The organism is Oxalobacteraceae bacterium OTU3CAMAD1 (genome assembly GCA_024123915.1).
Lineage (GTDB): Bacteria > Pseudomonadota > Gammaproteobacteria > Burkholderiales > Burkholderiaceae_D > Rugamonas.
Window position 1 is genome coordinate 806314 of the sequence record CP099650.1, and the last position, 230686, is coordinate 1036999.

The 230686-nt window shown below is 63.2% G+C and carries 181 protein-coding genes, 1 tRNA gene, 1 pseudogene and 1 riboswitch (1 of these 184 cut by a window edge); of the genes and pseudogenes, 138 read left to right on the top strand and 45 right to left on the bottom strand.

Going from position 1 to position 230686, the window contains the following annotated elements:
* From NHH88_03490 to NHH88_03500, 3 genes are all read right to left on the bottom strand, one after another.
* Positions 1–196 carry the 5' portion of a DUF885 domain-containing protein gene (locus NHH88_03490; protein USX14869.1) on the bottom strand. Its footprint begins 1610 nt before the window's first position, so the window shows 196 of its 1806 coding nt (coding positions 1–196); its start codon is at positions 194–196; its stop codon lies off the left edge, out of view.
* 232 nt (positions 197–428) lie between these two features.
* Complete coding sequence (locus NHH88_03495) at positions 429–1613, bottom strand: HPP family protein (GenBank protein ID USX14870.1); 1185 nt, start codon at positions 1611–1613, stop codon at positions 429–431.
* A gap of 68 nt (positions 1614–1681) precedes the next feature.
* The gene (locus NHH88_03500; GenBank protein ID USX14871.1) at positions 1682–2170 is read right to left on the bottom strand and encodes an Lrp/AsnC family transcriptional regulator; all 489 of its coding nucleotides are present in this window, start codon (positions 2168–2170) and stop codon (positions 1682–1684) included.
* A gap of 212 nt (positions 2171–2382) precedes the next feature.
* Here NHH88_03500 and NHH88_03505 point away from each other — a divergent pair, with 212 nt between their 5' ends.
* The 3 genes from NHH88_03505 (at position 2383) to NHH88_03515 (ending at position 15565) form a co-directional block, all read left to right on the top strand.
* A complete protein-coding gene (locus NHH88_03505; protein ID USX14872.1) occupies positions 2383–4479 on the top strand; it encodes an aminotransferase class V-fold PLP-dependent enzyme in 2097 nt (698 codons plus the stop codon).
* 380 nt (positions 4480–4859) lie between these two features.
* Positions 4860–13679, top strand: coding sequence for a cyclic beta 1-2 glucan synthetase (locus NHH88_03510; GenBank protein USX17521.1), 8820 nt, complete (start codon positions 4860–4862; stop codon positions 13677–13679).
* 122 nt (positions 13680–13801) lie between these two features.
* Positions 13802–15565, top strand: a complete 1764-nt coding sequence (locus NHH88_03515) for a CehA/McbA family metallohydrolase (protein ID USX14873.1) — start codon at positions 13802–13804, stop codon at positions 15563–15565.
* 100 nt (positions 15566–15665) lie between these two features.
* Here the strand turns inward: NHH88_03515 and NHH88_03520 are convergent, their stop codons facing one another.
* On the bottom strand, positions 15666–16241 hold the full coding sequence (locus tag NHH88_03520; protein ID USX14874.1) for a TMEM165/GDT1 family protein: 576 nt from the start codon (positions 16239–16241) through the stop codon (positions 15666–15668).
* A gap of 12 nt (positions 16242–16253) precedes the next feature.
* Positions 16254–16438, bottom strand: a riboswitch (yybP-ykoY riboswitch).
* A 132-nt stretch (positions 16439–16570) separates the two neighbouring features.
* On the opposite strand from NHH88_03520, the gene NHH88_03525 reads away from it, so the two are divergent.
* From NHH88_03525 to NHH88_03535, 3 genes are all read left to right on the top strand, one after another.
* Positions 16571–18418: a M1 family metallopeptidase gene (locus NHH88_03525; GenBank protein ID USX14875.1), complete on the top strand. Its 1848-nt coding sequence runs from the start codon at positions 16571–16573 to the stop codon at positions 18416–18418.
* Positions 18415–20040, top strand: coding sequence for a serine hydrolase (locus tag NHH88_03530; GenBank protein ID USX14876.1), 1626 nt, complete (start codon positions 18415–18417; stop codon positions 20038–20040). Before NHH88_03525 ends, NHH88_03530 begins: the two co-directional genes overlap by 4 nt.
* A 123-nt stretch (positions 20041–20163) precedes the next feature.
* Positions 20164–20523 carry an aspartate 1-decarboxylase gene (locus NHH88_03535; protein USX14877.1) on the top strand — a complete coding sequence of 120 codons (360 nt, stop codon included), beginning with the start codon at positions 20164–20166 and terminating at the stop codon, positions 20521–20523.
* Between the two features lie 67 nt (positions 20524–20590).
* Here the strand turns inward: NHH88_03535 and NHH88_03540 are convergent, their stop codons facing one another.
* Both NHH88_03540 and aqpZ read right to left on the bottom strand, forming a co-directional pair.
* Entirely contained in the window at positions 20591–21220 is a 630-nt protein-coding gene (locus NHH88_03540) for a Crp/Fnr family transcriptional regulator (GenBank protein USX14878.1), read from the bottom strand.
* Positions 21221–21403: 183 nt separating this feature from the next.
* On the bottom strand, positions 21404–22126 hold the full coding sequence (aqpZ, locus tag NHH88_03545; GenBank protein USX14879.1) for an aquaporin Z: 723 nt from the start codon (positions 22124–22126) through the stop codon (positions 21404–21406).
* Between the two features lie 812 nt (positions 22127–22938).
* Between aqpZ and NHH88_03550 the strand changes: the two are divergent.
* The 11 genes and pseudogenes from NHH88_03550 (at position 22939) to NHH88_03600 (ending at position 33328) form a co-directional block, all read left to right on the top strand.
* Positions 22939–23601: pseudogene (locus NHH88_03550) on the top strand (methyl-accepting chemotaxis protein).
* 28 nt (positions 23602–23629) lie between these two features.
* Positions 23630–23998, top strand: coding sequence for a response regulator (locus tag NHH88_03555; protein USX14880.1), 369 nt, complete (start codon positions 23630–23632; stop codon positions 23996–23998).
* A complete protein-coding gene (locus NHH88_03560) occupies positions 23995–24312 on the top strand; it encodes an STAS domain-containing protein (protein USX14881.1) in 318 nt (105 codons plus the stop codon). The genes NHH88_03555 and NHH88_03560 overlap by 4 nt, the downstream gene beginning before the upstream one ends.
* A gap of 18 nt (positions 24313–24330) precedes the next feature.
* Positions 24331–26535 (top strand): chemotaxis protein CheA, encoded by a 2205-nt coding sequence (locus NHH88_03565; GenBank protein USX14882.1) that lies wholly within the window; start codon positions 24331–24333, stop codon positions 26533–26535.
* A 21-nt stretch (positions 26536–26556) separates the two neighbouring features.
* Positions 26557–27144 carry a chemotaxis protein CheW gene (locus NHH88_03570; GenBank protein ID USX14883.1) on the top strand — a complete coding sequence of 196 codons (588 nt, stop codon included), beginning with the start codon at positions 26557–26559 and terminating at the stop codon, positions 27142–27144.
* A gap of 28 nt (positions 27145–27172) precedes the next feature.
* Complete coding sequence (locus NHH88_03575) at positions 27173–27979, top strand: protein-glutamate O-methyltransferase CheR (protein ID USX14884.1); 807 nt, start codon at positions 27173–27175, stop codon at positions 27977–27979.
* 7 nt (positions 27980–27986) lie between these two features.
* Positions 27987–28493 carry a chemotaxis protein CheD gene (locus NHH88_03580; protein ID USX14885.1) on the top strand — a complete coding sequence of 169 codons (507 nt, stop codon included), beginning with the start codon at positions 27987–27989 and terminating at the stop codon, positions 28491–28493.
* The gene (locus NHH88_03585) at positions 28490–29563 is read left to right on the top strand and encodes a chemotaxis response regulator protein-glutamate methylesterase (GenBank protein USX14886.1); all 1074 of its coding nucleotides are present in this window, start codon (positions 28490–28492) and stop codon (positions 29561–29563) included. The genes NHH88_03580 and NHH88_03585 overlap by 4 nt, the downstream gene beginning before the upstream one ends.
* A gap of 37 nt (positions 29564–29600) precedes the next feature.
* Positions 29601–31289 carry a methyl-accepting chemotaxis protein gene (locus NHH88_03590; protein ID USX14887.1) on the top strand — a complete coding sequence of 563 codons (1689 nt, stop codon included), beginning with the start codon at positions 29601–29603 and terminating at the stop codon, positions 31287–31289.
* A 12-nt stretch (positions 31290–31301) separates the two neighbouring features.
* Positions 31302–31799 (top strand): chemotaxis protein CheW, encoded by a 498-nt coding sequence (locus tag NHH88_03595; GenBank protein ID USX14888.1) that lies wholly within the window; start codon positions 31302–31304, stop codon positions 31797–31799.
* Positions 31800–31843: 44 nt separating this feature from the next.
* Entirely contained in the window at positions 31844–33328 is a 1485-nt protein-coding gene (locus tag NHH88_03600; protein USX14889.1) for a methyl-accepting chemotaxis protein, read from the top strand.
* Positions 33329–33342: 14 nt separating this feature from the next.
* Here NHH88_03600 and NHH88_03605 read toward each other — a convergent pair whose 3' ends face one another.
* Complete coding sequence (locus NHH88_03605; protein ID USX14890.1) at positions 33343–34164, bottom strand: methyltransferase; 822 nt, start codon at positions 34162–34164, stop codon at positions 33343–33345.
* A 452-nt stretch (positions 34165–34616) separates the two neighbouring features.
* On the opposite strand from NHH88_03605, the gene NHH88_03610 reads away from it, so the two are divergent.
* From NHH88_03610 to NHH88_03655, 10 genes are all read left to right on the top strand, one after another.
* A complete protein-coding gene (locus NHH88_03610) occupies positions 34617–36254 on the top strand; it encodes a TldD/PmbA family protein (protein ID USX14891.1) in 1638 nt (545 codons plus the stop codon).
* A gap of 18 nt (positions 36255–36272) precedes the next feature.
* A complete protein-coding gene (locus NHH88_03615; GenBank protein USX14892.1) occupies positions 36273–37610 on the top strand; it encodes a TldD/PmbA family protein in 1338 nt (445 codons plus the stop codon).
* A gap of 186 nt (positions 37611–37796) precedes the next feature.
* Positions 37797–39434, top strand: coding sequence for a TldD/PmbA family protein (locus tag NHH88_03620; protein USX14893.1), 1638 nt, complete (start codon positions 37797–37799; stop codon positions 39432–39434).
* 3 nt (positions 39435–39437) lie between these two features.
* The gene (locus tag NHH88_03625; protein ID USX14894.1) at positions 39438–40775 is read left to right on the top strand and encodes a TldD/PmbA family protein; all 1338 of its coding nucleotides are present in this window, start codon (positions 39438–39440) and stop codon (positions 40773–40775) included.
* 16 nt (positions 40776–40791) lie between these two features.
* Positions 40792–41412, top strand: a complete 621-nt coding sequence (locus tag NHH88_03630; protein ID USX14895.1) for a DUF4159 domain-containing protein — start codon at positions 40792–40794, stop codon at positions 41410–41412.
* Positions 41413–41414: 2 nt separating this feature from the next.
* Positions 41415–42410: a MoxR family ATPase gene (locus NHH88_03635; protein ID USX14896.1), complete on the top strand. Its 996-nt coding sequence runs from the start codon at positions 41415–41417 to the stop codon at positions 42408–42410.
* Complete coding sequence (locus NHH88_03640; GenBank protein ID USX14897.1) at positions 42410–43321, top strand: DUF58 domain-containing protein; 912 nt, start codon at positions 42410–42412, stop codon at positions 43319–43321. Before NHH88_03635 ends, NHH88_03640 begins: the two co-directional genes overlap by 1 nt.
* Before the next feature lie 27 nt (positions 43322–43348).
* On the top strand, positions 43349–44410 hold the full coding sequence (locus tag NHH88_03645; protein ID USX14898.1) for a hypothetical protein: 1062 nt from the start codon (positions 43349–43351) through the stop codon (positions 44408–44410).
* Positions 44394–46490 (top strand): DUF4175 domain-containing protein, encoded by a 2097-nt coding sequence (locus tag NHH88_03650; GenBank protein ID USX14899.1) that lies wholly within the window; start codon positions 44394–44396, stop codon positions 46488–46490. The genes NHH88_03645 and NHH88_03650 overlap by 17 nt, the downstream gene beginning before the upstream one ends.
* Positions 46487–48193, top strand: coding sequence for a hypothetical protein (locus NHH88_03655; protein ID USX14900.1), 1707 nt, complete (start codon positions 46487–46489; stop codon positions 48191–48193). Before NHH88_03650 ends, NHH88_03655 begins: the two co-directional genes overlap by 4 nt.
* Positions 48194–48243: 50 nt before the next feature.
* Here NHH88_03655 and NHH88_03660 read toward each other — a convergent pair whose 3' ends face one another.
* Positions 48244–50976 carry a TonB-dependent receptor gene (locus NHH88_03660; GenBank protein USX14901.1) on the bottom strand — a complete coding sequence of 911 codons (2733 nt, stop codon included), beginning with the start codon at positions 50974–50976 and terminating at the stop codon, positions 48244–48246.
* A gap of 193 nt (positions 50977–51169) precedes the next feature.
* Positions 51170–51853, bottom strand: a complete 684-nt coding sequence (locus NHH88_03665) for a pyridoxamine 5'-phosphate oxidase family protein (protein ID USX14902.1) — start codon at positions 51851–51853, stop codon at positions 51170–51172.
* 101 nt (positions 51854–51954) lie between these two features.
* Between NHH88_03665 and NHH88_03670 the strand changes: the two genes are divergently transcribed.
* On the top strand, positions 51955–53463 hold the full coding sequence (locus NHH88_03670) for a PLP-dependent aminotransferase family protein (GenBank protein USX14903.1): 1509 nt from the start codon (positions 51955–51957) through the stop codon (positions 53461–53463).
* A 95-nt stretch (positions 53464–53558) separates the two neighbouring features.
* Here NHH88_03670 and NHH88_03675 read toward each other — a convergent pair whose 3' ends face one another.
* The 8 genes from NHH88_03675 to NHH88_03710 form a co-directional block, all read right to left on the bottom strand.
* On the bottom strand, positions 53559–56006 hold the full coding sequence (locus tag NHH88_03675; GenBank protein ID USX14904.1) for a TonB-dependent receptor: 2448 nt from the start codon (positions 56004–56006) through the stop codon (positions 53559–53561).
* Between the two features lie 287 nt (positions 56007–56293).
* Positions 56294–57070: a methyltransferase domain-containing protein gene (locus NHH88_03680; protein ID USX14905.1), complete on the bottom strand. Its 777-nt coding sequence runs from the start codon at positions 57068–57070 to the stop codon at positions 56294–56296.
* A gap of 9 nt (positions 57071–57079) precedes the next feature.
* Entirely contained in the window at positions 57080–58435 is a 1356-nt protein-coding gene (locus NHH88_03685; GenBank protein USX14906.1) for a PAS domain-containing sensor histidine kinase, read from the bottom strand.
* Positions 58436–58461: 26 nt separating this feature from the next.
* Positions 58462–59808 (bottom strand): sigma-54 dependent transcriptional regulator, encoded by a 1347-nt coding sequence (locus NHH88_03690; protein ID USX14907.1) that lies wholly within the window; start codon positions 59806–59808, stop codon positions 58462–58464.
* A 120-nt stretch (positions 59809–59928) separates the two neighbouring features.
* Positions 59929–61164, bottom strand: a complete 1236-nt coding sequence (locus tag NHH88_03695) for an FtsX-like permease family protein (protein USX14908.1) — start codon at positions 61162–61164, stop codon at positions 59929–59931.
* Positions 61165–61176: 12 nt separating this feature from the next.
* Positions 61177–62493, bottom strand: coding sequence for an ABC transporter permease (locus NHH88_03700; GenBank protein ID USX14909.1), 1317 nt, complete (start codon positions 62491–62493; stop codon positions 61177–61179).
* A 10-nt stretch (positions 62494–62503) separates the two neighbouring features.
* Entirely contained in the window at positions 62504–63232 is a 729-nt protein-coding gene (locus NHH88_03705) for an ABC transporter ATP-binding protein (protein ID USX14910.1), read from the bottom strand.
* 31 nt (positions 63233–63263) lie between these two features.
* Complete coding sequence (locus NHH88_03710) at positions 63264–64532, bottom strand: efflux RND transporter periplasmic adaptor subunit (GenBank protein ID USX14911.1); 1269 nt, start codon at positions 64530–64532, stop codon at positions 63264–63266.
* 203 nt (positions 64533–64735) lie between these two features.
* Here NHH88_03710 and NHH88_03715 point away from each other — a divergent pair, with 203 nt between their 5' ends.
* The 7 genes from NHH88_03715 to NHH88_03745 all read left to right on the top strand — a co-directional run bounded on the left by NHH88_03715 (position 64736) and on the right by NHH88_03745 (position 72476).
* Positions 64736–66295, top strand: a complete 1560-nt coding sequence (locus NHH88_03715) for a DNA mismatch repair protein MutS (protein USX14912.1) — start codon at positions 64736–64738, stop codon at positions 66293–66295.
* A gap of 97 nt (positions 66296–66392) precedes the next feature.
* Complete coding sequence (locus NHH88_03720) at positions 66393–67991, top strand: methyl-accepting chemotaxis protein (protein USX14913.1); 1599 nt, start codon at positions 66393–66395, stop codon at positions 67989–67991.
* 93 nt (positions 67992–68084) lie between these two features.
* Complete coding sequence (locus tag NHH88_03725; protein USX14914.1) at positions 68085–68633, top strand: GbsR/MarR family transcriptional regulator; 549 nt, start codon at positions 68085–68087, stop codon at positions 68631–68633.
* Positions 68630–69250, top strand: a complete 621-nt coding sequence (locus NHH88_03730; protein USX14915.1) for a DUF4166 domain-containing protein — start codon at positions 68630–68632, stop codon at positions 69248–69250. The genes NHH88_03725 and NHH88_03730 overlap by 4 nt, the downstream gene beginning before the upstream one ends.
* Entirely contained in the window at positions 69247–70695 is a 1449-nt protein-coding gene (locus NHH88_03735) for a TIGR01777 family oxidoreductase (GenBank protein ID USX14916.1), read from the top strand. Before NHH88_03730 ends, NHH88_03735 begins: the two co-directional genes overlap by 4 nt.
* 37 nt (positions 70696–70732) lie before the next feature.
* Positions 70733–72007: an SDR family oxidoreductase gene (locus tag NHH88_03740; GenBank protein USX14917.1), complete on the top strand. Its 1275-nt coding sequence runs from the start codon at positions 70733–70735 to the stop codon at positions 72005–72007.
* 4 nt (positions 72008–72011) lie between these two features.
* Positions 72012–72476: a DUF2269 domain-containing protein gene (locus tag NHH88_03745; GenBank protein ID USX14918.1), complete on the top strand. Its 465-nt coding sequence runs from the start codon at positions 72012–72014 to the stop codon at positions 72474–72476.
* Between the two features lie 77 nt (positions 72477–72553).
* On the opposite strand, the gene NHH88_03750 is transcribed toward NHH88_03745, so the two are convergent.
* Positions 72554–73324 (bottom strand): carbon-nitrogen hydrolase family protein, encoded by a 771-nt coding sequence (locus NHH88_03750; protein ID USX14919.1) that lies wholly within the window; start codon positions 73322–73324, stop codon positions 72554–72556.
* Positions 73325–73452: 128 nt separating this feature from the next.
* Entirely contained in the window at positions 73453–75168 is a 1716-nt protein-coding gene (locus tag NHH88_03755; GenBank protein USX14920.1) for a sulfatase-like hydrolase/transferase, read from the bottom strand.
* 291 nt (positions 75169–75459) lie between these two features.
* On the opposite strand from NHH88_03755, the gene rpsL reads away from it, so the two are divergent.
* The 5 genes from rpsL (at position 75460) to rpsJ (ending at position 80395) form a co-directional block, all read left to right on the top strand.
* Positions 75460–75843, top strand: coding sequence for a 30S ribosomal protein S12 (gene rpsL / locus NHH88_03760; GenBank protein USX14921.1), 384 nt, complete (start codon positions 75460–75462; stop codon positions 75841–75843).
* A gap of 151 nt (positions 75844–75994) precedes the next feature.
* Positions 75995–76465, top strand: coding sequence for a 30S ribosomal protein S7 (gene rpsG / locus NHH88_03765; GenBank protein USX14922.1), 471 nt, complete (start codon positions 75995–75997; stop codon positions 76463–76465).
* Between the two features lie 114 nt (positions 76466–76579).
* Positions 76580–78685, top strand: a complete 2106-nt coding sequence (fusA, locus tag NHH88_03770) for an elongation factor G (GenBank protein ID USX14923.1) — start codon at positions 76580–76582, stop codon at positions 78683–78685.
* Positions 78686–78757: 72 nt separating this feature from the next.
* A complete protein-coding gene (gene tuf, locus NHH88_03775) occupies positions 78758–79948 on the top strand; it encodes an elongation factor Tu (protein USX14924.1) in 1191 nt (396 codons plus the stop codon).
* Between the two features lie 129 nt (positions 79949–80077).
* A complete protein-coding gene (gene rpsJ / locus NHH88_03780; GenBank protein USX14925.1) occupies positions 80078–80395 on the top strand; it encodes a 30S ribosomal protein S10 in 318 nt (105 codons plus the stop codon).
* Positions 80396–80563: 168 nt separating this feature from the next.
* On the opposite strand, the gene NHH88_03785 is transcribed toward rpsJ, so the two are convergent.
* On the bottom strand, positions 80564–81826 hold the full coding sequence (locus tag NHH88_03785) for an ROK family protein (protein ID USX14926.1): 1263 nt from the start codon (positions 81824–81826) through the stop codon (positions 80564–80566).
* On the opposite strand from NHH88_03785, the gene NHH88_03790 reads away from it, so the two are divergent.
* From NHH88_03790 to NHH88_03815, 6 genes are all read left to right on the top strand, one after another.
* Complete coding sequence (locus NHH88_03790) at positions 81825–82049, top strand: hypothetical protein (GenBank protein USX14927.1); 225 nt, start codon at positions 81825–81827, stop codon at positions 82047–82049. The two genes, NHH88_03785 and NHH88_03790, sit on opposite strands and share 2 nt — an antisense overlap.
* A gap of 99 nt (positions 82050–82148) precedes the next feature.
* The gene (locus tag NHH88_03795) at positions 82149–85139 is read left to right on the top strand and encodes a TonB-dependent receptor (protein USX14928.1); all 2991 of its coding nucleotides are present in this window, start codon (positions 82149–82151) and stop codon (positions 85137–85139) included.
* Between the two features lie 71 nt (positions 85140–85210).
* Positions 85211–86206 (top strand): cupin-like domain-containing protein, encoded by a 996-nt coding sequence (locus NHH88_03800; protein USX14929.1) that lies wholly within the window; start codon positions 85211–85213, stop codon positions 86204–86206.
* Positions 86207–86251: 45 nt separating this feature from the next.
* Complete coding sequence (locus NHH88_03805; protein ID USX14930.1) at positions 86252–86449, top strand: type II toxin-antitoxin system HicB family antitoxin; 198 nt, start codon at positions 86252–86254, stop codon at positions 86447–86449.
* Positions 86450–86451: 2 nt separating this feature from the next.
* Complete coding sequence (locus NHH88_03810; GenBank protein USX14931.1) at positions 86452–86664, top strand: type II toxin-antitoxin system HicA family toxin; 213 nt, start codon at positions 86452–86454, stop codon at positions 86662–86664.
* 71 nt (positions 86665–86735) lie between these two features.
* Entirely contained in the window at positions 86736–87581 is an 846-nt protein-coding gene (locus NHH88_03815) for a DUF817 domain-containing protein (GenBank protein ID USX14932.1), read from the top strand.
* Between the two features lie 9 nt (positions 87582–87590).
* Here the strand turns inward: NHH88_03815 and NHH88_03820 are convergent, their stop codons facing one another.
* A complete protein-coding gene (locus tag NHH88_03820; protein USX14933.1) occupies positions 87591–88385 on the bottom strand; it encodes a PEP-CTERM sorting domain-containing protein in 795 nt (264 codons plus the stop codon).
* Between the two features lie 237 nt (positions 88386–88622).
* Between NHH88_03820 and NHH88_03825 the strand changes: the two genes are divergently transcribed.
* The 30 genes from NHH88_03825 to rplQ all read left to right on the top strand — a co-directional run bounded on the left by NHH88_03825 (position 88623) and on the right by rplQ (position 103628).
* Positions 88623–88997: a hypothetical protein gene (locus NHH88_03825; GenBank protein USX14934.1), complete on the top strand. Its 375-nt coding sequence runs from the start codon at positions 88623–88625 to the stop codon at positions 88995–88997.
* Complete coding sequence (locus tag NHH88_03830; GenBank protein ID USX14935.1) at positions 88997–89284, top strand: type II toxin-antitoxin system RelE/ParE family toxin; 288 nt, start codon at positions 88997–88999, stop codon at positions 89282–89284. The genes NHH88_03825 and NHH88_03830 overlap by 1 nt, the downstream gene beginning before the upstream one ends.
* Before the next feature lie 239 nt (positions 89285–89523).
* Positions 89524–90180 carry a 50S ribosomal protein L3 gene (gene rplC, locus NHH88_03835; protein ID USX14936.1) on the top strand — a complete coding sequence of 219 codons (657 nt, stop codon included), beginning with the start codon at positions 89524–89526 and terminating at the stop codon, positions 90178–90180.
* Positions 90181–90183: 3 nt separating this feature from the next.
* Positions 90184–90804 carry a 50S ribosomal protein L4 gene (gene rplD / locus NHH88_03840; protein ID USX14937.1) on the top strand — a complete coding sequence of 207 codons (621 nt, stop codon included), beginning with the start codon at positions 90184–90186 and terminating at the stop codon, positions 90802–90804.
* Positions 90801–91115, top strand: a complete 315-nt coding sequence (rplW, locus tag NHH88_03845; GenBank protein USX14938.1) for a 50S ribosomal protein L23 — start codon at positions 90801–90803, stop codon at positions 91113–91115. Before rplD ends, rplW begins: the two co-directional genes overlap by 4 nt.
* Positions 91115–91942, top strand: coding sequence for a 50S ribosomal protein L2 (gene rplB, locus NHH88_03850; GenBank protein ID USX14939.1), 828 nt, complete (start codon positions 91115–91117; stop codon positions 91940–91942). Before rplW ends, rplB begins: the two co-directional genes overlap by 1 nt.
* Positions 91943–91952: 10 nt before the next feature.
* Positions 91953–92228 carry a 30S ribosomal protein S19 gene (gene rpsS / locus NHH88_03855; GenBank protein USX14940.1) on the top strand — a complete coding sequence of 92 codons (276 nt, stop codon included), beginning with the start codon at positions 91953–91955 and terminating at the stop codon, positions 92226–92228.
* Positions 92225–92557, top strand: a complete 333-nt coding sequence (rplV, locus tag NHH88_03860; GenBank protein USX17263.1) for a 50S ribosomal protein L22 — start codon at positions 92225–92227, stop codon at positions 92555–92557. The genes rpsS and rplV overlap by 4 nt, the downstream gene beginning before the upstream one ends.
* Before the next feature lie 11 nt (positions 92558–92568).
* A complete protein-coding gene (gene rpsC / locus NHH88_03865; GenBank protein ID USX14941.1) occupies positions 92569–93387 on the top strand; it encodes a 30S ribosomal protein S3 in 819 nt (272 codons plus the stop codon).
* 2 nt (positions 93388–93389) lie between these two features.
* Positions 93390–93809 (top strand): 50S ribosomal protein L16, encoded by a 420-nt coding sequence (gene rplP, locus NHH88_03870; GenBank protein USX14942.1) that lies wholly within the window; start codon positions 93390–93392, stop codon positions 93807–93809.
* 12 nt (positions 93810–93821) lie between these two features.
* Positions 93822–94013 (top strand): 50S ribosomal protein L29, encoded by a 192-nt coding sequence (gene rpmC, locus NHH88_03875; GenBank protein USX14943.1) that lies wholly within the window; start codon positions 93822–93824, stop codon positions 94011–94013.
* Positions 94010–94282 carry a 30S ribosomal protein S17 gene (gene rpsQ, locus NHH88_03880; protein ID USX14944.1) on the top strand — a complete coding sequence of 91 codons (273 nt, stop codon included), beginning with the start codon at positions 94010–94012 and terminating at the stop codon, positions 94280–94282. Before rpmC ends, rpsQ begins: the two co-directional genes overlap by 4 nt.
* A 267-nt stretch (positions 94283–94549) precedes the next feature.
* The gene (gene rplN / locus NHH88_03885; protein ID USX14945.1) at positions 94550–94918 is read left to right on the top strand and encodes a 50S ribosomal protein L14; all 369 of its coding nucleotides are present in this window, start codon (positions 94550–94552) and stop codon (positions 94916–94918) included.
* A 9-nt stretch (positions 94919–94927) separates the two neighbouring features.
* Positions 94928–95242, top strand: a complete 315-nt coding sequence (gene rplX, locus NHH88_03890) for a 50S ribosomal protein L24 (protein USX14946.1) — start codon at positions 94928–94930, stop codon at positions 95240–95242.
* A gap of 6 nt (positions 95243–95248) precedes the next feature.
* On the top strand, positions 95249–95788 hold the full coding sequence (gene rplE, locus NHH88_03895; GenBank protein ID USX14947.1) for a 50S ribosomal protein L5: 540 nt from the start codon (positions 95249–95251) through the stop codon (positions 95786–95788).
* A gap of 7 nt (positions 95789–95795) precedes the next feature.
* A complete protein-coding gene (gene rpsN / locus NHH88_03900; protein USX14948.1) occupies positions 95796–96101 on the top strand; it encodes a 30S ribosomal protein S14 in 306 nt (101 codons plus the stop codon).
* Positions 96102–96115: 14 nt separating this feature from the next.
* On the top strand, positions 96116–96511 hold the full coding sequence (gene rpsH / locus NHH88_03905; protein ID USX14949.1) for a 30S ribosomal protein S8: 396 nt from the start codon (positions 96116–96118) through the stop codon (positions 96509–96511).
* 10 nt (positions 96512–96521) lie between these two features.
* A complete protein-coding gene (gene rplF, locus NHH88_03910) occupies positions 96522–97055 on the top strand; it encodes a 50S ribosomal protein L6 (protein ID USX14950.1) in 534 nt (177 codons plus the stop codon).
* Between the two features lie 13 nt (positions 97056–97068).
* Entirely contained in the window at positions 97069–97431 is a 363-nt protein-coding gene (gene rplR / locus NHH88_03915; protein ID USX14951.1) for a 50S ribosomal protein L18, read from the top strand.
* A gap of 9 nt (positions 97432–97440) precedes the next feature.
* Positions 97441–97959, top strand: coding sequence for a 30S ribosomal protein S5 (gene rpsE / locus NHH88_03920; GenBank protein USX14952.1), 519 nt, complete (start codon positions 97441–97443; stop codon positions 97957–97959).
* Positions 97960–97969: 10 nt separating this feature from the next.
* Positions 97970–98152: a 50S ribosomal protein L30 gene (gene rpmD / locus NHH88_03925; GenBank protein USX14953.1), complete on the top strand. Its 183-nt coding sequence runs from the start codon at positions 97970–97972 to the stop codon at positions 98150–98152.
* 27 nt (positions 98153–98179) lie between these two features.
* Positions 98180–98611, top strand: coding sequence for a 50S ribosomal protein L15 (rplO, locus tag NHH88_03930; protein USX14954.1), 432 nt, complete (start codon positions 98180–98182; stop codon positions 98609–98611).
* 32 nt (positions 98612–98643) lie between these two features.
* Positions 98644–99978: a preprotein translocase subunit SecY gene (secY, locus tag NHH88_03935; protein USX14955.1), complete on the top strand. Its 1335-nt coding sequence runs from the start codon at positions 98644–98646 to the stop codon at positions 99976–99978.
* Positions 99979–99996: 18 nt separating this feature from the next.
* Positions 99997–100215, top strand: coding sequence for a translation initiation factor IF-1 (infA, locus tag NHH88_03940; GenBank protein USX14956.1), 219 nt, complete (start codon positions 99997–99999; stop codon positions 100213–100215).
* Between the two features lie 20 nt (positions 100216–100235).
* Positions 100236–100349 carry a 50S ribosomal protein L36 gene (gene rpmJ / locus NHH88_03945; protein USX14957.1) on the top strand — a complete coding sequence of 38 codons (114 nt, stop codon included), beginning with the start codon at positions 100236–100238 and terminating at the stop codon, positions 100347–100349.
* A gap of 27 nt (positions 100350–100376) precedes the next feature.
* Positions 100377–100742 (top strand): 30S ribosomal protein S13, encoded by a 366-nt coding sequence (gene rpsM, locus NHH88_03950; GenBank protein ID USX14958.1) that lies wholly within the window; start codon positions 100377–100379, stop codon positions 100740–100742.
* Positions 100743–100756: 14 nt separating this feature from the next.
* Positions 100757–101161, top strand: a complete 405-nt coding sequence (gene rpsK / locus NHH88_03955; GenBank protein USX14959.1) for a 30S ribosomal protein S11 — start codon at positions 100757–100759, stop codon at positions 101159–101161.
* A 224-nt stretch (positions 101162–101385) separates the two neighbouring features.
* Positions 101386–102009 (top strand): 30S ribosomal protein S4, encoded by a 624-nt coding sequence (rpsD, locus tag NHH88_03960; GenBank protein ID USX14960.1) that lies wholly within the window; start codon positions 101386–101388, stop codon positions 102007–102009.
* 108 nt (positions 102010–102117) lie between these two features.
* Positions 102118–103095, top strand: coding sequence for a DNA-directed RNA polymerase subunit alpha (rpoA, locus tag NHH88_03965; protein USX14961.1), 978 nt, complete (start codon positions 102118–102120; stop codon positions 103093–103095).
* Positions 103096–103229: 134 nt separating this feature from the next.
* Positions 103230–103628 carry a 50S ribosomal protein L17 gene (gene rplQ, locus NHH88_03970; GenBank protein ID USX14962.1) on the top strand — a complete coding sequence of 133 codons (399 nt, stop codon included), beginning with the start codon at positions 103230–103232 and terminating at the stop codon, positions 103626–103628.
* A 171-nt stretch (positions 103629–103799) separates the two neighbouring features.
* On the opposite strand, the gene NHH88_03975 is transcribed toward rplQ, so the two are convergent.
* A complete protein-coding gene (locus NHH88_03975; GenBank protein USX14963.1) occupies positions 103800–105476 on the bottom strand; it encodes a M28 family peptidase in 1677 nt (558 codons plus the stop codon).
* A 168-nt stretch (positions 105477–105644) separates the two neighbouring features.
* On the opposite strand from NHH88_03975, the gene dsbD reads away from it, so the two are divergent.
* The gene (gene dsbD, locus NHH88_03980) at positions 105645–107558 is read left to right on the top strand and encodes a protein-disulfide reductase DsbD (GenBank protein USX14964.1); all 1914 of its coding nucleotides are present in this window, start codon (positions 105645–105647) and stop codon (positions 107556–107558) included.
* 147 nt (positions 107559–107705) lie between these two features.
* On the opposite strand, the gene NHH88_03985 is transcribed toward dsbD, so the two are convergent.
* On the bottom strand, positions 107706–108182 hold the full coding sequence (locus tag NHH88_03985) for a Spy/CpxP family protein refolding chaperone (GenBank protein ID USX14965.1): 477 nt from the start codon (positions 108180–108182) through the stop codon (positions 107706–107708).
* A gap of 240 nt (positions 108183–108422) precedes the next feature.
* Here NHH88_03985 and NHH88_03990 point away from each other — a divergent pair, with 240 nt between their 5' ends.
* From NHH88_03990 to NHH88_04025, 8 genes are all read left to right on the top strand, one after another.
* Positions 108423–109151, top strand: coding sequence for a response regulator (locus tag NHH88_03990; protein USX14966.1), 729 nt, complete (start codon positions 108423–108425; stop codon positions 109149–109151).
* Positions 109148–110500, top strand: a complete 1353-nt coding sequence (locus NHH88_03995) for an ATP-binding protein (GenBank protein ID USX14967.1) — start codon at positions 109148–109150, stop codon at positions 110498–110500. Before NHH88_03990 ends, NHH88_03995 begins: the two co-directional genes overlap by 4 nt.
* Positions 110501–110673: 173 nt before the next feature.
* Positions 110674–111849 (top strand): efflux RND transporter periplasmic adaptor subunit, encoded by a 1176-nt coding sequence (locus NHH88_04000; protein USX14968.1) that lies wholly within the window; start codon positions 110674–110676, stop codon positions 111847–111849.
* 3 nt (positions 111850–111852) lie between these two features.
* Complete coding sequence (locus NHH88_04005) at positions 111853–115008, top strand: efflux RND transporter permease subunit (protein ID USX14969.1); 3156 nt, start codon at positions 111853–111855, stop codon at positions 115006–115008.
* Between the two features lie 73 nt (positions 115009–115081).
* Complete coding sequence (locus NHH88_04010) at positions 115082–117097, top strand: FAD/NAD(P)-binding protein (GenBank protein ID USX14970.1); 2016 nt, start codon at positions 115082–115084, stop codon at positions 117095–117097.
* Between the two features lie 169 nt (positions 117098–117266).
* The gene (locus tag NHH88_04015) at positions 117267–118166 is read left to right on the top strand and encodes a hypothetical protein (GenBank protein USX14971.1); all 900 of its coding nucleotides are present in this window, start codon (positions 117267–117269) and stop codon (positions 118164–118166) included.
* 132 nt (positions 118167–118298) lie between these two features.
* Positions 118299–119192: an ABC transporter ATP-binding protein gene (locus NHH88_04020; protein USX14972.1), complete on the top strand. Its 894-nt coding sequence runs from the start codon at positions 118299–118301 to the stop codon at positions 119190–119192.
* A gap of 12 nt (positions 119193–119204) precedes the next feature.
* Complete coding sequence (locus NHH88_04025; protein ID USX14973.1) at positions 119205–122786, top strand: ABC transporter permease subunit; 3582 nt, start codon at positions 119205–119207, stop codon at positions 122784–122786.
* Positions 122787–122867: 81 nt separating this feature from the next.
* Here NHH88_04025 and NHH88_04030 read toward each other — a convergent pair whose 3' ends face one another.
* Positions 122868–123569, bottom strand: a complete 702-nt coding sequence (locus NHH88_04030) for a sigma-70 family RNA polymerase sigma factor (GenBank protein USX14974.1) — start codon at positions 123567–123569, stop codon at positions 122868–122870.
* A 160-nt stretch (positions 123570–123729) separates the two neighbouring features.
* Here NHH88_04030 and clpP point away from each other — a divergent pair, with 160 nt between their 5' ends.
* The 5 genes from clpP to NHH88_04055 all read left to right on the top strand — a co-directional run bounded on the left by clpP (position 123730) and on the right by NHH88_04055 (position 129648).
* Positions 123730–124344, top strand: coding sequence for an ATP-dependent Clp endopeptidase proteolytic subunit ClpP (gene clpP, locus NHH88_04035; protein USX14975.1), 615 nt, complete (start codon positions 123730–123732; stop codon positions 124342–124344).
* A gap of 108 nt (positions 124345–124452) precedes the next feature.
* Complete coding sequence (locus NHH88_04040; protein USX14976.1) at positions 124453–125160, top strand: ABC transporter ATP-binding protein; 708 nt, start codon at positions 124453–124455, stop codon at positions 125158–125160.
* Positions 125157–127178, top strand: a complete 2022-nt coding sequence (locus tag NHH88_04045; GenBank protein USX14977.1) for an HlyD family efflux transporter periplasmic adaptor subunit — start codon at positions 125157–125159, stop codon at positions 127176–127178. Before NHH88_04040 ends, NHH88_04045 begins: the two co-directional genes overlap by 4 nt.
* Positions 127175–128416, top strand: coding sequence for a secretion protein HlyD (locus NHH88_04050; protein USX14978.1), 1242 nt, complete (start codon positions 127175–127177; stop codon positions 128414–128416). The genes NHH88_04045 and NHH88_04050 overlap by 4 nt, the downstream gene beginning before the upstream one ends.
* On the top strand, positions 128413–129648 hold the full coding sequence (locus NHH88_04055) for an ABC transporter permease (protein ID USX14979.1): 1236 nt from the start codon (positions 128413–128415) through the stop codon (positions 129646–129648). The genes NHH88_04050 and NHH88_04055 overlap by 4 nt, the downstream gene beginning before the upstream one ends.
* Positions 129649–129753: 105 nt before the next feature.
* Here NHH88_04055 and NHH88_04060 read toward each other — a convergent pair whose 3' ends face one another.
* From NHH88_04060 to NHH88_04070, 3 genes are all read right to left on the bottom strand, one after another.
* Positions 129754–130329 carry a DUF308 domain-containing protein gene (locus NHH88_04060; GenBank protein ID USX14980.1) on the bottom strand — a complete coding sequence of 192 codons (576 nt, stop codon included), beginning with the start codon at positions 130327–130329 and terminating at the stop codon, positions 129754–129756.
* A 97-nt stretch (positions 130330–130426) separates the two neighbouring features.
* Positions 130427–131011: a TetR/AcrR family transcriptional regulator gene (locus tag NHH88_04065; protein USX14981.1), complete on the bottom strand. Its 585-nt coding sequence runs from the start codon at positions 131009–131011 to the stop codon at positions 130427–130429.
* 39 nt (positions 131012–131050) lie between these two features.
* Entirely contained in the window at positions 131051–132334 is a 1284-nt protein-coding gene (locus NHH88_04070) for a c-type cytochrome (GenBank protein ID USX14982.1), read from the bottom strand.
* 146 nt (positions 132335–132480) lie between these two features.
* On the opposite strand from NHH88_04070, the gene acpA reads away from it, so the two are divergent.
* Positions 132481–134622, top strand: a complete 2142-nt coding sequence (acpA, locus tag NHH88_04075) for an acid phosphatase (GenBank protein USX14983.1) — start codon at positions 132481–132483, stop codon at positions 134620–134622.
* Positions 134623–134768: 146 nt separating this feature from the next.
* Here the strand turns inward: acpA and hemB are convergent, their stop codons facing one another.
* Positions 134769–135785, bottom strand: coding sequence for a porphobilinogen synthase (gene hemB, locus NHH88_04080; protein USX14984.1), 1017 nt, complete (start codon positions 135783–135785; stop codon positions 134769–134771).
* 16 nt (positions 135786–135801) lie between these two features.
* Complete coding sequence (gene yihA, locus NHH88_04085; GenBank protein USX14985.1) at positions 135802–136533, bottom strand: ribosome biogenesis GTP-binding protein YihA/YsxC; 732 nt, start codon at positions 136531–136533, stop codon at positions 135802–135804.
* A gap of 147 nt (positions 136534–136680) precedes the next feature.
* On the opposite strand from yihA, the gene NHH88_04090 reads away from it, so the two are divergent.
* The 7 genes from NHH88_04090 (at position 136681) to NHH88_04120 (ending at position 143544) form a co-directional block, all read left to right on the top strand.
* Positions 136681–137352, top strand: a complete 672-nt coding sequence (locus tag NHH88_04090; protein ID USX14986.1) for a cytochrome c4 — start codon at positions 136681–136683, stop codon at positions 137350–137352.
* A gap of 133 nt (positions 137353–137485) precedes the next feature.
* Entirely contained in the window at positions 137486–139573 is a 2088-nt protein-coding gene (locus NHH88_04095; protein USX14987.1) for a cytochrome c biogenesis protein ResB, read from the top strand.
* 41 nt (positions 139574–139614) lie between these two features.
* Positions 139615–140769, top strand: coding sequence for a c-type cytochrome biogenesis protein CcsB (ccsB, locus tag NHH88_04100; GenBank protein ID USX14988.1), 1155 nt, complete (start codon positions 139615–139617; stop codon positions 140767–140769).
* Positions 140770–140945: 176 nt separating this feature from the next.
* A complete protein-coding gene (gene msrP / locus NHH88_04105) occupies positions 140946–141923 on the top strand; it encodes a protein-methionine-sulfoxide reductase catalytic subunit MsrP (GenBank protein ID USX14989.1) in 978 nt (325 codons plus the stop codon).
* A 2-nt stretch (positions 141924–141925) separates the two neighbouring features.
* Entirely contained in the window at positions 141926–142540 is a 615-nt protein-coding gene (locus tag NHH88_04110) for a sulfoxide reductase heme-binding subunit YedZ (GenBank protein USX14990.1), read from the top strand.
* A gap of 63 nt (positions 142541–142603) precedes the next feature.
* Entirely contained in the window at positions 142604–143080 is a 477-nt protein-coding gene (locus NHH88_04115; GenBank protein USX14991.1) for an Rpn family recombination-promoting nuclease/putative transposase, read from the top strand.
* Positions 143020–143544: a hypothetical protein gene (locus tag NHH88_04120; protein USX14992.1), complete on the top strand. Its 525-nt coding sequence runs from the start codon at positions 143020–143022 to the stop codon at positions 143542–143544. The genes NHH88_04115 and NHH88_04120 overlap by 61 nt, the downstream gene beginning before the upstream one ends.
* 54 nt (positions 143545–143598) lie before the next feature.
* Here NHH88_04120 and NHH88_04125 read toward each other — a convergent pair whose 3' ends face one another.
* The 4 genes from NHH88_04125 to lysA all read right to left on the bottom strand — a co-directional run bounded on the left by NHH88_04125 (position 143599) and on the right by lysA (position 149568).
* Positions 143599–145221 carry a family 43 glycosylhydrolase gene (locus NHH88_04125; protein ID USX14993.1) on the bottom strand — a complete coding sequence of 541 codons (1623 nt, stop codon included), beginning with the start codon at positions 145219–145221 and terminating at the stop codon, positions 143599–143601.
* An 86-nt stretch (positions 145222–145307) separates the two neighbouring features.
* Positions 145308–146876, bottom strand: coding sequence for a glycoside hydrolase (locus NHH88_04130; GenBank protein USX14994.1), 1569 nt, complete (start codon positions 146874–146876; stop codon positions 145308–145310).
* Between the two features lie 172 nt (positions 146877–147048).
* Entirely contained in the window at positions 147049–148203 is a 1155-nt protein-coding gene (locus NHH88_04135) for a helix-turn-helix transcriptional regulator (GenBank protein USX14995.1), read from the bottom strand.
* An 87-nt stretch (positions 148204–148290) separates the two neighbouring features.
* Complete coding sequence (lysA, locus tag NHH88_04140; GenBank protein ID USX14996.1) at positions 148291–149568, bottom strand: diaminopimelate decarboxylase; 1278 nt, start codon at positions 149566–149568, stop codon at positions 148291–148293.
* A gap of 311 nt (positions 149569–149879) precedes the next feature.
* Between lysA and cyaY the strand changes: the two genes are divergently transcribed.
* Positions 149880–150221, top strand: coding sequence for an iron donor protein CyaY (gene cyaY, locus NHH88_04145; GenBank protein ID USX14997.1), 342 nt, complete (start codon positions 149880–149882; stop codon positions 150219–150221).
* Positions 150222–150330: 109 nt separating this feature from the next.
* On the opposite strand, the gene NHH88_04150 is transcribed toward cyaY, so the two are convergent.
* Complete coding sequence (locus tag NHH88_04150; GenBank protein ID USX14998.1) at positions 150331–152703, bottom strand: penicillin-binding protein 1A; 2373 nt, start codon at positions 152701–152703, stop codon at positions 150331–150333.
* A gap of 307 nt (positions 152704–153010) precedes the next feature.
* Between NHH88_04150 and NHH88_04155 the strand changes: the two genes are divergently transcribed.
* The 10 genes from NHH88_04155 (at position 153011) to NHH88_04200 (ending at position 164012) form a co-directional block, all read left to right on the top strand.
* Positions 153011–154087 (top strand): pilus assembly protein PilM, encoded by a 1077-nt coding sequence (locus NHH88_04155; protein ID USX14999.1) that lies wholly within the window; start codon positions 153011–153013, stop codon positions 154085–154087.
* Entirely contained in the window at positions 154087–154788 is a 702-nt protein-coding gene (locus tag NHH88_04160) for a PilN domain-containing protein (protein ID USX15000.1), read from the top strand. Before NHH88_04155 ends, NHH88_04160 begins: the two co-directional genes overlap by 1 nt.
* A 13-nt stretch (positions 154789–154801) precedes the next feature.
* Positions 154802–155476: a type 4a pilus biogenesis protein PilO gene (locus NHH88_04165; GenBank protein USX15001.1), complete on the top strand. Its 675-nt coding sequence runs from the start codon at positions 154802–154804 to the stop codon at positions 155474–155476.
* Entirely contained in the window at positions 155473–156024 is a 552-nt protein-coding gene (locus NHH88_04170) for a pilus assembly protein PilP (GenBank protein ID USX15002.1), read from the top strand. Before NHH88_04165 ends, NHH88_04170 begins: the two co-directional genes overlap by 4 nt.
* Positions 156021–158225 carry a type IV pilus secretin PilQ gene (locus NHH88_04175; GenBank protein ID USX15003.1) on the top strand — a complete coding sequence of 735 codons (2205 nt, stop codon included), beginning with the start codon at positions 156021–156023 and terminating at the stop codon, positions 158223–158225. Before NHH88_04170 ends, NHH88_04175 begins: the two co-directional genes overlap by 4 nt.
* Positions 158226–158283: 58 nt before the next feature.
* Positions 158284–160464, top strand: a complete 2181-nt coding sequence (locus tag NHH88_04180; protein ID USX15004.1) for an Ig-like domain-containing protein — start codon at positions 158284–158286, stop codon at positions 160462–160464.
* 70 nt (positions 160465–160534) lie between these two features.
* The gene (aroKB, locus tag NHH88_04185) at positions 160535–162178 is read left to right on the top strand and encodes a bifunctional shikimate kinase/3-dehydroquinate synthase AroKB (protein ID USX15005.1); all 1644 of its coding nucleotides are present in this window, start codon (positions 160535–160537) and stop codon (positions 162176–162178) included.
* 12 nt (positions 162179–162190) lie between these two features.
* A complete protein-coding gene (locus tag NHH88_04190; protein USX15006.1) occupies positions 162191–163327 on the top strand; it encodes a deoxyguanosinetriphosphate triphosphohydrolase in 1137 nt (378 codons plus the stop codon).
* Positions 163328–163381: 54 nt separating this feature from the next.
* Positions 163382–163732 carry a hypothetical protein gene (locus tag NHH88_04195; GenBank protein USX15007.1) on the top strand — a complete coding sequence of 117 codons (351 nt, stop codon included), beginning with the start codon at positions 163382–163384 and terminating at the stop codon, positions 163730–163732.
* A 7-nt stretch (positions 163733–163739) separates the two neighbouring features.
* Complete coding sequence (locus NHH88_04200; GenBank protein ID USX15008.1) at positions 163740–164012, top strand: hypothetical protein; 273 nt, start codon at positions 163740–163742, stop codon at positions 164010–164012.
* On the opposite strand, the gene mutY is transcribed toward NHH88_04200, so the two are convergent.
* The 3 genes from mutY to mutM all read right to left on the bottom strand — a co-directional run bounded on the left by mutY (position 164009) and on the right by mutM (position 168046).
* On the bottom strand, positions 164009–165139 hold the full coding sequence (mutY, locus tag NHH88_04205; protein ID USX15009.1) for an A/G-specific adenine glycosylase: 1131 nt from the start codon (positions 165137–165139) through the stop codon (positions 164009–164011). The two genes, NHH88_04200 and mutY, sit on opposite strands and share 4 nt — an antisense overlap.
* Before the next feature lie 118 nt (positions 165140–165257).
* Entirely contained in the window at positions 165258–167186 is a 1929-nt protein-coding gene (locus NHH88_04210; protein USX17264.1) for a dynamin family protein, read from the bottom strand.
* A gap of 26 nt (positions 167187–167212) precedes the next feature.
* Positions 167213–168046: a bifunctional DNA-formamidopyrimidine glycosylase/DNA-(apurinic or apyrimidinic site) lyase gene (gene mutM, locus NHH88_04215; GenBank protein USX15010.1), complete on the bottom strand. Its 834-nt coding sequence runs from the start codon at positions 168044–168046 to the stop codon at positions 167213–167215.
* 270 nt (positions 168047–168316) lie between these two features.
* On the opposite strand from mutM, the gene NHH88_04220 reads away from it, so the two are divergent.
* The 8 genes from NHH88_04220 to NHH88_04255 all read left to right on the top strand — a co-directional run bounded on the left by NHH88_04220 (position 168317) and on the right by NHH88_04255 (position 175835).
* Entirely contained in the window at positions 168317–170095 is a 1779-nt protein-coding gene (locus tag NHH88_04220; protein ID USX15011.1) for a tetratricopeptide repeat protein, read from the top strand.
* Between the two features lie 22 nt (positions 170096–170117).
* A complete protein-coding gene (locus NHH88_04225; protein USX15012.1) occupies positions 170118–170747 on the top strand; it encodes an outer membrane lipoprotein LolB in 630 nt (209 codons plus the stop codon).
* Between the two features lie 81 nt (positions 170748–170828).
* On the top strand, positions 170829–171707 hold the full coding sequence (gene ispE, locus NHH88_04230; GenBank protein USX15013.1) for a 4-(cytidine 5'-diphospho)-2-C-methyl-D-erythritol kinase: 879 nt from the start codon (positions 170829–170831) through the stop codon (positions 171705–171707).
* A gap of 79 nt (positions 171708–171786) precedes the next feature.
* Positions 171787–171863: transfer RNA gene (locus NHH88_04235), tRNA-Gln, on the top strand.
* 148 nt (positions 171864–172011) lie between these two features.
* Entirely contained in the window at positions 172012–172962 is a 951-nt protein-coding gene (locus NHH88_04240) for a ribose-phosphate pyrophosphokinase (GenBank protein ID USX15014.1), read from the top strand.
* 175 nt (positions 172963–173137) lie between these two features.
* Positions 173138–173773, top strand: a complete 636-nt coding sequence (locus tag NHH88_04245; GenBank protein ID USX15015.1) for a 50S ribosomal protein L25/general stress protein Ctc — start codon at positions 173138–173140, stop codon at positions 173771–173773.
* A 111-nt stretch (positions 173774–173884) separates the two neighbouring features.
* Positions 173885–174466: an aminoacyl-tRNA hydrolase gene (gene pth, locus NHH88_04250; protein USX15016.1), complete on the top strand. Its 582-nt coding sequence runs from the start codon at positions 173885–173887 to the stop codon at positions 174464–174466.
* 67 nt (positions 174467–174533) lie between these two features.
* Entirely contained in the window at positions 174534–175835 is a 1302-nt protein-coding gene (locus NHH88_04255; GenBank protein USX15017.1) for an amidohydrolase, read from the top strand.
* Positions 175836–175859: 24 nt separating this feature from the next.
* Here NHH88_04255 and NHH88_04260 read toward each other — a convergent pair whose 3' ends face one another.
* Both NHH88_04260 and NHH88_04265 read right to left on the bottom strand, forming a co-directional pair.
* Complete coding sequence (locus NHH88_04260; GenBank protein ID USX15018.1) at positions 175860–177689, bottom strand: DUF885 domain-containing protein; 1830 nt, start codon at positions 177687–177689, stop codon at positions 175860–175862.
* Positions 177690–177809: 120 nt separating this feature from the next.
* The gene (locus NHH88_04265) at positions 177810–178472 is read right to left on the bottom strand and encodes a glycine zipper 2TM domain-containing protein (protein USX15019.1); all 663 of its coding nucleotides are present in this window, start codon (positions 178470–178472) and stop codon (positions 177810–177812) included.
* Positions 178473–178749: 277 nt separating this feature from the next.
* On the opposite strand from NHH88_04265, the gene ychF reads away from it, so the two are divergent.
* From ychF to NHH88_04315, 10 genes are all read left to right on the top strand, one after another.
* Entirely contained in the window at positions 178750–179841 is a 1092-nt protein-coding gene (ychF, locus tag NHH88_04270) for a redox-regulated ATPase YchF (GenBank protein ID USX15020.1), read from the top strand.
* A 191-nt stretch (positions 179842–180032) separates the two neighbouring features.
* Positions 180033–181298 carry a tyrosine-type recombinase/integrase gene (locus NHH88_04275; protein ID USX15021.1) on the top strand — a complete coding sequence of 422 codons (1266 nt, stop codon included), beginning with the start codon at positions 180033–180035 and terminating at the stop codon, positions 181296–181298.
* Between the two features lie 105 nt (positions 181299–181403).
* Positions 181404–182285 (top strand): hypothetical protein, encoded by an 882-nt coding sequence (locus NHH88_04280; GenBank protein ID USX15022.1) that lies wholly within the window; start codon positions 181404–181406, stop codon positions 182283–182285.
* Between the two features lie 215 nt (positions 182286–182500).
* On the top strand, positions 182501–183187 hold the full coding sequence (locus NHH88_04285; protein USX15023.1) for a DUF2971 domain-containing protein: 687 nt from the start codon (positions 182501–182503) through the stop codon (positions 183185–183187).
* 525 nt (positions 183188–183712) lie between these two features.
* On the top strand, positions 183713–185818 hold the full coding sequence (locus NHH88_04290) for an AAA family ATPase (protein USX15024.1): 2106 nt from the start codon (positions 183713–183715) through the stop codon (positions 185816–185818).
* 239 nt (positions 185819–186057) lie between these two features.
* Complete coding sequence (locus NHH88_04295) at positions 186058–186837, top strand: hypothetical protein (GenBank protein USX15025.1); 780 nt, start codon at positions 186058–186060, stop codon at positions 186835–186837.
* 147 nt (positions 186838–186984) lie between these two features.
* On the top strand, positions 186985–187959 hold the full coding sequence (locus NHH88_04300; protein ID USX15026.1) for a DUF4263 domain-containing protein: 975 nt from the start codon (positions 186985–186987) through the stop codon (positions 187957–187959).
* Between the two features lie 1757 nt (positions 187960–189716).
* On the top strand, positions 189717–190628 hold the full coding sequence (locus tag NHH88_04305; GenBank protein USX15027.1) for a plasmid recombination protein: 912 nt from the start codon (positions 189717–189719) through the stop codon (positions 190626–190628).
* A 137-nt stretch (positions 190629–190765) separates the two neighbouring features.
* Entirely contained in the window at positions 190766–192841 is a 2076-nt protein-coding gene (locus NHH88_04310) for a RecQ family ATP-dependent DNA helicase (GenBank protein USX15028.1), read from the top strand.
* Between the two features lie 53 nt (positions 192842–192894).
* Entirely contained in the window at positions 192895–194175 is a 1281-nt protein-coding gene (locus NHH88_04315) for a DNA-processing protein DprA (GenBank protein ID USX17265.1), read from the top strand.
* A gap of 73 nt (positions 194176–194248) precedes the next feature.
* Here the strand turns inward: NHH88_04315 and NHH88_04320 are convergent, their stop codons facing one another.
* From NHH88_04320 to NHH88_04335, 4 genes are all read right to left on the bottom strand, one after another.
* On the bottom strand, positions 194249–196027 hold the full coding sequence (locus NHH88_04320) for a hypothetical protein (protein ID USX15029.1): 1779 nt from the start codon (positions 196025–196027) through the stop codon (positions 194249–194251).
* Positions 196024–196503: a hypothetical protein gene (locus tag NHH88_04325; protein ID USX15030.1), complete on the bottom strand. Its 480-nt coding sequence runs from the start codon at positions 196501–196503 to the stop codon at positions 196024–196026. The genes NHH88_04320 and NHH88_04325 overlap by 4 nt, the downstream gene beginning before the upstream one ends.
* Positions 196500–197840 carry a DUF4297 domain-containing protein gene (locus NHH88_04330; protein USX15031.1) on the bottom strand — a complete coding sequence of 447 codons (1341 nt, stop codon included), beginning with the start codon at positions 197838–197840 and terminating at the stop codon, positions 196500–196502. Before NHH88_04330 ends, NHH88_04325 begins: the two co-directional genes overlap by 4 nt.
* A 226-nt stretch (positions 197841–198066) precedes the next feature.
* Entirely contained in the window at positions 198067–198396 is a 330-nt protein-coding gene (locus NHH88_04335; protein USX15032.1) for a helix-turn-helix domain-containing protein, read from the bottom strand.
* 121 nt (positions 198397–198517) lie between these two features.
* On the opposite strand from NHH88_04335, the gene NHH88_04340 reads away from it, so the two are divergent.
* The 4 genes from NHH88_04340 (at position 198518) to NHH88_04355 (ending at position 218940) form a co-directional block, all read left to right on the top strand.
* A complete protein-coding gene (locus NHH88_04340) occupies positions 198518–198910 on the top strand; it encodes an MbcA/ParS/Xre antitoxin family protein (protein USX15033.1) in 393 nt (130 codons plus the stop codon).
* Between the two features lie 7 nt (positions 198911–198917).
* The gene (locus tag NHH88_04345; protein USX15034.1) at positions 198918–199385 is read left to right on the top strand and encodes a hypothetical protein; all 468 of its coding nucleotides are present in this window, start codon (positions 198918–198920) and stop codon (positions 199383–199385) included.
* Positions 199386–199891: 506 nt separating this feature from the next.
* A complete protein-coding gene (locus NHH88_04350) occupies positions 199892–209134 on the top strand; it encodes a DUF4347 domain-containing protein (GenBank protein USX15035.1) in 9243 nt (3080 codons plus the stop codon).
* 230 nt (positions 209135–209364) lie between these two features.
* Complete coding sequence (locus NHH88_04355) at positions 209365–218940, top strand: type I secretion C-terminal target domain-containing protein (GenBank protein ID USX15036.1); 9576 nt, start codon at positions 209365–209367, stop codon at positions 218938–218940.
* Between the two features lie 145 nt (positions 218941–219085).
* On the opposite strand, the gene NHH88_04360 is transcribed toward NHH88_04355, so the two are convergent.
* The gene (locus NHH88_04360; protein USX15037.1) at positions 219086–220312 is read right to left on the bottom strand and encodes a glycosyltransferase family 4 protein; all 1227 of its coding nucleotides are present in this window, start codon (positions 220310–220312) and stop codon (positions 219086–219088) included.
* A gap of 206 nt (positions 220313–220518) precedes the next feature.
* Between NHH88_04360 and NHH88_04365 the strand changes: the two genes are divergently transcribed.
* From NHH88_04365 to NHH88_04385, 5 genes are all read left to right on the top strand, one after another.
* A complete protein-coding gene (locus NHH88_04365) occupies positions 220519–222138 on the top strand; it encodes an NYN domain-containing protein (protein USX15038.1) in 1620 nt (539 codons plus the stop codon).
* Between the two features lie 93 nt (positions 222139–222231).
* Positions 222232–223083 carry an MOSC N-terminal beta barrel domain-containing protein gene (locus NHH88_04370; protein USX15039.1) on the top strand — a complete coding sequence of 284 codons (852 nt, stop codon included), beginning with the start codon at positions 222232–222234 and terminating at the stop codon, positions 223081–223083.
* Positions 223084–223172: 89 nt separating this feature from the next.
* Entirely contained in the window at positions 223173–224363 is a 1191-nt protein-coding gene (locus tag NHH88_04375) for a sensor domain-containing diguanylate cyclase (GenBank protein ID USX15040.1), read from the top strand.
* Between the two features lie 130 nt (positions 224364–224493).
* Positions 224494–226365 carry a DUF6055 domain-containing protein gene (locus NHH88_04380; protein USX15041.1) on the top strand — a complete coding sequence of 624 codons (1872 nt, stop codon included), beginning with the start codon at positions 224494–224496 and terminating at the stop codon, positions 226363–226365.
* Between the two features lie 82 nt (positions 226366–226447).
* The gene (locus NHH88_04385; protein ID USX15042.1) at positions 226448–227008 is read left to right on the top strand and encodes a hypothetical protein; all 561 of its coding nucleotides are present in this window, start codon (positions 226448–226450) and stop codon (positions 227006–227008) included.
* A 28-nt stretch (positions 227009–227036) separates the two neighbouring features.
* Here NHH88_04385 and NHH88_04390 read toward each other — a convergent pair whose 3' ends face one another.
* Positions 227037–229019, bottom strand: coding sequence for a cation:proton antiporter (locus NHH88_04390; protein USX15043.1), 1983 nt, complete (start codon positions 229017–229019; stop codon positions 227037–227039).
* Positions 229020–229147: 128 nt separating this feature from the next.
* On the opposite strand from NHH88_04390, the gene NHH88_04395 reads away from it, so the two are divergent.
* Together NHH88_04395 and NHH88_04400 are read left to right on the top strand one after the other, a co-directional pair.
* The gene (locus NHH88_04395; protein USX15044.1) at positions 229148–230146 is read left to right on the top strand and encodes a KpsF/GutQ family sugar-phosphate isomerase; all 999 of its coding nucleotides are present in this window, start codon (positions 229148–229150) and stop codon (positions 230144–230146) included.
* Complete coding sequence (locus NHH88_04400; GenBank protein USX15045.1) at positions 230146–230676, top strand: HAD hydrolase family protein; 531 nt, start codon at positions 230146–230148, stop codon at positions 230674–230676. The genes NHH88_04395 and NHH88_04400 overlap by 1 nt, the downstream gene beginning before the upstream one ends.
* Positions 230677–230686: the final 10 nt, after the last annotated feature.

A 230686-nucleotide genomic window follows, 5' to 3' on the forward strand; every position in this document is an offset into this window, starting at 1 on the left:
TCTCGGTGGCGCCGATCGGCTCGTAGCGGGCGACGGCGTCGTAGTATTGGTCGGCGATGGCCAGCAGCGCCTGGTGCGCCGGCGTGGCGCTGACCCGTGGCACGGCGGTCTCCGGGGCCGCGATGCTGTTGCTGATTGGAACGAACACCAGCGCGAGCGCGGCCGCGACGCTGGCAAGACGGGATGCATGCTTCATGTTTTGTTTCCTGGTCAATGATAACTCTGGCGGCGACTAGCATAAGGCATAGCGTCGACCGGCCACGAAACAAATTGTATCAAGCCAGATCAGGAGGGATTCGTCTGAAACACGTAGGGCGGATTAGGCGGAACGCCGTAATCGGCCATGCATGCGCAATCGGCGGCACATGCATGGCCGATTACGCTTCGCTAATCCGCCCTACGTGATTTAGATAACGCTGACAGTGAGGTTAAGCAGCCGCTTCCGCGAAGCGGCTCTCATATAACGCCGCCACCAAATCCGATTGCGTGATGATGCCGGCGAAACGCTGCTCGGCGTCGACCACCGGAATGTGGTGGAAGCCGGAGTCGGCCATCAACGGCACCAGGTCGACGATGGGCGTGTCGAGCCGCGCCGTGGTGGGGTGGTGCGTCATGATCTGGCCGACCACCTCGGCTTTTTCCGTGTGCGTGACGCCGCTCTTGCGCAGGAAGCGCCGCAGTTGCCGGCGGATGTCGCCATAGTTATCCAGGCCGCCATGGTCGAGGAAGTCGGTTTGCGTGACGATGCCGATCACCCTGCGCGCGCGGTTGAGCACCGGCAAGGCCGCCACGTGATGGCGCCGCATCAGCTGCCACGCCTGCTCCAGGTCGGTGCCGAACTCGGCGCTGACGATGTCGCGCGACATGATGTCCTCGCAGTTGATGATGCCGAAGCGGCGCTGGTAGGCGCGCTGCTCGGTCTGCATGAACAGCGATTCCAGATCGTCGCGGCTGATGTCGAGCACCTGGTCGTGCTGCTTGAGCACGGCGTCCAGATCCTCGGGCTTGAAGCCCAGCCGCACCGTCGGCACCGCGTCTTTGGTGCCGTGCGGATTCGGATGGGCGGCTTGCTGCGTGTGCGGATAGCGGCGCCCGGTCAGGTTGTTGTAGACGATGGCCATGCCCGTCAGCAGCGCGGTGTTGACCAGCACCGTCGTCAGCGCGAATTCAAAACCGGCCGCGTGCACGGCGGGGCCGCCTATGACGGTCGTCAACGCCACCGCGCCGCCGGGGGGATGCAGGCAGCGCAGCGCGAACATGGCGGCGATGGCCGCGCCGACGGCCACGCCGCACAGCATCGGCAGCGGCAACGATATGGCCGAACCCGCGCCCAGCCAGCGCACGCAGGCCGCGCCCACCAGTCCGCTGACGACGTTGCCGCCGATGGCGGACCAGGGCTGGGCCAGCGGGCTGGCGGGCAGCGCGAACAGCAGCACGGCCGAGGCGCCTACCGGCGCGACCATGAAGATGGTGGCGCTGCTGGGTTCGAGCAGGAAGTGGCTGAGGATGGCGGTGGCCAGCAGGCCGCACAGGGCGCCGATGGCGGCACGCAGCTGTTCGGCGCCGCTGGCGGTGGTGGGGCTGGGCAGCCAGCGGTCCAGGAAAGCGCGCATGGGGCTTAATGAGTATTTTAAATGAGCATTATCCCATGCCGGGCCGGCTCATGCACGCACGTTGCACCTTATTGGTGCGATTCGTGGTGGGACACCAGCTCCAGCGGCAGCGCCGTCGTGTATTTGATCTGTTCCATCGAGAACGCCGACGACACGCCGGTCAGCTGGCCGACCTTGATCAGGCGCTTGTAAAACGCGTCGTAGCCGTCGATGTCGGTGGTAACGACCTTGAGCAGGTAGTCGACGTCGCCGCTCATGCGGTGGAATTCCTGCACTTCCGGCAACGCCATGACGGCGGCGGCGAAGCGGTCGAGCCACTTGGCGTCGTGCTGGCCGGTGCGCACGCTGACGTATACCGTCACCGGCAAGCCGACTTTGCGGCGGTTGATGATGGCGACGCGGCTTTCGATATAGCCTTCCTCCTCCAGCCGCTTGACCCGTTTCCAGCAAGGCGTGCTGGACAGGCCGACCTTTTCGCTGAGCGCGGCGATCGACAGCGTGCCGTCGGCCTGCAGCGCCGCCAGGATGGCGCAGTCGAATTTATCGAGTGAATTCATGTGGAATGTGGTGAAAAAGAAGAATGAACATCCTGCACTCTACCAGAATCAGGGATGGGGCCTCCGGGGAAAAGTTGATTTCTACCGGATTGATCCGTAGTTAAGCATGATCATGCTAAGACATGGGTCAATAGTGGACTATTTTGGCATACTTTCACCCTTCCGCTTGGGTAAACTGTTCAGCTGACCGATCCCTCCTCGCAGCGAACACCATGACCACTGAAATCTACCTCGACGGCAATGCCACCACCGCCGTTCTGCCCGCCGCCATCGGCGCCGCCATCGACGCCATGGGCCAACGCTTCGGCAATCCCAGCAGCACCCACGCCACCGGACTCAAGGCCAAAGCCATGCTGGACCAGGCGCGTGCGTGCGCGGTGCGCCTGCTGGGTGTCGGCGACGGCCGCCTGATGTTCAACAGCGGCGCGACCGAAGGCATCCAGACCGCGGTGCTGTCGGCGCTGGTCGCCTTGCGCGAGCGTCGGGAGCGTGGAGAGGTCGTCGGCAGTCTGCTGGTCTATGGCGCCACCGAACACAAGGCCGTGCCGGAAAGCCTGGCGCACTGGAATCGTTTGCTGGGCTTGAATCTGACCCTGCACAAATTGCCGGTCGACGCAGACGGCGCCCACGATCTGGCGCTGCTGCGGCAAGTGGCCGGCTCGGCCGCGCTGATCTGCACCATGGCCGCCAATAACGAAACCGGCGTGGTCAGCGATCTTGACGGTATCGAAGCGGTCATCAGGGAAACCGGCACGGCCGCCTACTGGATGGTCGATTGCGTGCAGGCGCTGGGCAAGCTGAGCCTGGACCTTGCCGCCACCCGCATCGACTACGCGCCATTTTCCGGCCACAAACTGTACGCGCCCAAGGGCGTGGGCATGTTGTACCTGCGCGCCGGCGCGCCGTTCACGCCGCTGATCATGGGCGGCGGCCAGGAATCGGGCCAGCGTTCCGGCACCGAGAACATGGCCGGCATCGCAGCGCTGGGCGTGGTGCTGGCCGCGCTCGAACGTGGCGACACTTTCCGCAGCCATGACGAGCTGTGGGGTTTCCGCGCGCGCCTGGCCGACAGCCTGCGCGCCGCCTTGCCCGGCGTGGTGTTCAACAATCCGTTCGAGAAGGCGTTGCCGACCACGCTCAACTTCTCCGTGCCCGGCCTGTCGAGCCGCGAGCTGATGGACGTGTTCGACGCCGCGCAAGTGCGCGTCAGCGCCGGCAGCGCCTGCTCGTCGGCCAAGGCCGCGCCCAGCTACGTGCTCGACGCAATGGGCGTGCCGCTGTGGCGCAGCGCCGGCGCCATCCGCATGTCCTTCGGTCCGCTGGCCGACGAGGAGATGATCGCCGCCGCCTGTGCCCGCATCGAGCGCTGCGGCGCCGCGCTGCGCGCCAGTTGCCTGATCCCATCGGAGCGTGACGCCGTGCCGCACGACGGCTTGCTGCAACTGGGCGTCGAAGGCGCGTGCAGCTGGCTGGTGCTGGACGCGGCCAGCGGCGCTTGCGTGGTCATCGATCCGTTGCCGGAGATGACATCGCGCATCGCCTCGTATGTGCGCTGCCAGAACTATCGGGTGCTGGCGGTCGTCGGCACCGTGTCCGACGCCGGCCGCCAGTCCTTGGTCGATGCATTGGGCGATCACTATGTCGCCGGTTCCGTGGACGAGTTCGGCTGGCCGGCCGCGACCTCGCTGGCGGTGGCGTTGGAGGACGGCGCGGCCGCGCGCGCGATCGGGCTCGGCGCGCAGGTGTTAGCCAGCGTTGCCGCCGGCGCCGGCGACGCTTCCCGCGCGTATCTGCTGGGGGTTGCCGACGGCGATCGCTTATCAGCCTCGGCTGTTCACTTCGCGTTCAGCGCGGGTTCGCGGGATCCGGCATTGGAGGCCGTCAGCGGCCCGCGCACGTTGCTGTGTCCAACCCGCGATGACCAGAATCAGTTTTGCGCGAGCATGACGAAGCACTCGCCGGCAATGTTGACTGCCGAGGCGCAACTGGTTGCGCCGTCCGACATGCAACTCGATAGCGCCGAGCTCGACGCTTTCTTGAGGGCGCATCCGGACGCCGTGCTGGTCGATGTGCGCGAGGCTTACGAATTCGCCGCCAACGTCGTGCCCGGTCCGGGAGGCCGTGTCGCGCATAGCGTACCGTTGAGCCGCCTGGCGGGACAGGCCAGTGTATGGTTGCGCGGCGAACAGCGGCCGCTGGTATTTTTCTGTCGCAGCGGCAATCGCAGCATGAAAGCCACGCAATGCCTTCGCCGCCTCGGCCACGATCAAGCCTACAGCCTCAGCGGCGGCCTTGCGTTGGCCGCGTGACCGCGCGCAGTTGGCGGATTGCGCTTCGCTAACGCCCTACGTGGTTGCGATGAATGCAGGCTGCAACTTAGCCACGGAGACACGTAGGGCGGATTAGGCGCAAGCCGTAATCCGCCAAGCGCCGCCCACCTCGCTGCGGCGGACGCGGCCACACCGCAAAATGCAAGTCACCCAAGGGCCATTCGGGCCCTTTTTATTTGCCTGGAATCCACCAACACTCAGCTGTATGTTCGTCACCGTACAGTGCCTTGTCGTGCGCCCCAGTACGATGCCTTAGCACATAATTTCCCATTCGCAGATTCGTCGCGCCCGTAGCCGGAGCGCGGCCGCGTCTCGCATGCAACATAGCGAGGTATAAGTTGAAAAAGTCCAATCCCCTAATGCCCGACCTGACGCTCGGCTTCCGCGAATCGACAACGGCCTCCCTGGTCTCCGACGAAGACGACGAAGACCTGCCCTTACGTGCCGAGCTCTTCAGCGCCGCGCAAATGGGCGCGCACGGCAGAACCCTGGCGGCACACCACGAACTGAGCACGCGCGGCGGTCCCGACCAGCTGCTGTCGCGCCTGTCGGAGAACGCCGACTTCATCAACACCACCTGCGACGAACTGACCGAGGCCGTCAAGGCCGGCCGGCAGATCACGCCCGCCTCCGAATGGCTGCTCGATAACTTCTACCTGATCGAAGAGCAGATCCGCATCGCCCGCCGCCACCTGCCGAAGGACTACAGCAAGGAGCTGCCGCGCCTGAGCCGCGGCGCGCCGGAGGGCTGCCCGCGCGTCTACAAGCTCGCGCTGGAAATCATCTCGCACGGCGACGGCCGCGTCGATCCCGAATCGCTGTGCCGCTTCGTCGCCGCCTACCAGGAAATCGCGCCGCTCAAACTGGGCGAGTTGTGGGCCATCCCCATCATGCTGCGCCTCGCGCTGATCGAGAACCTGCGCCGCGTGGCCGTGCGCGTGGCCGACAACCGCGCCGACCGCGACCTGGCCAACAGCTGGGCCGACCAGATGACCGAGGTGGTGGAAAAAAATCCGAGCGGTTTGATTTTGATGGTGGCCGACATGGCCCGCTCCAATCCGCCGATCACCAGCGCCTTCGTCGCCGAACTGGCGCGCCGCCTGCAGGGACAAAGCTCTGCGCTGACCCTGGCGCTGTCGTGGATCACGCACCGCCTGGCCGAATCGGGCCACACCATCGAACAGCAGATCCAGGCCGAGATCCAGCAGCAGGCGGCCGAACAGGTGTCGATCGCCAACAGCATCGGCAGCCTGCGCTTCCTCGGCACCATGGACTGGCAGGAGTTCGTCGAGACCATGAGCGTGGTCGAACAGACCTTGCGCCAGGACCCGGCCGGCGTCTACGGCCGCATGGAGTTCGCCACCCGGGACCAATACCGCCATTCGGTCGAGAAGATATCCAAGCATTCGCGCCTGTCGGAAGTCGAAGTGGCGCAGCATGCCTTGCAACTGGCCGTGGCGCACGCCAACAGCGGCGATGAGCGCCACAGCCACGTCGGTTTCTACCTGATCGGCGACGGTCTGGCCGCGCTGGAAAAGCAGACCGGCATGCGCCGTCCGTGGCGCGAGGTGTTCCGCCACACGTCGGGCGCCTCGCCGCTGACGTCCTACCTGGGCGCGATCGCCGCCATCACCTTCGTCGCCACCGCGCTGCTGCTCGAACGCGCCGCCTTCCACGGCGTGAACGGCATCGTGCTGGTGGCGTTGGGCGTACTGGCGCTGCTGGGCAGCAGCCAGCTGGCGCTGAGCCTCGTCAACTGGGTGACCACGCAGATCACCCGTCCCAATCCGCTGCCGCGCATGGACCTCGACGACGGCATTCCGGCCGAGGGCAGGGCGCTGGTGGTGGTGCCGACGCTCGCCTACAGCAAGGACAACATCGAAGACCTGTGCGAACAGCTGGAAGTGCGCTTTCTCGCCAACCGTGATCCGAACCTGGTGTTTTGCCTGCTGACCGATTTCGCCGACGCCCCCGCAGAGACGCTGCCGGGCGACGCCGCGCTGCTGGAGCAGATGCAGTACCGGATCGAACAACTCAATCGCAAGTACGCCGTCCATCCGAGCGGCGACCCGGCCACGCCTTTCCTGCTGTTGCACCGCCCGCGCCTGTGGAATCCGCAGGAAGGCGTCTGGATGGGTTATGAACGCAAACGCGGCAAGCTGCAGGACCTGAACCGCTTCCTGCGCGGCGGCGCGCGCGACAAGTTCTCGGTGGCCGTCGGCGACATCAGCCAGCTCGAAAGCATCAAGTACGTCATCACGCTCGATACCGACACCCAACTGCCGCGTGACGCGGCGGCGCAGTTCATCGCCACCATGATGCATCCGCTGAACCGCCCGCGCGTGGACGCGGCGCGCGGCTGCGTGGTCGAAGGCTACGGCATCCTGCAACCGCGCGTGGCCGTCAGCCTGCCAAGCGAGAACGCCTCGCACTACGAAAAACTGTGCGGTGGCGAGCCGGGTATCGACCCGTACACACGCACTGTGTCCGACGTCTACCAGGACGTGTTCCTCGAAGGCTCCTTCATCGGCAAGGGCATCTACGATGTCGACGTCTTCGAGCAGGTATTGGGACACCGTCTGCCCGACAACCAGGTGCTCAGCCACGATCTGCTGGAAGGCTGCTATCTGCGCGCCGGCTTGCTGAGCGACGCCCAACTCTATGAAGAATATCCGAGCCGCTACAGCGATGATGTCAGCCGCCGCCAGCGCTGGATACGCGGCGACTGGCAGCTGATCTCCTGGCTGTTCGGCCGCGTGCCGGGCCCCGGTCGCAAGCGCGAGAAAAATCCGCTGTCGCTGCTGTCGCGCTGGAAGCTGTTCGACAATCTGCGCCGCAGCCTGACCGCGCCCGCGCTGGTGCTGTCGTTGATCGTCGCGTGGCGCTGGCTGCCCGACCCGTGGCTGTGGACCGGCGCCGTGCTGACCGTGATCTTCCTGCCGCCGTTTGTCAGCGCGCTGCACGACGTGCTGCACCGGCCCAAGGACACCTTATGGAGCCAGCATCTGCGCGCTACCATGCGCCGCACCGGCCTGCAGTTCGCGCACGCGGTGCTGATGCTGGTGTTCCTGCCGTACGAAGCTTACTTCAGCCTTGACGCGATCGCGCGCAGCATCTACCGCATGATGGTGTCGCATAAGCACATGCTCGAGTGGCGCGCCTCGGCGCTGTCGCGCGCCGCATCCGGCAACGCCAGCACCTGGGTCAGAATGTGGCCGGCGCCGGTGCTGGCGTTGTTCGTCGGCGGCATGCTGCTCGGTTGGCGTCCCGCCAGCCTGGCCCCGGCCGCGCTGTTCCTGCTGGCGTGGCTGGTGGCGCCGGCCGTGGCGGACTGGATCAGCCGTCCGATCAAGCGCAAGGACGCGCAGCTGTCGCCGGAGCAGAACGTGTTCCTGCACAAGCTGGCGCGCCGCACCTGGGCTTACTTCGACCGCTTCGTCGGTCCCGACGATAACTGGCTGCCGCCCGATAACATGCAGGAGCATCCGGTGCAGGTCATCGCCCACCGCACCTCGCCGACCAATATCGGGATGGCGCTGCTGGCCAACCTGAGCGCCTGCGACTTCGGCTACATCACCGTGTCGCAGCTGATCGCGCGCACCGGCGCCACCCTGGACGCGATGGATAAGCTGGAGCGCCACCAGGGCCACTTCTATAACTGGTACGACACGCAAACCCTCAAGCCGCTGCACCCGATCTACATTTCGACGGTCGACAGCGGCAACCTGGCTGGCCACCTGCTGACGTTGCAGCCCGGTCTGACCGGCATGTTCGACCAGCCGGTCCTCGGTCCTCAGATCATCGACGGCATGCTGGCCACCGTGCGCGTGCTGGAAGAGACGCTCAACGACGCCGCCACAGCGAGTGCGCCGGCCACCAGCGTCGCTGCATCCGCAACCTCCGCCAACGCCGATGGCGACGCCGACAAAGTCGCGCCGTCCATCGCCGGCCAGGGTGTCGAATCCATCGCCACGCCGCCGGACCTGGCGCCGCTGCTGGCGCTACTGGCCGCGAAGCCCGACCCCACCCATCTGCAGCAGTTGAACGGATGGCTGATCCTGGCCGCGCAGGCCGCCGAAGCGCTGCACGCGCAGGTCGAACCGCAAAGCGACGCCGCCATGTGGAGCGCCTCGCTGGTCCGCCAGAGCCATGCCGCCCTCGACGAGCTGGCCCTGTTGACGCCATGGGTCAACCTGTCGGCCGATACCGTGTTCGACACCAGCATGACGCGCGTGCCGACCCTGCGCGAACTGGCCAGCCTGTCCCACGCCAGCGCCGCCATTCCGGTGACCGACCTGGCGCCGGCCGAGCGCGAACGCCAGCAACAACTGGCGCAGCTGCTTGAACAGGGCAGCGCCGCCGCGCATGAGCGCATGCGCGCGCTGGCCGAACTGGCGCAGCGCAGCTGCGGGTTCGCGCAGATGGAATACGGTTTCCTGTACAACGAGACCACCAACCTGCTGGCGATCGGCTACAACGTCAGCGAGCGCCGTCTCGACGCCAGCTACTACGATTTGCTGGCGTCCGAAGTGCGCCTGGCCAGCTTCATCGCCATCGCCCAGGGCCAGCTGCCGCAGGACCACTGGTTCGCACTGGGCCGCCAATTGTGCATCGTCGCCGGCAAGCCGGTGCTGCTGTCCTGGAGCGGCTCGATGTTCGAGTACCTGATGCCGCTGCTGGTGATGCCGAACTATCCGAGCACCTTGCTCGACCAGACCTACAACGCCGTCATCGACGCGCAGATCGACTACGCCAAGCGCCGCGGCGTGCCGTGGGGGATTTCCGAATCCGGCTACAACACCGTCGACGCCAGCCTCAATTACCAGTATCGCGCCTTCGGCGTTCCGGGCCTGGGCCTGAAGCGCGGCCTGGCCGACGACCTGGTGATCGCGCCGTACGCCACCATGATGGGACTGATGGTGCAGCCGGAAGCGTCCTGCCTGAACCTGCAGAAGATGGCGGGCCTGGGCTTCATGGGCCGCTACGGCTTCTACGAGGCGATCGACTACACCGCTTCGCGCCTGCCGCGTGGCCAGAGCTGCGCCGTGGTGCGCTCATTCATGGTCCACCACCAGGGTATGGGCTTGTTGTCGCTCAGCTATCTGCTGCACGACCGGCCGATGCAGCGCCGCTTCGAATCCGATCCGCTGCTGCAATCGACCTTGCTGGTGCTGCAGGAACGCAGCCCGCAGGCCGGCGCCTTCTATTCCAACACCACCGAACTGGCGGCGCTGCGTTCGACCGTGCCCGATCAGCAGGCCGCGCCGATGCGCGTGCTCACCCAGCACAGCACACCGGTTCCGGAAACGCAGCTGCTGTCGAATGGCCGCTATCACGTCATGGTCACCAACGCCGGCGGCAGCTATAGCCGCTGGCGCGACCTGGCCGTGACGCGCTGGCGCGAGGACAGTACCCGCGACAACTGGGGTAACTTCTGCTACGTGCGCGACCTGGACGACGGCCAGTTCTGGTCCACCACCTATCAACCGACCCTGGTCGACCCGCGCAAGTACGAAGTGATCTTCTCGGAAGGACGCGCCGAGTTCCGCCGCTCCGACCGTGGCCTGGACCTCTACACGGAAATCGTGGTCTCGCCGGAAGACGATATCGAACTGCGGCGCACCCGCATCACCAACAAGAGCGACAGCGTGCGCACCATCGAGGTGACCAGCTACGCCGAGGTGGTGATGGCGCCGGCCGCCGCCGATGCCGCCCACCCGGCCTTCAGCAAATTGTTCGTGCAAACCGAGATCCTGCGCGACCAGCAGGCGATCCTGTGCACGCGCCGCCCGCGCGGAGGCAACGAGGCCATGCCGTACATGCTGCATTCGATGACGGTGCATGACGCGCCGGTGGTCGAGGTGTCGTTCGAAACCGACCGCTCGCGCTTCCTCGGTCGCGGCAACACCGCCGCCGCGCCGCGCGCGCTGCTGGAAAGCGGCCCGCTGGACGGCGCCGAAGGCTCCGTGCTCGATCCGGTGGTGGCGATCCGCTACACCATCACGCTCAAGCCCGACCAGATGGCCACCGTCGATATCGTCACCGGCATGACCGAGCAGCGCGACGCCGCGCTGCACCTGATCGACAAATACCAAGACCGTCACCTGGCCGACCGCACCTTCGAACTGGCGTGGACCCACAGCCAGGTCGTGCTGCGCCAGCTCAACGCCAGCGAGGCGGACGCGCAGCTGTACGGCCGCCTGGCCAACTCGGTCATCTACCCGAACGCCGCGCTGCGCGCCGACGTCGGCACCCTGGTCAAGAACCATCGCGGCCAGTCCGGCCTGTGGGCCTACGCCATCTCCGGCGACCTGCCGATCGTGCTGCTGCAAATCCGCGACCCGGCCAACATCGATCTGGTGCGCCAGATGGTGCAGGCGCACGCCTACTGGCGCCTCAAAGGCCTGGTGGTCGACCTGGTGATCTGGTACGAGGACCAGTCGGGGTACCGCCAGCTGCTGCACGAACAAATCATGGGATTGATCGCTTCGGGCATTGACGCCCAGGCGGTCGACCGTCCGGGCGGCATCTTCGTGCGCCTGGCCGACCAGATATCCAACGAGGACCGCATCCTGCTGCAATCGGTGGCGCGCGCCATCCTCAGCGACAGCCGTGGTCCGCTGGCCGAGCAGATCAAACGTCCCGGCCCGCAGTCGATGCGCATGCCGCCGTTGCTGGCGGACGGACGCGGCGACTACGGCGACGCGGTTCCTGCCGCCCGTCCTGCGCGCCCGCTGATGCTGGAAAACGGCATCGGCGGCTTCACACCGGACGGCCGCGAATACGTGATCACCACCCGCGAGGGCCAGCGCACGCCCGCGCCGTGGTCCAACGTGCTGGCCAACCCGCAGTTCGGCACCGTGATCTCGGAAAGCGGCCAGGCTTACACCTGGCATGAGAACGCGCATGAGTACCGCCTGACGCCGTGGCACAACGATCCGGTCAGCGACGCCAGCGGCGAAGCGTTCTATCTGCGCGACGAGCAGACCGGCGAGTTCTGGTCGCCGGCAGCGCTGCCCGCGCGCGGCGCCGGCGACTACGTCACCCGCCACGGCTTCGGCTACAGCGTGTTCGAACATAGCGAGAACGGCATCGCCACCGAGATGACGACCTTCGTCTCGACCGACGCGCCGATCAAGTACACGGTGCTCAAGGTGCGCAACGATACGCTCGTGGCGCGCAAGCTGAGCGTCACCGGCTACGTCGAATGGGTGCTGGGCGATATGCGCTCCAAGTCCGGCATGCACATCCTGACCGAGGTCGATCCGGTCAGCGGCGCGATGTTCGCCCGCAATCCGTACAACACCGAGTTCACCGGCCGCGTTGCCTTCTTCAATTGCGACGCCAGCCTGCGCTCGATCACCGGCGACCGTGGCGAGTTCCTGGGCCGTAACGGCTCGCTGGCCGCGCCGGCCGCGTTGCGCCGTTCGCGCCTGTCCGGCAAGGTCGGCGCGGGGCTCGACGCCTGCGCCGCCATCCAGGCGCCGTTCGACCTGCTGCCGGGCCAGGAGCGCGAGATCGTCTTCGTGCTCGGTGTCGCAGGCCGCCGCAACGCCGACGCCAGCGGCATGGTGCAAAAACACCGCAGCGCCGGCGCCGCGCAGGAGGCCCTGGCCGCCGTTCACGCGCACTGGGAAAAGACCCTGGGCGCGGTGCGCATCGAGACGCCGGAACCGGAGCTCGACGTCATCGCCAACGGCTGGCTGATGTACCAGACCATTGCCTGCCGCATCTGGGCGCGCAGCGGTTACTACCAGTCCGGCGGCGCCTTCGGCTTCCGCGACCAGCTGCAGGACGCGATGGCGACCATCCACACGCAGCCGCACCTGCTGCGCGACCAGTTGCTGCTGTGCGCCGCCCACCAGTTCCTGGAGGGCGACGTCCAGCACTGGTGGCATCCGCCGTCGGACCGTGGCGTGCGCACGCACTGCTCGGACGATTATCTGTGGCTGCCGCTGGGCGCCTGGCGCTACGTCGCCAGCACCGGCGACATGAGCGTGCTGGAAGAAAGCCTGCCGTACCTGGAAGGGCGCGCCGTCAAGCCGGAAGAGGATTCCTACTACGACCTGCCGAGTCGTTCGGGCCAGAGCGGAACCTTGTACGAGCATTGCGTGCAGGCGATCCGCCACGGCCTGCGCTTCGGCGAACATGGTCTGCCGCTGATCGGCTCCTGCGACTGGAACGACGGCATGGACAAGGTGGGCGAGCATGGCAAGGGCGAGAGCGTATGGCTGGCCTTCTTCCTGTGCGAGGTGCTGCAACGCTTCGCCGACGTCGCCGACATGAAGGACGACGCGGTGTTTGCCGCCGAGTGCCGCGAGGAGGCCAGGAAGCTGGCCGCCAACGTCGAATTGAACGCCTGGGACGGCGAGTGGTATCGCCGCGCCTATTTCGACGACGGCACCCCGCTCGGCTCCCACACCAACGAGGAATGCCAGATCGATTCGATCTCGCAAAGCTGGGGCGTGCTGTCCGGCGCCGCCGATCCGGCGCGCGTGCGCGGCGCCATGGAGCAGGTCAACCAGCGCCTGGTGCGGCGCGATTCCGGCATCATCCAGTTGCTCGATCCGCCGTTCGACAAGGCCGGCCCCAATCCCGGCTATATCCGGGGCTACGTGCCCGGTGTGCGCGAGAACGGCGGCCAGTACACCCACGCCGCGATCTGGACCGCGATGGCGTTCGCCCGCCTGGGCGACACCGAGCGGGCATGGGAACTGGCGCGCATGATCAATCCGGTCATGCACGGCGGGACGGCGGAGGGCACGGCCAAGTACAAGGTCGAGCCGTACGTGGTCACGGCCGACGTCTACGCGGTGGCGCCGCACGTCGGGCGCGGCGGCTGGAGCTGGTACACCGGCTCCTCGGGCTGGATGTACCGTCTGATCATCGAGTCCCTGCTTGGACTGACGCGCAGCGCGCAACAACTGACCTTGGCGCCGCGCATGCCGGCCGGCTGGAACAGCTTCACGCTGACCTACCGTTACGAGACCTCGTCATACGTGATCCGCGTGCTGCATGACGATGGATCCGGTGTCAGCGCCAACGCGGTGCCGGTGCTGACGGTCGACGGCGTGCCGCAACAGGAACAGGCGATCGCGCTGGTCGACACGGGCATGACGCACCAGGTGGAACTGCGGTTGCCGGCGCGGTCTGCCATTCCCGGGGAGGAACGACTGTAATCGTTTACTCAATTTAGTGCGCGAATGTCTGAATAGACAATGAAAATCGAATTTGTTGGTCATATTGCCGTCATGCATAGTTGGCAGAATTTTAGGATTCCCAACCGCTGAAAGAAGATGACATGAACAAGTTCGCGCCGCTGTCGAAGTTGACGTCGAAGTTGATATATACGCTTATGCTGTCCGCCGGCTTTGCCGGTGCGGCGCAGGCCTCCAAGGCCGACCACCAGGAATTCGAGGCGACGCTGCACGCGCCGTTCCTGGCCGACGCCAGGGCCACGGCCGAGCTGCCGGAGGCGCGCACGTTCACGCTGTCGTTCGATTACCCGTTCCTTGAGCAGGCCAAGGCGGTCAGCTGGACGCTGGAGGTGGTCAGTCCCGACGGCGTGACCGTGCAGCAGTGGAAGGGCAGCCGCGCGCTGGCGGACAAGCAGGTCGACGTCAGCGTCGCCTGGGACGGCCGTGGCGACGGCGTGATCCTGTCGGACGGCGTCTATCAGGTGCGCATGCGCGCCAGCGACGGTGACGAGGAAGTCGAGCAAAGCTGGGAGATCGGCGTCGGCAAGCGCGTGGCGCAGGCCATGCCGACCTTCGCGCCGCTGCCGATTTCGCGCCAGCGCGTGGACGGCAAGGGCAAGCCCGGCGCAGTTTCGACCACCACGACCGACGCCATGTCCTCGGACGACGGCGCGACCACCACCTCGGTGGCGGCGACGGCCTCGCTGCCGTACACCATCTACCTGGGCAACCTGCATAGCCAGACCAACCACAGCGACGGCGGCGGCGCGCTATCCAGCTGCACCGGCGCGCAGAATCCGCAAAGCGCCGCGTTCGGGCCGGCCGACGCCTACGCCTACGCCAAGGGCAAAGGCCTCGATTTCCTGATGGCCTCCGAGCACAATCACATGTACGACGGCTCCGACGCCACCAAGTCCACGGCCGATCCGGCGGTGGCGAAGGCGCTCTATCAATCAGGCGTGACGGCGGCCGCCAACTACAACAGCGCCAACCCGGGATTCCTCGGCATGTATGGCCTGGAATGGGGCGTGATCAACAACGGCGGGCATCTGAACATCTTCAACGCCACCGAGTTGCTGGGCTGGGAGGTCAACGGCAACGGTCAACTGCTGGCCGACACACAGACCACCAAGAACGACTACGGCGCTTTGTACACGTTGATGCGCCAGCGCGGCTGGGTGGGGCAGTTCAACCATCCGTCGAGCTCCGGCCAGTTCCTCGTCAACGGCACCGCGTTCGGTTACACGGCCGACGGCGACCAGGCGATGGCGATGTGCGAAGTGCTCAACACGTCGGCCTTCTCGACCAACACCAGCGAGACGGAAACCAGCCGCAGCACCTACGAGGGCGCGTGCAACAAGGCGCTGGAGGCGGGCTTCCACGTCGCCTTCTCCACCAACCAGGACAACCACTGCGCCAACTGGGGCGCGTCTTACACCAACCGCACCGGGGTGCTGATCCCGAACGGCACGGCGCTGACATCGGCCAGCATGATCGCCGCCATCAAGGCGCGCCGCGTGTACGCGACGATGGACAAGGGCTCGCAGCTAATCCTGACCGGCAACGGCCGCATGATGGGCGAGCGGATCACCAACAGCGGCACGCTCAAGCTGGTGGCCAACTTCGCCAGCGCCGGCGGAAAAACCGTATCGTCGGTGCGCGTGTACGAGGGCGTCCCTGGCCGCAACGGCACGGTGACGCAACTGTCGACCACCGCCACCACCACCATCACGCCGGCCGTCGGCGAGCATTTCTACTACGCCAAGGTGACGCAGAACGACGGAAAAATCTTGTGGTCGGCGCCGATCTGGGTCACGCAGACCAGCGCCGCCACCGGCGCGACAGCGGAAACCGCGCAAGCCCGCTAACCACCAGCGGGGTCAGGTCCGACATTCGGACACGGCCCCATCCGAATTGTCATCGCTACGACTGAGCTTGTGTCCGAATGTCGGACCTGACCCTCGGGGTTTAGACGCCGAGGCTGGCGCCGGCGCCCATCAGCGTCGCCACGCCGAGCACCGCGAAGACGGCGGCGGCGATGCCGTGCACCAGCTTGAGCGAGACGCGGTTGGCGATCCGGTCGCCAAGGTAGACCGCCGGGACGTTGGCGATCATCATGCCGAGCGTGGTGCCGCAGACGACGGCGATCAGCGCGTCGTAGCGCGCCGCCAGCGCCACCGTGGCCACCTGCGTCTTGTCGCCCATCTCGGCGACGAAGAAGGCGATCAGGGTGGTCATGAATACGCCGTAGCCGGCCAGGCGCGTGTCCTCGTCATCGAGCTTGTCGGGCACCAGGGTCCATGCGGCCATCGCCAGGAACGAGGCGCCCAGCACCCAACGCAAGGTGTCGGGCCCCAGCAGGCCGGTGATCCAGGTGCCGATGGCCGCCGCGAACGCGTGGTTGGCAATGGTGGCGATGAAGATCGCGGCGATGATGGGCAGCGGACGACGGAATTTGGCGGCCAGGACGAAAGCGAGCAGCTGGGTTTTGTCGCCGATTTCTGCGAGAGCGACAATGCCTGTGGAGACGAGGAATGCTTCCATTGGGATGATGTGAGTAGTACGCGGGCCGGAAACGATTAACCAATGATCCAGGCGCGACTCCGGCCCATCATGGCCGCACCTCGATCATGGTCTCGTCAAGTTTTTCAACCACCTGCACCACGGTCTGCGGACCGATTATGTTGATGCAGGTTCCTGCGCCGGGAGGCGCAAGCCGACTACTCCCCAATTACGGCGCGTATTTTAACACAGCCATTCGCCGCAGCCTCTACCACGGCGGTTTCTCCGGCTCCGTTGGGGGCCGCACACATGCCTGTTACATGGCTGTGATATTCTGCATCGCGCTTCAGACCAACATTGAAAAGATCACCATGCCTATCAAGAAGACACTGTCCGCGTTGGTGCTTACCGCACTGATGTCGCTTGCCGCCCACGCCGATCCGCTGAGCTACGCGCGCTACGATCAGGTCCGCACCAGCGACCTGTATCTGGACCTGAAGGCCGATTTCGGCCGCAAGACGCTGGGCGGCTACGCCGAGCTGACATTGAACTGGATCGACAAGTCGGCCCGCACACTGGTGCTGGACACGAACGAACTCAATATCGCCAAGGTGCAGGTGCTCAATCCGGGCGGCCGCTGGACCTCGGCCTCCTTCATGCTCGACAAGCTCGATGTGCAGAAGGGACGTGCGCTGCGCATCGCGCTGCCGTTCCAGCCGCAGAAGGTGCGCGTGTACTACCGCACCGCGCCGTCGGCCGCCGCGCTGCAGTGGATGTCGCCTGCGCAGACCATGTCGGGCAAGCGTCCGTTCATGTTCAGCCAATCGCAGGACATCAACGCCCGCTCTTGGGCGCCGGTGCAGGATACGCCGGCGGTGCGCTTCACCTACAGCGCCCGCATCGACGCGCCGGCCGGCCTGCGCGTGCTGATGAGCGCCGACAACGACCCCGCCGCCACCGGCGACGGCGGCTGGAAGTTCAAGATGGCGCAGCCGATTCCTTCCTACCTGCTGGCCATCGCCATCGGCGAGATCGAGGTCCGCAAGCTCGGTCCGCGCTCGGCGGTCTACGCCGAACCGGCCCGCATCGAGGCCGCCGCCAGCGAGCTGGCCGACACCGAGAAGATGATCAGCGCCGCCGAGAGCCTGTACGGGCCTTACCGGTGGGAGCGCTACGACATGATCGTGCTGCCGCCGTCGTTCCCGTACGGCGGCATGGAAAATCCGCGCCTGACCTTCCTCACGCCGACCATGATCGCGGGCGACCGCAGCCTGGTCGACCTGATCGCGCACGAACTGGCGCACTCGTGGTCCGGCAACCTGGTGACCAACGCCTCGTGGAAGCATATGTGGCTCAACGAAGGCTTCACCACCTACGTCACCACCCGCATCGTCGAAAAGATCTACGGCACCGAGATCGCCGAGATGAACCTGCAGGTCGAGCAGGAGGAGGCGCTGGTCTCGCTGCTGACCGTGCCCGCCTCCAAGCAGGCCCTGTCCACCCGCGGCCCGGACACCGATCCGTCGACCTACGCCGACGGCGGCCTGATTTATCCGAAGGGCGCGTGGTTCCTGCGCACCATCGAGCAGCGCGCCGGGCGCGAGGTGTTCGATCCCTTCCTGCGCGGCTGGTTCGACCAGCACGCGTTCAAGTCCGCCACCACCGAGGAATTCGTCGAGTACTTGAAAAAGAACCTGCTCGACGCGCACCCCGAGTACATGCCGCAGGCGGAGTTGGATGAATGGCTGTACGCACCCGGCATCCCCGCCACCGCCGTGCGCGCGGTCTCGCCGCGCCTGGCCGCGCTGGACGCGCAGCGGGCCGCGTGGCTCAAGGGCGAACTGCCGACCGCCGATTTGGGCGGCAAGGCCTGGATCGCGCTCGAGTGGATGCACTTCCTGAACGCCATCGAAGGCAAGGCCACCGCCGCGCAAATGCAGGAGCTGGACCAGGCGTTCGGCCTGGCCAAGAGCGGCAACAACGAGATCGCGTACCGCTTCTACCTGGGCTCCGTCAAGGCGGGCTACAACGTGCGCGACCCGCTCAACAAATTCCTCATGAGCGTGGGCCGGCAGAAGTTCGTGGTGCCGCTGTATACCGCGCTGCTGAAAAACCCGGCCGACAAGGACTGGGCGCGCGCCGTCTACGCCAAGGCGCGCGACCACTATCATCCGGTGACGCAGGCTTCGGTCGACAAACAATTCAAGCTGAATAAATGATGAAGTTCTCCCGTGCCTTCGTATCGGCCGCGTTGGTGGCGGCGCTTTGCACGGCATCCTGCCCGGCGCTCGCCGCGCCGGACGCCGGCGCCGCCGCAAGCGCAGCCGCAACCGCCGCCTCCACGGCGCCGGTCCCCGCGTTCAATCTCGACGCCGATGTCAACCGCGCCCTCAAGACCTTCGGTGTCCCGGGCATGGCCATCGCCATCGTCAAGGACGGGAAGGTCGTCACGGCCAAGGGCTACGGCGTGCGCAAGCTGGGCGAGCCCAAGCCGGTCGACGCCAAAACGCTGTTCGAGGTGGCGTCCAACTCCAAGGCCTTCACCGCCGCCGCGCTGGCGATGCTGGTCGACGAGGGCAAGATCGCCTGGGACGATCCGGTCACCAAGCACCTTCCGGGCTTCCAGATGTACGACGCCTACGTCACCGGCGCGATGACGGTGCGCGACCTGCTCACGCACCGCAGCGGCCTGGGTCTGGGCGCCGGCGATCTGCTGTGGTGGCCGACCACCAGTTTCAGCACCGACGAGATCATCTCGCGGCTGCGCTACATCAAGCCGGCCACCAGCTTCCGCAACAGCTACGCCTACGACAACCTGCTTTACATCGTCGCCGGCAAAATCATCGCCGAGAAGGACGGCAAGCCGTGGGGCGACGCCATCCGCGACCGCATCCTGACGCCGCTCGGCATGGACGGCACCACCACCAGCGTGGCCGCGATGCTGGCGAGCGCCGACTACGCGGCGCCGCACAGCAAGGTCAATGACAAGGCGGTGGTGGTCAGGCCGATCCCGGTACCGAACGCGGTCGGCGCGGTGGGCCTGAACACCAGCGCCGAGGACGTGGCGCGCTGGATGAATTTGCTGCTCAACGACGGCAAGACGGCGGACGGCAAGCAGCTGATCAGCGCCAAGCAGCTGGCCGAGATGTGGACCCAGCAAACGCCGATGCGCATCCGCGAGCCGAAACCGGCGCTGGCGGCGACCAAGGCCAACTTCGCCGCCTATGGACTGGGCTTCAACCTGCGCGATTACAAGGGCCGCAAGATCGCCATGCACGGCGGCGCGCTGGTGGGGTTCTATTCGACGGTGCTGATGGTGCCCGAGGAAAGGCTGGGCATCGCGATCCTGACCAACGCCGAAAACGGCCCGGCGATGACGGCGCTGTACTGGCGCATCCTCGACCAGTACCTGAAGGTGCCGGCCACCGACTGGATCAAGCTGTACGCGGAGCAGGAGGCGACGGCCCACAAGGAGGAGCTGGAGCGCCTGGGCAAGGAGCACACGGAGCGCGCCGCCAAGTCGTCGCCATCGCTGCCGCTGGCGTCCTACGACGGCGCGTATGAAGATCCATGGTACGGCAAGGTCACCATCGCCGCCGAAGGCGGCAAGCGCGTGATGCGCTTCGCCCGCACGCCGGACCTGACGGGGGAGCTGGAGCACTTCCAGCACGATACCTTCATCGTCCGGTGGAAGGAGCGCAGCTTCAACGCCGACGCCTACGTCACGTTCGCGCTGAACCCGAACGGCAGCATCGAGCGCATGAGGATGGAGCCGATTTCGACCGAGACGGACTTCAGCTACGACTTCCGTGATCTGAACTTCACGCCCTCGCCGAAGTAAATGGCATAAGTAGCCGCATGAGTCCGGCTAGTGATATGATATCGCCCTCGCATTGCATCGGGTCCCGCAAAGGCACTTTGGCAAGCTTGAATGATTACTAATCGAGGGATGAATAAGATGTCTATGCAACGAGTTATGCTGCGTGCCAAGCTGCACCGGGTTACGGTCACGCAGGCGGATCTGAACTACGAGGGTTCCTGCGGTATCGACATGGATCTGCTGGAGGCGGCCGATATTCTGCCGAACGAGCATATCGATCTGTATAACGTGAACAACGGCGAGCGTTTCGCGACCTACGCGATTCCGGGCCTGCGCGGCACCGGCGAGATCTCGCTGAACGGCGCGGCGGCCCGCAAGGCGCACCTGGGCGACCTGCTGATCATCTGCACCTACGCGCCGATGACCGAAGAGCAGATCGCCGACTACAAGCCGAAGATCGTGTTCGTCGATGCGCAGAACAAGATCACCGGCATGAAGAAATAAGACCGCTGCAGCGGTTCGCAAAAAGCGTCCCCCGGGGCGCTTTTTTTTCGCCTCGCCGTTTGGTCGTTTAGCTGCGTTTGTTCTCGGCCGCGTCCTGGCGCAGCAGATGCGACATGTACTGCGGCGTGACGCCGAGGAAGGACGCCACTACCTTTTGCGAGATGCGGTGCTCCAGGCCCGGATAGTCGCGCCGGAACGCCGCCAGCCGGCCCAGGGCCGGGCACACGCTTAGGTACAGCCGCTTGCCCTGGTCGATGATGCCGTGCTCGGAGGCCTTCAGATAATAGTCGCGCAATACGCCGTGGCGCCCGGCCAGGTCGCTCAGCGCGACCCAGTCGATGCGGTAGCCGTGGACCGCCGTTTCGGCGATGACGAAATTGTGCGACAGCTCGTTGCGGTTCGCGCGCAGCAGATCGTCGTGGGCGGCGGCGGCCTGGCCGTCGGTGCGGAAGTACAAGGTCACCTCGTTGCCGGCCTCCGTGAGGAAGCCGGTGCGGGCGACGCCGCTGTGCAGCCAGTACACGCTTTGCGCCAGCACGCCGATGTGCTGAAGGTACTCGCCCTTGCGCATGCTGACCGGCGCGGCGATCGGCGCCAGCAGGCGCGAAACCTCGTCGTACATTTCCGGCGTCACGCGGTAGCGCTGTGTGACGGCGTCCCGGTACTTTGCCCTGTGCTCTAAGAATGCCTGATTCATGTTTCGATGGCGCGGCTGAAGCAACCGGCGATGGTGTGGTGGATGCCGGTAAGCCAATAGCCGAACCTGCGAGGACGAAGTGTAAACCTTTTCGCTTCGGAGGGTGCGGCGGTGCGCGAAAGCGCGGAGGCGGGGCTGGTCCGGGCGGTGGGCCCGGACCAGCGGGGGAGGGTTACTTCGGTGTTACGCCGCTTTGCGTGGGCTGGTCGCCGCGCTCACTTCTTCCGGCTTGCCGATGAAGCGGTAGATGGCGGCGCCCAGCAGCGCGCCGACGATAGGCGCGACCCAGAACGCCCACAGCTGCGCGGTGGCCCAGTCGCCGACATACAGCGCCACGCCGGTGCTGCGCGCTGGATTGACGGAGGTGTTGGTGACCGGGATGCTGATCAAGTGGATCAACGTCAGCCCCAGGCCGATCGGCAGCGGCGCGAAGCCCTTCGGCGCGCGTTCGTCGGTGGCGCCCAGTATGATCAGCAGGAACATCATCGTCATCACCACCTCGGTCACCAGCGCCGCCGTCAGCGAGTAGCCGCCCGGCGAGTGCTCGCCGTAGCCGTTGGAGGCGAAGCCGCCCGCCACGTCGAAGCCGGCCTTGCCGGTGGCGATCACATACAGCACGCCGCCGGCGACGATCGCGCCCAGCACCTGCGCCACGATATACGGTAGCAGTTTATTGACCGGGAAGCGGCCGCCGGCCCACAGGCCGATCGACACCGCCGGATTGAGGTGGCAACCGGAGATGTGGCCGATGGCGTAGGCCATCGTCAGCACCGTCAGGCCGAACGCCAGCGACACGCCGAGCAGGCCGATGCCGACGCCGGGAAAGGCCGCCGCCAGCACGGCGCTGCCGCAGCCGCCGAGCACCAGCCAAAATGTTCCGAAAAATTCCGCGCCATATTGTTTCATGTTTCTTCCTTTATCAAGTAGGGGGTGCGACGCTGTCATTAACAGCTATGCAACCTTGCCAATCTACATTGAAAGTAAGAAATTGTCGAGAGGCGACGGCCCGCTGCGGCATACCCGAAAGTACCGTTTTGCTAGTCTCCATAAGGCTCCGTTCGTGGTTGCGTCGGTGCAACAGGATGATGTAACGGGCATATCAGATTTAAACTTTATGAGAACAAACGCGGTTCAAGTGCGATAGAGTTGGACCTTCAGGCGTTCCCATCGGCGACGTTTTTGAGACCTCAGCGGGGTGGCGTTTAGTGAAGACAGTGAAGACAAACTCATTTGTATTGGACAGAAGCGTCGCGATGCCGTTTGCGCTCGCCGGCGCCGGCGCGGTGGGAACGATGGCCGCCGGATGGGGCGCGTGGGGCTGGTACACGGTGCTGTGGGCCGCACTGCTGCTGGCCGTCGCCGCATGGTGCGCGTTCGGCCAGGCGGCCGGCGGCGGCGCCGGCGGCGGATCGCCGATGGTCGACGATTACCTCGACGGGCGCGAACGCTTCGGCGACGCCGTGCTGCCGATCTGGTGCCGCCATATCGAAAACTCCCGCACGCAAATGGAGGAAGCCGTCGCCGACCTGGCCGGGCGCTTCTCCAGCATCGTCGATAAGCTCGACAACGCGCTGCACGTCTCCAGCATGGACGGCGGCAAGGGCGCGCCGTCGATGACCGAGGTGTTCGCGCGCAGCGAGTCCCAGCTTGGCTCCGTGGTGACGTCGATGAAATCGGCGATGACGTCCAAGCAGGCCATGCTCGCGCAGATCAAGGACCTGGAGCGCTTCACGCGCGAGTTGCGCGACATGGCCGAAGGCGTGGCCAGCATCGCCGCGCAGACCAACCTGCTGGCGCTCAACGCCGCGATCGAGGCGGCGCGCGCGGGACCGGCGGGACGCGGCTTCGCGGTGGTGGCGCAGGAGGTGCGCAACCTGTCGAGCCGCTCGGCCGAGACGGGCCGCAACATCTCCAACCGGGTCGGCTTGATCAGCAGCGCCATCCTCGCCGCCAGCCAGGCGGCCGAGCAGTCGAGCGAGCAGGAGAACCGTTCGATGTCGTCGGCCGAGGGCATGATCGACACCGTGCTGGCCGACTTCCGCAGCATGACCGACGCGCTGGTGCAGTCGTCCGACCTGCTCAAGCAGGAGAGCATCGGCATCCAGGGCGAGGTGGGACAGGCGCTGGTGCAGCTGCAGTTCCAGGACCGCGTCAGCCAGGTAATGGCGCACGTGCGCGAGAACATGGAGCTGCTGCCATCGCTGCTGCGCGAGAACCGCGGCCGCTACGAGGCCGACCACGTGCTCGAGCCGCTCGACCCCGCGCCGCTGCTGCACGAGCTGCAGAAGACCTACGCGATGGCCGAGGAGCACGCGGTGCATGGCGGCTCGAAGCACGCCGCGCCGGTTGCCGCCGCCGCCGACGAGATCACTTTTTTCTGAACCACTAGGTAGATAGGGTAGATAAACCATGGCAAAAACGATTATGGTGGTCGACGATTCCGCGTCTTTGCGCCAGGTGGTGGGCATCGCGCTCAAGGGCGCAGGCTACGATGTCATCGAAGGCCGCGACGGTGTCGACGCGCTGTCCAAATGCACCGGCCAGAAAATCCATCTGGTGGTGTGCGACGTGAACATGCCCAATATGGACGGCATCACCTTCGTCAAGGAATTCAAGCAGTTGCCGAACTACCGCTTCACGCCGGTGATCATGCTCACCACTGAATCGCAGGAGGGCAAGAAGGAGGAGGGCAAGGCCGCCGGCGCCAAGGCGTGGGTGGTCAAGCCGTTCAAGCCGGAGGTGCTGCTCGGCGCCGTGGCCAAGCTGGTGCTGCCGTGAGCTCCGACGACGCCGCCGGGGTTGCCGGGGTTACCCGCCTTGCCATCGACGGCGAGCTGACGATCTACCGCGCCGCCGATCTGAAGGTGACGCTGCTGGAGGCGCTGCGCAAGTCGCCCGTGCTGGAAGTGGACCTGTCCGGCGTCACCGAGCTCGATACGGCGGGCCTGCAGGTGCTGATGCTGGCCAAGAACACGGCGGCCGCCGACAAGCGCGAACTGCGCCTGTTGAACCACAGCCCCGCCGTCGTCGAGATTGTCGAGATGCTCAACCTGGGCGCCTTCTTCGGCGACGCCCTGCTGATCCACAGCTAAATTCATCAGAGGTTAGTCATGAACCTGGACGAAGCGCTACAGACCTTCATCACCGAAAGCCGCGAACTCCTGGAGGACATGGAGAACGCGCTGCTCAATATCGACATCGCCGGCGACCAGGGCGAGGCGATCAACGCCATCTTCCGCGCCGCCCACACCATCAAGGGCTCGGCGGGTTTGTTCAGCCTCGATCACATCGTCGCCTTCACCCACGTGGTGGAAAGCCTGCTCGACGAGGTGCGCGACGGCCGCGTGGTGATCAACGATGAAATGATCGTGCTGCTGCTGTCGTGCTGCGATTATTTGTCCGGCATGACCGAGGCGCTGGCCGCCGGCCGGCTGGACGCCGATCCCGACACCGCGCCGGAGGGCGAAATGCTGCTGCACCAGCTGCGCCGGCACATGTCGGGCGGCCATGGCGAGGCCGATCCGGCCCACGCCACTCCTGCCGCGTCGGCGCAGTCGTTGACCGTGCAGTCGGAACCCGGCGTCGAGCGCATCGACAAGGTGGCCGGCGACAGCGACTACTGGCACATTTCGCTGCGCTTCGGCCGCGGCGTTTTGCAGAACGGGATGGACCCGATCGCGTTCCTGCGCTACCTGGCCAAACTGGGCAAGATCGTCGGCATCGCCACCGTGCCCGACGCCCTGCCGGCGGCCGAGGAGATGGACGCGGAGCTGTGCTACCTTGGTTTTGAAATCGCTTTCGACAGCAACGCCGACCGCGAGGCCATCGTCGGCGTGTTCGAGTTCGTGCAGGACGACTGCGAGATCCGCATCATCCCGCCGCACAGCAGGGTGTCGCAGTACGTCGATTTGATCCGCGCCTTGCCGGAACTGCCGGCGCGCCTGGGCGAGATCCTGGTCCTGTGCGGCAGCGTGACCGCGTCCGAACTCGCCGGCGCGCTGCAACAGCAGTCGAGCGGCGAGGCCAAGGGCAAGGGTGACGGGGACGAACCGCCGCCGCGCCTGGGCAGCATCCTGGTCGCCGCCGGCAACGTGCCGCCGGTGGTGGTGGAGGCGGCGCTGGCCAAGCAGAAGCAGGTGGTCGAGCAGAAGGCGCAGGAGAGCCGCTCGATCCGCGTCGATTCCGACAAGCTCGATCGGCTGATCGACCTGGTGGGGGAGTTGATCATCGCCGGCGCGCGCGCCAGCATGATCGGCCAGCAGATCCACAACACCGACCTGCAGGAATGCACGTCGACCTTATCGGGCCTGGTGGAGGAGGTGCGCGACGCCGCGCTGGAACTGCGCATGGTCAAGATCGGCGCCACCTTCAACCGCTTCCAGCGCGTGGTGCACGACGTCGCGCGCGAGTTGGGCAAGGACATCGGCCTGATGGTCGACGGCGAGGATTCGGAACTGGACAAGACGGTGGTGGAGAAGATCGGCGATCCGCTGATGCACCTGGTGCGCAACGCCATGGACCACGGCATCGAGCCGGCCGACGTGCGCGTCGCCAACGGCAAGCCGGCCAAGGGCATGATCAAACTGAATGCCTTCCACGAATCGGGCAGCATCGTCATCGAGGTGAGCGATGACGGCGGCGGCCTTCGCAAGGAGAAGATCCTGGCCAAGGCGGTCGAGCGCGGGCTGGTCGATCCGGAGCGCAAACTGAGCGACAGCGAAATCTATAACCTGATCTTCGAGGCCGGGTTCTCGACGGCGGAGAAGGTCACCAACCTGTCCGGACGCGGCGTCGGCATGGATGTCGTCAAGCGCAATATCACCGCGCTGCGCGGCAGCGTGGACGTCAGCAGCAGGGAGGGCGCCGGCACCACCGTCACCGTGCGCCTGCCGCTGACTTTGGCCATCATCGACGGCTTCCTGGTGCAGGTGGGCGGCTCGGTGTTCGTCATCCCGCTCGACATGATCGAGGAGTGCATCGAGTTCGCCACCGAGCCGGGGCAGGATTACTGCAATCTGCGCGGCCAGGTGCTGCCGTTCATCCGTCTGCGATCGCTGTTCCGCATCGACGGCGCCGCCACGCGGCGCGAGAGCATCGTGGTGCTCAAGCTGGGCACCACCCGCGCCGGCCTGGTGGTCGACACCCTGCTGGGCGAATTCCAGACCGTCATCAAGCCGCTCAGCCCCATGTTCAGCGAAGTCAAATGCATCAGCGGCTCGACCATCCTAGGCAGCGGCGAGGTGGCGCTGATCCTGGACGTGGCCTCGCTGATGCAGGCCGTCGGCGGCAAAGGCACGGTGGCCCTGGCCGCCTAGTGAATCAAGGAGACTACGCATATGGTTAACCAGTCGGCCAACGCCGCCGCCAACAACATCGTCACCTACGGCAGCAGTGCGATCGTCGCGCTGCAAAGCGGGGCGGCGCTACCGAGCCAGTTCCTGACCTTCTTGCTGGGCGAGGAGCAGTTCGCCGTCGGCATCCTGCATATCAAGGAGATCATCGAATATGGCAGCATGGCCACGGTGCCGATGATGCCAGCCTGCGTGCGCGGCGTGATCAACCTGCGCGGCGCCGTGGTGCCGGTGATGGACCTGTCGGCGCGCTTTGGCCGCAGCCCCAGCGCCATCACCAAGCGCAGTTGCATCGTCATCGTCGAAGTCGAAGGCGCCGGCGGCGAGGGCAAGCAGGTGTTGGGCATGCTGGTCGACGCCGTCAACGCGGTGGTGGAAATCGCCGCCGGCGACATCGAGCCGGCGCCTTCGTTCGGCACCCGCATCCGTCCCGACTTCATCGCCGGCATCGGTAAGTTCAATGGCAAGTTCGTCATCCTGCTGGCGATCGACCGCGTGCTGTCGACCGAGGAGGTGGTGGAGATGGCGCGCTCGGGTGCCAACGACGCAGCGGCGCCTCCGCTGCTGTCCTGATTTTTCCAGATTTTGAATGTGACGCATCATGCCTTTGGTAGCCATTTCCGATCGTGAGTTCACGCAGTTCCAGCGCTTCATCTACGACGCCGCCGGGATCACTATGTCCAACGGCAAGCAGGCGCTGGTCAGCGGCCGCCTGGCCAAGCGCCTGGCGCATTACCAGCTCGATAGCTACAGCGACTATCTGCGCCTGCTCGAAAGCCGTTCGGACCCCGCCGAACTGCAGATGGCGGTCGATCTGCTGACCACCAACGAAACTTATTTTTTCCGCGAACCCAAGCACTTCCAGCTGCTGCGGGATCTGGCCCTGGAGGCGCGCGAGAAGCGGCAGACGATGCGCGTGTGGAGCGCCGCCAGTTCCAGCGGCGAGGAGGTCTATAGCATCGCCATGGTGCTGGCCGACGTGCTGGGCGACGCCGCCTGGGAAGTGCTGGGCACCGACATCAGCACGCGGGTGCTGCAGCGCGCCCGCAGCGGCCACTATCCAATGGAGCGCGCCAGCCAGATGCCGCAGGATTACCTGAAGCGCTTTTGCCTCAAGGGCCAGGGCAGCGAGGCCGGCACCATGCTGATCGAGCGCTCATTGCGCCAGCGGGTCCAGTTCCAGCAGGTGAACCTGAACGCGCCGCTGCCCAAGGTCGGCTGCTTCGACGTGATCTTCCTGCGCAACGTGATGATCTACTTTAACCTGGAGACCAAGCGCCAGGTGGTGGCCCGCTTGCTGGCCCAGCTTCGTCCCGGCGGCTATTTCCTGATCGGCCACTCCGAGACCCTGAACGACATCAACGACACCTTGTCGGTCGTGGCGCCATCGATCTACAGGAAAGCATAGCGGCGCGATGCCTGATTCGAAACTCATTGATGTCTTTCTCATGCCCGGCGATTATTTCATCGGCGACGAGCGCTATCGCGTGCGCACGCTGCTGGGGTCCTGCGTCTCCGTCACGCTGTGGCATCCGTCGCGCCGCATCGGCGCCATGTCGCACTTTCTCTTGCCGGGCACCGGCCATCGCAAATCCCACGACAAGCCGGGCATGTACGGCGACGACGCCATGCGCCTGCTGCTCGACGGCTTGGCGCGCCACGACGTGGCGCCCGGCCAATGCCAGGCCAAGATCTTCGGCGGCGGCGCCATGTTTCCCCGTAATCCCAAGGCGCGCGACATCGGTTTGCAGAACGGCGACTTCGCGCGCGAAATGCTGCACAAGAACGGCATCCACGTCGTGTCCGAAAGCCTGTTCGGCGAAGGACACCGCCAATTGATCTTCACCATCCGCAGCGGCGATGTACTCAGCCGCCAGGTTCCGCCGGAACCGAAAGCTGCCCGCACCAGGGAAAACGCATGAGTACAATCAACGTCATGATCGTCGACGATTCGGCCGTGGTGCGGCAGGTCCTCAGTGGCCTGCTCAACGCCTCGCCGGGCATCACCGTCACCTACGCCGTGGCCAATCCGCTGCTGGCGATGGAACGCATGAAGGTGCAGTGGCCGGACGTGATCGTGCTCGATGTCGAAATGCCAAAAATGGACGGCATCACCTTCCTGCGCAAGATCATGGCCGAGCGTCCGACGCCGGTGGTGATCTGTTCGACGTTGACGGAGAAGGGCGCGCAGACGTCGGTCGAGGCGCTGGGCGCCGGCGCGGTCACCATCATCACCAAGCCGCGCCTGGACCTCAAGCAGTTCCTGCACGATAGCGCCGACGAACTGGTGTCGGCGGTGCGGGCGGCGTCCGGCGCGCGCGTGGGCAAGCTGGTGGGCCGGGCGCCGGCGCCGCCGGTCGCCGCCAAGCTCAATGCGGACGCCGTGCTGCCGCCGGCCGACGCTAGGCCGATGACCGCCACCACCGAGCGCGTGGTGGCGATCGGCACCTCCACCGGCGGCACGCAGGCGCTGGAAGAGGTGCTGACATCGCTGCCGCGCGTCTGCCCCGGCATCGTGGTGGTGCAGCACATGCCGGAAAAATTCACCGCCGCCTTCGCGGCACGCCTCGACAGCGTGTGCGAGGTGCGCGTCAAGGAGGCGGCCAACAACGACCGCGTGCTCCAGGGCCAGGTGCTGATCGCGCCTGGCGGAAAACATATGCTGTTGCGCCGCACCGGCGCCCAGTACTTTGTCGAAGTGGTCGACGGCCCGCTGGTCAACCGCCACCGGCCGTCGGTCGATGTGCTGTTCCGCTCCGCCGCGCGGGCGGCGGGCGCCAACGCGCTGGGCGTGATCATGACCGGCATGGGCGACGACGGCGCCGCCGGCATGCTGGAGATGCTCAAGGCCGGCGCGCGCACCGTGGCGCAGGACGAGGCCAGCTGCGTGGTCTACGGCATGCCGAAGGAAGCCGTCAAGCGTGGCGGCGTCGAAAAAACAGTAGCACTCAATGCGATCTATCGCGAAATCCTGCAGCAACTGTCCCTATAAATCGCTTTTTATCCGCATTACACGGAAGGAAATCATCATGCTTTCAACCTTGACGGTCAGGACCAAGATCCTGGCATTGCTGGCGGTGTCCCTATTGGCGCTTGTGGTTGTCGTGCTCATCGCCTTCACCGGCCTGCGGGCGCAAGGCGCCATGCTCAATGAGCTGGGCAAGAACCGCATGCCTTCGATACGGGCCTTGATGGTGATTAACGAGGCCCAGACCGCGCTGCGCTCGTCGAGCCGCTTCATCGACGCGATGGGCATGTTCCCCGATGACGCCAACGATATCGCTGGCGAAGTCAAACGCAAGCAGGATGTCTGGCGCACGGTCGATGCGGCCTGGAAGGAGTACGAAGCCTTGCCACAGGAGTCCGAGGAGGCGGATGTGTGGAAGACCTTCGTCAAGCAGTGGGATGTGTGGAAGACGCGCGACATGACGATCACCGATATCGCGGCGCAGATCGCCCGCGCGGAGCCGGGCAAGCGCAAGGAATTGTTCGCGCTCCTGCATAAAACGCTGCAGGAAAACCGGCCGGCCTTCACCGCCGCCGAGGAGAGCCTGAACAAACTGGTGGCGCTGAACGTCCAGTACGGCGAGAACGACGTCAAACACGCCGATGCCGCTTCCGCCGGCGCAATGAGCAGCATGTACATCAGCGGCGGCGTGGCGTTGGCGTTGCTGGCGGCGATAGGATTGATCATCCTGAACGGCATCATGCGCCAGCTTGGCGGCGATCCAGGCTACGCGGCGGAGATCGTGCGCAAGGTGGCCGACGGCGACCTCAGTGCCGACGTGCATGTCAAGGCGGGCGACACCACCAGCCTGCTGGCGGCGATGAAGGGCATGATCGACAAGCTCTCGCAGGTGGTGCAGGACGTGAACAACGGCGCCGAGTCGCTGGCCAGCGCTTCCGAGGAGGTCAGCGCGACCGCCCAGTCGCTGTCGCAGGCGGCCAGCGAGCAGGCCGCAGGCACCGAGGAGACCAGTGCCTCGGTCGAGCAGATGACGGCGTCGATTTCGCAGAACACCGAGAACGCCAAGGTTACCGATGGTATCGCCAGCAAGGCGGCGATCGAAGCGGTGGAGGGCGGCGACGCGGTCAAGTCGACGGTGGCGGCGATGCAGCAGATCGCCAAGAAGATCAGCATCATCGACGATATCGCCTATCAAACCAACCTGCTGGCGTTGAACGCGGCGATCGAGGCCGCGCGCGCCGGCGAGCATGGCAAAGGCTTCGCGGTGGTGGCGGCCGAGGTGCGCAAGCTGGCCGAACGCAGCCAGATCGCGGCGCAGGAAATCGAGCAGGTGGCAAGCAGCAGCGTGCAACTGGCGGAGAAGGCCGGCAACCTGCTCGATGAAATGGTGCCGAACATTCGCCGCACCTCCAACCTGGTGCAGGAGATCACGGCGGCGTCGGAGGAGCAGTCGGCGGGCGTGGGCCAGATCAATTCCGCCATCACGCAATTGAGCCAGACCACGCAGCAGAACGCCTCTGCCTCCGAACAGCTGGCCGCCACCGCCGAGGAGATGAGCGGCCAGGCCGAGCAACTGCAGGAGACCATGTCCTTCTTCAAATTGTCCGGTGCCTCGCGGCCGCTGCGCACGGCGCGGGCGCCGGCCAGGCCGGCCAAGCCCGCGCCGGGGCGTGGACGGCCCGGCCACGGCAGCAGCAAGCAGATGATGGACATGGCCGATCCGGACGAATCGCATTTCGTTAAATTCTAAACGAGGCGGACGATGAATAACGTACAAGGCGCCGAGCCGCAGTTTCTCAGCTTTATGCTGGGCCAGGACATGTTCGCGATGGGCATCCTGGCCGTGCGCGAAATACTGGAGTACGCGGGCGTGACGCCCGTACCGCAAATGCCGCCCTGTATCAGCGGCGTGATCAACCTGCGCGGCACGGCGGTGCCGGTGCTCGACCTGGCGTGCCGGCTCGAGCGCGAGCCGGTAGCGGTGAGCAAACGCACCTGTATCATCGTTGTCGAAGTCGACGGCAACGCCGGCGCCGGCGCCTTCGTGATCGGCATCCTGGTCGACGCGGTCAACGCGGTGCTCGACATCCCGCCGTCGGAGGTGGAGCCGGCGCCCAGCCTGGGCGCGCAGGTGCGCGCCGAGATGCTGCAGGGGATAGGCAAGGTCAATGGCCGCTTCGTTCTGCTGCTGGACGTGCGGCGGGTGGCGTCCGTGGGAGACCTGGCCGCCATCGCCCCCGCCGCCCTGGATCACGTGTAGCCGCGCACCGCGTCCGCACGAACGCACCACCCTGGAGAACCATCATGTTCAAACAAATGAAAATGGAGACCCGGCTGCACGCCGGATTCGGCGCCATCGTGCTGCTGGTGGTGGTGCTGGGGATTATCGCCTTTGCCAAACTGACGTCGCTGCACGACCAGTGGGCGCGTTTCGAGAGCGTCACGCTGGCGCGCAAGAACGCGGTGCTGGAAGGCGTCATTTCGCAGGGCCACGCGGTCCAGCAATTCAAGAATTACATTCTGCGCAATGGCGAGCAAAACACCCAGTTCCGCGCGGCGCTGGCCAACATCGACAAGGAAATGGCCAACTACAAGGCCGTGGGACCGCTCAGCGAGGAAGAGCAAGTGCTGCTGGGCGAAGTGGCGGCCGGCGTCAAGGCCTATGGCGACAGCATGGCGGAGCTGGAGGCGATGCAGGCCAAAGGCATGACGCCGACGGAGATGGATAAATCCATCAAGGGCGCCGACGCCGCCATCGCCGGCGCGTTCCGCAAGCTGCTCAAGCTCAACGACAACGTGACCGACCGCGAATCGGCGGCGATGACGGAGGTGACCGATTCGGCCAAGCGCCTGATCCTGTCGGTCGATATCGTCATCGCCATCCTCGGTTGCGTGCTGGCGGTATGGCTGGCGCGCAGCCTGTCGGGCATCGTGCGCGAGGTGCAGATGGTGGTCGCCGGCCTTGCCGGGGCGTCGCAGGAAGTCAGTTCGACGGCGCAGTCGCTGTCGCAGGCGGCCAGCGAGCAGGCTGCCGGCGTCGAGGAAACCAGCGCATCGATCGAGCAGATGACGGCCTCGATCGCGCAGAACACGGAGAACGCCAAGGTCACCGACGGCATCGCCACCCAGGCCGCCGTGGACGCGACGCGCGGCGGCGAGGTGGTGAAGGCGACGGCGGCGGCGATGCGTCAAATCGCCAGCAAGATCAGCATCATCGACGATATCGCCTATCAAACCAATCTGCTGGCGCTGAACGCGGCCATCGAGGCGGCGCGCGCGCACGAACACGGCAAGGGCTTCGCGGTGGTGGCGGCCGAGGTGCGCAAGCTGGCCGAGCGCAGCCAGGTGGCGGCGCAGGAGATCAGCAAGGTGGCGGCCGACAGTGTCGATCTGGCCGAGCAGGCCGGCGTGATGTTCGATGCGCTGGTGCCCAATATCCGCAAGACGTCGGACCTGGTGCAGGAGATATCGGCGGCGTCGGAAGAGCAGAGTTCCGGCGTGCGCCAGATTAACAGCGCGGTCAATCAGCTTAGCCAGACCACCCAGGTCAACGCGGCCAGCTCGGAGGAACTGGCGGCGACGTCGGAGGAGATGAGCGCCCAGGCAGAGCAGCTGGGCCAATTGATGGCGGTGTTCAAACGCTATGCGGTCGAAGAACGGGTACCGGCTCGCCGCGCAGCGTCTTCAAAAGGGAGCGGCGGCGCGGCGGCGCCGATGGCGCGCTCGGCCCGGGTTGCCTCCGTGGCCGCCCACGGATCGCCGGACGAGCACAAATTCACCCGGTTCTGATCCCCGCTACATGATTACGGCTTGACGAACTTCAGTGTCATGCGGTCGCTTTCGCCGATCGCCTCATACTTCGCCCGGTTCTCGTCCTTGTTGCCGTAGGTCGGCGGCAGCGCCCAGACGCCGCCTTTGTGGTCGGCGGTGTCTTTCGGGTTGGCGTTGACTTCCGACTTGGCCGCCAGCTTGAAGCCCGCCGCTTCGGCCAGGCCGATCACATACTTCTCGTGCATATAGCCGCTGCTGGCCGTTTCGTCCTGGGTCTTGTTGGCCGGCAGGCGATGCTCCACCACGCCGAACACGCCGCCCGGTTTCAGGCTGGTATAGACGCTGGCGAACAGCGTTTTCATATTCTCCGGACCTGCCGGTATCCAGTTGTGGATATTACGGAAGGTGAGCACCATGTCGACGCTGCCGGCCGGCGCGAATTCGTATTTGCGCGGCGGCGCGAACACGCCCAGCGCGACCTTGCTGTACACCGGGTTGGCGTTCAGGCGCGCCATGAAGCGCTCGGCGCTTTTGCGTTCGCGCTCGTCCGGCGCGGCCAGGTCGTTGCCGGCGGCGATCAGCTTTCCGCTGTCACGCAGGTAGGGCGCCAGGATCTCCGTGTACCAGCCGCCGCCCGGCGCCAGTTCGACCACCGTCATGTTCGGGCGAATGCCGAAGAACGACAGCGTCTCGTAAGGGTGGCGATAGGCGTCGCGCTGCACGTTGGCAGGGGTGCGGGTGCTGGCGGCGATGGCGGCCTTCAGCTTGGCGTCGGTGGCTTCGGTGGCGGCGATCGCGCCGCTTGCAGCGAACAGCGTGGTGGTGGCCAGGGCGGCCACGAGATATCTCTTCATGCAAAGTCTCCTGAGGGTTCGGTTGGCGGCGCGCACTCGCCCGCCCTGCGCGATCATCGGGCATGCATACAAAAAGATCAAGCGAATTGCGACGGCCGCACCACCGAAGTGCGGCGCGCCTTCGCCTGGACGTCGTCGCGCCGGACGCGGACACTCGCGGACACCGGCCGGACACTTCGCGGACACTTGGCGGACACTTTTTGCGCGTTTCGCGCCCCGCCGGGGCACTCTTGTAACACAGTGTTTCGCTGTGGTGGATGGCATACATTTTGCCTATCCCGATCCTTAATCCGGCGCTACTATTGGTAATCCTGCGAAAACGGCGACGGATATTCAGGTGTCACGTAAAGAAGCAAGAGCTATAAGAGTAGGACTCGCTAGAAGAGCAAATAAAAGCTAAGCAGAACCTTGGGCGGCTGGCCCACAATCATTGCCTTACGTTTGGAGATACGATGGAACGACGTGCATTCCTCAATATTAGTAGTCTGGCCCTGGGCACGATGCTGCTGCCCGCCTTCGGTCGCGCGATCGCCGCCGAGGAGCTGCTCGCGCCGGTCGCCCTGCAGTTCAAGAAAATGCTGGCCGATACCGCCATGACGGCGGCCACGCAGGCCGGCGCCTCGTACTGCGACGTGCGCGTGGGCCGCTATCTGAACCAGTTCATCACCACCCGCGACCTGAATGTGGAAAACGTCGTCAACACGGAATCGGCCGGTGTCGGCGTGCGCGTGATCGCCGGCGGCGCCTACGGCTTCGCCGCCACCAACGACATGACGCCGGACGGCGTGGCTGCCGCCGCCCGCCAGGCGGTCGCCATCGCCAAGGCCAACGCCAAGCTGCAAACCGAACCCGTTCAACTGGCCCCCGTCAAGGGCGTGGGCGAAGTCTCGTGGGCGACGCCGATCGTCAAGGACTGGCGCACGGTCCCGATCAAGGAAAAGGCCGAGCTGCTGATCGCCGCCAACAAGGCCGGCATGGACGGCGGCGCGAGCTTCATGCAGTCCTTGCTGTTCCAGGTGAACCAGCAGAAGTACTTCGCGTCGACCGACGGCTCCTACATCGACCAGGACCTGCACCGCCTGTGGATGCCGGTGTTCGCCACCGCCGTCGACCAGAAGACCAACAAGTTCCGCTCGCGCCAGGGCTTGTCGGCGCCGGTGGGCATGGGGTACGAATACCTGGACGCGCGCCCGGAGCACAAGATCAAGGCCGCCGGCGGCGTTACCACCTTGTACACCGGCTCCTACGATCTGATCGAGGATGCGCGCGCGGCCGGCAAACAGGCCAAGCAAAAACTCACCGCCAAGTCGGTCGAACCGGGCAAGTACGACCTGGTGCTGTCGCCGGAGCACATGTGGCTGACCATCCACGAGTCGGTGGGCCACCCGACCGAACTCGATCGGGTGCTGGGCTACGAAGCCAACTTCGCCGGCACCAGCTTCGCCACGCTCGATAAGTGGCAGAGCAAGAAGTTCAAGTACGGCGCGGACATCGTCAACATCGTCGCCGACAAGACCACGCCAGGCTCGCTGGCCAACGTCGGCTACGACGACGAGGGCGTCAAGTGCAAACGCTGGGACATCATCAAGGACGGCATCCTGGTCAACTACCAGGCCACGCGCGACCAGGCCCACATCATCGGCGAAAAAGAATCGCATGGCTGCTCGTACGCCGACAACTGGAGCAGTGTGCAGTTCCAGCGCATGCCCAACGTCTCGCTCCAGGCGGGCAAGAAGAAGATGACGCCCGACGAGATGATCAAGGACGTTAAGAAGGGTATCTACATCGTCGGCGACGGCTCGTTCTCGATCGACCAGCAGCGCTACAACTTCCAGTTCGGCGGCCAGCTGTTCTACGAAATCAAGAACGGCAAGATCGGCCAGATGCTCGAAGACGTCGCCTACCAGTCCAACACCCAGGAATTCTGGAACGCCTGCGCCGGCATGTGCGACGAGCGTGATTGGCGCATGGGCGGCTCCTTCTTCGACGGCAAGGGCCAGCCTTCGCAGTCGTCGGTGGTATCGCACGGCTCCAGCACCACGCGCTTCAACGGCATCAACGTCATCAACACCGCACGCAAAATCGGCTAAGCCTGGAGAACAGAGAATATGAAGAATTTGAGTCAAGAAGAGACCAAGCGTATCTGCGACAAGGTGCTGTCGCTGACCAAGGCCGACCAGTGCGAAGTGAACCTGAGCGGCAGCCGCACCGGAAATATCCGCTACGCGCGCAACGCCGTGTCGACCGCCGGCTTGATCGAGGACACGCAGCTGGCCGTGTCGGTCGCCTTCGGCAAGAAGCAGGGCGTCGCCACCATCAATGAGCTGGACGACAAATCGCTGGAGAGGGCCGTGCGCCGCGCCGAGGACCTGGCCCGCCTGGCGCCGGAAAACCCGGAGTTCATGCCGACGCCGACCAAGCAGCAATACAAGGCCAGCGAGACCTTCTTCCAGAAGACCGCCGATATCGATCCCGAGTTCCGCGCGCAGGTGGCGGCGTACAGCATCGAGAACAGCAAGAAGAACAAGCTGGTGGCAGCGGGCTTCTTCACCGATACCTCCAAATTCACCGCCATCGCCAACTCGAACGGCGTGTTCGGCTTCCAGCGCGACACGGGTGTCGATTTCACCGTCACCGTGCGCACCGAGGATGGACGCGGCTCCGGCTGGGCCAAGCGCAGCGTGGGCGACGCCGCCTTGTTCGACGCGCGCGAAGCCTCCGACGTGGCGATCGAAAAGGCGTTGCGCTCGGTCGAAGCCAAGGCGCTGGAACCGGGCCGATACACCGTGGTGCTGGAGCCGGCGGCGACCTCCGATATCCTGGCCTATATGTTCAACGATTTCGACGCCCGCCAGGCCGACGAGGGCCGCAGCTTCCTGTCGAAGAAGGGCGGCGGCAACCGCATGGGCGAGAAGCTGTTCGACGAGCAGGTCAACGTCTGGACCGACCCGTGGGACAAGAATGTCGCGGTGCTCCCGTGGGATAACAACACCATGCTGGCGCGCGAACACCAGGACATCATCAAGAACGGCAAGATCAACGCGATGAACTATTCGATGTACTGGGCGAAGAAGCAGGGCAAGCGCGCCATCGGCGCTCCCGGCAACATCATCATGGCCGGCACCAACAAGTCGACCGAGGAGCTGATCGCCAACACCAAGAAGGGAGTGCTGGTTACGCGGACCTGGTATATCCGCATGGTCGATCCGCAGTCGGTGCTGTTGACCGGCCTGACTCGCGACGGCACCTTCTACATCGAGAACGGCAAGATCAAGCACCCGATCAAGAACTTCCGCTTCAACGAAAGTCCGGTGTCGATGTTGAACAATATCGATGAACTGGGCAAGCCGGAGATACTGTCGGGCGACGAGTCGGATTACCAGTTGCTGATCCCGGCGATGCGCGTGCGAGACTTCAACTTCACGTCGCTGTCGGACGCGGTGTAAAGACGTGTCAAGCGGTATGCGCCAGCGCGGCGTATATCGCGCGGAACCACGTAGGGCGGATTAGCGCAGCGTAATCGGCCATGGTTGTGCCGTCGGCGGCGCATGCATGGCCGATTACGGCGTTCCGCCTAATCCGCCCTACGTGGTTGTTCGACTGCGGTGCGGTTAATTTTTTCAGGAGTTCATGTGGAACGTCGTTCATTTCTAAAAGTCGGCGCGGCCGCCGGTGGCAGCTTGCTGATTCCCGTCTTCGGTAACGCCATCGCGGCCGAAGAGCTGCTCAACCCCATGGCCGTGCAGTTCAAGAAATCGCTGGCCGATGCCGCGATGAACGCGGCCACCAAGGCCGGCGCCAGTTATTGCGACGTGCGCATCGGCCGCTACCTGAACCAGTTCATCACCACGCGCGATCTGAACGTGGAAAACATCGTCAACACAGAATCCTCCGGTGTCGGCGTGCGCGTGATCGCGGGCGGCGCCTATGGCTTCTGCTCGACCAACATCATGACGATGGATTCGGTGGCCGAAGCCGCCCGTCAGGCCGTCGCCATCGCCAAGGCCAACGCCAAGCTGCAAACCGAGCCCGTTCAACTGGCCCCCGTCAGGGGCGTCGGCGAAGTCGCCTGGGCCACGCCGTTCAAGAAGGACTGGCGCACGGTGCCCATCAAGGAAAAGGCCGAGATGCTGATCGCGGCCAACAAGGCCGGCATGGATGCCGGCGCCAACTTCATGCAGTCGATGCTGTTTCAGGTGAACCAGCAGAAGTACTTCGCCTCCACCGACGGCTCCTACATCGACCAGGACATGCACCGTCTGTGGTCGCCGCTGACCGCGACCGCCGTCGACAAGGCCACCAACCGCTTCCGCACCCGCGACGGCCTGTCGTCGCCGGTCAGCATGGGCTACGAGTTCTTCGACGCGAAGCCGGAGAATAAATTCAAGGCTGCGGGCGGCGTCACCACCCTGTACAAGGGCGCCCACGATCTGATCGAGGACGCGCGCGCCGCCGGACGCCAGGCCAAGGAGAAGCTGACGGCGAAATCCGTCGAACCGGGTAAGTACGACCTGGTGCTGTCGCCGGAGCACCTGTTCCTGACCATCCACGAATCGGTCGGCCACGCCACCGAGCTGGATCGCGTGCTGGGTTACGAGGCCAACTACGCCGGCACCAGCTTCGCCACCCTGGATAAATGGCAAAGCAAGAAATTCAAGTACGGGTCGGAACGCGTCAACTTCGTGGCCGACCGCACCACGCCAGGTTCGCTGGCCTGCGTCGGCTACGACGACGAAGGCGTGCCGGCCAAGCGCTGGGATATCATCAAGGATGGCATCCTGGTCAACTACCAGGCCACGCGCGACCAGGCCCACGTCATCGGCGAGAAGGAATCGCACGGCTGCTCGTACGCGGACAGCTGGAGCAGCGTGCAGTTCCAGCGCATGCCCAACGTCTCGCTACAGGCAGGCAAGAAGCCGCTGACGCCGGACGACATGATCAAGGACGTCAAGAAGGGCATCTATATCCTCGGCCGGGGATCGTTCTCGATCGACCAGCAGCGCTATAACTTCCAGTTCGGCGGGCAGCTCTACTTCGAAATCAAGAACGGCAAGATCACCAATCCGCTGGAGGATGTGGCCTACCAGTCCAACACCCAGGAATTCTGGAACGCCTGCTCGGCGTTGTGCGACGAGCGCGATTGGCGCATGGGCGGCTCGTTCTTCGACGGCAAAGGCCAGCCTAGTCAGGTCAGCTGCGTCTCGCACGGGTCTCCGACTACGCGCTTTAACGGCATCAATGTGATCAACACCGCCCGCAAGATAGGATAAACCATGAAGATGCTGAATCAACAGGAAGCGAAAGCCGTTTGCGACAAGGTCATGGCGCTGTCCAAGGCCGACGAGTGCCGCGTGCAGATCAGCGGCAACCGCCGCGGCAATATCCGTTACGCGCGCAACAGCGTATCGACGGCTGGCCTGGTGGAGAACACGCAGCTGACCGTCAGCGTCGCTTTCGGCAAGCGCCAGGGTACCGCCTCGGTCAACGAGTTCGATGACAAGTCGCTGGAAAAAGCCGTGCGCCGCGCCGAAGAAGTGGCGCGGCTGGCGCCGGAGAATCCGGAGTTCGTGCCGGCGATTAAAACGCAGCTTTACAAAAGCTCGAACACTTACAGCGCGGCCACCGCCGCCATCGACCCGGAGTACCGCGCCGAAGTGGCCGCGCAGAGCATCAACTCGGCGCGCAAGAAAGGGCTGGTGGCCGCCGGCTTCTTCAGCGACACCACCGGTTTCGAAACCGTGGCCAACTCGAACGGCGTGTTCGGCTACCAGACCCTGACCAATCTGGGATTCACCGTGACCACCCGCACCGAAGACGGGCGCGGTTCGGGATGGGTGACCCGTTCGGCCAACGACGCCGCCAAATTCGACGCGCGCGAAGCTTCCGATGTCGCGATCGAAAAAGCGCTGAAGTCGGTCGACGCCAAAGCCCTGGAGCCGGGCCGCTACACGGTGATCCTGGAACCGGCGGCGACGTCGGAGATCATCGGCCGCATGTTCGGGGCCTTCGATGCGCGTCAGGCCGACGAGGGCCGCAGCTTCCTGTCGAAGAAGGGCGGCGGCAACCGCCTTGGCGAGAAGCTGTTCGACGAGCAGGTCAATCTGTGGGCCGATCCATGGAACGCCGATGTGCCGGTGCTGGCATGGGATAACGCCTCGATGCTGGCGCGCGAGCGCACGGACGTCATCAAGGGCGGCAAGATCGAATCGCTGGACTATACCGATTATTGGGCGCAGAAGCAGGGCAAGCGCGCCTTCGGCCGTCATGGCAACATGATCATGTCCGGCGGCGGAAAGTCCACCGAGGAGCTGATCGCCTCGACCAAGAAGGGCGTGCTGGTCACGCGCACCTGGTACATCCGCATGGTCGATCCGCAATCGCTGCTGCTCACCGGGCTGACGCGCGACGGCACCTTCTACATCGAGAACGGCAAGATCAAGCATCCGATCAAGAACTTCCGTTTCAACGAGAGTCCGGTGACGATGTTGAACAATATCGACGAACTGGGTAAACCGGTCGTCATCGGCGGCGACGAAGTGCGCTTCCAGATGATGATCCCGCCGATGAAGGTTCGCGATTTCAACTTCACCTCGTTGTCGGACGCGGTGTAAAGGATAGGGACAGCGCGTGGCCAACTACGATTTCTACTTCACCCGCCTGACTTACGAGTCGGGCGACTGGGATGTGGATGTCCGCATGCCGAGCAACGTGCTCAATTCGCTGGTCGAGTACACGACCTTGCGGGTCGATCCCGTCGAGCGCATCGTCGCGCTGTCCGATCCCAAGATGCTGGAGGCGCCGTTCTGCTATTTCGCCGGCCACAAGCTGGTGCAGTTTACGGCGGCCGAACGCAAGAACCTGGAGCGCTACATCAAGGGCGGCGGGTTTCTTTTCGTCGACGACTGCAACCACGACATCGACGGCCTGTTCGCCAAGTCCTTCGAGGGCGAGATCGCCAGCATCTTTGGCAAGAGGGCCTTGCAGAAGATCCCCAACAACCACCCGGTATATTCGAGCTTCTTCAAGTTCGACGGACCGCCCAACACCAGCGTGGAGTTGAACGGCTGGGGCGACGACTTGGTGCACGACTATCTGAAGGCGGTGGAGGTTGGCGGCCGCGTGCGGCTTTTGTACAGCAACAAGGACTACGGCTGCGAGTGGGATTACGACTTCCGCAATAAGCGTTTTCTGGCGATCGACAACACCCGCTTTGCGGTCAATATCATTCAATATGCGTTGGGAGCTTAAAGATGGGCGCAATCGCCTGGAGTGAAAGTGAGATCGGCGCGTTGAGCGCCAAGGTGGCGGCGCTGAAGGCGAGCATGTCGAAGGTGATCATCGGCCAGGAGAGCGTGATCGATTCGCTGATCATTTGCCTGCTCGCCGGCGGCCATGCGCTGGTCGAGGGTGTGCCGGGACTGGGTAAGACCCTGCTGGTCAAGTCGCTGTCGCAGGCGACCGAGATGGACTTCCACCGCGTGCAGTTCACCCCCGACCTGATGCCGTCCGATATCGTCGGCACCGAGATCCTGGAAGAGGATCACGCCACGCGCAAGCGTGAGTTCCGCTTCCAGCAAGGCCCGGTGTTCACGCAGGTGCTGCTGGCCGACGAGATCAACCGCGCGCCGCCGAAGACGCAATCGGCGCTGCTGGAGGCAATGCAGGAACGCAGCGTGACCTTCGCCGGCCAGACGCACATGCTGCCCAAGCCATTCTTCGTGCTGGCGACGCAGAATCCGATCGAGCAGGCCGGCACCTACCCGCTGCCGGAAGCGCAACTGGACCGTTTCCTGCTGCGCATCGACGTGGTCTATCCGACCGAGGCGGAGGAGATCATGATGGTGTCGGCCACCACCAACGCGGGACTCAAGGACGCCGAGCCGGTGATGGACGTGGCGACCCTGCTGCGTCTCCAGCAGCTGGTGCGCGATATCGAAATCGGCGACCATCTGCTGGCGTATGCCACGCGGCTGGTGCGCGCCACCCGGCCCGCGCTGACCACGGTGCCGGCGGTGAAAAAGCACGTCGGCTGGGGCGCCGGACCGCGCGCGGGGCAGGCGCTGGTGCTGGCGTCGAAGGCGCGCGCGTTGATGCACAACCGTCTGGCCGTTACGCGCGAGGATATCGGCGAGATGCTGCTGCCGGTGCTGGCCCACCGCGTGATCCGCAACTTCGAGGCGGAGGCCGACGGCGTGGCGATTGCCGACATCCTGCTGGCCCTGCGCGAGCATATTCGACCTGATTGATGCAAACGAACCCCAAGCCGGCCGACACCACGAGTGCGATGATGGTCCAGACCAAGGATTTGGAGCTGGTGATCCGTCACGTGCTGGCGGGTCTCGGTCATGGACTGCATGCCGGCCGCGAACGCGGCGCCGGCGTCGAGTTCTCCGAGTACCGCGCCTACGCGCCGGGCGACGAGTGGCGCCGGGTCGACTGGAAGCTGCTGGCGCGCGCGGACCGCTACTACGTGCGCGAGGCGGAGCGGGACAGCCATGTCGCCACCTGGCTGTGGCTCGACGCCACCGCCTCGATGGCGGAGCCCAGCCGCGAGATTAACGGCATCGATAAGCTTTGGTTCGCCCGCACCGTGCTCGCTTGTGTGGCGGCGATCGCGCAGCGCCAGGGGGACGCATTCGGTCTGGTGGTATGCAGCGGTGGCAAGGTCGAATTCACACAGGCTACGCGTGGCCCGCGCCAATTGCAGCGCGTGCTGGCGCAGCTGTCGAAGGCTCGCCCGGACGGAGGTTTGCCGACGGCGGAAGTGCTGAAGGCGAACCTGCATTTCGCCCGGTCGCCGAGTCTCATTTTTGCCGCCAGCGACTTCCTCGACTGGCCTTCGCCGTTGAGCGAGGCGTTGCTGCGCTTGCGCAAGCTGCGGCATGACGTGCGTTTGCTGACACTGCGCACGCAGGCGGAAGTCGATGCCAGTTTCAAGTCCGGCGCCGGCTATCGCGATCCTGAACGGAGCGACGGTTTGCACCGCATGAGCAACCGGGACCGCGAGAGCTACAAACAGCAAAGCCGCGCGCACTTCGACGGCGTGGCGGGCAGCTGCCGCCAACACAATATCGTCCACTATGAGGCGTGCATCGAGCAGGAGCTTGGCGCTGTGCTGCGTAGCTGGCTGCGGCTTGCGGGGGCGCGGGCGAAATGAAGATTGGAACATTGTGATGGGTAGCCGATGCTGAGTTCTTATCCATTCTGGTGGTTCGCGCTGCCGGTATTGCTGTTGCCGATATGGTGGCATCGCCAGAAGCGCCAGCGCTTAAAAGCGGAACCGCTGGCGACGGCGCGCTTTCTGCCTGTCGCCGCGCCGGAACAGCTGCGCGTCTGGCAATGGCGCGACCGCATACTGCTGCTGGTGCGCTGCCTGCTGTTGCTGGCGTTGATCGCCTGGCTGGCTGCCACCATCTTCCCATGGCGTGGCAACACGGTGCTGCTCGACGCGGGAGCCGACAAAGCATGGGCGGAGCGCGAGATCGGCAGCGCCGGTTTCGCCGATGCCCCCCGTATCGACCTGCCACCCGATTCCTTGCAGTGGCTGCGCCAGCATGAGCGTGACTGGCGACCGGATGCAAGGCTGCTGATCGTCGCGCGCGCCGGACAAATCGCCATGCCGGCGCGTACGCCGCAATTCGGCCACCGGGTGGAAGTGCGAACGATGCCTGCCACGGCCCGAGCCGCCTTGCCGGGCGTTGTCCGGAATCCGGTGGTGCTGTCCACCGCATCCGCGAACGACGCCGCCTGGCGTTCGCTGTTCGCGTCGTTCGATAAAGCCGGGGATGGCAGCAACCGCTATTTGATAGCCGACGCGCCGGATGCCGCCACCAAGCTGCTGGTATGGGATGTGCCGGGCGAGGCGCCGCCCGCTGGCTGGCGCGCGCCGCATTGGTGGATATCCTCAGCATCGGCACAAGCGACTACTTTTCCCGAGTTGAAAAATGCGGCCGCCATCACCATCAACGGCCTGACGTTGAAATATGCGGACAGTCCGCGCGGCCGCCTTTGGACGTCAGCGGCTTTTCCTCCACGCGACGCCGATACCGCGCGCGCCCTCTTCGAGGCCTGGCAGTCGCTGGGCGCCGCGCCGGCGCCCGCGTACCCAATGCCATCGCAGGCGCTGGCCACGGCCCGCGCCTCGTCGCCGGCCGTCATCGATGGCAGGCCCGCCGTCTGGCTGGCCTACGTTTTGCTCGCGCTGTTTTTACTGGAACGGATACTTGCCCATGCACGGCGAAACTGACTTCCTGCGCCGCCGGTTGTGGACCGCCGTCCTGCGCCGCCGGCTGCCGCAATGGCTGGCCGCGCTGGCGCCGCTGGCGCTTGCCGCCATCATGCTGCCCGCCGCCCGGGCGATCGTGCTGGCGGCCATCGTCACATGGGTGATTTGTCTCGCCGCCGACATTCATCATTTGCGCCGGCGGATCGCGGATCGATGGCCTTCGTGGCTGGATGCCGCCATCCCGGCGCTGGAAGACAGCAGCACGTTGCTTGCCGCCGACGCGAGGACGCCGATCGCGCGGTTGCAGCAGCAGCGCTTGCAATCGCGCCTCGCCCAGGTGCTGACGGGTGACGACTATCGCCGTATCGCGTACGCCCGCGTGCGATTCGGTTTCGTACCGCTGGTGGCGAGCCTGATCGCCGCCTGCGCGGCCTGGGGTTTTCAAGCGAAGCCCGCGACGGCCAACCTGGCGGCATCCGCAGCACCCGCGAACAAGCCGATTGTCGATGGCGAGGTGTATTTGCGCGTCACGCCGCCGGCCTACACCGGCGCCGCCGGATTCGAGACCGCCGCCCGCGACATCCAGATTCCACAATACTCCGAGGTACGCTGGTGCGTGCGCAAACCCGCTGGCGCGCAACCGGTGGTGGAATTGGGTGACGGGCAAGCGCTGCCCGTCACGGCCGATTGCGCGACCAGGCGCGTCGAGGATTCGCTGTTCTGGCGTACGCGCGGTACCACCGGCACGCGGTACAACATCCGCGTCACGCCGGACCTGCCGCCGCGAGTGTCGATCATCGAACCGACCGAGCTGATACATCTTTTGCCTCGGGATGCGAAGGCCGTTCAGCTATCCGTTCTGGCAAAGGACGACTATGCGATATCGCGCGCCAGCCTGCACATGACGTTGGCGCGGGGCAGCGGTGAAAATGTCCGCTTCACCGATCGCGAAGTGCCGCTGCCGAAATCGGCGGACCCCAAGTCGCGCGGCTGGAAGAAGCAATGGACGTTGGCGGAATTGGGCATGGAGCCGGGCGACGAGCTGTATTTCTTCGTTCGTGCCACCGACAACGCGCCGGATAACCCCCACACCACGCAATCGCCGACTTATACGCTGCGCCTGCCCGGACCAGACGCCGAAAGCCTGGACTCGACGGCGCTGCCTTCGATGGTCAAGCCGGAGAATCTGCGCAGCCAGCGCCAGATCATCATCGATACCGAACAGCTGGTCGCCGATCTGCAGGCCAATCCCAAGATGTCCGCCGCCACGCTACGGTCGCGCAGCGAAGGCATCGCCGCCGACCAGGCCGCGCTGCGGCTGCGCTACGGTCAATTCCTCGGCGAGGAATCGAGCTTGTTCGGCGATGAGCACGGACATGGGGGCGCTGGGCACAAGGAACATGAACATGAGGAAGATGAGCACAAGGCGGGCGGCCATGCAGAGGAGGAGCATCACGGCGGCTCCGCAAAGATGGGCAGCGAGGTAGCGGCCATGCATCAATTCGGTCACGTCCACGATCAGGAGGACAACGCCACCATCTTCGACCCGCAGACCAAGGCGGTGCTCAAGCGCGCGTTGTCGGCGATGTGGGATGCCGAAAAATCGCTGCGCGCGATCTCGCCCAAGCCGGCCCTCCCGCCCGAGTACAAGGCGCTGGAAGCGATCAAGGAGTTGCAGGCGGCGGAGCGGGTGTATCTGCATCGCACCGCCTTTGTTCCGCCGGCGTTGAAGGAGGAGAAGCGCATGAGCGGCGATATCGTCGGCGCGATGAGCTACAAGCGCGCGCAGGGCGCGGCCAGCGACAGCGTGCCGGCCGAGGTGCGGGAACTGGTGCGGTCTTTGGCGATGGAGGGCGCGTTGCCGGCGTTGTGGAGCAAATCCGCGCGCGACACGATCGCCGCCCGTATTACCGATCAAGAGCAGAAACTGAGTGCGCAGCGCGCCGTGCAGGACGTGATGGACGGCTGCGTGCCGTGCCGCGCCGAGTTGCGCGCCTGGCTACGCGGCACGTTGACCGACGCGCCGTTGCTGCTGCAGGCGCGGTCCTCGGTCGACAGCCCGTTCGCACGGGCTTGGCGCGGCAAGGAGCCGGCACGATGAGCGGCGCGATGGTTTCCATTATGAGTATCGCCACGGTCGATGCCGGCACGCTGGCTGTTCCCGCGCTGGCGCTGGCCACCGGTCTTGTCAGCGCCGTCCTTTTCGCGCGCAAGCGGCGGTGGATCAATGCGCTGCTGGTGGCGGTTGGCGCGGCGGCGTTGGCGACCGCGCTGGCAGACATCCGACTGCCGTCCAGGGGCGGGGGCGCGTTGGCGGTTGTCACCGATGCCAACGGCCGGATCGACGCGGCGACGTCGCGTGCCATGCCTGGCGCGGCCGCTATTGCCCTGGGCGGCGATGGATTGAGCGAGGCGGAGTGGCGCGATCTGCCTGCAAGGCCGCTGCAATGGAAACCGCCCCAGGCGGATCTGCTGTCGCTCGACTTTCCGCGCGCGATGCCGTTGGGACGTATTTTCACGCTGACCGTCCGTCGCCCGCATGCGCAAGGCGGATGGCGCTTGCAGCTGCTGGCCGAGAACAAGCAGGTGCTGGCCGATTCAGGAGCTATCGCGGCCGACACCGCGCCCGCCGCGCAATTGTCCGTTCAATGGCTGCCGCCGGTGGCGGAGGCAATGGTGCTGCGCGCCCGCCTGCTGGATGCCAAAGGTAAGGCGATTGCGGAGGGACCGCTGCCGCTGCAAGTGAGCGAGCCGGTGCCGCTGCAAATCCAGGGACGCTTCGATGCCGCGTCGTTCGACGCGCGGGCGTTGAACCGGCTGCTGTCCGACAGCGGCGCGATCGTCGATTGGAGCGTCACGCTGGGCAAGGCCATCGCCCGTAGCGAGACCGCGCGCGAGCCGCTCACCGCGCCGAACGCCATGTTCGTCGACGCGGCTTATGTGGAAAAGCTGGCGCCATCGGCGCGCGCTGCGCTGCTGGCCGCGACGGGGCAGGGGGTGCCGCTGGTGGTTCTGGGTGCGAATGCGGCCGATGCCGGATTCTGGCAGCGGGAGCTGGGGTTGCGCCTTCAGCCGCAGTCGCCGACGACGGAGAAGGAGGACCAGCGCCAGTTCGGCGTTGGGGGTGTTTCGCTGGCCATGCCGCCGGCGACGCTGAATCCCGATGATCGTGGTGGCGGGCAGTGGTCGGTGCTGGCTTGGGACAGTGGCAAGCGGCCGTGGCTCTGGCAGCGCGAATTGCGTCAGGGACGGGTAATCTGGGTTGGCGTCTCGGAGTGGCATCGTTACGCGATCAGCGCGCCGCAGGCGTTGACGTTGTGGTGGCAGGATGCCATGGACCGGATGGTGTTGGCCGGTGTGCAAAAGGCGGAGTGGCGCTTGCCCGATACGATGCCGGTGGTGGGGGTGCGCAGCGAGGTATGCGCGCAAGGCGCGGATATGGGGGCGCTGCTGCGTGTCGGGGGTGGGCAGGAGCTGTCCTTGCAGGCGCGCGGCGACAAGGCCGATGGACGTTGCGCCGCATGGTGGCCGCAGCGCGCGGGTTGGACGCGCTTCAGCGCCGCAGGCATGCCGGTGCCGGGGATGACATATGTTTATGCGGCGGACGATTGGCCGCTGTGGCAGCGTTCCTTGCGGCGCGAAGCGACCGCTCGGTATGCGGCGCGTGCGCGGACGACCGACGTAGCCGATACAACGAACCGCCCGCTGTCGCCGACGCCGTTCGCGCTGCTGTTTGCCATCTGCATGCTGATGCTTTGGTACCGGGACCCGAGGTCCGACGCGGAACCACGTAGGGCGGATTAGCGTGAGCGTAATCCGCCAGGCTCCGCCTACGTGTCTCCGTGGTCGGTTTGCTAGAACTTGTAGTTCACCCCGAACAAAACAGTGCGTCCATATTTGGCATACTCCAGCTGACGGTCCTTGCTGTTGGCGTAGGTTTCATACGCTTCGTTGGTCAGGTTGTTCACCTGCAGGAGCACCCCCAACCCTTTGTACGCGCCGTCGTTGAACGTGTAGCCGATCTGGAAATCGACCGGGCTGTCGCCGACCACGTATCGCAACTGGCGATCACCCGCGAAGTTGCCGATCTCGCCCACATAATCCGAACGCCGGCGCGTGCTGACACGCGTCGAGAACCCCGCCTTTTCGTAGTAAAGCGTGACGTTGGTGACGTGGCGCGACATGCCCGGCAGCTCGATCTTGCCGATCGAGGCGTTGACTTCCTTGATATCGATGCCGCTCTTGGTGTACGAGCTGCTGGCCAGTACGCCGAAACCATCCAGCACCGGCGTGACCAGTTCCAGCGGCACCGACACCGACAACTCGGCTCCCTTGAGCGTGCCGCCGTTGCCGTTGTACGAGGTGGTGAACTGACCCGAGTTGGTGATGGCGATGGTGCCTGGCGTGTACTGCGAGAAGTCGCGCGTTTCGGAGAACTTGTAGATGTAGGTGTCGAGCTTCTTGTAGTAGCCGGCCAAGGCCACATAGCCCTTCTTGGCGAAGTACTTTTCCCACGAGATGTCGAAGGCCTTGGCGCGCCACGGATCGAGCCTGGCGTTGCCGCCGCTGCCGCTCGGCAGGCGCGTGCCGGTATCGACGGTGAAGTTGAAGCCGGCATTGAGTTCATCGACGCGGGGACGGGCGATTTGCTTGGCCAGCGAGACGCGCACCGTGTGATCCGACGGCAGGCCGAAGGCGAGGTTCATGCTCGGCAGGACGTCGCTGTAGGTCTTGCCATCGCTGTAGGGACGGGCCACGCCGGCGGCGTCCGCGTACAGCGAGTCCGATGACTGGTCGGTGCGCAGCAGCTGCGCGCCGATGTTGCCGCGTACAGAGACGCCGCCCCATTCGCTCTCGATGTTGGCGCGCGCGTAGCCGGTGGTGATTTTCTCGTGCACGTCCCATGCGCGGCTGATAGTACCGGCGTTGTTGGCCAGGCTGTAGTTGATCGGGTTGAAGTACTTGGCGATCACCCCCGGCACATTCCAGGAAGGGACCACCCCGGCGCCGGCGAAGCCCAGATCCACCGGCGCATATAGCAGATCGCTGGAGATGGTCGGGTTCCCGGTGGCGAACAGGTCGCCGGACGGCTGGCGCTTGGTCTTGGTGCGGTCGCTGTAGTTGATGCCGACATCGAAGCCGCGCAGGTAGGCATCCAGGCTGTCCGGGGCCGGCAGCGTGGCGACCAGCTTGAAGCTTTTCAGCGTGTCCTTCAGATGCGGCGAGTAGGTGCTGCCGTAGCCGTAGATCGAGTTCCCGGTGAATAGCTTGGTCGGATCGCTGTAATCGAGCTGGCCGGCGATGGTGGCGAAGCGGCCGGTGTTCCAGCCGACCGTCATCAGCGGATCGTTGAAGGCGCCGCCCGTCGCGCTTTGCAGCTGCAGGTTGTTTTCGAGGTAGGTCTCATCGCGCTTGGCCTGCGAGTAGTTGGCGTCCGCCAGCAGTGACCAACTGCCGAAGTTGAATTTGTTGGCCCAGCCGGCGGTGCGGATCTGGTCCTTGCGGTGGTTGTACTGGCCGCGCACCAGCGGGTAGGCGCCGGTGGCGGTGCCGCCCAGCAGCGTGCCGTTGACGATGTTGGTGCTGGTGTAGTTGAAGCCGACCGGGTTGTTGCTGCCGTTGTACCCGCCCAGGTTGACTTCGAACTGGTTGTTGGTGTCCACCTGCTTGAATTCGGAGGCGAAAAGGTCGATGGTGCTGGACCACTGCTTCGACGGCCGGTATTCCAGTACGCCGATCAAACCGGTGCGTTTCAGTTTGCCGCTCTTGGCCAGCGCCTTGACGCCGGCGGTGACGAAGGTGCCGGCCGGGACGCCCGCTACGGGGGCCTGCTCGAACGGTTCGTAGGTGCCGGTCTGGTTTTCGAGGATAGGCGTCTCCAGGCTGGCCACGCCGATCGCCACGCCGATGGTGCGGTTCGCAAACTGGTCGATGTAGCTGGCGCTGAGGCGATGGCCGGTGTCCTTGGTGTCGGCGATCTTGCCCATCGAGTTCTTCTCGCCGCGTACGTTGACCGAGAAGGTTCGGCCCGGGAAGGCCAGCGGGCGCACGGTCTGCATGTCGATAGTGCCGGACAGGCCCTGGCCGACCAGTCCCGCGTCCGGCGTTTTGTAGACGGTGACGCCGCTCAGAAGCTCGGATGGGTATTGATCGAATTCGACGCTGCGGTTGTCGCCCGTGCTGACTTGCTCGCGGCCGTTGAGCAGGGTGGTGGCGAAGTCCGGCGACAGGCCGCGAATGCTGATCACCTGCGCGCGCCCGCCCACGCGCTGCGCCGCCAGGCCGGGCAGGCGCGCGATCGATTCGGCGATGCTGACGTCGGGCAGCTTGCCGATATCCTCGGCGGAGATGGATTCAACGATGGAGGTCGAGTCTTTTTTGACGGAGATGGCGTCCTCGATGCCACGGCGGATGCCGGAGACGACGACTTTCGACATCGGCGCCTGGCCGGCTTGGGCGGAGGTTGAGGCGTCGATCTGCGCGTGCAGCGGGGTGGAAAAAGCGGCGATCAGCAGCGCGCAGGCGGCTGCGACGGGCGTGAGGGGAAGCGCGGCGCGGACGCCGCGTGGGTGTGGAATGGCTTGCATAGTCTTGTCTCCAGATGTTTTAAATGGGGTCGGATGCTCGGCGTTCTGACGACGCCTGAGCCTGATCTTGTATTAAAACTAGAAAACAAGTCAAATCAAGTTTTACCTTTTGACATCAAAATAACAAACCCATCATTAGGTACACGCCTTGAAATCGCTTTCAGTTGTATTTCTGCTACAGATTGATCTGTTTTTATGTAGCCGTACTACATTCCCATTGGAGGACATAGTCCGGAGCCTCGATGGTGCAGGCCTCATGCCGTCGCGGCGCCACCGGGGTTCGCACCCACGGCAGCACACCTGCCCAAACCGGCCATTGCATGTCCTCCTCGTCGTCGCTCGGGCCGCCGCTGCGCACCTTGCACGCCGCTTCGTCCAGCGGGATGCGCAGGATGGTGGTGGCCGCGTACTCCTTGTCGCTGCCCGGCCGGACCTGCGCCTGGCGTCCCGGCGCCAACTTCTCCATGAACGCTTCCAGCGTGCGATGGCGCTCCGCTTCATCGCTCACCACCTCGAAGCGGCCATAGATCATCGCCGAACGGTAGTTCATCGTGTGGCTAAAGGCCGATCGCGCCAACACCAGGCCATCCAGATGCGTGATCGTCACGCAGGTCTCGCTTTCCACCAGGCGCTTGAGCATGCGGCTGCCGTTCGAGCCGTGAATGTACAAATGCCCATCCTCGCGCCAGCACGCGGTAGGAATGCAATGCGAGCCTTTGGCGTCGCTAAAGGCGATGTGGCACAGGTAGGCGTCGTCGATGATGGCGTGCAGGGTGGCTGTGTCGTACTGCGCCTTCTCGGCGCCACGGCGTACGCGGGTGCGGTCGCTTGGTGCGGTGGCGGTGGCTTGGTGCGTGGGGGTGGCTGCTGCGGTCATGATCTCCATCCAAAATGAGTGAAACAACAATATAATGGCTTGCTGGCCCTGAAAACAGGTCCAGAAATATCGAATTTGATGGAGCCAACAATGGATCAAAAATGGATATGTCCCTGCTGATCACCGGCTATGCGGCGCAACACAGTCACCGGGGCTGGCCGCGTCAGCGCATGCTGCACGAGTGCCTGCGCGCGGCAATCCGCAACGGCACGCTGGCCGCAGGCACGCGGCTTGCCGCTTCGCGCGCGCTGGCCGAGGAGCTGGGACTGGCACGCAATACCGTGCTGTACGCGTACGAGCAGTTGGCCAGCGAAGGCTTCGTCACCACCGACCGGCGCGGTACCGTGGTGGCGACGATCGCGCCGGAGCGCAAGCCGTCGCCAGCCCCGCGCGCGTTGGCGCAGGCGGGGCTGGCGCAGCGTGCACGCGGACTGCGACCCTTGCCCGGTCCCGCCGAAATGATGGGCGCCTTCGTTCCCGGCGTGCCCGCGCTTGACCATTTTCCGTTGACCCTGTGGCGCCGCATGCTGGAACGCGCATGGCGCTCGCTGGCGGTGGCGCAGCTGAACTACGGCGATCCGGCCGGCGAGCCGCTGCTGCGCGAGGCCATCGCCGACCACCTGCGCGCAGCGCGCGGCGTGGTGTGCGATGCGGGCCAGGTGTTCATCACGGACGGCACGCAGAGCAGCCTGGAGCTGTGCATGCGCGCGCTGGCCGACGCGGGCGACACGATCTGGATCGAGAGTCCGGGCTATGGCGGCGCACTGGCGGCGTCGCGCGGCGCCGGCTTGAATGTGGCGGGGATAGAAGTGGACGAAGACGGCATCGCGCCGACGCCGGAGGACTGGCTGCTGCGGCCACCGCGCCTGATTTATACGACGCCGTCGCACCAGTATCCGGTTGGCAGCGTGCTCAGTTTGCGCCGCCGTCTGGCGCTGATCGAGGCGGCGCGCGGCGCCGGCGCGCTGATCATCGAGGACGATTACGACAGCGAGTTCCGGCATGACGGCGCGCCGCTGTCGGCGATGCAGGGGCTGGCGCCGGATGCGCCGGTGGTGTATCTGGGGACGTTCAGCAAGACCATGTTCCCGTCGCTGCGGATCGCTTTTGTGGTGGTGCCCGCAGCGCTGGAGGCGGCGTTCGCGCTGATGCGGGCGCAGTCGCATGCGAGCGGACGGACGGCGGAGCAGCTGGCGCTGGCGGAGTTCTTACGCAGCGGGCAGTTCGCGTTGCATGTGCGGCGCATGCGCAGGTTGTACCGGCAGCGGCGCGACGCGCTGGTGGTGTCGCTGGAGCGGCATATGGGTTCGGTGGCGACGGTGCATGGGGGCTCGGCCGGGATGCATCTGGCGCTGCGGTTCAGGGATGAGGCGATGGACGATGTGGCGGTGAGCGCGCAGGCGCTGGAGCACGGGATCGTGGTCAACGCCTTGAGCCGGCATGACACCAAGGGGACGTCGGGGTGGCGGGGTTTGATGCTCGGCTACGCGCAGGTGCCGGCCGAGCAGATGGATGATTTGGTGAAGCGGTTGGCGGCGATTGTGCACATGGCTGCGTTTGAGCAGAGTCGCGCAGGCCAAGTATCCACTGTGACACGTAGGGCGGATTAGGCGGAACGCCGTAATCCGCCATGTTTGCGCCGTTGGCGGCTCATAAATGGCGGATTACGCTTCGCTAATCCGCCCTCCGTGTCTCCGGGCAGCCTTTAGAACGCGGTATCCATGCGGATGTACATCGAGCGGCCGTTCACGCCGATCGGGCAGGTTTCCCAGCAGCGGGTGAAACCCAGTTTCGGGAAATCGCCGCCGTTGGTCCATTCCGATGGCAGTTCGTTGAACATGTTGTTCACGCCGACGCTGAGGAAGGTGCGCTTGCTGAAGCCATAGCGCACCGACGCGTCAACCAGCCATTTGGCATCCCACGTATGCAGGGGGCTGAAGCTTTGCGCCTGCACTTCGCCATAGTAGTTGGCGCGGGTGTTGACGTTCCACGCGCCGGCCGTGTAGTCGGCCGCCACCACGTGGTGCTTGCGCGGCTGGCCGCGTTCGATCAAGGTCACCTGCGCCTGGTCGAACAGCTGCTCGCCGGTCAGCACCGTCGATGTCGAATGGCGCTTGCTCACCTCCGTCTTGTTGAAGCCCAGTTGACCGGAAAGCACCAGCGACGACGCCGCGAATTTGGTGGTGTGCTCGGCCACGACGTCCAGGCCACGCGTGCGGGTATCGACCGCGTTGGTGAAGAACTGCGCCTGGCCCACGCCCAGCGGACGCAGGATATTGGTGATCGGGCCGCCGCCGGCCTCCGGCGCGATTTCGCTGGAGAAGACGATGCGGTCCTTGATCTTGATCTGGTACGCGTCGACCGTCAGCGACATGTTCTTGGCCGGACGCAGCACCATGCCGACGCTGCCGCTGGTCGAGGTTTCCTCTTTCAGCGGGGCGATGCCGAAGGCCTGCGTGACGGAGCTGCCTTCGCGCGCGGTCAGCGTTTCGGTCAGCACGCCGTTATTCAGGTTGGTCGACACGGAGCTGTAGAAGCGCTGCTGCACGCTCGGCGCGCGGAAGCCGCTCGAGACGCTGCCGCGGAAGCCGACCGTCTTGCTCGGGTCATAGCGGGCGCTCAGCTTACCGGTGGTGGTGTTGCCGAAGTCCGAGTACTTTTCGAAGCGCACAGCGCCGGCCAGGGTCAGGTTCTCCAGCGGCTTGTGTTCCGCGTCGAGGAACAGCGCGATGTTGTGGCGGCCCGAATCGACGGCGGTGGCCGGCGTGTAGCCGGGGAAGCCCTGGATGCCCGCCGCCGCCGTCGCGCCGCTTGGCGTGGTGATGGCGATGGCCGGGTTGTTGGTGCGGCCGTACTGGTAGGAGACCGGGTCGCCGGCGACGATCTGGTAGTTGTCGCGGCGGTACTCGAAGCCGGTGGCGACGAAGACGCTGCTGCCGCCGATTTTGATCGGGCCCTTGATGTCGGCGTTGATCGTGGTCTGGTCGAATTTCAAGGTGCCGGTGTCGGCTTCACGCGGCGATTCGGCGTATATGCCGCCGCCCGGTTTCGGCTCGTACCAGTAGCTGGTGTTCAAGCTGTCGGATTCGTGGAACGCCAGTTCGCTGGCGCCGTGGTTGATGCTGATGTCGGCCTTCCAGTCGTTGGGCAGGTCGCGGCGGTAGCCGAAGGCGAACGAGGCGTCCTTGATGTCGGTGTGGATCGCCGGCAGGAAGCCGTTCGGATAGACCGCCTGCACGGTGCGGGCGTCGCCGGCCGAGCGGAAGAAGCCGAACGAGTCGCTCTTGCGCTTGGACAGGCCGCCGAAGGCGTAGAATTCGCTGCTCTTGTCGATCGGGATGGCGCCGTTCCACCAGAAGTAGGTGTCGCGGGTGTTGCTGTCGCCCAGGTGCTGGGTCACGCGCGGCGGGTCCACGCGCAGCGAGTCGGGACCGGCGCGGTTGGTTTCGCCGCGCTTGCGCGCTTCGACGGTCAGGTTGAGGAAGCCGCCGTCCTGGCCCAGCGCGAAGCCGGTGTTGGCGCTGCCGGAGTACAGGTCGCCGTCGCCTTCGGAAGTGGTGCCGACGGTGCCGCTCAGCGAGGTCTCGCTGGTTTGCGTTTTGAGCACGATGTTGATCACGCCCGCGATGGCGTCCGAGCCGTATTGGGCGGCGGCGCCGTCGCGCAGCACCTCGATGCGCTGGATCGCCGCCAGCGGAATGGCGTTGATGTCGGTACCGGCCGAGCCGCGTCCGACGGTTTGCTGGACGTTGACCAGCGCCTGCTGGTGGCGGCGCTTGCCGTTAATGAGCACCAGCACCTGGTCCGGCCCGAGCGAGCGCAGGGTCGCCGGGCGGATGCTGTCGGTGCCGTCGCTGACGAAGGTGCTCGAGAAGTTGAACGACGGGTCCAGCGTTTGCAGCAGTTTGCCCAGTTCCAGCGGACCGGCCGTTTGCATGTCCTTCAGGCCGATCAGGCCGACCGGCGACGACGTGTCGAGCGCCGTTTTGGCGACCGTGCGCGAGCCGAGGACGACGACCGTCTGTTCCTTGGCCAGCTGCTCGTCGGCGGCGGCCTGGGTTTGTGCCAAGCCCGGACCGGCCACCAGCAGCAGGATGGCGCTGGCGAGCAGCGTGCGCTTGAACCGGGGTGCTACTGTCAGTGCTCTTGTCATGTATTTCTCTCTTTGTTTTTGTTGGGACGCCGCTGGTAGCGGTCGTTGAGAAAATACTATCTTGAGCTGTCGCACGGCTGCAACGCGGCATGCACCAACTTGTTGCGGAATGTGTACGATTGCTAATATTGCTCGCGTTGCGCGGGGATGTGGCGTAATCTGGCCGACGGCCCGCAACTTGCGCGCTGCAAAACGGTGCGAAACTGTGGCGTGCCCGCATCGGTATGAGGCGCTTGCATATCGATAGACGGAAAATGCGCTAAGCCGGTGCGTCCTTCACGACGGCTTTATTGCTGGTCCAGCATCCACCCTTTAAGGCCGTTGACCCAGGATTTGGCGGGCAGGTTCAGCGTCTTTTTGATGGCGCCGGCGCGCTCGTACAGCACGGCGAAATCGATCACCGGCGACTCCTTGAAGGCGATCACCACGATGTTGGCGTCGTGGACCTCGGGCAGCCAGACCACGGCGTCGAACACCTGCTCCATCGTTTGCAAATTCTTGTCGTAGTTGGAAAAGTCGCCGAAGACGTTGGTGGTCATGATGCCGCCTTCGCGCAGGCAGTCGTGGCAGGCCTGGTAGAACTCGGGCGAGTCGAGCACCGGGCCGCGTGCCTCCTCGTCGTACAGGTCGACCTGCAGCACGTCGACCGTGCCGTGGTTGGCCGGGTCCAGCACGAAGTCCATCGCGTTCATTTCGATCACGTTCAGGCGCTCGTCGTTCGACGGCAGGCCGAATTGCGCGTTGCAGATCGCGATGACGTTGGGATTGAGTTCGACGGCGGTCACGCGCGCCTGCGGCAGGCGGCGGTGGCAGAATTTGGTCAGCGCCGCGCTGCCCAGTCCTAGCTGAACGATGTGGCGCGGGTTGTCGTTGAACAGCAACCACATCATCATCATTTGCACGTATTCGAGCTCGATGTTGTCCGGCTTGGACAGGCGCATCGCGCCCTGGACCCACGAGGTGCCCAGGTGCAGGCTGCGTACGCCCTCGAATTCGGTGATGGTGGCCGGCGGATGGCCGGGCTGGTCGTAGCGGACGGCGTTGGGAGAGGACTTGGAAGACATGCCGCCAGTTTAACAGGCCAGCGGCAGGATGATGGTCACCGCCAGCCCGCCGCCATCGCGGTTTGCCAGGGTGATGCGCCCGCCGTGGGCCTCGGCGATCTCGCGCGCCAGCGCCAGGCCCAGGCCCGTGCCGCTACGCTTGGTGGAGTAGAAGGGCACCAGCGCGTTGGTCAACACGGTGTCGCTCATGCCCGGGCCCCGGTCCAGCACATCGATGCGCACCGCCTCGTGCAGGCGCCGCACCTCCAGGGCGACCTGCGCGGCCGGAGAGCCCGATTCGTGGGCGTTCTTGAGCAGGTTGAGTAGCGCCTGCTCCAGTTGCGCCGGATCGAAGGCGCAGGATTCGGCCGGCGGCTCGCCCGCCAGCGTGAACTCGACCTGCTGCGACAGCCGCGCCAGGAAGGCCGGCCAGTGCTGCGGTTCGAGCCGTGGCGCCGGCAACTTGGCGAAGCGCGCGTAGCCGAGGATGAAGCTCTCCAGGTGGCGGGTGCGTTCCTCGATCGTCTCCAGGATCTGCGGCAGGCGCTCGGTCTGGCCGCGCCGCACCAGCTCCGCGCCCGAGTGGGCCAGCGACGTCAAAGGCGCGAGCGAATTGTTTAATTCGTGGCTGATCACGCGGATGACCTTTTTCCACGTTTGCACCTCCTGCCGGCGCAGCTCCATGGTCAGTTGGCGCAGCAGCAGCAGTTCGTGGCGCCGCCCGTTCAAATTGAAGCTGCGGCGCGCCAGGTGGTAGACCTCTTCCTCATCGATGTCGTCGACCTTGGCGCCGTCCTTGGTGGTGAACAGGCCGTCGCCCCCGCGCGCCATCGCCTCCACCAGCGCCGGCGAGGCCTTCGCCAGCACGTCGTCGAGACGGTGGCCTTCGAGCTTGCGGCCTTCGTTGAGCAGCTGGCGCGCGGCGATGTTGGCATACACCACCGGGCCGGATTCGCTCACCAGCAGCATCGCCACCGGCGTGTTCTGCACCATGGTGTCGAGCAGCAGTTCGCGCTGCACCAAGTCGAGCCGCTGCTGGCGCAGCACGTCGCCGAGCGCGTTGTGCGCGGCCACCAGGTCGCTCAGTTCATCGTTCTGCGGCCAGTGCAGGCTGAAGGAAAAGTCGCCGTCGCGGTAGCTGGTGACGGTGCCGGTCAGCGCGCGGAACAGCGACAGCATGTATTCGAGCTGCGAGCGGATGGTGATGATGGAGATCGGCAGCACGCATAGCAGGCATACCGCCAGCACCAGGCCGGGATTGTCGGGAAAGAAGTGGGTCATGGCCAGCGCGATGACAATGCCGACCGTGAGCAGGGTGCCGATCAACGCCGTCCAGCGCGTGAGCAACGATAGGCGAAAACCCTGGCGCAGACCTTTCCCGCGCATGTCTTTCGAAGGGGGCGTCGGCGCCATCAGGAGCGGGCGATGCCCAGCCGTTCCATGCGGCGGTACAGCGCCTGGCGCGACAGGCCCAGTTCCGCCGCCGCCTGCGCCACCACGCCGCCGGCGCGGCTCAGGGCCAGGCCGATGGCGTCGCGGTCAGGTTCGCGCACGCCTTCCTCCATCGCCGTCGCGGCGGCCGCCGGCAGACCGAGGTCGCCGACCTTGATGGTGTCGCCCTGGGCCAGCAGGCCGGCGCGCGCCATGACGTTTTTCAGTTCACGGACATTGCCCGGCCACGGGTGGGCCAGCAGCGCCGCCTGCGCGGACGGATGCAATTGCAGGTTCTGATTCGTGCCGAGGAAATGGCGCGCCAGCGGCAGGATGTCGGCCGGGCGTCCCGACAGCGGCGGCAGCCGCAGCTCGATCACGTTGAGGCGGTAGAACAGGTCCTCGCGGAAGCTACCCGCCTTGATCATCGCCTGCAGGTCGGCGTTGGTGGCGCTGACCACGCGCACCTTGACCTGGCGCTCGCGGTTCGAACCGAGGCGCTCGAAGCGGCCCGTCTCCAGCACGCGCAGCAGCTTCATTTGCCCGGCCAGCGGCAGGTTGCCGATTTCGTCGAGGAACAGGGTGCCGCCGTCGGCCGCCTCGAACTTGCCCTCGCGCGCCTTGGAGGCGCCGGTGTAGGCGCCCGCTTCGGCGCCGAACAATTCGGCCTCGATCAATTCGGCCGGCAGCGCGCCGCAGTTGAGCACCACGAAGGGGCCGTCGCGCACCGAGGAATTGGCCTGGATGATGTTGGCGATGCATTCCTTGCCGGTGCCGTTGGGGCCCGAGATCAGCACCGGCACGTCGGCCCGCGCGACCTGGCAGGCCAGGTGGACTACGCGTTCGGTGGCCGGGTCCTGCCACACCATGCCGCACAAGTCGTAGCCGCGTTCGAGCTCGCGCCGCTGGCGCAGCTCCGTTTGCAGCCGCTGGTGCAGCGCGCGCTTGGTCACACCGAGTTCGATCAGGTTGTTGACGGTGGCGATCAGGCGGTTGTCGTCCCATGGCTTGGCCAGGTAGTCGGCGGCGCCGGCCTTGACCAGGTCGACCGCCGCGTCCAGATGGGTCCAGGCGGTCAGCAGGATCACCGGCAGGTCGGGGTGGCGCTCGCGGATGGCGCGGAACAGCGCCGTGCCTTCCTCGCCGGAGGTGGTGTCGGCGCTGAAGTTCATGTCCTGGATCACCAGGTCAACCGGCTGGCGCGCCAGCTGCGCCAGGCCGGCTTCGGGCGAGGCGGCGCGCACCGCGTCGATGTCGTGCAGCGAGAACAGCACTTCGAGGGCGATGGCGACGGCGGCGTTGTCGTCAATTATCAGTACGGTAGGCATGACGCAAGCATAACATTGTCTGGCCGGCTTTTAACCCGAACCGTGACTGGGGTCGTACCCCGGGGGTACGACCCCGCTGCCCGCGAATGTCGCGTCCCGCGCGGTCGTTCCGGGTTCGGGTCACGCGCTGCGGGTGGCTGTCGCCGGCGAGATGGTGGCGGCGCGCCACGCCGGCCCGTAGACGGCGGCCACGCCCAGCGCCAGGAACACGCCGGCGCCGGCCAGCAGGTAGCCGCCGGGCAGGCGCGCCATTTCCAGTTTGCTCACCAGCAGCTGGTTCAGGCCCAGCGCCAGCAGCACGCCGGCCGCCACGCCGGCGCTGGTGATCATGATGTTCTCGGTGACGAAGTAGCGCAGGATGTCGATGCGGCGGGCGCCGAGGGCGCGCCGCACGCCGATTTGCTTGCGCCGCTGCGTCACCCACAGGCTGGCCATGCCGACGATGCCGCTGGCGGTGATCAGCAACAGCAGCACGCTGACCGTCACCAGCATCCACGCCATCGCCTGGTCGGCGCGGTAGCGGTCCTTGCGAATTTCGTTCATGGTGCGGGTTTTGATGATCACCGGCGTGGGCGAGGCGGCCGTCAGCGCCGCCGAGGCATCCTTGATGACGCGATCCAGCTGCCCCGGTTCGGCGCGCACGGTGTAGTTGTGGACGTCGTCGCCGGTCAGGCGCACCGGCACCAGGGTCGAATACTCGCCGTCCTCCTTGATCTGGGCGCCGGGCGATTGCAGCTTCTCGACCACGCCGATCACGCGCACTTCCTTGGCGTCGTTGCCGGCGCCGAAGAAGAAGGTCTTGCCGACGAAAGCGGTCTGGCCCGGCCACAGTTTTTCGCCCAGCGCCCTGGTGATGATGACGATCTTGGCAAAGTCGTTGCTGGTGTTCTGGTCGATCTCCGGCACCTCGCTTGGCACGAAGTCGCGGCCCTCGATCAACTGCAGGCCCCAGGTCTTGATCAGTGAATCGCCACCGAAATAGGTGGTGGTCTGGGTGATGGTCTTGAGCTGCTTGCGGTCGACGGACAGGCTGCTGTAGTTACCGGAACGCGACAGCGGCATCTGGCTGGTGGCGGCCACCGACATCACCCCCGGCACCGCGCGCAGGGTGGCCGTCTCGGTGCGCTGCACGGCCAGCTGGTGCTGATGGCTGCCGTATTTGAGGTGGCGGATCTGCAGGCTCAGCACGTCCTGCTCGTTGGCGATGCCGCTGGCGCGCGCCGATACCGCCTGGCGCACCTGCACGATGTGCAGCGCGTTGGCCAGTATCGCGAGGCTAAGCGCGACCTGCACGGCCACCAGTATCGGGCCGGTCTTGTTGCGCAACAGCGCGGAGATGATGGGGCGGATTTCCATGACGGGCCTCTCTTATTGGGATTTGAGTTGCAGCGCGGGCGTGACCTGGCAGGCGCGCCAGGTCGGCAGCAGCCCGGCCAGCACCGCCGACAGCACGGCCAGCGCGAAGGTGGTCAGCAACATGATCCAGTCCATGTGCGCCACCGCCGTCAGCGCCTTCGACTGCATGGCGATCAGCGCCAGCGCGCCAAAGGCCAGCAGCAATCCGAGCGCGCCGCCGGCCAGGCCGACCACCGTGGTCTCGATCAGGAACTGGTTGAAGATCTCCCGGCGCGAGGCGCCCAGCGCGCGGCGGATGCCCACTTCGGCGGCGCGCACCGAGAACTTGGCCAGCAGCAGGCCGATGGTGTTGACCAGGCAAAGGACCAGGAAGCCGAATGCCAGCCACGCCGACAGTTTGCTGTCGTTGGCCACCACCTTCAGGTAGTCCAGCCATTCGCGCACGTCGTAGAGCATGTTGGGGGCGTTGCGCTTCAGGCGTCCCAGCTTGCGCTGTTCGATCGCGTAGCTGTCCAGGAAGCTTTGCAGTTCTGCGCGATCGGCGCCGCTGCGCGTCTCGAACCAGAACTGGATCCAGGTACACTCGGAGTTCAGGAAAGCCTGGAAGCCGGGGCCGAAATCGCTGCTGCAACTGGTGCTGCCGTTGCGCTGCATCTCGTGGCGGATCGCGCTGGTGAACGGAATATACAGTTCCTCCTCCTCGCTAAAAGGGCCGTCCCTGGCGCCGATCACACGGTGGAAGCGCGGCACCACGTTCCAGGTATCGAGCACGCCGACGATCTGGTACTGGAAGCCGCCCATGGTCATGCGCTGGCCGACCGGATCGGCGTCGCCATACAATTTTTCGGACAGCTTGCGGCTCAGGACCACGACATCGGCGCCCGCCTTGTCGTCGGCCGGGCTCCAGCCCTGGCCGTGCAGGAAGGGCGCCTCGAACATGTTGAAGAAATCGCCGCTCGGGGCGATGCCGCTGGCGTTGAACACGCCGATGTCCTTGCGCGCCGGCTCGATGGCGACGGCGATGCCGTAAATCGCCGTGCGGCGCTCGCCGGCTTTGCTGCCCAGCAGATTGACGGCGTCGCGGTAGCTGATCTGCTTGTCGTTTGGGCCGTCGGCGGGAGACCAGCCTTCCAGCGGGCCGTTGTCGACCAGCGGCACGAACAGGCGGTCGCTCTTGCTGGGGATCGGATCGCCCGACATCACGTGCAGGATGGTCAGGGTGGCGATGCTGGCGGCCACGCCGATCGCCAGGGTCAGCACCATCAGCGCCGTCAGCGCCGGATTGCGGCGCAGGCTGCGCAGGCCGAGCATAAAATAATATTGGAACATGCTGGTCCCCTTAGGCGACATGCGACTTGCCGTCGGCGCTGGCCTTGGCGTCGAATAAAGAAGGCGCCTTGCGCACCAGGTCCGACACCTGGCCGTCGATGATGTGCACATTGCGCTGCGAGCGCACCGCCAGTTCCGGGTCGTGGGTCACCATCAGGATGGTGGTGCCTTGCGCGTTGATCTCCTCCAGCAGTTCCATGACGCCGCGCGCCATCTGTGTATCCAGGTTGCCGGTCGGTTCATCGGCCAGCAGCAGCTTGGGCGAGCCGGCCAGCGCGCGCGCAATCGCCACGCGCTGCTGCTGGCCGCCGGACAGTTCGGCCGGATAGTGCTTCATGCGCGAGGCCAGGCCGACCTTGGACAACGCGTCTTCGATGCGCTCCTTGCGCTCGGCGGCGTTGAAGCCCCGGTAGCGCAGCGGCACGTCGACATTGTCGAACAACGACAGGTCGGGGATCAGGTTGAAGCCCTGGAAGATGAAGCCGAGTTTTTCGTTGCGCAGGCGCGAGCGGGCGTTGTCGTCCATGCCCTTGACGTTGATGCCGTCGAGGATGTACTCGCCGTCGGTGAATTCCTCGAGCAGGCCGGCGATGTTGAGGAAGCTGGTTTTGCCGGAACCGGACGGCCCGGTGACGGTGACGAATTCGCCCTGCTTGACGTTGATCTCGAAGCCGCGCAGCGCGTGGGTTTCGATCATGTGGGTGCGATAGACTTTGCTCAGGTTTTGCATGCGCAGCATAATGGATTCCTTTGAACTGGTGTCGAGTGAATTAGTTGTTGATCGAGACGCGCGCGGCGTTCTCGAACGTTTCGCTGCCGGCGATGACGATCTTGTCGCCTTGTTTCAGGCCATCGAGGATCTCCACGGCGGAGACGCTGGTGGCGCCCATCTTGATCGGTGTGCGGATGGCGATGCCGTCGCGGACCACATAGGCGAAGCGGCCGCCCTCGGATTCGACGAACGGGCCGCGCTGCACCATCAGCGTGTTGGGTTTTTCGTCGATCAGCAGGCGCGCGGTGATGCGCTGGTTCTGGCGCAGGCCGGCCGGCTGGGCGCCGTTGAAGCGCACCCGCGCCAGCACCTGGTTCTTGACCACCTCCGGCGACAGCGCCGACAGCTTGCCGGTGGCCGTGCCGGTGCCGACGTTGATCTCCGCGCTCATGCCCAGGCCGATGTCGGCGACGTAGGTTTCGGGCACTTCCAGCTCGACCTCCAGCTTGGACAGGTCGACCAGGGTCATGAGCGGTGTGTTGAGCGGCACCACGCTGCGGTTGGCCACCGACAGCGTGCCGATGAAACCGTCGACCGGCGCGCGCACCGTCAACTCGTCGACGCGGCGCTGGGCGTTGGACAGGATCATGCGCTGCTGCTCCAGCTGTTTGACCTTGGAGGTCAGTTCCAGCGCCACGTTGTCGCCTTCCAGTTCGGCCGCCTGGCGGGCATGGCGGGCGCGGATGTCGGCGGAGTTCAATGCGTCCTTGGCCTTCTGGTAGTCGATCTTGGCGACGACGCCGTCGTTGGCCACGGCGTCGTAGCGCTCCAAGGTGCGCTGGGCGGACAGGCGGTCGATTTCGGCGGTGTCGGCGTCGCGTCGGGCCAGCAGCTTTTGTTTGCGGGCCAGGATCTTCTGGCGCTCGACGTCGGCCTCGATCTGCGCGTAGGCCGATTGTTCGCGTTTGAGCGCGTCCGACAGGTCGGGCGATTCGAGCACCGCCAGCACGTCGCCCTTTTTGACGGTGTCGCCGGCGGCCGCCTTCAGGGTGACGGTGGCGGGGGACGTCGAGTACAAGGTGGGGCTGATGGCGGCGACGATGCGGCCGTTGACGGCGGCGTCGCGGATCAGGGTGCCGCGCGTGACTTCGGCGATGCGCAGGCGCGAGATGTTGACCGAGTGGTCGCTGCCGCCCCAGGTGTGGAACAGGTAGTACCCAACCGCGAGCAGCGCGAGCGCGGCGGCGGCGATGACGAGGCGGCGCTTGGCCGTTTGGCCCTTGGGGGCGGCGATGACGGCGTCTTGGCTGGAGGTGTCGCGGATCATGGTGGTCGTTGAGAAAAAGATATGCGTGTCTTTGCAGGATCCGTGCCACTTTGTAAGTGCTTGAATTTGCTCGGTTTTGTTGTGACCTGTCCGCTGTCCGGGTGTCCGCTTTTGTCCGGGGTTGTCCATTGCGGCGTCCGCGTCCGGTTGATATTTTGCCAATTGGAATTATATGGGGTGCTGTCGCCACTATTTTCTTTCCCATGACTTTGATCGACAGGCTTACCCGGTTTTTGCTTCCCGCCATGCCGGCCGACGAGATCGGCGACTATCCTTATGTCGCCAGCGATGTGGCGCTTTATCAGCGCATCTTGCACGGGGACGGCGGCGCGCTCGATGCGCAGACCTGGGACGATATGCTGCTGCCCCAATACAGCGCGCAGCTGGCGCTCGGCACCAGCATCCTCGGACAGCAGGAGCTGCACCGCCGCCTGCACGCGCCGGACGGTGGCGAGCAGGTGTCCGCGTCCGCCGCGCGGGTGCGGACGTTGGTGGACGACGGCGCACTGCGGCAGCAATTGCTCACCGCCTGCGAGGGGCTGCGCCGCGCGGACCGTGAAGTCGGCGAGACCTTGTTCGGCGCGGCGCCGGCGCCGGTGCCGCGCTGGGCGCGTTATTTGCCATGGCTGCCAATGGCGTTTCTGCTGTCGGCCGCGTTGGCGCTGTTCAGCGGCTTCCTGCCGCTGTGGGGCGTGACCTTGGGATTGTGGTTGTCGCTGTCGCTGGTGCAGATGCGCTTTAGCGAGGCGGCGTCGGAATGGGAGCGCATCCTCAAGACGCTGCAGCAGATGCTGCGCGCGCATACCTTGCTGTCCAAAGTCGACGGGATGACGGCCGACCTGCGCGACGACGCGGCGCGCGCCGGCAAGGTCAATCGCGGCATGAGCCGCTCGCTGCTCGCGCAGTTGCCGGGTGTGCGCGAATACGGCGACTGGCTTTGGCTGATGAACATCCGTCACTACTTCGACAGCCGCGAGGTGGTGCGCGCCAACCTCGATCTGCTGCGCGCGAGTTTTCAGCGGGTCGCTGCGCTGGAGGCCGACCTGGCGCTGGCGCGGCATCTGGCGCAGGCGCCACGGTATTGCTGGTCCGGACACGGGCACGGCGTGACGCTGGAGAATGCCGTGCATCCGCTGCTGGCCGAGCCGGCGCCGTTGTCGTTTGCGCTGGAACGGCAGGGCGCCTTCATCTCCGGCCAGAACGGCATCGGCAAGAGCACCTTGCTGCGCACCGTCGGGTTGAATCTGATCGTGGCGCGCGCCTTCGGTTTCAGTTACGCCGACGCCGCCGTCACGCCGTCGCTGCCGGTCTATTCCAGCATGCAGAACGAGGACGCGCTCGAAGGCGGCGAGAGCCTCTACATCGCCGAGCTGCGCCGCGCGCGCGAGCTGCTGGCGCTGGCCGAGCGGGCGCCGGCGATCTTCATCATCGACGAGATATTCAGGGGCACCAACCATCTGGAATCGATATCGGCCGCCGCCGCCGTGCTGCATACGCTGTCGGCGTCGGGCCGGGTCATCGTCTCGTCGCACAACCTGGTGCTGGCGCCGTTGCTGGGCGAGACGCTGGCGCCGTGGTGCGTGAGCCGTGTGGACGGCCATTTGCGATTGGCGCCGGGAGTGTTAAAAGAAACCAACGGTATCGCCTTGCTAGCCACGCGCGGCTTCGACGCCGCCATCTCGGCCAAGGCCAACCGCGTCCACGATTGGCTCAGCGATTACATGGCGCACCCTGCCGATTGCGAGGCGGTGCTGGGAGAGTAAAACGCATTTTTCATCGCCCGAATGTCAATTTCTTGGTATATTTCGGATTCACATTATTGCCAGCAGGCAATGATAATTCGATGAATGCGGGGAAATGATGAACAATGTGACTGTGCGGGCGAGTTTGTTGGGTGTGCTGCTGTTATTTGCGGCCATGCTGGTGGTTGGAGCGGGGCTCGGTATCTATGCGTTGAAGCAGTCGAACCAGGCGATCGCGACGGTACACGAGATCGGCGCGCAGGTCATCGTCATCAACGACGCCTACAAGGATACGACCCGCACCCGATCGGCCTTGACGCGCGGCTACACCACCGTCAAGGAGGGCGGTAGCAAGGAAGACCGCGACTCCGCCCTGGCCAGCGCCAAAAAATCCTACCAGCGCACCTTGGACTTCATCGACAAGTATGAAAAGGCGCCCGCCTATCCGGGCCAGGACGCGCAATTGAAAGCCGGCCTGATCGAGGCCGGCCGCGCCCAGTCCCGCGTGCTCGAGCGCGCCGCCGCCGCGCTGGCGCAGGACGACACCGACGCCTACACCACCATCAACACCAAGGAGTTGACGCCGACCGGCGCCGCCTTCTCGGCCCAGCTGGAAAAATACCAAAAGCTGAGCGACGAACAGATCACCGAGCTGATGGACAGCGGCGCGCGCGAATACAAACTGGTCATGTGGCTGGTCGCGCTTGGCCTGGCCGCCGCGCTGGCGCTGGTGGTCGGCGTGCACCTGCTGCTCAAGTCCGTCGTGCTGCGTCCGCTCGAGCGCGCGGTGGCGCTGCTCGACCAGGTCGCGCACGGCGACCTGACCGCCCATATCGACCAATCCGGCGACAACGAGATCCAGCGTCTGCTGGCGGCGATCCGCCGCATGCAGCAGGATTTGCTGTCGACCGTGTCACGCGTGCGGCGCGGCGCCGAGGTGATCAACACCGGTTCGCAGGAGCTGGCGGCGGGCAATATGGAGCTGTCGTCGCGCACCGAGACCCAGGCCAGCTCGCTTGAGGAGACGGCCGCGTCGATCGAGGAACTGACCAGCACCGTCAAGCAGAACTCGGAAAACGCCCAGCACGCGCGCTCGCTGGTGGAGGAGGCCTCCAGCACCGCCGCCCAGGGCGGCGAGGTGATGCACCAAGTGGTGACGACCATGAACGACATCAACGAATCGTCGCGCAAGATCGTCGATATCACGGGCGTGATCGACGGCATCGCCTTCCAGACCAACATCCTGGCGCTGAACGCGGCCGTCGAGGCGGCCCGCGCCGGCGAACAGGGGCGCGGCTTCGCCGTGGTCGCCAGCGAGGTGCGCAACCTGGCGCAGCGCTCGGCCGCCGCCGCCAAGGAGATCAAGCTGCTGATCGATAAATCGGTGGCCAACATCCAGCTGGGCACCGACCTGGTCGAGCGCGCCGGCACGACGATGAACACCCTGGTCGGCAACGTCCACCAGGTGACGCAGATCGTCGGCGAGATCGCCGTCGCCAGCCGCGAGCAGAGCGAGGGCATCGAACAGGTCAACCAGGCGATCGCGCAGATGGACCAGGTCACGCAGCAAAACGCCGCGCTGGTGGAGGAGGCGGCTGCCGCCACGCAGTCGCTGCAGGACCAGGCCGGCGAGCTGGCGCAGACGGTCAGCATCTTCAAGATCGACGCCGGCGGCGCTTCCGCTGGGACCACCGGGCGGGCGCTGGCGCTGGCCTGACCCGTGTTTGTCACGGCTTCCCGTTGATGTCCCGCTTGACATCCGGCGCGGGGAATTCTATTATTTCTGTAACGACAGAAATGAAAGAATTCCATGATCCTCGCGCCGACCATCCAAAAATACATCCTGCACTGGGGCGAGATGGGCACGCGCTGGGGCGTCAACCGCACGGTGGCGCAGATCCACGCGCTGCTGTTCCTGTCCAACCAGCCGCTGCCGGCCGAGGAGATCGCCGAGACGCTGACCGTTGCCCGCTCCAACGTCAGCAACAGCCTCAAGGAGCTGCAAAGCTGGGGGCTGGTGCGCATCACCCACATCGCCGGCGACCGGCGCGACCACTTCGTCGCCCTGCAGGACGTGTGGGAAATCTTCCGCGTCATCGTCGAGGAACGTAAAAAACGCGAGATCGATCCGACCCTGACGGTGCTGCGCGAATGCGCGCTCGAGGCGGAGCACGACCCGGCGCTGGAGCCGGCCACCAAGGTCAAGATGGACCAGGTGCTGGACTTCCTCGAAATGCTCACCGCCACCTATGGCGACTACAAGCACCTGCCGCCGGCCACCATGCAGCGCTTCCTGAAAATGGGCGGCAAGGTCGCGCGCCTGCTCGGCGGCGACGACAGCAAGGCGGCCGGCGAATGATGATCCCGTCCGAAGGTGAACTGTTTAAAAAAATCCTGGGCCGAGAGTGGAGCAAGCTGCATCCGGATATCCAGGCCCGCTTCGACAAGAATCCCTTGCCCGGCACGCCGCTGTATTACACGGGGCATTTGTCCGAGCTGACCTGTTCGCGGGTCGGCCGCGTGCTCGGTTATCTGAGCATGCCCTTCGTCAAAGGCGCGCTGATGCCGTATAACGACGCCGACTTCCCGGTCGACATCCAGGTCTATTCGAAGCGCGATTGCGCCTGGATCTTCAAGCAGCGCACCTACCGCCTCAACGCCCGCCAGCCGGTGATGTTCACCTCCTACATGGCGGAAAGTCCAAAGGGGGAGGTGCTGGAGTACGTCGGCGCGGGCCTGGGCATGAAGCTGGTGCTCGACGTCCGCGACGGCAATCTGCACTTCGAAAGCGATGGTTATTTCTGGCAGCTGTTCGGGGTCCGCATTCCACTTCCCGGATTGCTCACGCCGGGCAAGACCTTCCTGTGCCACCGCAATAACAACGCCAACCAGTTCGACATCCGCATCGAGATCCGGCATGCGATCTTCGGCACCACCTTCACGCAAGCCGGCGTTTTCAGGGAGGTCTCGGCATGAACACGCATTTATTAGCCTTGCAGTTGATGGCTTTCCAGGGCTGCCTCGGCGCCTTCGACACGCTGTATCACCACGAACTGACGGAGGCCTTGCCGGGCCGCGCCAGCGCGCGGCGCGAGCTATCCATCCACGCGGCGCGCGCGCTGATTTACAGCGCGATGTTCATCGGCCTGTCCTCGTGGTCGTTCCAGGGCGTCTGGGCGGTGGTGCTGCTGCTGGTGTTCGTGGTCGAAATCGTGCTGACGTTGTGGGACTTCGTGGTCGAGGACCGTACCCGCCTGCTGCCGGCGACCGAGCGTGTCACGCACACGGTGCTGGCGATGAACGGTGGCGCCTTCATCGCGCTGCTGGCGTTGGACACGCCGGCGCTGGCGGCCATGCCGACGGCGCTGGTGTGGCAGCCGCAGGGCGCCTTGGGCGTGTTCCTCGCCTTGTGCGGCGTGGGCGTCGGCTTGTCCGGCCTGCGCGACGCCTGGGCCGCGCGCGCCATCGGAAAAATGGCGGAGCGCGAGTCGGCGGCGCCGTCGGTGCGCTTTGCCGACGGCGAGCGTGGCTTCCTGGTGACCGGCGCCACCGGTTTTATCGGCCAGCGGCTGGTGCGCGCCTTGCTGCGCGACGGCCATCGGGTCACGGTGTTGAGCCGCCAGCCGCGCCAGGCCGCGTGGCTGTTCGACGGCCGGGTCGAGTGCGTGGGCGGGATGGAGCAGTTGCCCGCCTCGCGCCGCATCGACATCGTCATCAACCTTGCGGGGGCGCGCATCCTGGGCTGGCGCTGGACGGCCGCACGCCGTGCCGCCTTGCGTCAGAGCCGTGTCGCCTTGACGCGCAAGCTGGTCGACTGGATCGCCGCCGCCGAGCACAAGCCGGCTGTGTTGTTGTCGGCGTCGGCGATCGGCTACTACGGCACACAGAAGCGCGGCGACGACACGGTGTTGACCGAGAAGGATGGTCCGCAGCCGATGTTCATGTCCGACCTGTGCCGCGAGTGGGAGGAAGCCGCGCAGGCGGCGGAGGCGCATGGCGTGCGTGTGGCCCGCATGCGTTTCGGGCTGGTGCTGGGGACGCAGGGCGCGCTGCCGATGATGCTGTTGCCGATCAAGCTGGGGCTGGGCGGGTCGCTGGGCGGCGGCACGCAGTGGCTCTCGTGGATCCACGTCGACGACCTGATCGGCGGCATCGCCCACCTGTGCCGTGGCGGCGACGGCGGCGCGTACAACTTCACCGCGCCGGAAGTGGTCAGCCAGGCGCAATTCAGCCGCGCGGCCGCAACGGTGCTGAAGCGTCCCTACGGATTCCCGACGCCGGGTTGGCCGATGCGGCTGGCGCTGGGCGAGCAGGCCGACTTGCTGCTCGAAGGCCAGCGCGTCTTCCCCGAGCGGCTGACGGGGGAGGGCTTCGTGTTCCGCCACCCAACCCTGGACGGCGCGCTGCGCAGCGTGGTTTAGATCGGCAGCTTGACTCCCCCGGATCTTGGAGGCAATTATGAATGTGCTGGTGATAGGTGCGACGGGTTTGATCGGGGGCCACGTGCTGCGTGCCTTGCGCGCGGCCGGTTGCGTGGCCGTCGGCGCCAGCCGCCGCCGTCCGGCCGACGAGCGCGCGGACGAGTGGATCGAGCTGGACTTTGGCGGCATGACGCGCGAGCAGGATTGGCTGCCGCTGTTGGCCGGCTTCGATGCCGTGGTCAACTGCGTCGGCATCATCCGCGAGGCGCGCGCGGGCGATTTCGACCGCCTCCACCGCGCCGCGCCGGTGGCGCTGTTCGCCGCCTGCGAGCGGCTCGGCGTGCGCCGCGTGGTGCAGGTGTCGGCGCTGGGCAGCCATCCCGACGCGGCCACCGGCTACTGGCGCAGCAAGGGCGCGGCCGAGGTCGATCTGCTGGCGCGCCGGCTCGGCGCCACCATCGTCCGGCCGTCGCTGGTGTATGGCGACGAGGGGGCCAGCAGCGTCATGTTCCGCATGCTGGCGACCCTGCCGGTGCTGATGATGCCGATGGCGCACCGCGCCCGGGTGCAGCCGATCCACGTCGACGACCTGGCGCCGATCGTGGTGCGGCTGGTGATGGAACAGGGCGCGGTGCCGCGCGAGCTGGCGGTGGTCGGCCCGCGCGCGGCCACGATGGCCAGTTATCTCGGCGCGCTGCGCGACGGCATGGAGGCGGCGCCGGCGCTGGTGATGGATTTGCCGATGTCTGTGGCGCGCGTGGTGGCGCGGGTGGCCGGCATGATGCCGTCGAGCGCGCTAACGCCGGAGTCGCTGCTGATGCTGGAGCGCAGCGCCGACGGCGGTAACACCGCCGATCCGGCGCCGGCCGCCGCGTTGCTGGGCCGTCCGCTGCGCGACCCGTCACGCTTCACGCGTCCGCATCAGCGCATCGTCTCCGTCTGGTCGTGGGGCGCGCAACTGGTCACCTTGGCGATGGCGATCCTGTGGCTGGTCACGGCCTACGTGTCGTGGTTCGCCTGGCCTCATGCCGAGAGCATGGCGTGGCTGGGCGCGTGCGGCGTGCCGGCCGCCTGGCAGGAACCGATGCTGCTGGCGGCCAGTCTGACCGATGCCACCATCGGGGTGCTGTTGTTGCTGCGCCCGCGCCGCTGGCTGTGGGGGCTGCAGTTGGCGCTGGTCGGCGGCTATACGATGGTCCTGAGCGTGTGTCTGCCGCAGTTCTGGCTGCACCCGTTCGGACCGCTGAGCAAGAACCTGCCGTTGCTGGCGGTGATGGCGGTGATGTGGCGCCTGAGCGCCAGAAAGGATTGAAATCATGGAATACCTGGCAGTCAAATGGGTGCATATCCTGTCGGCCACGCTGATGTTCGGCACCGGCTTCGGCACGGCGTTTTATATGTTCTTCGTCAACCGCACGCGCAACGTGCAGGCGATGGCGGTTGTCACGCGGCTGGTGGCCAAGGCCGACTGGTGGTTCACCACGCCGTCGGTGATCCTGCAGCCGCTGTCTGGCTTCTGGATGATCCACCTGGCGGGTTTTCCATTGTCGTCGCGCTGGATCGTCTGGTCGTTCGCCTTGTATCTGCTGGCCGGCGCCTGCTGGCTGCCGGTGGTGTGGCTGCAATTGAAGATGCGCGACATGGCCGCGCAGGCCGCCGCGACCGGCGCGCAACTGCCGGCGCGCTACTGGCGCTACGAGAAGATCTGGACCGCCCTCGGCTTCCCGGCCTTCATCGGACTGCTGGTGGTGTACTGGTTGATGGTGCACAAGCCGGCTTAGATGTGGCCCGGGCCTCGCCTCCAAGGTGATCTGGCTCCAGCGGGAACTGATCGATGCGGGCGGTCCGATGCGCAGCCTTATTCTTGATAACCTGGCTGACCCCGCACAGGCACGACCTTGCCTTGCCAGCCGCCATTTTCCATTGCGATGACCAGGCAGTCGCCCGGTCCGTCGGCACGGGCCAGCAGGACGCCGCCGGCGGTCCACACGGCGCTGCCTCCGGCGGCGTCGTAACCGCCCGACGGTGCGGCGTGATTGGCCATCAACACGCCGATCCCGAAATCGGCGGCGTAGTGTTCGAGCAGCGCCGTGTCGTGCGCATACCCGCCTTTGGAGATCAGCACGCCAGCCAAATACAGCGTGGCGCCCGCCCCGGCGGCCGCCGCCACGTGGGCGCGGTGCGTGATGTCGGCGCAGATCGCGAGCGCGTAGCGGTGGCCGAGTAGCGAGCTGACGTGTGTTTCGATGTGGCCGGCCCGGGCGTAACGATCCTCGCCGGCATGTAAAAATTGTTTACGGTAGACGCCGACTTCGCCGTTCGGCCCGTAGGCGAACGCCGCGATGCAGGGCAGGGCCGCCTCGCCGTCCGCCGTGGGGGCGCCGACGACGACGGTCATGCCGGCGGCGATGGCGGCCTCGCGGATCGGCGCCAGCGTGGCGTCGTCGGGGGCGAGCGCGCAGCCGCGCAGCAGTGGCAATTCATAGCCGCTCAGCGACAGCTCAGGGAACACCAAAAGTTCGACGCCGTGCTCGCGCGCCGCGTCGATGAATGCCAAGTGGATGCGCACATTGGCTTCCACGTCGCCGGCGACCGATGGCGATTGCGCCGCAGCCATACAAATAGACATAAGTATTTTCCTCTCCAGTGTTCAAACCCGGGGTAAGGTCCGCCATTGTTACACGGCCTGGTCTGTAAAGGGGCGATACGGCCGAGCACGTGTAGCATTGGAGGACCCGACCCCGGAGTTTATGCAGCTCACTTCTCTTGCTTGAGCGGCTTGCCCTTGTCCATCACTTCGCGGCAGTCGCCTTTGAAGCTGGCGTTGTCGTAGTTGCTCCAGCCGTAGCTGTCGACGTAGCGCTTGTGCGGCTTGAAGCGCTTGTTGATGAAGCTCCATTCCAGCCGCTCGTCGCCGTATTGGATGTCGCCCAGGTCGAGCAGCGTGTGGAAGATGTTTTCCGTCGCCAGTCTGGCTTTGCGGTGGCGTAGCAGTTGCCTGACCTTGTCCGGATAGCGCTCCCTGTATTCGTCCGAATACCACACCAGCGCCGGCACATGGAATTCGTGCTGCGTGTTGTGGCCGTGGAAGGCGAGGTTGCAGCTGCCGTCGTATAAGGTCTGGCCGTGGTCGGCGACGTACATCATCGACGTCAGCTGCGCCGTGTCCTTGAGCTGGCCGATCACCTGCGCCAGGAACCAGTCCGTGTACAGGATCGAGTTGTCGTAGCTGTTGTTCATCTCCGGCTTGATCTTGAGGTCGGTGTGCACCGGTTTATCGACGCCGTACAGCGACGGCTGCCATTTGTCGAAGTCCTTGGGGTAGCGCTGGCTGTAGTTCCAGTGGCTGCCCAGCGTGTGCAGCACGATCAGCTTTTTCGGCGCCGGGTCGGCGATCGCGTGCCGTAGCGGTTCGAGCAGGATCTGGTCGAGGTTGGAGCGGCTTTTGTAGCCGCCCAGGTTCATGAACTGGATCACGTCCGCTTCCTTGGCGAACACCGATACCGGCGTGTCGAACTCGCCGAACGAGATCTGGTTCGATAGCCACCAGGTCTTGAAGCCGGCTTCCTTGTAGGCGGTGAGGAAGGATTTCTCCGAGAAGCCTTCCTTGAGGCTTTGCATCGCCGGCTTGCGCGAGATGATGACCGGGATCGACAGCCGCGTCGCCGACACCGCCGTGATGACGTCGCTCAGCGCCACCAGGTTCGGTTCCTGGCGCAGCAGCGGCGTGGTGTCGCGCGCGTAGCCGTTGATGCCCCAGCGGTCGTAGCGCGACGATTCGCCCAGCACCATGATGACGATTTCCGGCCGTTCGTTGTCCTGCGGCTGGTGCGCCTGGAAATGGAAGGCGCTGCTGCGCTCGCCGAGGCGCGCCAGGTAGAGCCGCTCCTTGTAAAAGTCCAGCCCGCGCGCCGGCAAGCCCAGCGGCCACGACGAGGCGAAGTCGTTAAAACTCAGCGGCGAGCGGCCGCTGGCCGCCAGTCCGCCCAACACCACTAATATAGAGAGCGCGATCCAGCGGCTTTTGCCGCGCCACGCCAGCGCCGGGCTGCGGCGGGCCGCCAGCTGGATCGCCAGCCACCAGCCGAGCACGGCGAGCATGACGCCGGCCATCAGCCAGATCTTGTTTCCCAGGAATTCCATCGCCTCCTTGGGGCTGCTCTCGGCGATGATGCCCAGGTGGTGGGTGGAAATGCCCTGGCCGTAGTACATGAACAGGTACATCTCGGTCGGCAGCGCCAGCAGCGCCGGCAGCAGCAGCCAGTGGAACCAGGCGGGGCGCTGGAACACGGCCCACACCGCGAGCCAGGCCAGCAGTTCGGCGGCGAGGATGCGCCCCAGGTCCGGCACTTGTCGACCTAGCAACAACGGCACGCACGGCACCAGCGACAACAGCAGGTAGCTGGCGAGCACGAACAGCGGGGCGGGGCGTAACAGCGGAGTCGGGGACGGTACGGTGAAGAGGCGGCGCATTCCAGGGGCAAGATGTGTTAATGTTTGCCATTATCAGCCGTTTCCTTGCTTCCGGGCCAGTTTTTAGCGGCCCGCCACGTCGCATGTTGCCGCGAAAAAGTTTGACTGGTCATCCGATCACGTCTATACTCGCGAGTTCTCTATTTAGTCTGCGCATCGTATACGCTGTTTCAGGCCGCTCCCTGTGAGTGGCTATTCGCGCCTCCGCTGCACATTAGATCGGGACTAGGTTTTAGTCCCCGGACATGTTGTCCGGGTGTTCAACGTTGTTATTTAGTTGGGTTTAGAACGATGCCAACCATCAATCAACTGATTCGCAATCCACGTGTCGCTCTGACCGTGAAAAGCAAATCGCCGGCGCTGGAAAACAGCCCGCAAAAACGTGGTGTTTGCACCCGTGTGTACACCACCACTCCTAAGAAGCCTAACTCGGCTTTGCGTAAAGTCGCCAAAGTGCGTCTGACCAACGGTTTCGAAGTCATTTCGTACATCGGCGGTGAAGGCCACAACTTGCAAGAGCACAGCGTTGTCCTGCTGCGCGGCGGCCGCGTAAAAGATTTGCCGGGTGTGCGTTACCACATGGTTCGCGGTGCACTGGATACCCAGGGCGTCAAAGACCGTAAGCAAGCCCGCTCGAAATACGGTACCAAGCGCGCCAAGGCTGGTAAGAAGTAATCTGCATTAAAAAAGTTTTCGCTCGGTGGCAGCTAGCTTAGTGAATGTAATCGACCGCAACTGGTCGAGTAAGTGGATGGCTATGATGGCCCTCCGCGAGAGTGCGAATCCCATATCTGCGCACCTCAACTGAAGATTGAAAGGAATTGATATGCCACGTCGTCGTGAAGTACCCAAGCGCGAAATTCTGCCGGATCCAAAATTCGGCAACACGGATGTCGCCAAATTCGTGAACGTTCTGATGCTGTCCGGTAAAAAATCGGTCGCAGAAAACATCATCTACGGTGCCTTCGAGCACATCGCTTCGAAATCCGGCAAAGATCCGCTGGAAGTGTTCGCTACCGCGATCAACAACGCCAAGCCACTGGTTGAAGTCAAATCCCGTCGCGTCGGTGGTGCAAACTACCAGGTGCCGGTCGAAGTACGCCCAGTGCGCCGTATGGCTCTGTCGATGCGTTGGTTGCGCGAAGCCGCGAACAAGCGCAGCGAAAAATCCATGCCACAACGCCTCGGCGGTGAGCTGATGGAAGCGGCCGAAGGCCGTGGCGGTGCGATGAAGCGTCGCGATGAAGTGCACCGCATGGCTGAAGCGAACAAGGCGTTCTCGCACTTCCGCTTCTAATAAAATCGGCCAGATCCTTGATGGTCTGGCTGTTATCTGTTGTTCGAGGCCGGGCTCATTTTTTTCCCAAAAAATGGTGCTCGGTTTTGTCCATTCAAAGATTTAGGAATAACTATGGCCCGCAAGACCCCCATCGAGCGCTACCGCAATATCGGTATCTCCGCTCACATCGATGCAGGTAAGACCACCACCACCGAACGCGTCCTGTTCTACACGGGCGTGAACCACAAGATCGGTGAAGTTCACGATGGCGCCGCCACCATGGACTGGATGGAGCAGGAACAAGAGCGCGGCATCACCATTACGTCCGCTGCGACCACCTGCTTCTGGAAAGGGATGGCTAACAATTTCCCTGAGCACCACATCAACATCATCGACACGCCGGGCCACGTCGACTTCACCATTGAAGTCGAACGTTCGATGCGCGTGCTCGACGGCGCTTGCATGGTTTACTGCGCAGTGGGCGGTGTTCAGCCACAGTCGGAAACCGTATGGCGTCAGGCTAACAAGTACAAAGTGCCACGTCTGGCCTTCGTCAACAAGATGGACCGTACCGGCGCCAACTTCTTCAAGGTCTACGAGCAGATGCGCGCTCGCCTGAAGGCGAACCCGGTCCTGATCCAGATCCCGATCGGCGCCGAAGAAAACTTCAAAGGCGTCATCGATCTGGTCAAGATGAAAGCCATCCTGTGGGACGAAGCGTCCCAGGGCATGAAGTTCGACTACGTCGAGATCCCGGAAGAGCTGGCAGCATCGGCCGCCGAGTGGCGCGAGAAGATGGTTGAAGTCGCCGCCGAAGCGACCGAAGAACTGATGAACAAGTACCTGGAAGAGGGCGACCTGTCCGAAGCCGAGATCAAGAAAGCGCTGCGCGATCGCACCATCGCTTCGGAAATCGTGCCGATGATGTGCGGTACCGCTTTCAAGAACAAGGGCGTGCAAGCCATGCTGGACGCGGTCATCGAATACCTGCCGTCGCCACTGGACATCGAAGACGTCGGCGGTACGGACGAAGACGAAAACCCGACCACCCGCAAGCCGTCGGACGAAGAGAAGTTCTCGGCGCTGGCGTTCAAGATCATGACCGACCCGTTCGTCGGCCAGCTGGCCTTCTTCCGCGTGTACTCGGGCGCCGTCAATTCGGGCGACACCGTCTACAACTCGGTCAAGGGTCGTAAAGAGCGTCTGGGCCGTATTCTGCAGATGCACGCGAACCAGCGCGAAGAGATCAAAGAAGTGCGCGCCGGCGACATCGCCGCAGCCGTTGGCCTGAAAGACGTGACCACGGGCGAAACCCTGTGCGATCCGACCTCGATCATCGTTCTGGAGCGCATGGTCTTCCCTGAGCCTGTGATTCAACAGGCCGTGGAACCAAAGACCAAGGCCGACCAGGAAAAAATGGGTCTGGCACTGAACCGCCTGGCACAGGAAGATCCGTCGTTCCGCGTCAAGACCGACGAAGAGTCGGGCCAGACCATCATCGGTGGTATGGGCGAGCTGCACCTGGAAATTATCGTCGACCGCATGAAGCGCGAATTCGGCGTGGAAGCGACCGTCGGCAAGCCACAGGTTGCGTACCGCGAAACGATCCGCAAGACCTGCGAAGAATCCGAAGGCAAGTTCGTCAAGCAGTCGGGTGGTCGTGGTCAATACGGTCACGTGGTTCTGAAGATCGAACCGCAAGAACCAGGTAAAGGTTTCGAATTCGTTGACGCCATCAAAGGCGGCACGGTTCCACGCGAATACATCCCTGCGGTTGAAAAGGGTGTGCGCGGTACCTTGAACACCGGTGTTCTGGCCGGCTACCCAGTGGTCGACGTCAAGGTCACGCTGTTCTTCGGTTCGTACCACGATGTGGACTCGAACGAAAACGCGTTCCAGATGGCCGCTTCGATGGCGTTCAAAGAAGGCTGCCGCAAGGCGTCGCCGGTTATTCTGGAGCCGATGATGGCTGTGGAAGTGGAAACGCCGGAAGACTACGCCGGTACCGTGATGGGCGACCTGTCGTCCCGCCGCGGTATGGTGCAGGGCATGGACGAGATCCCAGGCGGCGGTGGCAAGATCATCAAAGCTGAAGTGCCGCTGTCCGAAATGTTCGGTTACTCGACCACGCTGCGTTCCGCAACGCAAGGTCGTGCTACCTACACGATGGAATTCAAGCACTACTCGGAAGCGCCTAAGCACGTTATCGACGCGATCGTCACTGCTAAAGCTAAGTAATTTTCGTATTTTTGCGGGTGGGGGAGATCCTCCCGCCCGCATATTTAAAACATTGTTCTAAGGAAGAATAAAATGGCAAAAGGTAAATTCGAACGGACCAAGCCGCACGTCAACGTCGGCACCATCGGCCACGTCGACCACGGCAAGACCACCCTGACCGCTGCAATCGCTACCGTTCTGTCGAAGAAATTCGGCGGCGAAGCGAAAGCCTACGACCAGATCGATGCGGCACCGGAAGAAAAAGCACGCGGCATCACCATCAACACCGCGCACGTCGAGTACGAAACCGCTGCCCGTCACTACGCACACGTTGACTGCCCAGGCCACGCCGACTACATCAAAAACATGATCACCGGCGCGGCACAGATGGACGGCGCGATCCTGGTTTGCTCCGCAGCTGACGGCCCAATGCCACAGACCCGCGAGCACATCCTGCTGGCCCGCCAGGTTGGCGTTCCATACATCATCGTGTTCCTGAACAAGTGCGACCTGGTCGACGACGCAGAACTGCTGGAACTGGTCGAAATGGAAGTTCGCGAGTTGTTGTCGAAATACGAATTCCCAGGCGACGACGTGCCTATCATCAAAGGTTCGGCCCGTATGGCGCTGGAAGGCAAAGAAGGCGAAATGGGCGTTGACGCGATCATGCGTCTGGCCGACGCACTGGACAGCTACATCCCTACGCCAGAGCGCGCAGTCGATGGCGCCTTCCTGATGCCAGTGGAAGACGTGTTCTCGATCTCGGGTCGCGGTACCGTTGTGACCGGTCGTATCGAGCGCGGCATCATCAAAGTCGGCGAAGAGATCGAAATCGTCGGCATCACCGACACCGTCAAGACCACTTGCACCGGCGTGGAAATGTTCCGCAAGCTGCTGGACCAGGGTCAAGCCGGCGACAACGTCGGTCTGCTGCTGCGCGGCACCAAGCGTGAAGACGTACAGCGTGGTCAGGTTCTGGCCAAGCCAGGTTCGATCAAGCCGCACAACCACTTCACCGGCGAGATCTATGTCCTGTCGAAAGATGAAGGCGGCCGTCACACCCCGTTCTTCAACAACTATCGTCCACAGTTCTACTTCCGTACGACTGACGTGACCGGTTCGATCGAACTGCCAGCGGACAAAGAAATGGTTATGCCAGGCGACAACGTGTCGATCACCGTCAAGCTGATCAACCCGATCGCGATGGAAGAAGGCCTGCGTTTCGCTATCCGTGAAGGCGGTCGTACCGTCGGCGCGGGTGTGGTTGCTAAGATCATCGCCTAATTAATTTTGCGTGATTGAAACAGGGTCGGCATGGTGTGATACCATGTCGACCCTTACGCGTTACAACTCGTTCTTTTAAATATTGCTGGCGCTACATAGTTGCCAGTTCGCTCTTTTCAAGGAAAAATCATGTCCGCACCAAACCAGAAAATCCGTATCCGCCTGAAGGCTTTCGACTACAAGCTGATCGACCAGTCCGCACTGGAAATCGTTGACACCGCTAAGCGCACCGGCGCCGTTGTCAAGGGCCCGGTCCCACTGCCAACCCGCATCCAGCGTTTCGACGTTCTGCGTTCGCCACACGTCAACAAGACCTCGCGCGACCAGTTCGAAATCCGCACCCACCAGCGCCTGATGGACATCGTCGACCCAACCGACAAGACCGTTGACGCGCTGATGAAGCTGGACCTGCCAGCTGGCGTCGATGTCGAAATCAAACTGCAGTAATCGTTATTGAGCCGGTGGGCGGGGTCGTTCCCGTCCACGGTTTTTAAGAGCCGGGCCTGTTCGCCAACGCGAGCACGCCCGGCTTTTTTGTTGGCCGGCAAACCCGCACTGCCAGACAGGGTCGCACCCCTCGGGGTACGACCCTTAAGCGGCGCTGCACGCGTATCGCTACAGTCTGGCGGGTTTTTGCAGCATCACGCCGGCGCCCTGGCCGCCGAACGGGCGCATCAGGTGATGCCGCGCCATCGCGGCGCCGCCGATGGCGATGGCGTTGGCGCCGAAGTGCGGCGTGCGGATGGTGGGCGCCGGCAATTGCGTGGCCTCGGCGTAGTCGCGCAGCACGTCGCGTCCCGGCGCCAGGAAGCGCTCGCCCAGGCGCAGCGCGGCGCCGCCGACGACGATGCACATCGGGTCGAACGCCACCCACAGGTTGTTGAGCAGCACGCCCATGTGGCGTCCGGCCGCTTCGACCGCCCGGCACGCGGCCGCCTCGCCGGCCTCGGCCTGGGCGAACAGCCGCTCAAGCCGCTCCGGCCCGGAGTCCCCAACCTTGCCGGCGTCGCCTGCCTTGCCCGGCTTGCCATACACCTGGTCCGTCACCGCCCGCATGCCGATCAGCGCGTCGGCGCAGCCGCGCCGTCCGCACGAGCACGGCGGGCCGGCCTGCTGCAGGATGGTGTGGCCGACCTCGCCGGCGAAGCCGTACAGCCCCGTCAGCAGGCGGCCGTTGACGACGATGCCGGCGCCGACGCCGTAGCCGATGCTCAGGTAGATCAGCGGGTCGGCGCCGACCTCGCCGGCGAATTCGAGCTCGGCCAGCGCGGCGACATTGGCCTCGTTCTGGATGAACAGCGGCAGCCCGGCCAGCGCGGTGGCGGCGCAGCGCGCGCGCAGTTGGCCGACCACGTCGACGTCGCGCCAGCCCAGGTGGGGGGCGTAGCGCAGCACGCCGGTGGTGTCGTCGACCACGCCGGGCACGCCGATGCCCAGGCCGAGCATGGCGCGCCCGGCCAGCGGGCCGCCGGCCGCCGTCATCGCCACCAGCTCGTCGGCGATGAGGCCGACGCAGGCGGCCGGGTCGGACAGGTCGGGGTAGGGCAGGGCGCGCTCGGCCAGCACCGTCCCGAGCAGGTCGGTGGCGACCACGCGCGCGCCGCCGACGCCCAGGTCGGCCCCCAGCAGCGCCAGGCGGCCGGTGTCGATGCGCAGCGGCGTGGCGCGCCGGCCCAGGGCGCCGGTGGCGACCAGTTCGCTTTCACTGAGCCAGCCCTCGTCGAGCAGTTCGCGCACCAGCAGGCTGACGGTGGACTTGGTCAGGCCGACCGCCTCGGCCAGGGCCGCGCGCGACAGCCCGGGCGCGCCGCATAGCTGGCGCACCAGGGCCATCCGGTTGATTTGTTTGAGCAACTGTTGGTCGCCGGCGACGATCATGGCTAAGGTTTTAAAAGTGGGAGTTGCCGGGGATCATACGCTCGCCGGCGCGGCTGCGGGCGCTTCCCGCCCCGTTTTGGGGCGCGCAAGGGCTCCCATGCGCGCCCAAGTGGGGCTTCTTTACAACACTGCACGAATTTGGCGCGGTAATTCGTTCGATCAATTGACTAATGGTTTTTTTACTCTTATTCTGGCATGGCCTTATTCATTTGTTATTCGATGAATCGACAGTTTTGCGGTTGTTTGTAGTGTTGCCACTTCCGACGTTGCCTTGACCCTGCTCGATGACGTCGGAGCGATAAATATAATTAAGGAGATGTAAGTGCGAAAAAATTTGAAAACGTTTTCAGAGTCCCCGCTGAACCAGCGCCGGTTGATCTGCCTGGCAGTTGCCGGCGCCTGCGCCACGTTCGTGCCCGCGTTCGCCCAGACCGCCGGCGTGCCGGGTGACGGCGCCGACGGCCCGAAAGTGGTCGTGACCGGTATCCGCGCCAGCATGCAGTCGACCATGAACATGAAGCGCAACGCCGACGGCATCGTCGACGGCATTGTCGCCGACGACATCGGTAAATTCCCCGACACCAACCTGGCCGAATCGCTGCAGCGCATCTCCGGCGTGTCGATCGACCGCAGCAACGGCGAGGGCCAGAAGGTCACCGTGCGCGGCTTGGGCCCGGACTTCAACCTGGTGCTGCTCAACGGCCGCCAGATGCCGACCACCGACCTGAGCGACCTGTCGGGCCGCTCGTTCGACTTCTCGAACCTGGCGTCTGAAGCGATCTCGCAGCTGCAGGTCTATAAGACCGGCCGCGCCGACAGCCCGACCGGCGGCATCGGCGCCACCATCAACGTGATGACCGCGCGTCCGCTGGACAATCCCGGCATGCGCGCCAGCGTCGGCGCCAAGGCCGTCAAGGACAGCTCCAACAGCGAACTGCCCGGCTCGATCAAGGGCAGCAGCGTCACCCCCGAGTTCTCGGGCATCTACAGCAACACCAGCGAAGACGGCCGCTTCGGCATCGCTGTTAGCGCTAGCCACCAGCGCCGCGACTCCGGCTTCAACCGCGCCGGCCTGGCCAACGGCTATCAGGGTCCGTTCCGCGGTTCCGACACCACCGAAGGGTCGACCCTGCCGCAGCCGGGCCAGCCGGGCTCGGAGAAGATCACCAACCGTCCCGGTCCGACCGACCTGTATCTGATCCCGCAGAACTTCGGCTACGGCGTCAACGCCATTTCGCGTCAGCGCACCAACGGCCAGCTGGTGCTGCAATTCCGTCCGGTCAAGGAACTGACCACGACCCTGGACGCGACGTATTCGGAACAGAAGATCCAGACCAAGCGTAACGAGCTGAGCGTGTGGTTCGGCCAGACCCCGACCTCGACCAGCACCTGGCCGGGCGGCAAGGTGCAGACGCCGCTGACCTACATGGAGACGTACAACACGCCGCAGGACATCTCGGTGGTGGGCGGCGATTACGCGACCAAGACCAAGAACAAGTCGATCGGCTTCAACACCGTATGGAAGGCCACCAACGACCTGCGCCTGGAGCTCGACCTCCACCATTCGAACGCCGAATCCGGCGCCGACAGCCCATGGGGCAGCGAGAACAACCTGTCGAACGCCAGCTACAGCCGCGGCAACACGATGGTCGACTTCACCAAGGAGTTGCCGGTGGTGAGCATGCCGGCGGCCAACCTGGCGGCCCAACCGATCCAGGCCACCGGTTCGTGGTTCCACAACAGCTGGCAGAAGGCCACCATCAACCAGGCGCAGACCAAGGGTAGCCTGAAGCTGTTCGAGGCGTCCGAGCTGAACTTCGGCGTCGGCTACACCGACTCGACCAACCGTTCGACCTATTCGAACGTGCAGAACAACAGCTGGGGCGGCGCTTCCAAGGCGTCCGATTACCCGGGCAGCCTGTTCCAGGCCAATTCGCTCGGCTCGTTCTTCAAGGAGTTCGGCGGCCACAACGCGCCGGAGCTGTTCGGTTCGCTCTACACCTTCGACTTCGGCAAGGTCCGCGCCGCCACGGCCGCGGCCACCGGCCTGTCGACCTACCTGCCGAATTTCGACAGCGCCGACACCGACCGCGAGCTGAAGGAAAAAACCACCTCCGGTTACGTGTCGCTCGGCACCGACTGGGATGCCGCCATCCCGTTCCGTACGTCGATCGGCGTGCGCATGGAGCGCACCAAGGTCACCTCGGTGGCGCAAGTACTGGTGGGCACCGGCGTGGTGTGGGAATCGCAGAATGAATTGCCGCTCAAATTCGCCGGCGCGTCGTACAGCACCCAGGAAGCCAGCTACAACAACGTGCTGCCGAGCCTGAACTTCGACGCCGATCTGCGTCCCGACATGAAGCTGCGCGCCAGCGTCGGCACCACCATCGGCCGGCCGCGCTACGACCAGATGCAGGGCGGCTTGACCCTGGGCACCATCGGCAACGTCTTCACCGGCGGCACCGCTTCGGTCGGCAACCCGGCCCTGAAACCGGTCAAGTCGAAGAATCTGGACTTGTCGTGGGAATGGTATTACGACCAGCAGAGTGTGCTGTCGATCGCCGGCTTCCACAAGAAGATGGACAACTACGCCGGCCAGACGGCAACGTCGACGCCGCTCTACAACCTGCACACGCCGGTCGGCGGCGCGTATTACAACGCTGCGCGCAGCGCTGGTTGCTCGGCGGCCGACACCAACTGCCTGCGCAACTACATCCTGACCAACTTCCGCGGCCAGCCGGGCGTGGAATACATCGGCGTCAAGTCGGACGGCAACCTCGACGGCAAGATCACCGGCCTGGCGACCGATCCGCTGATGCCTTTCCTGCTGACCTCGTATGCCAACCAGAAGTCGGCCACGGTCAAGGGCGCCGAGATCAACGTGCAGCATATGTTCGGGCGCACCGGCTTCGGCGTGCAGGCCAACTACACGTACGTGACTTCGCCAACCAAGTATGACGACGCCAACACGGCGGATCAGTTCGCGATCCTGGGGCTGAGCAATTCGGCCAACCTGGTGGGTATCTACGAAGACCAAAAGTGGTCGGTGCGGTTGGCCTACAACTGGCGCGACAGCTTCCTGGCCTCGACCATCGACGCCGGCGGCGGCCGCCCGGCGCCGGTCTACACCGACAAGTACGGCCAGACCGACATCAGTGTTGGGTACAATGTCACCGACAAGCTGAGCCTGCAGGCCGAGGTCATCAACCTGACCAACGCCACCCAGCGCCAGTACGGCCGTACCGAGCGTTCGACCCTGAACGTGACGCAAGCCGGTCCGCGTTACATGCTGGGCGCGCGCTACAAGTTCTGATGTTGAACGGTAGCGTATAGTCGGGCCACGGGCCGTCGCGATGCGACGGCCTTTTTCATTTGGGGAAGTCGATGCAAGCGATAGTGGAAGTGGACGGCGGCGCGCCGCTGTCCGACGAGATTTTGGCCTCGCCGGTGCCGCTGGTGCTGCGCGGCCTGGTGGCCGACTGGCCGCTGGTGCGTGCCGCGCGCGGCGGGGCGGGGCAGGCCGACGCCTACCTGCGCAGGTTTTACCGCGACGCCACCGTGCTGGCCAGCCACAGCCCGCCGGGCACGGGCGGGCGCATCTTTTATAACGACGACCTGAGCGGCTTTAATTTCACGTCGCAGATGGTGCGCTTCGACCAGGTGCTCGACGCGCTGCTCGCGCACCTGGACGCGGCCGACCCGCCCACCCTGTACGTCGGCTCGACCACGGTCGACACCTGCCTGCCGGGGATGCGGGCCGAAAACGATGTCGACCTGGGCGCGCGCGATCCGCTGGCCAGCATCTGGATCGGCAACCGCACGCGCATTCCGGCCCACTACGACGTGCCGGACAACCTGGCCTGCGTGGCCGCCGGGCGCCGCCGCTTCACCCTGTTCCCGCCCGAGCAGTTGAAGAACCTGTACGTCGGCCCGCTCGACTTCACGCCGGCCGGGCAATCGGTCAGCCTGGTCGACTTCGCGCGGCCGGATTTCGAGCGCTTTCCCCTGTTCGCCGAGGCGCTGCGGCACGCGCAAGCTGCCGAGCTGGAACCGGGCGACGCGCTGTTCATCCCCAGCATGTGGTGGCACCACGTCGAGGGGCTCGAGCCTTTTAACATCCTGATCAATTACTGGTGGCGCCAGTCGCCGGACTGGATGGACACGCCGGCCAGCACCCTGTCGCTGGCGCTGATGACCCTGCGCGACCTGCCGCCGGCCCAGCGCGCCGCGTGGAAGGAGATCTTCCGCCACTACGTGTTCGACAGCGACGGCGGCGAGGCGGCGCACATCCCGCCGGCCGCGCGCCACTCGCTGGCGCCGCTCGACGACGACGCCGCGCGCATGCTGCGGGCGCAGATTCTGCGGCGGTTGAATCGGTAGAGGCGGTGGCCGAGGTCTATAATGGACTTTTGAGCGGGAGGCGACATGAAATACCGAGTTGCGCTTCATAAATCCGAAGAGGGCTATAGCGTTTCTGTTCCGGGGCTGCCAGGTTGTTGTTCGCAAGGGGCAACCGAGGAAGAGGCGCTTGAAAATATCAAATCGGCGATCGCCGAGTATCTTGAAGTCGTGGAAGAGAATCTCCACGGTACCATCACACGCGAAGTGGACGTGGTGCGGTAGCCATGGTCCGCGTTCCTGGCGTCAATCACCTGGATGTGGTCAAGGCGCTGCAGAAGGCTGGCTTTCACGTCGCCCGGCAGGGCAAGCACATTGTCATGACCGATGGACGTCACGTCGTTACCATTCCCCGGCACAACCCGGTTAACGCCTTTACGCTGGGCACGATTGTGCGCGGCGCGGGCTTGAGCGTAGAGCAGTTCCGTAGCTTGCTGTGAGCGGCGGTGGAGTTCTGGACAGAATCTTCTGACGCCGGTAGGCTGTTGTCAATTGCCCAACCGGATATACCATGCTCGCCGCGCTAGACCTCCATTTGCTCGACCACTCCGCTCGCCAGGGACTGCGCGGCGCTCCGCGTTTTGTGATCGAGTTCCTGTATTTCGGCATCAAGGAGGCAAGGGCATGCCTGTTCGTCGCATTGTTCTTCGCGGCCGTGTTCCTGGTGCCGCGCGCCGGCATCCTCGGCTTGCCGCGCTACGACGTGCTGTTGGTGGCGGCCTTGGCGATCCAGGTGTGGATGGTATGGGCCGGGCTCGAAACCTGGGACGAGCTCAAGGCCGTCTGCCTGTTCCACTTGGTCGGCTTCGCGCTGGAGGTGTTCAAGGTGTCGGGCAGCATCCAGTCGTGGAGCTATCCGGACTTCGCCTACACCAAGGTGCTCGGCGTGCCGCTGTTCTCCGGTTTTATGTACGCGGCCGTCGGCAGCTACATCATCCAGGCGTGGCGCTTGTTTGACTTGCGGATTCGCCATCATCCGCCGTACTGGATGGCGGTGTTTGTCGCGCTCCTTATATATGTCAACTTCTTCACCCACCACTACATCGGCGACTACCGCTGGTATTTGGCCGCGTGCGCGCTGGGCCTGTATGCGCGCACCACGGTGGTGTTCCGCCCGCTCGACCGCGATCGCCAGATGCCGTTGCTGCTGAGTTTTGTGCTGATCGGCTTCTTCATCTGGCTGGCCGAGAACATCAGCACCTTCTGGGGCGTGTGGCGCTATCCCAACCAATTGGGCGCGTGGTCGGCGGTCCACGTCAGCAAGTGGAGCTCTTGGTCGCTGTTGGTGGTGATGACCTTCACCATCGTCGCCCACCTAAAACATATCAAGGCCCGCATCCATGTCGCCCGGGCCTAGAATCCAGGGCTAGGATTTTCGTCCCGCCCGCCGGGCCGCACTGCCGGTCAGCAGCAGGCCGGCCAGCAGCATGGCGTAGGTGGTCGGCTCCGGCACCACGGCAGCCGTCACCGTGATGTCCGTGTAGGCGAGGAAGTTGACGCTCACTGCCATGGCGGTGGCGCCCGGGTTGGCGAAGGCCAGGGTGAAGAATTCGCTGTTGCTGGCGGCGCCGGTGTCCTCGCCCCGGATCAGCGCGCTCTCGCGCGACAGATAGCTAAAGGTGTGCATCTCGCTGTCGGTGATGTCGACCGACGCCCAGCTGAAGACGCCATACCCTTCGCCGGCGCCCAGCGAGCGGTTGGCATCGGTGAGCACGTCGCCCGACACGGTCAGCAATGTATGCGGGGCCAGGGTCAGCCATATCCACTGCTGGCTGTCGGCGCTGACCATGTTGTCCAGCCCGAGGGCGGTGCCGGTGGTGACGTGCGCGGCGACATCGCCCACTGCGCCGGTGGTGGTGGCGCCGGCCGTTGCCGAGCTGTGCGCCATCTGCGCGGTGCCGGCGGTATAAGGCGGCGGCGTCACAGTGGTTGGATAGAAGCCGCCGCCGGTATTGCTGGTGTCGGTGTAGACCATGAGCCGGCTTTCGAATGAATCGATGACATAGCCGGCGTTGGCGCCGTCCTGCGGCGTCAAGTCGATGACGCCGAGCGTGACGTTGCCGATGCTGGTGGCGCCACCCGCGCCGGCGAACGCGGGGCCGGCGGCAAGGCTGGCGCAGGCGGCCAGCACGGGTAATATCTTACGCAACAGTGTATTCATGATGTCTCCTTAGTGGCGTCGGGCGCCTTTTTTATCGGTTGGAAAGAGTGGGGAGGGAACCAGCGATCGCTGGTGGGACTTCATGCTACCGACGCCTGAAGCGATTCGATTGATCCCGCTCAGCAGTCGGTTCGACGATGCGCCGCCGCGCTTTTGCGTGGGCCTGCGCCGGCTCTCGGTCCTGCATCCCTGTCTGTGCTAGATTAGTCGGATGCCAATTGTCTGAGAGGAGGGCATATGAAAGCGCAGACCATACAACCCGCCGCGCTGGCCGAACTGGCCCAGGCAGGCGGCAATTTCAGCGTCTCGGTACGGGCGCAAGACGGCGGCTGGACCGTGTATGTCCACGATGAGCGCAAAGATTATTCGTTGGTGGATGCCGAGAGCAACCGGGTAGCGATCTTTGAGGCGCTCGACGACGTCGAGCGGCGGCTGCAATCATTGGGCATCTGCCAGTTCCAGGTCGACGGCCGCCTTGAAAGCGACTCGGACGATCCGTCCTACGACGCCTGGCTGCTGGCGCAAGTCCAGGAGGCGCTCGACGATCCGTCGCCATCGATACCGCACGAAGAGGCCATTCGGCAGATCAGAGCTGCGATAAAGGCGGGATAATGTCCCCGCCCCGCCGGATTGATTGGCGAAAGCAAGCCGTCGATGACATGGCCGCGATCGGCAGGCATATCGCGCTCCATAGTCCCATCAACGCCGACCGGTTTTTAGATGAGATCGTCGCCCATGTCGAATTGCTGACTATTTATCCATTCATGGGCAGGAGCGGGCTGAAACCGGGCACCCGTGAGTTGATTGTCCACACGCACTATTTAGTCATCTATCGCGTGCTTCCCACCGTTATAAGCGTCTTACGCGTGAAACACGTGGCCAAAAAGCGCCCGCCTTGAGCGCGCTGGCCGATATCTTGGTGCGCCGCAACCCGCATGCCGCCTCGCTTTCCGTCATCCCGCCACACCGGCCCGATAATTCCGCGTAAACCCGACATACCTCGTACTTAGTTGTTGCGTCAAGCCCCTTTTCACGCTACACTAGCCGGCTTCGGTATGGATTCGACCTTTTATTGGTCCATACTAATTTTGTAGTTCAACATATCCCCGCCCAATCGTAGGTGGGAATTGGAGAAAAAATGAGCCTTGGCCTCCTCGGTCGCAAGGTTGGTATGATGCGCATCTTCACGGATGAAGGGGACTCGATCCCTGTCACCGTGTTGGACGTATCGAACAACCGTGTTGCGCAAATCAAAACTCCTGAAACTGATGGTTACTCCGCAGTTCAGGTCGCATTCGGTCAACGTCGCGCTTCCCGCGTAACGAAGGCTGTTGCTGGTCACCACGCTAAAGCTGGTGTTGAAGCCGGTACTCTGTTGAAAGAGTTCCGCGTCGACGCCACCAAGGCAGCAGAATTGAAAGCCGGCGATGTCGTTGCCGCTTCGCTGTTCGAAGTCGGTCAAAAGATCGACGTTCAAGGTGTCACGATCGGTAAAGGCTATGCCGGTACCATCAAGCGTCACCACTTTGCTTCGGGCCGTGCCACCCACGGTAACTCGCGTTCGCACAACGTTCCAGGCTCCATCGGTATGGCGCAGGATCCAGGCCGCGTGTTCCCAGGTAAGCGCATGACCGGTCACCTCGGTGACGTCACCCGCACCGTGCAGAACCTCGAAATCGCCCGTATCGACGCCGACCGTCAGCTGCTGCTGGTCAAGGGCGCGATTCCTGGCGCGAAAAATGGCCAGGTCGTCGTATCGCCTGCTGTCAAAGTTAAAGCAAAGAAGGGAGCTTAAACGATGGAACTCAAGCTCTTGAACGCTCAAGGTCAAGCCGCCTCTAACGTAGCTGCCGCCGACACCATTTTCGGCCGCGACTACAACGAAGCCCTGATCCACCAGATCGTCGTTGCTTACCAAGCCAATGCTCGCAGCGGCAACCGTAAACAAAAAGACCGTGAAGAAGTCCACCACACGACCAAGAAGCCATGGCGCCAAAAAGGCACCGGCCGCGCTCGTGCTGGTATGTCGTCGTCGCCACTGTGGCGCGGCGGTGGTCGCATCTTCCCGAACTCGCCCGACGAGAACTTCACCCACAAAGTGAACAAGAAGATGTACCGCGCAGGTATCTGCTCGATTCTGTCCCAGCTGGCCCGCGAAGAGCGCCTGGTTGTGGTCGAAGATTTCGCGATCGAAGCGCCAAAAACCAAGCTGCTGTCGCAAAAGCTGACCGGCATGGGCTTTGACTCGGTACTGATCATCACCGACGTCGCCAACGAAAACCTGGAACTGGCTTCGCGCAATCTGCCGAACGTTCTGGTTGTCGAGCCACGTCACGCAGATCCAATGTCGCTGGTGTTCTACAAGAAGATTGTAGTGACCAAGGCCGCATTGGCCAAGATTGAGGAGATGCTGGCATGAGCGCATTGAAATTTAGCGAAGAGCGCCTGATGAAGGTGCTGGTAGCTCCAGTCATTTCCGAGAAGGCCACCATGGTCGCGGAAAAGAACGAGCAGATCGTGTTCCGTGTTACCACCGACGCGACCAAGCCAGAAATCAAGGCCGCCGTTGAACTGCTGTTCAAAGTCGAAGTGGAATCGGTGCAGACCGTCAACCGCGAAGGTAAGCAGAAGCGTTCCGGCGCCCACACCGGCCGCCGCAACCATACCAAGCGTGCTTTCGTGTGCCTGAAGCCTGGCCAGGAAATCAATTTCTCCGAGGAGGCTAAATAATGGCACTCGTTAAGATGAAGCCAACCTCGCCAGGCCGTCGCGGCATGGTGAAGGTTGTGAACCCGGACCTGTACAAAGGTCGTCCGTTCGCAGCCCTGGTTGAGAAAAAATCGAAGACCGCCGGCCGTAACAACAACGGCCACATCACCACCCGTCACATCGGTGGTGGTCACAAGCAACACTATCGCCTGATCGACTTCAAGCGTCAGAAGGATGGCATTCCTGCGAAAGTGGAACGTATCGAATACGATCCAAACCGCACCGCGAATATCGCCCTGCTGTGCTACGCCGACGGCGAGCGTCACTACATCATCGCCACCAAGGGCATGAGCGTGGGCGACACCGTCATGAACGGCTCGGAAGCGCCGATCAAGTCGGGCAACTGCCTGCCGATCCGCAACATCCCGGTCGGTACCGTCATGCACTGCGTCGAAATGCTGCCAGGTAAGGGTGCCCAGATGGCCCGTACCGCCGGCGCCGGCGTTGTCCTGATGGCCCGCGAAGGCACCTACGCCCAGGTTCGCCTGCGCTCGGGTGAAGTCCGTCGCGTGCACATCGAGTGCCGTGCCACCGTGGGTGAAGTCGGCAATGCCGAACACAGCCTGCGCAAGATCGGTAAAGCTGGTGCGATGCGCTGGCGCGGTGTTCGTCCTACCGTTCGCGGTGTGGTCATGAACCCGGTCGATCACCCGCACGGTGGTGGTGAAGGTAAAACCGCAGCTGGTCGTCATCCAGTGTCGCCTTGGGGCCAACAGACGAAGGGTAAGAAGACCCGCAGCAACAAGCGCACTTCTTCCATGATCGTCTCGCGCCGCGGCAAGAAATAAGGGGTAGCACATGACTCGTTCATTGAAAAAAGGGCCGTTCTGTGACGCCCACCTGGTGAAAAAAGTCGAAGCGGCGCAAGCGGCCAAAGACAAAAAGCCAATCAAAACCTGGTCCCGTCGTTCGACCATCATGCCTGACTTCATCGGCCTGACGATCGCCGTCCACAATGGCAAGCTGCACGTGCCGGTGTACGTCTCCGAGAACATGGTTGGTCACAAGCTCGGTGAATTCGCGCTGACCCGCACGTTCAAGGGCCATGCCGCTGACAAGAAGGCGAAGAAATAATGGAAACCAAAGCAATCCTCAAGGGTGTGCGCTTGTCGGATCAGAAAGGTCGCCTCGTGGCCGACCAGATCCGCGGCAAGAAAGTTGACGCAGCACTCAACATTCTGCAATTCAGCCCGAAAAAGGGCGCGACCATCATCAAGAAAGTGCTGGAGTCGGCCATCGCCAACGCCGAGCACAACGATGGCGCCGACATCGACGAATTGTTCGTCAAAGTCATCTACGTCGAAAAGGGTCCGATCCTCAAGCGCTTCACCGCACGCGCTAAGGGCCGGGGTGATCGCATCTCGAAGCAATCGTGTCACATTTACGTGACCGTCGGCAACTAAGGAGCTATAGCATGGGTCAAAAAATCCACCCAACCGGCTTCCGCCTGTCGGTTACCCGTAACTGGGCCTCGCGTTGGTATGCTGGCAACAGCAACTTCGCTTCGATGCTGAACGAAGACTTGAAGGCACGCGCCTACCTGAAGACCAAGCTGAAGAACGCTTCGGTCGGCCGCATCGTCATCGAGCGTCCAGCCAAGAACGCGCGCTTCACGATCTACAGCTCGCGTCCGGGCGTGGTCATTGGTAAAAAAGGCGAAGACATCGAAGTACTGAAGTCGGCGCTGACCAAGATCATGGGCGTTCCTGTCCACGTGAACATCGAAGAAATCCGCAAGCCGGAAATCGACTCGCAGCTGATCGCCGATTCGATCGCCCAGCAGCTGGAAAAGCGCATCATGTTCCGCCGCGCGATGAAGCGCGCCATGCAAAACGCCATGCGTCTGGGTGCCCTGGGCATCAAGATCATGTCGTCGGGTCGTCTGAACGGTATCGAAATCGCTCGTAAAGAGTGGTACCGCGAAGGTCGTGTGCCACTGCACACCCTGCGCGCCGACATCGACTACGGCACCAGCGAAGCTTCGACCACCTACGGCATCATCGGTGTCAAGGTCTGGGTATACAAGGGTGACCGCGCGCCGAACGGCGACGCACCAGTCATCGATACCCCGCCGGACGAGAAGAAGCCACGTGGCCCACGTCGTGACGACGGCAAACCAGCTGGCCGTCCGCGCCCAGCCGGCGCCGGCGCCGGTGCTAAACCAGCCGCTCCAGGCGCAGCCCGCGTACGTAGCGCCGCTGCCGCCAAGCCGGCCGAGAAAGCAGGAGAATAATCATGCTGCAACCAGCACGCAGGAAGTATCGTAAAGAGCAGAAAGGCCGTAACACCGGCATTTCGCATGGCACCGGCACTTCGGTGTCGTTCGGTGAATTCGGTCTGAAAGCCGTCGCCCGTGGTCGTATCACGGCACGCCAGATCGAAGCCGCTCGTCGCGCCATGACCCGTCACATCAAACGTGGCGGCCGTATCTGGATCCGCATCTTCCCGGACAAACCGATTTCGAACAAGCCAGCCGAAGTTCGTATGGGTAACGGTAAGGGTAATCCAGAGTACTACGTCGCTGAAATCCGTCCGGGCAAAGTCCTGTACGAAATGGACGGCGTGGATGAAGTACTGGCGCGCGAAGCATTCCGCCTGGCCGCTGCCAAACTGCCGCTGGCGACCACCTTCGTGGTCCGCCAAGTCGGCCAATAACAGGAGTGAAATATGAAAGCATCTGAACTCCGCGGCAAAGACCAGGTAGCTCTGCAAAAAGAGCTGACTGACCTGTTGAAGGCCCAGTTCGGCCTGCGCATGCAAATCGCGACGCAGCAGCTGAGCAATACTTCGCAGCTCAAGAAGGTACGTCGCGACATCGCACGTGTAAAAACGGTAATGAACACCAAGGAAGCCAAATGACCGAAACAGTGAACAAGCCGCTCAAGCGCACGCTGGTCGGTAAAGTGGTGTCCGACAAAATGGACAAAACCGTTACCGTTCTGATCGAACGTCACGTCAAGCATCCTTTGTACGGCAAGATCATCATGCGCTCGAACAAGTATCACGCGCATGACGAGACCAACCAGGTGAAAACCGGTGACACGGTGGAAATCGTGGAAGGTCGTCCGATCTCCAAAACGAAGGCATGGACCGTGACGCGCGTGGTGCAAGCCGCGCAAATCGTTTAATTAAGTCTGCCCCGCTTCGCCGGCAACGGCGGGTGGGGTATTTTTAATTAGTTCTTGCAAGCCCGCGAGTTGTGTTCTATACTTGCGGGCTTCGTTCATGTAACGCCGCAAAGTGTCTGGCCACAGACGCAGAACCGTGCGGTCGGTCGCAGTACGAAGGTCAAGCACCCAAACATCACGCCCTGCATGGGCGCGCTGGCGGGACCAAGACTGACCGCAGGTCCGCATTGTGTGGATTCTTCGGCTTAAGTTGGGAAAGAGAATACTATGATTCAAACTGAAAGCCGGCTCGAAGTGGCCGACAATACCGGTGCAAAAGAAGTTATGTGCATCAAGGTATTGGGCGGTTCCAAGCGCCGTTATGCTGGCATTGGCGATGTGATCAAAGTGACTGTCAAAGTCGCCGCGCCACGTGGCCGTGTCAAAAAAGGTGAAATTTATAACGCCGTGGTTGTGCGCACCGCTAAAGGTGTTCGCCGCCAAGACGGTTCCCTGGTGAAGTTCGACGGCAATGCCGCCGTTCTGTTGAACGCCAAGCTGGAACCGATCGGTACCCGTATTTTTGGACCAGTGACGCGCGAGCTGCGCACTGAAAAGTTCATGAAGATCGTGTCCCTGGCACCGGAAGTCCTGTAAGGAGTCGTAATGGATAAGATTCGTAAAAACGACGAAGTCATCGTTCTGACCGGGAAAGACAAGGGCAAACGTGGCGTCGTTTCGCGTCGTGTAGATGCGGAGCATGTCGTGGTTGAAGGCGTCAACGTCGCTAAAAAAGCGACCAAGCCTAACCCAATGACTGGCGTACAAGGTGGTATCGTCGACAAGACTATGCCGATTCACGTGTCCAATGTCGCGTTGTTCAACGCGGCTAGTGGCAAGGCAGACCGTGTCGGTTTCAAAGAAGTGGATGGCAAAAAAGTCCGCATCTTCAAATCGTCCGGCGAAGTAGTGAAGGCTTAAGAAATCATGGCACGTCTCCAAGAATTCTACAAAGATAAAGTCGTCGCCGACCTGACCGCGAAATTCGGTTACAAGTCGGTGATGGAAGTTCCACGCCTGACCAAGATCACCCTGAACATGGGTGTTGGTGAGGCAATCGCGGACAAGAAAGTCCTCGAACACGCCGTCGGCGACCTGACCAAGATCGCTGGCCAAAAGCCAGTGACGACCAAGTCGCGCAAAGCTATCGCGGGTTTCAAAATCCGTGAAGGCTACCCGATCGGTACCATGGTCACCCTGCGTGGCGCTCGCATGTACGAGTTCCTCGATCGCTTCATTACCGTGGCCCTGCCGCGCGTGCGCGATTTCCGTGGTGTCAATGGTCGTTCGTTCGATGGCCGCGGCAACTATAACATCGGTGTCAAAGAGCAGATCATCTTCCCTGAGATCGAGTACGACAAGATCGATGCGCTGCGTGGTATGAATATTTCCATCACCACCACCGCCAAGACCGACGACGAAGCCAAAGCTTTGCTCGCCGCCTTTAAATTCCCGTTCAGGAACTAAGAAGATCATGGCAAAACTCGCACTGATTAACCGTGAGCAAAAGCGTGTGGACCTGGCGAACAAATTCGCCGCCAAGCGCGCTTCGCTGAAGGCCATCATTGATGACCAGTCGAAGTCGGAAGAAGAACGTTACGAAGCGCGCCTGAAACTGCAAGCGCTGCCACGTAACTCGGCTCCGACCCGCCAGCGTAACCGCTGCGCCGTCACCGGTCGTCCTCGCGGCACTTTCCGTAAATTCGGTCTGGGCCGTATCAAGCTCCGTGAATTCGCCATGCGTGGTGAGATTCCGGGTATGACTAAAGCAAGCTGGTAATAGGAGAATATGCAATGAGTATGAGCGATCCTATCGCCGATATGCTGACCCGCATTCGTAACGCCCAGGGCGTGCAAAAAACGACCGTGGCCATGCCATCGTCGAAAGTCAAAATTGCGATTGCCAACGTCCTCAAGGACGAGGGTTACATTGAAGATTTCGCCGTAGCCGAAGCTGGTGGCAAAGCGGAACTGAAAATCGGTTTGAAGTATTATGTTGGCCGTCCCGTCATCGAGCGCCTTGAGCGCGTGTCCCGTCCGGGCCTGCGCGTCTACAAGGGCAAAGACGAGATCCCTACTGTGATGAATGGCTTGGGTGTGGCGATCGTGTCGACTCCGCAAGGCGTCATGACTGACCGCAAAGCACGCGCTACCGGTGTCGGCGGCGAAGTTATTTGCTACGTCGCATAAGGAGTTAGACATGTCTCGTGTAGCTAAAATGCCAATCGCTGTGCCAGCTGGCGCTGATGTCGCCATCTCCGCGCAAGCGATCACTGTCAAGGGCCCGCTGGGCGTCTTGACCCAGGTCCTCAACGGCCAGGTCAAAGTGGAAAACAAAGAAGGAACCCTCAATTTCGTCCCGGCCGATGACAGCCGCGAAGCCAATGCCATGTCCGGCACGCTGCGCGCCCTGGTCAACAACATGGTCACCGGCGTCACCAAGGGTTTCGAGAAAAAGCTGAACCTGGTCGGTGTGGGTTACAAGGCGCAAGCGCAGGGCGACAAGCTGAATCTGTCGCTGGGCTTCTCGCACCCTGTCGTGCACTCGATGCCAGCCGGCGTCACCTGCGCTACCGCAACGCCGACGGAGATCATCATCAAAGGGATCGACCGTCAGCAAGTGGGCCAAGTGGCTGCTGAAGTTCGCGCTTACCGCTCCCCAGAGCCTTACAAGGGCAAGGGCGTTCGCTATGCGGACGAAGTGGTTAAGATCAAAGAAACCAAGAAGAAGTAACTAGGGGCTGACGATGGACAAGAAAGAATCACGTCTGCGCCGCGGACGCCAAACCCGGATCAAGATCGCGCAACAGAAAGTGAACCGCCTGTCGGTACACCGCACTAATCTGCATATCTACGCGAACCTGATCTCGCCGGATGCCAAAGTACTGGTATCGGCCTCCACGGCAGAAGTCGAAGTGCGCAACGAACTGGCTGGCAAATCGGGCAAGGGCGGCAACGCTGCTGCTGCCGCGATCGTCGGCAAGCGCGTCGCAGAGAAAGCACTGAAAGCAGGGATTACCGAAGTCGCGTTCGACCGCTCCGGTTTCCGTTACCACGGCCGTGTGAAGGCGCTGGCAGAAGCCGCGCGTGAAGCCGGTCTGAAGTTCTAAGGAACGATCATGGCAAAAATGCAAGCAAAAATGGCAAGCGACAAGCCGGATGACGGCATGCGCGAAAAAATGATCGCGATCAACCGCGTGACCAAAGTGGTCAAGGGTGGTCGTATCATGGGTTTCGCCGCGCTGACCGTGGTTGGTGACGGCGATGGCCGCATCGGCATGGGCAAGGGCAAGTCGAAAGAGGTACCGGTCGGTGTGCAGAAGGCAATGGAAGAAGCCCGTCGCAACCTGATCAAGGTCAACCTGAAAAACGGCACCCTGCAGCACACCGTTACCGGCCGTCACGGCGCATCGAAAGTGATGATGTCGCCTGCGAAACCAGGTACCGGCGTCATCGCTGGCGGCGCAATGCGCGCGATCTTCGAAGTAATGGGCGTGACCGATGTCGTGGCGAAATCCACCGGCTCGAGCAACCCTTACAACCTGGTCCGTGCAACGCTGGATGGTCTGGCAAAAATGAGTACTCCTGCTGAAATTGCTGCGAAACGCGGCAAGTCGGTAGAAGAAATCCTGGGCTAAGGTGAACGTTATGACAACCAAAACCGTCAAAGTACAATTGGTCAAGGGCTTGATCGGCACGCGTGAAGACCACCGTGCCACCGTCCGCGGTCTGGGCCTGCGTCGTGTCAACTCGGTCTCCGAGCTGCAAGACACCCCATCCGTGCGCGGCATGATCAACAAAGTATCGTACCTCGTTAAAGTAGTTGCGTAAGCCCTCGGGCTTACACACGGAGAAATCATGGAACTGAATACCATTCAACCAGCCGATGGCGCCAAGCACTACAAGCGTCGCGTCGGCCGCGGTATCGGCTCCGGTCTGGGTAAAACCTCGGGCCGTGGTCACAAGGGTCAAAAATCGCGTTCGGGCGGCTTCCACAAAGTCGGTTTCGAAGGCGGTCAGATGCCTCTGCAACGCCGTCTGCCTAAGCGCGGTTTCAAGTCGCTCAACGCCACCTTCAAAGCTGAAGTGCGCCTGTCCGACCTGAACAACCTGCCGGTCGGCGACGTCGACATCCTGGTGCTCAAGCAAGCCGGCGTGCTGGCTGTGCTGGCCCGCGACGTGCGCGTCATTCTGTCCGGCGAGATCACCAAAGCGGTGAACCTCAAAGGCCTGAAAGTGACCGCTGGCGCGAAAGCGGCCATCGAAGCAGCCGGCGGCTCGGTAGCCTGAGTTGACCGCTAACAGCTTGATCGGAGCGAAAATTGGCGACTAATCCACAATTGGCTAAAAGTGCTGCTGCCGGGTTCCCTTGGAACCGGCTCTGGTTCTTGCTTGGTGCATTGGTGGTTTATCGTATCGGCGCTCACATCCCGGTTCCCGGGATCGATCCGGTACAATTGGCCGCGCTGTTCAAGTCGCAAGAGGGCGGCATCCTGGGCATGTTGAACATGTTCAGCGGTGGCGCTCTGGCGCGCTTCACAGTCTTTGCGCTGGGTATCACGCCTTACATTTCGGCCTCGATCATCATGCAACTGGTGTCGATCGTGTCGCCGCAGATGGAAGCGCTGAAGAAAGAAGGCGAATCGGGCCGTCGCAAGATCACCCAGTACACCCGGTATTTCACGGTCGTGCTGGCGCTGTTCCAGGCGTTGTCGATCGCCGTGGCGCTGGAGTCGCAGCCCGGTCTGGTGCTCGATCCCGGCTATGCGTTCCGCTTCGTGACCGTGGTCACCCTGCTGACCGGCACCATGTTCGTCATGTGGCTCGGCGAGCAGATCACCGAACGCGGTCTGGGCAACGGCATCTCGATCATCATCTTCGCGGGTATCGCGGCAGGTCTGCCGAGCGCGCTGGGCGGTTTGGGTGCCTCGGTGAGCAACGGTTCGATCGGCGCGTTCTCGGCGATCATCATCATGATCCTGGTGGTGGCGGTGACGTTCTTCGTGGTGTTTGTCGAACGTGGCCAGCGCAAGATTCTGGTGAACTACGCCAAACGCCAGGTGGGTAACAAGATTTACGGTGGACAAACGTCGCACCTGCCATTGAAGTTGAACATGGCCGGCGTGATCCCACCGATTTTCGCTTCGTCGATTATCTTGTTCCCGGCAACGATCGTGGGCTGGTTCACGCAGGGCGCCGATACGGCCAACCCTGTCGTCCGGTTCCTGAAAGATTTGGCAGCATCGATGGGGCCAGGCGAGCCCGTCCACGCACTGTTGTATGCCATTGCGATCGTGTTTTTCTGTTTCTTCTATACGGCGCTGGTCTTCAACAGCAAGGAAACAGCGGATAACTTGAAGAAGAGCGGGGCCTTTGTGCCAGGGATTCGTCCCGGTGAGCAGACTGCCCGTTACATCGACAAGATCCTGACACGTTTGACACTGGCTGGCGCCATCTACATCACTTTGGTGTGTTTGTTGCCGGAATTCATGGTAGCCGAGTGGAAGGTACCGTTTTATTTTGGTGGTACTTCTCTGTTGATTATTGTAGTTGTGACCATGGATTTCATGGCCCAGGTACAAAACTACGTGATGTCGCAGCAATATGAATCGCTGCTGCGCAAAGCAAATTTCAAAGGCGGAATTCCGACGCGATAAGCGCGGTAAACATACCGAATGGCAAAAGACGACGTCATACAGATGCAGGGCGAGATTCTTGAGAATCTCCCCAATGCAACATTTCGAGTAAAGCTGGAAAACGGACACGTGGTGCTCGGGCATATTTCGGGTAAAATGCGGATGAACTATATCCGCATTCTTCCTGGCGACAAGGTGACGGTCGAACTGACACCTTACGATCTGAGCCGAGCACGCATTGTGTTCCGGACCAAGTAACTAACCAAAGAGAGAGCAAAATGAAAGTTAACGCCTCAGTCAAGCGGATCTGCCGCAACTGCAAGATCATCAAGCGCAAGGGCGTCGTTCGCGTAATCTGCGTCGAACCGCGTCACAAGCAGCGTCAAGGTTAATAACCGTTATTTATCGAGGAATAACGAATGGCACGTATTGCAGGGGTTAATATCCCAAATCATCAGCACACCGTTATCGGCCTGACGGCCATCTACGGTGTAGGCCGCCCACGCGCAAAGTTCATCTGCGCCGCGACGGGTATTGCGACCGATAAAAAGGTCAAGGATCTGGACGACAGCGAGCTGGAAAAGCTGCGCGATGAAGTAGCTAAATTCATCGTCGAAGGCGACCTGCGCCGCGAACTGTCCATGAACATCAAGCGTTTGATGGATCTGGGTTGCTACCGCGGCATGCGTCACCGTAAGGGCCTGCCGGTCCGCGGTCAGCGCACCCGCACCAATGCACGTACCCGCAAGGGCCCGCGCAAAGCCGCTCAATCGCTCAAGAAATAATCTAGGGAAATCACATGGCTAAGCAACAAAGCAGCGCAGCAGCAGCGCGCGTACGCAAGAAGGTCAAGAAGAACGTCGCCGAAGGTATCGCGCACGTTCACGCTTCCTTCAACAACACCATCATCACCATCACCGACCGTCAGGGCAATGCTCTGTCGTGGGCGACCTCCGGTGGTGCTGGCTTCAAGGGTTCGCGTAAATCGACCCCGTTCGCAGCGCAGGTTGCGGCTGAAGCGGCTGGTAAAGTCGCTGTTGAATGCGGCGTGAAGAACCTGGAAGTGCGTATCAAGGGCCCAGGTCCTGGTCGCGAATCCGCAGTGCGCGCACTGAACAACCTGGGCATCAAGATCACCGAGATCCAGGACGTTACCCCAGTGCCACACAACGGCTGCCGTCCTCCAAAACGTCGTCGTATCTAATCGCGCGGTCGGCGGCGAAGTTCGCTTCGCCTCCTTCCCGCTGTTAGAAATCGCTGGAGCAGAAAGCCGGAAACGGTTATACTGCCCGGCTGTTGTCGCCTGTCGAATACATTCGGCGGGTTATTCGTATTTAAGCCACCGTCTGGCCCACCCTGAGGATCAGACTAGCGCCTAACCATGTTTCGACGTGGCTGGGGCGTTATTATTTATAAAAAGGAAGCATCGTGGCACGTTATATCGGACCTAAAGCAAAACTCTCCCGCCGTGAAGGTACTGACCTGTTCCTGAAGAGCGCACGTCGCTCGCTCGACAGCAAGTGCAAACTGGACGTCAAACCAGGCCAGCACGGCGTCAAGTCGGGTGCCCGCACCTCGGACTACGGCAACCAACTGCGCGAAAAGCAAAAAGTTAAGCGTATGTACGGCGTTCTGGAACGTCAGTTCCGTCGCTACTTCGCTGAAGCGGACCGTCGCAAGGGTAACACCGGCGAAACCCTGCTGAAGCTGCTGGAAACCCGCCTGGACAACGTTGCATACCGCATGGGCTTCGGCTCGACCCGCGCTGAAGCGCGTCAGCTGGTATCGCACAAAGCGTTCACCGTGAACGGCCAAGTGGTCAACATCGCTTCGTACTCGGTCAAGGTCGGCGACGTCGTTGCCGTGCGCGAAAAGTCGAAGAAGCAAGTGCGTATCGTTGAAGCGCTGTCGCTGGCTGAACAAGTCGGCATGCCAAGCTGGGTGTCGGTCGATGCCAAGAAAATGGAAGGCACCTTCAAGTCCCTGCCAGAGCGTAACGAGATCGCCAACGACGTCAACGAATCGCTGATCGTCGAACTGTACTCGCGTTAATCTGTAGTCTAGTTGTAAAAATCCCGCCCGCTGTGATCAGCGGGCGTTTTCACTAATGCCATCAGCCTTATCGGCCTAACGCGCCGAGGGTATTGAAAAGGACATTTCATGCAAAACAGTTTGTTGAAGCCACGTATTATCGATGTAGAGGCGCTGGGCGCCGGCCACGCTAAAGTAGTGATGGAGCCGTTCGAACGCGGCTATGGCCATACATTGGGTAATGCGCTGCGTCGCGTGCTGCTGTCGTCGATGGTCGGCTACGCGCCAACCGAAGTGACGATCGCCGGCGTCGTGCACGAATACTCGTCGCTCGACGGCGTGCAGGAAGACGTCGTCGACCTGCTGCTGAACCTGAAGGGCGTGGTCTTCAAAGTCCACAACCGTGACTCCGTCACCCTGACCCTGAAAAAGGAAGGCGAAGGCGCCATCCTGGCCTCGGACATCGATCTGCCACACGACGTGGAACTGATCAATCCGGACCACGTGATCGCCCACCTGACCGCCGGCGGCAAACTGGACATGCAGATCAAAGTCGAAAAAGGCCGTGGCTATGTGCCGGGCAACGTTCGCCGCCTGTCCGAAGACACCAACAAGACCATCGGCCGCATCATTCTGGATGCATCGTTCTCGCCAGTGCGCCGCGTTTCCTACTTCGTCGAGTCCGCTCGCGTGGAACAGCGTACCGACCTGGACAAGCTGATCATCAACATCGAAACCAACGGCGTCATCTCGCCGGAAGAAGCGATCCGCCAGTCGGCACGCGTCCTGGTTGACCAGTTGAACGTGTTCGCCGCCCTGGAAGGCACCGAAGCCGCCGCCGAAGCGCCATCGCGCGCGCCGCTGGTCGATCCGATCCTGCTGCGTCCAGTGGACGATCTGGAACTGACCGTGCGTTCGGCCAACTGCCTGAAAGCGGAAAACATCTACTACATCGGCGACCTGATCCAGCGTTCGGAAAACGAACTGCTCAAGACGCCAAACCTGGGCCGCAAGTCCCTGAACGAAATCAAGGAAGTTCTGGCTTCCCGTGGCCTGACCCTGGGCATGAAGCTGGAAAACTGGCCGCCTGCAGGGCTGGAAAAATAATAGACGAAGAAATTCGTTTGTAGCACCCGCCCGGTGCATGTTGTGCCGGGCGTATATCCCTAGAACCGGTCCGCGCCCACCGTCACACGTGAGCGATCGAAGAACTCGGATTTAAACACCTGAAAGGAAGTACCATGCGTCACCGTCACGGCCTCCGTAAACTGAATCGTACCTCGTCCCACCGTCTGGCAATGCTGCGCAACATGACCGTTTCCCTGCTGCGTCATGAAGCCATCAAAACCACGCTGCCAAAAGCGAAAGAACTGCGTCGCGTGATCGAGCCGATCCTGACCCTGGGCAAGACCGACACCCTGGCAAACAAGCGTCTGGCATTCTCCCGTCTGCGCGATCGTGAAATGGTTCTGAAGCTGTTCGCAGAACTGGGCCCACGCTACGCAAACCGCAACGGCGGCTACCTGCGCATCCTGAAAATGGGTTTCCGTGTTGGCGACAACGCTCCAATGGCTTACGTTGAGCTGATGGACCGTCCAGAAGTCACCGACATCGACGCCGCTCCAACCGCTGAAGAGTAATCTTCGCTGTTGTTGTAGTTGTCTAGAAAAAGCCAGGCTTAGCCTGGCTTTTTTTATGGGAGTTGTTGGCCGCTAACCCGCACGGCCAACCGGGGTCGTACCCAGTCGGGTACGACCCCTAAGCGGCGACGCAGGCGTATAGCGAAACGCTGGCCGGGTTGGCGGCACGCGTTATTTCAACCGCTTGTCGCCGGCCGCCTTGAACTCCGACCCGGCGTTCCACGTCGGCGTCACACCTTGGGCGATGTCCAGGCCCACCTGGAACAGCAGCTGGATGTCCTGCACGCCGCCGCTGAAATCCCAATCGCTGCGCACGTCGTCGGTCACCTGGTGATAATCCTTGGTGAAGTAATGATCGACCTTCTCGCGCGCATAATTTTCCGGCTTGTCCAGATAGCGGCTGCGCGCCTTGGTGTACAGCACCGGCACCCCGGCGCGCGCGAACTCCAGCTGGTCGGCGCGGTAGAAGCTGCCCAGCTCGGGACGCGAATCGCCGTCCATCACCCGGCCCTGGGTCTTGGCGTACTTGGCCAGCAGCGCGTCGATGCTCGAATGCCCGGACGTCACGTTCTCGATCTGCGCCGTCTTGCCCCAGGCGTTGATGCCGTCGATGTTGATGTTGGCGACCGTCTTTTTCAGCGGATACAGCGGATTGGCGGCGTAGTATTTCGCGCCCAGCAGGCCGCGTTCCTCGGCGGTGGTCGCCAGGAACAGGATCGAACGCTTCGGCGCCTGCGCCGGCGGCAGTGCCTTGTAGGCCTTGGCGATCTCCATCAGCGCGGCCACGCCGGAGGCGTTGTCGAGCGCGCCGTGATAGATCTGCTTGCTCCGCTCGCCCGGCAGGCGCTCGTCGATGCCCAGGTGGTCCCAGTGGGCGCTGTAGATGACCAATTCATCCTTCAGCTTGGGGTCGCTGCCCGGGATCATCGCTACCACGTTGTTCGAGTTGACGGTGCGCGCCGTGTTGTCGATCTTGAAGCTGGCCGTGCCCTTCAGGCTGACCGGGCGGAAATTCTTGGTCAGCGCCTGCTTCTTGAGCGTATCGAAATCGTAGCCGGCGGCGGCCATCATCGCCTTCGCCTTGTCCAGCTGGATCCAGCCCGGCACCGCCGGCGCGTCCGGATCGGCGCCGTCGCGCAGCAGGCTGAAGTTCTCGGCGTTGCCGCCGCTGCGCACCACGTCCCACGGGTAGGCGGCCGGCTTGGTCTCGTGGATGATGATCGCCGCCGCCGCGCCCAGCCTGGCGGCGATCTCGTACTTGTAGGTCCAGCGGCCGTAATAGGTCATCGCCTTGCCCTTGAACATGGCGGGGTCGAGCTCGGCCGGATTTTTCGGGTCGGGCACGGCCGGATCGTTAATCAGCATCAAAATGGTTTTACCGCGCACATCGACGCCCTTGTAGTCGTCCCAGCCGTACTCGGGCGCCTGCACGCCGTAGCCGACGAACACGATCTCGGACTTGTCCACGCCGACCGTGGCCGGCTGGCTGGTCGAATGCGCGACATAATCGTCCGGAAAGCTCAGCGCGACCGTCTTGCCGCCGATGGTGTAGCTGAACGACGGCGCCGGCGTCATACCGCGCATCGGTACCGGCTGCACCCAGCTGCCGTTCGGATTGCCCGGTTTCAGGCCCAGCTTCTTGAACTCCTGCTCCAGATACGCCACTGTCTTCGCCTCGCCGGGCGAACCGGGCGCGCGGCCCTCGAAGTCGTCGGAAGCCAGCACTTTGATATGGTCCAGCAAATCCTCGGCGGACACGGCGGCCAGCGCCTTGGCCGGCGCCTGCGCCAGGGTTGGAACGGCGGCCAGCGCCAAAGCGGAAAACAGCAACGGGCGTAACGTAGACATCGGAGTGGGCTCCACAAGGGCAAAAGCCGAGTTTCGCACAAAATGGCGTGGCCGGTAAATCCGCCCGCCGGAACCTCGCGGCAGCCGGCCTGGGCGCGGGCGGGAAACCACGGCTCGGTGTACTATCCCACTTGCTCCAACGACCATCCCCGCTGATAGAAGGTTTTCATGTCCCGTTTCGCCCGTCTTTTTGCCACGCTGTTGTCCCTGATCGCCGTGCTGTTGACCGGTCCCGCCCGCGCCCAGGACTTCCTCGATCCCGCGCTGGCGTTCAAGTTCTCCGCGCGCATGGTCGACGGTCACACGATCGCGGTCAACTTCCAGATCGCCGACGGTTACTACATGTACCGCGAACCGTTCAAGTTCAGCGCCGTCGGCGCCAAGCTCGGCACGCCTTTGATCCCGGCCGGCAAAATCCACTACGACGCCACATTCGAGAAGGATGTCGAAACCTACCGCCAGAACGTCACCATCACGATACCGGTCGACGTCGACGGCCCGTTCACCTTGCTGGTCAGCGGCCAGGGCTGCTCCGAAAAAGGCCTGTGCTACTCGCCGCAAGACTACAAGTCGCAATTGACCGGCAGCGGCTCGGTGCCGTTGCCTGCCGCGCCAGGCGCCAAGGGCGCGGCCACGCCCGCCGCCGCGAAACCGGCGGCCGCCGCCGCAGCAGCGGCGATAAGCGTCGCCACCCCGGTCGTCGGCGAAGGCAAACCGGCCGCCGTCAGCCCCGGCGTCAACATCTACACCATCCCCAAGCCGACCGCCGAGGACATCGTGCCGCCGGCGCCACCGGCAGTCGCCGTAGCGGCCGCGCCGGTCGGCGAATCGGGCCGGCTGGAAGCCGCGCTCAAGACCGGCAGCCTGCTGGTCATCCTGCCGCTGTTCGCCTTGCTCGGCCTGGGCTTGTCGTTCACGCCGTGCGTGCTGCCGATGGTGCCCATCCTGTCGTCGATCATCGTCGGCGAGGGCGACCGCAGCAACCGCAGCCGGGGCCTGCTGCTGTCGGTCACCTACGCGCTGGGCATGGCCATCGTCTACACGGCGCTGGGCGTGGCCGCCGGGCTGGCAGGCGAGGGCTTGTCCGCCGCGCTGCAAAACCCATGGGTTCTGGGCACCTTCGCCGTGCTGATGGCGATCCTGTCGCTGTCGATGTTCGGCTACTACGACCTGCAAGTGCCGGCCGCGCTGCAGTCCAAATTGAGCGGCGTCTCCAACCGCCAGTCGTCGGGCAAGCTGGCCGGCGTGTTCATCATGGGCGCGATCTCGGCCCTGATCGTCGGCCCGTGCGTGGCCGCGCCGCTGGCCGCCGCGCTGGTCTACATCAGCCAGACGCGCGACGTCGTCATCGGCGGCGCCGCGCTGTTCGCCATGGCGGTCGGCATGAGCGTGCCGCTGATCCTGGTCGGCGTCTCGGCCGGCGCCTTGCTGCCCAAGGCAGGCAAGTGGATGGATTCGGTCAAACGCTTCTTCGGCGTGCTGATGCTGGCAATGGCGTGGTGGCTGGTGTCGCCGGTGCTGCCGGCGGCCGTGCAGATGATGGGCTGGGCCGCGCTGCTGGTCGGTTACGGCATGTACCTGCTGCTCAACTCGGGCGCCTGGGGCGGCAAGACGGTGGGCGTGGTGGTCGCCGTGCTGGGGCTGACGCAGCTGGTCGGCGTGGTCAGCGGCGGACGCGATCCGCTGGCGCCGTTGGCGCACTTGACCGGCAACCAGCACACGCCGCTGGCGTTCCAGCGGATCAAGACGGTGGCGCAGCTGGACGCGGTGCTGGCGCAAACCGGCGGCAAGACCGCCATGCTCGATTTTTATGCGGATTGGTGTGTGTCGTGCAAGGAGATGGAGAAGCTGACCTTCGTCGACGCCAAGGTGCGCGACAAGCTCGCCAACACCGTGCTGCTGCAGGTGGACGTAACGGCCAACGACGCCGACGACAAGGCCATGCTGAAGCGGTTCGGTTTGTTCGGCCCGCCGGGGATCATCCTGTTCGACGGCAAGGGGCAGGAGATACCTGGCTCGCGCGTGATCGGGTATCAGAACGCCGGCCAGTTCCACAACTCACTGTCCCGCGCGTTTCCGTAAAATCGTCGCGGCGCGCGGTAACGCGTGGTTCCGCGCGGATCCACGTAGGGCGGATTAGCGAAGCGTAATCCGCCATGCATGCGTCTCGGCGGCGCATGCATTGGCGGATTACGGCGTTCCGCCTAATCCGCCCTACGTATCTCTAAATTAACCGTGATGGCGCCAGCCGCCGCGCTGGCCGTGGCCGCCGTGCTTGCCGCCCATCGCGCGGTCGTCGAACACCTTCTTTTGCTCCGGCGTCAGCTGTCCGTAGAACGCGGTCAGCGCCGTCAGGTGGGTTTCCATCTTGGCTTCGCGCTGCTTGGTCATTTCGATCATCTTGCTCAAACGCTCAGGCGACGACAGCTTGGCGAACTCGCCGCGCTGCGGACGCGGCCCGTCCGGCACCGCCGGCTTGATCGCCGCCTGATAGCTGGCCCAGGCCGATTCCTGCTGCGCCGTCAGCTTCAGCTGGTCATGCAGCCTGGCCTGGCGCTTGGCGTACATCTCCGACATCTTGGCGCGGCGCTGCTCCATGTTGGCGGTCTTGTCCGGGCTGGCGGCCGGCGCCGTGTCCTGGGCGTGCGCGGCGGCCATGCCCAGCACCGTAAAACCGATCAGTATGCTTTTGCGAAGTACGTTCATGGTCATCTCCTTTATCGATGAGTAGTTCAGTGATTCACGGTATCGCGGCGTTTTGTTGCCGCGCTTGAATCCATCTTCGCAGCCGAAGATTGCCATGACGTTTCCCGTGTCATAGTGTTTGTATCCAGATGTTTCGCGTTGTTATCCGGTGCGGATGCCACCGCCTGTCGCTGTCGGTCATATACAAGACGATACAATTGGTGATTGGTCAGGCGCGTCCGAACTAAGGATAATTAAGGCATGGAACCCACATCTACTATTCTCATCGTCGACGACGACCGCGACATCCGTACCCTGCTGGCCGACTATCTGGAATCGAACAGCTACCGCGCGCTGTGCGCCGCCGACGGCGTGGCCATGTGGAAGATGCTCGACGAAGCCAAGCCCGACCTGGTCGTGCTCGACCTCAACCTGCCCGGCGACGACGGCCTGACCCTGTGCCGCAAGCTGCGCGCGCAGTCGACCCTGCCGGTGATCATGCTGACCGCGCGCGGCGAGCCGCTCGACCGCATCCTCGGCCTCGAGATGGGCGCCGACGACTACCTGCCCAAGCCGTTCGAGCCGCGCGAGCTGCTGGCCCGCATCCGCAGCGTCCTGCGCCGCAGTAACGCCATGCCCAGCGGCAGCGGCGCCGACAAGGCGCAGCAGATGCGCTTTTCCAACTGGACGCTGGACCTGACCGCGCGCCACCTGCTCAACCCGGAGGGCATCGTCATCATGCTGTCGGGCGCCGAGTTCCGCCTGCTCAAGGTGTTCCTCGAACACCCCAACCGCGTGCTCAACCGCGACCAGCTGCTGAACCTGACGCAAGGCCGCGACGCCGACCCGTTCGACCGCTCGATCGACATCCAGATCAGCCGCCTGCGGCAAAAGCTGGGCGAGGACGCGCGCGTGCCGCAAATCATCAAGACCGTGCGCAACGGCGGCTACGTGCTGGCCGGCCAGGTCACCGTGGAGCCGCACCCTTGAAAGCCTTCCTCGGCTCGATGACCGGCCGGGTCTTCGCCGTCCTGCTGCTCGGCATCATCGCCTCGGCGGCGCTGACCCAGTGGCTGGCCGTCGGCGAGCGCACCCGCGCTTTCGAACGCTACCGCGACTTCCACGCGATGGAGCGCGCCGAACAGCTGATCTCGACCGCCGAGGCGCTCACCGAACCGTCGCGCCAGACCTATCTGCGCATGGCCACGCGCGGCACCATCCTGCTGCAGCGCCCCGAGGCGCCGCTGGCGCCGACCATCGGCCCGACCGAGTTCTCCACCCGCCTGCAGCACCGCCTCGGCAGCGGCATCGAGCTGGTGCCGCTGGCCGAACATCCGGCCGCCTGCTACCAGCCGCGCCAGAGCTACATCTTCGCGCCGTCGCAATGGGGCGGCGCCTGCGAGGCGATGTACGTGCGCCTGCGCGACGGCCAGATGCTCAAGCTGTCGATCCTGCCGCCGCCCGAAAAGCCGGCCACCGAGTACAGCGAGATGCTGGCGTTGCTGCCTTTCCTGTTCAGCGTCGCGGTGCTGGCCTACCTGGTCACGCGCATGACGATGCGTCCGCTCAAGCTGCTGGCGCAGGCCGCCAAGGACCTGGGCAACGACATCAACCATCCGCCCGTCGTGCTCAGCGGCGCGGCCGAGATCCGCCAGGCCAGCGCCGCCTTCAACGCCATGCAGGCGCGCATCCGCCAGCACATCATGCAGCGCACGCAAATGCTGGCGGCCATCACCCACGACCTGCAAACCCCGCTCACGCGCCTGCGCCTGCGGCTGGAAAAGGTCGACAACGCCGACCTGCAGCAGCGCCTGATCGACGACCTGTCGGCCATGCAGCAGATGGTCAAGGAAGGCCTGGACCTGGCGCGCAGCATGGATACCACCGAGACCATGCAGGCGCTCGACCTGGACTCGCTGCTCGACAGCGTCTGCAGCGACGCTACCGACAGCGGCCAGCCGGTCGAGCTGAACGGCAAGGCCGGCATGGCGCTGATGGGGCGGCCGCTGGCGATCCGCCGCTGCCTGGTCAACCTGATCGACAACGCCGTCAAGTACGGCCACCACGCCAACGTCACCGTCGAGCGCCTGGTGGGCGCGGCGCGCATCCGCATTCGCGACGGCGGCCCCGGCATCCCGGACGACCAGATGGCGCGCGTGTTCGAGCCGTTCTACCGCATCGAGACGTCGCGTTCGCGCGAGTCCGGCGGTACCGGCCTGGGCCTGACCATCGCCCGCAATATCGCCGAGCAGCACGGCGCCAACGTGGTGCTGGCCAACCATGCCGACGGCGGGCTGGAGGTCACCCTGGTCGTGCCCGAGTACTACGCCGTGCGCTGACCGCGCGGCGCTTTCACGTCACGCTTTAAAACGCCACAGAGTATCGAAGATGCGCAAGTTTTGGTCGCAAATCATGCGACAATGCTTCGCCTTCATGCTTCAAGGCAATAGTTAAGCACCCATTCAGCATCAATGTCAGCAGTAAATTCACCAGTAAAACCCTGGCTTAAAAAATGAAAAAATCTTCGGTAGCATATGTGGTGGGCGCCATCGCGATCCTTGGCGGCGGCGTTTGGTACGCGACGCACGGCGGCTCGGGCGCGGCCCAAGCCGGCGGCGCCCAGTCGAAGAGCGGCAACGGCCCGCAGGGGCCGACCACCGTCAGCGTCGTCGCGCCGACGCGCCAGGATGTCGCCGTCGTGCTGCAGGCGAACGGCACCGTCACGCCGGTCAGCACCGTCGACCTGCATCCGCAAACGACCAGCACCATCTCCAAGGTGCATATCAAGGAAGGGCAGTTCGTCAAATCCGGCGAGCTGATGTTCTCGCTCGACGACCGCAGCCAGCGCGCCAACGTGCAAAAGGCGCAGGCCCAAGTCGCGCGCGACCGCGCCACCCTGGCCGACGCCGAGCGCCAGTACCAGCGCGCGATGGATCTGCTGGAGCAGAAATTCGTCGCCCAGGGCGCCGTCGACACGCTCAAGAGCCAGGTCGATTCGGCCCGCGCGCTGCTCGAGGCCGACATCGCCGCCGCCCGCGCGGTCGGCGTCGACGCCAGCTACACGTCGATCCGCGCGCCGATGACGGGCCGGGTCGGCGCCATCAACGTCTATCCGGGCAGCCTGGTGCAGCTCGAGACGTCGCTCACCACCGTCACCCAGCTCGATCCGATCAACGTCGCCTTCACCCTGCCGGAGTCGGCGCTCGGTTCGCTGCTCGACGCCAAGCAGCGCGGCACGGTGCCCGTCAAGGTCACGCTGGGCGGCTCGGACAAGGAGATCAACGGCGCCCTGAGCTTCATCGACAACACGGTCGATCCGGTGGCCGGCGTCATCCGCGTCAAGGCGCAGTTCGACAACAAGGGTTCCAGCCTGTGGCCGGGCCAGTACGTCAACGCCCAGCTGGTCTCCCACGTGATAAAAGACGCGACGGTGATCCCGCAAAACGCTATCATCAGCAATACCCGCGGTACCTTCGTCTACGCGGTTGATAGTGACCAATCGGCCAAAGTGGTCAACATCAAGCGGCTGCACTCCTTTGGCGACAACGCCGCCGTGTCCGGATTGAGCGGCACCGAGAAAATCATCGTCGACGGCAAGCAAAACCTGCGGCCGGGCGGCAAGGTGCGGATCGCCGGTGCCGACAAGCCGGCCGACCCGACGGTCGACAACGCGAAACAGAAGGGCTAAGCGATGAACCTTTCCGAGTTGTGCATACGGCGCCCGGTGATGGTGGTGCTGCTGTCGCTGACCCTGGTGCTGGCGGGCGTGCTGTCGTACTTCTACATCCCGGTCGCCGCGCTGCCCAGCTATAACACGCCGGTCATCAACGTCTCGGCCGACCTGCCGGGCGCCTCGCCCGACACCATGGCCTCGTCGGTCGCGCTGCCGCTGGAAAAGCAGTTCTCCACCATCGCCGGCCTGTCGCTGATCACTTCCACCAACACCCTGGGCAACACCTCGCTGACCCTGGAGTTCGACCCCAGCGTCAACGTCAACGAGGCGGCGGTCGACGTCCAGGCGGCGCTGTTGCGCGCCCAGCGCCAGTTGCCGGTCGAGATGACCGACCTGCCGTCGTACCGCAAGGTCAACCCGGCCGACGCGCCGGTGCTGTTCATGACGATGACGTCGCCGTCGATGACCCTGGCCGAGCTCAACGACTACGCCGAGAACCTGATCGCGCCCAGCCTGTCGACCTTGCCCGGCGTGGCGCAGGTCACCGTCAACGGCCAGAAGCGCTTCGCGGTGCGGGTGCGCGCCAAGTCGGACCTGATGAACGCGCGCGACCTGACGCTCGATGAATTGCAGCAGGCGATCCGGTCGGCCAACGCCAACACGCCGCTGGGCATCCTGGACGGCCCCAGCCAGACCCTGACCATCCAGGGCAATGCCCAGCTGATGAAGGCGGCCGAATTCGCCGAGCTGATCGTCGCCACCCGCAACGGCGAGCCGGTGCGCCTGAAGGACGTCGCCACCGTCGAGGACAGCTTCCAGTCGGTCAAGACCGCCGGCAGCTACAACGGCGAGCGCTCGATCGTGCTGCTGGTGCAGCGCCAGCCGGACGCCAATACCGTGCAGGTGGTCGACGGCGTGCGCGCGCTGCTGCCGCGCTTCAAGAACCAGGTGCCGGAATCGATCAGCATCAACCTCGTCAACGACCGCTCGGTGTCGATCCGCGAAGCCATCCACGACGTCAACCTGACCCTGCTGCTGACGATCTTCCTGGTCGTCATGGTGATCTTCCTGTTCCTGCGCCGCGCCGCCGCCACCTTCATCCCGGCGATCACGATGCCGATCTCGCTGCTGGGCGCGCTGGCCTTGCTGTACGCCTTCGGTTACAGCCTCGACAACGTTTCGCTATTGGGCATCACCCTGGCCGTCGGCCTGGTGGTCGACGACGCCATCGTCGTGCTGGAAAACATCGTGCGCCATATCGAGATGGGCAAGAAGCCGCTGCAGGCCTCGCTGATCGGCGCCAAGGAGATGGGCTTCACGATTATTTCGATCTCGGTCTCGCTGGTGGCCGTGTTCATCCCGATCTTCTTCATGCCGGGCGTGATCGGTTTGATGTTCCATGAATTCGCCGTCGTCGTCGCGCTGTCGGTGCTGGTGTCGGCGGCGGTGTCGCTGATGCTGGTGCCGATGCTGGCCAGCCGCATGCTGCCGGCCGACACCATCGACCCAGAGCACGACAAGGGCAACTTCCTCGGCCGCTGGTTCGAGACCGGCTTCACCAAACTGCGCAATGGCTACGCCCGCACCCTGGACCTGGCGCTGCGCCACCGGCCGATCGTGCTGCTGGCCGCGCTGGGCACGTTCGCGCTGACGGCGGTGCTGTACATCACCATACCGAAGGGCTTCTTCCCCGAGGAGGACCTGGGCCAGATCCGCGTCAACACCGAGGCCTCCGAGGACATTTCGTCGGCCGCGCTGATGGCGCTGCAGGACCGCGTGGTGGCGGTGATCCGCGCCGACCCCAACGTGCAGGACGTGGTCTCTTTTGTGAGCGGCGGCAACGGCGGGCGCATGTTCCTGGTGCTTAAACCCCGCGGCGAACGGCAAAAGATGCCGCAGGTGCTCGACAGCCTGCGCAAGGCCACCAGGGCCGTGCCCGGCATCGCCGTGTATCTGAGCCCGGTGCAAAACCTGCAACTGGGAGGGCGCCCGTCCAAGAGCCGCTACCAGTACACCTTGCAATCGGTCAGCCCGGGCGCGCTCAACGACTGGGCCCAGAAATACCAGGACCAGATGCGCAACGATCCCGACTTCCGCGACGTCACCAGCGATTCGCAGAACAAGGGCTTGCAGGCGTCGCTCAGGATCGACCGCGACAAGGCCAACAACCTCGGCGTGGCGATCGGCGACATCCGCACCGCGCTGTATCTCGCCTTCGGCGAGCGCCAGGTGTCGACCATCTACTCGCCGGCCGCCAGCTACTACGTGATCCTGGAGGCGGCCGACGCCGACCGCCAGTTCGACAGCGCGCTGACCAGGATCTCGGTGCGCAACAAGACCGGCCAGCTGGTCAAGCTGTCGAGCATCGCCAGCGTCGAGCGCACCATCGGCCCGACCGCCGTCAACCACCAGGGCCAGCTGCAGGCGATCACGATCTCGTTCAACCTGGCGCCGGACGTGCCGCTGGGCAGGGCCACCGCCAAGATCGACCAGATGGGCGTGGACATGCGCCTGCCGCCGTCGATCATCACCAACTACGGCGGCGACGCGGCCGTGTTCCAGAGCTCGCAGGGCAGCCAGCTGATCCTGATCCTGGCCGCGCTGGGCGTCATCTATGTGCTGCTGGGCGTGCTGTATGAAAGCTATATCCACCCGCTGACCATCCTGGCCGGCCTGCCGTCGGCCGCCGTCGGCGCCTTGCTGACCTTGCGCCTGTTCAATCTTGACCTGACGATGATCGCCATCATCGGCATCCTGATGCTGATCGGTATCGTCAAGAAGAACGCCATCATGATGATCGACTTCGCGCTGCATGTGCAGCGCAACGAGGGCCGCACGCCGGCCGAGGCGATCCGCGAGGCCTGCATCCTGCGCTTCCGGCCGATCATGATGACCACGCTTGCCGCGCTGATGGGCGCGCTGCCGATCGCGCTGGGCCTGGGCGCCGGCGCCGAACTGCGCCAGCCGCTGGGCCTGGCCGTGGTGGGCGGCTTGATCTTCTCGCAAGTGATCACGCTGTACATCACGCCGGTCATTTATCTGTTCCTCGACAGGTACAGCGGCACCGGTCCGATGAGCGACGCCGAGCTGGCCGGCGAAGACGCCGCTGTCGTCGGCCAACCTGAAAGTGTGCACGCCGTACCACTGAAGGCCGTGAACATAGTCAAGCATTGACGGGTGACAAGTTAATTTGAGGGTCGTTTATTTATCATAGGCAAGTTGGCTATGAAAAAAGAGGCGATCGGAAATGAAACGCTACAGTGTCACCATCGTGGGCATGGGGCCGCGCGGGCTCAGCGTGCTCGAACGCCTCGCGGCGATCGCCGGCAGCCGCCAGCTGCTGCTCGACATCGTGTTGATCGAACCTGGCGAATGCGGTCCCGGCGTCCACACCACGCGCCAGCCGCAGCACCTGCTGATCAACACGGTGGCCAGCCAGGTCACCATGTTCCCCGCGCTCGGCGCGGTGCAGCACGCGCCGCTGTGCGCCACGCCGTCGCTGACGTCGTGGGCGCGCCAGAGCGGCTACCGCCGCTTCGGCGACAGCTATCACAGGATCGCCGGCGCCGGCGACGGCATCACCGAGGCCGACTACCTGCCGCGCAGCATGCTGGGCGAATACCTGGCCTGGGCCTACCAGCAGGTGGCCGCCGCCTTGCCGGGCTGCGTCACGCTCACGCACCACCGCCTGCGCGCCAACGACCTGTGGCAGCAGCAGGACGGCCGCACCGCCATCGAGCTCGAAAGCGGCTTCATCGTCCATAGCGATTTCGTCTTCCTGACCACCGGCCACGGCCGCAACCTGCCCAGCGATCTGGATGCCTGGCTGGCCAAGTTCGCGCAGGACCACGCGCGTTACAACAGCCGCCTGGCGTTCGTGCGCCACGTCTATCCGCTCGACAAGCTGGCGCGGATCGGTCCCGAGGCGCGCGTGGCGATCCAGGGCCTTGGCCTGAGCGCGCACGATGTGATCGCCGAGCTCACGGTCGGGCGCGGCGGCGCCTTCGTCCGCCAGCTGAACGGGCAGCCGAACGGGCAGGGAGGGCCGGGCGTGCTGCGCTATCAGCGCTCCGGGCGCGAACCGAAACTGACCTTGTGCTCCCGCAACTGCCTGCCCTACGCCGCGCGCGGCATCAACCAGAAGGGGCTAGACGGGCGCCACCAGCCGCATTACTTCACCCAGGACGCGGTCGAGGCGCTGCGGCGCATGGCGCTGGCCACGCGCGGCAGCCGCCAGCTCGATTTCGACCGCGAGCTGCTGCCGCTGCTCAAGCGCGAAATGGCCTGGGTCTACCGCAACACCCTGGCGCGCACCGCCGCGCTGCCGGCCAACAATGTCCGCGTCGGCGCCGCCACCGAACACGCGGCCTCGCCGGGGGGCGCCCTGGTGCCGGACCCGCTGACCTTCGTGCCGGACGCCGACGACGAGGCGGTGATCGACGCGCTGCTGTTTCCGCTGCGCGAGCGCCAGTTCGCCAACCTCGACGAATTCCGCAGCTTCTTCACCGATTGGCTGCAAGCCGATCTGCGGGAGGCGCGGCTGGGCAATATCGACAGTCCGACCAAGGCCGCCACCGACGTGCTGCGCGACGTGCGCGCCACCTTGCAAGCCGCCATCGAGCACGGCGGCCTCACGCCGGCCTCGCACCGCAAGTTCCTCAACGTCTACCATCCGGCCATCAACCGCGCGGCCTTCGGCCCGCCGCTGCGCCGTAACGAGGAGCTGCTGGCGCTGCTCGACGCCGGTGTCATCGATATCATTTCGGGACCCAACAGCGTGGTCGAGATCGACGAGAACGATTCCACCTATGTGCTGAGCACGAAGTTTGCCAACGGCACCGAGCAGCGGCCGATCGACGTGCTCGTCGTGGCCCGGCTGGACGCCTTTTTCCCCGAAACGGACGAGTCCTTACTGATCCGTAATGTGTTAAAACGCGGCCTGGTCCGGCCTTATTACAACGGCGTGTTCCACCCCGGCGGCATCGAGATCGACGAGGCCAGCCAGCCGCTCAACGTCCAGGGCGAACCGGCGCGCAACATCTGGGCGCTCGGCTATCCGGTCGAGGGTTGTCATTACTACACCCATGCCCTGCCGCGCCCGATGCTGCGTTCGCGCCAGGTGCTGGACGCCGACCGTTGCGTGACGGCCATGTTCGCGCAAATGGCCGATTACCCCCGCCGCAACCCCGGCCATCGGCCCGCCGCGCAGGTCCCAGTTACGGCGTCCGTCCCGGCGAACGACACCCCACATGTCATTTTGTAAAGGCCTGGATACATACGGTAACACCCGTCAAGACGTGAAAATTGTAAAGTGGAACCTTGGGATACGCGCACCGATTTGAACGGCGCGGTATGATGGTCCTGAACAGATGTTTCCAAACCATCGGGACTCTGGCACTATGGCCGCATTTTCACGCACAAGGTTTGGTATCTTGCACCACGACTCCCATATACTTTCCGCAACCGGATATTGCGAAACCTGCGGGCAACCCCTGCCGCAGGCGGGGGAGCCGACCGCCACGTGGGACCGCAAGGCCAGGAGCAACCGCATCGGCATCGGCATCTCGATCGGCCTGCACCTGCTGGCCGTGCTGTATTACCTCATCGCGCCCGCGCCGGAAAAGACCAAGACCTCGGCGCCGCCCAAGGGTGGCGAGATGGTCTACATCCAGCCGCTGCCGATCACGCCGACCAAGCCGACGCCGAAACCAACGCCCAAGCCCAAGACCGAGGTGGCCAAGGCCAGCAAGCCGCCGCCGCCGCGCAAGCAAAGTGTCGCGCGCGAGACGCCGGCCGCCGTCAAGCCCAAGCTGGAAACCTATGTGCCGCCGGTGCAGGCGACGATGACGCCGCCGCCCGAGGCGGACATGTCGGAAATGATCGCCAAGCGCCGCGCCGCGCGCGAAGCCAACAATCCGCAACCGGCCGCGCCGGCGCCGGAGGAGAGCGCCAACGACCGCGCGCTGCGCATCGCCAAGGCCAACATCGCCGGCGCCCAGGGCCGCTCCAGCGGCGTGGACAAGGACGACACGGGCGGCGTGTTCTCGGTCGACAAGCGCTCCAACAGCGCCGACGTGAAATTCCGTGGCTGGAACACCAACTTCAAACGCAACTGGCTGCAGCAGATCCACGTCGAGCAGGGTAGCGAGCGCGACATCGAAACGGCCGTGGTCAAGGAAATGATCAAGATCATCCGCAAGGAAAAACCGGGCGATTTCGAATGGGAATCGCGCCGCCTGGGCAAAACCGTCCACATGAGCGCGCGCAAGGAAGACGAGAAGGAACTGACCGCCTTCCTGCTCAAAGAGATGTTCCCCGAATACCGGCCGTAGGGCGATGGCGGCAAACCGCCGTCCATCCCCCGAATCCTGCCGCCCATCGCACCATCCTGATAAGTTTGCAACTTTACCTTATAGTAAGGTTGCCACGGACCCCGTCCGTCCCTTATCCGGAGAATGCGTTCCATGCTATCGATCAAACAGCTGAGCAAGACCTACGCCAACGGCGTCAAAGCGATCAACAACGTCAGCCTGGACATTCCCAACGGCATGTTCGGCCTGCTCGGCCCCAACGGCGCCGGCAAGTCCTCGCTGATGCGCACCATCGCCACCTTGCAAGATCCCGATAGCGGCAGCATCGATTTCAACGGCCTCGACGTGCTGGCCCAGCCCGAGGCGCTGCGCCGCCAGCTCGGCTACCTGCCGCAGGACTTCGGCGTCTACCCGAAAGTCAGCGCCGAGACCCTGCTCAACCACTTCGCCGTCCTCAAGGGCCTGACGGCGCGCGGCGAGCGCAAGGAGGCCGTCGAGGCGCTGCTGCAGCAGACCAACCTGTGGGAAGCGCGCAAGCGCAACCTCGGCACCTACTCGGGCGGCATGCGCCAGCGCTTCGGCATCGCCCAGGCGCTGCTCGGCTCGCCGCGTCTGGTGATAGTCGACGAACCGACCGCCGGCCTCGACCCGGACGAGCGCAACCGCTTCCTCAACCTGCTGGCCAAGATCGGCGAGCAGGTGGTGGTGATCCTGTCGACCCACATCGTGGCCGACGTCACCGACCTGTGCCCGCGCATGGCCATCATCGTCAAGGGCGAGGTGCTCAGCCAGGGCGAGCCGCTGGCCGCCATCGACACCATCAAGAGCAAGGTCTGGCGCCGCAGCGTCAGCGCCGAAGCGCTGCCGGAATACCAGCAGCGCTTCAACGTGCTGCACACGCGCCTGGTCGGCGGCAAGCCGCAGATCAACGTCTACGCCGACAGCCAGCCGGACGACGGCTTCATCGCCGTCGAACCGGACCTGGAGGACGTCTACTTCCTTCACGTGCGCAACGCCGCGCGCGCCGCCACGTCGCCAGTGGTTTAAGGGAGCGCCGCCATGTTGCTTGAATTCTTCAAATTCGACCTGCGTTACCAGTTGCGCCAGCCGCTGCTGTGGGTCAGCGGCCTGATCCTCGGCCTGATGGCCTTCGGCGCCACCACCAGCGACGCCATCCAGGTCGGCGGCGCCATCGGCAACGTCCACCGCAACGCGCCGACAGTCGTGGCGCAGATCATGGGCACGTTCACGGTGATCTCGATGTTCATCGTCACCATCTTCATCGCCGGCACCGTGCTGCGCGACAGCGAGGTCGGCATCTCCGACATGCTGTTCGCCACGCCGATGCGCAAGTACCAATACCTGCTAGGCCGCTTCAGCGCCGGCCTGGTGGCCTGCCTGGCGATCTTCGTGCTGATCGCCATCGGCATGCTGCTCGGTCCGTTGATGCCGTGGGTGGACGAGGCCCGCGTCGGCCCGCTGCCGGGCGCGGCCTACCTGTGGAGCTTCGCCTTCTTCGTCATTCCCAACCTGCTGTTCGTCGGCGCGCTGCTAATGCTGCTGGCAGCCACCACCCGTTCGATGATGCTGGTCTACGTCGGCGTCCTGGGCTTCTTCGTGCTGTGGGCCGTCGCCGGCGCCTTTACGCGCGACATCAACAACGAATGGATCGCCGTGCTGGTCGACCCGTTCGGCGTGCGTGCCTTCGGCCGCGCCACCCGCTACTTCTCGGCCGCCGAGGCCAACGCCGGCCTGCCGCCGTTTACCGGTTACCTGCTGGCCAACCGCCTGCTGTGGCTGGGCGTCGCGGCGGTCTTCTTCATCGCCACCCTGATCTTGTTCAAGCCGCAACGGGTCGGCACCGGGCGCCGCGTGTTCGGCAAAGCCAAGCCGGTTGCCGTGGCCCCGCCGGCGCCGCCGGCCGCCGTGCTGCCGCGTATTGCGCCGCGCTTCCGGGCTTCCACCGGCTGGATCCAGTGCTGGCACATCCTCGCCTTCGACGCCAGGGCCGTGTTCAAGAGCGTGCCCTTCCTGGTGATGCTGCTGTTCGGCGTCCTTAACTTCATCGGCGCCGCCACCCAGGCCGACAGCATGTTGGGCACCGACGTCTACCCGGTCACGCACCTGATGCTGCAGACCTTGAGCGGCACCTTCAACTTCATGCTGATCATCGTGGTGACCTTCTACGCCGGCGAACTGATCTTCAAGGAGCGCCAGGCCAGGATCGCCGACGTCGGCGACGCCCTGCCGGTGCCCGACTGGGCGCCGCTGGTCGCCAAATGCGTCGCGCTGGTGGGCGTCATCTTCGGCTTCCTCATTGCCGGCGCGGTGGCGGCGGCCGGTTTCCAGCTGTTCAAGGGCGGCGCGCCGATCGAGGTCGGCCTGTACATCAAGGGCGTGCTGCTGGAATCGGCCTTCTTCGTGCTGATGGGGCTGTTCGCGCTGGCATTGCAAGTGCTCACCAATAACAAGTTCATCGGCTACCTGCTGGTGATCCTGCTGATGGTGTCGCAGATCGTGCTGGGCGTGATGCACTTCAACCACAACCTGTACAACTTCGCCTCGCTGCCGGGCCTGCGCTATTCGGACATGAACGGTTACGGCCATTTCCTCAAGGGCTGGTCGTGGTACGCCTTGTACTGGAGCCTGTTCACGGTGTCGGCGCTGATCCTGGCGCAGGCGTTCTGGGTGCGCGGCCTGGCGCGGCCGTGGCGCGCCCGCGTGCGCCTGGCCGGTGCGCGGCTGAAGAGCGGCGCCGGCCTGGCGCTGGCGCTCAGCGTAGCCGGTTTCATCGGCACCGGCGCCTGGATCTTCTACAACACCAACGTGCTCAACAAGTATGTGCCGTCGGACCTCGCCATGGACCGCCAGGCCGACTGCGAGAAGAACTACCGCAAGTACAAGGATTTGCCGCAGCCGCGCATCACCGACGTGCGCGCCGACGTCGACATCTATCCGGACGAGCGCCGCGTGGCGATCCGTGGCCGCTATCTGCTGGAAAACAAAACCGGCCTGCCGCTGACGGAACTGCGCCTGCAGGTCAATCCGGACGTCGAAACCCGCTATGCCAACCTGCCGCCGCACCAGGTCGTGCTGGACGACAAGATCGCCGGCTTCAAGGTCATCAAGCTGGCGCAGCCGATCGCGCCGGGCGCGCGGCTCGACCTCGGCTTCACCGTCGATGTCCGCCATGAAGGCTTCACCAACAGCGGCGCGGCCGACAGCGTCAACCTGAACGGCACCTTCTTCAACAACTCCGAGTACTTCCCGCACTTCGGCTACCGCGACGATGTCGAGCTCAAGGACCGCAACGAGCGCCGCAAGCGCGGCCTGGGCGAACCGCAGCGCATGGCCAAGCTGGAGGACGAGAAGGCGCGCGCCAACACCGCCTTCGGCGGCGAGGCCGACTGGATCAATTTCGAGACCACGGTCTCGACCAGCGGCGACCAGATCGCCATCGCCCCGGGCTATCTGCAAAAGACCTGGGAGCAGGGCGGACGCCGCTATTTCCACTACAAGATGGACCGGCCGATGGCCAACTTCTTTGCCTACCTGTCGGCGCGCTGGACCGTCAAGAAGGGCGAATGGCGCGGCCTGCCGATCGAGGTCTATTACGACAGCAAGCACGCCTACAACGTCGACCGCATGATCACGTCGACGCAAAAGTCGCTCGACTATTTCGATGCCAATTTCACGCCGTACCAGCACAAGCAGGTGCGCATCCTCGAGTTCCCGAACTACCAGGGCTTCGCGCAATCGTTCGCCAACACCATTCCGTATTCGGAATCGCTCGGCTTCATCGCCGACCTGCGCGACAAGGACGACATCGACTACGTCTACTACGTGACCGCGCATGAGGTGGCGCACCAGTGGTGGGGCCACCAGGTGATCGGCGCCAACGTCCAGGGCTCGACCATGCTGATCGAATCGCTGGCGCAATACTCGGCGCTGATGGTGATGGAAAAGGAATACGGCCGCGACAAGCTGCGCCGCTTCCTGCGCTTCGAACTGGACAGCTACTTGCGCGACCGTGGCGGCGAGCTGATCGAAGAGCAGCCCTTGTTCCGCGTGGAGAACCAGCAATACATCCACTACCGCAAGGGCAGCCTGGTGTTCTACCGCCTGCGCGACGAGATCGGTGAGGCGGCACTGAACCGCGCGCTCAAGCGCTTCCTGCAGGACAAGGGATACCAGGAGGCGCCGTACACCACCAGCCGCGAGTTGCTGGCCTACATACGCGCCGAAGCGCCGCGGGACAAGCAAGCGCTGATCACCGACCTGTTCGAGAAGATCGTCTTCTACGACAACCGCGTGACGGACGCCAAGGCGAAGAAACGCGCCGACGGCCAGTGGGACGTGACAATGACCTTGCACCTGGCCAAGATGGAAGCGGACGGCAAGGGCAAGGAAACGCCGCGCGCCTACGACGAGCCGGTCGAGATCGCCATCTTCGCCCGCGCGCCGGGTGCCAAGGAAAGCGAGGAACGCGTGCTGTTCACCGAGAAACGGCTACTGGTGGGCAGCGAGCCGGTGGTCACGGTCACGGTCAAGGAGCAGCCGTTCGACGTCGGCGTCGACCCGTACAACAAGATGATCGACCGCGTCTCGCGTGACAACCGCAAAGAGGTTGTGATCGAGTAACTGCGATCACTCCGGGGTCAGGTCCTCCATTGCTACAGGGGCTCATGCGTCAATGGAGGACCTGACCCCGGATCGCCGGGTTTAAGCGGCCAGGACGGGGTGCCGGGGATGGTAGCAGGCGTCGTTGGCGCAGGCGCCGGCGCGCAGCCGCGGCAATGGCGAGGCGATCACCGACACCGGTTGTTCGTCGCCGAGCAATGTCACCATCGCCGGCACGTCGCGGCCGTTGATTGCCGCCTGGAAGCGGCGTATCAACTCGCGGCATAGCTTCTCGCTGGCGGGCGCTTCCGCACCGTCTTCCCGCAGCCGTCGTCTTGCGCGCGCCAGGTATTGGCGCGCGTTCACCGTCGTCGTGCCGAGCGCGGCCGCGATGTCGGCATGTTCGCATTCCAACACTTCATGCAGCACCAGCGCCAGGCGTTCGGACGCCGACAGGCGTGCCAGCAAACGGGCCAGCGCCTCGCCCAGTTCGGCGCGCCGCAGCAAGACATCCTCCGGCGGCGCCGGCGCCACCTCGGGCGCCAGCTCCATCGCGTGGCGCGCCGCCGCCAGGTCCCGCGCGCGCTTGCGCAGGCGGTCGATCGACTGGTGTTGCACGACGGTGGTCAGCCACGCCGCCGGAGTCGCCAGCGCCGCCTGTTCGACGTCTTGCCACTTGAGAAAACAATCCTGCACGACGTCCTCGGCTTCCGCTTCGCTACCAACGATGCGGCGGCTGATCGCTTTCAGGCGCGGGCGCAGCGTTTCGAACAGGGCGCCGTCGGTGTCGGTAATGGGGGGCATCGGAAATCTCCTGTGGTGGGGCGGGTGCGACATGACGCCTGGCGCGGCCCGGATGTGACAGACCAACTATATATTTTTTTCCCGTCACGCGGCGCGGTGGCGCGGGCGTCAAGCGGACAGTAATCAACCTGGTGATTACTTCAAACGTGAAAGGACGATCATGATTGCGACTTCCCCCCTGGCGCTCGGCCTGGTGCCGACCGTCGTTGAGCAAACGGGACGCGGCGAGCGCGCCTTCGACATTTACTCGCGCCTGTTGAAGGAGCGCGTGATTTTTCTGGTCGGCGAGGTGACGGAGCAATCGGCCAACCTGATCGTCGCGCAGTTGCTGTTCCTGGAATCGGAGGACCCCAACAAGGATATTTCGCTGTACATCAATTCGCCCGGCGGCTCGGTGTACGCCGGCTTGGCCGTCTACGACACCATGCAGTTCATCAAGCCGGACGTGTCCACCTTGTGCACGGGTTTCGCCGCCAGCATGGGCTCGTTCCTGCTGGCGGCCGGCGCAATCGGCAAACGTTACGCGCTGCCCAATGCCCGCATCATGATTCATCAGCCGCATGGCGGATCGCAGGGGGTGGCGTCCGACATCGAAATCCAGGCGCGCGAGGTGCTGTACCTGCGCCACCGCCTCAACACCCTCTATGCCGAACGTACTGGACAGACACTGGAACGGATCGAAAAGGATTCGGACCGCGACCATTTCATGTCGGCCGCCCAAGGCGCGGAATACGGCCTGATCGACCGCGTGCTGGCGACGCGCGACGTCGACTGAACCGTCGAATAACAGCCAAGCGGCCGCTACTGCCGGGCCCGTGTAGCAATGGAGGACCTGACCCCGGAGGTTGCAAAAAATAACAAGCTAAAATAACAAGTTAAGTAATTGACAAACAATCTCGGCGCCGGGATACTTCCCGGCATGATCGAGCTCAGTAATATTCGCAAGACCTACCGCCAGGGCGGTAACGAGATCCACGCGCTGGACGGCATCGACTTGCGGGTGGCGCCCGGCGAGTTTGTCGCCATCATGGGGCCGTCCGGTTCGGGCAAGTCGACCTTGCTCAATGTGCTTGGCGCGCTGGACCGTCCGGACACTGGCCGCTATCGTCTGGCCCAGGACGAGATCAGCGCCCTCGACGACGACGCCGCCTCCGATGTGCGCAACCGCCGCATCGGCTTCGTGTTCCAGTCCTTCCATCTGCTGCCGCGCCTGACCGTGCTCGAAAACGTGCTGCTGCCGCAGCGCTACGCCCGCCACGCCGACACCGGCGCCGCCGAGCGCGCCGTCGCGCTGCTCGAGCGCATCGGCCTGGGACAGCGCATCGGCCACTTGCCGGGCCAGTTGTCGGGCGGCCAGTTGCAGCGCGCCGCCATCGCCCGCGCCCTGTTGAACCAGCCGGCCCTGCTGCTGGCCGACGAGCCGACCGGCAACCTCGATTCGCGCAGCGCGGCCGACGTGCTCGATCTGCTGCGCGAATTGCACGCCGGCGGCCAGACGCTGGTGCTGGTCACCCACGATCCGGCCATCGCCGCCGGCGCGCAGCGCACCATCCATTTGCGCGACGGCCGCATCGCCGAAGGCGGGCCGTGAGGCGCGCCACCGTGGCGCTGCCGGCCGCCGCGGTGCTGGCGCTGGCCGTCGCCGCCGCGCTGGGGCTGGATCTCGGCCCGGCCGGGGCCGGCCCTGCCGTCGCTTCCGCGCCCGCCACGGGCAAGACCGGTACCGCCGGGAAGCCTGAAGCCGCTTCGGCCATCGCCGCCGCCGCGCCACGCCCGGTGCTGCTGACCGGCGAAGTGGAGGCGCTGGACTCGCAAACCATCACCGTGCCGCCATCGAACTCGGCGCCGCTGACCCTGCGCAATTTCGTTGCCGAGGGCACGCACGTCAAAGCCGGCGACGTGGTGCTGCGCATCGAGACCGGCGGCGCCGCCAACATCGACCGGCTCGAAACCGAGCTGGAACAGGCACGCGCGCGCGCGGAAAAGGAAACCGCCACCCTGGAAGTGGCCGCCGTCGAGGCCGAGAAGGCGTTGGTCACCGCGCAGGCCGCGCTGGCCAAGGCCAAGGTCGAGGCGGCGCTGCCCAAGACGCAGATCTCGGTGCTGGACTACGACCGCCACCAGGCCGCGTTCGGCAACGCCACGCGCGACCTGGCGATCAAGCGCGATGCCGACGTCAGCGCGCGCGAGGCGGTCGGCCGGCGCCGCGAGGACGGCCAGCTGGAAGTCAAGAAGCTGCAGATCAACCTGGCGTTCCAGATCGCCCAGCTGGCGCAATCGGAAGTGCGCGCCAAGCGCGACGGCGTGGTCGTGCACGGCTACAGCCCGTGGTTGGGCCAGCGCTTCGAGGAGGGCTCGTCGGCCTGGCCGGGCAACGCCGCCGGCGTGGTGCTGGGCAACGGCGAGATGGCCGTCACCGCCTGGGCGCTGGAAGCCGACCGGCCCTACCTGTCCGAGGGACAGTCGGTGAGCCTGCGCTTCGACGCCTTGCCGGCCACCGCCACCGCCGCCGTCACCGGCAAGATCAAGTCCATCACCAGCGCGCCGGAAGCGCGCGCGAGCTGGGGGCTGGGCCGCTACTTCCGCATCAAGATCGCGCTGCCCGACGGGCACGGCCTGCCGCTGGTGGCGGGCATGAGCGCCCTGGTCGAACCGCGCGCGGCCAAGGCTCCGCCGCCGGCGCCCGCGCCCGGGGACGAGGCGCTCACCGTCGAGGGCGAGATCGCCTCGCGCGGCGCGCTGCCGGTGTCGCCGCCGAGCATACCGCACGTCTGGCAGTACAAGCTGGCGCAGATCGCGCCCGAAGGCACCATGGTCGAGGCCGGGCAGCAGATCGCGCAGTTCGAATCGAACGACGTCACCACCCGGCTGATCACGCAGCAGGGCACGCTCAATGAAAAGCTGCGCGCGCTCGACAAGCTCAAGCTCGACCAGACCGAGGCCGACCGCGCGGGCGAACTGGCCGTGGCGGAGGCGCAAAGCAACGCCGACAAGGCCGAGCGCAAGGCCACCATGCCGAAGGAACTGATACGGCGCGTCGACTACGACAAGCTGGTGATCGAGCGGGGCGAGAAAAACCAGCTGGCCAAGCTGGCGGTGACCCAGCATCGGGCGCAGATGCGCGCCCGCCAGGCCGAGCGCGCCGGCCTGCAGGCCGAGATCGCGCAGCAGCAGACGCAGATCGCCGCGCTGGCCAAGGGCCAGGCCGCGCTGAAGGTGGTGGCGCCGCGCAGGGGACTGGTGGTCTACCGCACCGGGTTCGACGGCCAGAAATTCAGCGCTGGCAGCCAGGTCTGGATGGGGCTGACGGTGGCCACGCTGGCCGATCCGGACAAGTTGTACATCGCCGCCAACGTGCCCGAGGCGCAGTCGTCGCGGGTGCGCGTGGGGCAGGCGGCGCGCGTGACGGTACCGGGCAGCAACCAGACGCTGAACGCGCGCGTGGTCGGGCTCGGTCGTGCCTTCCACGGCAAATCGACCGCGCAGCCGACCATCGTGCGCGATGTCGAATTGCAGTTCGACGGCGGCACCAACGGCCTTAAGCCGGGCGCGGCGGTGCAGGCGGTGCTGGTCGCCGACGCCGCCCGTTCAGCGGAGAAAAAACAATGAGCGACACCCGCAAGCCGCTGGCAATAACATTGGCGCTGGCTGTTTCGTTGAGCATCGCATTGAGCGTTTTCTTGGCCGGCTGCGGCGGCGACGTGGCGTCATCCGGCGCCGCCGCCGAGACGCTGTCGCCGCGTCCATGGCTGGAAACCCTGGCCGTCGATGGCGAGATCAAGGCCGCCGCCAGCACGCCGCTCAACGTGCCCGGCAACAACTGGAGCCAGCGCATCCTGGTCGACATGGTGGCCGACGGCAGCAGCGTGGAAAAGGGCCAAGTCGTGGCGCGCTTCGACTCGCCGCAATCGCGCATGGAGCTGTCGCAGGCCGAGCTGGAACTGTTGCGCAAGACGTTGGCCGAGCAGACCAGCGCGAGCGCCGCCAGCGTCGAGCGCGACAAACTGGCCGGCGACCGCGCCAAGGTCGAGGACGACCTGGGCCTGAGCCGGCGCTACGCCAATGTCGACCTGAGCATCTTTCCCCGCAACGACATACTGGACGCCTTGGCCGATGTCGGCTTCCTGACCACCAAGCGCACCTACCTGGATTGGAAGGGCGGCCAGGCGCAGGCGCGTACGGCCGCGCAGGACGCGGTGCTGCATTCGCAGCGCGACAGCGTGGTGCGGACAGCAGCCCAACAGCGCGACAGCCTGGCCGCGCTGGAACTGGTGGCGCCGCACGACGGCGTGTTCCTGCTGACGGCCAAGTGGGACGGCACCAAGGCGGAGATCGGCTCGACCCAGGTGGCGAGCCAGGAGTTCGGCTCGCTGCCCGACCTGAACCAGCTGGTCGCCCATTTCAGCGTGGCCGAGGGCCAGGTCTTCGGCCTGAAGACCGGCTTGCCGGTACGGGTGCGCCTGGCCGGCACCGGCACCGAGCTCGTCCTCAAGGTCACGCGCGTCGGCAGCAACGCCAGCACCACGTCGCAGGAGTCGCCCGTCAAGTACAGCGACTTCGACGCGGCCATCGACACCGCCACCGCCCGCAAGCTCGGCCTCAAGCCCGGCCAGGCCTTGCGCGGCACGGTGGAGCTCGTCGCGCAGCCGGCCGCGCTGACGGTGCCCAACATCGCGCTGGTGCAGGACGGCGCCGGCTACGTCGTCTACACGGAAGAGGGCGGCAAACAGACGCGCCGCAAGGTCGAGCTGGGACAACGCGGCCCGGTGCGCAGCGAATTGAAAAGCGGCGTCGCCGCCGGCGCGCGCATCGTGCTGCTGCCGCCGGCGCCGACGGAGAAATCATGAACCTGGCATTGATACGGGAAGCGGTCACCGAGCTGCATCGCCGCAAGCTGCGCACCGGGCTGACGTTGCTGGGCATGGTGTTCGGCGTGGCCGCCATCGTCGCCATGCTGGCCGTGGGCGAGGGCAGCAAGCGCGAGGCGCTGCGCCTGGTGGCCGAGCTGGGGCTGGACAACGTGCTCATCGAGAGCAAGGCCATCGACCCCGAGCAGCTCAAGGATATCCGCACCCGCTCGCTGGGACTGTCGGCCGCCGACGGCGCGGCGGCCTTGTCGGTGGTGCCGGGCGCGGTATCGGTGTCGATGAAAAAGGAAATCAAGGTCGACCAGCTGGTGCTGGGCCAGCGCGTGGTGCCGGCGCGCGCCTACGCCGTCTCGCCGGCCTACGCCGAGCACGGCGGCCTGCGTTTGGCCACCGGCCGCTGGCTGGCGCCGGCCGACGGCGCGACCCTGGCGCCGGTGTGCGTGCTCGGCGCCCGCCTTGCCCGCACCTTGTTCGGCAATGAACCGGCGCTCGGCCGCCACCTCAAGCTCAACCACGTGTGGCTGGAGGTGGTGGGCGTGCTGGAGGACCGCGCGCAAAGCAAGTCCGACTTCGAAGGCGTCAAGCTGGGGCTGGACGACGAGCGTCTGTTCGTGGCGTGGGAGACGGGCAGGGCGCGCTTCAACTTCAAGCGCATCGAGGACGAGGTCGACGGCATCAGCGTGCGGCTCGACGGCAAGGTCGCGCCAGACCAGGCCGCGCGCGTGCTGCAGGCGCTGATCGCCAAGCGCCACGGCGGCGCCGACGACACCAACCTGATCGTGCCGATGGGCCTGTATCGCCAGAACCAGCAGACGCAGCGGATCTTCGCCATCGTCATGAGTTCGATCGCGGCGGTATCGTTGCTGGTCGGCGGCATCGGCATCATGAACATCATGCTGGCCAACGTGCTGGAGCGGCGTCGCGAGGTGGGCCTGAAGCGGGCGCTGGGCGCGCGCCGGCGCGACGTGGTCGAGCAGTTCCTGGCCGAGGCGCTGGTGATCGCCGTCAGCGGCGCGTTGCTGGGTGTGCTGCTGGGCGCGGTCGCGGCCTACAGCATCGCCGCGCTGGCCGGCTGGTCGGTGGCATGGTCGCCGTTCAGCCTGATCGCTGCCGTACTGCTGTGCGTAGCGGTGGGCCTCGCGTTCGGCGTCTTCCCCGCGCGCCAGGCGGCCGCGCTCGACCCGATCGCCGCCCTGCGCAGCGACGGCTAAAACACCGGGGTCAGGTCCGACATTCGGACATTTTGGAACTTTCCCTCCGTTCGAAAGTTCCAAATTTTCGTCTTTTGTCCGAATGTCGGACCTGACCCCCGGCTGTTACGCTGCGCGCTGGCGGCGCCGCGCGGCGAAGCTCAACGACAGTGCAGAGACCAGGAAGTAAAACGCGCCAAAGCCCGCGTAGCCGGCAACTGTGGCGATGGATGGCTCCGCCGGCAACTGGGCCTGGGCGATGAAGAACGCGCCGGCAAGCGCCGATTGCGCGCCGCTCAGTATCATCGCCCACTGCGCGCCGTGAGCCTTCCAACGGCGCAGCGCGGTACCGAGTTGCAGCAACCCCGACAGGATGGCCCAGGCACCGAATACGCCCAAGACGCGGTGCATATCCGGCAGACTGACAGCGAGCGCCAACGCGACGGCCAGGCTGACGAGGACGTTGATCAACTGAGTGCGGTTGCGCGCCAGCCCGCCGCTGCGTTTGCTGTCAATGAAGTTGGCCAGCGCGTCCCAGGCCGGATAGCCGATCAGCAGCAGGGCGCTGGCGGCGGCCGAACTTTTGCCGATCGTTATCGCCGCAATAAGCCACAGCGCCGAAAAAGCCGCGCGCACATAATAGTAGCGGTTGAGCCAATTTTCCTGCTCGGCCGGGGTTTCGATATTCGCTTGCTGGGACATAATATTTTCCATTCATGTGCTACCTACTAGTTGGTAGGTATTAGGGTTAAAAAAAGCCGAGTCCGAAGCACGTGTGACACCTGCGGGATCGATGGAACTAAGGTTGTGATAAGTACCGCGACAACTGGGCGCTGGCGATAGTGCCGAACATCGAGCCGTCGCCATAGGCGCGCGCCGACAGCATCGCGCCGTGCACCGTGGCCATGAAGATTTCCGCCTCCACCTGCGGCGTGTAGGCCGATTGGATCGTTCCTTGCCGCATTCCCTCCGCGAGCACGGAGGCTAGCCAATCCGACAGGAACCGGAAGTAGGCACGCACTTCGATCGCCACGTCTTCCGGCAAGATCGGCAACTCTCCCGCCAGCAGGGCGCAGACGCAAAACGGCGCGCTCAGATCCTCGATGCACTTCGACCAGTGCTGGATGTACGCGCGTAGTTGCCCCACCGGGTCGACGATGGCTTGCTGCAAATGGCCTAGCCCTTCCTCGGTGGCGTTGCGGTGTTGCACCACCAGCGCCTTGACCAGATCCACCTTGTTGGGAAAGTGGTGGTGGATGCTGGCCTTGCGGATACCGACCACCTCGGCGATATCGGCGTAGCTGAAGCCGTTATAGCCCCCAGCGACGATCAAGCCCCGTGCGCAGGCGACGATCTCTTCAGCGGTGTTGGTTATTTTACTCATGCAGCGATACTACCTTCCAGTAGGTAGGCTGGTCAAGAACTATTTGATGGCAGGGTGGACCGATGCCGACCCGACTGGCCGGTAGCCGTCGGTCAGGGTATTGAGAAAAGCCACCAGATCGGCGATGTCGCGCTCGTTCAGGGACGGCGCGCCGCCGGGGCGGCCGCCGAACGGCGCCTCCATGTTGACGTTGGCGTCCAGCCCGGCCGGCTGATCGTCGAACTTGCGATCCTTGTACCACTTCATCGGTCTCGTGTCGCGCGTGGCGTAGAAGCGCACCACGTCTTCCAGCCGGCTAAAGCTGCCGTTGTGGAAGTAGGCCTTGCGCAGCGCGACGTTGCGCAGCGACGGCGTCTTGAAGCGGCCGCAATATTCCTTGCGGTCCTTGAGGTCGGTGCGGTCGGGGCCGCACAGTCCTAGGTCGTAGTGGCGCGGATCGGCGTTGACCAGCAGCTTGCGGTTGCGCGGCACGCCGATGTTGATCAGGCCGTAGTCAGTGAACTGTGGGAACACGCCGCCCGGTGAGATCCGGCTGATGTGGCAGGAGGCGCAGTTGCCCTTGGTTTCGTCGTTGAACACTTTCAGCCCGCGCGACTCCGGCGCCGACAGCGTGGCCTGCTTGCGCAGGAACGCGTCGTATTTGCTGGTGTAAGGATAGAAATCGGCCGGACTTTCCTGGAACACTTCCAGCGCCATCAGCGCGCCCTGCAGGGCGGCGTTGGGCCGCGCGAAGATGTCTGCGCCGTACACCTCCCGGAACTTCGCCGCCAGCGGACTGGCCTGTAGTCGCGCCAGCACTGCCGCCTCATCCTCGTTGCCCATCTCGCGCGCCGACAGCAGCGGCCCCAGCGCCTGCTCGTGCGCCGATCGCGCGCGGCCGTCCCAGTCGTGGCCGCCGGTGGGGCCGGCGTCGGTGCTGTCGTCGCCATCGTCATCATGGTAGTGCTCGCTGAAGGCGGGCGCGTTCTGGATGTAACGCAGCGACGGCGTCGCGCGCGTGCCCTCGGTCTTGCCGTCGGCGCCGCCCAACTGCGCCGCCAGATTGTTGTTGGGACCGTAGGCGTTGTCGGGGCTGTGGCAGCTGGCACAGGCCAGCTTGCCCGACGCCGACAGGCTGGCGTCGTTGAACATGGCGCGTCCGAGCTCGGTCAGCTCGGGCACTGTCGGCCGCCGTCCGGCCGGCGGCGCATAGGCGGCTCGCGGCGCATCGGCGGCGGGGGCGGAGGTTGGTGTCACTGCGGCGGGAGTGGCATGTGCGGTGGGCGTCTCGCGCTGGCAGGCGCCCAGCAGCACGGCCAGCAAAACTGCATAAATAATTTTCATGCGTGCAGCCTACCAATATGACATGACGACTACATGACTGTTAAAGAACGATACAAAACGGTACATTTCCGGCCGTTTCATTTCATCGTCCTGACATATTCGCCGCCTAGCATGAGCCGCTTTCATCCCACCCTCAAGGCAAGAACATGACATCCAAACTGAAAACCGCCCTTCGGCCGCTGCCGATGCTGCTGTTGGCGGCCGGCTTCGGCGCCGGCCTGATCGCCTGCGGCAGTTCCTCCGACGGCGATGTGCCGACCCTGTCCGGCCAGGTGGTTGGCAGTTACTACGAAAACGCCTCGGTCTGCCTGGAAAGCGGCAGCGCAAAGCTGACCTGCGACAGCAATTCAGGCAGCGTGCGCACCGGCGCCGACGGCAGTTTTAAAGTGACCGGCACCAACAGCGGCCCGTTGCTGGTCACCGTCGGCACCGACGCCATCCGCCACGACGCGCTGGGCGACGCCGGCACCAAGGTCGCGCAGAAGCTGGTGTTTCGCGCGCCGAACGGCCACACCGGCATCATCGACGCCATCAGCACCGAGCTGAGCGCCATCATGGACGCCAACGGCGGCGACTTCGCCAAGGCCAGCGCGCAGCTGGCAGCGCGCATCGGCGTGGCCGAAAGCAATCTGCTGGCCGACGTCAACAAGGTCTCCGGCGACGACCAAGCCAGGCTGAAGGCCGAGAACGACAACTTCACCGCCGTCATCGCCGCCGCCGGCACGCAGAGCGCCAGCGCCGACGTGGCCAACGCCATCAGCGCCGGCGCCGCGCTGGGCAACATCAAGAACATCGTCGTCATTTACGCGGAGAACCGGGGCTTCGACAATCTGTACGGCCTGTTCCCGGGCGCTAACGGCGTACCGGGCGCCAACCCGACTTCGACCGGCGGCTACGTGGCGCAGAAGGATGCCGACAACAGTACCTTGCCCGTGCTGCCGCCCACCTGGGGCGGCATGACCGCCGCCGGCCAGAGCCTTGTGATCACGCAGGCGCAGTCGGCCAACCTGCCGAACAAGCCGTTCCAGATCGACGACGTCAACAGCCCGATCGCGATCCCGCAGTCGGTCATCACGCGCGACCTGGTGCACCGCTTCTACAACAACCAGATGCAGATCAACGGCGGCGCCAACGACAAGTTCGCGCTGTATTCGGACGCCGGGGGCCTGACCATGGGTTATTACGATGGCAGCAAGATGAAGATGTGGGACATCGCCAAGCAATACGCGCTGGCCGACAACCTGTTCATCGGCGCCTTCGGCGGCTCGTTCCTGACCCACCAGTACCTGATCTGCGCCTGCGCGCCGCAATACCCGAACGCCGACAAGTCGGTGGCGGCCGCGTCGATCTCGAAGATTGATGTCGACGCCAAGGGCAACTTCGTGCGCCTGACGCCGTCGGCCACCTCGCCCGGCAGCGTGCTGAACGGCGCGCAGACCTACGCCAACGACAGCACCCTGACGCCGGCCGACGCCAGCGGCATGTTCTACGCGGTCAACACCATGCAGCCGCCGTTCCAGCCGAGCAGCAACGCTCCGGCCGGCGCCGACGGCAGCCACCTGTACGCCGATCCGGCCAAGGCCAACACTTTGCCGCCACAGACGCAGAAAAACATCGGCGACATGCTGAGCAGTAAGAACATCGACTGGGCCTGGTATGCCGGCGCCTGGAACAGCACCACGGCCAACGCCACCGCCACCGGGCGCGGCGCGTTCGCCAATCCGCCCAACTTCCAGTTCCACCACCAGCCGTTCAATTACTACGCCGAGATGGACCCGGTGACGAACCCGGCCTACCGCGCGGCGCATCTGAAGGATTACGACACCCAGTTCGTGGCCGATGTTGCCGCCGGCACCTTGCCGCCGGTGGCGTTCTACAAGCCGCAGGGCAACCTGAATCAGCATCCCGGCTACGCCTCGGTGGCTGACGGCGACGCCCACATCGCCGACGTCATCGCCAAGCTGAAGCAAAGCCCGCAGTGGAAGAATATGCTGGTCATCGTGACCTACGATGAAAACGGCGGCTTCTACGACCACGCCGCGCCGCCGAAGGGCGACCGCTGGGGCCCGGGCACCCGCGTGCCGGCGATCATCGTGTCGCCATTCGTGAAGAAGGGTTCGGTCGACCATACGCAGTACGACTCGGCGTCGATCCTGCGCGCCATCACCCACCGCTTCAACCTGCCGGTGCTCGATGGCTTGACGGTGCGCGACAAGGCGCTGGCGGACAATGGCGGCAAGCCGATGGGCGACTTCAGCGCCGCGCTGGCGCTGACGCCGCAGGAGTAAGCCGATCACGTAGGGCGGATTAGCGCAGCGTAATCGGCCATGCATGCGTTTCGACGGCACATGCATTGGCCGATTACGGCGTTCCGCCTAATCCGCCCTACGTGTCTATGTGGTTTTTTCGCTGGCGCCTGGCGCCGGCGCCGGATTTACTTCGCGGCCTTGAGCAGGCGCGCCACGTCCAGCGCGAAATAGGTCAGCACGGCGTCGGCGCCGGCGCGCTTGAACGCCAGCATCGATTCCATCATCACCTTGTCGTGGTCGAGCCAGCCGTTTTGCGCGGCCGCCTTGATCATCGCGTACTCGCCGCTGACCTGGTAGGCGAACGTCGGCACCTTGAATTCATCCTTCACGCGGCGCACGATGTCCAGGTACGGCATGCCCGGCTTGACCATCACCATGTCGGCGCCCTCGGCCAGGTCCAGGCCCACTTCGCGCAGGGCCTCGTCGGAATTGGCCGGGTCCATCTGGTAGGTGTTCTTGTCGCCCTTGCCGAGATTGCCGGCCGAGCCGACCGCGTCGCGGAACGGGCCGTAGAACGCCGACGCGTACTTGGCCGAGTACGCCATGATGCGCGTGTGGATGTGGCCCTTTTCCTCCAGCGCCGCGCGGATCGCGCCGATGCGCCCGTCCATCATGTCCGACGGCGCCACCACGTCGACGCCGGCGTCCGCGTGGCACAGCGCCTGGCGGATCAGCATGTCGGTGGTGATGTCGTTGATGACGTAGCCGTTGCCGTCGATCAGGCCGTCCTGGCCGTGGCTGGTGTACGGGTCGAGCGCGATGTCGGTCAGGATGCCCAGGTCGGGGAACGCCTGCTTCAGCGCGCGCACGGCGCGCGGCACCAGGCCGTCCGGATTGGTCGCCTCGATACCGTCCGGGGTCTTCTTCGCCACGTCGATGACCGGAAACAGCGCCAGCACCGGCACGCCCAGGCTCACGCATTCCTCGGCCACCTTCAGCAACAGGTCGACCGAGACCCGCTCCACACCCGGCATCGGCAGCACCGGCTCGCGCTGGTGCGTGCCTTCGAGGATGAACACCGGGTAGATCAAGTCCGACGCCGTGACCGCGTTCTCGCGCATCAGCGCGCGGGAGAACGGGTCGCGGCGCATGCGACGCATGCGGATGCCGGGAAATTGGGCGGAGGCGTGGGGCGTGTGCATCGTGAAAACCTTTAAATTATTTTTTGTCGTCCGGTTCGACGTCGTCTTCCATCTCGATCAGTTCGACCTGGGCCGCCGCTTCCTCGTCGGTGACGCCGGCCAGTTCCAGGATCTTGTCGTTGGCTTCGTCGATGCCGATGCGCTTGAGCGCGGAGAACAGTTGCACGGTGAAAGGGAAGCCTTCGCCGTCTTCGTCAACATAGCTGTCGAGCTTGGCTTTGGCCTGGCGCAGCACGTTGACCGATTCGTTGCGGTTCAACTTGTCAACCTTGGTCAGAATGCAATGGATCGGCTTGCCGGTCGGGGCGAACCATTCGAGCATCTGGATATCCAGGTCGGTGAACGGGCGGCGCGAGTCCATGATCAGGATCAGCGCGGCCAGCTGTTCGCGGCGCTGCACGTAGTCGCCCAGCAGGCGCTGCCAGTGCAGCTTGGCCGAACCGGACACTTCCGCGTAGCCGTAGCCGGGCAAGTCGACCAGCAGGCATTCGATCTCGGCGACGATGGTCGGGTCCTTGCGGTGCTGCGCGACGTGCGCGCCGCCGATCGAAAAGTAGTTAATGTGCTGGGTGCGGCCAGGGGTCTTGGAGGCGAACGCCAGACCTTTCTGGTTGCACAGGATATTGATGGCGGTCGATTTGCCGGCGTTGGAGCGACCTGCAAAGGCGATTTCCGGCACCGTGGTGTCGGGCAGATCACGCAATTGGTTGACGGTCGTAAAGAAGCGGGCTTGCCAGAGTTTGGACATGGGATGGGGAAAAATGCAACAAAAGGGAGCAAATATGCTGGAAAGCTATTGTACAATGAGTGGTTACGAAGTGTTGCCATGCATATTTCGTGCTAGCGTGGGCGACAGTTTCAAAAAAACTTTTTAGACTCGTCTCAGGGTGCTTGAATGAATCGTGTGTTTTCACCATTTGTAAAATCCTTGCTCATCGCTCTGCTGGCAGTCTCTGCCTCCGTCTCCGCCGAAGAGAAAAAAACCGTCGCGGCCCCTGCGGCGAAACTTGATGCGGCCAAGGGCGGCGCCCTGTACACCGACGGCGACAACGCGCGCGGCCTGCCGGCCTGTGTTTCCTGCCACGGCGCCAACGGCAATTCGACCATCGCCATCAATCCGAAACTGTCGGCCCAGCACGAGGGCTATATTTATAAGCAGTTGGTGAACTTTACGACGCCGGAGCGGAATCAACCGGTGATGACGACCTACGCCAAGATGCTGACGGACGAGGAAAAGCGCAACGTCGCGGCCTGGCTGAGCACCCAGGCCGCCAAGCCGGGTGCAGCGAAGAACAAGGACACGATCGAACTGGGCAAGAAGATTTACCGTGGCGGCATCGCCGACAAGAACATCCCGGCCTGCGCCAGCTGTCACGGCGCCAGCGGCGGCGGCATCCCGATTCAATATCCGCGTCTGGCCGGCCAGCATCAGGATTACACGGTTGCCCAGCTTGGCCTGTTCAAGTCCGGCGGCCGCAAGAACAGCGCGCAGATGACCACGATCGCGCAGCGCATGTCGGACGAGGAAATGAAAGCCGTCGCCGATTACGTCGCCGGCTTGAAGTAAGCGCGTGCCGCCGCCCCGCAAGGGGGGGAGGCGCCGCGAACAGACCAAGGGCAGCAGCGTAAGCGGGCTGCCCTTTTTGTTGGTGGCGGGTGATACACTTGTTAGCTGCATCTTTTATTGAGACGTCCCACGCATGAGTAGCCCCAGCACCACCGGTATCGAACTGAAGACGCGCCGCCCCATCGTCGGCGAGATCGTTGAACTGATTTCCTCCATGCGCTTCGCCATCGCGCTGCTGGCGATGATCGCCATCGCCGCCGTCATCGGCACGGTGATGAAGCAGAACGAGGCGACCTCGAACTACATCAACCAGTTCGGACAGTTCTGGTATGAGGTGTTCGACAAGGTCGGCTTGTATTCCGTGTATTCGGCGTGGTGGTTCCTGCTGCTGATGGGCATGCTGGTGACGTCGACCTCGCTGTGCATCGCGCGCAATTCGCCGAAGATGATCAAGGACATGCGCAGCTGGCGCGAGAACGTGCGCGAGCAGTCGCTGTTGAACTTCCACCACAAGATGCAGTGGCGCGCACCGTTGGCCCGCGCGGCGCTGGCGCAACAAACCGCGGCCCGCCTGGCCGACGCCGGCTACAAGGTCAAGCTGGTGGAAAAAGACAACGGCATCTTGCTGGCCGCCAAACAGGGCGCGGCGAACAAGTTCGGCTATATCTTTGCGCACTCGGCCATCGTCATCATTTGCGTCGGCGCGCTGTTCGATTCGGATATGCCGATCCGCTTCCAGGAATGGTTCCTTGGCAAAACGCCGTTCGGCGGCAGCGGCTTGATCTCGGCGGTGCCGCCGCAGCACCGTTTGAGCACGGCCAACCCCACCTTCCGCGGCAACACCCTGATCCCCGAGGGCGGATCGAGCGACAGCGCGCTGCTGCAGCGCGCCGACGGCGTGCTGATCCAGGAATTGCCGGTGACGATCAACCTGAAGAAATTCACCATCGACTTCTACAGCACCGGCATGCCCAAGCTGTTCGCCAGCGAGGTCGAGGTCAAGGACCACGCCAGCGGCGAGGTGGTCAAGGCCGTCATCGAAGTCAACAAGCCTTTGCTGTACAAGGGCCTGGCGATTTACCAGTCCAGCTTTGAGGATGGCGGCAGCAAACTGAAGCTGACCGGCTTCCCGATGACCGGCGGCGACACCACGCCGTTCGCCATCGCCGGCGAAGTCGGCGGCAACACGCCGCTGGGCAAGGAGTACACGGTCGAGTGGTCGGGCTTCCGTCCGTTCAACGTCGAGAACCTGGCCAGCCAGGACGCGCGCGCCGTCACCCAGGGCAAGAGCTTGCAGGAACAGTTCGCGCAGGGCCTCGACAAGCACACCGGCTCGGCCGGCCGCAACGCCAACAACAAGGATTTGAAGAACGTCGGCCCGAGCGTGCAGTACAAACTGCGCGACAAGACCGGCCAGGCGCGCGAATTCCAGAATTACATGCAGCCGGTCACCGTCGATGGCGCCACGGTGTTCCTGGCCGGCGTGCGCTCGAATCCGTCGGACGCCTTCAGTTTCCTGCGCATCCCGTCGGACGACGCGCACAGCGTCAACGAGTGGATGCGCCTGCGCGCCGCGCTGACCGATCCGGCGCTGCGCGACGCCGCCGCCAAACGCTACGCCGAGCGGGCCGCGCCCAAGGGGCCGAACGCGGAAACCCTGCGCGAACAGATCGAGGCGTCGGCGCAGAAAAGCCTGGCCCTGTTCGCTGGCGACAGCAAGGCCGCCGGCTTCTTGTCCATTTCGCAGTTCCTGGAAAAGGTGCCGGAGGCGGGCCGCGAGAAGACCGCCGAAGTGTTCATGAAGATCCTCAACGGCAGCCTGTGGGAGCTGTGGCAGGCCGCGCGCGCCAAGTCTGGCCTGCCGGAAGTGACCGCCGACGAGAGCCACGGGCGCTGGCTGCTGCTGGCCACGAACGCGCTGTCGGACGCCTTCTTCTACGGCGCCCCGGTGTACCTGCAGCTCGACGAGTTCGTCGAGGTCAAGGCATCGGTGTTCCAGGTGACGCGTTCGCCGGGCAAGAACGTGGTATACCTCGGCTGCGCGCTGCTGGTGCTGGGCGTGTTTTCGATGTTCTACATCCGCGAGCGCAGGCTATGGGTGTGGATCAAGGATGGAACTGACGGCGCCGAGGCCTTGATGGCCATGAGCACGCAGCGCAAGACGCTCGATTTCGAGCGCGAATATGAAACTTTGAAAGAAAAGCTGCCACAATCGGCGTAATTGCGACACTGTGCGGCAAACCAGCGGTACCGGAGAACACAATGGAACTCACTAAAACTCAGCAAACCTATATTCAGGCGCCAGGCTATTTCAAGCGATTGACGACGTTCGACTGGATTTTCGCGCTGGCGCTGCTGGCCGGCGCCGTGTTCGGCCTGAACCGCTATGGCCATTTCATGGACGTCTACGAAAAGACCATCCTGCTGCTGACCGCGCCCACCTTCGCCGCGCTCGGCTGGCACTGGAAGCCGGTGCGCTGGCTGATGCCGCTGGTGGCGCTGCTGTCGCTGTGGGCGATCTCGATGTACGACGGCCAGCTCGACATGGGCAGCACCAAGTTCTGGCTGCGCTACATGCTGTCGAGCCAATCGGCGATCCTGTGGATGAGCGTGATGTTCTGCCTGTCCACTTTGTTCTACTGGATCGGTTTCGCCGGCCGCTCGGATTCCATCTCCAGCCTCGGCTCCAAGCTGAGCTGGGCCGCCGTCGTGCTCGGCTGGACCGGCATGATGGTGCGCTGGTACGAGTCCTACCTGATCGGCGCCGACGTCGGCCACATTCCGGTGTCGAACCTGTATGAAGTGTTCATCCTGTTCTCGCTGATCACGGCGATGTTCTACCTGTACTTCGAGCAGCGCTACGCCACCCGCCAGATGGGCCCGTTCGTGCTGCTGATCATCAGCGCCGCCATCGGCTTCCTGTTCTGGTACACCACCTCGCGCGACGCCGCCGAGATCCAGCCGCTGCTGCCTGCGCTGCAAAGCTGGTGGATGAAAATCCACGTGCCGGCCAACTTCATCGGCTACGGCAACTTCGCGCTGGCGGCGATGGTCGCGTCGGCCTATCTGCTGAAGACCTCGGGCTATCTGAAGGACCGCCTGCCGTCGGAAGAGGTGCTGGACGACGTCATGTACAAGGCCATCTCGGCCGGTTTCGCCTTCTTCACGATCGCCACCATCCTGGGCGCGCTGTGGGCGGCCGAGGCGTGGGGCGGCTACTGGTCGTGGGACCCGAAGGAGACTTGGGCGCTGATCGTCTGGCTCAACTACGCGGCCTGGTTGCACATGCGCCTGATGACGGGCCTGCGCGGCCGTCCGGCGGCGTGGTGGGCGCTGGTGGGCCTGCTGGTGACCACTTTCGCCTTCCTGGGCGTTAATATGTTCCTGTCAGGCCTGCACTCCTACGGCAAGCTTTAAACCCGCACGGCGACACAGGGGGCGTACGCCGTACGGGGTACGACCCCGCCAGGCTCTGCGGGTTAACTGGCTGACAACAAAATGTAATCGCAATGTAATCAGCGGCTTGCGACGATTGGTGTAATGTTCAGGCTATTGGTAACCGAGTTTGAACCTTGCACCTTTCTGGAGTCAACATGCTGATCAAGCGTAGCCCCAACGGCATCGACCTGCCGTTTTCGTCGGAAATCACGCCGCGCGAACTGTACGAATCGCGCCGCAGCTTCATGAAGCAGATCGCCCTCGGCGCGGTCGGCAGCGCGGCCTTGCTGGAGATGGCCAACCGCGAAGCGTTCGCGCAGGGTACCAATCCCAAGCTGGCCGCCAAGCTCAACCCGGCCTACTCGGCGCTCGACAAGCAGACGCCGTACAAGGACGCGACCACCTACAACAACTTCTACGAGTTCGGCACCGACAAGAGCGACCCGGCGCAAAACGCCGGCACCTTGAAGACCCGTCCGTGGACCGTCACCATCGAAGGCGAGGTCAAGAAGCCGATGACGCTCGACATCGACGCGCTGATGAAGCTGGCGCCTTTGGAAGAGCGCGTCTACCGCCTGCGCTGCGTGGAAGGGTGGTCGATGGTGATTCCGTGGATCGGCTACTCGTTCTCCGAGATCATCAAAAAGGTCGAGCCGACCGGCAACGCCAAGTACGTCGAATTCATCACCCTGGCTGACAAGAAGCAAATGCCCGGCGTCGGCAGCCGCGTGCTCGACTGGCCGTACACGGAGGGCCTGCGCATCGACGAGGCCAACCACCCGCTGGCGCTGCTGACCCTGGGCATGTACGGCGAGAACCTGACCAACCAGAACGGCGCGCCGGTGCGCATGGTGCTGCCGTGGAAGTACGGCTTCAAGTCGGGCAAGTCGATCGTCAAGATCCGCTTCGTCAAGGACCAGCCGCGCACGTCGTGGAATATTTCGGCGCCGCGCGAGTACGGTTTCTACTCCAACGTCAATCCGGACGTCGACCACCCGCGCTGGTCGCAGGCGTCCGAGCGCCGCATCGGCGAAGACGGCTTCCTGGCGCGTAAGCGCAAGACATTGATGTTCAACGGCTATAACGATGTCGCGCCGCTGTATGCCGGCATGGATCTGAAAAAGTACTTCTAAACATGACGTTCAATCCAACCGCGCGGCAGGCCGGCCTGATCAAGGCCGCCGTCTTCGTGCTGGCGCTGGTGCCCTTGTTGCGCATGGTCTATTTGACGGTGACCGGGCAACTGGTCGAGCCGCTCGAATTCATCACGCGCGGCACCGGCGACTGGACCTTGTACTTCCTGTGCTTCACCCTGGCGGTGACGCCGCTGCGTCGGCTGACCAAGTGGAACTGGCTGATCAAGCTGCGGCGTATGCTGGGGCTGTACATGTTCTTCTATGGGTTTTTGCACTTCATGACCTTCCTGTGGTTCGATCACTTCTTCGACTTCACGGAGATGTGGAAGGACGTGCTCAAGCGGCCATTCATCACGGTGGGCTTCATCGCCTTCGTGTTGCTGATCCCGTTGGCGGTGACGAGCACCAACGCCATGGTCAAACGACTGGGCGGCAAGCGCTGGCAGTGGCTGCACCGCTTGATCTACGTGATCGCGCCGCTGGCGATCCTGCACTTCTGGTGGATGAAGGCCGGCAAGCACAACTTCACCGAGCCCATCATCTACGGCACCATCCTCGGCGTGCTGCTGCTGATGCGCGTGTACTGGGCGCGCGCCAAGGCCAAGGCGGCGTAAGCGGGCGTCGGGCGTTTGCGCGCGCCCAATGGCGGCGCATGCGACCATCGCTACAATCCTTGGATGGCGAGCGAAGACGACACCGCATACAAGCAACTGTTCGCGCATCCGGAAATGGTGCGCGACTTGTTGCTCGGCTTCGTTCCCGGCACATGGGTCCGGCAGCTGGACGTGACCAGCTTCGAACGCGTCAGCGGCAGCTATGTCGGTGACGGCGGCCAGCAGCGGCACAGCGACATGGTGTGGAAAGCACGCTTGTCCGGTGAATGGATTTACCTCTACCTGCTGCTCGAATTCCAATCGCGTTCAGATCCCTGGATGGCACTTCGCATGCAGGTTTATGTCGGCCTGCTGTATCAGGATCTGGTCAAACGCCACGAGCTGCCAAAGCCCTTTCAACTCCCTCCTGTATTTCCTGTTGTGCTTTATAACGGCGAGCGGCCGTGGTCTGCCAGTAAGATATGGTGGCGCCGCTGCCGTTGGATCTGCAACCGTTGCAAGCGGCCCAGCGTTATGTTCTCGTCGATCAACGCAGACTGAGTAGCGAAGCGCTTTCTGGCCTCAGCAATTGTGCGGCCATCGCCTTCCGGATAGACAGGTTGCGGGGTGAGCAGGAAGTTACAGATGAACTCGAAAAATGGCGGCTTATGAGGCCGTCAACACCTGACCTGACGTTGGACATGGGGATCGTGCTTTGGGCGGCAAATCGTTTGCGCGGCGTGCGACTGCGGCGTATGATTAATCGCAGCGACGTCAGTACGGAGGACAAAGCGATGCACGTTACATACTTTGATTTACTAAAGGAGGTGATGCGGCAGGAGGCAATGCTTGACGTCCACCGAGATCGGCTGAGACAAATGCTGATCAAGCGGTTTGGGCCGTTGTCTTCACGTTTGGATAAGCGTATCGAACGTGCACAGATGGAGGATCTGGATCGCTGGTTTGATCGCTTGTTCGATGCCAAAACGGTACGGGAAATATTTGCCGACAAGCAGTCGGCTTGACTTTGGCAGTATCGTGGCCGCCAGCCCGGCAAACCGGGCAAGCGGCCACCCCCATCAAGCCAGCGCTCGATACTTGAAATCACGCAGCAGCACACTGCCGCTGCCCGCGCTGTAAATCCCCACCTTCAAGCTCAGGAAGCCGCCAAACACGTTGTGGTGGATGCCCGACACCTCCATGCGCATGCCGTGCAGCACCCAGGTCTTGCCGTTGTCGTGCGAATAGCGGAACGTGACGACGTGATCGTCGTTGGTCATGCGTACCCGCACCGATGACGTCGCGCGGTTGGCGCGCATCCACGATTGCTCTTCCGCATGCTGGAACGTCTTGATCAGCTCCGGCGTGAAGCCCAGCCCGACGAACGCCTTGTGGTTGTAGAACAGCAGCAGGCCGCCCTCGGCTTGGCCGTTCAGCTCCATGGTCAACTCCACCTCGTAGCTGCGGTCGCCTACGCCGCAGGTGAGCGGCCGGCTGTCCACCGGCGAGGCGCCGCGGCCTGTAATCCGCAATCCCTGCGCCGTGTACGTCGCCCGCTTCGCCTCGTCCGGCGCCGGATCGTGGAAGGTCCACTGCACGCCGAAGCGGTTGCGCTTGAAATCATCGGACAAGGCCTGGCCCGCCGGTCCCGCCTTGCCACCCTTCGGTTTGGCCAGCGGCTTGGACAGGTCGCCGCCCAGCGCGCGGAACCAGCCGTCGTCGGTCCATTCCATCGGCTCGAGCAGGGTCTGGCGTCCCAGGGTGCGGTAGCCGTTCTCGTAGCCGTGGTACACCATCCACCAGTCGCCGGCAGGCCCCTCGACCAGGGTCGCGTGGCCGCGCGACCACCATGGCTCGGCCGTGCTCAGGCTGCGCACCAGCGGGTTGTGCGGGCAATGCTCCCACGGCCCATGGATCGAGGTCGAGCGCGCGGCGATGACCATGTGGCCGGTCACCGGTCCGGACGTGCCGCCGACGGCGGTCACCAGGTAGAACCACTTGCCGCGTTTAAGCAGCTTGGGGCCTTCGGGCGCGAAGTTCTCCACCACCCAATCGTCCGGATAGCGCCACGGTTGGTACGCCTGCTCGAGCGGGCCGTCGGTCGCCAGCCCGTCGTCGGTCAGGCGGATTTTGCGGACGCCGTTGACGAACAGGTAGCGCTTGCCGTCCTCGCCGACGATGTGGCCGGGATCGATGCAACCGCTGATCTTCAGGTCGACCGGCTCGCTCCACGGACCTTCGATGCGGTCGGCCCAGATGGCGTAGATCGACCAGGCGCTGCCATCGGGCGCGGCCGGGATGTAGATGAAATATTTGCCGTTGTGCTTGCACAGGTCGACCGCCCAAATCGTGCCCAGCGGCTTCGACAATGAGGGTCCGACCGGGCGCCAGTTCACCAGGTCGGTCGAATGCCAGATCACCAGTCCCGGATACGAGTAGAACGACGAGTAGGTGAGGTAGTAATCCTTGCCGTCCTTGAGGATGGTCGGATCGGGATGGTCGCCCGAGATGATCGGGTTGATATAGGTGCCGTCGCCCTGGTCGGCCTGGCGTTGGCCTTCGATGCCCCGGCGCCACTGGCGCGGCGCAGCGGTGACGGGCGCGGCGGCGCATTCGGCCGCCGGCGCGATACCCGGCGCGATGCTCAGGCCGGCGCCGGTCAACAGGGTTTTGAACGCGTCTCTGCGCGATTGATTGGTCACTTGCTGTCTCCAGTGAAAATGAACAGGGTCGGCTGGGCCTCTTACGGCCCAGCCCGTGTCCGAATGTCGGACCTGACCCCCGGGGTTTATTTGCCGGCGGTCAGCTTGAGCAGGTAGACGTCGTTTTCGCGCAGCGGCAACGAGAGGCTGGCGCGGCCGTCGGCGCCCACCCGCACCGTGCGGCGTTCGGACGCCTTGCCGGTGGCTTCGGACTTCAACGCGTCCACTTGCGGCCGGGTCAGCTGCTTGGGCGAACCCATGTCGATGAAGGCGGTGTAGGCGTCGTTTTTACGGTAGCCGACTTGCGCGATGCTCAGGTTGTAGACGCCTTGCTTCAAGCCTTGCAGTTTGACGTCGACCTTGCCCTTGGCCTTAGGCGGCAGGTCCTTGACGAAGTATTGCTGGTTGTTGGTGCCTTCCGGCAGCGTGTGCGTGTAGTCCCACAGCAGCACCTGGACTTCGCCCTTGGCGTTGACCGTCGCCAGCGAGTGGGCGTCCTTGTTTTTCAGCTCGGTGTCGGCCAGCTGGTTGAGGAACTGGTAGGCGAAGTAGGCCGGCTTTTTGATGCCCTGCGTATTCATCAGGCCGAAACCGCCGTGGAAGGCTTCGAAGCGCGGACCCGGCTCCTCGAAGATGTCGGTGAAGACCCAGTACGACATCGATTGCGCGGCGTTGCCGACCTGCTTGAGCTTTTGCAGGATGTAGGCGGCCTGGTGGTAGCTGTCGTGCGTCGGATCGGACGGCGTGTACGACGAGCTCCATTCGGTGTAGTGCAGCTCGAGCTTCGGCATGGCGGACGCGCCGATTTCCTTGCGGTTGCGCAGCACGTCGCCGCTGACCGCCGCTTCGTCCTTGATGAGCACGGTGCCCTTGGTGCCGTATTCGTCCAGGTAACCCTCGCCGACGCCGTAGGTGTGGGTGCTGACGAAGTCGAGCGGGACGTTGTTTTCCTTGCAGTAGGCGATCATTTCCGGGATCCAGGCCGCGCCGGCCGTGGCCGGCCCGCCGACCTTGTAGCTCGGGTCGACGCTCTTGACGCCGCGCGCGGCGTGGGCGTACAGCTTGAAATACTCGGCTTGCGTGCCGGCCCAGAAGCCGTCGAGGTTGGGCTCGTTCCAGACTTCGAAGTACCACTTTGCCACCTCGGCGCGGCCGTAGCGCTCGGTCCAGTGCTTGGTCAGCGCCTGGATCAGTTTTTCCCAGCGCTCGTAGCTGCGCGGCGGCGTGACGTTGCCTTTCCACCAGAAGACGGTTTTGTTGCCGCTGGCCATGGGCGACGGCATGAAGCCGAGTTCGACAAACGGTTTGACATCGATGCTGATCAGGTAATCGAACAGCGCGTCGACATATTGGAAGTTATATTCGTCATTGCCTTTGGCGTCGGTTTTATAGACGCCCATGTCGTCGGTCAATAAGCCGTGCATGCGGATATATTTAAAGCCGGCGTCGCGTTTTATTTCGGCCAGTTGCTGTTGCCAATCCGCCCGCAATCCCTCGTTGGCGCGGCCGGCGCCGATCGCGAAATTAAAGGTTTTATTTAGTTTTCCCTGAACCTGTTTGACATTCAGATCGACGACGCGATCTTGTGCGTTTCCGTGAAATGGAAACACCAGGGCTGCGCTGAGCAACATCGTTGCGAGTGGATTAAAACTCATTCGTTTCGGCTTTCGAAAGGTGGACGGACACCGCGCGTTGGCAATGCGGCATGACCACCCAGCGTAGCGCCAGCGCACGGGTTGCGCCAGCGCCTCCGGGCACAATTGCTACGGGAATGCAGATTTTGCTACGAATTTTCGAGTTGGTGTTAGCGCTATCCGCGCGTGCCGGCTAGTCCCCGGCCGGGCGTTCGCACACGGTCCTGAAGGCTTTCGGCGTGCATCCGTATTCCTCCTTGAACAGCTTGTTGAAATACGAAACATTGCGATAGCCGACCGAATAGGCGATTTCCGCCACCGCCGCCGTTTCTTTTTCCGCCAGCAGACGGGCCGCCTCGGTCAGCCGCAGTTTATTTAAATAACCGCTGAAAGTGTGGCCGAATTCGGATTTAAGAATATCGTTGATTTTATTGCGATTAACACCGGTCTCGGCGACGATTTGTTCCAGGTCGAGTTCCGCGTTCGCGTAGCCGTTGGCGATATACCGCAGGATCGTCGCCTTTTCCTTATCCCGGTGCGGTTCTATCGACAATTGCTGATATGCGACCAGCGGCAAATCCTTACGCAGCTTTTCCTTGACGTCGGCGATCAGCGCGCGCGTGTGCCGGCGGAACGTCCACAGGCCGAAACCGGCCCAGGACACGCCCAGCAGGATGGCCAGCGCCGTCAGGTAGCGATAGTCGCGGCCGGTGAGCACCATGCTGTGGATTTCGACCCGCGACTCGATGTTTTTCGGACTTTGGAAGGTGCTGCCGACGGAGAGCTTCGGCACCTGGTCGAGCTTGTACGCCTGGTGCGACAGGTCCAGCTTGAACATGTCGAACCACCATTGCGGCGTTTCCAGCCGCGTCAGATCGAGTTCGACCGACGAGCCGTTCGTGCCGCACGAGAAAAACGCCGACGGCGCGCGGTAGGTCAGCCAGTCGCCGCGCCGGGAGACTTTTTTCTCCAGCGTGGAGGCGGTCAGGCTCAAGGTGTTGGCCGGTGTGCACTTGGCAGTTAACGCCACCGACGTGTAGCGCGACAAATCGATGTGCGCCGGCGCGCCGTCGCGGTCGGTGAAGAACAGGCCGACGGCGGCGAAGGGATAGGGCCGGTCCGGCGAGAGCGTGAAGTTAAAGGCCAGCTGCCGGCTGTCGCCGTCGATGCGGGCGAGCGATTGCGGCAGGTCGGAGTCGGGTTTGACCCGCCAGGGCAGGGCGCTGTCGCGCAGCGGCAGCAGCGGCGCACTCAGATAGCTGAGGCTGACACAGACGTAGCTGGCCAGCACGCTCGCCGCCAGCAGCATGAGGAAACCGTACAGCGTCTTTTTATAGAATTCCTGCATCGATGGCCGGGCGCGGATTATCAGCGGATTGATAGATCAAGAAGCCGCCGGCCTCGCGGCGGGCGGCTTCCATTGGAACACTTCAGCTTACTTGATCAGCGACTCGAGCGCGAACAGGTCGGCCGGTTGTTCGCGCCGGCGCACCTCGTGGCAGACGGTGCCGTCGACGATGATCTCGGCGGCGCGCCCGCGCGTGTTGTAGTTCGACGCCATCGTCATGCCGTAGGCGCCGGCCGTGTGCATCACCAGCAGGTCGCCGGCGGCCACCGCCAGGGCGCGGTCGCGCGCCAGCCAGTCGCCCGATTCGCAGATCGGGCCGACCACGTCGTAGGTCAGCGCGTCGGCGTTGCCGATCGAAACCGGCTGCATGTCCATCCAGGCCTGGTACAGGGCCGGGCGGGCCATGTCGTTCATGGCCGCGTCGACCACGCAGAAGTTCTTCTCCTCGCCGTGCTTGAGGAATTCGACCCGGGTCAGCAGCACGCCGGTGTCGCCGACGATGGAGCGGCCCGGCTCGAAGATCACCTTGATGGCCTGGCCGTCGTGGCGCGCGGCGCGCCAGGCGTCGATCTTGGCGAACAGGCGGCCCAGGTAGTCACCCACCGGCACCGGCGCGGCCTCGCCCGCCTCGCGGTAGTCGATGCCGATGCCGCCGCCGATGTCGACGTGGTGCAGCACGATGCCCTCGTCGCCCAGCTTATCGATCAGCTCGATCAAGCGGTCGAGCGCCTCCAGCAGCGGCGCGTCATCCAGCAGCTGCGAGCCGATGTGGCAGTCGATGCCGGCCACTTCCAGGTGCGGCAAAGTGGCGGCGGTGCGGTAGGTGGCCAGCGCGTCGTCGAAGGCGACGCCGAACTTGCTCGCCTTCAGGCCGGTGGCGATGTACGGATGGGTCTTGGGGTCGACGTTGGGGTTCACGCGCAGCGAGATGCGCGCCGTCTTGCCCATGGCGCCGGCCACCTCGTTGAGGCGGTGCAGCTCGGGGATCGACTCGACGTTGAAGCACAGGATGTCGTGCGACAGCGCCAGGCGCATCTCGTCGGCGCTCTTGCCCACGCCGGAGAAGATCACCTTGCGCGGGTCCCCGCCGGCGGCCAGCACGCGCAGCAGCTCGCCGCCGGAGACGATGTCGAAGCCGGCGCCCTGGCGTGCCAGCAGGTCCAGGATGGCCAGGTTGGAATTGGCCTTCATGGCGTAGCAGACCAGCGCGTCGCGCCCGGCGCAGGCGTCGGCATAGGAGGCGAAGTTGGCCAGCAGCGCCGCCTTCGAGTACACATAGGTCGGCGTGCCGAACTGTTCGGCGATGGCGCTCAGCGCGACGCCTTCGGCGTGCAGCACGCCGTCTTGATACGAAAATTGCGACATAGTAATTATTGTTGGGGTGCTGGGAGAGTGGACGGAACCGGGGACGGCGTCACGGGAACCGGTGTGGCGGGCGCGCCGGGCAACGTGTCGGTTGGCGCGACGGGCGTGACAGTGGCCGGGGTGCCGGCGGGCGTTACCTTGGCCGCGCCGCTCTTGGCTGGCTTGGCTTTCGGGTTGGGCAGGTACAGCGGGCCGGTTTGGCCGCAGCCGCCCAATAATACGGTCAGACCCAGGGTGGTGGCGCCGATAAACAAACGGAAAGAGGACTTCACGATAAAATCATGGATTGACTATAGATATTGGAGTGTAGCATGGGCGAATCAGAATTCCTGGCGCAGGCCGAAGCCACCCTCGACGCGATCGAGGCGGCCTTGGATCAATTGAACGACGACGACATGGTCGACGTCGAGTGCAGCCGCAGTGGCAACGTGCTGGAAATCGAGTTCATCGACAACGGTTCCAAGGTCATCGTCAACAGTCAGGCGGCGATGCAGGAGTTGTGGGTGGCGGCCCGCTCGGGCGGTTTCCACTACCGCCAGAAGGACGGCAAGTGGCTCAACACCCGCGACGGCTCCGAGCTGTTCGCGGCGCTGTCGGAGATCGTCACCGCCCAGGGCGGCGCGCCGGTGGTGGTGACCCGTAGGGCGGATTAGGCGGAACGCCGTAATCGGCCATGGATGCGCCGTCGGCGGCACATCGATGGCCGATTACGCTGTGCTAATCCGCCCTACGTGTTTCAGACGGTGTTCCAGATGATGCGCGTCAGAACAACTCGTTCTTGACGGCGTCCTTGGCTTTCTCTTCCGCCGGCGTGCCCTGGGCGGCGCCGTCGATGTTGTGCACGCCCGTCCCCGGCGGATTCTCCGCGTAGTAGTACTCGTCGCCCACCAGCATCACCCCCTCCGGCACGGCCCGTTCCTCGATCGGGATGTTCTTCAGCGCCTTTTGCATGAAATTGATCCAGATCGGCAGCGCCAGGCCACCGCCGGTCTCGCGGTTGCCCAGGTTCTTCGGCTGGTCGTAGCCGATCCAGGCGATGCCCACCAGCTTGGGCTGGTAGCCGGCGAACCAGGCGTCGATCGAGTCGTTGGTGGTGCCGGTCTTGCCGGAGATGTCGGGCCGCTTGAGCGAGAGCGCCTTGGCGGCCGTGCCGAAGCGCACCACGTCCTTGAGCATGCTGTCCATCAGGAAGGCGTTGCGCTCGTCGATGACGCGGTTCTTCTCGTCGCCGGCCTTGTCGGGATTGGCCTGCGACAGGATCTTGCCGTCGGCGTCGGTCACCTTGGAGATCAGGTAGGGGCTGACCTTGTAGCCGCCGTTGGCGAACACCGAGTAGGCGCCGGCCATCTGCAGCGGCGTGACGTTGCCCGCGCCCAGCGCCAAGGTCAGATACGGCGGGTTCTTGTCGGCGTCGAAGCCGAAGCGGGTGGTGTATTCCTGGCCGTACTTGGCGCCGATCTTGTGCAGGATGCGGATCGAGATCATGTTCTTGGACTTGGTCAGGCCGCGGCGCATCGACATCGGCCCCTCGTACTTGCCGTCGTAGTTCTTCGGCTCCCACGCCTGGCCGCCGGTCTGGCCGGCGTCGAACGAGATCGGCGCGTCGTTGATGATGGTCGACGGCGACAGGCCGCGCTCAAGCGAGGCCGAGTAGATGAACGGTTTGAACGACGAGCCCGGCTGGCGCCACGCCTGGGTGACGTGGTTGAACTTGTTGCGGTTGTAGTCGAAGCCGCCGACCATGGCCTTGATGGCGCCGTCCTCGGTGCTGGCCGCAACAAAGGCCGACTCGATCTGCGGCATCTGCGTCACTTCCCAGTCCTTGCCCTCCTGCATGACGCGGATCACCGCGCCACGGCGGATGCGCTTGTTCGGCAGGGCTTTTTCCGACAGCCACGAGCGGCCCATCTCCAGGCCGGCGCCGGCGATCTTGATCTCCTCGCCGGAGGCGGTGACGGCGACGATCTGCTGCGGCGTGGCCTTGAGCACCATGGCGGCGACGATGTCGTCGCTGTCCGGGTGGTCGGCCAGCTCGGTCTCGATGACGTCGTCGGCCTCTTCCTTGCTGGCCGGGATGTCGACATACGCCTCCGGGCCGCGGTAGGCGTGGCGGCGCTCGTAGTCCATGACGCCCTTGCGCAGCGCCAGGTAGGCGGCGTCCTGGTCGGCCTTGGTGATGGTGGTGAATACGTTCAGGCCGCGCGTGTAGGTGTCCTCCTTGAACTGTTCATAGACCAGCTGGCGTGCCATTTCCGCAACATATTCGGCGTGCACGCCGAACTCGCTGCTGTCGGTCTTGACCTTGAGCGGCTCGGCCTTGGCGGTCTCGAACTGCGAGTCCGTGATATAGCCCAACGCGTGCATGCGCTGCAGGATGTACTGTTGGCGGGTTTTGGCGCGTTTCGGGTTGACCACCGGGTTGTAGGCCGACGGCGCCTTCGGCAGGCCGGCCAGCATGGCGGCCTCGGCCACGGTGATGTCGCGCAGGTTCTTGCCGAAGTAAATTTGCGCGGCCGACGAGAAGCCGTAGGCGCGCTGGCCCAGGTAGATCTGGTTCATATAGACCTCAAGGATCTGGTCCTTGGTCAGGTTCTTTTCGATCTTCCACGCCAGCAGGATTTCATAGGCCTTGCGCTTGAGCGTCTGCTCGCTCGACAGGAAGAAGTTGCGGGCCACCTGCTGGGTGATGGTCGAGGCGCCCTGCTTGGCGCCGCCGGTGGCGTTGTGCACGGCCGCGCGCAGGATGCCGGTGTAGTCGATGCCGCCGTGCTGGTAGAAGCGGTCGTCCTCGATCGCCAGCACGGCCTTTTTCATCACGTCCGGGATGTCCTTGATGCGTACCAGGTTGCGGCGCTCCTCGCCGAACTCGCCGATCAGCACGTTGTCGGCCGAGAAGATGCGCAGCGGCATTTTCGGGCGGTAGTCGGTCAGGGTGTCGAGTTCCGGCAGGTTGGGATAGGCCATCGCCAGGCCGAACACGACCAGCAGCACGGCGCCCACGCCCAGGCCGAGCACTGACAGGCCGGCCATCAACAGGATACGCGACGGCCGCGACGACGATTTGCCCGGTTTTTTCGAGGCGCCCTTGGCGGACTTGTCGGAGGAGGGTGGCGGTGCCGAATTGGAGGAAGCCATGCAGTTCGATCTTTCTGTTATGAGTGCGAAGCATTATAAGCGAGCGCCAACCCCTGCGGCGCGCTGTGCCTTGCGACAGAAATACTTTCCCGTGACCAACAAAACAACGGAGTTGTTTTTGCTGCCACGCACGCAACAATAAGTGTGGCGAAAGTCTCACACTGTAACAATCGTGCACAGCAGAAATATCTTTACACTTATATAGGCACGATTTAATGTGGGAGCTTGCTTAAGCCGGGCTTAGGCGTGATTCAGCTTTAGCTCTGCCATGTAGCGCAGCCGACATCCCGGCGCCGGAGACACTCGCATGATCGATTTCAAGATGCTGTTCGGGCAGGCCAGCGCGCCGCTGATGGGCCTGGATATCAGCACCTCCAGCGTGCGCGTGGTGGAGCTGGCCCAAGGCGCCAAGGGCGAACTGCGGCTCGAGCGCTACGCCGCCGAGCCGCTGCCGCGCGGCGCCGTCGTCGACGGCAACATCGAGAACATGGACCAGGTGGTCGAGGTGGTGCGGCGCGTCTGGAAGAAAAGCGGCAGCCGCGCCAAGCTGGCCGCGCTGGGCATGCCGCCGGCGTCGGTCATCACCAAGAAAATCATCCTGCCGGCCGGCCTGTCCGAGGACCAGCTCGAGGTGCAGGTCGAATCCGAGGCCAGCCAATACATCCCGTTCGCGCTCGACGAGGTCAGCCTGGACTTCGACGTCATCGGCGCGGCCGCCAACTCGCCCGAGGACATCGAGGTCATGCTGGCCGCCTCGCGCCGCGAAAAGGTCGAGGACCGGGTCGCCATCGCCGAGGCGTCCGGCCTGAAGGCGACCGTGATGGACATCGAATCGTACGCCGCCCGCGCCGCGCTCGACCGCATCACCGCGCAGCTGCCCGAGGCCGGCGCCGGCCAGGTGGTGGCGCTGTTCCAGATCGGCGCCCAGGTCACCCATATCTCCGTCATGCTCGACGGCGCCACCGTCTACGAGCGCGAGCAGCCCTTCGGCGGCAACTCGCTGACCCAGGACATCGTGCGCGCCTACGGCATGGCCTTCGACGAGGCCGAGGCGCGCAAGAAGAGCGGCGACCTGCCCGACAACTACGTGCCGGAGTTGCTCACGCCCTTCCTCGAGAGCGCGGCGATGGAGGTCACGCGGGCGATCCAGTTCTTCTACACCTCCACCCCTTACACCCGCGTCGACCAGCTGTTCCTGGCCGGCGGCTGCGCCGTCATCCCCGGCCTGCTCGAGCTGGTCGCCGGCCGCACCCGGATCGCCAGCGCCGTGATCTCGCCGTTCAAGGGCATGCAGCTGGGGTCGTCGGTACGCGAGGCGCAGCTGCGCGTTGACGCCCCGGCCTACCTGGTCGCCTGCGGCCTGGCGCTGCGGAGGTTCGGCTGATGATACGCATTAACCTGTTGCCCCACCGCGAGGAAAAGCGCAAGCAGAAGAAATCCGCCTTCTTCGCGCTGCTGGCGCTGGGCGGCGTCATCGGCGTCGGCGTGGTGCTGCTGGTGGGCGGCTACAACGCCCGCGCGCTGTCCATCCAGGGCGAGCGCAACCAGGTGCTGAAGACCGCCATCAGCGGACTCGACAAGAAAATCGCCGAGATCGCCACGTTGAAGCAGGAGATCGAGGCGCTCAAGGCGCGCCAGCAGGCGGTCGAGGATTTGCAGGGCGACCGCAACCAGCCGGTCTACCTGCTCGACGAGCTGGTCAGGCAGACCCCGGCCGGCGTCTATCTGAAGAGTTTCAAGCAGGAGGGGCAGAAGGTGTCGGTGCTCGGCTACGCACAGTCGCAGGAGCGCGTGTCCGAGCTGCTGCGCAACCTGGCCGGGGTGTCGCCGTGGCTGGAGCGCCCGGACTTGATCGAAGTCAAATCGACCGCCCTCGGCCAGGGCAAGACCAGCAAGAAAGTGGTGGAATTCAACTTGATGGTCCATATCAAGCGCCCGCGCGACAAGGATAAACCGCCCGGCGACAAGGGCGGCCCCAAGCCCGGCCCGGCCGGCACATCGGCCACCGCGACGGTGGCGGCCGTGTCCACCCCAACGACCAGCACCCCGGCCGGCCTGCCGCCGGCCCGGTCCCAGGAGCGATGACATGGCGACGGCGATGGCGACAAGCAACCTCGATCTGAACCAGCTGGGCGCGCGGCTGGCCGGACAGTTCCGCAACCTCAACGACCGCCATCCCGGCCAGTGGCCGCTGGCGCCGCGGCTGCTGTGCGCCGTCGGGGTGGCGGCGGCGGTGATGGTGGCCGGCTACTTCGGCTACTGGAGCTCGCAGTTCGAGGAGCAGGAGGCCGGCGCCCAGGCCGAGCTCAAATTGCGCGACGAATACCGCTTCAAGACCGGCCAGGCGGTCAACCTGGAGGCGCTGCGGGCGCAGAAGGTGCAGGTCGACCAGTATGTCGAACGGCTGCAAAAGCAGCTGCCCAGCAAGGCCGAGATGGCCGCCTTGCTGACCGACATCAACCAGGCCGGCTCCGGCCGCGGCCTGCAGTTCGAGCTGTTCAAGCCGGCCCAGGTGGTGGTCAAGGATTACTACGCGGAGTTGCCGATTGATATCAAGGTCACCGGCAACTACCACGACATCGGCGCCTTCGCCGGCGACATGGCCAACCTGTCGCGCATCGTCACGCTCAACAACATGGCGCTGAGCACCGGCAAGGACGGCGTGCTGACCTTGGAGGCGGTGGCCAAGACCTTCCGCTACCTCGATCCGGAAGAGGTGCAGGCGCAGCGCAAAGCGGCGGCGGACAAGAAAAAGGCGGCGAAAAAATCATGAGCACCCTGAGATCGCTCCCGTTGTGGCTGGTGACGGCGGCGCTGCCGCTGCTGTCGGCCTGCGGCGACGACGACGCCCAGCAGGTGCGCGCGTGGATGCGCGAGGTCGACGCCCAGACCAAGGTGGCGGTGCCGCCGCTGGCCGAGCCCAAGACCTTCATCCCGTTCGCCTACGCCCAGAAGGACCAGGTCGACCCGTTCAATCCGAACAAGCTGCTGGCCGAGCTGGCCAAGCTGGACGCGCGCCCCGGCGGCGGCCTGCGCCCGGACGTCGACCGGCGCAAGGAGCTGCTTGAGAGCTACCCGCTCGACACCGTCAAGATGGTCGGCACCATCGAAAAGAACGGCGTCATCCACGCGGTGCTGCAGATCGACCGTTCGGTGCACCAGGTCGTCAAGGGCCAGCACATCGGACAGAACTACGGCCGGATCACCGGCATCACCGAGGACGCGGTCAGCATCAGGGAAATCGTCCAGGATGCGACCGGCGACTGGGTCGAACGCATGTCGAAGCTGGAACTGCAGGAAAGCAAGGAGAATATCAAATGACCGCTCGAACCACGGCCCGCCGCGCGCCGGCCGCCTGCCGGGCGCCTCTGTGGGCCCTCGCTCTGACGTTGATCCTGGCGCTGGCGCCGCAGCCGCAAGGTGCCAGCGCCCAGCCCGCCACCACGGCCGCCGCCGCCAACGCCATCGAGTCGATCAGCGCCAACCAGCAGGGCGCCAACGTCATCGTCAAGATCGCGTTGAAAAACCCGCCCGACAAACTCCCCATCGGCTTCGCCATCACCAATCCCTCCCGCGTCGCGCTCGATCTCGGCGCCACCGTCAACGACACCGGCAAGACCACGCAGGAGTTCAACGTGGGCGACCTGCGCAGCGTCAACGTGGTGCAGGCGGGCGGGCGCTCGCGCCTGGTGTTCAACCTCAAACGCAGCCTCAATTACGCCACCGCCATCGACGGCAACGCCATCATCCTGACCATCGACGGTTCCGGCGGCGTGGCCACGGCGGTCGACGGCCGCGGCCTGCCGGTCGTCCCCGCCGCCACGGCCGCCACGGCGGCGCCCGGGCGCCAGATGCTGCGCGACCTCGATTTCCGCCGTGGCGCCAACGGCGAGGGCAGGGTCGTGGTCGACCTGCCCAACAACCAGGTGGCCGTCGACGTGCGCCAGACGCCGACCGGCGTGGTGGTCGACTTCCTCAAGACCGGGCTGCCGGAGACCTTGCGCCGCCGGCTCGACGTCGGCGACTTCGGCACGCCGGTGGCGCTGGTCACCAGCGTGCCCTACGGCGACAACACGCGCCTGACGGTCGAGGCGCGCGGGCTGTGGGAGCAGACCGTGTACCAGAGCGACACCCAGCTGGTGATCGACGTCAAGCCGATCAAGGAGGACCCCAACAAGCTGGTCCAGGGCTCGCAGGGCTACCGTGGCGAGAAGCTTTCGTTCAACTTCCAGAACGTCGAGGTGCGCGCGGCGCTGCAGGCGATCGCCGACATCTCCGGCCTGAACATCATCACCAGCGACAGCGTCAGCGGCAACCTGACGTTGCGCCTGAAGGAGGTGCCGTGGGACCAGGCGCTCGACGTGGTGCTGCAGGCCAAGGGCCTGGACATGCGCAAGAACGGCAACGTGCTGTGGATCGCGCCCAAGGAGGAGTTGCTGACCAAGGAAAAGCTGGAGCTGGAGCAGCGCGCCCAGATCGCCGACCTCGAGCCGCTCAAGTCGGAGATCTTCCAGCTCAACTACCAGAAGGCCGAGGCCTTCAAGACCGTTTTCGGCCTCGAGGGCGGCGACGCCAAGAACCGCATCCTGTCCAAGCGCGGCAGCGCCATCATCGAGCCGCGCACCAACCAGTTGTTCGTCACCGACATCGCCTCCAAGCTCGAGGACGTGCGCCGGCTCATCGCCAAGACCGACATCGCCACCAAGCAAGTGCTGATCGAGGCCCGCATCGTCGAGGCCAGCGACACCTTCACCCGCAACCTCGGCGCCAAGCTCGGCTTCGCCGACATGCGCACCATCCGCGGCGGCGACGCCGGCTACCAGATCGGCAACGGCAACACCCGCATCGGCATTGGCGGCAACATGAACGGCGTCGGCCAGACCACCGGCCAGGTGGTGCTCAACGACGGCACCTTCGACAACACCCAGTTCGTCAACCTGCCGGCGGGCAATATCAACGGCGTCCCGGCCGGCAGCCTGGCGATCAGCCTGTTCTCGTCGGCGGCCAACCGCTTCCTCAACCTCGAACTGTCGGCGCTGGAAGCCGACGGCACCGGCAAGATCATCTCCAGCCCGCGCGTGATCACCGCCGACAAGGCCATCGCGCTGATCGAGCAGGGCATCGAGCTGCCCTACCAGGTCGCCACCAGCAGCGGCGCGACGTCGATCCAGTTCCGCAAGGCCAACCTGCGGCTGGAGGTGACGCCGCAGATCACGCCGGACGGCAACGTCGTCATCGACGTCGACGTCAACAAGGACAGCGTGGGCCAGGAGACGCGCGCCGGTTTCGCCATCGACACCAAGCACGTCAAGACGCAGGTGATGGTCGAGAACGGCGGCACGGTGGTGCTGGGCGGCATCTACCAGCAAACCGAGCGCAACACCACCAGCAAGGTGCCGCTGCTGGGCGACGTGCCGGTGCTGGGCTATCTGTTCCGCACCAATTCGCGCACCAACGACAAGACGGAGTTGCTGGTGTTTATCACGCCGAAGATCGTCGCCGAGCGCCTGTCGACGCGTTGATCCGGGATGTTTTGTAGGTTTGAGTGATTCACTTATTCTAGTTATGGGAAACACGGTCATGAAAAAATTCACGGGTTGGCTGGTGATGGTAATGTGCGCCGGGGTGCTGTCGGCCTGCGGCGGCGGCGGCGGCTCGCCGGGGACCAACGGCAGCGGGGTGGCGCCGTCCAAGGCGGCCAGCGTGGTGCTCACGGCCAGCGCGGCGACCATCGCATCGTCCGGCCTGGACGGCACCGAGGTGACCTTGACGGCCATCGTCAAGGACGGCGGCGGCAACGCGCTGTCCGGCGAAACGGTCACTTTTGCCACCAGCTCGGGCACCGTGACGAGCACCAACCGCCTGAGCAACGCCGCCGGCGAGGTGGTCGAGAAGCTCAGCGTCAAGGGCGACAGCTCGCTGCGCAAGATCACCGTGACGGCCAGCGCCGGCGGCAGGACCTCGAGTCCGGTCACCATCGACGTCGTCAACGCCGTGCCGACCCTGGCGCTGACCACCGACGCCGGCACCCTGGCCTCGGCCGGCACCGCCGGCAACGAAGTCACCATCGTGGCCCTGGTGCGCGACTCCAACAACACCGTGATGCCCGGCGTGGCGGTCGACCTGCGCGCCGATTCCGGCAGCCTGAGCCTGACCACCCGCACCACCAACGCCCAGGGCGTGGTCACTGAAAAACTCGGCACCGGCGGCGACCCGACCTCGCGCACGATCAAGGTCACCGCCACGGTGGCCGGGGCCACGCCGGTCACGGCGCTGGTCAACGTCACCGGCAACCGCCTGACCATCAACGCCGCGTCCACCATCAATGTCGGCGCCAGCGCCGACATCACCGTCAAGCTGGTGGACTCGGCCGGCAACGCGCTGGTCGGCAAGCCGGTGGTGTTCAGCTCCAACGCCAACGCGCTCAGCGTCAAGGGCGGCGGCGGGGCCGTCACCAACGCGGCCGGCCAACTGATCTTGAGTTACACGGCCAGCGGCGGCGGCGCCGACGTGGTCACGGTGCGGGCAATGGGCGAGACCGCCTCGGCCGGCATCGCCGTCAACTCGTCGGCGTTCGGCATCCGCGTGCTCGACGCCAACGGCAACGTCGCCACCACGGCGGCCATCGGCGGCTGCCAGCAGGTGGCCGTGACCGGCGGACCGGGCTCGGGCAGCGTCACCATCAGCAGCTCGCGCGGCACCGTCTACAGCAACGTCCTGTGCACCAACGTGCTCGCCGCGCCGCTGCCGCTGTCGTCCGGCACTGCCACCGCCTACGTCAACGCCACCGGCCCGGGCGTGGCGACCTTGACCGCGACCGCCTCCGGCCTGACCACCCAGACCGACCTGGAATTCGTCGCTCCGCTGACGGGCGCGGCCACGATCAGCGTGCAGGCCGATCCGGCCGTCATCGGCGTCAACACAGCCGGCGGCACCACCCAGCAGGCGACCCTGCGCGCGGTGGTGCGCGACGGCACCGCGCAAAACAACCTGGTCAAGAACGCCACGGTGGCCTTCTCCATCCTGACCGACCCGAGCGGCGGCGCGCTGACCCAGCCGTCGGTGGTGACCACCGGGGCCGACGGCGCCGCCACGGCCAGCTTCATCGCCGGCACCACCGCCTCGCCGCTCAACGGCGTGCAGATCCAGGCGCGCCTGATCGGCGGCTCCGGCGCCGCCGCCGTGGCCAACCTGACCGTGGCGCAGAAATCGCTGTTCATCAGCGCCGGCACCGGCAACGTGGTGGGCGTGCCCAACACCGCCACCTACCAGCAGGACTACGCGGTCATCGTCAGCGACGCTGCCGGCAACGCGGTGCCCGGCGTGCGCCTGACGGCCTCGGTGCTGCCGAGCACCTACTACAAGGGCCGGCTGGGCTACACCTTGCCGCAGGGACCGTGGGAGCCGGTGTCGTACTCGCCGTGCGCCAACGAGGACGTGAACAACAACGGTATCCTCGACGCCGGCGAGGATTTCAACAACAACGGCAGGCTCGAGCCGGGCATTCCGCTGACCGTGACGCCGAGCGTGACGACCGACGCGCGCGGCCAGGCCACGGTGTCGGTGGTGTACCCGCGCGACCGCGTCTACTGGCTCGATGTCAACCTGACCATCCGCGGCCAGGCAAATGGCACCGAGGCCACGTACACCTCTCTGGTACACTTGCTGGGCTTGAGCACCGATTACGGTAATCAAAACATTTCGCCACCAGGCGTAGTCAGCCCTTACGGGGTGTCGACATCGTGCAGTAACCCGCTGTAATCGGCTGTCATCAGCTGCGATTGGCTGGCGGGGCTGCCGGTGCCGCCGCCCGCATTTAGTTGGATCGTGCATGCAAAACGTGTTTTTAGTCGGCCTGATGGGGGCGGGAAAGACCACCATCGGCCGCATTTTGGCCCGCAAACTGGGTCTGCGGTTCATGGATTCGGACCACGAGATCGAGGCCCGCACCGGCGCCTCGATCCCGTGGATCTTCGAAATCGAGGGTGAACCGAGTTTTCGCCGGCGCGAGGCCGAGGTCATCCGCGAGCTGACCGGCCAGCAGGATCTGGTGCTGGCCACCGGCGGCGGCGCCGTGCTCGATCCGGAAAACCGCGCCTTCCTCAAGGCGCGCGGCACCGTCATCTACCTGCGCACGACCGTGCACAGCATCCTGCAGCGCACCGCGCACGACAAGAACCGGCCGCTGCTGCAGACGGCCGACCCGCGCAAAAAGCTCGAGGAATTGATGGCTTTGCGCGATCCGCTGTACATGGAGATCGCCGACGTGGTGATCGATACCGGCCGACCTAACGTACAATCGATGGTCCAATCCATTTTGACCCAGTTGGAGAGGCTGGCCTGCGAGGCCGCGCCCAACTGCGTCACCCAAGCGGAACCATCGATGAACGAAGAATCCACCATCCTGTTGAATGTCGACCTGGGCGAGCGCAGCTACCCGATCTCGATCGGCCCGTCGCTGCTCGCCGACGGCGCGCTGCTGGCGCGCCACGTCCACGGCGGCAAGGTCGCCATCGTCACCAACACCACCGTCGCGCCGCTGTACCTGGAGCGCGTCGAGGCCGGCCTGCGTAGTGCCGGCAAGCAAGTAATGACCGTCGTGCTGCCCGACGGCGAGGAACACAAGACCTGGCCGAGCCTGATGCAAATCTTCGACGCGCTGCTGGCCAACAAGGCCGACCGCAAGACCACCCTGATCGCCCTGGGCGGCGGCGTCATCGGCGACCTGACCGGCTACGCGGCCGCCAGCTACATGCGCGGGGTCGACTTCATCCAGGTGCCGACCACCTTGCTGTCGCAGGTCGACTCGTCGGTCGGCGGCAAGACCGGCATCAATCACCCGCTGGGCAAGAACATGATCGGCGCGTTCTACCAGCCGCGCGCGGTGATCGCCGACACCTCGACCCTGGAAACCCTGCCGGCGCGCGAGCTGTCGGCCGGCCTGGCCGAGGTCATCAAGCACGGCGCCATCATCGACGCCGCCTTCTTCGACTGGATCGAGGCCAACATCGGCAAGCTGATGGCGCGCGACAAGGGCGCGCTGGCGTATGCCATCGCCCGCTCGTGCGAGATCAAGGCCGACGTCGTGCGCCAGGACGAGCGCGAGGGCGGCCTGCGCGCCATCCTCAATTTCGGCCACACCTTCGGCCACGCGATCGAGAACGGCCTGGGCTACGGCCAGTGGCTGCACGGCGAGGCGGTCGGCTGCGGCATGGTGATGGCGGCCGACCTGTCCCACCGCATGGGACTGGTCGACGAGGCCACCGTGGCGCGCGTGCGCTCGCTGGTACAGGCGGCCGGCCTGCCGGTCAAGGCGCCGGACCTGGGCGCCGAGCGCTGGCTGGAACTGATGGAAGTCGACAAGAAGAACGAGGGCGGCGCCATCAAGTTCATCCTGCTCAAGCCGCTGGGCGCGCCAAGCATCACCAACGCGCCGCGCGAGCTGCTGCTGGCCACCTTGGCCGCCAGCGTTTAAGCGGAGGCGACCATGCTGCCCGAAGAGTACCTGGCGTCCTACGCCGCCCATTCCGCCGGCGGCGCGGGCCGCCGCCATCCGGAGACGGCGCATTCGTCGCGCAGCCAGTTCCAGCGCGACCGCGACCGCATCATCCATTCGTCGGCGTTCCGCCGGCTCGAATACAAGACCCAGGTGTTCCTCAACCACGAGGGCGACCTGTTCCGCACCCGGCTGACGCACAGCCTGGAGGTAGCGCAGGTGGGTCGTTCGCTGGCGCGCAACCTGCGCCTGAACGAGGATCTGGTCGAGGCGATCTCGCTGGCGCACGACCTCGGCCACACGCCGTTCGGCCACGTCGGCCAGGACGTGCTCAACGAATGCATGAAGGAACACGGCGGCTTCGAGCACAACCTGCAAAGCTTGCGCGTGGTGGACGAGCTGGAGGAGCATTACGGCGCCTACGACGGCCTGAACCTCATGTTCGAGACGCGCGAGGGCATCCTCAAGCACTGCTCGCTGACCAACGCCCGCTTGCTGGGGCCGGTCGCGGTGCGCTTCATCGACCGCACGCAGCCGTCGCTGGAGGCGCAGCTGACCAATCTGGCCGACGAGATCGCCTACAACAGCCACGACATCGACGACGGCCTGCGCTCGGGCCTGATCACCATCGAGCAGCTGGAGCAGGTCGATTTCTTCGCGCGCCTGTGGCGCGACGTCCAGCAGACCTTCCCGGGGCTGTCGGGACGGCGCGCGATCTACGAAACCTTGCGGCGCCTGATCACGGCGCTGGCTGACGACCTGATCGTCACCTCCGGCGCCTTGCTGGCCGACGCCGCGCCGAAGAGCATCGACGACGTGCGCGCGGCGCCGCCGCTGATCCGTTTTTCCGATCCGATGCGCAAAGACGCGACCGAGCTCAAGCGTTTCCTGCGCGAGAACCTGTACCGCCACTACAAGGTCAACCGCATGCGCGTGAAGGCCAGCCGCATCGTGCGCGAACTGTACGAATCGTTCATGGCCGAGCCCGTCTTGCTGCCGCCGGATTACCAGGACAAATCGGGCGACGTCGGCAAGCAGGCGCGCAAGATCGCCGACTACATCGCCGGCATGACCGACCGCTACGCCATCCGCGAACACCGCCGTTTGTTCTCGCTCGACGAGCTTTGAGTCGAATCAAACGGACACCCTTGATCATCACCGTAGTTAGGATGATCATGGGTGATGGACGAGCAAATAACACAACTCGATAGGCGCCTGACGGCGGTTGAGAAGGACGTGGCCATGTTGATGGCGGAGGCTAAGCATGCGCAACAGCAGTATGCAACCAAAGAGGGCGCGGCGGAGCTGCGCGAAGAAATTGTTGCGTCCGAGCTAAGGCTGACCACCCAAATTGCTGGTGTTGACAGCAAGTTGAGCGCGCAGATCGCCGCTTTGGATAGCAAGTTAAGCGCGCAAATTGCGGCTTTGGAATGCAAGATTCTCAGTATGGAGAGCCGCTATCTACGCTGGACCATCGGGACTGTCATTGCCGTTGCCGGCGTCGTGCTAGCCATCGTTCGAACATTCCCGTGAGGTGGCCATGGATGAGCAAATTGCCGAACTCGATAGGCGGCTGATTTTGGTGGCACGTGAGCACTATGCTATCAAGGAGGACTTTGCCAGGCTCGAGGGGCGGGTCGCTGTGATTCAGGCCAACTATGCCACGAAAGAAGACATCGCGAATTTGTACACGAAGATGACTGCATTGGATTCAAGATTTTCGCAAGTCGAAACGCGCATGATGCGCTGGTGCGTTGGCACCATGATCACGTTGACCGGCGTGTTCATGGCCTTCGTCAGGTTCTCCCTTTAAAACATCCGCGCCTGCGCATCGCGTACGTCCCCCATCAATTCCAGCAGCAGTTTCTTGATCGGCGCGGGCAACGCCGCGTCGGCCAGCCTGGCGGCGTCGTACCAGACGTGGCCGGCCTCGGCCGCCATCGGCACGCGCCGCGCCAGCGTCACGCGGTACGGCGCGATGTGCAGCTTGTAGTGCGTGAACACGTGCGTGACCGTCGACAGCCGCTCGTGCGATTCCATCTCGCCGAACTTGCCGACCGCTAGCATCAACGTGCCGTCGTCGGCCGCCGGGATATCGTCGTCCTCCGCCAGTACATGGCCGTCGAGCTCCGGCAGCGACAGCAGGCCGCCCCAAATGCCGGTCGGCGGCCGCTGCTCCAGCAGTACCTGGCCGTTGTCGATAATCGCCAGCATCACCGAATGCTTTTCCGGCGAGGTTTTCTTCGGCTTGCGCACCGGCAGATCCTTGGTGCGGTTGGTGGCGAAGGCCACGCAGCGCGGCTGCATCGGGCAACGTTCGCACGACGGACTGCTGCGCGTGCACAGGGTCGCGCCCATGTCCATCAAGCCCTGCGTGTACGACTCGATGCCTTGCTCCGGCAGCAGCGCCTCGGCGCGGCGCCACATCATCTCTTCGGTCCGGCGCTCGCCCGGATAGGCGTCGATGCCGAACACGCGCGCGAACACCCGCTTGACGTTGCCGTCCATGATGGCCGCGCGCGTGCCGCTCGAAAACGCCGAGATTGCCGCCGCCGTCGAGCGGCCGATGCCCGGCAGCTCGGCCAGCAGCGCCGGATCGGACGGGAACACGCCGTCGTACTCGGCCACCACGCGCTGCGCGCACTTGTGCAGGTTGCGCGCGCGGGTGTAGTAGCCCAGGCCGCTCCACTGCGCCATGACGTCCTCGACCGGCGCCGCCGCCAGGTCGCGCAGGGTCGGAAAGCGCTCCAGGAAGCGCGCGTAGTAGCCCAGCACCGCCGATACTTGCGTTTGCTGCAGCATGATTTCGGACAGCCAGATCAGATACGCGTCGGTGGTGTTTTGCCATGGCAGCGCGTGGCGCCCGTGCTGTTTCTGCCAGCCGATCAGGTCCGAGGAAAAACTCGGATCGGCGAAATTCTCAACAACTTCAACCTTCATTTGAATCCTAAATTAAACATGTAGGGCGGATTAGCGTAGCGTAATCGGCCAAGCTCCGCCGGCGGCTCCTGGCCGATTACGCGCTTCGCGCTAATCCGCCCTACGAAAATCTATCTTATTAAGCGGCGGCGTCCAGCGCTTCGAATTCCGCGTTGATGGCGGTGCCGATGGCGGCCGCCAGTTCGGTCAGGCGCAGCTTTTGCGCCTCCAGCTGCTGCTGGCTGCTTTCGAACGCGTCGATCTTTTGCTCCAGGCTGTCGGTGGCGTCGTGGATGCGCTGGATCGACGCCAAACGGTGCTTGAGCTGGTCCTTGTGCTGGCGGATCTGCGCCTCCAGCGGCGCCATGATCACCTTGAGCCACGCCTCGGCGTCGTTGTTGGCCGACTTGAAGCAGCCGCGCACGCGCGAGGCGATGGTGTCGAAGAACTTCTCCATCAACACCACGCGGCTGGTCGTGATCAGGGTCGCGGTGCCGAACTGCTTGTAGTAGATCGCCTCGATCGATGCGATCTCGTCGCGGTACAGTTGCAGCGAAAACGGCATCGGCAGCGACAGGGTCAAGCCGTGCTCGCTGGCGAAGCGGCGGTACATCACGCCCATCATCTCGCTGATCTCGACGGTCTTGCGCTCGGAGGCGTCGAGGTTGGCGCGGATGCGCTCGAAGTAGTTGCGCACCGCCTCGCGCACGCCGGTGAAGAAGCGGCTGCGCTGCATCTGCTCGCGCACCAGGTCGATATCGTCGCGCACGATGTCCATGCCAATACTGGTGTAGAGCTCGGTCGACAGCCGCGTGAACACGGCGCGCGTGGCCTGCAGCTTGAACAGGCTGGTGTCGAATTCTTTTTTCTCGACGTCGATGCGGCGCATCATGTGGGCGATCACCGTCTGGTTCTTGCCGCGCAGGCTCTTGAGCTCGTGCAGTTGCTCGACGATGCCGCGCGAGCGCGCGTTGACCAGGGCCATTTGCGCCACGCTCAGCGCCTGTAATTCTTCGCGCAGCTGCTTGCGCACGATGTCCTTCTTGGCCGGGATCAGTTCGTCGAACAGCGCCGCCTCAAGCGCCTGCAGGCGGCTGCGGGCGAGCAGGGCATTATCCTGGGTGATCTTGCCCACCAGCGCCTTTTGCGCCGACACCGGAAACACCTGGCGCGGCTCTAGCGCCAGCACGTGCGCGACATTGGCCTGTTGGCGTTCGATCTCGACATCGACCTCGGCCTGGCTGCGCAACTCGTCCCACATGCTGTCGATCTTGTTGAGCACGACGAGGCGGCCGGCACCGGCGCCGATGTGGTTGCGCCAGACCTCGATATCGCTCTTGGTCACGCCGGTGTCGGCGGCCAGGATGAACAGCACCGCGTGCGCGTTCGGGATCAGGTTCAACGTCAGTTCCGGCTCGGTGCCGATGGCGTTCAGGCCTGGTGTGTCGAGGATCACCAGCCCCTGCTTGAGCAGCGGGTGCGGGAAGTTGATGATGGCGTGGCGCCACAGCGAGATCTCGACCTTGCCGTCCTCGCTCAAGGTGACCGGCATGTCGGGATCGTCCTCGTCGTACAGGCCGTAGCGCTTGGCTTCCTCGACCGGCACGTAGCGCGTCATGCTGACCTGCTTGAAGACCTCGTGCATGTCGGCGCCAACCTCCAGGTTCAGCGGTAGCACGGTCCAGGCCGAAGGTTGATCGCGGTAGTCGCCGGTCGACAGGTTGTCGGCCCGCGTCTCGATCGGCAGCAGGCGGATCGACGGCGCGAAGCTGGGGTCGTACATCAGCTCGGTCGGGCACATGGTGGTGCGGCCGGCGGCCGACGGCAAGATGCGCTGGCCGTAGTCGGCAAAAAAGATGGCGTTGATCAGTTCGGACTTGCCGCGCGAGAATTCGGCGACGAAGGCCACCGACAACTTATCGTCGGCCAGCCGCGCCAAGGTGCGGGCGATGCGCTGGTCGGTGGCGGCGTCGGTCAACGACGCGGCCGCCACCCAGGACTGGTAGTTTTTCAGCGCCGTCACCACGCCTTGCCGCCAGGCGCTGTACTGCTCGAAATCCCTGGCCATCATGCTTTCCGCCCTTGTTCTAGTGTTCACTTCTGGCAATTGACACAGTAAAAAGTGGAGCGCTGCCCCTGTTTGATCTGCCGCACCGGCGCCGCGCAGACCTTGCAGGGCACGCCAGCACGATCATAGACGAAATACGTCTGCTGGAAATAACCGGACTGGCCGTTGACGCTAATAAAGTCGCGCAAGGTGCTGCCGCCCTGGATGATGGCTTCGGCCAGGATCTCGCGGATCGCCTGCGCCAGTTTCTCGTAGCGCGCCAGGCTGATGCGCTTGGCGGGCGTCTTGGGATTGATGCCCGCGCGGAACAAGCTTTCCGAAGCGTAAATATTGCCGACACCCACTACGATATCGCCGGCCAGCAACACCTGCTTGACGGGCGCGCTGCGCTGGCGGGTCTGATCGTACAACAATTTGCCCGTAAAGCCCGTTTCCAGCGGCTCCACGCCCAGTTCGCGCAGCAGGACGTGGTGCTCCAGGAGCCCGTCGGCGTCGTCGTGCCACAGCACGGCGCCGAAGCGGCGCGGATCCTTCATGCGCAGCACTTGTTGGCCTTGCGGCCCCTCGACCACCAGATCGAAATGGTCGTGCTTTTCCGGCTTGATGCCCGTGTCCATCACCCGCAGGTGGCCCGACATGCCCAGATGGATGATCAGGGTGCCATGCTCGAAGTGGACCAGCAGGTATTTTCCGCGCCGCCCGGTGCGCACCACCAGCCGTCCGGCCAGCAATTGTTGCAGCTGGGCGGGAAACGGCCAGCGCAGGCCCTCGCGGCGCAGCACCACGTCGTGCACGGTGCGGCCTTCGATGTGTGGCGCGACGCCGCGCCGGGTCACTTCAACTTCTGGTAATTCTGGCATGTGATAACAATCTAAAACACGTAGGGCGGATTAGCGCAGCGTAATCGGCCAAGCGCCGCCGGCGGCTCACGCATGGCCGATTACGGCGTGCCGCCTAATCCGCCCTACGTGGGCCAGATTGGCGCGCCATTCCGGGTCGATCAATGTATATCGAGGCGGTCCCGGCGGCCGCAACCCGGCCGGGGCAAAATATTTGGTTACACTAGTCAAAACACGCAAGCGATGCGTTGCGCGTAAAATCAGCTGACCATTGCCGACCAGGATCTTCCCTTGAAAAACGCTTTCGCCATTGTAACCCTCTCTGCCTTGCTGTCGGCGTGCGCCATGGCGCCGCAAAAACAGGCCGAGTCCACCGCCGCACCGGAGCCTGCCGCCCCCGACAGCGCCGCCGCCGTGGTGGAGGCGCCCGCGCCCGTGCCGGAAGTGTTGCCCAACAATGCCCTGACCGGCGATATGCTGTTCCGCATCACCAAGGCCGAGCTCGAATTTAAGCAGGGACAATGGCAGGGCGCGTATATCACGATGCTGTCGCTGGCCCAGCAGACCCGCGATCCACGCCTGGCGCGCCGGGCCGCCGAGATGGCGCTGGCCGCCAAGCAGGGCCAGGAGGCGCTGGCCGCGATCCGCCTGTGGCGCGAACTGGCGCCCGAGTCTGACGAGGCAACCCAGTATTTCCTCGGCTTTGCCGTCGTCAACGACGACCTGAGCGAGGCGGAGGCGATTTTCGCCCAGCGCCTGAAGGCGGCGCCGCCGGCCCAGCGCGGCATGGCGATGTTGCAAATGCAGCAATTCATGCTGCGCGCCAAGGACAAGGCTGCAGCGTTCGCGCTGCAGGAGCGCGTGCTGGCGCCCTATGACGACATGCTCGAAAGCCACCTGATCCTGGCGCAGGGCGCGTTCGCCGTCAACGACACCGAGCGCGCCCGCGCCGAGGCGCAAAAAGCCCAGGCCATCAAGCCCGACTCCGAACTGGCGGTGCTGACGATGGCGCAGGTGTCCGGCGACATCGACGCCGCCGGCAAAGTGTTGACCGCTTTCCTGGAGAAGTATCCGAAGGCGCGCGAAGTGCGCGCCGCCTACGCCCGCATCCTGGTCGACGCCAAGCAACTCGAGCCGGCCCGCCAGCAATTCCTGACCTTGCTGAAGGACCAGCCGGACAACATCGCGACCTTGTATGCGCTGGGCGTGATGGCGATGCAGACCAACGATTTGCCCGAGGCGGAGAAATACTTCACGCGTTTCATCACCGTCATGGACGATCATCCCGACGACGAGCGCGACCCCTCCAAGGTGCTGACGATACTGTCGCAGATCGCCGAGCAGCGCGGCGACATCGACGGCGCCTACAAATGGCTGGAGAAAATCGAAGGAGACGACCCCAAGCTGTACCTGAACGCGCGCATGAAAATGGCGACCCTGACGGCGCGCAAGGGCGATGTCGACGGCGCGCGCAAGCAGTTGGCCACCCTGACGCCGGCCGACCCCGCCGACCAGGCGCAGATTTTCCAGACCGACGCCCAGTTGCTGCGCGACGCCGGCGACACCCGCGCCGCCTACACGGTGCTGGAGAACGCCGTCAAACGCTATCCGGACAATCCGGACCTGCTGTACGACTTCGCGCTGGTGGCGGAAAAACTGGGCAACGTGGAATTGATGGAAAAAGCGCTGCGCCAGGTGATGATCGCCGCGCCCGACAACCAGCACGCCTACAACGCGCTGGGCTACTCGCTGGCCGAGCGCAACGAGCGCCTGCCGGAAGCCTACGCGCTGATCGACCAGGCGATGAAGATGGCGCCGGGCGATCCGTTCATCATGGACAGCATGGGCTGGGTACAATTCCGCATGGGGAACCTGGACGAGGCGGAATCGCTGCTGCGCCGCGCCTACGCGCTGCGGGCCGATCCGGAAATCGCCGTGCATCTGGGCGAGGTGCTGTTCGTCAAGGGCGACACCACCGGCGCGCAAAAGATGTGGCAGGAAGCCAAGAGCAAAGACCCCAAGAACGACGCGCTCAAGAATACGCTGGCGCGCCTGAATCAAAACCTCTAACAACCGATAGCAATCACCACTGATGACGATTTCCATATTCCGCCGCGCGGCAAACACGCTGGCAATGGCTGGCGCGCTAGGCGTGCTAAGCGTGCTGGCCGGCTGCGCCACCACCTCCGCGCCACGCTCGACCACCGCCGTCGCGCCGTACCGCGATACCCTCGACCTGGCCGGGCGCATCGCCATCAATTACAGCCGTGACGGCAAGCAGGAGTCGCTGAGCGGCAAGTTCACCTGGCGGCAAACGGCGGCCAACACCGACGTCACCCTGATCTCGCCGACCGGGCAGACGGTCGCCGTCATCAATGTCACGCCGACCTCGGCCACGTTGAAGCGCAGCGGCGAGCCGACCCGCTCCGCGTCCGACCTCGACAGCCTGACCCGCCAGACCCTGGGCTGGACCCTGCCGGTCTCCGGCCTGCGCGACTGGTTGCAGGGCTACGCGGTCGCCGCCGACGGCAGCCGCTTCAGCGCCTCGCCGGCCAGCGACACCGTCGTTACCCGCGACGGCTGGAAGCTCGACTATGTGTCGTGGCAGGATGACGCCGCGACGGTGCCGCAACCGAAACGCATCGACGTCACCCGCATCGCGCTGGGCCAGCAGGTCGACGACATGTCGATCCGCATCGTCATCGATACGCCTACACCTTAAACCCCAAGCCACGGCTGGGGTCGTACCCCGTGGGTACGACCCCGAACTGCCGGGTTCCGTCGAGCACCGCCGATGCATCCCATGACCAGCCTTAAGAATTGTCCTGCCCCCGCTAAACTGAACTTGTTCTTGCACGTAAACGGCCGCCGCGCCGACGGCTACCACCTGCTGCAAACCGTGTTCCAGCTGGTCGATCACGGCGACACCTTGCATTTCACCCTGCGCGCCGACGACGCGCTGCGCCGCGTGACGCCGATCGAAGGCGTGCCGGAGGAGGGCGACCTGATCATCCGCGCCGCCAGGCTGTTGCAGGCCGAGGTGCTGCGCCGCACGGGCGCTTTGCCGCGCGGCGTCGATATCGCCATCGACAAGATACTGCCGATGGGCGGCGGCCTGGGCGGCGGCTCGTCGGATGCGGCCACCACCCTGATGGTGTTGAACCATTTGTGGCAGGCCGGTCTAAGCAAGGAGGAGTTGATGGCGCTGGGCCTGCCGCTGGGCGCGGACATCCCGTTCTTCATCTTCGGCGAAACCGCGTTCGCCGAGGGCGTGGGCGAGGCGCTACAGCCGGTGAAAGCGCCCGATTGTTGGTATGTCGTCATCGAACCCGGGGTGGCGGTGCCCACTGCGGCAATTTTTTGCTCGGAACATTTGACAAGGAACACACCGCCCGTCATAATAACGGACTTTTCCAGCTACCACGAAAATCAAACTGATTTAAAGGGGTACGGAAGGAACGATTTACAGCAAGTGGCAACGAGTTTGTTCCCGCCGGTAGCAGAGGCGATAGAATGGCTCAGCGCTCACGGTGATGCCAGGATGACTGGTTCCGGTGCTTGTGTATTTTGTGCAGTGGCAACCCAAGCAGAAGCCGACGCGGTACTTCAACAAGTGCCAGCCAGGTGGAAAGCATGGAAAGCCCAGGCGCTCACACAGCATCCGCTCACTAAAATGTTGTAGACGGGTAAAAAAAGATTTGGCTTAGCGTGAAATTGGCGATAAAATACTCGCCGTTGTAGCGACAAGCAGTCAGTTGCGTAGGGGAATCGCCAAGCTGGTTAAGGCACTGGATTTTGATTCCAGCATACCAAGGTTCGAATCCTTGTTCCCCTGCCATTCGTTTTCCTTGCGACACCGTCGAGGCACTAGTCTCCGGCCAAGGCAAGCATCAATGTCCGCGCCCGGCGCGGATCATTCTGAGTACAGCGCCACGCGGCTTCCGCTGGCGACATCAAAAATTTCATCGACTATCTCTGGGACTCCCATGGCTTACGAAAACCTGATGGTTTTTACCGGCAACGCTAATCCTGCGTTGGCAGAAGGAGTCGCAAAAAATCTCGGCATTCCACTCGGCAAGGCAAACGTTTCGAAATTCTCGGACGGCGAAGTGATGGTCGAGATTAACGAGAACGTTCGCGGTAAAGACGTTTTCGTTCTGCAATCGACTTGCGCACCAACCAACGACAGCCTGATGGAGTTGATCCTGATGGTCGACGCGTTGAAACGCGCCTCGGCAGGCCGCATCACCGCCGCCATCCCTTACTTCGGTTATGCCCGTCAAGACCGCCGCCCGCGTTCGGCGCGTGTCGCGATCTCGGCCAAAGTCGTGGCCAACATGCTGGAAAGCGCCGGCGTCGAGCGCGTCCTGATCATGGACCTGCACGCGGACCAGATCCAGGGCTTCTTCGATATCCCGGTCGACAATATTTATGCTTCGCCAATTCTGCTGAGCGATCTGCAGAAGAAGAACTACCAGGACCTGCTGGTGGTGTCGCCGGACGTCGGCGGTGTTGTACGTGCGCGCGCCCTGGCCAAACGCCTGGGCTGCGACCTGGCCATCATCGACAAACGCCGTCCGAAAGCCAACGTCTCCGAAGTGATGAACATCATCGGTGAAGTCGAAGGCCGCAACTGCGTCATCATGGATGACATGGTCGATACCGCCGGTACCCTGGTCAAGGCGGCCGAAGTGCTGAAAGAGCGCGGCGCCACCAAAGTCGTCGCGTATTGCACCCACGCGGTCCTGTCGGGTCCTGCCATCGAGCGCATCGCCAATTCGTCGCTGGACGAGCTGGTCGTGACCGACACGATTCCGCTGTCCGACGCGGCCCGTGCCTGCGGCAAGATTCGCCAGCTGACCTGCGCGCCGCTGCTGGCCGAGACGTTCAAACGCATCATCAAGGGTGACTCGGTTATCTCCCTGTTTATCGACTGATCACGATTAGCGATAAACAAGCTGTCCGTATTTTAGGCGGCGCGCCAGGCTTAAAAGCCTTGGCGCGCCGTTGTACTTCCCGGTTTCATGAGCGCAGTCAGCTCATTTTCGAAGCACCCTGGTCGCGGGGGCTTCATAACACGAGGCGCGAGCCTTGTTATTTTTGGAGTTACACATGAAAGTTGTTGCATTCAAACGCGAATTGCAAGGTTCCGGAGCGAGCCGCCGCCTGCGCAATTCGGGCCAAACCCCAGGCATCATCTACGGCGGTACCGAAGCGCCAGTGACCATCTCGCTGGATCACAACGCGCTGTACCACGCGCTGAAAAAAGAAGCCTTCCACTCGTCGATCCTGGATCTGGAAATCGACGGCAAGACCCAGCAAGTGCTGCTGCGCGACTTCCAAGTCCACGCGTTCAAGCAACTGGTTCTGCACGCTGACTTCCAGCGCGTCGACGCATCGAAAAAAGTGCACATGAAAGTCGCTCTGCACTTCGCCAACGCCGACATCTCGCCAGCGGTCAAACTGCACGGCGCGACCATCAGCCACGTCGCCAACGAAATCGAAGTGTCGTGCCTGCCAAAAGACCTGCCAGAGTTCATCACCGTCGACCTGACCAACATCGACGTCGGCAGCTCGCTGCACATCGACGAACTGACGCTGCCAGCAGGTGTTACCGCTGTTGCCGCCGGCACCAACCTGACCATCGCCACCGCTTCGGTGCCGCCAGGTCACGTGTCGGCCGAAGCTGACGCCGCTGAAGCCGCTCCAGCAGCCGATGCCAAGCCAGCCGCTAAAGCCAAGAAGTAATATTGAACGCCGCAGCGATGCGGCGGCAATGAAGGACCCCCGCTAGCCCCAGGCCGTCGGGGGTTTTTTTTCGTTTGACCGATAATATCGTTTTCCTTGATTGAGCATCCCATGCCCATACGCCTCATCGTCGGCCTCGGCAATCCCGGCGCCGAATACGAACAAACCCGCCACAACGCCGGCTTCTGGCTGGTCGACAACCTCGCCAACGACGTCGGCGCCCGCCTGCAGCGCGAGACCAAGTACAACGCGCTGATGGCCAAGGCCTCGATCGCCGGCCACGAGGTGTATCTGCTGGAACCGCAGACGTATATGAACCGCTCCGGACAATCGGTCGGCGGCCTGTGCCGCTTCTTCAAGATCAACCCGGACGAGGTGCTGGTCGTGCACGACGAGCTCGATCTAATGCCCGGCATCGCGCGCCTGAAAAAGGGCGGCTCGTCGGGCGGCCACAACGGCCTGAAGGACATCACCGCCGCGCTCGGCACGCAGGATTACTGGCGGCTGCGCCTGGGCATCGGCCATCCGCGCACGCTCAGCCTGCAACAGCAGGTGGCGGACTTCGTGCTGCACCGGCCGCGCCGCGAGGACCAGGACCTGATCGAGCAGGCCATCGAGAAATCGCTGCAGGTCATGCCGCTGATCGTCGAGGGCAAATTCGAGGCCGCGACGATGAAACTGCATACAGTCTAAAGCCGGCGCGTCGATGGTATGCTGAGGGAACTATTTCCCTCAGCCCTCAACATCAAGGACACCATCAATGAAGCGCTTGCCGATCGCCGCACTCGTAACATCTTTATTGTTGGCCGCCTCGGCCCAAGCGCAAGACGCCAGCGCCGTCGCCAAGCAGATCGACGGCATGTATCCCAAGCTCGACGTCATCTACAAGGACTTGCACGCGCATCCCGAAGTGGCCTTCCAGGAAGTCCGCACGGCCGCCAAGCTGGCCGCCGAGATGCGCGCCATCGGTTTCGAGGTCACCGAGAAGGTCGGCAAGACCGGCATTGTCGCCCTCTACAAGAACGGCGCCGGCCCGACGGTGCTGGTGCGCACCGAGATGGACGGCCTGCCGATGGAGGAGAAATCCGGCTTCGCCTACGCCAGCAAGGCCCACGCCACGCTCGATGGCAAGGACACGATGGTCGCCCACAGCTGCGGCCACGACGTCCACATGACGGCCTGGCTGGGCGCCGCGCGCACCCTGGTGGCGATGAAATCGCAATGGAAGGGCACGCTGATGTTCATCGGCCAGCCGGCCGAGGAGATCGTCGCCGGCGCCAAGGCCATGCTCGACGACGGCCTGTTCAAGCGTTTCCCGAAACCGGACTACGCCTTCGCCTTGCACTCGTGGCCGCTGGCCTACGGCACCATCGGCTACAACAGCGGCCCGGTGTCCTCGAACTCGGACGCGATCGAAATCACCTTCAAGGGGCGCGGCGGCCACGGCTCGGCGCCGGACAAGGCGCTCGACCCGATCACCATCGCCGCGCGCTTCGTGGTCGACGTGCAAACGGTCATCAGCCGCGAAAAAGATCCGAAGGAATTCGGCGTGGTCACGATAGGCGCCATCAACGGCGGCAGCGTCGGCAATATCATCCCGGATTCGGTCAAGGTGCGCGGCACCATCCGCACCTACAACCCGGCCGTGCGGACCAAGATCCTGGCCGGCGTGCGCCGCGTCGCCAACGCCTCGGCCGCGATGGCGGACGCGCCGGCGCCCGACGTCGAGCTGATCACCGGCGGCGCTGCCATCGTCAACAACGACGCGCTGGTCACGCGCACCGAGGGCGTGCTCAAGCAAGCGTTCGGCGATACAAACGTCTCGCGCATGCCGGCCATGACGGCCAGCGAGGACTTCTCGGTCTACGCCAACGAAGGCATCCCGTCGATGTTCTTCTTCACCGGCGTCTACGATCCCAAAGCGGTGGCCGAGGCGGACAAGCCGGGCGGCAAGCCGATCGCCTTCAACCACTCCCCGTACTACGCGCCGGTGCCGGAACCGTCGATCAAAACGGCGGCCCAGGCGATGACGCTGGCGGTGCTCAACGTGATGTCCAAGTAAATCCGAATGCGCCGCAAGACGTAATTACTTGCTGGCGGCGATCCATTTGTCCACGCGTGCCTCCAGGATCGGCAACGGCAAGGTGCCGTCGCCGATCACCACCTGGTGGAATTTCTGGTAGCTGAACTTGTCGCCCAGCGCCGCCTGCGCCCGCGCGCGCAGCTCCAGGATTTTCAGCGAGCCGATCTTGTAGCTCAGCGCCTGCGCCGGCCACACCATGTAGCGCTCGATCTGGTTCTTCGCGCGCGCCTCGCTCCAGCCCAGCGTATCGCCCAGATAGGTGATTGCCTGCTCGCGGCTCCAGCCCTTGGCGTGCATGCCGGTGTCGACCACCAGGCGCGCGGCGCGCAGCATTTCCGCGTTCAGGTGGCCGTAGTAGGCCACCGGATCGTCATACAGGCCCAGCTCGCGGCCCAGGGTTTCCGAATACAAGGCCCAGCCTTCGGTATAGGCCGCGCTGTTGGGATTCTCGGTGCTGAACTTGCGGAAGTCCGGCAGGTCCAACTCCTTGAGCAGCGCGCCGTGCAGGTGGTGGCCCGGCACGCCCTCGTGCAAGAACAGGCTGACCATGTCGACCCGGCTGTACTGTTTGGCGTCGTTGACCACCGGCCAGAACACGCCCGGATGTGAGCCGTCCGCCGCCGGCGGCGTGTAGTGGTCGGAGGCGGTCGCGCGCGTCAGTTCCGGTTCCAGATGCAGCTCCATCTTCCCCTTCGGGATCAGGCTGAAGTAGGCCGGCAGCTTCGCCTGCACCGTCGCGTAGAGCGCGCGGTAGGCGTCCAGCACCTGCTCGTCGGTGGTGAAGATCTTGAACTTCTGTTGCCCCGCCATCCATTGCGGCAGCTGTTTCTCCGGGCCGTCGTAGCCCAGCTTCGGCCCCAGCGCCGTCAATTGCTGCTGGATGCGCGCCACCTCCTTCAGGCCCAGTGCGTGCACCGCGTCCGGCGTCAGCGGCAGGTTGGTGCTGTCCTTGATGCGGGCCGCGTACCAGGCGGCGCCGTTGGGCAGGGCGCTCCAGCCGGTGCTGGCGCGGCTGGCCGGCAGGTATTCGTTTTGCAGGAAGTCCACCAGGCGGGTCAGCGCCGGGGCGATTTTGGTGTCGACCGTGTTCAGGTAGGCCGCCGTCAGCCGCTGCTTGTCGGCGGCGGAGAACTGCGCGGGCAGGCGCGTGATCGGCGAATAGTAGACGCTCGTCTCCGGCGTGGCCGCGCGCAGGTTCTGGAACTGCGGCAGCATCGCCACCGTGATCGCCTTCGGCTGCACGACGCCGGCGCGGATGCCTTGCTTCATGTTGACGATGGCCTGGTCTATCCACGCAGGCAACTGCTTCAGGCGGCTCAGGTAGGCCTGATACTGGACGACCGTGCCCAGCGGCTGCGAGCCGGTGCCGTCGGCGTAATTGGCCAGGGTGCTGGGGACATTGTCGAACTGGTTGAGCGGCAGCAGATGTTCCGGGAAGGACTCCAGCTGCATGGCGTTATTGAGTTCGTAGGACAGCAGATCGTAGGTGAGCTGGTCCGACTCGCCCAGTTGGTCGCGCCGCACGGCCATCAACTGTTTTTGCATCTGGCGGTACTGCGTGAACTGGGCGGCGCGCACGGCGGGGGAAATGGCCAGGCCGAGCTGATCGTTGTAGCGGCTGTCGCCGTTGGCGGTGGCAAACAGCAACGGATCGAATTTGCAGCGCGCCGTGTGGAACGCAGCCGCCAGTTTCGCCAGTTGTTTCTGCGCCTGGCTGGCCTGGGCGGTGGAGGTCTGCGCGGCCTGGGCCGGCAACATGCCGGCGCTGGCGAAAAGGAGGGTGGCGGTCAGTACCGAAGTCCGCAGCGAGGCGCGGCAGCGAGTGTGGGGCATGGACATTTCCTGGTAAGCAGATAAGCCGCCCATCGGGCGGCTTATCTTGACGTCGACAATTGTTCGCCAGGAAGTCTAGCACTAAACAATCATCAGGAAATCGCCCGCCTGCCTGCAGGCTTAGTTCGAACGCAGGCCGCCGTCGACCACGCGCACATCGTCGCCCTGGTGCCACGATGGCTGCTCGGTTTGGTGGAACTTGCGCACCGAACCATCGTTCATGCGGACCACAATGTCGTAGCTCTTGCTGGCCTTGACCTTACCTTCGATCTGGTTGCCGGCAACCGCGCCGCCGATGGCGCCGGCCACGGTGGCCAGTTTGCGGCCGTTGCCGCCGCCGACCTGGTTACCCAGCAGGCCGCCGACCAGCGCGCCGCCCACCGCGCCCACGCCGCTGCCTTCGGCGCGGGTTTCGATTTCGTTGACGGCTTCGATCACGCCGCAGTTGTTGCAGACCGCCGGCGCGCTCTTGACCGGGGTGTGCTTGACGACAGGGGGCTTGTCGCGCACGGCTTCGCGGACCGGCTCACGGGCTGGCTCGCGCACCGGCTCGCGGACTTGTTCACGGACCGGTTCGCGCACCTGGTCGCGGCTTGGCGTGGCCGGCGCGGTTTGCTCGACCAGCGGCTGGCCGTTGGGCGCCAGCGACGGGTCCTGATTCTGGGAATTGGAGGAAGGCAGCCAGCCCATGATGGCGGCGACGCCGACGCCACTGACCAGCACAACGGCGGCTGCGGCGGCCATGATCATCGGATGCAGCTTGGAATTGGATGTGTTGTTCATTTTTCTACCTTTTATGTATTGAGTGGCTTGTTTGACTACAAGCAACTAACGCGCTGAGCGAGAATCCGACTGACGCAGATTTCGTATCAAATGTAAGCAATTGTTCCTGAACGGCATGAAGGGGCCGGGCTTTCGCCTGTTTTTTTGATGACTGGGGGCGGGGGAGGTACAATTGATCCTTGAACGCTTTAAATAGCAGGAATATTCAGAAAACGCCCGCGTCGGCCGTTTTTCACCAGCCGCTCGCCGGCAACATTTGATTATTAAAAGGTTTTCCATGAGTCTCCAATGCGGCATCGTCGGCCTGCCCAACGTCGGCAAGTCCACCCTCTTCAACGCCCTGACCAAGGCCGGCATCCCGGCTGAAAACTATCCGTTCTGCACCATCGAGCCCAACGTCGGCGTGGTCGAGGTGCCGGACCCGCGCATGGCCGCGCTGGCCGCCATCGTCAAGCCGGAGCGCATGGTCAACGCCATCGTCGAATTCGTCGACATCGCCGGCCTGGTGGCCGGCGCGTCGCAGGGCGAGGGCCTGGGCAACCAGTTCCTGTCGCACATCCGCGAAACCGACGCCATCGTCAACGTCGTGCGCTGCTTCGAGGACGACAACGTGATCCACGTGTCCGGCAAGGTCAGCCCGCTGGACGACATCGAAGTGATCCAGACCGAGCTGGCGCTGGCCGACCTGGGCACCGTGGAAAAAGCCATCCATCGCGAAAACAAGAAAGCCCGCTCCGGCGACAAGGACGCGGCCAAGCTGCTGGCCATCATGGAGCGCATCGTGCCGCACCTGAACGAAGCCAAGCCGGTGCGCGCCATGGGCCTGGACGCCGACGAGATGGCCCTGATCAAGCCGCTGTGCCTGATCACCGCCAAGCCGGCCATGTATGTCGCCAACGTCTCCGACACCGGCTTCAAGAACAACCCGCTGCTCGACCAGCTGACCGCCTACGCCGCCACCCAGAATGCGCCGATCGTCGCCATCTGCGCCTCGATCGAAGCCGAGATCGCCGATCTGGAAGACGCCGACAAGACCGAATTCCTGAACGACATGGGCATGGAAGAGCCGGGCCTGGACCGCCTGATCCGCGCCGCCTACAAGCTGCTGGGCCTGCAGACCTACTTCACCGCCGGCGTCAAGGAAGTGCGCGCCTGGACCATCCACATCGGCGACACCGCGCCGCAGGCGGCCGGCGTCATCCACACCGACTTCGAACGCGGCTTCATCCGCGCGCAAACCATCGCCTACGATGACTACATCCAGTACAAGGGCGAGGGCGGCGCCAAGGAGGCGGGCAAGATGCGCGCCGAGGGCAAGGAATACGTGGTCAAGGATGGCGACGTGCTGAACTTCCTGTTCAACGTCTAAGCGCGAACTATTAGATCACCGCATTTCATGCCACATCAGAAATGCAAGGAGGCCCCGCTAATGCGGGGCTTCTTCGTTTTAGGTCATCTCATGTTGTCTCTTTGCATCTCATTCATTACCGGGTACGATGCCGGGTATCGGATCGAGAGCGTGCCAAAATTAACCGGGTACGCATCGTCATAGGAGAAACGATGCTGAATGATCGGGAATGCAAGAGCGCGAAACGGCAGGAAAAGCCATACAAGCTATCTGACGGAAATGGCCTTTATTTAGAGATCAAGCCGAATGGAGTGAAAGCGTGGCGCTACCGTTTTGAGTTACGTCAGGGTGGTGCTATCAAAGAAAGCGTGTTTGTCATCGGCACGTATGCGTCGGCACCATCTGCTGAGACAGTTGATCAGGCCGCCGCTAGGCGTGGTGGGGGAGTGTTTACGCTGGCCGAAGCACGGGAGGAGCGAGTGAAAGCTCGTGCGTTGGTGAAGCAGGGTATTAACCCCGCTCATAATCGCCAATTGGAACGTTTAAAGCGAGAGCAAGCTAGCGCCACCACTTTTGAAGTCGTGGCCAAAGAATGGCTGGCGCTGAAGGACTGGGAGGATGTGACCAAGAAGCGGCGATTGGACATGCTGACGCGGGTAGTGTTCCCTAAAATTGGAGCCTTGCCGGTTTCGCTAGTGACTTCTGTTCATGTGCTGGATGTGCTGACCAATGCATCAAAGCAGAATGGGCTAACCGTGGCAGCGGAGGCGAAGCGCAGTATGTCGAGCGTATTTGAGCTCGCCGTTTCGACGCTGCGTGCTACGGCTGATCCGGTCTATCCAGTTCGTAAGGCACTACCACCAAATAAGACTCAACATAAGCGCGCGCTAACTACCTACGAGATCGGCGAGCTGTTGCGTGATGTAGCCAGCCACGGCGGCCGACATGAGACGCTGACGGCGTTCCGATTGATGTGGTGGACACTTTGCCGCCCAAGTGAGGCTGCGGAAGCTCGATGGGGCGAGTTCGACTTGGATGCCGCACTTTGGCACATTCCAGCTGAACGGATGAAAAAGCGCGAAGCGCATGTGATTCCTCTTCCTCCGCAAGCTGTCTGCGCGCTGAAAGCGTTGCAAGCGATTACAGGACGGTATGAGCACGTTTTTCCAGGACGGGATAACAGAGAGGGGCCAATGGCTGTGGCGTCCTTCCGGCAAATGTTGAATTCATTGGGTTGGGCTGGGAAATATAGCCCTCACGCCACTAGGACAACCGGCAGCACGAGACTGAATGAATTGGGCTACCGGTCTGACTGGATCGAGCGTCAGCTGGCTCACATCGAACCTAATGCAGTACGGCGAACCTACAATCACGCAAATTATCTTGTCGATCGAGCAGCGATGATGATGGATTGGGCAAACCTACTGGATGTTTGGACTTGCGGCGCCGATGTCGTACCAATAAAGAAAACCGCGTAATTATCTACATGGCTGTCGTGCGAGTCGGATGGTCTCGGCAAAGGCGACATCTAGGCTACCGTCTTGACCACGGTCACGTTGACTAGTGCAGTGACCAAAAAGAGTATGAAAAAATTATCTGCGTTTAAAGAATTTGTGTCCATTCAGGAAGCGGCGAACAACCTGTCCCTCGCCATGAACGAGACAGTTACAGAATCTGATGTATATAGGTTGGCGCTGGATGGATACCTAAAGCTATCCGCGTATCTGGTCAACGATACCCCAGCAATAGAGGGGCAATTTGTTGATCTTGATGAAGGACAATCTCAGCACCTTCCCCCTGACTTGGTATTAGACGAGCGCTATTTTTGCGTACGAAAATCTGTGAGGACAATACGAGGAATTTGGGATTTACCCCTGATTGGAAATGAAAAATTTGATATCGAACACAAATATCAGACACTTACCTCAGGTCCACACGTTACGTTGATATCCCGAATCGGTGCGCTAGTCGAGGCACCAGATGGAAAAATATTTCAGTTGTTGGAAAAACGTGATTCGAGCGCTACCTCGTCCACGAACCCCATGACGCTAGAGGAATATGTCGCTTCTGACCAATTTCAAATTGATGATGCCATCTGGGCTATTAGAAAAACTGAGAGTGAGAGGCTTAGCCAACAAGAGCGAACTCGCACAAAAAATGACCCGCTAAACTACTTTCCTGCGCCAACATTGCCTGAGGATAGTTATCTGGTCATTCGTACTCGATCCTTGGCTGATTTTCAAAGTCTTCATTGTGGAGCAAGCAAAAAAAACGAGGAATTGTCGGGCCGAGAGCGTACTTCCCTGCACAGAATTATTGCGACATTATGTGGTTTAGCGAAGCTGGACCTTACTAAACCGTCCAAGACTGCTGCATTGATTAAACTTGAAGCCAGTCTTAAGGGTTACGATATCGGCGAAACGACAATTGAGGAGCATCTTAAGAAAGTTAGAGATGTTGCATAGGCTCACGCCGATGGCCAACATGGCTCCAGGTGTTGCGCTAATTGTGGTTGACCGTCAACCTAGATGATTGAGAGCTCTTAGGTTAGCATGATGCCAACTTCGCCCTAGGTTTAGCGCCTGGAGAAGCAGATCCAAGAAGATCTTCCCGTTTTATTTTTGAAAAATACCAGTTAGAAAGCCATCATCCCGTATAGTTATCAAACAACAAACTCTATATGCCGTCCATGCGCCTGTACTATATGACCAGCTTTGATACCGCCACACGGTTTATCTTGCCAGAGAAGCGGATGCGGATCAGCCAGTTCGACCGCTTAAACGACCCGTTTGAGCTTATGAGTGTGCGAATGGAAGGCAAGCATGAGCGCTTTGTGTTCAAGCTTCTGCGAGAGCACTGGGTTAAAAATCTCGGCGTGATTTGTATGGGTACGCATTGGAAAAGTCCACTCATGTGGGGGCACTACGCCGACAACCATAAGGGCGTCTGCCTTGGATTCGACGTGGCGGATGTTTGGCCAAAAAAAATGAACTATGAGCCAGACCGGTTGCAGCACTTGATCAAGATCGGCGAGCCGGTAGGTGGTCTTACGCCCGAGGCGATTGAACAAGTATTGACCACAAAGTACCAGCACTGGGCCTATGAAGAAGAATGGCGCCTATTCTTGAATCTTAAGGACAAAGATCCTATTAACGGCGAATACTACATAGCAGTCGGCTCTGAACTGGTACTTAGAGAGATCATTCTCGGCGCACGTTGCAAAGCGCCGGTCGGATCGTTTCGGAAATTGGTTGGGAGGATAGATCACTCCGTGACGATCATCAAGGCTCGCCCGGCATTTGAATCATTCACTATGGTGCGACAAAAAGCCATCCCGGCTATCGTTGTCCGACCATGTGGAAAATAGATAGATAGCGCGAGTCCAAGGAAATCGCACCGCCAGGGGTAGTGATGGCATCCTGAGGCGGCGCGTTCTTGGGCAACCTGCATACAAGCCGGTTGGTATAGCATGCTGGTTCACCGTTCGACCTTCGAGCGCCGCCAGCTTACCATTCTGGCACCGGAATGCGGTTATGGGGGAGAACCAGCGCGAAGTCCCAGCCCGGGATTGCAGCCCCCCCCTTTCGTTGGTGATGTCGTTCCAACATTGGGGGAAACCAGCGCTCAAGGGGGACCTGCGTACCTTTCCAGCATAGGGTGAGTACTCTCGCCACCGCCGCCTCCGTTCTCACAAGTCGCCCCACCTGTTCTCACTTACCGCAGCAGCTCGACTTGTGAGAATTCGCGCATTTTTCAGATGAGCAAGATGTTATTCTGGAAGGCCATCGGTCGAGTTAGTCCAGTAGTGGACCTATCCGAAAAACCGGCCCGTGCACAGCAACAGGCGACCGCATAGACATCAAATAAGCAAATCGACTACGGAATTTGTCTCGTGAAACTAGAAAAAATACAGATTGAAAACTTCAAAGGTTTGCAAAAGGTCGAATTTTCGCCAACAGACTTTGGTTGCTTAGTCGGGGAAAATAACGCCGGCAAATCATCCGTCTTGCAAGCGATAGTCATTGCTCTTAATAGACCCAGCCAAATCCCTTCCAACCTCTTCTATGATCTCGGTACTCCAGTTAGCTTCACATTATTTTTTGTTGGCGTGACGGCACCTCATATTGCTCGGCTAGCAGAAGAACATCGTGAACGAATTGCGTCGATCGTGATTGATGAGAGACTACAGTTAACAGTCACTTACAATCCGAATGAAAAGGTTGAAGTTACAACGTCTCGTCGTTTACCATGTGATCATAGATACAGAGTAGCTGCAATCGACGCATGCCTCAGCGGAAATAGAGGCGCGGCAACTCGTCAGGCGCTATGCAATTCTTACCCAGAGTTCGCTACTAATGCCCCTGTGGATCTTGCAACTATTGGTGCCTGTAAAGCATATCTGATTACATGTATCGAAGAATTGAACGAAGAGCATTTTGAGATGGTTCCTGCACCGCTTCCATCAGGAATTGCCTCTTCGATTACGGTTTTAGTACCGGAGGCAATTTACATACCTGCTGTGAAAAACCTCACTGATGATTTGAAAACGACTCAATCGACATCGTTTGGCCGTCTCTTAGCTCTTTTGCTTGAGGACATGACTCCTGACCTTACTGATGTGACTGCTTCGTTGAGCTTAATGAACCAGCTATTTAATCGTACTGTAGAAGACGGCACAGCTATTGATCGTCGACATGCTAAGGTGCGGAAATTAGAAACCCTTGTTCAGTCTTTGCTTGGAAGGAATTTCCCAACCGCGAAGGTTGAGTTGAGTGTGCCTCCACCAGACCTCAAGAGCATTCTAAGTTCGGCGCAAATATTTGTCGATGATGGATCGCGAGATTTGATCGATAATAAGGGCGACGGCATCAAACGATCTTTGACATTTGCATTACTTCAAGCGTACGTTCATCAGATGTCAGAGCGCCATATTGTTGCGGCTGAACAGCGTAGCATCCAGCGTCCTTTAATATTTCTGTTTGAAGAGCCCGAGCTTTATCTTCATCCAAAGTCACAGAAGGTCCTGTTCAATACGCTCGCACAGATCGCTAGCGCCCACCAAGTTGTCGTAACTACCCATTCGCCACTTTTTTTTGCACCTGGTATAACGGCATCTTTTGTGAGAATCGCTAAGGTAGAAGAGGTTCCAAAGCCTGTTAGTCGTCTATTCCCCGTGAACTTCGTTTTAGATGATGAGCGAGCGGAAACTTTCCGACTTGCCAGATACGAAAATGCGGATGCCGCGTTCTTCAATCGCCGGATTGTCCTATTTGAGGGAGAGTCCGACGATGCATATTCGAAGCACGTGGCAAAACTGTTGGATTCGAAGTGGGACTTCGATGCTAATAACATCGGTTTAGTCAGGGTGTCAGGGAAAGGTAACTTCGCAAAATTCCGTTCCTTCTTTTCCTCTTTCGGTATCGATGTAAAGATCGTTGCCGACCTCGATGCTTTGTTTGATGGATATCAGCATCTAGGTGCAAGCCCGGCTTGCGAAGAAAAGCGAGGCAATGCTTTAAGAGCTATTGATTCACGAATTATTGAATTGGGGACGTCATTCGAGCCGGCTGCACGACAAATTAAGGACAAGGTGAATGGTGACTCATGGAAGTCTCGCTACAACCAGGCAAAGATAACTCTTCGGGAAATTCAAACAAAAAAAACGGTCAATGATGAACAACTGAAACTTATTGATCAACTGTTCACATGGGAACAAGAAATTGCTCGCGTTCGCGTTTGTGTTGAGGACGATGTCGCTCGTTCAAGCTTGGTTCCGTGGCTGGACGCGCTTCGAGCGGAAGGTATTTGCGTGTTATCGAAAGGCGCGATCGAGGACTACTATCCATTAGGCATCACTACGTCTGGGCCAAAGCCCGAAAGGGCACTTGCCGCGACGGAAAAAGTAACAGACACGGCAACCGCGATCGCTCTTAGCTCGGCGCTAGGGCCAGAACGTAACACTGAGTTTCACGAGATTTTTTCAGAGTTATTCCGATAGTCAACTAGTGTGCCTTAGAACGTAGGACGCAGCCCACGAATTTCATATGAAAAGAACCCTTCTTCGAGAAAAATTATTTGAAGATTAGCGATAGCTGGCCAGACAGAAATATATGGCCTTGCTCACGGGGGGATTTTTAATGCTCCTCTATCGCTGATTACGAGATTTATGACTAAAAAATTATTCCAATGGATTTCTTTTGGTGTGGTGCGATTTGTATTAAATAATAAGGGGGTATATTGAAACGCGCTACTAAGAATCCAAGCAAAATATTTCAACAAATCCTTGCACAGGCAGAGGATCAGCTGGCTCTTGCAGCGAGATCAGCTGCCAACTTCCAGCATCGCGGGATTCGTGGAGATGAAAGAGCAGAAGCTCTTGGTCAGTTCTTAGCGATGCATCTTCCGCAGAGCTTTTCGGTTGGGAAAGGGGAGGTTGTCGATTATCTTGATACTCGCACTGGACAATTGGACCTTTTCGTTTACGACAGCTCTACGGCATCACCATTGCTGGCAGCTGGAGAGAACACGCTACTTCCTGCGGAAGCGCTATATGCCGTCATCGAAGTCAAGTCTGTTCTCACCCAGGCAGAACTTAATAAATGTGCGGTCGCAGCTGCAAAGCTTCGAGATTTAAAGCCATTTAAGCATAAATTCTCGCCGTCTCCGATGAAAGGTGAAGCTCCAGCAGACTGCCATAGGTGCCCTTACATAGTATTTGCATACACGACCGACCTCTCTGAGGAAGATTGGGCTCAAAAAGAATTCCATAGAGTCAAGGTGGCAGTGCAGAGCGTAGGAGGCGAAGCAGATTTGTTGGATAGGGTAATTGTTCTTAATCGTGGGATGCTTCGGCCACAAATCGCAGCTGCGAGGGTCAAAGACGAAGAGAACGGCGTTTTTTTGGACTTCTATATCCATCTCATGAGTTTCTTGATGAAAGAAAGACGAAGGCGCCCATTGATCGACTTACTTGCTTATGTTTCGACGGGTAAATGGGTAAAACTAAAATGCGGTTAAATAATTAACATTTCAGAGGTGTAGACAATAAGCCCTCTGTTCCTCGTTTTGAGGGGCGGGTGTAGCGAAAGTAACAGGTCATCCGAAGACCTTTGGATTACGTAAAGAGTAGATATTGAGGAGAAGCATATTGGAGAATTTTTTCTGATGGAAAAATTGCCGCAGGCTCAGATAGAAAGTGTAAATATTTTTGTTCGGAATCCTCGAATAAGGAGGGTTGTAGCCGAATTAAATTCATATCAGTGCTCATTTCCGGGGTGCACTCAGGAGCTTCTAATAGATGGAACGTTTATAGGAGAGGTTGCCTCCATTGAAGCTCTCCATTCATCTGGCCCGCGATACAATGCGAAGTCAGATATTCCTTTTTTGACATCGGAAGAAAACCATCTGCTGTTGTGCCCTAGCCATCACCGTATTGTTGATAGGCAGCCCAGTGTGTACACGACTCAGTGGCTGAAAAAGGCTCGAGCAGACCATCTAAGTAAGGTACGGGCTGCACTCTCTGGAAAGAATAGTCCTGAGAAATTCCAAATCCCTCATGACGTTGAACTTTCACTTTCAGGTGCTCTGGATATTTGGAATAAAGCAAGCCACAACGAAACGGAGGAGTTCTGGCAACAATTATTTCAACGCTGTCCTGCGGTGATTGCACAGTTATTTCCTCGATCAATGGTTCAATTTGGATCAAAGTGCTATGTCGGGGGCAAGTCCGTCCAAAATGATAAGGGTAATTTGGTGGATTTCGTATACGCGAATCCGGCCACTAACAACGTTGTATTAATAGAAATAAAAACTCCTGCCACTGCGCTCATTGGAAAACAGTACAGGCAAAATGCATTTGCAATGAGCGATGACCTATCTGGAAGTATTGTCCAAGTCTTGAACTATAGAGATAGTCTGATTAAGGAATATTACTCGCTCGGCAAAGCCGATCATGGTAGTCCCTTTAACGTCTTTTCTCCAAAATGCGTAGTAATAGCGGGCAATGTTCAAAAGGAACTTGCGACACCACTTCAAAGGAGGTCATTTGAGTTATTCCGTGGTGAGCTCGCGGGAACAGAAATAGTTGGATATGATGAATTGTTTGAAAAAATAGAATGTATTCTCGATGTGGCGAAGTGACTATTAGCAAGCCGTGCAAGCGTTCGCCATAAAGTGGTCTGCTTCACTCCATCGTAAGTCAAGGACGCAGTCTTCGCTGGTCCTAGGCGATGGCGGCAGCCACAGCAGAGCGCTGGTGGTCTGGGATGCTACTCTAGCAGCGGCTCTCGGTGTTTCCGCTGGCGGTGACGTGCGGCACTGGGGGGGCGCCAGCTAGGCATACCGTGCCCGCACCGGGTAACCAGCACTCACGGGGGAACCAGCGTACCGGTCTAGCACCGGGATTGCAGCCGCTCTTCGTTGGTGATGCCGTTCAGAACCGGCTCACAGTCAATTGAAACCATGACCTTACCCATTTAGACAACAAGCAAGTACGGGTTTGAGTTTTGATTTCTTTGATTTTTACACTTGAGGTCGAAGATCCGATACTTATCTGTAGGAAGCGCAAGCTTGGTTGACGGCGATGCCCCTATAATTGCGCGTCAACGCACAGTAAGCGTTGGAGAATGGTTCCGGAAGCTTTGCGGGTGCTTGCACGCAACCGGAACTCGAATCCACAGGATGGATTGTGATTCCCATCTGCAACAGCTATTCGACGCTCTCGGCGCTCTTGATAGCAATATTTAGTGCATGAACCAGTGCGCGTGCCATTTCAAGGCTCAGTTCTAACTCTGTATTCCCGATGACCGCGCCCTCTGGAAGGTCCCCAACATCTAGATTTTCAATTCCAAGGTTAGGGTCAGTATTCCATGCCTCAATGTTCACGCAACCAGAATGTATCCCAGGGGTGACCTCGATATACCCTTTGCGGTAGTCTATGATATTACAGCGTATTCTCTGATTATCCATATGGCCTAAGTAGATGGGATTTCCCATGCCGCACCATGCGGATGGCTCGTTCCCAATAATATACTCAGTCCATCAACAAGGGGCGCGTACTTGAACGTATGGCCGCACTGAGCTTTTTTAGGGAAGTGTCCGTCAACTACCTCTACGACTGTCTTTGCATTTAGGGTTGAGAAACTCATTTTCCTTTGAAGATCAAGCGTCGCTGAATTTTTAGACAGTCGAAGGCAGTTGTCGATCGTGCAAATGGTTGACGATTTTGGTTGACGCTCGGGAGATTAGGTTGACGCTTCATGCTGACGATTCGATCGTTACCTCATCAAACTTACACATCCTCAAATGCTTTGAATATCAACGTTGTCTGGCTCCAAGTGTATCTCTTCCGCTAGGGGAGATCGTTGAATGCAGGTTGTCGCTAGGTTGTCGCTAGGTTGACGCCGGATGTCTTCTTGTCGACGCTAGATTAGCTCATGCAGCAACTGTCCTGCATTGGACAAGGCCTTGCAGATGTGAACTCAGGTAAGTTTGAGCTATGGCCTACTTCACATAGGCAGCTGCCTTTTTACGCCTTGGATATCCCTCAAAGTTCGTCTCATTGCAGCGCATCCTGCGCCATGCCATACCTTTGAGGATCTCATCATGTCAAAACGAGTTATACGAATTAACGAACTGGCTACGACCCCGCGCAAGCAAGGCTTGCTGCCGGTCAGCCCTGCGACTGTTTGGCGCTGGGTCCGTACAGGGAAATTTCCGCAGCCTTTCAAATTGGGGGCATCTGTGACGGTATGGGACATGGACCAAGTTGACGCTTTCATCGTGGCGCAATCTCGAATCGCTGATCAGTCATGACTATGATGAGCAACTCTAGACAACCGGCCCCCCCACTGAAACAGCATGGGCCTGCTCCTACCGCATTCGTGCGAATTAAATCGTTGAATACCAAAACTGTCCGAGGTGCAACTTCACATGAAAATGTCATAAAGATTGCTGCTCTCCATAACCTTCGTCAGATTGCCGCCGAGTGCGGTGTCGCTAGTAGTGGGCGTATCGATCCCACGCGCATCTCGTTGAATTATCGCCTGCGAGGTGAGGATACCGCAGCGGCAGTAGTTAAATATGCAAGTCAGCTGATCGACGAGGCCGGCGTGAAGATCCGACGAAAGGATGCAATCATGGCTCTAGAGGTAGTTGTTAGTCTCCCGCAAGAAGGAACTATTGATCAACGTACATTTTTCCATGACACGGTCGCTTGGATCGAAGATCATTTCAAAGCTCCTATACTCAGTGCTGTAGTTCATCTCGATGAAGCTGCACCACATTGCCATGTACTAATTTTGCCTCTCATCTTGGGGCGGATGAATGGTGGAGCTTTGGCTGGTGGGCCATCAAAAATCAAGCTTATGCACTCGGATTTTCATACAAAAGTTGGCGCACGATACGGCTTTCCCGCGCACCAGAAACCACCTAGACCATCAAGCTCTCAAATAGAGAAGGTGGGCAAGAAAATCTTGGAGGCGGTCAAGTTATGTCCTGAACTTCTTGATGCTCCAGCTATAGCACGAATTCTTATTGCAGCGTTTGGGCAGCATCAAGACACCTTGCTCCCGTTGTTGGCGCTAACGTCTTCGCCTTCAACAAAAAAACGGCGGAGCTTCGTGCAAATTATGACTGCGCCATGTAAGCCGCTACCTCAGCGGGGACCAGTGAAGTCTATAGATATCGGTTCGCGAAAATTAGGCCTCAAATCACGTCCGTCAGAAGAACCTCTATCCTGTGTAGACGTTCGCAAACTGGGACTAGCTGATGGTGGGCGCTCGGGTACGGAGCATGTAGCGCGGGACTAGAGTAGCCTGAGCCTCTGCTGTACCACATGGACTCGCGCTTCGATACAATAGTGCGGTTAACCCCTCACTAGGTTTGGGAGCCAAGAATTCTTTCTTCTGGCACCTATTTTGCTGCTGCACTACAGATAAGGAAATCGATGAACTACGATCGTGCGCGTGCTATTCAACTTTTAAGGGCCGGTTCCAGGAGCTCAAATGCAGAGTTTCGCGACGGACAGGAAGAGGCAGTCCAACACCTAGTGGAGGGGCGCGGCAGGCTGCTAGTGATTCAAAAAACTGGTTGGGGTAAGAGCTTCGTGTACTTCATTAGCGCTAAGTTATTACGCGAACAGGGAGGTGGTCCCACATTGCTGATTTCCCCACTTCTTTCGTTGATGCGTAATCAGGTTGCAGCAGCGAAGGCGATGGGCGTGAACGCTGCGACAATCCACTCTGACAACATCGATGACTGGGATGACGTCATTGCACAACTACGAGCAGATCAGGTGGACGTGCTGATCATTTCTCCTGAACGCCTAGCTAACGCAAAATTTGCTGCTGAAGTATTGTCTGTAGTGGGCGCCAGGATTTCAATGATGGTTGTTGATGAGGCTCACTGTATTTCGGATTGGGGACATGATTTTCGTCCGCAATATCGACTGCTCGAACGCATTGTAAAGATGCTGCCCCCGAACCTACGCTTACTCGCAACTACTGCTACGGCAAATAACAGAGTGATGGGTGACCTTCAAAGCATTCTTGGCCCTGATCTCTTGATATCCAAAGGCGATCTCGGGCGCCCTTCGTTGACGCTCCAGACCATCAAACTACCGACGCAGGCTGAGCGCATGGCTTGGGTAGGTACCCAGTTGGAGCGCATGAAGGGAAGCGGCATAATTTATACATTGACCGTGCGCGATGCAGTTCAATTGACCTCCTGGCTTAAGCACTTGGGCTTCAACGTGGCCTGCTACACGGGGGCTACCGAGGACCGTCCTGCGCTGGAAGATGCACTTCTCCACAATAGGGTAAAAGCGCTTGTTGCAACCACCGCATTGGGCATGGGCTACGATAAGCCTGACTTATCTTTCGTATTTCATTTTCAAATGCCTTCGTCAGTCGTTGCCTACTATCAGCAGGTCGGACGTGCCGGCCGTGCGCTTGATAGTGCCTATGGTGTTTTGCTCAGTGGAGTCGAGGAGATTGAAATAGCGGAATGGTTCATAGACAGCGCGTTCCCCACACAAGAAGAAGTGTCGGAGGTACTTCACGCTCTTGGGGCATCTGAACATGGCCTTTCGGTACCAGAAATATTGCATGTTGTAAATGTTAGCCAAGGCCGAGTTAACAAAACATTAGATTTGTTGAACCTCGAATCGCCCGCTCCAATTACTAAAAATGGAACCAAGTGGACGTTGACTACGGCCGAGCTTAGCGAGTCCTTTTGGGAGCGCACTGACAGGCTAACGTCGCTTCGACGGCAAGAGCTGAAAGAGATGCAGCGATATGTTGAACTTCCGTTTGGCGCACATATGGATTTCTTGATTGCCGCACTCGACGGCGCACCTGCCGCGCATAAGGGAGTCGCGATGCCCGCGCTTCCAACGGCTGTCGATCCTGCATTGGTCCAAACCGCAGTGGCATTCCTAAAGCGAACGAATCTACCAATCCAACCACGTAAGCAATGGCCAGCTGGAGGACTGCCTCAATCTGGAGTCCATGGGAAAATTCGTCCTGAGTATCAAGCCGGAATTGGGCGAAGTCTTGCTATTTGGGGCGATGCAGGATGGGGACGCCTTATCAAATCGGATCGCTATTTTGCCAAGAATTTTAGTGATGAGCTCGTGGATGCTTGTGTAACAATGGTAAGAGAGTGGGGACCAAATCCGGCACCTACTTGGGTTGCGGCTATCCCGTCGCTGCGAAATCCAAATCTCGTTCCAAATTTTGCTCAACGTGTGGCGCAAAAGTTAGGGCTACCTTATCAGCACGCGCTTATAAAAACCGTCCATACCAAGGAGCAAAAATTCATGGCGAATAGTGCTCAGCAGGCTTTGAACCTCGATGGAGCAATGGAGGTTGTTCTGGCGAATGTGCTTCCCGGACCTGTTCTTCTGATCGATGATATCGTCAACTCGCGTTGGACCTTTACTGTCGCTGCTACGCTTCTCCTGCGAAGTGGTAGCGGCCCAGTTTGGCCCATGGCACTCGCACAATCAGGCGCTGAAGAATGATTCCTAGTCTTTCACTCAATACTCAGGCGATCCTTTTGTTGACAGCCCCGCTGATGGTAGGGAGTTCCAGCCCTGTTGGGGCCGTTCTATCGCCGAAGGAATACAAATCGCTTGCTCAAAAGTTGCTCCAGCTAGGGCGACAGCCGGCTAGTCTTTTGGAGCCCGGTGGTGACACGCTAGCGCGCGAATGTTCGACGGTCGTAGAGCCTAGCAGGCTGCACGAATTGTTGTCTCGCGGATTCTTGCTGAGCCAGGCGGTTGAGCAATGGAGAGCGCGGTCTATATGGGTTATTAGCCGAGCCGATCCTGATTACCCTAGGCGCCTGAAGGCGCGAATGCGCACGGATGCCCCACCGGTCTTGTACGGATGTGGAAACTTGGATCTTTTGGAGACTGGAGGGTTAGCCATCGTCGGGCCTCGTAAAACTCAAAGTTCGCTAATTGAGTATGCGAGAAATGTGGGACAACTTGCTGCTCAAGCCGGGATGCCTGTCGTCTCTGGTGGAGCTAAAGGCATTGATGACGCTGCGATGCATGGTGTTATCGGGGCAGGCGGCTATGGTTGCGAGGTTCTTGCGGAGGACTTGTTTGGTGCCGTTATAGATCGCGACCGAAGGAGCGCAATAATGTCTCAGCAATTGCTCCTTATTTCGGCCTATGACCCCAATTCTCGATTTAGTGTAGGGCATGCACTACAAAGGAATAAATTGATTTATGCGATGGCAGATGCTGCTCTCGTGGTCGACTCTGAAATTGGCAAAGGCGGGACTTGGGCGGGAGCCATTGAGCAAATTGAGAGGCTTCATTACGTTCCGGTATTCGTTCGTTCAACAGACGAGCCTTCGCTTGGTTTGCGGGAATTGATGGGCCAAGGAGCCTATGAATGGCCAGAGCCCAAAGATCATCATAGTTTGTCCAAGCTGTTTGAGACCTTAAGTGATTACGCCTCTAAAGGGAGCAAACGAGTACCTCGCTCCGATTCGCTATTCGCTGACCCAGAGATCGCTGAGCAACACCAAGCGCTTGATGAAGGTTCAGTCGCCTCAGGGGCCGGTGTCACCATTAGTCCAAAGACTGAGGCTATCTCCAACGGCGATGGCAGCAGTACTAGACCCGAAAATTTGGCGGTCGCCCCGGCGGATGTACTCTTCCAAACAATTTGCAGTCTATTGCAAGAAGCGAAAGAAGAAGTCCTTCTTGAAGAAGAGGTCGCGAAAATGTTAGACGTCATGCCTGAACAGGCATTGCGATGGCTCAAACGCCTCGAAGTCGATGGTGTCCTAACCTATGATGAGGGCGGACATTTTCGAGTAGTTTCGGCTCTTAAACATTGAATAGTCGTAAGGAGAGCATTCACCAAATTTATCCTCACGACCAGAGGGTAATGCGCTTAGGTAGCTCGTCGCTTTAACGATCGATAAAATCTGCCTTTATCCCCAAGTACATGGGATGATCGGCCCCTTTATAGGTTGGCAACCATCGCTTGTCTTGTTGACCAGTCGGGTGGTCGTACTCAGTTGACGAAAGAATCAGCTGAGCATTCTTAGCTGCGCAAAGATTTTCAAGCGCACTAAGATATTTGGCAAGGTCGGCGGTGTGTAGTTCTTGCTGTTTAGGCGTATCTAAAATCAGGAACCTAAATGGACGGGAAGGTTCCGAAATGTAAGCCTCGAACAAGGCGGCATGGATAGCCAGCACCAACCGGATTTGCGTACTGCCCGAGAAAAGATCCAGCGGCTCGCCGTCAAACGTAAAACGAAGATTCAAGTCAATGTCGACGTTTCTAGATACATTCTGAGCATCCAGAATGTCCATCCATTTAACTGCAAGGTCTCGAAGCAAATATCGCAGTTTGTTGAATTCAAAATCGGTGCGTCCGCTGTTCGACAGATTGTCGATGCGATCTTGAATGCGAAGGCGTTCGGCTTCGAGCTTGAAAAGCTTGGAGCGCTCAGACTGAAGCGACGCAATGTGAGTAAGTTCAGCCTGAGCTTCGACCAACTGCTTTGTCAGCGTTTGCACTGCTGTAACTAGTTGATCAACGCCAGCCGTCGTAGGAGATCTCAGTTGGTCCGTCAGCACCTGCCGTTCACCACGCAGATTTTCCAATACCTCCGTAATGTATTCGATTCGTATCTCTGTCCTTGATGCGTTGCGATCAAGATCTTTAATTTGATCTCGAAGATAGAGAAGATTTTTACCATATGACTCAGTACTACCGATAAAGAGGCCGCAGTTGCTAACGCCACATATCTCGCCAAACGAAGAGAATACTCGACGAGCTTCTTCATTCAGACCAAGAGTCTTTACTTCACCGTCAATTTCAGTGCGAATGGCATCAATGCCTGAGACGCGACTACGTAGTTCGGAGAGCTCAATCTGCTTTGACTGAATTTGCTGGTCTTTTTGACGCAGCAATTCGGTCAAAGTGGCGTTTGCAGTTCCTTTTGCATCGACTGAGTCGCGAAGTGCATCGACCTTGCCAGTTAGGTCGGTAACACGAAGCTGAAGTATCTCTTGATTTACGGCACTATCATCGATGTCTCTTGATTGGTATTCGAGTACGCGCTGGGCAGCAACGATCTTTCGAGTCTGCGCATCAAGCGCAGCCTTCTCATTGATGATATCTTTTTTAACGTCGAATGAGTGTTTGGGGTTGAGCCCGAACACGAAACGAACCATCTCTACGAATTGGTCGGAGATGAAGGGACTGGTCGATTTGTAGGCCGCAGTATAGCCATCGCCCTGATTAACGTAGAAAACGGGTAGGACCGTGGATACGAAAGGATGGGCAACTTGACCGTTATTCGCTACCAAGCGGGGGGGCTCCAGGCCAAGCGCTTTAAACAGCGCTATTGAGAACGATCCTTCGCTGAAGTGTTCAGATTCCTCGCCCCGATGGCTGAGTACGGCATGGAAATCGCGATTATTGGCCCCTAAAATGCGGTGCACAAAAAACGGTTCTCCATCGTTCTCCGCTACTAGCGTTATCGCTGCACATTTGCCGTATATCTCATCTCGAAACTTCGGCGGGTATCCAAGACTGCCAGCAAGTGATTGAATAATTGGTGTTTTTCCGCTCCCGTTTCTCGCGAAAAGTAACGTGGTGCGCGCCCCAAACTCAAGAAGCGGACTTTCCCAACCGTTCTCTCCCAGTGGCTCAATTTTGAGAGAAACAAGTCTCAATTTACTTCTCCTCGAATGCGAGCTTCATCTCTAATATATTGATAGCTAAGCTCAATAGTCTTCATCGACATCGCTAACGGGCTTTCCCCAGCTGTAGCGCTTTGGAAGACCTTCTTGCCAAGTTCGGTTGCAGATATCCGCCGCGTTTGATCATCGACAGTAATTTGTTTCGTCGCTTCTAAAAATGTCAGCGCTTTGATTGTTCGTATGCGTAAGTTGCCAGACCATCCTATATCCTGAGATGAGCCTTTGAAGCCTGCTACCGTCCGTTCCAGGCACTCGCCAACTAACTGCCCGATTTCCGGAAGTAGGGGTTTCGAGGCCCCTTTGCTTAGCGCAAGAATCGTCATGGCCAGCAAGGGAAGCTGAAACAGTGCTTCGTTACCCAACGAGTGGGCAGGAATTGATAGCTCAGCAGGAATTTGCAGCCGGATATTAAGCTTTCTTGCTTCATTAAAGAATTCGGTAGCATTCATCGTGAGGACCTCCGAACAATTGACGCGCAAAACGCTCCTAGCAACAGATCAACGTTCAATAGCGGAAACTTTTGAGCCAGCGCTGACTGAAGCACTACATCAATCTGCGTTCCTAAATCGGCAAGAGCACCTCCGCTCAGAATCCACGCTTTACATTTGGCATCGATGTCGCTGAGTAGTCGTTCAAGATCGAACTCAGGGAATGTGTGGCGAGCGGTACGAAGCCACACATCCCAAGTCACCTTTGCACGAGATGCCACTTCAATCATATTGTCCGGCGCACCGGCGGCCTTTAATTGGCGTTGCAATATTGATGCAACTTTGATTGCTTGAGGAGTATCCCCACTCAGCAAATTCCGGTAAACCGTGGTTGAGATGCTCAGCACCTTTAAAAGATCATCGAGACCAACGCCGGTAACCAAGTCAATTTTTTCCTTGGTTAGACGTTTGATCGGAGCACAAGATTTCGACTCAACAAGTGCAATAAGGCTGTTTGCTATCTCATCTACCTCATGCTTCTGGAGGTCAATTTCGCTGTGATTCCATATGGCTGTGCGCGCCGCATCTGCGAAGGGTTCAAGAGTGTCCCCTAAGTGGGACACCTGCCACAGAGTTAGCTTGGATCTTGCTGCTTTAAACTGATCTTCGGATAGCGGCTTTCCTGGTGAGAAGATGTCACCGAACTTTTCAATGAACTGGTTGATGTAAGAAAGAGTGGATTTGCCATCTTTGAGATGCTGTTGGACCTCAATAACATCATCCTGAAAATGAACATTGCTGAGTACGGTGACTTCTCGACACTGCTCTCCAAACTCAATGGTATGAATGAATAGCTTGCCGGCGATGCTGTCTCGTATTGCAGTCAGCTTTTCTTCGGTGTCGAGTTTCCCTTTTTTTTTCAAAGAGAAGACTTCATCGACTTTCCACTGCTGGTTGGCTCGACCTTTTGTTTTGACTTGGAAGAAGTGGTACTCGATAGCGCCGTTGATGTTTCGACGGACAACGAAGTCATCATGGTAGTCACAATAGACTCGATCAACATCCTTGCCACTAAGTATTTCTAGTGCGGCAAAGGCAGCGGCTTGAAACTGCATCCGAAAACGATTGGTTGTCTCTCGACCAACAGTTTCCCGAGGCGCTTTTTCATGGATAACGTCCACGGGCTTTTCTTTCATTACCAAGATTGCGATTGGAACTATGCGAATGGTCGTTTTATCATTCTTTTTTTGCCACAAAGGCGATGCGGCCAATAGTTCCCATTTACCCCATATGGGTTGCTTTTTGGAAATGACAGTGTGAGTTCTCATGACTGTATAAATATACAGTCTTTTCGACATCGGCGCATCAATCGAAACAACGACTAAGCATGCGTCAAAGAACCCTAGTCATTCCAAACCTCAATCAGCGGTAGCTATTCTGCACTATTTCCTTCTGAACTTTTATCTTAACGGATGGTTGTTGTATAAAAATACACGAATTGTCACCAAGCGCAAGATTTCGTGGTCAGTTGTAGGCATGCGTGTAGCTCATCCCGATACGTGAGGCGCTAGAGTGGACGGGAATTTACGAGGTCTGAGGCGGAGCCATAAGCTTACGTGCCAACTTCGTAAGTTCATGTTTTTTCTTTTGTGACATCCGATGATAGGCCAACATCAAAAGAGCAAGTTGATCGTCTTCTGTAAAAAAATATCCCGTTGGGATGTTAAGTATTTCAGCCAGACGCTGAGCAATTTGGAAGTCAGCCTTGTGAACGCCTAGTTCATAGCGATTGATGCGGGTCCCAGCAACGAACTGGTCTAGGCCAGCGAGGATGCCTAACTGCTTTTGCGACAAGCCTACGGCTGTTCTTGTCTCTTTCAGTCGTCGTCCCCAAAGTTCATTTCCTTTGCTCATTCATTAGCTCTGCACGGATTAAGAGCTACGAGAATCGTAATTATTTGTCTTTCCAGATACTACGTATTTCGTACTATCTGGTAGCATGCCGTTTCATACAGAAATAACCGCCATTTGATCTATGAAGAAACAGTACGAATTTGATGAGTTAGATGAGGTCGAACAACTTCACGCCAGCGAGATCGGCGGGGCGTCTCCTGAGACAGCTGACGACTTTGCTGAGCAGGTTGTAGATGACCATTACGCGGCAAGATATGGCGCCCCTCAAAGCAGCGTTAACGAATGGCTGCGTTCTGAGCCAGATGCCGTATCAGAGGTCAAGCTGTTGCTTGTCCAGCGACAAAAGGAAATAGAAGCTTTGGCCCAAAGCACTTTTGCAAGCGCGGGCGAGGCACATAGATGGTTCAACACTCGCCTGCCGGTCGCGCTCAAAAACCAAACGCCTCTTAGTGCCATGATCACTATTGAGGGCTGTGCTAGAGTCGAAAAGCTACTTCTAGAGCTTTACAGCTGATCGAACTATGGCGCAAAAACTAGACCTAGGCAGTCAAGAAGTTGTCGGCGGTCTTATTGCCGATTATTGCCTGTTTGTTCGGGACCTGTTGCTGGATCGAGGAAGAGGTGCCTTGACCTCAAAGGAGTTTGCCGAGCGGGTTCGTCATGAGCGAGATCGGCTTGCAGTAATCATCGCCGGCGAAGATCCTCTCTACGTGGGTATCAAAGGTTGGAGTGGTAGCAAGCTCGGCTTCCGGCTTCGCATAGCTCTTGGCACATACTGGCAACAGAACCGCATTGAGAACGATAACTGCCCTTACAAGGCAGTGTTCTCGTGGTTATGCTGGGCGGTCTTTGACTCATTAGAGCAAGCTGGTGGGGATCAGGATAGGGAAGGAAGCCTTATGTCTGTAAAGACAGGCGAGATCGTTTCAATTTTGCTTGGTCCTGCACTTGGCGAAGAAAGGTTGAGTAGTGGTGCCCAAATTAGATAGAAACCATTTGTACGTTGTCTTGCAAGATGAGTGGGTAGATGCGACCTTGCATAGCCATACTGTTCCGGCCGACTCAATGGGGCCAGCTTACCAGAAGCACGCATACCACCTTTCCAACGGGATGCATCTAGCATTCGGATGGACAAAACGGGAGGCCCTGGACGTTCTGCTGACTGCTGCTGGAGAAAGAGGCTGGAAGGTTTTGCAGCCACTTAATTAAAAGCGAGGGGTTCACCAGCTTCAATCGCAGATGAAAAAGCAAAGCCGGGTATGAAACCGGGTACGAAATCATGCGCGAAAGAGTTTAATCAAGGATACATGCGATTTCGAAGGTGGTATTTTCGGTCTAACGTCTGACGTTCCCCGCTCCATGAAAATCCGCGACCTGTCGCGGATTTTTTTTCGGCAATAAATTGGTTTTTGTAACAAAATGTGACGGTGGGCACTATTTTTTGCTTGCTAACGTGATAACATGGGGCTTACTAGAATAGTCAGAAAGAGTTCCCGTGAGCAAAGTCATTGTGTTTGTCGATAGCCGCGCCGTCGGCGCTTCCTTTGTCAATGGCCAGACCGGCCCGGATATAGAAGTTATTGTGCTCGATGCGACACGCGACGGCTTGGTGCAAATGGCCGAGGCGCTCACGGGGCGCACCGGCCTGGACTCGATCCAGCTGGTCTCCCACGGCGCCTCGGGGACTTTGTTGTTGGGTAACTCCCTGTTAAGCGACGCCAGCATCGGCAACTATCAGTCGGAATTGCAAAAAATCGGCGCCAGCCTTGCCGATGACGGCGACCTGCTGCTGTACGGCTGTGAGGTGGCGCAAGGTAGCGGCGGCCAGCACTTTATCGAGGCGCTGGCGCTGGCGACGGGAGCCGATGTGGCCGCGTCGACGGATCTGACCGGCCCGGCCGCGCTCGGCGGAAACTGGACCCTCGAAGCGGTTGCTGGAACGGTCGAGTCGGCGGCCCTGCAGATGACCGTCGACGGCACGCTCGGCCTGTTCACCGGCTCTGCGGGGGACGACACGATATACGGCACGGGCGCCAGCGATACCATCGTGGGCGGCGATGGCAATGACCACCTCAACGGTACGGACTATGTCGGTTTTACCACCGGCGGCGACTGGATCGACGGCGGCAATGGCAACGATGTGCTGTGGGGAAGCTCCGCAAACGACCTGCTCGTCGGCGGCGCCGGCAACGATACGTTGAGTGGCCAATGGGGGCAGGACACGCTGCAGGGCGGCGACGGCAATGACGTGATCGAACCATATTCCTCCAACGGGAATTTGCTCGTCGACGGCGGCGCCGGCAACGACACGATCTATGCTAGCGGCAGCGACACCGTCAGCGGGGGCGAGGGCAACGATCTTATTTACAGTACCTCTTCGTTCGGGGATAACTCGCGTCCGTTGCTGGTCGATGGCGGCGCCGGCGATGACACGATTCATCTGCTACCCGGCTATTCGCGCCATCAACAAGAACTGGCAACCGGCGGCGCCGGCAGCGATACGTTCGTTGTGACGATGGATATCGACGGCGCCAAGAATATCGTCACGGATTTCAGCGCCGGCCCCGGAGGCGACCGTATCGATGTCTCCGGGCTGCTGGCGAATAGCGACTACCTCGGCATGAGCACGGCGATCAATCCGTTCAACGCGGCATACGGTTACCTGCGCCTGGTCCAGGATGGCGCCGACACCTTGCTGCAGTACGACCAGGATGGCGTCGGCGCCGGCGCCCACGCTTACGCGACCGCGCTGGTGCTGCGCAATGTCGATGCGAAAAGTCTCACCAAGGAAAATTTCACCGACCTGATCGCGCCGGACGGCAGCAAGGCCGACGGCCAGGCGATCACCGCACCCAACGGATTGGGTGTACTGCAAGGCGGTTATTACAACGACACCATCACCGGCGGTGCCGGCGCGGACACGCTGGCGGGCGGGCACGGCAACGACCTGCTGCGCGGCGGCGGCGAAGCGGCCGGCGCTGCCGGCGACAGCATGGCCGGCGGCGACGGCAACGATACGATGATCGGCGGCACCGGCAACGACACGTTGTGGGGGAATCGGGGCAGCGATCATATGGAAGGTGGCGCCGGCGACGACTACCTTATCAGTGGCGGCGTCGACGGCGACGGCGATTTGGGCGTCGACACGCTCATCGGCGGCGATGGCAACGATACCCTGTCGTTCCGGGGACTCTACTATAACGGCGCGCCCGTGCGCATCGACGGCGGCGCCGGCGACGACGTGATCGAGATCGCAAGCTATGGCGTCACCGGCTCTGCCGGCGCCATCGTCACCGGCGGCGCCGGCAGCGACACGTTTGGTGGGCAGGGGAGTTTCGCGCCCTTCACCAGTTCGTACTACGTGGTCACGGACTTCAAAGTGGGCGTTGGCGGCGACCGCATCGGCGGACAAGCGCTGCTCAGCTATGAGGCCGACCACTTCAAGGGCAATCCGTGGGCGCCAGCCAGCGGGTTCGTGCGCCTGGTGCAATCGGGCGCTGACACGCTGGTGCAATTTGACCAAGATGGCGCCGCTGGCGCCAAGAAGTTCATTACCGCGATCCTGCTCCAAAACGTCAACGCCAGTCAGCTGGTGCAAGCCAATTGGGCGGCCTACCTGCGGGACGGCTGGACCGGCAACGATACGATGTACGGCGGCTTCGGCGCCGACAGCCTGCGCGGCGGGGAGGGCAACGATCTGCTCGACGGCGGCGCGGGCGACAACCAGCTGCTCGGCGGCGCCGGGAACGATACGCTGCTGGGCGGCGCCGGCGCGGACCAGCTCGGCGCCGGGCCGGGCGTCGATATCGCTGACGGCGGCGCCGGCGTCGACACGCTGACGGTGCTGGGCAACTTCGCCGATTATGCGCGCACACGCGTCAACGCCACCGATACCTTGCTGGTCAACGCGACGACCGGCGAGAGCATCACGGTGCGCAATATCGAACAGGTCGTGTTCGCCGATGGCAGCCGGACGATGGCGCAGGCCCTGATCAATCTGCCGAGCGGTTTCGACGACGTGCTGGCCGGTGACGCAGGCGCCAACGTCCTCGATGGCGGCAAGGGCAGCGACACCATGGCCGGCGGCGGCGGCGACGATCTTTACACGGTGGACGCACTGGGCGACGTCGTAGTCGAATCGGCGGACGGGGGAACCGACCAGGTGAACGTCGCGCTGACGGCGGCCGGCACCTATGTGCTGGCGGCCAACGTGGAAAACGCCACCGTGACGGCGGCGGTCTCGATCGCCGTGAATCTGACCGGCAACGCATTGGGCAACGTCCTGATCGGCAACGCGGCGGCCAACACGCTGCTCGGCGGCGCAGGCAACGACAAGCTCGACGGCGGCGCGGGCAGCGACAAGCTGAGCGGCGGCAGCGGCGACGACATCTATGTAGTGGATGCGGCGGGCGACGTGGTGACCGAACTGGCCAATGAAGGCGACGACACGGTGGAAACCACCCTGGCCGGCTACGTGCTGGGCGCCAACGTGGAAAACCTGCGTTACAAGGGCGTGACCGCCTTCAATGGCAAAGGCAACGAGTTAGCCAACCGCATCACCGCCGGCAACGGCGGCGCCACGCTCGACGGCGCGGCCGGCAACGACACCTTGACGGGTGGCGCCGGCAACGACAGCCTGCAAGGCGGCCTGGGCGACGACATGCTGACCGCTGGCGGCGGCAAGGACACCATCGACGGCGGCGACGGTGGCGACACGGCCGTCGTCTTGGGCAACGTGGGGGACTATGCCGTGACCCGTCCGAACGCGACCGATACGGTCCTGACCGGCCCCGGCGGCAATGTCGTCACCCTGCGCAACGTCGAGACGATCCGCTTTGCCGACGGCGACAAGACCATCGACCAGCTCCAGGTGAACATCGCCAGCGTCGGCAACGACAAGCTGAACGGCACCGTTGGCAACGACGTGCTCAACGGCGGCCTGGGCATCGACACCCTGACCGGTGGCGCCGGCGACGACACCTACGTCATCACCAACGTCGCGACGGCGGTCATCGAAGATGTCGGCGGCGGCGTCGACCTGGCGCAGGTGGCACTGACGGCAGCGGGCACTTATGTGCTGGCGGCCAACCTGGAAAACGCGATCGTCACATCGGCCGCGACGGTGGCGGCCAACCTCACCGGCAATGCATTGGATAACCTCCTGACCGGCAACGCGGCGGCCAACACGCTGACCGGCGGCGCCGGCGACGATACGCTGGCCGGTGGCGCCGGCAGCGACAAACTGGCCGGTGGCAGCGGCGACGACACCTATGTAGTCACCGAGGCGGGCGACGTGGTCACCGAATTGGCGAACGAAGGCAACGACACGGTCGACACCACTTTGGCCAGCTATGTGCTGGGCGCCAACGTGGAGAACATCAGCTACAAAGGCTTGACCGCCTTCAACGGCAAAGGCAACGAACTGGGCAACGTCATCACCGCCGGCAACGCCGGCGCCACGCTCGACGGCGCGGCCGGCAACGACACGCTCACCGGGGGCACCGGCAACGACAGCCTGCAGGGCGGCGTGGGCGACGACATCCTGAGCGCCGGCGGCGGCAAGGACACCATCGACGGCGGCGTCGGTGGCGACACAGCCGTCGTCTTGGGCAACGTGGCCGACTATGCCGTCACCCGTCCGAACGCGACCGACACGGTCCTGACCGGACTGGGCGGCAATGTGGTCACCCTGCGCAACATCGAAACGATCCGCTTCGCCGACGGCGACAAGACGATCGACCAGATCCAGTTCAACATCGCCAGCGTCGGCAACGACAAGCTGACCGGCACCGCCGGCAACGACGTGCTCAACGGCGGCCTCGGGGTCGACACCCTGACCGGCGGCGCCGGCGACGACATGTACTTCATCGCCAACACGGCCTCGGCGGTCATTGAAAACGCGGGCGAAGGCTACGATTGGGTACAAGTCATGTTGACGGCCGCCGGTACCTATGTCCTGGCGGACAATGTTGAAAACGCCACCGCGACGGCGTCGGCGGCGACCATCGCCGTCAACCTGACCGGGAACGAATTGGACAACATGCTCGTCGGTAACGCGGCAGCCAACACGCTGATTGGCGGCGCAGGCAACGACACGCTGCACGGTGGTGCCGCCGGCAACGACAAACTGCTCGGCGGCAGCGGCGACGACTTTTACTACGTTGGCGAGGCGGGCGATGTCGTCACCGAATTGGCCAACGAGGGCAACGACACGGTGCAAACAACGCTGACCAGCTATGTGCTGAGCGCCAATGTCGAACACCTGACTTACACGGGCACGGCCGCGTTCCGGGCCACCGGCAATCTTCTGGACAACGATATCATTGCCGGCCACGGCGGCGCCACGCTCGACGGCGGCGCCGGTAACGACACCTTGACCAGCGGCTCCGGCAACGACAGTCTGCAGGGCGGCTTGGGCGACGATTTTCTGTTCTCGGGCGACGGCAGAGACACCATCGACGGCGGCGCCGGCACCGACTTGGTCCTTGTTCCGGGCAACCTGTCCGACTACACCATCACGCGTCCGAACTTGACCGATACCGTCCTGACCAGAGCGGGCGGCAACGTACTCACTTTGCGCAACGTCGAAAAGGCCCTTTTCAACGACGGTGAGCGGACGATCGAACAGCTTCACTTCAACGTCGCCAGCGTCGGCAACGACAAGCTGTCGGGCACCGCCGGCAACGATGTGCTCAACGGTGGTCTGGGCATCGATACCCTGACCGGCGGCGCCGGCGACGACACCTATGTTGTCACCAACGTCGCGACGTCGGTTGTCGAAGATGCCGATGGTGGCATCGACCTGGCGCAGGTGGCGCTGACTGCGGCCGGCACTTACGTGTTGGCGGCCAACGTGGAAAACGCGGCCGTCACGTCGGCTGCGACCGTCGGGGTCAACCTGACCGGCAATGAATTGAACAACGTACTGACCGGCAACGCCGCGGCCAATACGTTGACCGGCGGCGCCGGCAACGACACGCTCGATGGCGGCGCGGGCGTCGACAAACTGGCCGGCGGCAGCGGCGACGATACCTATGTCGTCGACGTGGCCGCCGATGCGGTCACCGAGTTGGCGGGCGAAGGCACCGACACCGTGCGGACGGCGCTGGCGACCTACACGCTGGCGGCCAACGTCGAGAACCTGGCGTACGCCGGCAAGGCCGGCTTCACGGGCACCGGCAACGCGCTCGACAACGTCATCACCGGCGGCAACGCCGGCAACAAGCTCGACGGCGGCGCGGGCAACGATCAGCTCATCGGCGGCGCTGGCGCGGATAGTCTGATCGGTGGACTGGGTGACGATACCTTCGTCGGCACCGCCGGCAAGGACACCGTGGACGGCGGCGCCGGCGTTGATCTGTTGCGGATCAGCGGAAAATTCGCCGACTACGCCATTACCCGCCCGACTGCGGCCGACGTCGTGCTCACCGACAAAGCCGGCAACGTCCTCACCGTGCGCAACGTGGAAGCGTTTGAATTTGCCGACGGCCCGCAATTGCTCGACAACGTGTTGTACAACGTGCCCAGCATCGGCAAGGACATGTTGTACGGTACCGCCGGCGACGACACGCTGGACGGCGGCGCCGGCGCCGACACCATGAATGGCGGCGACGGCAACGATACCTACCTCATCGATAACGTCGGCGATGTCATCGAGGAGGGCCAGTACTTCGGCACCGATGTGGCGCTGGTGGCGCTGGCCACCGCCGGCACCTACACGCTGAGCGACAACATCGAGATCGCCAAGGTGACCTCGGCCGCCACGGTGGCGGTCAACCTGAACGGCAACTGGCAGGACAATGTTTTGACCGGCAATGCGGCGGCCAACATCCTGACCGGTGGCGACGGCAACGATACGCTCGATGGCGGGGCCGGCAATGACAAGCTGCTCGGCGGCGCCGGCGACGACGTCTACGTCGTCACCGAGGCTGGCGACCAGGTCACCGAATTGCTGGCTGAGGGCCACGACGGCGTGCGTACGACGCTCGCCAGCTATGCCCTCGGCGTCAACGTCGAGGACCTCGACTACACCGGCGCCATCGCTTTCGCCGGCGTCGGGAACGCGCTGAACAACGCCATCCACGGCGGTAACGGCGGCGCCAGGCTTGACGGCGGAGCCGGCAACGACAGCCTCTATGGCGGCAGCGGAAACGACAGCCTCCAGGGCGGGACCGGCGACGACATCGTAACCGCCGGCACCGGCAAGGACACTATCGATGGCGGCGCCGATGCCGATGTGCTGACCGGTCTCGGCGCGCGGGCCGACTATGTGCTGACCCGCCCGAACGCGGACGACATCGTGCTCACCGACAAGGCGGGCAACGTCCTCACCGTGCGCAACGTGGAATTGTTCGAGTTCTCCGACGGTCCGCAGTTGCTTGAAACGCTGGTGTTCAACGTGCGCAGCATCGGCAGGGACAAGCTGGCAGGCACTGCCGGCGACGACACGCTGGACGGCGGCGCCGGCGCCGACACCATGAATGGCGACGACGGCAACGACACCTACCTCATCGATAACGTCGGCGATGTCATCGAAGAAGGACAGTACTTCGGCACCGATGTGGCGCTGGTGGCGCTGGCCACGGCCGGCACCTACACGCTGAGCGACAACGTCGAGATCGCCAAAGTGACTGCGGCGGCGACCATGGCCGTCAACCTGACCGGCAACGCTCTGGACAACCTCCTGACCGGTAACGCGGCGGTCAATTCGCTGATCGGCGGCGACGGCAACGATACGCTGGACGGGGGCGCGGGCGCCGACAAACTGATCGGCGGCACTGGCGACGACCTCTACATCGTCGACAACGCGGGCGACGTGGTGACCGAGGTGCTCAACGGGGGCGGCGACACGGTGCGGACCTCGCTGTCCAGCTATGTGCTGGCGGCCAACGTCGAAACGCTGGCGTACACCGGCGTGACCGCTTTCACCGCCACCGGCAACGCGCTGGACAACGTTATCACCGGCGCCAACGTCGGCAACAGGATCGATGGCGGCGCGGGAAATGACAGCATCACAGGCGGCAAGGGGGTGGACAACCTGGCGGGGGGCCTCGGCGACGACACCATCGCCACCGGCGGCGGCAGGGACACTGTCGATGGCGGAGAGGGCATCGATGTGGTGCAAGTGGTGGGCAATTTCGCCAACTACACGGTGGCCCGCCCGAACGCGACCGACACGGTGTTTGACGACAAGCATGGCAATGTTGTTACCCTGCGTAACACCGAGTATGTCGCGTTTGCCGACGGCACCAGGACGATGGCGGAGATCCACGGCAATGTCGCGAGCGCCGGCAACGACTACCTGCGAGGCACGGCCGATTCCGATGTGATCGACGGCGGCGACGGTATCGACACGATGGAAGGCGGGCTGGGCAATGACGCTTACGTGCTGTCCAGTCCCGACGACGTGGTGCTCGAAGCGGCCAAAGCCGGGCTGGACTCGGTCGGCCTGGCCTTTACCAAGGCCGCCACCTATACCATGACGGCCAATGTCGAAAACGCCGCCGTCGTGGCGGCCGACAGCGTCGCGGTGAACATCACCGGCAACGAACTGGACAACTGGCTCGCCGGCAATGGCGCCGCCAATATCCTGATCGGTGGCGACGGCAACGATACCTTGCAGGGCCTGGGGGGCGCCGATACGCTGATCGGCGGCGCCGGCAACGATCTCTATATCATTGATGGCGCCGCCAGCAGGGCCGTCATCGTGGAAAGCGCTGGCGACGGCATCGACCAGATCAACACCAATCTGGCTGTCTACAAGCTGCCCGACAATGTCGAAAACCTGTGGGGACGCACCCAGACTGGCCCGCTCAACTTCACCGGTACCGGCAATGCGCTTGATAATGTGATCAATGGAAGTTACGCCACCAGCGTCAAGCTGGACGGTGGCGCCGGCAATGACACGCTGATCGGCAGTGGTGGCAATGACAGCTTGCTTGGCGGCGACGGCGACGACCGCTTCAATGCAAGTCTTGGCAAGGATACTGTCGATGGCGGCAATGGCGTCGATACCATGGTGTTCGCCTACCCGTTCGGTGACAGCTCATCGTTCAAGGTGAAACAACTGAGCGCCAGCGATATCCAGCTGACCGATACCCAGGGTAACTCCGCCACGGTGCGCGGCGTCGAACATTTTATGTTCAGCAATATTACGCTCACGCTGGACAACCTCACGCAGAACCTGCACGGCGTCGGCACTTCCGCCGACGTGATCGCCTACACCCAAAACATCGTCGGCACGAGCGGGATCGACAATTTGGTCGGGACCGCCGGCAATGACTGGATCAACGGCGCCGGCGGCAACGACACGCTGACCGGCGGCGGTGGCGCCGATGCCTTTGTCATCCCGGCGCAGAGCATGACGACCATTACCGATATGGTCTCCGGCAGCGACCGCATCATGTTCCACCAACGCGACATCAAGAACGCCATGTTCCTCCAGGCGCAGGAGGTCTCCGAGCCTGGCTCCGACCTCTACGGCAATGTCGTCATCTTCAACGAGAAGGTGGCGAACCTGTCCGCTTTCTATGTGGCCAGGCTCATCAACAACTACAAAGGCTACTACGATTCCGGCGAGCAGATGATATGTGTGCTCTCCACCGATACCGACACGGCGGTTTACCGGTTCACCTCCAGTGGTGGCGACAACGTGGTCGACACAAGAGAGCTCACCCAGATCGCGATATTGACGGGAACCCCAAGCATGGGCAAGGGGGATTTCGAGTTCATCATTTGATCGTTTTGGCAAAAAACTGCGCCAGCGCCGGCATGTAGTGTCGGCGCGGGCCGGCGCGCGCGACAAAATGTACCAAATTGTATCGCCGAGGCCGCGATCTGCTTCTGTCTGCGTGGTAACATTGGAATTGATAAAACGCCACTAAAAGTTACCGTGAACAAACTCTCTCCACCCTCCACAACTCACCACTCCCGTCCTGATTTCGTTACGCGCCACCCGATGGGGGCCGTATGAGCATCACCATCAATGGCTCCAGCGGTAACGATATCCTCCGGGGCACCAAGGCGGATGAAACGTTGCTGGGTGGCGCGGGCGACGACGACTTGCGCGGGGGCGCCGGCCGCGATTTGCTCGACGGCGGAGACGGTGACGATTACCTGTACGGAGGCGAAGACGGCGATACATTGCTCGGCGGCGGTGGCAACGATACGCTCTCCGGCGGCCGGGACGCGCAGCTGGACGGCGGTGCCGGCGACGATACGCTCTACGACAGCTCCCAGTTCAGCGGCACGGAGGGCAACACCACGCTCGTCGGCGGCGCGGGGGATGACGTGTTTCGTCTGCGCTATACGCAGTGGTCGAAAGGCGAGGCGCGGGTGGACGGCGGCGAGGGCGCCGACCTGTTCGATATCCAGCAGGACGCTGGCGGCGAGCGGATATTGACGATCACGGGCGGCAACGGCGCCGATACGTACAGGATGTCCAGCAGCTATCACGCAGTCAATTTCAAGGTCGCCGATTTCGTCGCCGGAGACGGCCCGCAGGCTGACCGCATCGATCTGAGCGCCATGTATTTCAGTGCCGCCGGCAATCCGTTCAACCCGGCCTTTGGCTTTTTCAAGTTGGTCCAGGCCGGCGCGGCCGTGTTGCTGCAGTACGACCGCGATGGGGCTGCCGGCAGCTACTATGGTGCGCAGACCATCATGACCCTGTCGAACGTCAGCGTCGGCGCGCTGACGGCGAATAACTTCGTCCATGACCTGCGACCCGACGGCAGTCCCATGCCGGGCAAATTGCTCACAGGTACCGACGGCCGCGACAGCCTGACCGGCTGGCTCTACAACGATACCCTCGACGGCGGCGCCGGCGACGATACCCTGTCCGGCGGGGAAGGCGCGGACTTGCTGCGCGGCGGCGCCGGCAATGACTACCTGCTCGACGAATATGGCAACGATAGCCTGTACGGCGGCGATGGCGACGACAGGCTAGAGGGTGGCGTCAACGCCATGCTTGACGGCGGCGCCGGTAACGATGCCCTGAGCAACAACGGCGGTACCGCGACGATGCTCGGCGGCGAGGGCAACGACTTCTTCGATCTGTTCGATCGCGACAGCGGCATGACGGTGGTGGCCGACGGCGGCGCCGGCGCCGACGTCTTCCTGTACTGGGGCGACAACGAGCGGACCAGCCACTTCTTGCTGAGCGGAGGCGCCGGCGTCGACACTTACAAATCGTATCAGTATCATGTTGTGTTTGGATGGGCGAAGATGGAGATCGCCGACTTCGCCACCGGCGCTGGCGGCGACCGTATCGACATGACCAAACAGCTCGATAGCATCGAGGACTGGCCCATGGGTTACTCCGGCGGCAATCCGTTCGCAGCCGACAACGGTTACTTCCGTTTGGTACAGCAGGGGGCCGACACCTTGTTCCAGGTCGATGGCGACGGCCTGGATAGCGGGCTGACTTTCAGAACCGTCTACACACTGAAAAACGTCGCAGCCACGGCGCTGACGGCGGATAACTTTGTTGGCGCCTACGCTCCCGGGGGCGAGGGCAAGCCTGGCTTGCAGCTGACCGGCACCGACCGTGAGGACACGTTGACCGGTGGCCAACTGGACGACACCATCGACGGCGCCGGCGGCGCCGACAACATCAGCGGCGCCGCCGGGGGCGACCTGCTGCGCGGCGGCGACGGCGACGACAGGCTCGATGGCGGCGTCGGCAACGACCTCCTCGACGGCGGCGCCGGCGACGATACCATGGACGCCGGCACCGGTCGGGACACGCTGCTCGGCGGCGAGGGGCACGACCGACTCTCCGGCGGCGTAACGAGTGTGCTCGACGGCGGTGCGGGCAACGACACCCTGACCGGCGGTAGCACCGTTTCCGGCGGCGCGGGCGACGACTTGATCTACGTGCGCAGCAGCGGCAACAACACGGTTGTCAACGGCGGCGATGGCAACGACACGCTGCAGACCAGCGACTACAGCGAAACGTTGAACGCGACGATGACCGGCGGCGGCGGCAGTGACACTTTCCGTATCGCCAACGAAGCCACGTATCTGTGGGGGGCCTACACGGTCACCGATTTCACCGCCGGCGCCGGCGGCGACCAGATCGACCTGCTGCCCTTGCTGGCCTCGCGCGACGCCGCGGGCCATATGTACCCCGACCTTCAGGCGCAAGGCGTGCCGCTGTTCAAACTTGTGCAGCAAGGCATGGACACGCTGCTCCAGGTGTCCAACGGCATCTGGAGCGATTCTTCCTTTTTCACGCTGGTGGTGCTGAAGAATGTCGACGCGGCGAGCCTGACGGCGGCCAATTTTTATGGTGTGACTTTGGATGGCTTGGGCGGCGCGGGGCGGCTGATCGAGGGCGGCACCGGCGACGACGAGTTGCAGGGCGCGCATTTCGCTGACACCTTGCGCGGCGGCGACGGCAACGACACGCTGCTCGGCGATCGCGGCAACGACCTGCTGGACGGCGGCGCCGGCGACGATCGCGTCCGCCTGGACTCGGATGACGGCAACGACACCGTGTTCGGTGGCGACGGCAACGACTACATCGCCTTAACCAACGGGACGACCTCGTTTGTCACCGCCCAGGTGACGATCGACGCGGGCGCCGGCGACGACCAATTGACGTTCGACGGCTTCGGATTCGGCGTTGTCTCGGCCAGCGTCACCGGCGGCGTCGGCAGCGACACCTACTTCATCACGGATCCCGACGAACTCGGCCAAGTGGTGGTGACGGACTTTGCGACGGGCGCCGACGGCGACCGCATCGACCTCGAAGGCCTGCTGAATGAATATGATTCGCACGCCAATGGCATCGATACGGGTGGCAATCCATTCCGCAGCGGCTTGCTGCGATTGGTTCAGGACGGCGCGGACACGGTGCTGCAAACCCATCCCGGGCACACGGCATCAGGCGATTGGCAAACCGTGCTGCGTCTGACCGGTGTCCAGGCCGCCAGCATGACGGCCGATAATTTTGTCGGCCACGTCGATCCGGGCGGTGCGCCCGTTCGTGGCGTGTTCTTGACCGCTACCGACGGGGAGACCGCGTCGGGCGGGCGCCATAACGACACGCTGGTGGGCGACCACGGCAACAATCGCCTGTGGGGGGCGGGCGGCGACGATGTGCTGCTGGGCGGTGATGGCGACGATGTCCTATACGGCGACTACGGGGACGATAGCGTTGACGCCGGCGGCGGCGACGACCAGTTGCGCCGCGGCGATGGCCAAGGCAACGACACCTTGCTTGGCGGCGACGGCGACGATCATTTCGAGCTGTTGGATTTCGGGGCTGGCGAACAGGTGCTGGCCGACGGGGGCGCCGGCGACGACATTTTCGAGCTCTACTTGGGCGGCGATAGCGACGACCTTCATTTGCGTGGCGGCAGCGGCGTGGACACCTACGTGCTCGATCGCGAGTATGTCGGGAAAGCCCGGGCGACGGTGCAAGACTTCGCCGGCGGCGCAGGCGGCGACCAGATCAACATGGACAACTTCCTGCTGGCCACCGGCGCGCCGTCGGGCGATCCGGCCTGGCGCTTCGACGGCAGCAATCCGTTCGCCACCGGCCACGCGCGCCTGGTGCAGCAAGGCGCCGACACCTTGTTGCAGCTCGATGGCGACGGCATCGGGCCGGAGGCGTTCCACACCGTGCTGGTGCTGCAAAACGTGCTGGCGACCGAGCTCACGTCGGCCAACTTCAAGAATGGCTTCGCGCCCGGCGGCACCGCTTCGGGCGGCCTGAACCTGACCGGCAGCGTCTTTTCCGAAAGCATCGCCGGTTCGATCGGCGCCGACCGGCTCATTGGCGGCGGCGGCAGCGACACCATCGAGGCCGGCATGGGCGACGACTGGGTCTACAGCGGTGAAGAGAGCGCCGATGCGCGCGGCGACGTCCTGTATGGCGGCGAGGGCCGCGACACGCTGACCGGCGGCGCCGGGGCGGACTATCTGTCGGGCGACGCCGGCAATGACAGCCTTGACGGCGGCGCCGGCGCGGACGGGCTCGACGGCGGCAACGGCGACGACGTCTACCGGCTCGCCGACAACGCCGACACCGTGCGCGAAGCGTCCGACGGCGGGCGCGATACGGTGCAACTGGCCTGGACCGTCACCGGCACCCACCAGTTGGCGGTCAACGTCGAGGTCGTCACGGCCGCTGCGTCGACCGTGGGCGTGCGGGTGATCGGCAACGACCAGGGGGACCTGATGATCGGCGGCGCCTTCGCCGACACGCTCGAGGGCGGCATCGGCAACGACACGCTCGACGGCGGCGCCGGCGCCAACCAGCTCAAAGGCGGCGCCGGCGACGACGTCTATCTCGTGCGCGCGTTGTCGGACGCGGTCATCGAAGCGGCCGCCGAGGGCGTGGACCGTGTCGAGACCGGCTTGTCGACCTACGCGCTGGGGGCGAATATTGACGAGCTGGTCTATACCGGCAAAACTGCCTTCGTCGGCATCGGCAACGCGGGCGACAACCTGCTGGCCGGCGGCGCCGCCAACGACCGCCTCGACGGCGGCGCTGGCAACGACACGCTCGACGGTGGCGCCGGCACGGATACGCTCAGGGGCGGCGCCGGCGACGACGTCTATATCGTCGCGCAGGCGACCGACGTGGTCACCGAACTGGCCGGCGAGGGCCGCGACACCGTGCGCACCGCGCTGTCGGCCCACACGCTGGTGGCCAATGTGGAAAACCTCACTTACACCGGCACGGCGGCCTTCGCCGGCACCGGCAACGCGCTCGACAACGCGATCGCCGGCGGCGACGGCGGCGCGGCGCTCATCGGCCTGGCGGGCAGCGACAGCCTGGTCGGCGGCGCCGGCAACGACAACCTGCAAGGCGGGGCGGGGAGCGACGTCCTCACCGGCGGCGGCGGCAGGGACAGCATCGACGGCGGTGACGGCGTCGACGCGCTCGACGGCCTGCTTGCCCTGGCGGACTACACGATCGCCCGCCCGAACGCCATCGATACCGTGCTCACCGACACCGACGGCAACGTGCTCACCGTGCGCGGCGTGGAGAACTTCCGCTTCGCCGACGGCGAGCGACCGCTGTTGGCCATCCAGATGGATATCGCCAGCGCCGGCCACGACTACCTCCACGGCACCCGTGGCGACGATGTGCTCGACGGCGGCACCGGCGTCGATACCATGGACGGCAGCGAAGGCAACGACACCTATGTCGTGTCCAACGCGGCCACGCAGATTAACGAACGCTGGGCCGAAGGCTACGATCAGGTAAAGGTTGCGCTGACGGCGCCGGGTACCTACGTCATGGCGATGAACGTGGAGAACGCCACCGTCACGGCGGCGGCGGGCATCGCGGTCAACGTCACCGGCAACGAACTCGACAACATTATCATCGGCAACGCGGTCGTCAACACGCTCATCGGCGGCGACGGCAACGACACGCTCGACGGCCAGGCCGGCGCCGACCGGCTCAATGGCGGCGGCGGCCATGACCGCTACATCGTGCGCGATGCTGGCGACGTCGTCGTGGAATTGGCCAACGAGGGCGAGGACACCGTCGAAACCACGCTGGCCGGCTACACGCTGGGCGCCAACGTGGAGAACGTAATATACGCCGGCGCCGGAAGCTTCAACGGCACCGGCAACGCGCTGAACAACTTGCTGGTGGCCGGGGTCTCGGGCGTTCTCGACGGCGGCGCCGGTGACGGCGACACCGTGGTGGTCAAGGGCGACTTCGCCAGCTACACAGTGACCCGGCCCAGCGCCACCGACACGGTGCTCAAGGACGCCGGCGGCAATCTGCTGACGTTGCGCAACGTCGAGATCGTGCGCTTCGCCGACGGCGACTTGCCGATCGGCCAGGTGCAGGTCAATATCGCCAGCCCCGGCAACGATGTGTTGATCGGCACCGCCGGCAATGATCTGCTCGATGGCGGCGCGGGCATCGACACCCTGAGCGGCGACAAGGGCGACGATATCTACGTCATCGCGAACAAGGACGCGGACGTGCGCGAATGGCTGGACGAGGGGATCGACCTGGTGCGGGTGGCGTCGACGGTGGCCGGCACTTACGTGCTGGCGGCCAATGTGGAAAACGCGACCGTTACGTCGGCCGCGACGGTGTCCGTGGGTCTGACCGGCAACGAGCTGAACAACGTACTGACCGGCAACGCGGCGGCCAATACGTTGACTGGCGGCGCCGGCGACGACACTCTGGCCGGTGGCGCCGGTAACGATAAGCTCGTCGGCGGCAGCGGCAATGACATCTATGCAGTGGACGCGGTGGGCGATGTCGTCACCGAGCTGGTCAACGAAGGTCACGACACGGTGCGGACCACACTGGCCAGCTATGTGCTGGGCGCGAATGTCGAGGAGTTGAGCTACACGGGAGCGGCAGCGTTCCGGGGCACCGGCAATTTGCTGGGTAATGTCATCACCGCGGGCAACGGCGGTGCCACGCTCGACGGCGCGGCCGGCAACGACACCCTGGCGGGCGGCACCGGCAACGACAGCCTGCAGGGTGGCGCGGGTGACGACGTGCTGGTCGCCGGCGGCGGCAAGGACACCATCGATGGCGGTCTTGGGGGCGACATGGCTGTCGTGCTGGGCAACCTGTCCAGCTACATCGTTACCCGTCCGAACGCGACCGATACGGTCCTGACCGGACCCGGCGGCAATGTGCTCACCCTGCGCAACGTCGAAACAGTCCGCTTTGCCGACGGCGACAAAACGATCGACCAGATACAGTTGAACATCGCCAGTGTCGGCAACGACAAGCTGACCGGCACCGCCGGCAACGATGTGCTCAACGGCGGCCAGGGTGTAGACACGCTGACCGGAGGCGCCGGCGACGACACCTATATCGTCGCCAACGCGGCCACGGCCATCATCGAAGATGTCGGTGGGGGCCTTGACCTGGCGCAGGTGGCGCTGACGGTGGCCGGCACCTATGTGCTGGCGGCCAACGTGGAAAACGCGACCGTCACATCGGCCGCGACCGTCGCGACCAACCTGACCGGTAATGAACTGGACAACGTACTGACCGGCAACGCTGCGGCCAACACACTGACCGGCGGCGCGGGCAACGACAAACTCGACGGTGGCACCGGCAGCGACAAGCTGGTCGGCGGCAGCGGCAACGACACTTATGTGGTCGACGCGGCCGGCGATGTCGTCACCGAACTGGCCAACGATGGCTACGATTCGGTACGCACCACGTTGGCCACCTACGCCTTGGGCTTGAACGTGGAGGAACTGAGCTACGCGGGCGCCACCGCGTTCCGGGGCACCGGCAATCTGCTGAACAACGTCATCAACGGCGGCAACGTCGGCGCCACGCTCGACGGCGCGGCCGGCAACGACACGCTCAACGGCGGCAGCGGCAACGACAGCTTGTCGGGCGGCGCGGGCGACGACGTATTGGTCGCCGGCGGCGGCAAGGACACCATCGACGGCGGTACCGGCGACGACACCGCCATGCTGGCCGGCGCCTTCGCCAGCTACACCGTCATGCGGCCGAACGCGGCCGACACGGTGCTCACCGATGCGCTAGGCAATACGGTCACCCTGCGCAATATCGACAAGGTCCGCTTCGCCGACGGCGTCAAGGCTATCGCCGAGGTGCAGGACAACACGGCCAGCTTCGGCAACGATGCGTTGCTTGGCACCGGCGGCAACGACACCCTCGACGGCGGTCTCGGCAACGACACCATGACCGGCGCCGGCGGCGACGACACCTACATCCTGTCCGCCGCCACCGATGTGGTGATTGAACAGGCCGGCGGCGGCAACGACACGGTCCGCCTGGCCTTCGGCGCGGCCGGCACCTACACGATGGCCGTCAATGTGGAAACGGCGATCGTCACGGCGGCGGCCGTCGCCGTCAACGTGGTGGGCAACAACCTCGGCGTGCGCATCGTCGGCAACGCCGCCGCCAACAAGCTGACCGGCGGCGACGGCGTCGACACCCTCGACGGCGGCACAGGCAAGGACACCTTGACCGGCGGCGGCGACGGCGACACCTATTTGGTCGACGACGCCGGCGACGTCATCGTCGAAGCGCAAGCGGCGTCCGGCACCGACCAGGCGCTGGTGTCGGCGGCGAGCTACATCATGGCCGCCAACCTGGAGAAGATGAGCTACACCGGTACGGTCAAGTTCGCCGGCACTGGCAACAGCGGCGACAACGTCATCGACGGCGGCGCCTCGACCGGCGCCACGCTCGACGGTGGCGCCGGCAACGACACGCTGCGAGGCGGAAGCGGTAACGACAGCTTGATCGGCGGCGCGGGCGACGACCTCATCGACGGACGTGGCGGCAAGGACACCATCGATGGCGGCGTCGGCGACGACCGCGTCGCGCTGGCCGGCGCGCTGGGCGACTACACCGTCGTCCGTCCGTCCCTGGCTTCCACCGTGCTGACCGACAAGCTGGGCAACGTCATCACCGTGCGCAACGTCGAGCATTTCGACTTTTCGTCGGGCGGCGCGCTCACGCTGGCCCAGGTGCAGAACAACGTGACCAGCGTCGGCGGCGACGGCCTGAAGGGCACCAGCGGCGACGACGTCATCGACGGCGGCGCCGGCAACGACACGTTGACGGGCGGCCTTGGCGACGACATCTACGTGCTCGACCGCGCGACCGATGTCGTGGTCGAGGAGGCCGGCGGCGGCGTCGACGGCGTGCTACTGGCCTTTGCGGCCGCCGGGTCGTATGTGCTGACGGACAATGTCGAAAACGCCACGGTGACGGCGGCGGCGAGCATCGCCGTCGGCGTCACCGGCAACGAGCTCGACAACGTCCTGACCGGCAACGCGGCGGCCAACACCTTGATCGGCGGCCTCGGCAACGATAAGCTAAACGGCGGCGCCGGCAACGACAGCCTGGTCGGCGGCGTTGGCGACGATGTGTATGTCGTCGACGTCGCCGGCGACCGGGTGGTGGAAGCGGCCAACGGCGGTTACGACCGCGTCGAGGCCACGGCGGCCGCTTACACGCTGGCGGCCAACGTCGAAGACCTGCTCTACACGGGCAAGCTTGCCTTCGTCGGCGGCGGCAACGAGCTGGGCAACAACATCACGGGCGGCATCGGCGCCGACGTGCTGAGCGGGGCGGCCGGCGACGATGTGCTGACCGGCGGCGCCGGGACCGACCGGCTGGTCGGTGGCATCGGCGCCGACACTTTCGTGCTCGACAGCCTGGTCGGATTCGACACGATCGCCGACTTCGTCTCGGGGACCGATCATTTGCGCATCGGCCAGGTCGGCCTCGCGCTGGGCAATGGCGACGCCGTGCTCGATGGCGGCGTGCTGCGCAACGGGCCGGGAGGCTTCGCATCGGAAGCCGAGCTGGTGGTGTTCAGCCAGCGCATGGCGACGGCGACGACCGCCAACGCGGCCAAGGCGATCGGCTCGGCCGACGGCGCGTACACGGTGGGGCAGACGGTGTTGTTCGCCGTCTCCACCACCAGCGCCACGTCGCTGTACCTGTTCAAATCGAACGGCAACGACGCCGTGGTCTCCGCCGCCGAGCTGACCCAGGTGGCGGTGCTGACCGGCACGCCAACGACGGCGCTGGCGGACTACATGATTTAAGGGACGGCCCCACGGACAGCTGGCGTTGTCTGAAACACGTAGGGCGGATTAGCGCAGCGTAATCGGCCAATGCATGAGCCGTCGGAACGCATGCATGGCCGATTACGGCGTTCCGCCTAATCCGCCCTACGTGTTTTAGAGCTTGCTAAGGGCGCACGAAATCCAGCAGCGCCGGCATGCAATGCCGGCGCATGTCGTAGCGTTCGACGATGGTTTGGCGGGCGGCGTCGCGCAGGTGCTGTAGTTCTGCGCGCCGTTCCAGCGCGTCGGCCACCCCCGCCGCCAGCGCCTGGTGGTCGAAGAAGTCCACCAGCAAGCCGTTGCGCCCGTGTTCGATCACCTCGCGCACCGGCGCCGTGTCGGACGCGACGATCAGGCAGCCGCAGCTCATCGCCTCCATCAGCGACCACGACAGCACGAACGGGTAGGTCAGGTAGGTGTACACCGCCGCCACCTGCATCAGTTGCGTCAGCACCTCGTGCGGCACTTTGCCGACGAAATGCACGCGGTCGGCATCGATGCCGCCGGCCACCTCGTCGCGGAATATCTGTTTCCACGTTTTGCCCTTGGGCGGCGCGGCGCCGTAGCTGACGCCGTCGCCGCCGACGATGACCACGCGCGCGTTGGGCCGGCGCTTGAGCAGCGCCGGCAGCGCCCGCATGAAGATGTGATAGCCCCGATACGGTTCCAGCTGGCGCGCTACGAACACCACCACCTCGTCGCCGGGGCGCAAGGTGATGCCGGCCGTTCGCAGTTGCACCGAGGCCGCGGCGTCGGGCCGGAAGCGGTCGGTGTCGATGCCGTCGTGGATGACCGAGATGCGCTCGCGGAACCAGGCCGGATGGCGGTCGCGCTGGAACGTGGTCGGCGACAAGGCGCCGTCGGCCACAGACATCGCGTGCAGCAGATGGGTGTTGCGCAGCCGGAGCCGCTGCACCGCCGCCGCGTTCGGCCGCGAGAACTCGGGATCGAAGAACGAGTCGCCGCCCTCGAGCTCATAGTAGTACTCGGCGTAGACCAGCAGTTTGGCCTTGGGGAACACGTCCTTGACGAACAGCGCTTCGCCCCAGCCCGGATGGACGAAGACCACGTCCGGCGCGTAGCCCTCGTCCTTGAGCGCTTGCATGGCGGCGGCGGCCGATTCGCCCCGCAGCACCTTGCTCTGCAGGTCCTTGAGCTGGTGGGGCGCCGCGCGGTCGGCGGCCGCCTCGACCGCGTGGCGCAGGTAGCGCACGCCGGGCGTGGCGACGGCCGGCTCGCACATGCCGAGGCCGACCACTTCGTGCCCCTGGGCCGCCAGCGCGGGCGCCAGGTGCTTGAATTGGCCGGGGAAATTCTGGTGGATGAACAGGTATTTATGGCGTGCTTGCAAGGCGTGACCTATGGTGTGGGAGGGGCGGGAAGCGGACATGCCTGCCAGTATACATTGCCGTCAATCACCACTGCGTGTCTGGCCGGCTGTGCGGTTCGCCGTGCGGCGCCCGTTGTTGGGTATAATCGTTGCATTATCCGCTAGCCGGCCCGCCGCGTTTGCGTTCCGCACCCGCCTCACTTCCTCACTAGATAAAATTACTCTTCATGGCTTCTTCCAACGATAACGTCAGCATGGCGCTGTTCTGCGATTTTGAAAACGTGGCGCTCGGTGTGCGCGACGCCAATTACGACAAGTTCGACATCAAGCCGGTGCTGGAGCGGCTGCTGCTCAAGGGCAGCATCGTGGTCAAGAAGGCGTATTGCGACTGGGACCGCTACAAGGCGTTCAAGGCGCCGATGCACGAGGCCAACTTCGAGCTGATCGAGATCCCGCACGTGCGCCAGTCGGGCAAGAATTCGGCCGACATCCGCATGGTCGTCGACGCGCTCGACTTGTGCTACACCAAGTCGCATGTCGATACCTTCGTCATCATCTCGGGCGATTCCGATTTTTCGCCGCTGGTGTCGAAGCTGCGCGAGAACGCCAAGAAGGTGATCGGCGTCGGCGTCAAGCAGTCGACCTCCGACCTGCTGGTGGCCAACTGCGATGAATTCATTTTCTACGACGACTTGGTGCGCGAGAGCCGCCGAGCCAAGCGCGACGCCGGCGAGGCCAACAAGCCGGCCGTCAAGCGTTCGCCGGAAGAGGAGCGCGGCCGCCGCGAAGAGATGGACAAGCGCCGCAACCAGGCGGTGGAAATCGCCGTCAACACCTTCGAGGCGCTGGTGCTCGAGCGCGGCGACAGCGGCAAGATCTGGGCCTCGGTGCTCAAGGAGGCGATCAAGCGCCGCAAGCCGGACTTCAGCGAATCGTATTATGGCTTCCGCACCTTCGGCAACCTGATCGAGGAATGCAAGGCGCGCGGCCTGCTCGAATTCGGCCGTGACGAAAAATCCGGCGCCTATGTGTACCGCAGCAGCGGCGCGTCCAACGGCGCCCCGCAGGGCGCGGGCGAGACGCAGGCGTCCGACAATGTCGGTGAGGCGCAGGAAGGCGGCAAGCAGGAATCGCGCCGCAGCCGCGGCCGCGGCCGCACCGCCGCCGAGCGTTTCGCCGAACGCCAGGCCGAGCGCCTGGCGCAACAGGCGCGCGCGGGACAGGACGACGACGACCGCAACGATGAGGACGCGGACGCGGACGACAGCGCGGCGGTGGTGGAGGCCTATGCCGCGTGGCAGACCGAGCCGGAGCAAGCCGTCGACCAGTCCGACGCGGCGCCGCAAGCGCAGCCGCCGGCCCAACCGGAATCGGACCGCAATCGCGGCCGTGGACGCGGCAATCGCGGCGGCCGCAAGCAGGGCGAGCGCCAGGGTGGCCAGGGCGCCGTGGCAGCGGCCGAGGCCCCCGTCGTGACGGAGATGGCGGTCGATCTGCCGGTCCCGCCGCCGGTTGCCGAAGCGCACGGCGAAGTGGTCCAGGCCGTGCCCGATGAAGCGGTCGCGCCGGCGCCGGCGAAAAAGAAAAGCGGTGCCAAACCACCGGCGCGCAAGGTGAAAGCCGCGGCCAAACCGCAGGCGGAAGAGAGCAAGCCGGCCAAGGGCGGCAAAGGCGGCAAGGCGCGCAATGCCGCGACGACGGCAGCCGCCGAACCGGCGGCGGTCGCCGCCGAGCCGGCCGCGCCGGTGGTGGTCGAGGTGGCGGAAGCCGCGCCGGCCAAGCCGGCCAAGCCCCGCGCGCCGCGCAAGCCACGCGCCCCCAAGGCCGTCGCCGAATCGAACGAGTAAAGCCCGGCAAGGGGCGGCTGCGGATCGTATAATGACAACGTTACGATCTTATTAACCAGCGCGGCGGATGCCGCCCATAAAGGTAGCCGCCTCATGCCCATCCTTTCCGCCCTCACGCTGTATCCGATCAAATCCTGCGCCGGCGTGCCGCTGCAGGAAGCCACGCTGACCACGGCGGGGTTGATGACCGAGCAGATCTACGACCGCGAATGGATGGTCGTCGACGAGGACGGCGTGGGCATGACGCAACGCGAGCATCCGCGCATGGCGCTCATCACTCCCACGCTGAAAGCCAACACCCTGGAGCTGCGCGCGCCCGGCATGCTGCGCCTGGAAATCCCGCTCGGCCTGCCCGACCCGGACCTGGCGCCGACCTTGTCCACGCAAATCTGGGACCACACCATCCTGGCCTACGACTGCGACGACCTGACGGCCGAATGGTTCACCAAGGCCATCGGCGTGCCGTGCCGCCTGGCGCGCTTCCACGCCAACGCCACCCGCGCCGTCAGCGAGACCTGGACCAAGGGCGTGCCGGCCACCACCTTGTTCTCGGACGGCTATCCGATCCTGGTGGTGGGCGAGTCCTCGCTTGACGACCTCAACGATAAGCTGCGCGGCGCCGGGCGCGAGGCGATCCCGATGAACCGCTTCCGGCCCAACCTCGTCGTCGGCGGCATCGAGGCCTTCGAGGAGGACTACGCCGAGTCGTTCCAGATGGGCGACGCGCTGCTCAAGCCGGTCAAACCGTGCCCGCGCTGTCCGATGCCGTCGATCGACCAGGCCACCGGCGTGTACGGCCCCAACCCCCTCGATCTCATGCAAGGCTACCGCGCCAAACCCGAGCTTGACGGCGCGGTCTGCTTCGGCATGAACAGCATCCTGATCACCGGCGACGGCCAACGCGTGCGCGTCGGTCAGGAAATCGTCGTTACACTGGCGTTTTAATGCACTTGGGCGGCCTAGGGCATTCCCAAGCGGCACAACTTGGCGTAATGTTGCAATGACATGAAACCGGGTGAACAGTAAGGGCAACTATGACGCAAACCGCAACTGGCAAAGTAACGACGCCGACCGACCACGCAACGCGCGCGAACGATCTGGCGGCCGAAAACCAGGCTTTGCGGGCACGCATGGCTTATCTGCTGGAACAGGCCGAACGCAACCACTCGATCATGACGCGCCACCAGGCGTTCGACCTGAACATCGTCGGCGCAGCCAATTTCCCCGAGCTGGTCGGCACCATCTTCCGCGTGCTGCCGGTGATCTCCGAGCTCGACAGCGTCACCCTGAGCCTGGTCGACGAGGGCGCCGACATCCGCGAGGTCATGCTCAAGCTGGACGTGGTGTTCGCCGATTTTCCCGACCTGATCTTCGTCGAGGAGCTCGACGGCCTCGGTTTCGACCTGGGCCAGCGCGGCCCGGGCGCGCCGCCGCCCAAGCCGTTGTTGGGCATGTACGACGCGCAGCGCCACGCGCGGCCGTTCCCGAACGCGCCGGCCGGGCTGCAAAGTGTGGCATTGGTGCCGCTGCTGCGTAACAAACGCGTCATCGGCAGCCTGAACCTGGGCAGCCGCGATCCGACCCGCTTCACGCCCAGCCTGGGCACCGACTTCATCGAGCACATGGCGTCGATCATCGCCATCTGCCTGGAAAACGTCATCAGTAACGAGATGCTCAAGTACATCGGCCTGACCGACTCGCTGACCGGCGTCTACAACCGCCGCTACATCGACCGCCGGCTGCTCGAGGAGATCGCCCGCGCGCGGCGCCAGTCGTACCCGATCTCGTTCATGTACATCGACATCGACCACTTCAAGCGCGTCAACGACACCGTCGGCCATGGCGGCGGCGACGAGGTGCTGCGCGAGGTGGCCACCCGCATCAAGAACGAGCTGCGCGCCTCCGACGCGCTGGCCCGCTTCGGCGGCGAGGAGTTCGTCGTGCTGCTGATCGACGCCAATCTGGAGAGCGCCGCCTTCGTGGCCGAGCGCATCCGCTCGAGCGTGGCCGGCACGATGATCGCGCTCACGCCGTCGCTGCAATTGTCGGTGACGGTGTCGATCGGCGTGGCCTGCCTCAATCCCGGCGACACCGACGGCGACCCGGTCACCGTGGCGCGCACCTGGATCGCCCAGGCCGACACCTTGCTGTACGTGGCCAAGGAAGCGGGCCGCAACCGCGTGGTCAGCGTGCCGCCGGAACCGGCGGACTGCCTTCCCAAATGATAGTTGTGGCAAGATTGCCGTTTCCTTAAAGTTTACTTGCAGAAATCTCCTGGCGTCACTAGTATCAGCTTGCCAATGACTATTGGTGCTCAATTGCTGGTGATGCAGACACTCATAACAGGAGATGAACATGACGATCCGCCACGCAGGCGCCGGGGCCAAGCCCGCGCCGTTGTACACATTGCTGCAACGTTTAGTCCTGGCCGCCGCGTTCGGCGCTGTCGTGCCGTTGACGACGGCGTCGGCCCAGGTCGTCGACCAGGGCACGACGGCCACCGCCTGGGGCCCGGCGACGGTCCGGGGACCGGCCGTCACGCCCGGCACCTGGCGCGCCGGCGGACCCAACCCCGAACAAGCCAACTTCAGGCTGGTCAAGGAATCGACCCACTTCGCCTTCTACTCGGACGAGACGCTGTCCGACGCCGACCTCAACCTGGCCGCCGACACGCTGGAGAACGTCGTCTGGCAAAACCTGTTCAACGCCAACCTGTTCATGCCCGAACCGTTCTTCAACCGGGCCGACAAGATCAAGCCGGCGATCCACATCCATTCCGGCTGGGGCCTGACCGGCGGCGCCTGGGTGGACAGCCAGCGCGCGCTGCACATGGGCATGTGGATCGCGCCGGCGGCGCTGCGGGACCGCTGGGGCCTGACCCACGAGTTCACGCACGGCTGGCAGTCGTGGAGCAACTACAACGGCGGCCTGGCCTGCAACCAGTCCAACACCTGCGGCTGGATCTTCGAGAGCCATGCCAACTTCACGCCGCACCAGCTGCCCGAATACCAGAGCGAGGTGCATTGCTCCGAGATGCTGCCGAACGCGCCGCACCTGTACCTCGGCTCGTCCCGCGACCGCTATTGCAATTGGCAATTCATGGAGTACCTGAAGGACAAGCATGGTTCGGAGGCGGTCACGCAGATCTGGACCACCCCGGGGGGCGACCCGTTCACCAACATCCAGACCTCGCGCGGCTGGAGCGTCTCGCAGCTCAACGACTTCATCGGCGACTGGGCCACGCACAACGTGGTGTGGGACTATAAGGCGACGCCGGCCGCCTTCCGCAACAGCTACGGCAACATCACCTCGGCCGACAAGGCCGAACGCAAGCGCAGGCTGATGCCGCTGGAGGCCCTGGACAACAATTGGACGACCAACCGCCGCTTCGCTTCGCCGTTCTACGGCGCGCCGCAGCGCTTCGGCTACAACGTTGTGCGGCTGTACCCGGTCAACGGCGCGACGACGGTGACGGTCAAGTTCCGTGGCGTCAACCAGTCGGGCTCGGACGCCGACTTCCGCTGGGCGCTGGTGGCGACCAACACGCAGTTCACGTCGGCGCGCCGCAGCGCATTGCAAAAGGGCCTGAACGCCGACCTGACGTTCGCCGTCAATCCGGGCGAGCCGCTGTTCATGGTGGTGGCGGCCACGCCCTCGGCCTTCAAGACCATCGTCTGGGACCAGGACTACAACACCATCTGGCGCTATCCGTACATGATCGAGCTGGCCAACGCCTGGCCGCAGGGCTTCCAGAACGGCCAGCGCGACGCCTGTCCGGCGGGCACCGTGCGCCACGCCAACGGCGCCGGCTGCGCGCCGTCCGGCACGCCTTCCACGGTCTACGTCGGCCCCTACGCCGCCATCCTGCCAGGCGGCCGGGCCAGCGGCACCGCGCGCATCGAGGACCAGGCCATCATCGCCAATGGTTCGGTCACCGGCGGCACGGTGGGTGGCTTGAGCGTGGTCGGCGTGACCGGCAGTAACTGGGGCAACAACAGCTTCAATGTGTCGGGCTCGGCCCAGGTGCGCACCAGCTTCTATCCGCTGGGCTTCTTCGAGCCGAACCAGGGCGCCTCGGGCACCTTGAACCTGTACGGCGACGTCGAGTACCGGGGGGCGGGCCTGAACCTGGGCGCGGGCAACCGCTCCGGCTTCGTGGACGCCGGCTCGACCGTGGGTTCGGCCACCGACATCAACCCCAGGACCACCCTGATCTGGCGGCCCTGAATCCCGGCGCGGGCAAATACCGCTGTTGCCGCATGGAAATAAATGATATGCTTGTTGTCAATTCTTTTACAACAGGCATGTCATGAAAAAATCTTCCCAGGCACTTTTCCTCGGCGTCGCGCTGTGCTGCGCGCTGCCGTGGTCGTCCGACGCCGCCGCCCAGGCGGTGAACGTGCCGTTTCCGCCGGACAGTGCGTCCATCGTCTACAAATCGGACGGCGCCGGCATGATCGTCCAGTTCGGCACCAGCACCGAGTCCGAGTCGTGCAAGGGGCTGGAGCCGATCGGCAAGGTGTTCGCGGCCGATTTGTTGCGCCAGAAGTTGTTGGGATTCGTCTACAAGACGGTGGAGCGCAGCAACCGCCTGCTGGGCGCCTATCCGCAGATCGAGACGGTGGTCAAGGCGGACAAGCCGTTGCAGATCCGGGGCTACTCGAGCTGGAGCGATTCGACCGTCGGCTTCCGCAGCAACGGCTCGTGCGGGCCGCTGACCGCCCAATTCACGCCGCAGCCCCTGCACAAGTATCTGGTGATGTTCAATTTCGCCAACGGTACCTGCACCCAGGACGTCTACGATGTGACCGAGCCGGATCAAAAGGCGCCGGTGGAAACGACCACTATCGCCAGCTGCGAAAAACCGTGACGGCCGGCTGCGCCCGCGCACTCGGGCGCTAGCGCAGCAACCGGCTTTCCGCGCGCGCGACGGCGTCCGCCCCGCCGCGCACCACCACCACGTCGCCCGCCTCGAGCACCGTGTCCGGCCCCGCGTCGAGCTGCGCCTTGCCGCGCCGGACGGTGGTCACCTCGGCGCCCGAGCCGGCCACGTCGATCTCGCCCAGCGGGCGGCCGACGGCGGTGGCGCCGCCGTCCAGGGTGACCGAGTGCAGCCGCTCCAGGTCGGCATCCTCGCCGGCGTCGCTGACGCCACGGAAGTAGCCGCGCAGCGACGCGTAGCGTTCCTCGCGCGCGGCCTGCACCCGGTGCACCACGCGCCGCAGCGGCACGCCCAGCATCACCAGCGCGTGCGAGGCCAGCATCAGGCTGCCCTCCATCAGTTCCGGCACCACCTCGGTCGCGCCGGCCTCCTTGAGCCGGTCCAGGTCGGTGTCGTCGTGCGCGCGCACGATCACCGGCAATGTCGGCGCCAGCTCGTGCACCAGGTGCAGCACCTTGAGCGCCGACGGCGTGCTGGCGTAGGTGATCACCACCGCGCTGGCGCGGTAGATGCCGGCCGCGATCAGGCTCTCGCGCCGCGCGGCGTCGCCGTACGACACTTGCCGCCCGGCCGCCTGGGCCTCCTGCACCCGCTCGGGGTCGAGGTCGAGCGCGTGATACTCGATGTTTTCCTCGCTCAGCAGGGTCGCCAGGCTCTGGCCGCTGCGGCCGAAGCCGGCGACAATCACATGCTTGCTGGTGGACATGGTGCGGCTGGCGATCTTGGTCAGCGCCAGCGATTGCATCATCCACTCGTTGCTCGATACCTTCATGACGATCTGGTCCGACTTGGCGATGAGGAACGGCGCCACCAACATCGACAGCACCATCGACGCCAGCACCACCTGGATGATGAACGGGTCCATCAGCTTGCTGCCGCCGGCCAGGTTCAGCAGCACGAAGCCGAACTCGCCGGCCTGCGCCAGCGCCAGGCCGGTGCGGATCGAGACGCCGTCCGACGAGCCGAACAGCTTGGCCAGGCCGGCGATCAGCGCGAATTTCAGCAGTACCGGGCCGCCCAGCAACACCAGCACCAGCCACCAGTTCTCCAGCACCAGGCGAACGTTGAGCAGCATGCCGATGGTGATGAAGAACAGCCCCAGCAGCACGTCGCGGAAGGGCTTGATGTCCTCCTCCACCTGGTGCCGGTATTCGGTCTCGGAGATAAGCATGCCGGCCACGAAGGCGCCCAGCGCGAGCGACAGGCCGGCGCGCTCGGTGATCCAGGCCGCGCCCAGGGTGATCAAGAGCAGGTTGAGCATGAACAGCTCTTGCGAGCGGCGCTTGACGACGATGGTGAACCAGCCGCGCATCAGGCGGTGGCCGACGAACAGCAGCAGCGCCAGCACGATGACGGCCTTGAGGCCGGCCCAGGCCAGCGTCTCGACCAGCGCGTCGGGGCGCTGGCCCAGCGACGGGATCAGGATCAGCAGCGGCACCACGGCCAGATCCTGGAACAGCAGGATGCCGATGATCTTACGGCCGTGTTCGCTTTCGAGCTCGAGCCGCTCGGTCAGCATCTTGACCACGATGGCGGTCGACGACATGGCCAGCGCGCCGCCGAGCGCGAACGAGGCTTGCCAGCTGATCTGGACGGAGGGGGGCAGCTGGGTGGCGATCGTCCAGCCGAACAGCATGGTGGCGGCGATGGTGAACACCACCTGCGCCATGCCGAGCCCGAAGACGATGCCGCGCATGGCCATCAGTTTGGGGAGCGAGAATTCGAGGCCGATGGAGAACATCAGGAACACCACGCCGAACTCGGCCAGTCCGTGGGTGGCCTCGCTTTGTTCGGCCAGGCCCAGCGCGTGGGGACCGATCAGGATGCCGACGGCCAGGTAGCCGAGCATCGGCGGCAGGTGCATCATGCGGAAAGCGACCACGCCCAACACGGCGCTGCCGAGCAGTATCAGGGTTAATTCCAGGGGTGAAAACGTCATTTCAACATAGCCAGTAGAATAATATTTAGTTGTTCATCGCCGGGGCCGGGCGTTATGTTTTGACTGGCAAGTTTTTTGCTTTCTCAATTCGGCTATACTTGGGTATGAGTGTAACCCATGAAAAAACAATGCTGAAAGCTTTCGACGCAAAAATGGCCGGGAACGCCTTACGGCTGGCCCGTGAAACGTTGCAAAACGAGGCAGACGCCATCGCCGCCCTGAATGCCCGCCTGGGCGACGACGACAGCGTGGTGCGCGCCATCGAACTGTTGCTAAATTGCAAGGGTAGAGTAGTGGTGTCGGGCATCGGCAAGTCCGGCCACATCGGCCGCAAGATCGCCGCGACGCTGGCCTCGACCGGCACGCCGGCGCTGTTCGTGCATCCGGCCGAGGCCGCGCACGGCGACCTCGGCATGGTCACCGCCGACGACGCCTTCATCGCCATTTCGTATTCCGGCGAGAGCGCCGAACTGATGACCATCTTGCCTGTGGTGAAACGCATGGGCAGCAAGGTCATCGCGATGACCGGCAAGCCCGGCTCGAGCCTGGCCGAGATCGCCGACGTCCACCTGAACGTGGCCGTGGCCAAGGAAGCCTGCCCGATGAACCTGGCGCCGACGACGTCGACCACGGTCACCCTGGCGCTGGGCGACGCGCTGGCCGTCGCGCTGCTGGACCTGCGCGGCTTCCGCGAGGAAGATTTCGCGCGCTCCCATCCGGGCGGCGCGCTGGGCCGGCGCCTGTTGACGCACGTGCGCGACGTCATGCGCAGCGGCGACGACGTGCCGAAGGTCGGCGCCGACGTCAAACTGACGGAGGCGCTGCTGGAGATCACGCAAAAAGGCATGGGCATGACCGCCATCGTCGACGCCGACGGCAAGCCGGTCGGCGTGTTCACCGACGGCGACCTGCGCCGCATGATCGAGAAGGTCCAGGACTTCACCAAGGTGGTGATCCGCGACGTGATGCACCCGAATCCGCGCAGCATCTCGCCGGAAAAACTGGCGGTCGACGCCGTGGCCGTGATGGAGCAGTACCGCATCAACCAGATGCTGGTGACCGACGCCGATGGCAAGCTGGTCGGCGCGCTGCACATCCACGACCTGACCCGAGCAAAGGTAATCTGATGACCGAGCTGACTTATGTGGAACGCGCCGCGCGCGTCAAACTGATGATCTTCGACGTCGACGGCGTGCTCACCGACGGCAGCCTGCATTACGGCGCCGACGGCGAGGCGCTCAAGACCTTCAACGTGTACGACGGCCTGGGCATCAAGCTGTTGCAGGAGTCCGGCGTGCAGACGGCCATCATCAGCGCGCGCGTGTCGCCGCAGGTGGTCAAGCGCGCCGCCGACCTCGGCATCGGCTTCCTGCACCAGGGCGGACACGACAAACTGACGCCGTTCAACGCGCTGCTGGACAAGACCGGCTTGACGGCCGAGCAGGTCGGCTTCATCGGCGACGACATCGTCGACCTGCCGATCCTGACGCGGGTCGGCTTCGCGGTGGCGGTGCCGGGCGGGCGCAAGGAGGTGCTCGAGCGCGCCCACCACGTGACGGTGGCGCAGGGCGGACGCGGCGCGGTGCGCGAAGTGTGCGAACTGCTGCTGCACGCGCAGGGCACTTACGAGCGCGTGCTGGCGCAGTTCATGGTGTGACGGAGTGTAA

Bases quoted from the DNA above. Each gene is read 5' to 3' on its own strand.
- acpA (USX14983.1), top strand. From the start codon at position 132,481: ATGACATCCAAACTGAAAACCGCCCTTCGGCCGCTGCCGATGCTGCTG.
- NHH88_03730 (USX14915.1), top strand. From the start codon at position 68,630: ATGATGATCCCGTCCGAAGGTGAACTGTTTAAAAAAATCCTGGGCCGA.
- NHH88_03500 (USX14871.1), bottom strand. From the start codon at position 2,170: ATGAATTCACTCGATAAATTCGACTGCGCCATCCTGGCGGCGCTGCAG.
- NHH88_03660 (USX14901.1), bottom strand. From the start codon at position 50,976: ATGCAAGCCATTCCACACCCACGCGGCGTCCGCGCCGCGCTTCCCCTC.
- NHH88_03535 (USX14877.1), top strand. From the start codon at position 20,164: ATGCAACGAGTTATGCTGCGTGCCAAGCTGCACCGGGTTACGGTCACG.
- rpsJ (USX14925.1), top strand. From the start codon at position 80,078: ATGTCCGCACCAAACCAGAAAATCCGTATCCGCCTGAAGGCTTTCGAC.
- NHH88_03605 (USX14890.1), bottom strand. From the start codon at position 34,164: ATGAAGAGATATCTCGTGGCCGCCCTGGCCACCACCACGCTGTTCGCT.
- NHH88_04280 (USX15022.1), top strand. From the start codon at position 181,404: ATGAAAAAATTATCTGCGTTTAAAGAATTTGTGTCCATTCAGGAAGCG.
- ychF (USX15020.1), top strand. From the start codon at position 178,750: ATGAGTCTCCAATGCGGCATCGTCGGCCTGCCCAACGTCGGCAAGTCC.
- NHH88_03990 (USX14966.1), top strand. From the start codon at position 108,423: ATGGAACCCACATCTACTATTCTCATCGTCGACGACGACCGCGACATC.
- NHH88_03750 (USX14919.1), bottom strand. From the start codon at position 73,324: ATGTCTATTTGTATGGCTGCGGCGCAATCGCCATCGGTCGCCGGCGAC.
- NHH88_03650 (USX14899.1), top strand. From the start codon at position 44,394: ATGCACGGCGAAACTGACTTCCTGCGCCGCCGGTTGTGGACCGCCGTC.
- rplN (USX14945.1), top strand. From the start codon at position 94,550: ATGATTCAAACTGAAAGCCGGCTCGAAGTGGCCGACAATACCGGTGCA.
- NHH88_03685 (USX14906.1), bottom strand. From the start codon at position 58,435: ATGCGCGGGAAAGGTCTGCGCCAGGGTTTTCGCCTATCGTTGCTCACG.
- NHH88_03595 (USX14888.1), top strand. From the start codon at position 31,302: ATGAATAACGTACAAGGCGCCGAGCCGCAGTTTCTCAGCTTTATGCTG.
- aroKB (USX15005.1), top strand. From the start codon at position 160,535: ATGCAAAACGTGTTTTTAGTCGGCCTGATGGGGGCGGGAAAGACCACC.
- NHH88_04050 (USX14978.1), top strand. From the start codon at position 127,175: ATGAGCGACACCCGCAAGCCGCTGGCAATAACATTGGCGCTGGCTGTT.
- NHH88_04160 (USX15000.1), top strand. From the start codon at position 154,087: ATGATACGCATTAACCTGTTGCCCCACCGCGAGGAAAAGCGCAAGCAG.
- mutM (USX15010.1), bottom strand. From the start codon at position 168,046: ATGCCAGAATTACCAGAAGTTGAAGTGACCCGGCGCGGCGTCGCGCCA.
- NHH88_03530 (USX14876.1), top strand. From the start codon at position 18,415: ATGATGAAGTTCTCCCGTGCCTTCGTATCGGCCGCGTTGGTGGCGGCG.
- rpsE (USX14952.1), top strand. From the start codon at position 97,441: ATGGCAAAAATGCAAGCAAAAATGGCAAGCGACAAGCCGGATGACGGC.
- NHH88_03810 (USX14931.1), top strand. From the start codon at position 86,452: ATGGTCCGCGTTCCTGGCGTCAATCACCTGGATGTGGTCAAGGCGCTG.
- NHH88_03975 (USX14963.1), bottom strand. From the start codon at position 105,476: ATGTCTACGTTACGCCCGTTGCTGTTTTCCGCTTTGGCGCTGGCCGCC.
- NHH88_04240 (USX15014.1), top strand. From the start codon at position 172,012: ATGGCTTACGAAAACCTGATGGTTTTTACCGGCAACGCTAATCCTGCG.
- rpsM (USX14958.1), top strand. From the start codon at position 100,377: ATGGCACGTATTGCAGGGGTTAATATCCCAAATCATCAGCACACCGTT.
- NHH88_04010 (USX14970.1), top strand. From the start codon at position 115,082: ATGAAACGCTACAGTGTCACCATCGTGGGCATGGGGCCGCGCGGGCTC.
- lysA (USX14996.1), bottom strand. From the start codon at position 149,568: ATGTCGCAATTTTCGTATCAAGACGGCGTGCTGCACGCCGAAGGCGTC.
- rplC (USX14936.1), top strand. From the start codon at position 89,524: ATGAGCCTTGGCCTCCTCGGTCGCAAGGTTGGTATGATGCGCATCTTC.
- NHH88_04370 (USX15039.1), top strand. From the start codon at position 222,232: ATGCCCATCCTTTCCGCCCTCACGCTGTATCCGATCAAATCCTGCGCC.
- NHH88_04400 (USX15045.1), top strand. From the start codon at position 230,146: ATGACCGAGCTGACTTATGTGGAACGCGCCGCGCGCGTCAAACTGATG.
- NHH88_04020 (USX14972.1), top strand. From the start codon at position 118,299: ATGCTATCGATCAAACAGCTGAGCAAGACCTACGCCAACGGCGTCAAA.
- NHH88_04000 (USX14968.1), top strand. From the start codon at position 110,674: ATGAAAAAATCTTCGGTAGCATATGTGGTGGGCGCCATCGCGATCCTT.
- NHH88_03585 (USX14886.1), top strand. From the start codon at position 28,490: ATGAGTACAATCAACGTCATGATCGTCGACGATTCGGCCGTGGTGCGG.
- NHH88_03740 (USX14917.1), top strand. From the start codon at position 70,733: ATGAATGTGCTGGTGATAGGTGCGACGGGTTTGATCGGGGGCCACGTG.
- NHH88_03665 (USX14902.1), bottom strand. From the start codon at position 51,853: ATGACCGCAGCAGCCACCCCCACGCACCAAGCCACCGCCACCGCACCA.
- rplB (USX14939.1), top strand. From the start codon at position 91,115: ATGGCACTCGTTAAGATGAAGCCAACCTCGCCAGGCCGTCGCGGCATG.
- NHH88_04070 (USX14982.1), bottom strand. From the start codon at position 132,334: ATGAAAATTATTTATGCAGTTTTGCTGGCCGTGCTGCTGGGCGCCTGC.
- NHH88_04165 (USX15001.1), top strand. From the start codon at position 154,802: ATGGCGACAAGCAACCTCGATCTGAACCAGCTGGGCGCGCGGCTGGCC.
- rpsS (USX14940.1), top strand. From the start codon at position 91,953: ATGACTCGTTCATTGAAAAAAGGGCCGTTCTGTGACGCCCACCTGGTG.
- NHH88_04135 (USX14995.1), bottom strand. From the start codon at position 148,203: ATGCAGGAATTCTATAAAAAGACGCTGTACGGTTTCCTCATGCTGCTG.
- rplR (USX14951.1), top strand. From the start codon at position 97,069: ATGGACAAGAAAGAATCACGTCTGCGCCGCGGACGCCAAACCCGGATC.
- NHH88_04260 (USX15018.1), bottom strand. From the start codon at position 177,689: ATGCCCCACACTCGCTGCCGCGCCTCGCTGCGGACTTCGGTACTGACC.
- NHH88_03645 (USX14898.1), top strand. From the start codon at position 43,349: ATGCTGAGTTCTTATCCATTCTGGTGGTTCGCGCTGCCGGTATTGCTG.
- NHH88_04170 (USX15002.1), top strand. From the start codon at position 155,473: ATGAGCACCCTGAGATCGCTCCCGTTGTGGCTGGTGACGGCGGCGCTG.
- rpsC (USX14941.1), top strand. From the start codon at position 92,569: ATGGGTCAAAAAATCCACCCAACCGGCTTCCGCCTGTCGGTTACCCGT.
- NHH88_03755 (USX14920.1), bottom strand. From the start codon at position 75,168: ATGCGCCGCCTCTTCACCGTACCGTCCCCGACTCCGCTGTTACGCCCC.
- NHH88_03495 (USX14870.1), bottom strand. From the start codon at position 1,613: ATGCGCGCTTTCCTGGACCGCTGGCTGCCCAGCCCCACCACCGCCAGC.
- NHH88_03590 (USX14887.1), top strand. From the start codon at position 29,601: ATGCTTTCAACCTTGACGGTCAGGACCAAGATCCTGGCATTGCTGGCG.
- tuf (USX14924.1), top strand. From the start codon at position 78,758: ATGGCAAAAGGTAAATTCGAACGGACCAAGCCGCACGTCAACGTCGGC.
- NHH88_04310 (USX15028.1), top strand. From the start codon at position 190,766: ATGAACTACGATCGTGCGCGTGCTATTCAACTTTTAAGGGCCGGTTCC.
- NHH88_03720 (USX14913.1), top strand. From the start codon at position 66,393: ATGAACAATGTGACTGTGCGGGCGAGTTTGTTGGGTGTGCTGCTGTTA.
- NHH88_04275 (USX15021.1), top strand. From the start codon at position 180,033: ATGCTGAATGATCGGGAATGCAAGAGCGCGAAACGGCAGGAAAAGCCA.
- NHH88_04005 (USX14969.1), top strand. From the start codon at position 111,853: ATGAACCTTTCCGAGTTGTGCATACGGCGCCCGGTGATGGTGGTGCTG.
- NHH88_04025 (USX14973.1), top strand. From the start codon at position 119,205: ATGTTGCTTGAATTCTTCAAATTCGACCTGCGTTACCAGTTGCGCCAG.
- rpsK (USX14959.1), top strand. From the start codon at position 100,757: ATGGCTAAGCAACAAAGCAGCGCAGCAGCAGCGCGCGTACGCAAGAAG.
- rpsQ (USX14944.1), top strand. From the start codon at position 94,010: ATGACCGAAACAGTGAACAAGCCGCTCAAGCGCACGCTGGTCGGTAAA.
- rpsL (USX14921.1), top strand. From the start codon at position 75,460: ATGCCAACCATCAATCAACTGATTCGCAATCCACGTGTCGCTCTGACC.
- ccsB (USX14988.1), top strand. From the start codon at position 139,615: ATGGAACTCACTAAAACTCAGCAAACCTATATTCAGGCGCCAGGCTAT.
- NHH88_04375 (USX15040.1), top strand. From the start codon at position 223,173: ATGACGCAAACCGCAACTGGCAAAGTAACGACGCCGACCGACCACGCA.
- NHH88_03705 (USX14910.1), bottom strand. From the start codon at position 63,232: ATGCTGCGCATGCAAAACCTGAGCAAAGTCTATCGCACCCACATGATC.
- NHH88_04130 (USX14994.1), bottom strand. From the start codon at position 146,876: ATGAGTTTTAATCCACTCGCAACGATGTTGCTCAGCGCAGCCCTGGTG.
- NHH88_03565 (USX14882.1), top strand. From the start codon at position 24,331: ATGAACCTGGACGAAGCGCTACAGACCTTCATCACCGAAAGCCGCGAA.
- rplO (USX14954.1), top strand. From the start codon at position 98,180: ATGGAACTGAATACCATTCAACCAGCCGATGGCGCCAAGCACTACAAG.
- NHH88_04285 (USX15023.1), top strand. From the start codon at position 182,501: ATGCCGTCCATGCGCCTGTACTATATGACCAGCTTTGATACCGCCACA.
- NHH88_03825 (USX14934.1), top strand. From the start codon at position 88,623: ATGAAAGCGCAGACCATACAACCCGCCGCGCTGGCCGAACTGGCCCAG.
- NHH88_04225 (USX15012.1), top strand. From the start codon at position 170,118: ATGACGATTTCCATATTCCGCCGCGCGGCAAACACGCTGGCAATGGCT.
- NHH88_04060 (USX14980.1), bottom strand. From the start codon at position 130,329: ATGTCCCAGCAAGCGAATATCGAAACCCCGGCCGAGCAGGAAAATTGG.
- rpmC (USX14943.1), top strand. From the start codon at position 93,822: ATGAAAGCATCTGAACTCCGCGGCAAAGACCAGGTAGCTCTGCAAAAA.
- NHH88_03555 (USX14880.1), top strand. From the start codon at position 23,630: ATGGCAAAAACGATTATGGTGGTCGACGATTCCGCGTCTTTGCGCCAG.
- NHH88_04365 (USX15038.1), top strand. From the start codon at position 220,519: ATGGCTTCTTCCAACGATAACGTCAGCATGGCGCTGTTCTGCGATTTT.
- NHH88_04115 (USX14991.1), top strand. From the start codon at position 142,604: ATGGCGAGCGAAGACGACACCGCATACAAGCAACTGTTCGCGCATCCG.
- NHH88_03675 (USX14904.1), bottom strand. From the start codon at position 56,006: ATGACAAGAGCACTGACAGTAGCACCCCGGTTCAAGCGCACGCTGCTC.
- NHH88_04255 (USX15017.1), top strand. From the start codon at position 174,534: ATGAAGCGCTTGCCGATCGCCGCACTCGTAACATCTTTATTGTTGGCC.
- rplP (USX14942.1), top strand. From the start codon at position 93,390: ATGCTGCAACCAGCACGCAGGAAGTATCGTAAAGAGCAGAAAGGCCGT.
- NHH88_04190 (USX15006.1), top strand. From the start codon at position 162,191: ATGCTGCCCGAAGAGTACCTGGCGTCCTACGCCGCCCATTCCGCCGGC.
- NHH88_03635 (USX14896.1), top strand. From the start codon at position 41,415: ATGGGCGCAATCGCCTGGAGTGAAAGTGAGATCGGCGCGTTGAGCGCC.
- NHH88_03600 (USX14889.1), top strand. From the start codon at position 31,844: ATGTTCAAACAAATGAAAATGGAGACCCGGCTGCACGCCGGATTCGGC.
- rpsN (USX14948.1), top strand. From the start codon at position 95,796: ATGGCAAAACTCGCACTGATTAACCGTGAGCAAAAGCGTGTGGACCTG.
- NHH88_03625 (USX14894.1), top strand. From the start codon at position 39,438: ATGAAGATGCTGAATCAACAGGAAGCGAAAGCCGTTTGCGACAAGGTC.
- NHH88_03640 (USX14897.1), top strand. From the start codon at position 42,410: ATGCAAACGAACCCCAAGCCGGCCGACACCACGAGTGCGATGATGGTC.
- rpsH (USX14949.1), top strand. From the start codon at position 96,116: ATGAGTATGAGCGATCCTATCGCCGATATGCTGACCCGCATTCGTAAC.
- rpsG (USX14922.1), top strand. From the start codon at position 75,995: ATGCCACGTCGTCGTGAAGTACCCAAGCGCGAAATTCTGCCGGATCCA.
- NHH88_04210 (USX17264.1), bottom strand. From the start codon at position 167,186: ATGGCCAGGGATTTCGAGCAGTACAGCGCCTGGCGGCAAGGCGTGGTG.
- hemB (USX14984.1), bottom strand. From the start codon at position 135,785: ATGCACACGCCCCACGCCTCCGCCCAATTTCCCGGCATCCGCATGCGT.
- NHH88_04335 (USX15032.1), bottom strand. From the start codon at position 198,396: ATGAGCAAAGGAAATGAACTTTGGGGACGACGACTGAAAGAGACAAGA.
- NHH88_03680 (USX14905.1), bottom strand. From the start codon at position 57,070: ATGTCTTCCAAGTCCTCTCCCAACGCCGTCCGCTACGACCAGCCCGGC.
- rpoA (USX14961.1), top strand. From the start codon at position 102,118: ATGCAAAACAGTTTGTTGAAGCCACGTATTATCGATGTAGAGGCGCTG.
- NHH88_03815 (USX14932.1), top strand. From the start codon at position 86,736: ATGCTCGCCGCGCTAGACCTCCATTTGCTCGACCACTCCGCTCGCCAG.
- NHH88_03785 (USX14926.1), bottom strand. From the start codon at position 81,826: ATGATCGTCGCCGGCGACCAACAGTTGCTCAAACAAATCAACCGGATG.
- NHH88_04340 (USX15033.1), top strand. From the start codon at position 198,518: ATGAAGAAACAGTACGAATTTGATGAGTTAGATGAGGTCGAACAACTT.
- NHH88_03505 (USX14872.1), top strand. From the start codon at position 2,383: ATGACCACTGAAATCTACCTCGACGGCAATGCCACCACCGCCGTTCTG.
- NHH88_03700 (USX14909.1), bottom strand. From the start codon at position 62,493: ATGTTCCAATATTATTTTATGCTCGGCCTGCGCAGCCTGCGCCGCAAT.
- NHH88_03725 (USX14914.1), top strand. From the start codon at position 68,085: ATGATCCTCGCGCCGACCATCCAAAAATACATCCTGCACTGGGGCGAG.
- NHH88_03695 (USX14908.1), bottom strand. From the start codon at position 61,164: ATGGAAATCCGCCCCATCATCTCCGCGCTGTTGCGCAACAAGACCGGC.
- rplX (USX14946.1), top strand. From the start codon at position 94,928: ATGGATAAGATTCGTAAAAACGACGAAGTCATCGTTCTGACCGGGAAA.
- NHH88_04385 (USX15042.1), top strand. From the start codon at position 226,448: ATGAAAAAATCTTCCCAGGCACTTTTCCTCGGCGTCGCGCTGTGCTGC.
- NHH88_04065 (USX14981.1), bottom strand. From the start codon at position 131,011: ATGAGTAAAATAACCAACACCGCTGAAGAGATCGTCGCCTGCGCACGG.
- rplD (USX14937.1), top strand. From the start codon at position 90,184: ATGGAACTCAAGCTCTTGAACGCTCAAGGTCAAGCCGCCTCTAACGTA.
- NHH88_03510 (USX17521.1), top strand. From the start codon at position 4,860: ATGCCCGACCTGACGCTCGGCTTCCGCGAATCGACAACGGCCTCCCTG.
- NHH88_04315 (USX17265.1), top strand. From the start codon at position 192,895: ATGGTAGGGAGTTCCAGCCCTGTTGGGGCCGTTCTATCGCCGAAGGAA.
- NHH88_04355 (USX15036.1), top strand. From the start codon at position 209,365: ATGAGCATCACCATCAATGGCTCCAGCGGTAACGATATCCTCCGGGGC.
- NHH88_03570 (USX14883.1), top strand. From the start codon at position 26,557: ATGGTTAACCAGTCGGCCAACGCCGCCGCCAACAACATCGTCACCTAC.
- ispE (USX15013.1), top strand. From the start codon at position 170,829: ATGACCAGCCTTAAGAATTGTCCTGCCCCCGCTAAACTGAACTTGTTC.
- NHH88_04380 (USX15041.1), top strand. From the start codon at position 224,494: ATGACGATCCGCCACGCAGGCGCCGGGGCCAAGCCCGCGCCGTTGTAC.
- pth (USX15016.1), top strand. From the start codon at position 173,885: ATGCCCATACGCCTCATCGTCGGCCTCGGCAATCCCGGCGCCGAATAC.
- NHH88_03615 (USX14892.1), top strand. From the start codon at position 36,273: ATGAAGAATTTGAGTCAAGAAGAGACCAAGCGTATCTGCGACAAGGTG.
- rplW (USX14938.1), top strand. From the start codon at position 90,801: ATGAGCGCATTGAAATTTAGCGAAGAGCGCCTGATGAAGGTGCTGGTA.
- NHH88_03790 (USX14927.1), top strand. From the start codon at position 81,825: ATGGCTAAGGTTTTAAAAGTGGGAGTTGCCGGGGATCATACGCTCGCC.
- NHH88_04055 (USX14979.1), top strand. From the start codon at position 128,413: ATGAACCTGGCATTGATACGGGAAGCGGTCACCGAGCTGCATCGCCGC.
- NHH88_03670 (USX14903.1), top strand. From the start codon at position 51,955: ATGGATATGTCCCTGCTGATCACCGGCTATGCGGCGCAACACAGTCAC.
- NHH88_03985 (USX14965.1), bottom strand. From the start codon at position 108,182: ATGAACGTACTTCGCAAAAGCATACTGATCGGTTTTACGGTGCTGGGC.
- rplF (USX14950.1), top strand. From the start codon at position 96,522: ATGTCTCGTGTAGCTAAAATGCCAATCGCTGTGCCAGCTGGCGCTGAT.
- NHH88_03525 (USX14875.1), top strand. From the start codon at position 16,571: ATGCCTATCAAGAAGACACTGTCCGCGTTGGTGCTTACCGCACTGATG.
- NHH88_04245 (USX15015.1), top strand. From the start codon at position 173,138: ATGAAAGTTGTTGCATTCAAACGCGAATTGCAAGGTTCCGGAGCGAGC.
- NHH88_04030 (USX14974.1), bottom strand. From the start codon at position 123,569: ATGCCCCCCATTACCGACACCGACGGCGCCCTGTTCGAAACGCTGCGC.
- dsbD (USX14964.1), top strand. From the start codon at position 105,645: ATGTCCCGTTTCGCCCGTCTTTTTGCCACGCTGTTGTCCCTGATCGCC.
- NHH88_04325 (USX15030.1), bottom strand. From the start codon at position 196,503: ATGAATGCTACCGAATTCTTTAATGAAGCAAGAAAGCTTAATATCCGG.
- NHH88_04300 (USX15026.1), top strand. From the start codon at position 186,985: ATGGAAAAATTGCCGCAGGCTCAGATAGAAAGTGTAAATATTTTTGTT.
- NHH88_03575 (USX14884.1), top strand. From the start codon at position 27,173: ATGCCTTTGGTAGCCATTTCCGATCGTGAGTTCACGCAGTTCCAGCGC.
- NHH88_03690 (USX14907.1), bottom strand. From the start codon at position 59,808: ATGCCTACCGTACTGATAATTGACGACAACGCCGCCGTCGCCATCGCC.
- NHH88_04200 (USX15008.1), top strand. From the start codon at position 163,740: ATGGATGAGCAAATTGCCGAACTCGATAGGCGGCTGATTTTGGTGGCA.
- NHH88_04095 (USX14987.1), top strand. From the start codon at position 137,486: ATGAGTAGCCCCAGCACCACCGGTATCGAACTGAAGACGCGCCGCCCC.
- infA (USX14956.1), top strand. From the start codon at position 99,997: ATGGCAAAAGACGACGTCATACAGATGCAGGGCGAGATTCTTGAGAAT.
- fusA (USX14923.1), top strand. From the start codon at position 76,580: ATGGCCCGCAAGACCCCCATCGAGCGCTACCGCAATATCGGTATCTCC.
- NHH88_03655 (USX14900.1), top strand. From the start codon at position 46,487: ATGAGCGGCGCGATGGTTTCCATTATGAGTATCGCCACGGTCGATGCC.
- NHH88_03610 (USX14891.1), top strand. From the start codon at position 34,617: ATGGAACGACGTGCATTCCTCAATATTAGTAGTCTGGCCCTGGGCACG.
- NHH88_03520 (USX14874.1), bottom strand. From the start codon at position 16,241: ATGGAAGCATTCCTCGTCTCCACAGGCATTGTCGCTCTCGCAGAAATC.
- NHH88_03515 (USX14873.1), top strand. From the start codon at position 13,802: ATGAACAAGTTCGCGCCGCTGTCGAAGTTGACGTCGAAGTTGATATAT.
- NHH88_03800 (USX14929.1), top strand. From the start codon at position 85,211: ATGCAAGCGATAGTGGAAGTGGACGGCGGCGCGCCGCTGTCCGACGAG.
- rpmJ (USX14957.1), top strand. From the start codon at position 100,236: ATGAAAGTTAACGCCTCAGTCAAGCGGATCTGCCGCAACTGCAAGATC.
- rplQ (USX14962.1), top strand. From the start codon at position 103,230: ATGCGTCACCGTCACGGCCTCCGTAAACTGAATCGTACCTCGTCCCAC.
- rplE (USX14947.1), top strand. From the start codon at position 95,249: ATGGCACGTCTCCAAGAATTCTACAAAGATAAAGTCGTCGCCGACCTG.
- NHH88_03820 (USX14933.1), bottom strand. From the start codon at position 88,385: ATGAATACACTGTTGCGTAAGATATTACCCGTGCTGGCCGCCTGCGCC.
- yihA (USX14985.1), bottom strand. From the start codon at position 136,533: ATGTCCAAACTCTGGCAAGCCCGCTTCTTTACGACCGTCAACCAATTG.
- msrP (USX14989.1), top strand. From the start codon at position 140,946: ATGCTGATCAAGCGTAGCCCCAACGGCATCGACCTGCCGTTTTCGTCG.
- NHH88_04345 (USX15034.1), top strand. From the start codon at position 198,918: ATGGCGCAAAAACTAGACCTAGGCAGTCAAGAAGTTGTCGGCGGTCTT.
- NHH88_04390 (USX15043.1), bottom strand. From the start codon at position 229,019: ATGACGTTTTCACCCCTGGAATTAACCCTGATACTGCTCGGCAGCGCC.
- NHH88_04110 (USX14990.1), top strand. From the start codon at position 141,926: ATGACGTTCAATCCAACCGCGCGGCAGGCCGGCCTGATCAAGGCCGCC.
- NHH88_04155 (USX14999.1), top strand. From the start codon at position 153,011: ATGATCGATTTCAAGATGCTGTTCGGGCAGGCCAGCGCGCCGCTGATG.
- NHH88_03710 (USX14911.1), bottom strand. From the start codon at position 64,532: ATGATCCGCGACACCTCCAGCCAAGACGCCGTCATCGCCGCCCCCAAG.
- clpP (USX14975.1), top strand. From the start codon at position 123,730: ATGATTGCGACTTCCCCCCTGGCGCTCGGCCTGGTGCCGACCGTCGTT.
- aqpZ (USX14879.1), bottom strand. From the start codon at position 22,126: ATGAAACAATATGGCGCGGAATTTTTCGGAACATTTTGGCTGGTGCTC.
- mutY (USX15009.1), bottom strand. From the start codon at position 165,139: ATGAAGGTTGAAGTTGTTGAGAATTTCGCCGATCCGAGTTTTTCCTCG.
- NHH88_03540 (USX14878.1), bottom strand. From the start codon at position 21,220: ATGAATCAGGCATTCTTAGAGCACAGGGCAAAGTACCGGGACGCCGTC.
- NHH88_03735 (USX14916.1), top strand. From the start codon at position 69,247: ATGAACACGCATTTATTAGCCTTGCAGTTGATGGCTTTCCAGGGCTGC.
- NHH88_03805 (USX14930.1), top strand. From the start codon at position 86,252: ATGAAATACCGAGTTGCGCTTCATAAATCCGAAGAGGGCTATAGCGTT.
- NHH88_04395 (USX15044.1), top strand. From the start codon at position 229,148: ATGCTGAAAGCTTTCGACGCAAAAATGGCCGGGAACGCCTTACGGCTG.
- NHH88_04175 (USX15003.1), top strand. From the start codon at position 156,021: ATGACCGCTCGAACCACGGCCCGCCGCGCGCCGGCCGCCTGCCGGGCG.
- NHH88_03745 (USX14918.1), top strand. From the start codon at position 72,012: ATGGAATACCTGGCAGTCAAATGGGTGCATATCCTGTCGGCCACGCTG.
- NHH88_04180 (USX15004.1), top strand. From the start codon at position 158,284: ATGAAAAAATTCACGGGTTGGCTGGTGATGGTAATGTGCGCCGGGGTG.
- NHH88_04090 (USX14986.1), top strand. From the start codon at position 136,681: ATGAATCGTGTGTTTTCACCATTTGTAAAATCCTTGCTCATCGCTCTG.
- NHH88_04150 (USX14998.1), bottom strand. From the start codon at position 152,703: ATGGCTTCCTCCAATTCGGCACCGCCACCCTCCTCCGACAAGTCCGCC.
- cyaY (USX14997.1), top strand. From the start codon at position 149,880: ATGGGCGAATCAGAATTCCTGGCGCAGGCCGAAGCCACCCTCGACGCG.
- NHH88_04265 (USX15019.1), bottom strand. From the start codon at position 178,472: ATGAACAACACATCCAATTCCAAGCTGCATCCGATGATCATGGCCGCC.
- NHH88_03580 (USX14885.1), top strand. From the start codon at position 27,987: ATGCCTGATTCGAAACTCATTGATGTCTTTCTCATGCCCGGCGATTAT.
- NHH88_03715 (USX14912.1), top strand. From the start codon at position 64,736: ATGACTTTGATCGACAGGCTTACCCGGTTTTTGCTTCCCGCCATGCCG.
- NHH88_04330 (USX15031.1), bottom strand. From the start codon at position 197,840: ATGTCGAAAAGACTGTATATTTATACAGTCATGAGAACTCACACTGTC.
- NHH88_04195 (USX15007.1), top strand. From the start codon at position 163,382: ATGGACGAGCAAATAACACAACTCGATAGGCGCCTGACGGCGGTTGAG.
- rpmD (USX14953.1), top strand. From the start codon at position 97,970: ATGACAACCAAAACCGTCAAAGTACAATTGGTCAAGGGCTTGATCGGC.
- NHH88_03830 (USX14935.1), top strand. From the start codon at position 88,997: ATGTCCCCGCCCCGCCGGATTGATTGGCGAAAGCAAGCCGTCGATGAC.